Source organism: Streptomyces sp. NPDC088910, assembly GCF_044749865.1.
In the GTDB taxonomy this organism is placed as follows: Bacteria; Actinomycetota; Actinomycetes; order Streptomycetales; family Streptomycetaceae; genus Actinacidiphila.
On sequence record NZ_JBIVIV010000011.1, the window covers coordinates 1 to 225,874 of the forward strand.

Sequence of the window (225,874 nt, forward strand, 5' to 3'; positions counted from 1 at the left end):
CCGGTCCGGCAACAACGGCTCGATTCGCGCCCACTGCGCGTCGCTTAACGGCACACCCGGACCAACGATCAGATGATCCGAACGAAACGGCCTAGTCGGCGGCCCGCGCGTGACGCGTGCGGGTGAGGGACTTCCGACGGTCGGGGGCCTCCACGGGGATCGCCCCGGCGGGGGCCCTCAGGGCGTAACGGGGGCGTCGGACGCGTCGCACCGGGAGGGCGCGGAAGACGGAGAGGACGCGGCAGAAGGAGGGGGCGGGGAAGCCGTTTCGGGAGGCGTGTCCCCCAGCAGATAGCGGGCTCCGGGGCCCGCCGCCCCCGCCGCGTCGTCGACGTTGTAGAGACCGCAGCGCGTCAGGGAGAGGCAGCCGCACCCGACGCAGCTGGTCAGCTTGGCCTTGAGGCGTCGCAGCTCGGCGATCTGGTCGTCGATGCGCTGCTCCCAGGACCGGGCCACGCCGTTCCATTCGGCGGTGGTGGGGACGTGGTCGACGGGGAGCCGGGCGAGGGACGCGCCGACCTCGTCGAGCGAGAGCCCGATGCGCTGGGCGGCGCGGATGAAGGCGAGCCGGCGCAGCGTGGAGCGGCGGTAGCGGCGCTGACCACCCGAGGTGCGTTCGGAGTGGATCAGCCCGAGGTCCTCGTAATAGCGCAGCGCTGAGGCGGCGATGCCGCTGCGGGCCGAAAGCTCGCCGATGGGCAGCAGGTCACGGGTGGAGAGGGTCACATCGGCCCAGCATACGCTTGACTTCAAGTCGGCTTGAAGTTGCAAGGTCGTCCCATGACGATGACGCACCGCACCGGGCCGTCCGGCCACTCAGAAGAGCCCGAGCGCTACGGGTACGACGACCTGCGCCACCTGATGTCGCGGATGACCGGCGACGAGAAGCACGACACCGCCGCCACGTCCACCCTCGACGTCCTGTGGGTGCTGTACGACCGGGTACTGCGGGTCGGGCCCGAGAGCGCCGACGCCCCGGACCGGGACCGCTTCCTGCTGTCGAAGGGCCACGGCCCGATGGCGTACTACGCCGTTCTCGCCGCCAAGGGCTTCATCCCGTACGAGTGGCTGGCCGGTTTCGGAACGTACGACTCCCCGCTCGGCCACCACCCGGACCGCACGCTCGTACCGGGCGTCGAGATCGGTTCCGGGTCGCTCGGGCACGGGCTCGGTCTGGGGGTGGGCAGCGCGCTGGGGCTGCGGGCCCAGGGGCTGGACGAACCGGCGGTATGGGTGCTCGTGGGCGACGCCGAGATGGACGAGGGCAGCAATCACGAGGCCGTGCAGTACGCGGGGGCGGTCGGCCTCGACCGGCTCCATGTCGTCGCGGTCGACAACGCCTCGGCCACGTACGGCTGGCCCGGCGGGCTGGCCTCGCGGTTCGCCGCCGAGGGCTGGTCCGCGGTGACCGTGGACGGCCGGGACCACGCCGCGCTGTACGAGGCGTTCACCGCGCCGCATCCGGGACGGCCGCACGCCGTGGTCGCCCGCGTCGAGCCGAAGTGACCGCCGGGTCCACGGGTGACGGCAAGCGACGTCACCCGAACGTCGACACCCGAGCGACAGCGGCCGAGACCGCGACCGACGCCGAGGCGGAGGCCGCCACTGCGACCGCGACCGCGGCTGAGGCTGAGGGCAGGCGAAGAAACGACATGACTGGGGATTCCATGGACACCATGCGGGAGCGGTTCGCCGCCGTCACCACCGAACTGCTCGACTCCGATCCGCGGCTGGCCGTCGTCCTCGCCGTGATCTCTTCAGACCGCTTCAGTGACGCCGCCCGCGCCCACCCCGACCGGGTGATCGACGTCGGGATCAGGGAGCAGTTGCTGGTCGGCGCGACGGGCGGACTGGCGCTCGCCGGGCTGCGGCCGATCGCGCACACCTTCGCGAGCTTCCTGACCGAGCGGGCCTTCGAGCAGGTCAAGCTCGACATCGGGCACCAGGGCGTGGGCGCGGTCCTGGTCAGCGCGGGGGCCTCGTACGACGTCGCCGCGGGCGGGCGTACGCATCAGGCGCCGGGCGACGTCGCGCTGCTCGACACGCTCGACGGCTGGACCGTCCATGTGCCGGGGCACCCCGACGAGGCCGACGCGCTGCTGCGGCACGCGGCGGCGGACGGCGACAGCCGCGTCTACGTACGGCTCAGCGATCACTCGAACGTGGCGCCGCGACCCGTCTCGCCCGGCCGCTTCCAGGTGCTGCGCGAAGGGCGCGCCGGGGTCGTCCTGGCCGTCGGGCCCATGCTGGACGCCGTCCTCGACGCGACGGCAGGGCGCGATGTGACGGTGCTGTACGCCTCGACGGTACGGCCGTTCGACGCGGCGACCGTACGGGAGGCGACCGCTCGGACCGATGCGGCCGACCTCGTCGTCGTGGAGCCCTACCTCACCGGTACGTCCTCGGCGCACGCCGCCGAGGCGCTGGCCGACGTCCCGCACCGCGTGCTCGCGCTCGGCACCCGCCGCGCCGAACTGCGTCACTACGGCACCTGGCAGGAGCATGTCGCCGGGCATGGCCTGGACGCGCGGTCGCTACGGGCCCGGATCGACGCGTTCCTGCGGGTCTGACCCGCGAGGGGACGTGGCGGAGGGCGGCACCGCCCGCCCGCGGACCGAGGCCGGAACCATACGACCGGGGCGCGGGCGGCAAGGCCGGGGACGCGGTCCGAATGCATGGAACTGAGGGCCGTTGACCCCGGCCGCGGTCGGAAAGTTCGGGGCCCCGTACCGCCCCGGCCGCGGTCGGGAAAGCCTCGGTGCCCGTACGCGCCCGGCCTCGGTCCCGGACCAGGTTCCGACTCCGGCTCCGGCTCCCGACTCCCGACTCCCGACTCCCGACCTAGAGTCGACTCGGCGAGAGCCCCTCAGGCCCCGTGCCCGCCGTCCGGCGCCGGTACGGCCCCCTGCCGCGGTACGCCCGCCGGGTGCGTCGGCTGCGCGGCGGCGGGCCCGCCCTCGAAAGCGCCAGCACTCGCCGGAGCAGCCGGACCGCCGGGAGCCCCGACAGCGCCCGGACCACCAGGCGCGCCCGGCCCCGGCGCGGGCGGCACCGCCCCCTTGCCGCTCCCCCCGGCGGCACCCCCGCCGGAGGCGCCCGGCTTCGGCGGCGCCGCAGAAGACCGCCCCACCTGCCGCCGCGCGTCCTCCGCGCTGTTCTGCGCGCCGAGCGAGCCGAAGTAGAAGCCGGAGACGGTGGCGAGGACGGTCATCAGCGAGGTGACGATGGTCTTGCGGAGGTCGCCGGAGTCGGCGCCCGAGGACAGCATCGCGACGGCCAGCGCGAAGGCGACGAGCGCGAGGATGAGGACGGCGATAACGCTGCGGGTCAGACCGCGGACGCCGCGCGGCTCGCGGAGGTCGCGCAGCAGGTCGCGTACCTCGTGGTCGCGGGCCGCGTCCTCGAGCAGCCGGTCGGTGATCTGCTGGCGCCAGGCCGTGGCCCGCCGCACATCCATGATCAGCGGTATCACCGCGACCGCTGCGACGGCCACGACCACCACCGAGATGAGGACGAGCGCGGAGCCGCCGTTGAGCCCGCTGATCGGCTCGGCCGCCGCGGCCGGCCCCCGGCCGGTCCCGGCATTCGCCGCCGCGACCTGAACGGTCGTGAAGTCCGTCATGGTGAAGCGCCCCCCTCGTCCGCACCACGGGTCCGCCCCCCGCGCCCCGGGCGGGCATGCTCCCAGCGCCGCCGTACGCCGGTCAAATCGGCAGGTACCGCCAACTCCCTTACGGCGGAAGGCAGTACGTCACCGCCGCGCCCGGCGCGGAGCCGACCCGCTCCCCCGGACAGGCCCTAGCCACGCGGGCCCTCATCTCAGGAGAATCATCCGTGACCGACCAGGCCACCGGCATGTCCCAACGCCGTTGGGGGCCGCGGAGCCTGGCGGCCGTACAGCCCGATACCGCCCCATACCCGTACAGCCGCATGCGATACAGCGGGCACACCACCAGCATCCTCATGAGGAGCAGCACGATGCGCGACGCGTCACAGTCCGGGGTAGTTCCGTACTACGAGGATGTGTCGCCCGGCACCGGCGCGCTCGCGCCGCGCGCGTGGTGGGCGGTGTCGGACGCGCGGCGGGTGAATCTCGGCGGCGCCTGGCGCTTCCGGCTGTCGGCGACGGCGGACGCGGAGGACGACTCCTTCGCCCAGCCGGGGTTCGACGCGACGCGCTGGGGCGCGGTGACGGTGCCGTCGCACTGGCCGCTCCAGGGGCACACCCATGAGCACGAGTACGGGCGGCCCGCGTACACCGACGTCCGTTTCCCGTTCCCGGTCGACCCGCCGCACGTGCCGACGGAGAATCCGACCGGTGACCATCTGCGCGCCTTCGACCTGCCGGACGACTGGCCGGGCGGCGCGGCGGTGGTGCGTTTCGACGGTGTCGACTCGTGCGCGCGGGTGTGGCTGAACGGGCAGGAGCTGGGGACCTTCAAGGGCAGCAGGCTGCCGGTGGAGTTCGAGGTCGGCGAACTGCTGCGCCCGCGCGGCAATGTGCTGGCGGTCCGGGTCCACCAGTGGTCGTCCGGAAGCTACTTGGAGGACCAGGACCAGTGGTGGCTGCCCGGCATCTTCCGCGATGTGACGCTGATCGAGCGGCCCGAGGGCGCGGTGACCGACTTCTTCGTGCACTGCGGCTACGACCACGCGAGCGGCACGGGCACGCTGCGGGTGGACTGCGAGCCGGGCGGGACGGTGACCGTACCGGAGTTGGGGCTCGACCTGGCGACCGGTGAGGAGGTGACGGTGCCGGTGGAGCCGTGGTCGGCGGAGGTACCGCGGCTGTACGACGCGGAGTTGGCGACCGAGGGCGAGCGGATACCGCTGCGGATCGGCTTCAGGACCGTCGCGGTGGAGGGCGGTGTGCTGAAGGTCAACGGCCGCCGGATTCTGCTGCGCGGGGTGAACCGGCACGAGTTCGACCCCGACCACGGCCGGGTGGTGGACGGCGAGACGATGCGCCGCGACCTGCTGCTGATGAAGCGTCACAACATCAACGCGGTCCGCACCAGCCACTATCCGCCGCATCCGGCCTTCCTCGATCTGTGCGACGAGCTGGGCATGTGGGTGATGGACGAGTGCGATCTGGAGACGCACGGTTTCGAGGTGGTCGGCTGGCGCGGCAACCCGGTCGCCGACGAGCGGTGGACGCCCGCGCTGCTGGACCGGGCCGCGCGGATGGTGGAGCGGGACAAGAACCATCCGTCGGTGGTGATGTGGTCGCTGGGCAACGAGTGCGGCACGGGCGCCGGGCTCTCCGCGATGGCGGACTGGATCAGGCGCCGTGACCCGGCCCGGCCGGTCCACTACGAGGGCGACCTCACCTGCGCCGACACCGACGTCTACTCCCGGATGTACGCCAACCACGCCGAGACCGAGCTGATCGGCCGCCGCGAGGAACCGCCGCTGGCGGACGCGGAGTTGGACAAGCACCGGCGCGAACTGCCTCTCATCCTCTGCGAGTACGCGCACGCGATGGGCAACGGGCCCGGCGGGCTCAGTGAGTACCAGCGGCTGTTCGAGGCGTACGAGCGCTGCCAGGGCGGTTTCGTCTGGGAGTGGATCGACCACGGGCTGCGGCAGCGCACCGCGGACGGGACGTCGTACTTCGCCTACGGGGGCGACTTCGGCGAGGAGGTGCACGACGGGAATTTCGTCTGCGACGGGCTGGTCTTCCCCGACCGCACGCCGTCACCGGGGCTGACCGAGTACAAGAAGGTCGTCGAGCCGGTGAGGATCGAGGGCGACGCGGAGCGCGGCACGGTCACGGTGACCAATCTGCACGACTTCACCGACCTGTCGTATCTGGCGTTCCGCTGGTCGTACGAGGTGGCGGGCGCGCGGAGCGACGCGGGCCGGTTCGAGGTGCCGTCGCTCGGCCCCGGGCAGAGCGCGGTGCTCGAATTGCCGCGGGCGGCGTGGACGGTGGGCCGCGGCGAGGGGTGGTGGACGGTGCGGGCGGTGCTCGCCGAGGACACCGCGTGGGCGCCGTCGGGTCACGAGGTGGCGTGGACGCAGTTCGCGGCCCCCGCGCCGGCGGACGCGGCCACCGCGCGCGTCGGCGATCCGCACTCCCCGCGGCTCGCCGAGGGCGGTCTGATCGTGCTGGGCCCCGGCGTCTTCGACGCGGCGGACGGCACGCTGCGCTATCTGGAGGGCGCGGCGGTCACCGGACCCGTGCTGGACGTGTGGCGTGCCCCGACCGACAACGACCGCGGCGCGGACTGGAATCCCGAGGGGCAACTGGACCGGCTGTGGCGGGAGTTGGGTCTCGACCGGATGCGGCACCGGATCGTCTCCGTGGCCGTCGGCGGTGACGCGCTCACCGTCACCACCCGGGTCGCCCCGGCCTCCTCCGACCTGGCGCTGCGTACCGTCTACACCTGGACGGCCACCGGGGACCGGCTGCGCCTGGGCGTCGAGGTCACGCCCGAGGGCGACTGGACGCTGCCGCTCCCCCGGCTCGGGGTACGGCTCGGCCTGTGCCAGACCCTGGACCGCGTCGAGTGGTACGGCGGCGGGCCCGGCGAGGCGTACCCCGACACGCGCGCCGCGTCCCGGATCGGCCGGTACACCGGCACCGTGGACGGGCTCCAGACGCCGTACGTACGCCCCCAGGAGAACGGCGCACGCGCGGACGTGCGGTGGGCGCGGCTGCGCCGCGCGGACGGCACCGGGCTGCACGTGGAGGGCGAGCCGCCGTTCTGGTTCACCGCCCGTCCGTGGAGCACCGGGGAACTCGACCGGGCCACGCACACCCACGAGTTGACGCGTTCCGAGGTGCTGTGGGTGCACCTCGACCACGCGCTGCACGGCATGGGCAGCGCGGCCTGCGGCCCCGACGTACTCCCCCGGCACCAACTGCGCGCGGCGCCCGCCGCCTTCGCGTTCACCTTCATGAGCCTGCCCGCCGCCGCTGACCCCGAGGAGCCCGCGGACCTCCCGCTTCTGGAGACCGAGTGACCACCGCGATACGCCCGTTCAGGCCGGAGGACCTGCCCGCGCTGTACGACATCTGCCTGCGCACGGCTGACGCGGGCGGGGACGCGAGCGCGCGGTATCCGGAGCGGGACCACGAGTTGCTGGGGGCGATCTTCGCGGCGCCGTACGCCGTGCTGGAGCCGGAGGCGGCCTTCGTGCTGGACGACGGGCACGGCCGGGCGGTCGGTTACGTGCTGGGCACCGGTGACACGGCGGCCTTCGTCGAGCGCTTCCGCGACGAGTGGCTGCCGACGGTCGCGGACCGCTTCCCCGAGCCGGCCGGGGAGCCGGGGACGCCGAGCGAGGCGCTGGCCGTGCTGCTGCACCACCCGGAACGGATGGCGCAGCAGCCGGAGTTGGCCGCGTATCCGGCGCATCTGCACATCGATGTGCTGCCGGACTTCCAACGCGGCGGCCACGGGCGGGCGTTGATGGAGGCGTTCCTCGGCGCCCTGGCCGCCAGGGGCGTACCGGCGGTGCATCTGGGGATGCTCACCGCCAACGCTCCCGCGCGGGCCTTCTACGACCGGCTCGGCTTCCACGAGATCGCGGTGCCGGACGCCGGGGAGCTGACCTACTTGGGCCGCGCCACCTCGTAGTCGCCGCTGTCCGTACGACCGGCGTCCTCGGAATCGGAGCCAGAGCCGGGCCCGGCCTCGGAGCCGGAAGCGGACTCGGACCCGGACTCGGCCGCCGCGTCCCCGTCCACGCTTCCGGCGGCCTCGGGAGCCTCGGCGGTCTCCGACCCGTCCGGTGCGTTGATCCGCTCGGTCCCCTCCGCGTGCTCCGGCCGCGCGGGCCAGCCGCCCGCGGGCGGCATGGCGACGGCCCGCCACCACCAGTCCTCGGGCTGTTCGTCGGCGGGCTCGAAGGGCGCGCCGGGCCGCGGGGTGGCGATCTTCGCCCCGGTCTCGCGCGCGGCGGCGACGCTGCCCTCGGCGGGCACCGCCCACGAGTGCATGGCCAGGTTGAAGGTGGCCCAGTGGATCGGCAGCATCGTGCCCGCGGGCGTGCCGCCCGACAGGTCGCTGTGCGCCAGCAGCCCCTCGGCCGGGGTCATGTGGATGTCGGGCCAGTACTCGCTGTAGGCGCCGATCTGGATCATCGTGGCGTCGAACGGGCCGTGCTGCGCGCCGATGTCCGCGAAGCCGGGGAAGTAGCCGGTGTCGCCGCTGTGGTAGATGCGGTGGGTGCCGTCGGTGACGGCCCAGGACGCCCACAGGGTCTGCTGGCGACCGCGCAGGCCGCGTCCGCAGAAGTGCCGGGCCGGGGTGGCGGTCAGGGTGAGCCCCGCGATCTCCGTGGACTCGTTCCAGTCCAGCTCGCGCAGCCGCTCGGGCGGTACGCCCCAGTGCTCCAGGTGCGCGCCGACGCCCAGCGGCACCGCGAAGACGGCGTCGCTGCGGACCAGCGCGACGATGGAGGGCATGTCCAGGTGGTCGTAGTGGTCGTGCGAGATGACGACCGCGTCCAGGCCGGTCAGCGACTCCAGCGGGACCGGCGCGGGGTGCACGCGCTTGGGGCCCGCGAAGGCGAAGGGCGAACAGCGCTCGCCCCACACCGGGTCGAACAGCACGCGCCTGCCGCCGATCTCGGCGAGCACCGTGGAGTGGCCCATCCAGGTCAGCCGCAGCCCGGAGGCGGGCGGGCGCGCGATGTCGGCGAGCGTGGTGGGGTGCAGGGGCACCGGCCCCGCGGGCTTGCGCGGCTGCCTGGCCTCCTTGCGGAAACTGGCCGGAAGCGCCTTGAACATACTGCCGCTGGGGACGCTGCGGGCGCCGACGGGGTTGACGAAGGCGCCGTCCGCGTAATTCGGTGAGGAAAGGATGCGTTCCAGCCGGGCGCCCGTGGGGTCCGCGCCGAACGACGGGGGGCGCATCTTCACGAGGCGGGACGGCTGTCGGCCGGCGCCGGTCACGGGTCCTCCAGAGCAGATGACGACGAGCGGCGGGGTCCCGCCACCACCCATTATGCGGCGGTCCGCCGCGCCCGCCGGGGCGCCGAGGCCCCGGGCCGGGCCGCCTTCACCGGTTCTCCCCCGTCCCCGGTGTCACATCTGCCGTCATATCCGCTTACGGTGGCCCGGCCGCCGCGACGGCCGTTTCGCGTCACTCCCCCGGTTCGCCGCTCCCGCCGTCGGCCAAGGCCCCGCCGCCCGACACGCCCCCGCCGCCGGCCAGCGCCCCGCCGCCCGACACGTCCCCGTCCCGATCCCCGTCACCGAAGGCCAGCGACACGTGGTCGCGGACCGGCCGGAACCCCAGATGCCGGTACAGCGCGTTGCTGACCGGATTGGCGAGGTCGGCGAAGAGCACGACATCGCGGGCGCCCGCGTCGAGCGCGGCGCGCGAGACGGCCGCGGTGGCGCCGCCCGCGTACCCGTGGCCCCGGTGCGCGGGCGGGGTGTAGACGGCGACCACCCGGACGGTGCCCGACGGGTCCGCCGCGTCGGCGGCCCTCCCGGCCATCGCGACGGGCTCGCCGTCCCGCTCCCACAAGGTGCGTCCGCCGAGCGCGATGGCGTCGTCCATGGCCCGCTCGTCGTCCACGGGCGGCTCGCCGATGTCGACGGTGAAGGCGCGGTGCCAGCGCAGCAGCAGCTCGCGGTCGGCGGGGCCCGCGACCCTGGCGCGGCCGGGCGGCGCGGGGCTGCGCGGGGTGAGGTCCCCGAGCCGGTAGAGCCGCGTGGCGCGCTCGACCGTGACCTCGGCGCCGGTCCTCGCGGCCCAGGCCGCGCCGAACGCCTCGGCGCTCTCGCGCTCGCCGCGCACCCCGCCAGGGGCCTCGCCGGGCCAGACCTCGGCCAGCTCACCGGCCGCGGACGGCGGGCCGCCGGTCAGCAGCGGCGGCTGCGGCGGCGTACGGAGGAAGGCCGCGGCGACCGCGGCGCCGGGTTCGGGGCGCCACCAGCCGAACAGCGGCGGCTGCCCGCCGTACGCGTCGAGCCCGCGGCGGCGCAGCGCGGCGGTGACGGTGACCGGCACCGAATTCTCCACCGGGCGCTCCCGCAGGAACGGTCCCGCCTCGGTCTCGAACGCGGTCAGGTCCGCGGTGATCGTCCAGCTCATCGGCCCATGGTGGCCCCGCGCCCGGGCCGCGCGCACGCCGTTTTCCGGCGTCGGCCGCGCGGGGCGCTCACGGCGTCAGCAGCCCCCGGCGCTCCAGCAGCGGCTCGGTGCGCGGCGGCCGGCCGCGGAAGGCGGCGAAGGCCGCCATCGGGTCGACGCTGCCGCCCCTGGAGAGCAGCGCGCGGCGGAAGGTGTCGCCGTTGGCGCGGCGCAGGCCGCCGTTGTCCTCGAACCAGGTGACGGTGTCGGCGTCCAGGACCTCGCTCCAGATGTAGGAGTAGTAGCCCGCGCTGTACTGGCTGGCGAAGATGTGCTGGAAGTACGTCGTCCGGTAGCGCGGCGGGATCGCGGGGTGGGCCAGTCCCGCCTTCTTGAGCGCCGCCGCCTCGAACGCCAGCGCGTCGCCGGGGTCGGTGCCCGCGGGCAGGGTGTGCCAGGCCCAGTCGAGCAGGGCGGCGGCGAGGTATTCGACGGTGGTGAAGCCCTGTCCGAACCGGGCGGCGTCCCGCATGCGTTGGACGACATTGGCGGGCATCGGCTCGCCCGTCTCGTGGTGGACGGCGTAGCGCTCCAGGACCGAGGGCCACAGCGACCACATCTCGTTGACCTGGGAGGGGTATTCGACGAAGTCGCTCGGCACGCTGGTGCCGGAGAAGTACGGGTAGCGGACGGCGGAGAACAGACCGTGCAGCGCGTGCCCGAACTCGTGGAAGAGCGTGTCGACCTGACTGAACGTCAGCAGCGCGGGCTCGCCCGCCGCGGGCTTGGCGATGTTGTGGTTGTTGACCACCACCGGTCGCTTGCCCAGCAGTTCCGACTGGCTGACCAGGGAATTCATCCAGGCCCCGCCGCGCTTGGACGCGCGGGCGAAGAAGTCGCCGAGGAAGAGGCCGAGGGGGCTGCCGTCGGCGTCGAAGACCTCGAAGACCCGGACGTCGGGGTGGTAGCCGACCAGGTCGGGGCGTTCGGTGACGGTGATGCCGTAGACCTCGTGGGCGGCGTGGAAGACCCCGTCGTGCAGCACCTTGTCGAGCGCGAAGTACGGGCGCAGCGCGGCCTCGTCGATGTCGTGGCGCTCCTTGCGGACCTTCTCCGCGTAGTACGACCAGTCCCACGCCTCGACGGGTCCGCCCGCCAGTTCCGCGAGGGCGTCCGCCTCGCGCTCGGCGTTGGCCAGAGCGGGCGGCACCAGGCGGTCGAGCAGGTCGGTGACGGCCTGCGGGGTGCCCGCGGTGCGGTCGGCGACGACGTACGCGGCGTGGCTGGGGTAACCGAGCAGCGCGGCGCGTTCGGCCCGCAGGGTGGCGATGGTGACGGCGAGCGGGCCGTTGGTGTCCTGGGCGCGGTTCAGGGACGCGGTGAGCAGGCGGCGGCGCACGTCGCGGTCGTCCAGCGAGCCGAGTTCGAGCTGGTTCGAGAAGTTGCGCAGGCTCAGTACGTAGGAGCCGTCGTGGCCGAGCGCGGTGCCGTTCTCGGCCGCGGCGGCGATCGCGCCCGCGGACAGGCCGGAGAGCTGGGCGGGGTCGTCGAGGACGAGGGCGGCGGCCTTGCTGGCGGCGACGATGTTCTGGCCGAAGGCGGTGGAGGCGGCGGCGATCTCGGCGTTCAGCTCGCGCAGCCGTCGCTGGCCGTCCGCGTCCAGCTCCGCGCCGGAGCGCTGGAAGGCGGTGCGGTAGCGCTCCAGCAGGCGCAGCGACTCGGCGTCGAGGCCGAGGGAGTCGCGGGTGTCGTACAGCGACGTGATCCGGGCGTAGAGGCCGGGGTTGAGGCGGACGGCGTCGGTGTGCGCGGCGAGCAGCGGGCTGATCCGTGACTCGGTCTCCTGCACGGCGGGGGTGATGTGCGCGGACGCCTGGTTGAAGAAGGCGGCGCTCACCCGGGCGAGCAGCGCGCCCGAACGCTCCAGCGCGACGAGGGTGTTCTCGAAGGTCGCGGGCTCCGGGTCGGCCGCGATGGCCTCGACCTCCGCGAGGTGCTCCGCCAGGCCCTGCTCGAAGGCGGGCAGGTAGTGCTCGTCCCTGATGTCGGCGAACGGCGGCAGCTCGTACGGCAGCGGACTCGGGCTGAGGAACGGATTCGTCGTCACCCCGTCGACCCTACGCGGCGCCCTGCCCGCCGTCAGGCCGTGACGAGCGCTCGCGCGGATCGTGAAAAGCGCCCGCACAGGTCACTGACCTGTGCGGGCGCCGATGTGATGCCGGTACGGCGGTGGGACGGTGATGTGCTGCCGGTACGACGGTGGGACTGCGGTGCCGTGCGGCTACGGTCCCGGTGTCAGCCGCCACTCTTGCGACGGAATTCCCGCTGTCCTCCGGCCTTGCCGTGCGCGCCATGGATCTTGGACTGGTTGTTGCCGCCCGAGGCGGATCCCTTGCGCGCGCTCTGCTTGCGCTCCAGTGCCTCGCGGAACTTCCGCTTCACCTCGTCCTCGTCCGGCGCCTGCGCCTCGGCGTCCGAATCGGTCTCCGGTTCCGCCGCGGCGTCCTGCGGTGCTGCTTCAGCGGCCACGGTGGCCTCCTGCTCTTGGTCGGTCATGCCACCAGAGTCGCATGCCGGACGGCGTCGGCCCACCCGATATCGCCGGGGCACACGGCGCGTGTACGGTTCCGTTCACCACTTCCGGGGAGGATCAGACTGATGACCTGGCTGTTGTACGGCGCCACCGGCTACACCGGCCGCTTGATCGCCCGCCGCGCCGCAGCACTGGGACAGCGCCCTGTGCTGGCCGGTCGCAACGCCGCGAAACTGGTGCCGCTGGCTGCCGAACTGGGCCTGGAACACCGGGTGTTCGGTCTCGGTGACCCTGCCGCGATACGCCATGGACTGGACGGCGTGGAGACGGTGGCGCACTGCGCGGGCCCGTTCGCGCGCACCGCGCTGCCGATGGCGACGGCCTGTCTCGACTCCGGTACCCACTATGTGGACATCACCGGTGAGATCGATGTCTTCGAGTCGCTGCACGCGCTCGACGCGCGCGCGGAGAAGGCCGGGATCACCCTGCTGCCCGGCGCGGGCTTCGACGTGGTGCCGACCGACTGCGTCGCCGCGCTGCTCGCCGCCCGGCTGCCGGACGCGACCCAGCTCGACCTCGCCTTCCTGATCGGCGGCGGGGCGAGTCCCGGTACCGCGCGGACCGCGCTCGAAGGCATGGGCGTGGGCGGCAGGATCCGTACCGGCGGCGAGATCCGTACGGTGCCGGTCGGCTCCCGACAGGTGCAGGCCGCCTTCCCTTCCGGCACCCGCAAGGTCGTGTCGATCCCGTGGGGCGATGTCAGCACCGCCTACTACTCGACGGGCATTCCCGACGTGACCACGTACACCTATGTGCCCGTGCCGACGCCCGCGCTCGCCGCGAGCAGGCTGCTGCGGGTCGGGCCGCTGCGCGGAGCGCTGGCGGGTGTGGTCGGCAAGCTGGTGCGCGGTCCCGGCGAGCGCGCCCTGAGCGGGAGCCGCAGCGAGGTGTGGGGCCGTGCCCGCGACGCGGCGGGCAACACGGTGACCGCGACCCTCACCGGCCCCGGCCCGTACGGCATGACGGCCGATTCCGTGCTGCGGATCATCGGGCGGCTGCCGGGGCTGCCGACCGGCTTCCAGACGCCGTCGCTGGCGCTGGGCGCGGACTACGCGGGCACGCTGGACGGGGTGACGGTCACGGTGGAGGCGCTGGGCTGAGCGCGCCGCCGGGCGCGGTGTCCTCACACGGCGCGGTGTCCTGACGCGGCGGGCGGTCCCACCCCGCAGGGGCCGCTCAGCCGCGGTTGCCGACCAGGAACAGCAGCCAGATGAAGAAGGCCAGCGCGTGGGCGACCACGACGTAGACCAGGACGCGCAGGACGACGCCGCGTTCCTTGCGTTTCTCGCTGCCGTTGGTGGTGCCGACCACGAGCGAGCGGGGCGGGGGCACCTGCTCGGGGGTCGGGGCGGGTGCCGGGTTCTGGCCGCTCATCGCCGGGCTCCTCTGGTCTCGTCGCCCCGGGCGCGTGCGCGGGGCTGATCCGTACGGTCCTGGTGGGTGCCGCGCGTGGGGTCGGCGCGGCCGGTACCGGTGCGCGGGGCGTCGGCGGGCGCGGGGCCCGCGGCGGCGTCCTGCGGGCTGACGCACAGGGCGGAGGTCTCGCTCTGCATGAGGGTGTGGACGAACAGCAGGTCCACTCCCCCGGCGTCCGCCGCCTCCAGCCGGTGCGGCACCAGCGAGTCGAAGTGCGCGGAGTCCCCCGCACCCAGGGTGTGGCCGCGGTCGCCGAGGCTGAGCAGCAGCCTGCCCCCGGTCACGTACAGCCACTCCTCGCCGGGGTGGACGCGGACGAGCGCGCGCTGGGCGCCCGAGGGTATGTGCACGCGCAGCGCCTGCATCGCGCGGCCGGTGCCGCCCGCCCGCCAGTACGTCCAGCCGCCCGCGGGCACGGCCGTCATACGGTCGCCGCGTACGATGGGATCCGGCTCGGCCTCCGTCTCGCCCAGCAGGTCGGAGACGGTGGTGCCGTAGAGCCGGGCCAGGCCGAGCAGGACCGGCAGCGAGGGCTGGCGCAGGCCGGACTCCAGCCGGGACAGATGGGCCGCGGACAGCTCAAGCCGTCGGGCGGCGGTCTCCAGGGTGAGGCCGCTGGCGCGTCGCCGGTCCCGCAGGCGGGGCGCGAGGACGAGATGGTCCGTGGACAGCGCACCCGGGGGTGGCGCACTGTCCACGGAGTCGAGGATGTCCGTGCCGTGGGTGGCGTCCATGCCTTCCATGGAACAGCACGGCTTGCCTCTCAGGCAAACGAGTTACCTCAGAGGCAAAAACCCGCGGTGATCAGCGCTTGCGGCCGATGCCCCCGTAGACCCCGATCTTGCGCAGCTCGGCGGGCTTGAGCTCCGGGCCCTCCGGGTGCCAGAGCGGGACCTGGACCAGACCGGGCTCGATCAGGTCGTACCCGTCGAAGAAGGCGAGCACGTCGGCGTGGCTGCGGGCGGTCAGCGAGGCGGTGGCCTTCTTGTAGACCTCCATCACCTCGGGCGCCACGTCGGTGTGGAAGTCCGCGGTGGCGTGCGAGAGCACCAGGTAGCTGCCGGCCGGCAGCGCCTCGCGCAGCGTGCCGAGCATGCCCGCCGGGTCCTCGGCGTCGGTGACGAAGTGCAGCACCGACACCAGCAGCAGCGCGACCGGCTCGTCGAAGTCGATCAGCTCGCTGATGGTGGGGTGCTCCAGGATCGTGCGCGGATCGCGCATGTCCCCGAGGAAGAAGCCGGTGTTGCCGGTGCCGATCAGCCGCGCCCCGGCGTGGGTGGCCACGATCGGGTCGTTGTCGATGTAGGCGATCCGGACGTCGGGCGAGACCGAGTGCGCGACCTCGTGGGTGTTCGGCGAGGTGGGTATGCCGGTGCCGATGTCGATGATCTGCCGGATTCCGCCCTCCACCAGGTGGCGGACGGCTCTGCTCAGGAACGCGCGGTTGGCGCGGGCGCCCAGGACCACGTCCGGGGCGACGTCGAGGACACGCTGAGCGGCTTCCCGGTCCACCTCGTAGTTGTCCCAACCACCGAGGAAGTAGTCGTACATACGGGCCGGATGCGGTTTGCTGGTGTCTATCTCGTCGACGGGGAATCCCTGGTCGGTCACGCCGTCCTCCGCTTCCTTCGCTTCTGCTGTGCCGCTGTGCTCTGTGCGTCATACGTGGTGCGTCCCGCGTCGGACGCGGCGCTTCGCGCGTCGGTGACACGCGGTCCTTCGTGCGTGGTGCTCATCCGAGGAGGAAATCCGCTTCGCCGGCCTTGGCGCCCTGGATGAAGGTGGTGATCTCGTGATTGGTGTAGATCAGCGCCGGACCGTCGGGGTCGGTCGACTGGCGCAGCGCCACCCGTCCGTCGTTCAGGCGTTTCGCTTCCACGCAGGAGCCGCCGTTGCCGCCGCTCCAGGGTTTGCGCCACCCGTCGGGACCGAGTTCGGTGGCGGGCATCCCGTTGTAGATGCCGTCGTGATGTCTGCCGTGGGCGGCGTCGTGCACGGTGTCGTAGATGTCGCCGTACCCGTACACGCCGTCGTTGCTGACGCGATCCATGGTTCAGATCTCCTTGCGCATGCCATCGAGGATGGCCTTGGTGCTCTGTGCCGGCGCGGCCTGCGCGCACATCCGGTCGAGTGCCTCCAGGAAGGTGGACACGTCGTCCCGCTCGTCGAAGTAGACGCCGCCCACCAGGCTCTCCGCGTAGGCGATGTCCGGGATCTCCTGGAGCTGGAACCGGAAGATGTGGAAGGGCCCGTACATGGCGGGGTGCGGGCCGGAGGCGAACGGGATGACCTGGAGGCGCACGTTCGGCAGCTCGGTCGCCTCGGCGAGGGCGTCGATCTGCTCGCGCATCACCCGCCGGCCGCCGATGGGGCGGCGCAGCACGGTCTCGTCCATGACGACCCACAGCAGCGGAGCCTCGTGCTTGCGCACCAGCGTCTGGCGCTCGACGCGCAGTTCGACCAGGCGGTCTATCTCCTCGGCCGCCGCGTGCGGCATCCCCGCGCGCAGTACGGCGCGCGCGTACGCGGGGGTCTGGAGCAGGCCGGGCACGTAGTGCGGCTCGTAGGCGCGGATGACGGTGGCCTCGCCCTCCAGGCTGACGAAGGCGCTGAACCAGTCCGGCAGGACGTCGCGGAAGCTGTGCCACCAGCCGGGCCGGTTGGCCTCGCGGGCCAGGGCCAGGAAGCCGCCGATCTCCTCGGGAGTGGTGATTCCATAGGTGATCAGGAGTTTTTCGACATAGGGGATCTTCAGCCCGACTTCGGCCTTTTCCATCCGCCGGATCGTGGCGTGGGTGACATCGAGGGCCTGCCCGGCCTGTTCGAAGCTGAGCCCGGCCCGCTCGCGGAGGTCCTGGAGTCGCTTGCCGAGCACCATGCGCAGGACGGTCGGAGCGCCGCCCGGCCGCGGGTCCATCACGTGGCTCAACCCCCAACTCCCTTGACTGATAAGCAGTGTGGCATGTCGTCAGCGTCAGCGACAGCGTGTTCTGTTGAATTTGCAAATTACAGAACGGACCTTGCCATGTGTCCGGCACGAGCCCCATAGTTACGGAGTGGTTCCTTCACCCAACGCTCTCCGACGCGAGCGCCATGACACCGGTGGCGGCTGTGGCCGCCACGACGTCTTTCGGCTGCCCGCGCAGAGCGCTTCGGTGGCCGACGCCCGGGGCCGGATACGCGACCGGCTGAGCGAGTGGAATGTGTGCCCCGAACTGGTGGACGACGCGAGCCTGGTGGTGACCGAACTGTTCACCAACGCGGTGCGGCACACCGACAGCGAGAAGATCACCTGCGTCGTGCACCAGCGCGGCGCGGTGATACGGCTGGAAGTGACCGACCAGGGCCGGGGCTCCAGCAGGCCCGAACCGTGCGACGCGGGCGCGGACGAGGAGGGCGGTCGCGGACTGCTCCTGGTGAGCGTGCTGGCGACGGCCTGGGGATCGGAACCCGCGGAAGACGGGACAGGGCGCGTGGTGTGGGCCGAACTGGCCGTACACCCCGCGCCCTCGTGTTAGCTACAGCGGCAGCAGATCGGGCCGCTTCGGCTCGACGTCGTCGCCGGAGGACTCCCCGCGCAGCCGCCGTCCGATCCACGGCACCAGATACTCCCTGGCCCACTGGATGTTGTCCTTGCGCACCGCGGAGGCCGGCCGCTGGGACAGCGGCGGCCACGCCTGGTCGGGGTCGGCGGGCACGTCGAGGCCGAGCACCTGCGCGGCGCGCAGCGCGACCCTGGTGTGCCCCTCGGGCGACAGGTGGAGCCGGTCGTCGCTCCAGGCCCTGCGGTCCTGCACCGAACGCAGCGACCACAGGTCGAGCACCGGACAGTCGTAGCGGTCGGCGATGGACCTGACATGCGCGGTGTACGTGGCGATCTTGCCGCGCAGGTGCCGCAGCACGGGTACGTCGCGGGTGTCGAAGCCCGTACAGACCAGCACCGTGCCGACGGCGCCGCTGAGATCGGCGACGGCGGCCTCGAAGCGCTCGGCGATGGCGTCGGGGTCACCGCCGGGGCGCAGGATGTCGTTGCCCCCGGCGCAGAAGGTCACCAGGTCGGGAGCGAGTTCCTTGGCGCGCGGCACCTGCTCGGCCACGATCTGGTCGAGCAGCCGGCCGCGGACCGCGAGATTGGCGTAGCGGAAGGTGTGTTCCTCGCGCCGGTCGGCGAGGAGTACGGCCAGGCGGTCCGCCCAGCCCACGTACATACCGTCAGGACCGGGGTCGCCGACGCCTTCGGTGAAGCTGTCCCCCACCGCGGTGTACGACCCGATCGCACCGTTGTCGTCTGTTTGCGAATCGTCAGCCACGTCGGACCATCTTTCTCCTCCGGGTGTGACTTACGCGACCGTAAGGAGGGGTTGACGCGACGTGATTCATCCCACCAGGTCAAAGCCGCCAGGAAGGAATAGGCCGCCGGGTGACGGCGCACCGGACACATACCGTTCGGTACGTGGTGTTCCGCGCTGCCGTATCGTCGGCAGTGCCCCAGGTCGCGACGTATGAGAGGTAGGAGGATCACCGGTGACGCAGGAATTGCCGCGGACCGACCCGACCGGATCCGAGCCGATAGCCGAGGCGCTGTCAGAGCCCGAACTGACCGGTGTGCGGAATTTCCGGGACGTCGGGGGTCTGCCCACGACGGACGGGCGCCGGGTACGGCCGGGCGTGCTGTTCCGCAGCGGTCACCTCGCGCACGCCGACGCCGACGCCACCGCGTTCCTCACCGGGCTCGGCCTGCACACGATCTTCGACTTCCGCAACCGGGACGACATCCGCGTCGAGGGCCCGGACGTCGATCTGCCGGGCACCGTCAATGTGAACCTCCCGCTCAGCGACCCGGCGAACAACAACAACGCCGGTTTCTGGCACACCGTCCGCAACGGCGACCTGGCCGCGCTGGAGGAGGTGCTGGGCGAGGGGCGCGCCGCGGAGCGGATGGCGCAGTCCTACCGCACGTTGATCCGCGAGCGCACCGCGGAGCACGCCCGGATGCTCGAACTGCTCACCGAGCCCGCCGACCCGGCCGTCCCCGCGCTGCTGCACTGCGCCGCGGGCAAGGACCGCGCGGGTACGTCGATCGCGATCATCCTGCTGGCGCTGGGCGTCGAGCGCGCCGCCATCGAGGCGGACTACCTGGAGAGCAACGCGCCGCACCGCCGCTACCGGGTGCGCCGCGGCGACGGCAGCACCGGCTCCGAGATCGACCCGGCGGTGATGGCGCTGCTCGACCCGCTCTTCGAGGCGCGGGCGGAGTACCTGCGGGCCGCCTTCCAGACCATCGACGAGGAGTGGGGCTCGGTCGACCGCTATCTGGAGGAGGGCCTGGGCCTGACGAAGGAGCGGCGCGAGCGGCTGCGGGACGTGCTGCTGACGGACTGAGAGACCCCCGGGGGCCCGTACGCGCGGCGTACGGGCCCCCGTCCGTGTCCCGGCGGTGCGCCTCAGCGGTTGGCGACCGCCTGCTTGACCAGCGTGCGGCCGAAGTCCCACATCAGGCCGCCCCCGCCGTGCGCGTCGTCCATGACGGCGGTGAAGGCCGTCACGAAGCGGTCGACGTCCGCCTCGTTCACGACCAGCGGCGGGATCAGCTTGATGACCTCGACGTGGTCGCCGGAGACCTGGGTGAGGATGTGGTGCCGCTGGAGCAGCGGCACCACGACCATCTGCGCGAAGAGCCCCTTGCGGGCGGCCTGGAGCATCGTCCAACGGCTGCGCAGGCCGAGCGACTTGGGGCGGCCGAATTCGATGCCGACCATCAGGCCGCGACCGCGGACGTCCTTCAGGAACTCGTACTGGTCGGTGAGCGCGGCCAGCCGGGTGCGCAGCAGGTCGCCCATCAGCCGGGAGTTCTCGACCAGCCGCTCGTCCTCCACCACCGACAGCGTGGCCAGTCCCGCCGCCATCGCCTGGGCGTTGGACCCGAAGCTGGCGGAGTGCACCAGGACCCGGTCCATGGAGGAGTAGACCTTCTTGAAGATCCAGTCCTTGCCGAGCGTGGCGCCGACCGGCACGTATCCGCCGGAGAGCGTCTTGGCGACGGTCAGCAGGTCGGGCTCGACGCCCTCTTCCTGCTGGTAGGCGTAGAAGGTGCCGGTGCGGCCGATGCCGGTCTGCACCTCGTCGCAGATGAGCAGCGCCTTGTGCTTGTGCAGCAGCTCCTGGGCGGCGCGCAGGTATCCGGGCGGCGGGATGTAGACGCCGTGGCCCTGGATCGGCTCGATGATCATCGCGGCCACGTCGCCGCGCTTCAACTCCCGCGCGAGCGCTTCGAGATCGCCCACCTCGATCGGGGTGTCGGGCAGCAGCGGTGCGAAGCCGTCCTGGAATCCGGCCTCGCCGTTGACGGACAGCGACCCGGTGGTCAGCCCGTGGAAGGAGTGCTTGCAGTACAGGACGCGCGTCTTGCCGGTGGCGTACCGGGCGAATTTCAGCGCGGTCTCGACGGCCTCGGTGCCGCTGTTGCCGAAGAACACCCGGTCCAGGTGCGGCGAGTGGGCGAGCAGCTTCTCGGCGAGCAGGCCGGGCAGCGGCTGGCAGTCGAAGCGGGTCAGGTCGGCGAGCCCCGCGTCGAGCACGTCGTGCAGCGCCTTGCGGACCACCGGGTGGTGGCGTCCGACGCCCATCACGCCGAATCCGGCGAGCATGTCCAGGTAGTCGTTGCCGTCGGCGTCCCAGAAGTGCGCGCCCTCGGCCCGCTCGTAGACCTTGTCGAAGCCGATGGTGTGCAGCATCCGCGGAAGCTGGTGGTTCAGGTGCTTGGCGTGCAGGTCGTAGCGCTCGCCGCCGCGCTCGGCGAGCAGCGTCGCCAGGTCGAACCCCTTGGCCGGGCCGGGCACTTCGCCGCCGCCGGCCTGCGGGGCGGGCCCTTCGCCCACGCTGCTCTCAGACGATGTCATCGCTCACCTGCTCCTTGCGTACGTGAATGGGTACGGCCTCCCGCGCGGTGTCGTCCGCGGCCCCGGCCGGTTCCCCGACCGTCACCGTACGCGCGCCGCCGTTCCGGGTGCCGGTACGGGTGTCGATACGGGTCAGGGCCGCGCCGATCCGGCCCGCGATCTCGGCGGGGGTCAGTCCGATGTCGGCCAGCACCTCGGCGCGCTTGGCGTGCGCGAGGAACTGCTGCGGGATGCCGAAGTCGCGCAGCGGCACGTCCACGCCCGCGTCGCGCAGCGCCTGCGCGACGGTCGAACCGACTCCGCCCGCGCGGCCGTTGTCCTCCACGACGGCCACCATGCGGTGGCGCGCGGCCAGTTCGGGCAGCGCCGGGTCGACCGGCTTGACCCAGCGCGGGTCGACGACGGTGACGCCGATACCGCGGCCGGCCAGCAGTTCCGCGACCGACAGGCAGGTGGCGCCGAGCGCGCCGACCGAGACCAGCAGCACATCGGATGTCTCGCCCTCGGACGGCCGGTGCAGCACGTCCATGCCGCCGACCCGGTCGACGGCGGGCAGCGGCTCGCCGACGGTCTCCTTCGGGAAGCGGATCACGGTGGGCGCGTCGTCCACGTCGAGGGCTTCGCGCAGTTGGGCCCGCAGTTGGTCGGCGTCGCGCGGCGCGGCGATCCGCAGCCCCGGCACGACCTGGAGGATCGACATGTCCCACATGCCGTTGTGCGAGGCGCCGTCGACCCCGGTCACCCCGGCCCGGTCCAGGACGAAGGTGACTCCGCACTTGTGCAGGGCCACGTCCATCAGGACCTGGTCGAAGGCGCGGTTGAGGAAGGTCGCGTAGACCGCGACCACCGGGTGCAGTCCGCCGGTGGCCAGGCCCGCGGCCGAGGTCGCGGCGTGCTGTTCGGCGATGCCGACGTCGTAGACCCGGTGCGGGTACGCCTTCGCGAAGGCTTCGAGTCCGACCGGTTGCAGCATGGCCGCGGTGATCGCCACGACGTCGGGCCGCTCGGCGCCGACCCGGACCATCTCCTTGCCGAAGACGGAGGTCCACGACGGGCCGCCGACCGGGGCGAGCGGGCGGCCGGTGAGCGGGTTGATCGCGCCGACGGTGTGGAAGCGGTCCGCCTCGTCCTGCTCGGCGGCCGGGTAGCCGCGGCCCTTCTCGGTGAGGCAGTGCACCAGCACCGGGCCGCTGAACCGCTTGGCGCGGCGCAGCGCGGTCTCGACGGCGGCGATGTCGTGGCCGTCGATCGGGCCGACGTACTTCAGGCCCAGGTCCTCGAACATGCCCTGCGGGGCGAAGGAGTCCTTGAAGCCCTTCTTCGCGCCGTGCAGCGACTCGTAGAGCGGCTGCCCGATGACCGGGGTCTGCTGGAGGACGCTCTTGCCCCAGGACAGGAAGCGTTCGTAGCCGTCGGTGGTGCGCAGCGTGGTGAGGTGGTTGGCCAGACCGCCGATGGTCGGGGCGTACGACCGCTCGTTGTCGTTGACGACGATGATCAGCGGGCGGTCCCGGCCCGCGGCGATGTTGTTCAGCGCCTCCCAGGCCATGCCGCCGGTGAGCGCGCCGTCGCCGATGACGGCGACCACATGGTCGTCGCCGCCCTTGACCTGGTTGGCCTTGGCGAGGCCGTCGGCCCAGCCGAGGACGGTGGAGGCGTGGCTGTTCTCGATCACGTCGTGCTCGGACTCGGCGCGGCAGGGGTAGCCGGACAGGCCGCCCTTGCTGCGCAGTTTGGAGAAGTCCTGGCGGCCGGTGAGCAGTTTGTGGACGTAGGACTGGTGGCCGGTGTCCCACAGGATCCGGTCGGCGGGCGAGTCGAAGACGCGGTGGAGCGCGATCGTCAGCTCCACCACCCCCAGATTCGGTCCCAGGTGGCCGCCGGTCCTGGCCACGGCCTGGACCAGGAACTGCCGGATGTCGGCGGCCAGTTCGTCGAGCCGGCCTTCGGGCAGTGCCTTCAGGTCGCGCGGGCTTCGGATGTTCTCCAGCATCGACATAAGTGGACCTCGTTCCCCCTGCCGGGATTGCTATGTTCAGCCGACCGTTCCCGCGACGGCTTGGCCGCCGACGGTCACGGAGGGTTCACCCGACGTGGTGCCGTCGGCCTCCATCTGCTCGGCGAGTTTCATCGCCTCTTCGATCAGCGTCTCGACGATCTTCGACTCCGGCACGGTCTTGATGACCTCACCCTTGACGAAGATCTGACCCTTCCCGTTGCCCGACGCGACACCGAGGTCAGCCTCACGGGCCTCACCCGGACCGTTGACGACACAGCCCATCACCGCGACCCGCAGCGGGACCTCCATACCGTCAAGACCCGCCGACACCTGATCCGCGAGCTTGTACACATCCACCTGCGCACGCCCGCACGACGGACACGACACGATCTCCAGCCGCCGCTGCCGCAGATTCAACGACTCCAGAATCTGGATACCGACCTTGACCTCCTCCGCCGGAGGAGCCGACAACGACACCCGGATCGTGTCCCCGATACCCTCCGACAGCAGCGCACCGAACGCCACAGCGGACTTGATCGTCCCCTGGAACGCCGGACCCGCCTCCGTCACACCCAGATGCAGCGGATAGTCCGACTGCGCGGCCAGCAGCCGGTAGGCGTTGACCATCACGACCGGGTCGTTGTGCTTCACCGAGATCTTGATGTCCCGGAAACCGTGCTCCTCGAACAGCGACGCCTCCCACAGCGCGGACTCCACCAGCGCCTCAGGCGTCGCCTTCCCGTACTTCTTCAGCAGCCGCGCGTCCAGCGACCCCGCGTTCACACCGATCCGGATCGGCGTCCCCGCGTCCGAAGCCGCCCGCGCGATCTCCTTGACCTTGTCGTCGAACTGCTTGATGTTCCCCGGATTCACCCGAACCGCCGCACACCCGGCATCGATCGCCGCGAACACGTACTTCGGCTGAAAATGAATGTCCGCGATCACCGGAATCTGCGACTTCTTCGCGATCGTCGCCAACGCGTCGGCGTCATCCTGCGTCGGACACGCCACCCGCACGATCTGACAGCCCGAAGCCGTCAGCTCCGCGATCTGCTGAAGAGTGGCACCGATGTCAGAGGTACGGGTCGTCGTCATCGACTGGACGGAAACAGGCGCGTCCCCGCCCACCGGGACCGACCCGACCTGGATACGACGCGAAACACGACGCGTCGCCAGAGGCCGGGCCGGCAGGGAGGGCAGGCCGAGCGCGACCGGCTCGACTGCTGTCATCGTCAGGTCACTTCGCCCTGTTGGAGGCGACCGTCTCACGGGCGGCGCGGATGGACTCCTTCAGGGAGCCCATGGTGGCCATGACGGCCGTGGGCTCGTAACCGCAGTGCGCCATGCAGTTGTCGCACCGGTCGTCCTTGCCCCGGCCGTACTTGTCCCAGTCCGTCTCGTCCAGGAGCTTCTGGTACGTGGCCACGTACCCGTCGGCCATCAGGTAGCAGGGGCGCTGCCAGCCGAAGAGCGAGTAGTTGGGGATCGCCCACGCGGTGCAGGGGAAGTCCGCCTTGCCCTCCAGGAAGTCCAGGAAGAGCGGGCTGTGGTTGAGCCGCCACTTGCGCCGGTTGCCGTCGTCGAACGCCTTCTTGAACAGCTCACGGGTCTGCGTCACGCCCAGGAAGTGGTCCTGGTCGGGCGCCTTCTCGTAGGCGTACGCGGGAGACAGCATCATCTCCTCGACCTTCAGATCGTCATTGAGGTAGTTCATCACCTCGATGATCGTCTGCGGCGTGTCGGTGTTGAAGAAAGTCGAGTTCGTGGTGACCCGGAAACCGCGGCGCTGGGCTTCCTTGATCGCGGCCACGGCCTCGTCGAAGGTGCCTTCCTTGGCCACGGACTCGTCGTGCCGCTCGCGCATACCGTCAATGTGAACGGTAAAGGCAAAGTAAGGAGAAGGTGTGAACTTCTCGATTTTCTTGCGCAGCAGAAGGGCATTGGTGCAGAGGAAGACGTACTTCTTCTTCGCTACGAGTTGCCGGACGATCTCGTCGATCTGGGGGTGCATCAGCGGCTCACCACCCGCGATGGACACCATCGGCGCGCCCGACTCCAGCACCGCGCCGACGGCCTGGGCCACCGGCATGCGCTGCTTCAGCACGTTGGCGGGGTGCTGGATCTTGCCGCAGCCCTCACATTTGAGGTTGCAGGCGAAGAGCGGTTCGAGCTCGACGATGAGCGGGAACTTTTCGCGGCGCCTGACCATTTTCTGTTCGAAGAGGTACGACGCGACACGGATGGTCTGACGGAGCGGCATAGCCATCTAGCTCACCTCCAGGGGAGCACGGTAGTGCGGTGCCAATCAAGAAAGGCAGGAACAAGATCTCTGAGCACCCGGAATGCGATGATCCCGGTGCGAAGCGTTCCGACACGTACGAGTTCGAACTCGGGCGTGTCGACGACGACTCGGGCCGCCGCGATGTGGCGCGCGCCTTCGGCGAGCGCGGCGCGTCGCATCGCGGCCGATTCCATGTCCACGGCGATGGCACCGGTCGCCGCCAGTGCGGTGCGCTCGGCGCCCCGCACGACATGGTCGGATTCTGCGAGGGGGCCGGTGTGCACGGTGTGACCGGCCGCCTTGAGCGCGGCGGCGAGCGCCTCGCTCTCGTGGCCGTCCTCGGCGACCACGACGTCACCGGGGCGCATGCCGGGCGCGAGCCCGGCACAGAAGCCCGTGGTGAGGACGGCCGAGCCGCGCAGCTCCGGTTGGTGCAGGGCCTCACGGACCACCCGGTCGGCGGCCGTGGGTCCCATGCCGGTCCTGAGCACGGTGACCCTTTCGGCGGCGTTCCGGGCCGCTCCCCTGCGCAGCGCGACCTTCTCGATGCGCAGGGCGCACACCACCAGCAGCGGCGGTCCTGTATGGCCCACGAACTAGGCCCCCTTTCCAGCGGCGGTTCCGGCGGTGACGGCCGGGGCACCCGCGGTACCGAACGGCTCGTCGCGTACGTATCGCCCGAGGGCGGTCAGCGGGAAGACCATGCGGTAGAGGTGGTAGTTGATCGAGAAGTCGCGGGGGAAGCCCGTACCGGTGAAGTACGGCTCGTCCCACGACCCGTCGGGGAGCTGAGTGTCGGTCAGCCAGCGCACCCCGCGCGCGACCGCGTCACCGTCCCGTTCGCCCGCCGCCAGCAGCGCCATCAGGGCCCACGCGGTCTGCGAGGCGGTGGAGGCACCGCGGCCCACCCATTCCCGGTCGGAGTAGGAGCGCAGGTCCTCGCCCCAGCCACCGTCGTTGTTCTGCACCGATTCCAGCCAGCTCACCGCCTTGCGGATCGCCGGGTGGCTCGACGGCAGACCGGCCGAGGCCAGCGCGGGGACGGCGGACCCCGTGCCGTAGATGTAATTGACCCCCCAACGGCCGAACCAGGCGCCGTTGTCCTCCTGTTCCGCCAGCAGCCACTCGATGCCGCGGCGGGCGTGCTCGTCGTGCTCGAGACCGAGCGCGGCGAGCATCTCCACCACGTGCGCCGTGACGTCGGCCGACGGCGGGTCGATGACCTCGCCGAAGTCGCAGAAGGGCAGCCGGTTCGGGAACCTGCTGGTGTTGTCGGCGTCGAAGGCGCCCCACGCGCCGTTCCGCGACTGCATCCCGACGTTCCAGCGCACGGCCTTCTCCACCGCGGAGTCGACGCGCGCCCGGTCCGGGTGGTCGATCCTGCGCAGGGCGAGGACGACCTCGGCGGTGTCGTCGATGTCGGGGTAGATGTCGTTGTGGAATTCGAACGCCCAGCCGCCCGGGGCGAGCTGGGGCCGCTGCACGGACCAGTCACCCGGCCGGGTGATCTGCTCGCCGAGCATCCATTCGGCCGACTTGACCAGCGCCGGGTCGTCCGCGGGGACGCCCGCGTCGGCGAGCGCGATGGCGGCGAGGCAGGTGTCCCAGACCGGGGACTGGCACGCCTCGATCATCCGGACGCCCTCTTCCGGCCATACGGCGAAACGATCCAGCGAGTCGAGACCGGCCTTGACCACCGGGTGGTCGAGCTCGTAGCCCAGCAGGTGCAGGGCGATCACGGAGTAGACGGCGGGTGGCTGGATTCCTCCCCAGCAGCCGTCGGCCTCCTGACGCTCGATGATCCAGCGGGCACAGGCGTGCATGGCGCTGCGCCGCACCATGCGCGGGCTGAAGCGGCGGTAGACGTGCAGCACCTGGTCGAGCCGCTCGAAGACGCCGTCCCAGGTCCTGATGGAGGCTCTGCGCCGCTTGGGGTTGGGCTGTTTGGGGTTGATGTGCAGCTCGTCGATGCCGAACGGCGCCGGGCGGACCGGGCGGTGGGCTCCGACGACGGTGAGCGGCACGATGGTCTGCCGCGCCCAGCAGCCGAACGAGTAGATGTTCAGCGGCATCCACTTGGGCAGGTAGATGATCTCGGGCGGCAGTTCCGGGAGGTCGTCCCAGCTCCACCAGCCGAACAGGGCCAGCCAGATGCGGGTGAAGACCCGGCTGGCCGCCACTCCCCCTTCGCCGCGCGACCACTTGGCGGCGAGTGCCATGTGCGCCTCGTCCGGGGAGTCCCCGGCGAGTCGCAGCGCGACATACGCCTCGATGGTGGCCGACACGTCGCCCGGCCCGCCGTGAAAGGTGGGCCAGGCGCCGTCCTCACGCTGCTGCGAGCGGATCCACCGGGCGGAGGCCGCGGTGGTCTGCTCGTCCTGGATACCCAGGAACTGTCGGAGCAACAGATCCTCGGCGTCCATCGTCACGTTCGTTTCGAGGTCGCCCTTCCACCATCCGTCGGGGTGCTGCCGTGCCAGAAGGTGGTCTGCGGCGCGCTGCACGGCACGCTGCGCCGCCGCCTCGGTGCCGTCGGCTGGAACAGGGTCCGGCTCCGAGGTGCTGCTGGCCGAAGGTGTCCGGTGGGTTGGCGTCCCTGGACTGCCATCGGTCGTCGCTGTCATGGCTTCCCCTTTGCAGTTGAGACTATCTGCGGTGTTGGGGCGGCCGTCGGCCGTCACATAAGAGGGACCGGCGACGTTAGCGCTCCACGTTTCGTTCTGTCGTTCTCTTTATTTCTCGCGGACCACCACAAAATCCGCGAGACCAACGAGCTTACGTTGAATTTGTTCCGGCATGTCCATTTTGTCCAGCGCGGCGATGGCGGTCGCGTACTGCCTCCTGGCCTCCTGGGAGGTCCACTCACGTCCACCGGCCTCTTCGATCAACGCCGCGCGCATAGCGAACTCTTCCTCGCTGAAGGCACCGGTTTCAGGATTCTTCGCGTCCGCCGCGAGCAGTTCACCCAGGCGCTCCGACGCGGACCCTCCCGCGGCGAGCGCGGCGACCACGGGAAGCGACTTCTTGCGCTGCCGCAGGTCGCTCCAGGTCTGCTTGCCGGTGGCCGCGGGGTCGCCCCAGATGCCCAGCAGGTCGTCCACCGCCTGGAAGGCGAGCCCCAGGTGGTAGCCGTACTCCTCCAGCGCGTCGGCGTCGGACTCCGAGGCCCCGCCGAGCACCGCGCCGATGGAGGACGCGCAGGCCAGCAGCGCGCCGGTCTTGTTGCCCTCCATCTCCAGGCACTCCTGGACGGTGACCCGCTCGCGGTGCTCGAAGGAGATGTCCTGCGCCTGACCGTCGATCAGTTTGCGGGTGGCGGTGGTCAGCCGGCGGGTGGCCCGGCCGGCGTCGACCGTGCCCTGTTCCAGCAGCAGCTCGTTGGCGAGCGCGAAGAGCGCGTCGCCGACCAGGATCGCCTGGGCGGGACCGTGCACCTTCCACACCGTGTCGCGGTGCCGCCGCTGCTCGTCGCCGTCCATCAGGTCGTCGTGCAGCAGCGAGAAGTTGTGCACCAGCTCCACGGCGACGGCGCCGGGTACGCCCGTCTCGGCCGAGGCGCCCGCGGCCTCCGCGGACAGCAGGGCCAGCGCCGGGCGTACGGCCTTGCCGCCGTCGCCGTCCGCGGGGCGGCCCGCCTCGTCGATCCAGCCGAAGTGGTAGGCGGCGACGGTGTCCATCGGGGGTGCGAGGCGGGCCACGGCCGCGCGCAGTACGGGTGTGGTCAGGATGCGGCCGTTTTCCAGCAGTTCGATGACGCCGGTGGCGGTCACGTTCTCTCCTCTGGTTGCACCAATAGCACTCATGCCGCCTCCAGGACGCCGTTGTCGAATGGCATCCCGAGCGCGGACAACGCTTCTCGGGAGGCGTGCAGGCCGCTGCGCACCGCGCTCTCCATGGTCGCGGGCCAGCCGGTGGCGGTCCACGACCCGGCCAGGTAGAGGCCGGGGGCGCGGGTCACCGGACCGGGCCGCAAGCTCCCGACACCCGGAGTGGGCGCGAAGGTCGCGGTGCGTTCCCGGGTGACGAAGAAGTCGCGGACGCCCGCGCCGCGGGCCGCGGGCAGCAGCCGTTCCAGCTCGGGCAGGTAGCGGGCGCGCAACTCGGCCACGGGGAGGTCGATCTCGTCCTCCACCGCCGACTGGGACACGGCCACGTACTGACCGCCGCCGGTGAGCCCGGAACTGACGGTGCGGTCGAAGACCCACTGGACGGGGCTGCCGAGTGCCGCGAAGAACGGCTGTCGGAGCACCTGTCTGTTGTAGATCACATGCATATTGAGGATCGGAGCGGTACCGATGCGCAAGAGCTTTTCCGGATCTTCGAGCGATCCGGCGGGCAGCAGGCCGTGCGCCTCGCGCTGCGGGACCGCCAACACCACGATGTCCGCGTCGAGTTGCTCGCCGCGTCCCGGTCCGGTCTCGATCGAGACGTGCCAGCCGCCGTCCGCCGCCTCTTTGATGCCGGTGGTACGGGAGCGCAGCATGGTGCGTACGCCCGCGGTGTCCAGCGCGGCGCGGGCCCGGCCGTCGTGCAGGTCGCCCAGCGGCGCCGAGGCCCAGCCGATGTCGGCGGCCCCCGGATCGGAGAGCAGTCCGGTCTTGAAGACCTTCGCGGCCAGGCCCAACGAGGCGTCGGCCGACCGCGCGTTGAGCGTGGCCACACCGACCAGGTCCCACAGCGCCTCGATGGTGCGCGCCGACTGCCCGCGCGCACTGAGCCAGCTCGCGAAGTCCGTACGGTCCAGGGCCGGGTCGTCCAGGTCGAGGCGGCCCAGCGCGAGCGCGGCGCGGCCCACCGAGGCCCGCTCACGCGGACTCAGATGCGGGTAGCGGAGCAGGCTCGCGGCCAGGTGCAGGGGCACCGGCAGCGCGGTCCTGGACAGCCGCCCCAGCCGGAGCGTGTCGGCCTCCAACACCGGTACGTCCAGCCGGTCCTGAAGGGTCACCAGGTCGCGGGCCGCGATCCGGTCGATGAACCACTGGTAGGCGTCGCAGCAGCGCAGAAAGACGTGCTGGCCGTTGTCGACGGTCAACTCGCCGCGCTTGAAGGAGAAGGCGAGGCCGCCGAGCCGGGGTCTGGCCTCGGCGAGGGTGACGCGCACCCCGGCGTCGGCCAGCGCGAGCGCGGCCGTCGTACCGGCGAGTCCGCCGCCGACCACGACGGCGGTGCGCATGCCGCCGCCGTCGGTGGTGATCCGCTCATGCGCGGTCATGCGTCCTCCCCCCTTCGGCCCCGCCGTGTCCAGCACGGCGAACCGTTGCTGGCAGTGACGCCGTACGTGTCCCGGTGGTTGCCTCGTCGTGCGCGTACCGTGCCCCGTGCCGTGCGCGCGGACCCGCGCCGTCGCGGGACGGTCTCACGCGTCACCTCGTGGGGAGCGGGCGGTACGGCGGGCGTCGAGCCCCGCGAGGCCGCGGACGGCGACGTACGCCTTCTGCCGTCCGGGCAGTGACACCCGGCCGCGCAGGACGGCCTCGGGGTCGGCGGCGATCCGGTCGAGCAGCCTGCGGTAGATCCCGGCCATGGCCGAGACGCAGGCGCCGCTGCGCCGGTCGAGCATCGGGAGCAGCCGGTATCCGGTGGCGAACAGGGCGCGGGCGCGCCGTACTTCGAATTCCACCAGACCGGGGAAGTCGGAGCCGGGCGGCGCGGTATCGCTGTGGAAACCGGCCGCGCAGCCGAACTTGGCGAGATCCTCGGCGGGCAGGTACGTCCGTCCGTTCGCGGCGTCCTCGCGGACGTCCCGGAGGATGTTGGTGAGTTGTAGGGCGAGGCCGAGCGTGTCGGCATATTCTGCGGCACGCGCATGATCGTGCCCATTCGCGGTGCCGAACACGCCAAGCGAGAGCCGTCCGATCGCGCCGGCCACGCAACGGCAGTACACGGCGAGGTCGTCCCAGGTCTCGTACGTCTCGCCGCGGACGTCCATCAGGACGCCGTCGATGAGTTCGTCGAGCCCTTCGAGCGGCAGCGGGAAGCGGCGCGCGGAGTCGGCGAGCGCGACCGCGACCGGGTCGGTGTCGTCCTCCGCGACCTCTCCCGCGCGGACGCGGGTGAGCAGCGCGCGGGTGCCGTCGAGCCGCTCGGCCTTCTCCGGCGGCGGCAGTTCACCGTCGCCGATGTCGTCGACCCGGCGGGAGAACGCGTACAGCGCGGACATCGCCTGCCGTTTGGGGGCGGGCAGCAGGCGGATGCCGTACGCGAAGTTGCGGGCCTCGTGGCCGGTCACAGCCTCGCAGTAGCGGTAGGCCGCGAGCACGGGACCGGACGTGTGGGCGGAACCGTTCACGGTCCGGCTCACCCCTCTCTTCGCAATGTCGACCCCACCTCGCGCAGCAGGCTGGGCTTGGTGGCTTTCGGCGATACCGCCAGTACGTCGTACCCCGCCGCTTCGACCGCCTTCAGCGCGGCACGGCCGCCGCCGACGAATCCGGCGAGCAGCAGCCTGAGCCTGCCACGGACGCTGCCCACCAGGGGGGTACCTTCATCCAACAAGTATCCGGCGCGTTCCGCCTCGTGCGCGACCAGGGCGCGCACCTGTGCGCCGGCCGTCGCGGCGGCGAGATCGGCCTCCTCGACCGAGAAACGCTTCATGTCCTCGGCGGGCAGATAGATCCGGTCGCGGCCGAGGTCCTCGGCCACGTCCTGGAGATGCTCCACGATCTGGAGCGCGGTGCAGACCGCGTCCGAGCGCCGGACGCGCTCGGGCGTCGAGGTGCCGGTGATGGACAGCACCAGCCGGCCGACCGGATTGGCGGACAATTCGCAGTACGCCAGCAGGTCGTCGTAGGTCGCGTACCGCCGCACCTGCTGGTCCTGCCGGTTGGCGGCGATCAGACCGAGGAAGGGCTCGGGGCTGAGGTCGTGGCGGCGGACGGTGGGCTGGAGCGCGAGCAGCAGCGGGTGCCGGGGAGTGCCGTCGAACACGCGGTTGAGGTCGGCCTCGAAGGCGTCCAGCATCGCGAGCCGGTCGTCGGCGGAGTCGGCGGACAGTCCGAGTCGCAGCGCGTCCTCCCGGCCGCCCCCCGCCAGGTCGCCGTCGCCGATGTCGTCCACCAGCCGGGCGAATCCGTACACCGCCATCAGGTCCCGGCGCCAGGCACGCGGCAGGAACACCGGTGCCACGGGGAAGTTCTCGCGCGCGGCCTTGTCCAGGACGGCCCGGGACTCGGCGTCCCCGGTCACCATGCTCTTCCCGGCACACAGGCGGCGAGCGTGCCCCGGAGCAGGATGGTCCCGATCATCATGGCCGCCACACCCCCCGTTCTACACCGCCCAGCAGATACTTCCCATTTCGGACACGCCGCACCGGGTGTCGCACCCGGGTGTCGGTCAGCGGTTTCGATCATCTCCAGGCTCCCAGCACCGGTACAGCTTACGACCGGTGATGCTGCGGCGTACGCCGGGGGCGTGACACGTGGTGGGATTGACATACAAGGTCCCCGCCGGATCGTCCGACGGGGACCTCGTACGCCTGCGAGCAGGCAGGGAACGCTACTTGCCGGTGTGCTCCTCGTACGCCTTGAGCACGTCGTCGGTCAGACCGTCCATCAACAGCTCGCCCTTCTCCAGCCACACCACGCGGTCGCACGTGTCGCGGATGGAGTTGTTGTTGTGGCTGACGAGGAAGACCGTGCCCGCTTCCTTGCGCAGTTCCCTGATCCGGGCCTCTGACCGGCGCTGGAACGCGCGGTCGCCGGTGGCCAGCGCCTCGTCGATCATCAGCACGTCGTGGTTCTTGGCCGCCGCGATCGAGAACCGCAGGCGCGCCGCCATGCCGGAGGAGTACGTCCGCATCGGCAGTGAGATGAAGTCGCCCTTCTCGTTGATGCCCGAGAAGTCGACGATCCCCTGGTAGCGGCGGCGTACCTCGTCCTGCGTCATGCCCATGGCCAGACCGCCCAGGATGACGTTGCGCTCACCCGTGAGGTCGTTCATCAGCGCCGCGTTGACGCCCAGCAGCGACGGCTGGCCGTCGGTGTAGATCTTCCCGCGCTCCGGCGGCAGCAGACCCGCGATGGCGCGCAGGATCGTCGACTTGCCGGAGCCGTTGGAACCGATGATGCCGATCGCCTCACCGCGGTACGAGGTGAAGCTGACGCCCTTGACCGCGTGCACCCGGCGGACGTTCGGCGAGCCCTTGCGGGAGATCAGCCGGCCCAGGGCGGCGGTCGCGCTGCCCTTGCCGGTGCCCGCGCCGTGCACCGTGTAGACGATGTGCACGTCGTCCACTATCACGGTGGGAACGCGGCTGTCGGAGGGCTGCTGTGCCCTCTCGACGCTCTGCTGCTCAGCCACGGCCATATTGCTCCTCCGCCTTCCAGAAGTAGACGTAGCCGCCGACGCCCACCAGCACGGCCCAGCCGACCGCGGACGCCCACACGTGCGGCGGCAACTGGGAGGAGGTCACGCTGTCGATGAGCGCGAAGCGCATCAGATCGATGTAGACCGCGGCCGGGTTGATGTCGAGCAGGATGCGTACGAAGTGCGGCGCGTCGCTGGTCAGCTTCTCGATGCTGTACATGACGCCGGACATGTACATCCAGGTGCGCAGGATGAACGGCATGAGCTGCGCCAGGTCCGTCATCTTGCTGCCGAGCCGCGCCACGATCAGCGCCAGGCCGGTGTTGAAGACCCACTGCGTGATCAGCGCGGGGAACATCAGCAGCCAGGAGGCGTTCGGCACCTCACCGGTCATCAGCACGATCGCCAGCAGGACGAACATCGACATGATGAGCTGCTGGAGCTGCATCAGCGTGAAGGCGATCGGCATCGAGGCGCGCGGGAAGTGCAGCGCCCTGATCAGACCGAGGTTGCCGGACACCGCGCGCACGCCGCTGAGTACCGAGGACTGCGTGAAGGTGAAGATGAAGATGCCGGTGACCAGGAAGGCGATGAAGTTGTCGATGCCTTTGCTGGTGCCGATCAGCAGACCGAAGATCAGGTAGTACACCGCCGCGTTGAGCAGGGGCGTCATCACCTGCCAGAGCTGGCCGAGGCGGGCCTGGGTGTACTGCGCCTGGGTGCGCGCCTTGGCGAACTCGTTGATGAAATGTCGACGGCCCCAGAGCTGCCGCGTGTACTCCACCAGGCCAGGCCGGGCGCCACTGACGGACAAGCCGTACTTGGCCGCTACCTGGGCGGGGCTGAGGCCGTCATCGGCCGTGGGTGCCGGGGGGACACCGACGGCGACCGCACCATTGTGCGTTGTCTCGCTCACAGTTGACACTTTCGTCCTCAAGGTGCGCGCCGGGGCAGGGGAATCCCGGGCTGCGCCTGATGCTCTCAGGTCCGAGCTTGTCAGATGATCGGGGGTCGGCCTAGCCGGGTCAACCTCCAGACGGTCCGCCAGCGCATCGGCCGCCGTTGACCGCAGGGGGTTGTCCATCCCTCACGGAATCCGCCGAGCCACGCTCGCAGCGCCGGCCCGGACGGCCGGCGCACCAGCGTCAGCGCGAACCAGACGCCGAGGTACGCCGGGACCAGCGGCCAGGGCAGATTGCGCCGGGCCAGCCACACTCGGTTACGGGCCACCAACCGGTGGTACACCGCGTGCCGGGCGGGTGAGGTCGCCGGATGGAACAGCACCATGTCATGCCGATAGTCGATCAGCCAACCCGCGTCAAGAGCGCGCCAGGCCAGATCTGTCTCCTCGTGCGCGTAGAAGAATTCGGCGGGCAGCGGACCGACCTGCTGGATGACGCGGCTGCGCACGGCGCACGCGCCGCCCAGGAAGGTGGTGACCCGCGAGTCCCGCATCGGGTCGGCGGCGCGCAGCCGGGGGACGTGCCTGCGCTGCGTCTGCCCGGTCTCGGGGTCGGCGATCCGGAAGCTGATGATGCCCAGCTCGGGGTCGGCCTCGAAGGCCCGCCTGACCAGCTCCGCGGTGTCGTCGCCCGGCAGCAACCCGTCGTCGTCCAGGAAGAGGACGACGTCCACTTCCTCGGCGCCGGGGCCGAACATCTCGATGCCGACGTTGCGCCCGCCGGGGATGCCCAGGTTCTCGGGCAGCTCCGCGGTGCGCACCTCGGCGGGCAGCGGCGGCAGCGGTGACCCGTTGCCGACCACGGCGACCGTCACCGGCGGGCCCTGCTGCTTGGCGACCGAGTCCAGCAGGTCGTTCAGCTCCGCGGGGCGGTTGCCCATGGTGATGATGACCGCGCCGACGCGCAGCGGCGTCCCCTGCGTGCTCACTTCAGCCTGCTGGAGGCGAGGACGGAGACCAGGTGCAGCAGGGTCTGGAGCAGCGCGATGCCCGCCAGCACGGCGACGCCGAGCCGGGTGAAGAACAGGTCGCCGCGCGCCTGGTCCACGATCGCGAGCAGCAGGATGAGCAGGGACGCCTCGACGCCCAGCACGAGGCGGTGCCACTTCAGCGCGGCGGCGGCCTTGCGGGCCAGCGCCACTCCGGAGGAGCGCGGCTCGGACGCCGCCTCCTTGACCGGCGGGAGCCCGCCCTGGTGCCGGGCGACCCCGACGAGGTCGGTCTCGGCCTTGATCAGCACCGCGCCGAGCGCGGCGAGGGTGCCGAGGAACGCCCACAGCCAGTCGATCCGGCCGCTGCCCCACAGGTCGGCGGCGCGCAGTCCGAAGCCGACCAGGACGGCGGCGTCGCACAGGTAGGCGCCGACGCGGTCGAGGTAGACGCCGGACAGCGAGAACTGCTGCTTCCAGCGGGCGATCTCCCCGTCCACGCAGTCCAGCAGCAGGTAGAGCTGCACCATCAGCACGCCGAGGACGGCGCCCGCGATCCCGGGCACCAGCAGCGCCGGGGCGGCGAGGACGCCGAAGACGGTCATGAGGTACGTCAACTGGTTGGGCGTGACGCGGGTGGGCGCGAGGTGCCGGTCTATGCGCAGCGACAGCTCACGCATGTAGAGCCGGCCGGCCCAGTGTTCGCCGCTGCGGCGGTCCTTGACCCCCGGGGGGTGAACGACCGGGCGCAGTTCAGCTACTGATGGCTTTGACATAGTCGGCGTATGCGTCCCTGATCTCGGTGGCGGAGAGGTCCAGGTGTTCCAGGATCGTGAAGCGGCCGGGGCGGGTCTGCGGCGCGTAGCGCACCGCTTCGACGAACTCCGGTTCCGTGAAGCCGATCTCCTCGGGGAGAACGGGCAGTCCGTGGCGGCGCAGGGTCTCGGCGATGAGGCCCGACTCCTCGCGCGCGCCGCGCAGATGCATCGCGAAGGCGGCGCCGATGCCGACCTGCTCGCCGTGGGCGGCGGCCCGCTGCGGGTGGAGCAGGTCGAAGGCGTGGCTGATCTCGTGGCACGCACCGGACGACGGGCGGGTGTCACCGCTGATCGACATGGCGATGCCGGTCAGCACCAGGCCCTCGGAGAGCGTGACCAGGAAGTCGTCGTCGCCGATGCCGCCGGGGTGCCGCAGCACGGACTCGCCGGCGCTCCTGGCCATCGCCGCGGCCAGGCCGTCGATCGGCTCGCTGTTCTCGCGGTGGGACAGCTCCCAGTCCGCGAGCGCGGAGAGGTTGGAGATCGCGTCGCCGATGCCGGCCCTGACGTAGCGGGCGGGTGCCTCGCGGATCACGTCGAGGTCGATGACCAGCGCGATCGGCGTCGGGACACCGTAGGAGCCGCGCCCGTTGTCGTTGTCCAGGGTGGCGACCGGTGAGCACAGGCCGTCGTGCGAGAGGTTGGTGGCGACCGCGACCATGGGAAGGCCCACCCGCGCGGCGGCGTATTTGGTGACGTCGATGATCTTGCCGCCGCCGAGGCCGATGACCGCGTCGTAGCGCTTGCCGCGCATGGAGTCGGCGAGCTTCACGGCCGCGTCGATGGTGCCGCCGTGCACCGGGTACCAGTCCGCGCCGGGCAGCTCGGGGGCCAGCCGGTCGCGCAGCTTGAGCCCGGAGCCCTCGCTGACGGCGAAGGCGAGCTTGCCGGAGGTGGAGATCCGCTGATCGGCCAGGAGTACGGCCAGGTCGGCGATCGCGCCGCCCCTGATGTCGACGACGACCGGGGAGGGGATCAGCCTGGTCAGTACTGGCACGCAATCACCCGCCCCTTGGCGAGGTCGTCGTTGTTGTCGATCTCGACCCAGGCGACGTCACCGATCGGGGCGACGTCGATGGTGAAGCCGCGGTTGACCAGCTCCTGGTAGCCGTCCTCGTAGTACAGGTCGGGGTCGCGCTCGAAGGTGGTCTTCAGCGCGTCGGCCAGCTCGGCCGCCGCCTCGCCCTCGATGAGGGTGACGCCGATGTACTCACCGGTGGCCTCGGCCGGGTCCATCAGCTTGGTGATCCGCCGCACTCCCCTGCCGGGCTCGGCGACGACCTTCATCTCCTCGTCGGCGAGGTGCTTGACGGTGTCCAGGGCCAGCACGATCCGCTTGCCGCCGCCGCGCGCGGCCAGCAGGGTCTTCTCCACCGACACCGGGTGCACGGTGTCGCCGTTGGCCAGAATCACCCCGTGCCTGAGGACGTCGCGCGCGCACCACAGGGAGTACGCGTTGTTCCACTCCTCGGCCTTGTCGTTGTCGATCAGGGTGAGGGTGAGGCCGTACTTCTCCTCCAGCGCCGTTTTGCGCGCGTAGACCGCTTCCTTGCGGTAGCCGACGACGACGGCGACCTCGGTCAGGCCGATCTCCGCGAAGTTGGACAGGGTGAGGTCCAGGACGGTCAGGCTGTCCGCAGCCCCTTCGGGACCGACGACCGGCACCAGTGCCTTGGGCAGGGTGTCGGTGTGGGGGCGCAGGCGTCTTCCGGCGCCGGCCGCCAGCACGAGGCCGATCATGCGGGTTCTCCTGTTTCGTCGTGTACAGCGGGAGCCCCTGCGGACACCCAGAAGCGGACGCTCTCGGTGAGGACCAGCAGCGCGAGCGCCGCGGCGAGCACCGTCAGCGCGACCGTGAAGCCTGTGTGGTGTGCGACGGCGGCCAGGAGGGCGACCACCAGGGTGCGGCCCTCGTGTCCGCCGGCCGCCCGTACCAGGGCCCGCGGCGGCGCCCCGGTGCCGCCGCGGATGCGGTACACCGTGTCGTAGTGATGGTAGGCGACCGCGGCCACCAGACCGAAAGCGGCGGGCAACGCCCCGTTTACCCCGGAGACGGCCGCGAGGGCCAGCACCGTGCCGTACTCACCGGCCCTGAAGATCGGCGGGACCAGCCAGTCCAGGGCCCCCTTGAGCGGCCGGGAGACGGCGAAGGACGAGGTCAGGACGTAGACCACGGCCACCAGCGGCGGCCACCAGCTGCCCCGGGAGGAGAGCGCGGCGGTGGCGGTGACCGCGGCGGCGCCGAGCAGGGCGACCGCGGGCGCCGCGAAGGACGGCATACGACCGGCGAGCGGGCGCAGGATCCGGGCCCCGGCCTCGGCGAGCGGCCCGCTGTCGGCGAGGTCGGCGAGCGCCCGGGCGGCCCGGTCGGTGCGCTGGGCCTTGCGGGTGAGTGAGCGCAGGACGCGGCCCGCGGTGGTGTAGCAGGCGGCGAGGCCGCAGCCGACCAGCAGGACGACGAAGGTGACGCGCGGGGTGGTGACCGCGGTGAGCACGGCTATCAGCGCCCAGCGCTCGCCGATCGGCAGCACGATCATCCGCCGTACCCACACCGTCCAGCCGACGCTGTCGAGCCTGCCGGACAGCGCGGCGGTGGGGCTGGTGTTGGCGGTGGCGTCGTGGTTGGCCTCGTTGAAGGCGAAGTCGACGACATGGCGGCAGGTCTGGAGGACCATCGCGCCGAGCGCGAGCGCCCATACGTCGTGGCCGCCGCGGGCGGCGCCGAGCGCGAGGCCCGCGTAGTAGGCGTACTCCTTGGCCCGGTCGAAGGTGGCGTCGAGCCAGGCGCCGAGCGTGGAGTACTGGAGGGAGTAGCGGGCGAGCTGGCCGTCGGTGCAGTCCAGGACGAACGAGGCGAGCAGCAGGACGCCCGCCGCGACGTATCCGGTCCGGGTGCCGGTGGCCGCGCAGCCCGCGGCGATCAGCGCGACCAGCAGCGACGCGGTGGTGACCTGGTTCGGGGTGAGGCCGCGGCGGGCGCACCAGCGGGCCAGGTAGCGCGAGTACGGGCTGATGCAGTGGGTGGTGAAGAAGCCATCGCGGGACTTCACCGCGCTGCGCAGCCGTACCGCCTCCTCGTCCACGGCGGCGACGGCCTCGGCCGCCGCGGCGCGCTCGGCGGCGTCGGCGGGGACGGCCGCGACGAGGACGCCCAGCTCGGGGCGGTGCGGGGCGGCGCCCTGCGCGTCGAGGGCGGCGGCCAGCGCGTCGGGGACGACGGCGGCCAAGGTGGCCGCGCGGGCGGCGGGGGCGGTGTCGCCGTCGGCGGCGGACAGCAGGGTGCCGCCGGGGGCCGATACCGACGAGGCCGGTACGGAGGGAGCGGTCTGCGACGGGACGGTGGCGCCGCCCTGCGCGGTCAGCCCGGTGACGGCGGCGGTGAGCGCCTGGCGGCCTGCGGCCTTCGCGGACACGGCGCCAGGAATCGCGGCGGTGTCGAAGCGCGGGTCGGTCAGGGCCAGGCGCAGCGCGTGCCGGTGGCCGACGAAGCGGCGGTCGACGACGGCGACCCGGTCGGCGGCGGGCACCTGGGCGAGCCGCGCGGCGACGGCGACGGGCGTGTCCGCCTCGACCACCTGGAATCCCAGCGCCCGCAGGTCGTCCGCGAGCGGCGACGCTGATCCCGCGGCGGGCGGGCCGGTGAGAATGGCGGTCGACAGAGGAACTCACTCCCTGGATGCGTGCGAAGGGCTTGCCTGTAAGGGCCGCGGTCGGCGAGTCCGGGCCAGGCACGACGGCAGAGGCTATCGGATCCACGTCCGCCACCGTTCACCGCCCGTTCGCCTGAACTTGGCGTGCCCGGCGTGATCATCATCGTTGATCACGGGCGCCCGGACAAACGACGGATGCGCTCACCCGTACGAGTGAGGTGGGCGGTGTTCCCCGCACCCCTTCTGCGCGCCTCATCACCGCAGGTCACCGCACATGACAACGGTCTCCAGTACCGGCTTGCCCACGGTGGGTAACCGGTGTTGACTGACCGCCGCACACCGGATGGCACGGCGGTCCGACGAGAGGGGGACGCGGCCATGGGGTCAGGCCACGCGCACGGCCACGGCGAAGGTCGCACGCGCAGCGGCGGCCAGGAGCGCGGCGGCGAGCGGAAGGACGGAGACGATCGGAAGGACGGCGACGGCGGCCGGAAGAAGGGCCACGGTCACGACCACAGCCACGGTCTGCGGCCGGGCGCCGACGGCACGGCCGGTTCCGCGTACCGCGGCCGGCTGCGGATCGCGCTCGGCATCACGCTCTTCGTGCTCGCGGTCGAGGTGGTCGGCAGCGCGGTCACCGACTCCCTCGCGCTGCTCGCCGACGCCGGTCACATGGCGACCGACGCGGCCGGTATCGCGATGGCGCTGCTCGCCATCCACATCGCCAACCGCCCCGCCAGCGAGCGCCGCACCTTCGGCTTCGCGCGCGCCGAGATCCTGGCGGCGGTCCTCAACGCGGTGCTGCTCTTCGGCGTCGGCGCGTTCATCTTCTACGAGGGCGTACGGCGGCTGATCAGCCCGCAGCACATCGACGCCGGCGGCACCGTCGTCTTCGGCGCGATCGGTCTGGTCGCGAACTCCGTATCACTCGTTGTGCTGATGCGCGGGCAGCGCGAGAGCCTCAATGTGCGGGGCGCTTTCCTCGAGGTGATGGCGGACGCGCTCGGGTCGCTCGCGGTGATCGTGGCGGCCGTGGTGTTCATGACCACCGGCTGGCGGCAGGCCGACCCGGTGGCGTCACTGCTGATCGGTCTGATGATCGTGCCGCGCACCTGGAAGCTGCTGCGCGAGGCCGTCGACGTCCTGCTGGAGGCCGCGCCCAAGGGCGTTGACATGGGCGATGTCCGCAGCCACATCGAGGGGCTGCCCGGCGTGGAGGGCCTGCACGATCTGCATGTGTGGACGATCACCTCGGGGATGCCGGTGCTGTCGGCGCACGTGGTGGTCAGCCAGGAGGTCCTGGAGGCGGTCGGCTACGAGAAGATGCTGCACGACCTTCAGGGCTGCCTCGGCACGCATTTCGATGTGGAGCACTGCACCTTCCAGTTGGAGCCGGTCGGGCACGCGGAGCACGAGGCGCGGCTCTGCCACTGAGCGGCACGCGAAGTGAGGCAGACTGAGGGCCTGTCGTCGAAAGCGAAGGATGGACATGCCCACCAGTCCTGCCACCGGCCGACCCGGCTCCCCCACCGCCGTACCGTCGCCCAATGGTGTTGCCGCGCAGACCCTGGCAGATGCCGAGCAGACCCCGGCGGGTCAAGCCGTGGCGGAACCGATCCTGCTCGAACTCGTCGACGAGGACGGCCGAACCATCGGCACCGCGGAGAAGCTGTCCGCGCACCAGGCGCCCGGACGCCTGCACCGCGCCTTCTCGGTGTTCCTCTTCGACGGCGAGGGCCGGCTGCTGTTGCAGCGCCGCGCGCTGGGCAAGTACCACTCCCCCGGTGTCTGGTCCAACACCTGTTGCGGGCACCCGTACCCCGGTGAGCAGCCGTTCGTGGCCGCGGCCCGGCGCACCGCCGAGGAATTGGGCGCGGCGCCGGTGCTGATGCGCGAGGCGGGCACGGTCCGCTACAACCACCCGGACCCGGCCTCCGGTCTGGTGGAGCAGGAGTACAACCACCTGTTCGTCGGGCTGATCGGCGACGCGCTGCGGCCGGACCCCGAGGAGATCGACGACACGGCGTTCGTGGGCCCGCAGGAGCTGGCGCGGCTGCGCGCGGACGGACCCTTCTCGGCGTGGTTCCAGACGGTGCTCGACGCGGCGCTGCCGACCGTGCGCGAGGTCACCGGCGGTACGGCGGGCTGGTAGCCCCCGTCCGGCGGGGCCCCGTCCGGCACCGGGCAGGACGGGCAGGGCAGCACGGGACGGGCACGCTGGTCAGGACGGGCAGGCAGGACGGGCAGGCAGGTCAGCGCAGGACGGGCCGGGGGGTTTCAGAGGGCGGTGGTCCGCAGCGGGAGCGCCGCCCAGATCACCTTGCCGCCGGTCTCGGTCTGCGCGATGTCGCACTGGCCGCCCGCCTCCGCGGTGATCGTCTTCACCAGCAGCAGCCCGCGCCCGCCGGTCTGCCCGTGGTCGGCCTCCAGCGCCCTGGGGCGGTACGGGTGGTTGTCCTCGACGGCGATCCTGATCCAGTCGGCGCCGACCGCGACCTCGACGGTGATCTCGGGCGACAGCACGGCCGCGTGCTTCACCGCGTTGGTGACCAGCTCCGAGACGATGACCAGCAGTCCGTACAGCAGGTCCTCGTCGATCGGCACCCCCTGGTCGGCGACGAGGGCGCGCACCCCGCGCCGCACCTGGGGCACGGACGAGTCGAGAGCCGGGGCGGTGAACCGCCACACCCCCTCGTACGGTCTCGGAGCCGGAGCCTGATCGGGCGGGACGCTCCCGCGCACCTCCATGACCGCACCCACCGTCGCTTTCGCGTGACGTGTCCCCGCGGCCCCTGCCGACAACCCCGGCAGCTTCCGCCTCACAGGTCGAGTGTCCGTAACGGCGGGAGCCGAACAGGCAGGAAACCGTAAGTCCGCACCTTTCTGTAATTTTTGACCGGAAACGATCGCCGACTTCGTTTTTTCGATCGATTCGCGGCAGTCTTCGGACGCTTCCCGAACTCTTCGACCGAGATCATCTGCACGTGCACCGGCGTACCGGTGCGTCCTGGCACGGCGTACCGGTGCCTCCCGGCGCGGGCGCCGTGCGCCCCCGGCCGGCCGCGCGCCGGTCGATAGGATCTGTCGGCACCGGCCAGCGCATGTCGCCCCCGTGAAGGAGCACGCATGTCCACCTCCGGCCCTGGGCTGCTCGTCAGCGCCGCGGACGGCACCGCGACCGTGACGATCAGCAATCCGGCCCGGCGCAACGCGATGACGACGGCCATGTGGCAGTCGCTGCCGGGACTCCTCCACGACCTCGCGGTCGATCCCGCCGTCCGCGTGCTGGTCCTCACCGGCGCGGGCGACACCTTCTGCGCGGGCGCCGACATCACCGACCTCGCCGACCCCGTCTCGTCGAGCGGCGCGCAGTCCGCCGCCATGGCCGCGGAGGAGGCGCTGGCCGCCTTCCCCAAGCCGACGATCGCGGCCGTACGCGGCTACTGCGTGGGCGGCGGCTGCCAGCTCGCCGTCGCCTGCGACCTGCGCTTCGCCGCGCGGGGCGCCCGCTTCGGGATCACGCCCGCGCGCCTGGGCATCGTCTACGGCGCCGCCTCCACCCGGCGCCTGGTGCGGCTCGCGGGGCCCGGTACCGCCAAACACCTGCTGTTCTCGGCCGAGTTGATCGACGACGAGCGGGCGCTGCGCACCGGCCTGGTGGACGAGGTGCTGCCGGAGGACGAGCTGGACAAGCGGGTCACGGACTTCGCCGGGGTGCTGCGGTCGCGCTCGCAGCTCACGCAGGCCGCCGCGAAGGAGTTCACCGCGACGGCGGACGCGTCGGACGACGCGGCCCGCGCCGCCCACTGGGCCCGGCAGGCCGCCCTCAGCGGCGACACCGCCGAGGGCGTCGCCGCCTTCCTCGAACGCCGCGAGCCGCGCTTCACCTGGACCCCGGCAGCGGACTGAAGCAATTGCGCGGCCGACCGAGCGGAGGAACGAAGTCGATGGCACGGCTCACGACGGCCGAGGTCCGCCGCTGGCGCGCCCGCTCCCAGGGCCTGACCGAGGACGGAAGCGACGCCGCGGGCGGCAGCGCGGGCGAAAGCGATGGCAGCGGCAGCGGCAGCGGCAGCGGCAGCGGCAGCGGCAGCGGCAGCGGCAGCGGCAGCGGCAGCGATCGTACGGTGGCGGACGCCGTCCGGCTCTCGGCCGGTCTCCAGGCGCAGGACGCGAAGGCGTGCCGGCTCCAGGTCAGGGCGCGGACCGGCGGCACCCACGGCGCGCCGACCGCGGCCGACGTGGACAGGGCGTGCGGCGCGGACCGCCGCGCCGTCGTCCGCACCTGGCTGATGCGCGGCACCCTGCACGCGGTGGCGGCCGAGGACGTCCGCTGGCTGACCGCGCTGCTCGGCCCGCGCGCGGCCGACGCGTACCGCGGGCGCCGCGCCCGGCTGGGCCTCGACGAGGAGCTGTGCGAGCGGGCGCTGCCCGCCCTGGAGCGGGTGCTGGCCGACCGGCCGCCCGTACCGCGCGCCGAACTGGTCGATTTGCTCGCGGCGGAGGGGGTGGCCGTGGACCCGGGCGGCCAGGCCCCGGCGCACCTCGTACTCTTCGCGGCGGCCAGGGGCGTGCTGTGCCGCGGCCCCGAGGCGGCGGGCGACGTGTCCACCTATGTCCTGCGTGAGCGGTGGCTGAAAGACGTCCCCGACGACGGCCCGACCGGCGACGACGCGCTGGCCGAACTGGCCGTCCGGCACGCCACCGCCTACGGCCCCGCGTCGGTCGCCGACTTCGCGCGCTGGTCCGGGCTGCCCCTGGGCCAGGCCAGGCGCGGCCACCGGGCGGCGACGGACCGGCTCGCGCAGGTCGCGGGCCCGGACGGCGAGCCGTTGTGGGCCGCGGCCGGCACGGCGCCGCCTCCGGCGCGGCCCGCGGACCGGCCGCAGGTACGGCTGACCGGCCACTTCGACCCGTATCTGCTCGGCTACCAGGACCGCGACGCCCTGCTCGACCCGGCCTTCGCGACCCGTATCGCCACGGGCGGCGGCATGCTCATGCCCTGCGTGCTGCGCGACGGCGCGGTGGTCGCCACCTGGCGCCACACCTGGCAGGGCCGCCGTCTCACGCTCCGCGTCGAGCCGCTGACCGGCCCCCTCCCCGCCCCGGTCGCCGCCGGCATCACGGCCGAGGTCGCCGACATCGGCCGCTTCCTGGGCACGGAGGCCGCGTGGGAGTGGGCGCGGGGGCTGTAGGCGTCCCCATGACCGGCCCGGCTGAACGCCCAGCGCATACGAGTCGCACCGGCACGCGGTCCGCGCCGGAGTGGGCGCAGGGGTCGCGGGCGTCCCCTCACGGCCCGGCTGAAGGCTTCAGCGCATGCGGGTCGCGCCCACCGCCACGCGGTCGGCGGCGCCCGGCGGCATGGCCGGGTGGCGGCCGAGGAGGATCACGCCGATGGTGATGGCGGCGAGACCGGCGGCCTCCCAGGCGAGGGCGCCGGGGGTGACGCGCAGGCGGTCGCCGAGGAAACCTATGCCGCAGGCGATTCCGGCCAGCGGCTGGGCGGCGGTCAGCGCGGGCAGCGACATCCGCAGCGAGGCGGTCTCGAAGGCGCTCTGGACGAGCAGCATGCCGGTGAGGCCGATGACGGCGATGGCGTACGGCTGCCAGTGCACGGCGAGGGCGGCCACACCCTCGTCACCGGCCAGTTGGCTACAGATCCGGGTGAGGGCGTCCTGGAGTCCGTAGAGCAGGCCCGCGGCCAGCGCGAGGAGCGTGGCCTCGGAGGACGGCGGCAGCCGCTTGGCCGCGCCGGTGAGCAGCAGCGCGAGCCCGGCGACGATGCCGAAGACCAGCCAGTGCCGCAGCGCCCCCGCCTCGGCCGCGCTGCCCTCCGGCTGGCCCGCGACGATGAAGGCGGTCACGCCGAGGGCGAGCAGGACGACGCCGCCCCAGCCGCTGAGGCCGAGGGACTGGCGTGGGGTGAGCCAGCGGGCGAGCGCCATGGCGAAGAGCAGATTGGTGGCGGTGAGCGGTTCGACCAGGGAGACCTCGCCGTAGACGAGGGCGACGGCTCCGAGCACCTGGCCGCAGACCATGAGGCCGACACCGAGCAGCCAGTCCGGCATCCGCACCAGGTGCAGCAGCAGCCGGAAGGACAGGAAGTCCGCGAGCGAGGCACGCGCGGCCGCACGCTGCTGCAACACGAAACCGAGGCCGAGGCAGCACGCGGCACTGACTCCCAGCAGGAACACGGCCACGCGGTCACTGTATAGGCACTGACCGCGCGATCGAGGGGTTCCGTGGGCTTCGCCACAGGTCCGCGTCGCCTTCGGGACAGCGACGCGGACAGCTCACCGACAGCTCACCGACAGCGGTCCCACGGGAGCCGGCCGGCCCGGCGGACAGCCGAGCGCCGCCCGGCCGACAGCCGGGCGACAGGGCGCCCCGCAGCCGCCGTACGGGTCACGGCCGCGCGTTCGGAACCGTTTCCGCGCTCTCCCACACGGTGAGGAACGCCAGCCGCAGGCACGCGGCGAGCGCCGGGTGCTCGATGTAGAGCGCGGTCGTCGCGCCGGTCCCGGCCACCGGGTCCGGCATGTCGCAGAGCACCAGCGACGCGTCGGCGACCACCAGCTTCAGCGGCAGCGCGGAGGTGAAACGGTGCTCCTCGCCCGCCGCGCCGAAGCGCCGTACGTTCTCCAGCACCTCCGTGTCGTCGAGCGAGTCGTGGGTGTAGATCGCCCGCACCGAGCCGCCCGAGCGGCGCAGCCGACGTACCACCTTGATGCCGGGGGTGTTCGCAGCCGGGGCGACGAAGGGCGGTTTGCAGAAGCTCAGCAGTTCGGTCTTGGCCTGGCCCTGGATGTCGGTGAACGCCTCGGCTATCGACTTGGGGTCGCGCAGGATCTCGACATAGTCGATCGGCACGGTCTGCGTGCGGCCGTCGGCCCAGACCGGGACGAGGGCGGCGGTCAGCGCGGAGGAGACGCGGTCGAGGCGTTCGAGGGTCTCGCGCTGAAGGGCCATGAGGCGGGCGACGGCCAGTTCCGGCGCGACGGCCGAGAAGGTGGCGACCCGGCCGGGGTGCGCGGTCGCCAGCCGCCGCCGTACCAGCGTGTCGAGCACGTCGTACACCCGCTGCCGGGGTACGTCCGCCGCCCGCGCGACCTCCGCCGCCGTGTACGACTCGCGTCGCACGAGGGCGAGATAGACCCGCGCCTCGTACCGCGCGAGACCCAGCGCGACAAGGTCGTTGACCGGTTCTTCCTCCGTCTCCATGGCGCCACAAGGTATACGGCGGAGATCGACTTGCGGAAGCGAGCCGGGGTCGGATCCAGGCCGATCCGAGGGCAACTCTTTGCCATAGGCCGGTAGTTACTTGGGCCCTCGGTCACTACGTTCAGCATCGGTCACCACTCACGGTGGTGGCAGTCGGCAGTAGATGACATCCGGATCACCAGTGAACGTGCGCCACACGAAGTCCCAGGCGTCGCCGTCGCATGATCGGTTGTCATGACCTTGACATGAAGGTCAGCGGCGGACGCCCTCGGGAGCCGATCCCCCCATGGAGGGCAGTTCATTGAAGTCGTCACACCCCGGCCGGGCCAGACGGGCCGTCCGCCGCACGGCGGTCGCCGTACTGTCGGCGGCGGCTCTCGTCACCGGCGGTCTGCTGGCCACCGCGGCGCCGTCCGTCGCCAGCACCCCGGCGTCGGGCGCGGCAGCCACCTCCGCGTCGTCGAGCACGGCCGCGTCGTCGCACACCTCCGCGTCGTCGAGCACGTCCGCGAGCACGTCGTCCGGCGCGTCCGCGTCCGCGTCGTCGGCCGCTCCCACCCAGCGCCTGTGCGCCGTCCCCGCCAAGAAGGGCCAGATGGCCTGCATGGCGCTGACCCGTACCGACGTCGTCCACCACCTCGGCATCACCCCGAACGCCACCCCCTCCGGCTACGGCCCCACCGACCTCCAGAGCGCGTACGCGCTGCCGTCGTCCGCGGGCGCCGGAGCCACCGTCGCGATCGTGGACGCGCAGGACGACCCCAACGCCGCGGCCGACCTGAGCACGTACCGCGCGCAGTACGGGCTGCCGGCCTGCACCACGGCCAACGGCTGCTTCAAGAAGATCAACCAGAACGGCTCGACCACGTCGCTGCCGAGCGCCGACTCCGGCTGGGCCGGTGAGATCTCACTCGACCTGGACATGGTCAGCGCGGTCTGCCCCCAGTGCCACATCCTGCTGGTCGAGGCCACCTCGGCGAGCATGGACGACCTGGGCACCGCGGTGAACCAGGCGGTCACGCAGGGCGCGAAGTACGTCTCCAACAGCTACGGCGGCAGCGAGGACTCCTCCGACACCACCGCCGACTCGCAGTACTTCAACCACCCGGGCGTCGCCATCACCGTCAGCTCAGGCGACGAGGGCTACGGCGCGGAGTACCCGGCCGCGTCCAAGTACGTCACCGCCGTCGGCGGCACCGCGCTCAGCCGCGCCAGCGGCACCACCCGCGGCTGGACCGAGTCCGTCTGGAACACCTCGAGCACCGAGGGCACCGGCTCCGGCTGCTCGGCCTACGACGCCAAGCCCACCTGGCAGACCGACACCGGCTGCGCCAAGCGCACCATCGCCGACGTCTCCGCCGTCGCCGACCCGGCCACCGGCCTGGCCGTCTACGACAGCTACCAGGCATCCGGCTGGCAGGTCTACGGCGGCACCAGCGCCTCGTCGCCGATCATCGCCTCCGTCTACGCCCTGGCCGGCACCCCCGCGGCCGGGACCACCCCCGCCTCCTACCCGTACTCCCACACCGGCTCGCTGAACGACGTCACCAGCGGCTCCAACGGCTCGTGCGGCGGCTCCTACCTGTGCACCGCGAAGGCCGGATACGACGGGCCGACCGGGCTGGGCACGCCGAACGGCACGGCCGCCTTCACCAACGGCGGTTCGACCGGCGGCAACACGGTGACGGTCACCAACCCGGGCGCCAAGTCCACCGCGGTCAACACCGCGGCCTCGCTCCAGATCAGCGCCAGCGACTCGGCCTCGGGCCAGACCCTCACCTACAGCGCCTCCGGCCTGCCGACCGGTCTGTCGATCAACTCCTCCACCGGTCTGATCAGCGGCACCCCGACGGCGGCGGGCACGTACAACGTCACCGTCACCGCCACGGACACCACCAGCGCCTCCGGCAGCGCGTCCTTCACCTGGACGGTCACCGGGTCGGGCGGCGGCGGCTGCACCACCGCGCAGCTCCTGACCAACCCCGGCTTCGAGAGCGGCAACACCGGCTGGACGACGTCCTCCGGCGTCATCGACAACAGCACCGGCGCCCCCGCCCACAGCGGCTCGTACAAGGCGTGGCTGAACGGCTACGGGACCACCCACACCGACACGCTCTCCCAGTCGGTCACGATCCCCGCCTCCTGCACCAGCGCCACCTTCACCTTCTACCTCTACGTCAGCAGCCAGGAGACCAGCACCACCACGGCGTACGACAAGCTCACCGTCGCCGCGGGCAGCACCACGCTGGCCTCGTACTCCAACCTCAACAAGGGCACCGGCTACGTGCAGCGGTCGGTCAACCTGTCGTCCTACGCGGGACAGACGGTCACTCTGAAGTTCACCGGCACCGAGGACTCCAGCCTCGCGACGTCGTTCCTGATCGACGACGCGGCGGTCAACGTCGGCTAGCCCGTCGTCCGCCGGGGTCCTCCGGATCGGCGACACCCGGCGACGGGAGGGCTTCCCGCCCCGGCCCCACAGGGGCGGGAAGCCCTCCTCGCCGCATCGGTGAAGGCGGCACCGCGTTCGCCGTCGCCACGGACACGCTCTAGAGGTCGATGACGACCTTGCCCCGCACGTGCCTGCCGGCCTGGAGTTCGGCAGCGCGGCGGATCCGCTCGACCGGGAAGGTCTCCGCGATCGGCACCCGGAGCCGGCCCGCGGCGACCAGGCGGGCGATCTCGTCCAGAGCGCCGGGAGCCGCGTTCGCGCCGTTGGCCGCGGGCACCCCGTCGACCTGCGCGGCGATGGCGCAGACGCGACCGTCCGGGACGCCGAGTTCCCTGGCGGCGTGCACGGTCTCCACACCGTGCAGGTCGACGGCGGCCGTGACGCCGCCAGGAGCGAGCGATCGGACCCGGTCGGCCAGGCCGTCGCCGTAGACGACCGGCTCCGCCCCGAGCTCGCGCAGATAGTCGGCCGACGCCGCCGATCCCGTCCCGATCACGCGCGCTCCCGCGATCCGGGCCAGTTGGACGGCGAAGACCCCGACCCCGCCCGCCGCGCCGCCGATCAGCACGGTGTCGCCCGGGCCCGGATCGATGACGGCGAGGGCGGCGGATGCCGTACGGCCGGCGATCGTGAGGGTGGCGGCGGTACGGTCGTCGACGCCGTCGGGCGTGTGATGAGCCTCGTTCGCCGCCGTCCCCCCGGCCGGGTCGATCACCACGAAGTCGGCGACCGCGCGGGACAGGGCGCCCCCGAACACCCGGTCGCCGGGGGCGAACCCGCTCACCTCGGCACCGACCTGGTCGACCACTCCCGCGTAGTCGGTGCCGAACCCGGCCGGCAGGCTCAGGCCGAACCGGGCGGCGGTGTCCGCGTCGGCGGTCATGATCCAGTCCATCGGATTCAGACCGGCCGCGGTGACCCGTACGCGGATCTGTCCCGGCCCGGCTTGCGGGGCGGGAACCTCGCGGACCTCCAGGGCCTCGGGGCCGCCGAACGACTCGAGCCGGACCGCCCTGCTCCCGTCCGCGGGAGGCTGATCGCTCTGTGCCTTCATGTGCGCCTGTCTCCTTGGGACCGAGGGAACACACCGAAACGGACTATGCTCCGTTTACATGAATGACCGTAACATAAACGGAGCGCGATCCGTTTTGGCGGACGCGGAGCCCCGCGCGCCACGGGCGGACGCGGCCCGCAACCGCGACCAGTTGCTCGCGGTGGCGACCCGCGTGTTCATGTCGGCCGACGCCGAGTCGTCGATGCGGGCGATCGCCCGCGAGGCCGGGGTCGGGATCGCCACGCTCTACCGGCACTTCCCGACCCGCGAGTCGCTGGTCGACGCGGTCTACCAGGATCAGGTCGTACGACTGACGACCGGTGCCCGCGAGCTGCTCGGTCAGCTGCCCCCGGCCGCGGCGATGCGGCGCTGGACGGACCTGTTCGGCGACTGGATCGCGACCAAGAACGGCATGCTCGACACGCTCCTCGCGATGATCGAGTCGGGCGAGATCACCCATGCGCGGACCCGGACCGAGCTGCTGACGGCCATCACGACGATGCTCGACGCGGGTAGTGCGGCGGGCGACCTCCGCTCCGACGTCACCGCCGAGGACATCGCCGCCGCCCTCATCGGCATCTTCACCGTGGCCCCCCGGCCCGGGCGCGAGGCCAAGGCCGGCCGCCTGCTGGACCTGCTGATGGACGGCCTGTCGCCCGCCGCCCGGCCGAGCCGCGCCGAAGACTGAGTCGGCGTCAGCCGTGTCGGCGTGCCGCGCCGAAGGCTGACCGGGTCAACCTCGCCGGTCTGCCGCGCCGAAGGGATCGCGGGACCCGGGCCGGCCCCCACTGCCGACCCGGGGTCCCGCGATGGTGCCGATCACCGTACGTCGACGGTGATCTTCCACCCCGCGATGGCATGGCAGGACATGACACCGGGGGTGGCGCCGGGGCAGGCGCGCCGGAACCCGCTCAGTTCGGCGGTGCCCACCCGCGCGCCTCGGTAGACGCCGGGAGAGATCTCGGAGAGGGCGGCGCCCCGCTCGCCGGGCGGCCGGTCGCCGGGGGCGGTGGCGACCCGCAGGGTGCTGCCGACACTCAGGCAGACCTCGCGGCCTTCGGCCCCGCCGCCGGGCGTGACCGTGACGTCACCGCAGACCGGCCGGGTGCTGCTGTCGCTCGGATCGGGCGACCCGACACGTACGCCGCTCGCGCTTCCGCAACCGGCCACCAGCAGTACGGCGGCGGCAGCGGCGAATGTCCGAGCGCGCATCGTGTCCTCCTCCGGCGGCCGGTTCGGGGTCCGGTCATGGATGGGACGCAGCCGGACGCCACCGGGTTCCCTCCCGCCCGGAGGGTCCGGGGCCCCGTCGGGAACGCGGCGCGGGCCGCCTCGGGAAATCGGGGCCCAGGCGCGCTCGAAGGTTCGCTCAGCGCTCGGTGATGCGGCCGTCGGCGACCTCGACGCGGCGGGTCGTGTGCACGGCGTCCAGCATCCGCCGGTCGTGGGTGACCAGCAGCAGCGTGCCCTCGTACGCGGCCAGCGCCGCTTCGAGCTGTTCGATCGCGGGCAGGTCGAGATGGTTGGTCGGCTCGTCGAGGACCAGGAGATTGACGCCGCGGGCCTGGAGCAGCGCCAGCGCGGCGCGGGTGCGCTCGCCGGGCGAGAGGGTCGCGGCGGGGCGCAGCACATGGGCGGCCTTGAGGCCGAATTTGGCGAGAAGCGTACGGATCTCGGCCGGATCCATGTCGGGCGCCGGGGCGCGGAAGGCGTCGAGGAGCGGTTCCTGCCCGCGGAAGAGGCCGCGGGCCTGGTCGACCTCGCCGACCAGGACGCCGGGGCCGAGCGCGCTGTGGCCCTCGTCCAGCGGGAGGCGGCCGAGCAGCGCGGCGAGCAGGGTGGACTTGCCCGAGCCGTTGGCGCCGGTGATGGCCACCCGGTCGGCCCAGTCGATCTGGAGGTCGACCGGCCCGAAGGCGAAGTCGCCGCGGCGCACGCGGGCGCCGCGCAGGGTGGCCACCACGGCGCCCGAGCGGGGCGCGGCGGCGATCTCCATCCGCAGTTCCCACTCCTTGCGCGGCTCCTCGACCACGTCCAGGCGCTCGATCATCCGGTCGGTCTGCCGGGCCTTGGCGGCCTGCTTCTCGCTGCCCTCGGCGCGCGCCTTGCGGGCGATCTTGTCGTGGTCGGGCGCCTTGCGCATGGCGTTCCTGACGCCCTTGTCCATCCAGCCGCGCTGCATGCGCGCCCGCGCTTCGAGTCCGGCCTTGGTGTCGGCGTACTCGTCGTACTCCTCGCGGGCGTGCCGCCGGGCCGTCTCGCGTTCCTCCAGATAGGCGGTGTAGCCGCCGCCGAAGGTGCTGACCTGCTGCTGGGCGAGGTCCAGCTCCACCACGCGGGTGACGGTGCGGGTGAGGAATTCGCGGTCGTGGCTGACCAGGACCGTACCGGCGCGCAGGCCGCCGACGAATTTCTCCAGCCGTTCCAGGCCGTCGAGGTCGAGGTCGTTGGTGGGCTCGTCCAGCAGGAAGACGTCGTAGCGGCTGAGCAGCAGCGAGGCGAGTCCCGCGCGGGCGGCCTGGCCGCCGGAGAGCGAGAACATCGGCTGGTCCAGGTCGACGCCGAGGCCGAGCGAGGCGGCGGCCTCCTCGGCGCGTTCGTCCAGGTCGGCGCCGCCGAGGGCCAGCCAGCGGTCGAGTCCAGTCGCGTACGCGTCGTCGGCGCCCGGAGCCTCGTCCACCAGCGCCTGGGTGGCGGCGTCCAGGGCCGCCTGGGCGGCGGTGACCCCGGTGCGGCGGCTCAGGAACTCCCGCACGCTCTCCCCGCCCGGCAGCCGCTCGGGCTCCTGCGGCAGATGCCCGACGGTGGCGGTGGCCGGGCTGAGCCGCAGCGTCCCGTCCTCGGGCGTGTCGAGCCCGGCGAGCAGCCGCAGCAGCGTGGACTTGCCCGCGCCGTTGGCGCCGACCAGACCGATGACGTCGCCGGGGGCGACGACCAGGTCCAGGCCGGAGAACAGGACACGGTCGCCGTGTCCGGCGGCGAGATTCTTGGCGACGAGAGTGGCACTCATAAGAGAGCGGAGTTTATCGGGTGCGACGGGAGGCGGGCGAAGGGCTTTCACGGCGGGCGGCGGAGGCTTGCCCTCCGGTCGGCGGAGGGCTTGCCTCCGGTCGGGCCAAGGGCTGTCGCCGGGTCTCGCCGTGCCGACGGGTCCGGCTCGACGCGAGGTGGGTGGCCGGTGCAGCCATATTGGCTGGTTGCCTTCTTACGCCGCCTTAACCTACGGTTGCGTAACTTACGTAGGCGTAGGTGCGAATCTCCGCTGCACCCGCAGGCCGTGCGTATGTGCCCGTGGATCCGTCCGCGGCGCCGTACGACCGACTGATCGCATGTCGCGTACGTACGTCCGTACGATCCGTACAGCCCGTGCGGGTCCCGTACACCCCCGTCCCATGTCCGTCCCCTCTCCCGTCCCCAGGAGCCCCCGTGACCTTGACCTCGCCCGACCGTGCCCAACCCGACGTCTGGAGCGACGCGACGCTGCTCTACGCGCTGGAGGAGGTCGTCGAGCGGGAGCTCAACCGGCACCTCGGCGTGGCCAAGGAGTGGATGCCGCACGAGTACGTGCCGTGGAGCGACGGCCGCAATTTCGACGGAATAATGGGGGGCGAAGCCTGGGCCCCCGAGCAGTCCAAGGTCACGGACGTCGGCCGGATCTCCCTCGTGGTCAATCTGCTCACCGAGGACAATCTGCCCAGCTACCACCACGAGATCGCGACACTCTTCGGCCGTGACGGCGCCTGGGGCACCTGGGTGCACCGCTGGACCGCCGAGGAGGGCCGGCACGCGATCGTCATGCGCGACTACCTGCTGACCAGCCGCGCCGTCGACCCGGTCGAGCTGGAACGGTTCCGCATGCAGCACATGTCGGAGGGCTTCGAGCACGACCACCGGCACAGCATGGTCCACTCCGTGGCGTACGTCGCCTTCCAGGAGCTGGCCACCCGCGTCTCGCACCGCAACACCGGACACCAGTCGGGTGACCCCGTGTGCGACCGGATGCTCGCCAGGATCGCCACCGACGAGAACCTGCACATGGTCTTCTACCGGAATCTCCTGGCCGCCGCCCTCGAGCTCGCCCCCGACCTCGCCATGCGGGCCATCCGTGACGTCGTCGTCGAATTCCGCATGCCGGGACACGGCATGCCCGGCTTCGAGCGGGCCGCCGCCCGCATGGCCATCGGCGGCATCTACAACCTCCGCATCCACCACGACGACGTCCTCCAGCCCGTCCTGCGCCACCTCAAGGTCCTCGAGATCTCCGGTCTCGGCCCCGAGGGCCTTCAGGCCCAGCAGGAGCTCGGCCTCTTCATGGGCGGCCTCAACGAGCAGGCCACCCGCTTCGACGAGCGCCGCGAAGCCCTTCTCGCCCGCCGCGCCGCCCGCGCCTAATCCCCTTCGGGCCGCGCCCCTAAGACGTCCACCTCCCGAAGGTGGGCGCTCTGGGGGCGCGGCCCCGCGCGATTGTCTTACCGAGGTCGGTACGCCCGATCTTTTAGGGGGCGCGGGGAACTGCGCGCTCAGCCACGACGGTGGCGCGGCCTGAAAACCGCCCCCAGCGGGGCAGTTGCTATCAGTATTCGGGCCGCAGGCCCGGTGGGGGCCGGTCGCGCTGTTCCTCGCACCCCTGATGGGACCCGGCTCCCGAGCCGTGCGGGCCCTGGACGGCACGCCCGGTCTTTTCAGGGGCGCGGGGAACGGCGCGACCAGCCAGGGACGACGTGCACGTCACCACCGCCCCCAGCGGGGCACCGGCTGTCGCAGGGACACCGACCCGGTGGAGGTGGGAAACAATCATGCACGCATGCTTGATTGTTGCGGGCCCCGCCTGCCACCCTCGTGGCCATGGCCGATCCGCAGTCCGTCCGTACCGTCCTGGCCGATCTGAGAGCGGAGAGCGACGCGCTCGACGACGTGGTGGCCGGGCTGGAGCCCGAGCAGTGGGCGAGGCCGACACCGGCCGAAGGCTGGACCGTTGCGCACCAGATCGCGCATCTGGCCTGGACGGACGCCCAGGCGCTGCTGGCGGTCAAGGACGCGGAGGCGTTCGCCCGCGAGGTCGGCGACGCGGCGGCGCGGCTGGACGCGTACGTGGAGGACGGCGCCCGGGAGGGCGCGATCCTGCCGCCGCCGGAGCTGCTGGAGAGGTGGCGGTCGGGCAGAGCCCGGCTCTGGGCGACCCTGACCGGCGAACCGCCGGGCAGCCGCTTCCCCTGGTACGGGCCGCCGATGAGCACGGCGTCGATGGCGACGGGCCGCCTGATGGAGACATGGGCCCACGGCGAGGACATCGCCGACGCGCTCGGCGTCGAGCGCTCACCGACCCACCGCCTGTGGCACGTCGCCCGAATCGCCTTCAGGGCACGGGACTTCGCCTTCGCGGTGCACGGCCGCACCCCGCCCGGCACGGAATTCCGCCTCGAACTGACGGCGCCCGACGGCGCCTTGTGGACCTTCGGCCCGGACGAGGCCGAGCAGCGCGTGACCGGCCCCGCACTGGACTTCTGCCTGCTGGCGGTGCGTCGCAGGCACCGCGACGACGTGGCGGTACGGGCCCAAGGCCCGGACGCGGACGCGTGGTTGTCGATCGTGCAGGCATTCGCGGGCCCGCCGGGCAAGGGACGGCCGCCGCGCGGCGGCGCGGAGGGGAGCACGTCATGACGCAGGTCGACATACGCGGAGCGGACTTCGCCGAGCGGCGGGCCGCGATGCTGGAACGGCTGGCCGAGGTCGAGGCGGGGCACGCCGCCGCGCTGGCCGGTGGCGGCGAGAAGTACCAGGAGCGGCACCGGAATCGCGGCAAGCTGCTGGCACGGGAGCGGATCGAGCTGCTGCTCGACCCGGACACACCGTTCCTCGAACTGTCCCCGCTGGCCGGCTGGGGCAGCGACTTCGCGGTGGGCGCCTCCCTCGTGACCGGCATCGGCGTGGTCGAGGGCGTGGAGTGCCTGATCACGGCCAACGACCCGACGGTGCGCGGCGGCGCCAGCAACCCGTGGACGCTGAAGAAGGCGCTGCGGGCGAACGAGATCGCCTTCGCCAACCGCCTGCCGGTGATCAGCCTGGTGGAGTCGGGCGGCGCGGACCTGCCCAGCCAGAAGGAGATCTTCATCCCCGGCGGCGCCCTCTTCCGCGACCTGACGCGGCTGTCGGCGGCCGGAATCCCCACGGTGGCCGTGGTGTTCGGCAATTCGACGGCGGGCGGCGCGTACATCCCGGGCATGTCCGACCACGTCATCATGGTCAAGGAGCGGTCCAAGGTCTTCCTCGGCGGGCCGCCCCTGGTGAAGATGGCGACCGGCGAGGAGAGCGACGACGAATCGCTCGGCGGCGCCGACATGCACGCCCGGCGCTCCGGCCTGGCCGACTACTTCGCACTGGACGAGCTGGACGCGCTGCGTACCGCCCGGCGCGTCGTCGCCCGCCTCAACTGGCGTAAATCCGGGCCCGATCCGCGTCCTGACCCGCTGCCCCCCGCGTACGACGAGGAGGAGCTGCTGGGCATCGTGCCCGGCGATCTGCGCACCCCCTTCGACCCCCGCGAGGTCATCGCGCGGATCACGGACGCCTCGGCCTTCGACGAGTTCAAGCCGCTCTACGGGCCGAGCCTGGCCACCGGCTGGGCGGAGGTGCACGGCTATCCGGTCGGAATCCTCGCCAACGCGCAGGGCGTGCTGTTCAGCGAGGAGTCGCAGAAGGCGGCGCAGTTCATCCAACTCGCCAACCAGCGCGACATTCCGCTGCTCTTCCTGCACAACACCACCGGCTACATGGTGGGCCGCGAGTACGAGCAGGGCGGCATCATCAAGCACGGCGCGATGATGATCAACGCGGTCGCCAACTCGCGCGTCCCGCACATCTCGGTTCTGATCGGGGCGAGTTACGGCGCCGGGCACTACGGCATGTGCGGCCGGGCCTTCGATCCGCGGTTCCTCTTCGCGTGGCCGAGCGCCAAGTCCGCGGTGATGGGTCCCGCGCAGCTCGCCGGGGTGCTGTCCATCGTGGCCCGGCAGTCGGCGGCGGCGAAGGGCCGTCCCTACGACGAGGAGGGCGACGCCGCGCTGCGGGCGATGGTGGAGCAGCAGATCGAGGCCGAGTCGCTGCCGATGTTCCTGTCGGGACGGCTCTACGACGACGGCGTGATCGACCCGCGCGACACCCGTACGGTGCTCGGCCTGTGCCTTTCCGCCGTCCATGGCGCGCCGATCGAGGGCGCCAGGGGCGGCTTCGGCGTCTTCCGGATGTGAGGGGTCCCTTTCCGATGACCGATTCGAGCAGCGCTTCGCCGAGCGGGGACTTCACCGCTGACGGGCAGTCACCTCCAATGCGCCACAAGGACATCGGCTCCGTGCTGGTGGCCAACCGGGGCGAGATCGCGCGCCGTGTCTTCCGGACCTGCCGCACGCTCGGCATCGCCACGGTGGCGGTGTACGCGGACGCCGACGCGGACGCGGCACACGTCGCGGAGGCCGACGCGGCGGTACGGCTGCCGGGAAACGCGCCCGCCGACACGTATCTGCGGGCCGATCTGCTGGTCGCGGCAGCGCTCGCGGCGGGCGCGGACGCCGTGCATCCGGGCTATGGATTCCTGTCGGAGAACGCGGAGTTCGCGCGGGCGGTGGAGGCGGCGGGGCTGGTGTGGATCGGTCCGCCGCCGGACGCGGTCGAGGCGATGGGGTCCAAGACGCGGGCCAAGGAGTTGATGGCCGCGGCGGGCGTACCGCTGTTCTCCGCGCTCGATCCCGCGCAGGTCACGGCCGCGGACCTGCCGCTGCTGGTGAAGGCGTCCGCGGGCGGCGGCGGTCGCGGCATGCGGGTCGTACGCGAACTGGACGCGCTGAAGAGCGAGTTGGCCGCCGCGAAGTCGGAGGCCGCAGCCGCCTTCGGTGACGGCGAGGTGTTCGTCGAGCCGTACGCGGAGGGGGCCAGGCACGTCGAGGTGCAGGTGCTGGCCGACGCGCACGGCACGGTGTGGGTGCTGGGCGAGCGCGACTGTTCGCTCCAGCGGCGGCACCAGAAGGTGATCGAGGAGACCCCGGCCCCGGGTCTGGGCGACGAGGTGCGCCGCACGCTGCACGAGTCCGCCGCCCGCGCGGCGCGCTCGATCGGCTACACGGGCGCGGGCACCGTGGAGTTCCTGGTCGCGCGGGACGGGCGTCCGTACTTCCTGGAGATGAACACCCGTCTCCAGGTGGAGCATCCGGTCACCGAGTGCGTCACCGGGCTCGACCTCGTCGCGCTCCAGATCCGTGTCGCCGAGGGGGCCGCGCTGCCGCCCTCGCCCCCGCGGCCGCACGGCCACGCGGTGGAGGCCAGGCTCTACGCGGAGGACCCGGCCCGCGGCTGGCAGCCGCAGCCGGGCGCGCTGCATCTGTTCGAACTGCCGGGCGTGGACGCCGAATTCGCCGTGACGCCGGGGCTCGACGCGGGGTTGCGGCTGGACGCGGGGGTGAGCGGCGGCGAGACGATCGGCGTCCACTACGACCCGATGCTCGCCAAGGTGATCGCCTGGGCGCCGACCCGCGCCGAGGCCGTACGCCGTCTCGCGTACGCGCTGGAGCGGGCCCGGCTGCACGGCCCCGTCACCAACCGCGACCTGCTCGTACGGGTGCTGCGGCACCCGGACTTCGCCGCCGCGCGGCTGGACACCGGCTTCCTGGAGCGCCGCCTGGACGCGCTCATCGGGGCGTCGGGGGCGACCACGGACGCGCCGGGGCCGGCCGACGGGGACGGCGGCCCCGTGCGGTTCGCGGCGCTGGCCGCCGCGCTCGCCGACGCGGCCGGGCGTACGTCGGCGCGCGGGCCGGTGCCGGTCCGGCTCGGCGGGTGGCGGAACGTTCCGTCGCAGCCGCAGGTGAAACGCTTCCGCAGCGAGCCGGACGGCCGGGAGTACGAGGTCGGTTACCGGCTCGGCCGCGCCGGTCTGGAGGCGACCGGCGCCGACGGTATCCGGCTGGTGTCGGCGTCGGCCCGGCGTGTCGTCCTCGACATCGACGGTGTGCGGCGGGTGTTCGACGTCGCCGCCTACGCCGAACGGGTGTTCGTCGATTCCCCGTTCGTGTCATGCGCTCTGACCGCTCTGCCCCGCTTCACCGCCCCGGAGGATCTGACGCCGCGGGGTTCGCTGCTTGCGCCGATGCCCGGCACGGTCATCCGGATAGGTGAATTCTCACCGGGCGACCGGGTCGAAAAAGGCCGCCCGCTGCTCTGGCTCGAAGCGATGAAGATGGAACACGTGATCGCCGCTCCCGCCACCGGGACACTCACGGAGCTCACCGCCGAGGTCGGCCGACAGGTCGACGTCGGCGCCGTACTCGCCGTCGTCAAGGAGGAAACCACGCCATGAGCACCGTTCAGGGAACCTTCGACAGCGCCTTGCTGGAAAGCGACGAGCGGCGCGCCCTGCGCAAGGCCGTCGGGGACCTCGCCCGCCGCTACGGTCGTGAATATTTCTCGGCCACCGTACGTGCGGGCAAGCACACCGACGAGTTGTGGCAGGAGGCGGGCGGCCTCGGATACCTCGGGGTCAACCTGCCTGAGGAGTACGGCGGCGGGGGCGGCGGTCTGGCGGAACTGTCCATCGTGCTGGAGGAGTTGGGGGCGGCTGGCTGCCCGCTGCTGCTGCTCGTCGTCTCCCCCGCGATCTGCGGCACGGTCATCGCCCGCTTCGGCACCGACGAGCAGAAGCGGCGCTGGCTGCCCGGGATCGCCGACGGCTCGCTGCGGATGGCCTTCGGCATCACCGAACCGGACGCCGGGTCCAACTCGCACCGCATCACCACCACCGCGCGGCGCGACCCCGACACCGGCGGGTGGCGGCTGACCGGCCGCAAGGTCTTCATATCCGGTGTCGACATCGCCGACGCCACACTGATCGTCGGCCGCACCGAGGACGCCCGCACCGGCAAGCTCAAGCCCTGCCTGTTCATCGTGGACCGGGAGACACCGGGCTTCGAATTCCGGCAGATCGAGATGGAGTTGGCCGCACCCGAGAAGCAGTTCCAGCTCTTCCTCGACGATGTCGCGCTACCTGCGGAAGCGCTCGTCGGCGACGAGGACGCCGGCCTGCTCCAGCTCTTCGCGGGGCTCAACCCGGAGCGGATCATGACCGCCGCCTTCTCCATCGGGATGGGCCGCTACGCCCTGGACAAGGCGGTCGAGTACGCCAAGTCCCGGCAGGTGTGGCAGGCTCCCATCGGCTCCCACCAGGCGATAGCGCACCCGCTCGCCCAGGCCCACATCGAGCTGGAACTGGCCCGGTTGATGATGCAGAAGGCCGCCTACCTCTACGACGCGGGCGACGACATGGGCGCGGGCGAGGCCGCGAACATGGCGAAGTACGCGGCGGCCGAAGCCGGCGCCAAGGCCGTCGACCAGGCCGTGCACACCCTCGGCGGCAACGGCCTCACCGCCGAGTACGGTCTCGCCTCGCTGCTGACCGCGTCCCGTGTCGGCCGGATAGCCCCGGTCAGCCGGGAGATGATCCTCAACTTCGTCTCGCACCACACACTGGGACTGCCGAAGTCCTACTGACGACACACCGCCGAGGAGGCGCCCGTGACCACCGCACCACTTCGCACCCGCGCCGCAGCGCCCTTCCGCGCGGTCGCGCGGACCACGGAGGGCGCCGCCACCAGCACCGAACGGCCGGACCCGTCATGGACCTGGTGACCGACCGCTCCCCCAAACAGGACCGCAGCCGCGCCACCCGTCGGCGGATACTGGAGGCCGCCGTCTCGTGCCTCGCCGAGCACGGCTGGTCGGGCAGCACCGTCGCCGTGGTGTGCGCCCGCGCCGGTGTCTCCAGAGGGGCGGCCCAGCACCACTTCCGCACCCGCGAGGAGCTGTTCACCGCGGCCATCGCGCACATGGCCGAGGAGTGGGTCGCCGCCGTCAGAGAGCGCGCCCTGGCCCTCCCCCGCGCGGGCCACGACCGCACCTACGCCGTCGTCGACATGCTGGTCGCGGTCCACACCGGCCCGCTGTTCCGGGCCGCTCTCCACCTGTGGGTGGCCGCCTCCGACGAGGAACAGCTCCGCCCCCGCGTCGCCGCGCTGGAGTCCCGGATCGGCCGCGAGGCCCACCGCCTGGCGGTCGAATTCCTCGGCGCCGACGAATCCCTGCCCGGCGTCAGGGAGACCGTCCAGGCCACCCTCGACATGGCCCGCGGCCTCGGCCTCGCCAACCTCCTCAGCGACGACTCCGCCCGCCGCGCGGGAATCGTCCGCCAGTGGTCCCGCGTCCTCGACACGGTCCTGCGCGAACAGCCCTAGCGGCGGCCGGAGTCGGCGCCCGGCCTGCGGGTGAGGGCGGGATCAGTGCAGGGAGGCGTCGGCGGGTCCGGAGGAGAGGCGGGTGAAGTGGACGCGCAGGCCGGGGCGTTGGGGCGCGCAGCAGAACAGACCCGCGCGGGCGTCGGCGGCGGGGTCGAGCCAGGCCAGGCGGATGGTGCGCCAGGGGTCGTCGGCGCGGCGGGCGCGGACGGTCACGGCGTCGCCCGAGCGGCTGACCCGGACGGTCACCTCCTGGCCCGCCCAGTCCGGGACCGGGGCGAGGGACCAGTCGGAGGTGCCGTGGGTGACGACGGCGCCGACCTGGGGCGAACCGTCGGAGATCTCGACGCCCGCCTTGATCCAGGACTCGGCGTCGACGCGCACCAGGACACCGGCCTGGTCGTACAGCTCGGTGAAGTCGGCGACGAAGGTGACCTCGATGGCGGTGCCGGACGGGAAGGGGGTGAGCAGCGCGTGGCCGTCGTCGCGGACGAAGCCGTAGCTGGTGGTGCGCCAGAAGTCGCTGCCCTCGTTGGCGGTGACGTGCAGACCGGTGCTGTCGGCGACGGCCTCGGCGGGCGGGTTGAGCCAGGTCGCGTCGGACCAGGGGATGTCATGGTCGATCGGAGAGGTCACGGAAGTACCGCCATTCGTTGCCACAGGGTCGATAGCCGAGCCACCGGTTGACGGCCAGCATCGCGGCGTTGCCGTCGTCGTTGCTGGTGAACGCCTCGGTGTAGCCCGCGGCGCGGGCTCGGTGCAGGGAGTGGGCCTTGGCGGCCTTGGCCAGTCCGCGGCCCCGGAAGGCCCGGCGGGTGCCGGTGCCCCCCGACCAGTAGCGGTCGTGGCCGTCGGTCTGGACGTTGACGACCGCGGCGACCACACCGTCCACGACGGCGACCGTCGTCAGGTCGTGGTCGTAGTCGGACCGGTCCCAGGAGGTGGCGCGCCAGTCCGCGTAGCCGGGGACGCCGGTGGCGACATCGCCCGGCTCGTCCTCGATGGTCTCGGCGTCGGCCTCGTACACCGGGCGCGGGTCGGCGGCGTAGTCCGACGCGGGGCGCAGCAGCACGCCGGGCGGCAGCGGGGGCACGCCGGGCAGCGGGGCGCCGGGGGTGAGGTCGAGGCGGAGGAAGCTCGCGGACCGGCCGCGCCGGTAGCCGTGCCGGGCGGCGAAGGCGTGCGCCGAGGGCTCGTCGATCGCCCACGCGTAGACGGTGCTCGCCCCGAGGCCGGCGACATGGGACTCGGCGGCGGCCAGCAGAGCGCCGCCGATGCCCCGGCCGCGCTCCCCCGCGCGCACGTTCAGATTGACGAAGGCCATTCCGGGGGTGTCGTTGTCCGCGAAGAGCCCGGCTCTCGCACTGCCGACGATCCGGCCGTCGCCGGTCTCCGCGACGAGCATCAGGAAACGTGTTTTCTCGGGTGCGTCGGTGACCTGCGCGTGCACGGTCCGCGCGGTCGTCACCATGTACGGGACGGTCTCGCGGCCCACGGCGGCGACGGCTTCGGCGTCCGCCGGGCCGTACTGTCTGATGATCACCTTCACGGTCCCGCACCCTACGCGGCGCCGCCGCGTACCGCCCCCGAATTTCCGGCTCACCTGGGCAGAGGCTCCCGCCGGGCCCGTCCGAGGTGGATGCTGGAGGTGAGGGAGATGGCACGGATGCGCAGAAGCGGATACGAACCCGTCCAGGCGCGCAGCCCGCTGCGGCTGCGGCTGGGGCTCGCGCTGTGCGGTGTGGTCTGGGGTACCGCGGCGGCCGTGGGCTTCGCGCTCGCCGGTCTGCCGGTCTGGGCCGCGGTACTGGCCGCCGTCGCGCTGCTGGCCGCGATCGACGCCGTCCTGGTCGTCCGCCGCATGCGGCAGGGCTCGCGCTACCAGCCGAGCCGCACGACCCCGCCGTACCGCCCGGCGGCGCCGCACGCGGGAAAGCACTGAGGACCGGTCCGGCGACCGCGGGCGCGGGCACGCGCCCGGGACAAGCGAAAGGGCCCGGCACCTGAGTGCCGGACCCTTCCTCTTCAGTAGCGGGGACAGGATTTGAACCTGCGACCTCTGGGTTATGAGCCCAGCGAGCTACCGAGCTGCTCCACCCCGCGTCGATGAACACCACCCTACGGGGTGCCGGCGCTCACACCAAATCGATGCGATGGCCGCCGCGCGCACAGGGCGCCGGGAGGTTTGGCGGGGGCGCCGCCGCGCCAGGTAGGGATCATGAGCACATCTGGATCAGGACCGAACACGGCAGCGAACGCAATCCCGGCCGTCACCCTCTCCGACGAGGTGCGGGACGCCGTCGCGAGCGGCGCGCCCGTGGTGGCGCTGGAGTCGACGATCATCGCGCACGGCCTGCCACGGCCGCGCAATTTGGGGGTGGCACGCGAGCTGGAGGAGATCGTCCGGGAGCAGGGCGCGGTGCCCGCGACCGTGGCGGTACTCGACGGGGTGCCGCGGGTGGGGCTCACCAAGGAGCAGGTGGAGCGGGTCGCCGAGGACGCGTCGCTGCGCAAGCTGGGGTTCCGGGACCTGGCGCCCGCGCTGGCGGCGGGTGCGAGCGGGGCGACGACCGTGTCGGGGACGGCGTTCCTGGCCGCGCGGGCCGGAATCCGGGTGTTCGGTACGGGCGGCCTCGGCGGGGTGCACCGCGACTGGGTGACCGTGCAGGACGAGTCGGCCGACCTGGGGCTGCTGGCCAGGACGCGGATCACGGTGGTGTGCGCGGGCGTGAAGTCGATCCTGGACGTGCCCGCGACGCTCCAGCGGCTGGAGACCCTGGGCATCGGCGTGCTCGGCTTCGGCACCGACCGCTTCCCCGGTTTCTACCTCAGCGACTCCGGTGAGCCCGTGGACTGGACGGTCGAGTCCGCGCGGCAGGTCGCGGACGTGATGGCCGCGCAGGACGCGCTGGGCGGGCACGACTCGGCGCTGATCGTCGCCAATCCGGTGCCGCGGGAGCTTCAGCTCGACCCGGAGCTGCACGACCGGGTGCTGGCGGACGCGCTCGCCGCCGCCGAGGCCGGGGGTGTCACAGGACAGGCGATCACGCCGTTCCTGCTGGGCTACCTCACCGAGCACACCGGCGGCGCGTCCCTGGAGTCCAACCTCGCGGCCGTACGCGGCAATGTCCGGCTCGCGGCCGGGATCGCGGTGCGCTGGTCGCAGCGCGCATGACCGGCGACAGCGCCGGACCGGGCGACGGGACGGGACCGGCGGACGACATGAGACGGTCGGACGGCACGGGACGGTCAGATGGCGCGAGGCCGTCCGACAGCGCCGGACCCGCCGCTGTGGAGCCGGTGCCTTCCGGACTCCTCGTCGTCGGCGATGTCGTCACCGACGTGGTGGCGCGGCACGCGCGGCCCCTCGCCGCCGACACCGACACCGCCGCCCGGATCGCGGTGCGGCCGGGCGGCGCGGGGGCCAACGTGGCCTGCTGGGCGGCCGGTCGGGGCGCGCGAGTGCGGCTGCTGGCCCGCGCGGGCGCCGACTCCGCCGACTGGCACCGCGCCGCGCTGGAGGCCGCGGGCGTGGAGCCGGTGCTGCGGGTCGACGACGAGGCGCCGACGGCCGTGGTGATCGCCCTGGTCGACGCGGCGGCCGAACGGACCCTGGTCACCGACAGCGGCGCCGCCTTCCGGCTCGGCCCCGCCGACTGGGACGAGGCGCTGCTGGACGGCATGGGGCACGTCCACCTCTCCGGCTATCTCTACTTCTCCGAGTGGGGACGCGAGTTGGCGGCCGTGGTCACCGAGGCGGCGCGCGCCCGGTCGCTGCCGGTGAGCGTCGATCCGGCCTCCGCCGGTTTCCTGCGCGAGGCGGGCGTGGCCCGTTTCCTGGCCGACGTGGCAGGTACGGATCTGCTGCTGCCCAACGACGCGGAGGCGGCGCTGCTGTCCGGTGTGCCCGAACCGGCCCGCGCGGCGGCCGAGTTGAGCGCGGCGCGCGGCGGCGGCACGGTCGTGGTCACCCTCGGCGCGGGCGGCGCGCTGGCCGCCGTGAACGGCGAGGTGACGGTACGGGTGCCCTGCGTCCCGGCCGTCGCGGTGGACACCACGGGCGCCGGAGACGCCTTCACCGGCGGCCTGTTGGCCGCCCGTCTCGCGGGCGCGGACCTCGCCGCGTCGCTCGCGGCGGGCTGCCGCACCGGAGCGGAGGCGGTGACCGTGGTCGGCGGGCGGCCGGAGACGTAATGGGGGGGCCGTCGGAACGCGCCCCCGCCGTAACGTCGCGGACCGCCCGACCGGCGCCGTCAGATGGCGTCCCACGGCGCGGACTCGTACAACTCCCCCACCCGCGCCAGGAGTTCGGACCGCGTGGGCAGCGGGACGCCGTCGATCTCCGAAATGACCGCTGTGCCGCGCGAGTTGGCCAGGAAGGCGCCGTCGTACGACCCCACGTCGGTGAGCCGCAGCGGGCGGCGGTCCTGCGGGACACCGGCCCGTACGAGTTCACGCTCCAGGACCTGGAGGGTGATGCCGCGCAGATGCGGGGCGGCGTCCGGCCAGACGACGGTGTCGCCGTCGATGAAGCCGACGTTGGTGATGGCGCCCTCGGCGATCTCGCCGCCGGGACCGGCCAACAGCGCCTCGTCGTACCCCCCTGCGGCCACCTGGCGGCCGAAGTACGCCTGCCCGAAGCCGCCGACGTGCTTGAGGTGGGCGGCCGGGCGCTGGTAGGGCACCGACTTGAGGCGCTTGAGGCCGGGTTCGACACCGGCGGGCGGGCGGACGGCGACCATGACGGCGACCGGCTCGTCGGCGCCCTCCACCGGCTGGAAGACGTTGACCCGCACGGAGGCGTCCGCGCGCCCCGACCCGGCCAGCGCGTGCCGCACGTGCGCCCGAACGCGCTCGCCGTCCAGGCCCGCGCCGAACAGCTCCCGCGTGGCGGCGTCGAGGCGTTCGACGTGGAACGCCAGGCCGCGCACCTTTCCGCCGCGTACCTGCATCGCCGTGAAGTGGCCGTAGCCGCCGAGCGCGGGCGCGATGGCCTCCACCGTCGCGGCCCGGCCGTCGATCTCGATGAACGGTGATTGCGTCATGACCTCACCCTAGGCACGCCCGCCCTTCCGGCACACAGGCCCGTCAGCCAGCCAGCGCGGCAGTCAGGTCCAGCTCGACCAACTGCGCGGTGAAGCCGAGCTGTGCCACCCCGAGCAGGGTGCTCGCGGTGTCGAAGGCGCCGCCCAGCGGCGAGGCGTTCAGCGCGTCCCACACCGTGGACAGCGTCTTGCGGTCGTCGCTCACCACGTAGATGACCGAGCGCACGACGTCGCCCGGCCCGGCGCCGACGGCTTCGAGCGCCGTCAGGGCGTTGGCGGCCACCTGGCGGGCCTGGGCGGCGTAGTCGCCGCGGCCGACGATCCGGCCCTCGGCGTCGAGCGGGCACTGACCGGCGAGGTAGGCGGTCCGCCCGGCCTCGACGACGGTGATGTGGTGGTAGCCGGGGGTCTGGTGGAGGGCGGGAGGATTGACGCGGGTGATGTGGGCGCTCATGGGTGGTGAGTCTGCCGGGGCGCGGGGGCCTGGGCCCACTCATTTTCGGCTCCCGGACCGCGCGGGCGGCTCGGGCGGTCCGGGAGTCCGGGCAGTCCGGCCACCGGAGATTTGGCCGGGGGCCGTCGCGGTGTCGGTGGGGGGTGGAATCATGTGCCGCAGCGGACGGGCCCGGCATCCGTGGTGACACGCGCATCGGCCGCGTCGGGACCGGCATCGGAATCGGAATCGGCGGGAGACGGGGAGCCATGGACGCGGACGGGGGTGTCGGACAGGAAGAGGCGGGTGCGCGGCAGGCGCCGGTCGGCAAGCAGGCGCGGAAGGTGTCCGGCCAGGCCGCGAAGCTCGTCGCCTCGGCTCGTACGGTCACCGCGGACCACACACGGGTGCGCGCGGACGTGCGGGCCGCGCTGGTCCCGCTGCGGGAGGCACGGGTCCGCCGCGAGCTGGACGGCATCCCGGTCGCCCGGCTCAAGGACGTCACCGAGGGCAGGCTGCGCCTCGGCGCCATGGAACAGGCCGGGTACGACACGGTCGGCAAGGTCTACGGCGCCCGGTCGTACGAGCTGCGGCAGGTCCCCGGCGTGGGCGCGCAGAGCGCGGACCAGGCCATAGCGGCGGCGCGCCAGATCGCGTCGGCGGCCGAGGAGCACGTGGCCGTCCGTATCGATCCGGCCGACCGGGACGACCCGGACACCACCGCCCTGGTGATGGCGCTCAACCGGCTGGTCAACGCGGGTCCCGAGATTCCGCGGGCCGTGGAGACCGCCGCGCGCGTGGACGCCGAGCTGACACCGCTGCTGGCCGCCGCCCGCCCGGCGGGCGCCCGGCTGCGGATGCTGCTGGCGGGCAGGCTCGGGCGGCTGCGCGCGCAGGACGCCGTGCGGCGGATCGAGGAGCTGCTGGCGGAGCACACCGCCGACGGCACCGGGCTGCTGCTGACCCAGGCGAGCACCGACCTGCTGCGCCCGGCGGCGCCCGCCGCCGAGGCGTGGCTGGACTTCGAGGTCAGGCCGTCGGAGTACACCGTCCTGCTCGCGGAGATCGCCGAACTCGCCCCGGACATCGACGCGGCGGAAGGCTTCCTGCCGTCGTCGGTCTCCGAGCGGGTGCGCGGACAGCGTCTTGACGACACGCACCGCCGGGTGTCGCTGCGCGGCTACCAGGCGTTCGGCGCGCGCTTCGCGCTGGCCCAGCGGCGGGTGATCATCGGCGACGAGATGGGCCTGGGCAAGACCATCCAGGCCATCGCGGCCCTGGCCCACCTGCGGGCGGAGGGCCGTACGCACTTCCTCGTCGTCTGCCCGGCGAGCGTGCTGGTCAACTGGTCGCGGGAGATCGAGTCGCGCAGCGCCCTGGACGCGTACCGGCTGCACGGCCCGTACCGGAAAGCGGCGTTGGCGGACTGGGTGCGGGACGGCGGCGTGGCCGTCACCACGTACGACGCGCTGAGTTCGCTGGACGTGCCCGAGGGGGTGCCGCTGGGGATGCTCGTCGTGGACGAGGCGCACTACGTGAAGAACCCGGACACGCGCAGGTCGCGGACCGTCGCGCTGTGGACGGCCAGGACCGACCGCGTGCTGTTCCTGACCGGCACCCCGATGGAGAACCGCGTCGAGGAATTCCGCAGTCTGGTGCACCACCTCCAGCCCGATCTGCTCCCCCACATCCGGCACAGCGACGCGGTCGCGGGCTCGCAGGCGTTCCGCAGGGCCGTCGCCCCGGCCTATCTGCGCCGCAATCAGCAGGACGTGCTCACCGAACTGCCGGAGCTGGCGCAGTCCGACGAGTGGGAGGAGTTCAGCCGTACGGATCTGGCCGCCTACCGGACGGCGGTCGCGGAGGGGAACTTCATGGCGATGCGGCGCGCCGCCTACGCGGCGCCCCATCGTTCGGCGAAGCTCCAGCGGCTGCGCGAACTGGTGAAGGAGGCCGAGGAGAACGAGCTGAAGGTCGTCGTCTTCTCCTTCTTCCGCGACGTGCTGACCACCGTGCACGACGCGCTCGGCCCGGCCGCCTTCGGCCCGCTGACCGGCGCGGTCGCCGCCACCGAGCGCCAGGAGATGGTCGACGCCTTCGCGGCGGTGCCCGGCCACGCGGTGCTGCTCAGCCAGATCCAGGCGGGCGGCACCGGGCTGAACATGCAGGCCGCCTCGGTGGTGATCCTCTGCGAGCCGCAGGTCAAGCCGACCCTGGAGGCCCAGGCCATCGGGCGCGCCCACCGCATGGGCCAGATCCGCCACGTGCGCGTGCACCGGCTGCTGATCGCCGACAGCGTCGACCAGCGCATGCTCGACATCCTCGGCACCAAGCAGGTGCTCTTCGACGCCTACGCGCGCCGCAGCGACCTCGCGGAGTCGACTCCCGACGCGGTCGACATCTCGGAGCAGTCGCTCGCGCGGCGGATCGTGGAGGAGGAGCAGATGAGGCTGTCCCTCACCAAGTGACGGGGGCGCGCGGCGCGGTGCCGTAGAGGGCGCCCGAGGAAGCCGGGGGCCGAGGGGGGCGAGCGTCGCCGGGAGGCCGAGCCCGCCGGGGGCCGGGAGGCGCGGGGGGCCGGGAGGCGCGGGGGCTGGGGGGCCGGGCCGTAAATCGCGTTCGTCGTGCCGGACCTCTGCGGTACCGTGATCAGGTCCTGTTGTCTCCGATAGAGGTGGACGTTGCGCATCTGAGGTCCGCGATCATCGCGCGGTACGGCCTTCGCTTCGCCGTATACGCGTCACGTGGCAGTCGGCGTTCCCGCCGCGCCGTGACGTCCGCGCAGATGCGACCTCGGTGCCCTGGGCCGTCCGTCACCTCACGGAGGCCCGCACCCTCCCGCTGTCCGGCCAGGTCGCCGCGTGGTGCTCGCATACGAAGCCCCCCATCCACAGCGCTTTCGACTGCGAGACCCACCATGGCCCATCCCACCGCCACCCCGCCCGGCGCGTCCCTGACCTGCTCGGGGCTGTCCTTCCAGTGGCCGGACGGCACGCCCGTGTTCGACGGCCTGTCCCTGACCATCGGCCGCGGCCGGACCGGGCTCGTCGGCGCCAACGGCACCGGCAAGTCCACGCTGCTGCGGCTGCTCTCCGGCGAACTGCGGCCCGCGCGGGGCTCGGTGAGCGTCGGCGGCACCCTCGCCTGCCTGCCGCAGAACATCACACTCGACACCGGCCGCCGCGTCGACCAGGCGCTCGGCATCGCCGAGCGGCGGGCCGCCCTGCGCGCCATCGAGGCCGGTGACGTGGACGAGGCGCACTTCGAGACGGTCGGCGACGACTGGGATGTCGAGGAGCGGGCGCTGGCGACGCTCGGCACGCTCGGTCTCGGCGGCATCGGCCTCGACCGGGCCGTCGGCGAGATGTCAGGCGGCGAGACCGTACTGCTGCGGCTGGCCGCGCTCCTGCTGGAGCGCCCCGATGTGCTGCTGCTCGACGAACCCACCAACAATCTGGACCTGGTGGCCAGGCGGCGGCTCTACGAGGCCGTCGACTCCTGGCGCTCCGGCGTGCTGGTCGTGGTCAGCCACGACCGTGAACTGCTGGAGCGCGTGGACCGGATCGCCGAACTGCGGACGGGTTCCGTGAACTGGTACGGCGGCGGCTGGTCGGCGTACCAGGAGGCGCTGGCCGCGCAACAGGAGGCGGCCGGACGGACGTTGCGGGCCGCGGAGGCCGATGTGCGGCGGCAGAAGCGGGAGTTGGAGGAGGCGCAGATCAAGGTGGCCAGGCGCCAGAAGCAGGACAAGAAGCTGGACGCGCAGCGGCGGGCGCCGCGGATCGTCGCGGGCGAGAAGAAGCGGTCGGCGCAGGAGTCGGCGGGCAGGCTCCGCGGCGTGCACGAGGACCGGCTCGACGAGGCGCGCGAGCGGCGCGAGGAGGCAGCGGACGCGGTCCGTGACGACGCCGAGATCCGGGTCGACCTCCCCCACACCGCCGTGCCCGCCGGCCGTACGGTCCTGAGCCTGCGCGCACTGCGCCCCCGGTACGGCCGGCTGCTCGACGGCACCTTCGAGCTACGCGGCCCCGAGCGCGTCGCGCTGGTCGGACGCAACGGGACGGGGAAGACCACGCTGCTGCGCACCCTCGCCGGTGAGCTGGCGCCGCTGTCCGGCGAGGCGGTCGGTCACGTACCGCTGCGGTTCCTGCCGCAGCGACTCGACGTGCTGGACGAGGAGTTGAGCGTCGCGGCGAATGTGGCCCGGCGGGCGCCCGGCGTCACCGACAACCACATCCGTTCCCAGCTCGCGCGGTTCCTCTTCAAGGGCGCGCGGGCCGAGCAGCGCGCGGGCACCCTCTCCGGCGGCGAACGCTTCCGCGCCGCGCTCGCCGCGACGATGCTCGCCGCTCCCGCGCCCCAACTCCTCATGCTGGACGAGCCCACCAACAACCTCGACCTGGCCAGCCTGCGTCAACTCACCGGCGCCCTGGACTCCTTCGAGGGCGCCCTGCTCGTCGCCAGCCACGATCTGCCGTTCCTGGAGTCGATCGGCGTGACGCGCTGGCTCCTCGTCACGGACGAGCTCCAGGAGACCACCGCGGAGGAGGTCCGGGGACTGCTCGGAGCGGCCGAGGCGTAGGGACGGGCATCAACCGGGACGAGACCCGCAAACCCCGAGCCCGGAAACCCTGAGGCTGCCGAGGTCGCTGACAGCCTTGACGTACCTCGGACCGGGAAGCCGACCGGGTCGCCGCCCGCTCAGGGCTGGATGTTCTCCAGGTCCTCCAGGAGACCGGGGTGCTTCGGCTCCCAGCCGAGCACCTTGCGGGTGTGGGCGCTGGACGAGGGCTGGTCGGCCGCGAAGATCGGGCCGAGAGTGCCGTACGTCTGGGCGGGCACGGACTCGACCGGCAGGTTCAGCCGGCGGCCGATGACCGCGGCGATGTCCCGGACCTGGTCGCCCTCGTCGGCCACGGCGTGCCAGGCGGTCCCGGCCTCCGCGCCTTCCAGCGCGAGCCGGAAGAGCACCGCCGCGTCGAGCGCGTGCACGGCGGGCCAGCGCTGGGTGCCGTCGCCCGGGTAGCCGGAGACGCCGCTCTGGCGCGCGATGTGGGTCAGCAGACCGGCGAAGCCGCCCGTGCCCTCGTTGTGGACCGTACGCGGCAGGCGCACGGCCGAGCTCCTGACCCCGCGCGAGGCCAGGTCCAGGACCGCCGTGACCGCCCGACCGCGACCGCCGACGGGTCCCTCGGTCGGCACCGGGTCGCTCTCGACGGAGGCGCGGCCCGGCACGTAGGGCGTGCCGGAGGCGGTGACGAAGGGGCGGTCGCTGCCGACCAGCGCCTCGCCGAGGGCCGCGAGGGCGGCGGTCTCCTCGGCGACCGCGTTCGCGACCGCTTCGGCGCTGCTGAAGTCGTTGGCGAACGCCAGGTGGACCACCCCGTCGGCGCGCCCGGCGCCGGTGCGCAGGGCGTCCAGGTCGGCGAGGTCTCCCCTGATCGCCTCGGCCCCGGCCGCCTCCGCGGCTCGCGCGGACGCGTCGGAACGGGTGAGCGCGAGGACGGTGTGGCCGTTGCCGAGCAGTTCGGCGACGACGGCGGAGCCGATCAGACCGGTGCCGCCGGTGACGAAGACGCGCATGGAAACACTCCCACAAGTGACGGGACTCTTGTCCCATCACCGTAACAGACTGATGGGACAAGAGTCCCGTCAGATAGGATGACCTCATGAGCCGGTGGGAACCAGGGGCGCGCGAACGCCTCGTCGTGGCCGCCGTCGACCTGTTCACCGAGCAGGGGTACGACGCCACGACCGTCACGCAGATCGCCGAGCGTGCCGGGGTCACCAAGAGCACCTTCTTCCGGCACTTCCCCGACAAGCGCGAGCTGCTGGTCGCGGGGCAGGAGACGCTGAGCCGGCTGCTGGCCGAGGGAATCGCCGAGGCGCCCGCGGACGCCAGCCCGCTGGAGGCGGTCGCCGCCGGTCTCGCGCGCGCCTCGACCGCGATGGGCCCCATGAACCGCGACTTCGCCCCCCGCCTCAAGGCGGCCGTCGCCGCCAGCGCCGAGCTCCAGGAACGGGACGCGCTCAAGAGCGTCAGCCTCGCCAACGCGATGACCAGCGCTCTGGCGGCGCGCGGGATTCCCGGTCCGACCGCCGCTCTCGCGGGCGAACTCGGCCTCCTCGCCTTCAAGCGGGGTTACGCGGTCTGGTCCGAGGGCGACCGCGACGCCGGGGACGACCTGGGCGGGCATCTCGTCACGGCCCTCGATGAGCTGCGCGCGGCGAGCGCGTCGCTGGGCTGAACCGGAGACAGCATGCGGTCACTTGCCCGCGCCGACCGCGTTCATGTGGATCTGAGTGGTCTGGAGGTTCTCGTCGGGGTTGTCGAGCGGGATGTTGATGGTCGCGCCGACGCTCGTGGAGTGGGTCTCGTTGGGCGGCGTGACGGTCATCGTGGTGAAGGTGTAGCCGCTGCCGCCGCTGTTGTTGAACGGGTAGTACAGGACGGCTTCGGTGCGCTCGCCGGGAGCCAGCGTGACGGTGGGCACCTCGCTGCCGGGGCGGCGGGCGACGTTCACGGTGTCCGTGCCGCTCTTCAGGTCGATGCCCGCGAAGCCGTGCATCGTGCAGGAGCCGGAGCCGGTGTTCTTGAAGTGGATCAGCTCCATGCCCTCGCCCGAGATGCCGTGCTCGGCCGAGATGGCCAGGTTCGAGGTCTTGCACATGGCGCCGGCCGCCGACCCGCCGTTCGAGGAGCCGCCGTTCGACGAGCCGGAGCCTCCGGTCGTACCGCCGGAACCGCCGCTGGAGCCGCTGTCGGAACCGCTGCTGGAGCCGTCACCGGAACCACCGGAGGAGCTGTCCTGGCCGGGCGCGGCACTGGGCGACGACGTGGCGCCGGGGGCACTGGGCGACGCCGTCGTACCGGAGGCGCTGGAGTCGTCGGGGCCACAGGCCGTGAGCGACATTCCGGCGGCCACGACGACGAGGGCGAGAACCGAGAGCCTCTTGCTGCTGCGCATTGCTACTCCGTATGTCGGGTGCCGGCCCGCCCGTCGCGGACCTTCTGCGCTGATGGAGGCACCCGGCAGGGGCGGCGGTTGCGCGGGGAATCCCACCGGGACGCCCCCGTGACACGCGAGAAGCATGATCAAGACAGACGGAATGCGGTCGTCGCATCCGTCACACGAATCCCCGGCGGCCCGGTGGGCACGTCGCCGCACCGGGCCGGTGGTCACTCGTCGTAGGTGATGTTCCCGTGCTCGTCCATCGTGGGGTGGATCTTCGACGGGCCGTACGGGTCGACGTCGGAGGGGCGGGGCGGCTCGGGGCCGTCGGCGCCGACCCGGATCAGCCGCGCGACGCGGGCCACGGAGAACTGCCGGCCGCCGACCTCGAGTTCGTTCGCCCGGCCGGCGGCGCGGAACTCCTCGGCGGCGCGGGCGTAGTCGGCTTCCTCGTCCGCGTCCAGCTCGTACATCCGGGGCCACATGGTGGTCAGCGCGTCGGCCAGGGCCCGGCGGGCGGCGTGCGGGGTGGCCAGGATGTTGATGGCCGGCTCCCAGCCGACGTCCGTCCGCTCGACCACCCGGAACGCCGCCGGGAGCAGGACGACTCCCGGATGCGTCCGCAGCGCGGACCGCGAGTCGGCCCGTACGTCGGCGGGGTAGCGGAGGCTGCGGTAGTGCAGGTCGCGCAGCGCGAGGCGTTCGGCGCTCGCCATCACCCCGGTCGCGGCGGCGTGGTCGATGACGACGTCGCCGTCCAGCTCGGGGTCCGCGGCGCGGTCGTCCCAGTCCAGGACCGCGGGATCGGGGTCGGTGGGGCGCGGCGGCTCGACCTTGCCGTCGTGGGTGTAGAAGAACTCGTCGCCGCGGACGACCCGGTAGCGGGTCCCGGCCACGGTCAGCTCGTCGAGGGGTTCCGACTCCAGACGGTCGACCGCCGACAGCAGCTCCCGGCGCAGCGCCGGGTCGTCGGTGTCCTCCTTGGCCCGGAACCAGAGGCGGGAGTTGAGGGCGTCGCGCGACGCCTGGGGGAAGCCGTCCGTCATGGGGGTCAGCAACCGCCATCCGACGTCGCCCGGTGCGCACGCCGCCAGGGCGAAGAGCGGGCCGCGGACGATGTAGTGCCCGTACCGCTGCGCGGCGTCTCTGCGGTCTGCCTCGGCGGCCAATTCGACGGGGTGGCCGCCTAGTTGGACGTTCATGATCAGGTTCTCTGACGCTGTGGGTTCGTCCCCGCTCATGGAGCCATTGTCCCCACACCCGAGCGGCGGCTGTCAGCGAATTGCCTGATACCGCACACCACACGTACGCGACATCGTTGTCAGCAGGGGGCTGAAAAAGGCCGCCCGAAGGCGGCCTTGTCAGGAAAACCATGGGTGTCCGAGGGGGGACTTGAACCCCCACGCCCGATAAAGGGCACTAGCACCTCAAGCTAGCGCGTCTGCCATTCCGCCACCCGGACGGGGTGTGGCACCGCGACCCGCGGGGCCGTGGTGACGGGGTCAACGATACCAAGGATTCGGAGTGCTTCTCACCTGGGATTGCGGCGGGCGGTCCGGCCGGGTGCGGGGCCCGGACGGACGCTGCGGAGCAGGTGGGGGCGGGTAGGGGCGGGTGGGGGCTCAGGTGGCGATGCCGATGGCCTGCTTGACGGTGGCGGGGTCGGAGAGGGCGTGGAGCATGAAGTGGGCGACGTCGGCACGGGAGGCGAGGGCGCCGCCCCGGAGGTTCTGGTCGACGGCGGTGCGGTAGGTGGTGGAGAGCGGCTTGTCGGTGAGGCGGGGCGGACGGACGGAGGTCCAGTCGAGGCCGCTGTCGCGGAGGATGTCCTCCATGAGGGCGAGGTCGGCGAAGTGCTTGCCCAGGAAGAGCTTGCCCATGGGGGCGCCGACATAGCGCATGAGGGGGCCCTCGCCCGGGTCGTGCTTGGGCGGGTTCGGACGGCCGGGCGACGGGGTGGTGGAGACCGGCGCGGCGCTGACGACGACGATCCGGCGGGCGCCGGTGGCCTGCATGGCCTCGACGATGGCGCGGGTGCCGACCGAGGTGATGCCGGTCTGGGCCCGTGAGCTGGGACCGAACGCGGACAGGACGCCGTCGGCGCCCTCGACCGCGCCGCGCAGCGCGTCGGCGTCGGGGTGGGTGAGGTCGGCGGTGACGGAGTGGACGTCCCGGGTGAGTCGCGCCGGATTGCGGACGACGGCCGTCACGTCGTGTCCCGCGTCGACCGCCTGATCGACCAGGAGCCGGCCGATCCCCCCGGTCGCCGCGAAGATCGTGAGCTTCATGTGGTGGCTCCCTGTGTGTGCGTGTGCTGTGCCAGGTTCAACGCGGCGCCCCACCACCGGGTTTCGGGGTGCGGGCGCCGGGCACTTGACGCACGGTCAGGAGCGGCCGTTCAGGGGGCCGGTCAGGAACCGTTGTTCGGGGCCTGCTTCGGACGGGCGGCGATGGCACGGTGGTGCCGTACGACCTCGTCGATGATGAAGTTGAGGAACTTCTCGGCGAAGGCAGGATCGAGCTTGGCGTCCTCCGCGAGGCGCCGCAGCCGGGCGATCTGGTCGGCCTCGCGGGCCGGGTCGGCGGCCGGGAGGTGGTGGGCGGCCTTCAGCTCACCGACCTGCTGGGTGCACTTGAAGCGCTCGGCGAGCAGGTGCACCAGCGCCGCGTCCAGGTTGTCGATGCTGCCGCGCAGGGCGCGGAGTCTTTCCAACGCCTCCTCGTCGCTCACCAGTGAGTGCTCGGCGGTCGGCTGGTCGCTCATCTCGGTCTGCCATCCTGGTCGGTCCGTGGTGCACGGCGGCGAGTTCCCGATCACCCTACCTATGTCACTCTTGAGGCATGGGACGGGTCACCGAGCGGCGCCGCGTACTGCGGATCAGGGACGGCGTGGCGGGGCACCGCGCGGACACGCTGGTGGCCGAGGAGCCGCTGGAGATCCGGCTGAACGGCAAGCCGCTCGCCATCACGATGCGCACACCCGGCGACGACTTCGCGCTGGCCACCGGCTTCCTGGTCAGCGAGGGCGTGCTCGCCGCGGCCGACGATGTCAGGTCGGTGGTGTACTGCGCGGGCGCCACCGCGGACGGCGTGAACACGTACAACGTCGTGGACGTCCAGCTCGCGCCCGGTGTCCCGCTTCCGGACATCTCGCTGGAGCGGAACGTTTATACGACGTCGTCCTGCGGGCTGTGCGGCAAGGCCAGCCTGGACGCGGTGCGTACGGCGACGCGGCTGCCGATCACCGATCCGGACTCCCCCAGGCTCACCCCGGCGCTGCTGTCCTCGCTGCCCGACCGGCTGCGCGCCGCGCAGGCCGTCTTCGACCGCACCGGCGGGCTGCACGCCGCCGCCCTCTTCGACGAGCACGGCGAGCTGCTGGACGCGCGGGAGGACGTGGGGCGGCACAATGCGGTGGACAAGCTGGTCGGCCGGGCGCTGCGCGAGGGCCGGCTGCCGCTGGCGGGACACATCCTCATGGTCTCGGGCCGCGCCTCGTTCGAACTGGCGCAGAAGGCCGTGATGGCGGGCATCCCCGTACTGGCCGCCGTCTCCGCCCCCTCCTCGCTCGCCGTCGATCTGGCCGCGGAGTCCGGTCTCACCCTCGTCGGCTTCCTGCGCGGCAACTCCATGAACGTGTACGCGGGCGAGTCCCGTATCGCGCTCGCGGCGGAGCACACCGGGTGACCGGGTAATCGGGTCACCGGGTCACCGGGTCACCGGGTCACCGGGTCACCGGGTGATCCGCTGAACAGGGCCGTCAGCGGCCGACGTCCCCGTCGTACCGCTCGCGGATGATGTCGGCATGGCCCGCGTGCCGCGCCGTCTCCTCGATCATGTGGACCAGCACCCAGCGCAGGGACGGCGGCGGGGTCTCGCGCAGGGAGCGGGCGCCGGGGCGTTCGAGGTCGGCGCAGGCGGCGACGGTCTCGTTGCTGCGCAGGGCGGCGGCGCGGTAGGCGGCGATCAGTTCGGCGCCGCTCTCGTCGTCGGACGGCGGGATCTCGTCGTCCCGCAGGGGGAGGTCGGCGCCCTCGTAGGCCCAGACGAACCAGTTGAACTCGACGGCCGTGAGGTGCTTGACCAGGCCGAGGAGGCTGGTGCCCGAGGTGACGCCCGGCGCCTTCGCGACCTCGTCCGGCACGCCTTCCGCCTTGGCGACGACGGCCTCCCGCAGATAGTCGAGGAAGCCCAGCAGCGTCGTCGGCTCATCCGCGTTCAGCCCCGGCGGGCGCAGGTCGCCGCGGAGCGGCGGCGGGTCCGGCTGGTCGCGTGGCGTCGTCGTCCTGGTCATCGCGCCACGCTACCTCCGGGTCGGGCTGGCGTGCCCAGCGTTTCGCGATCACCGCGCAGACCATGAGCTGCATCTGGTGGAAGAGCATCAGCGGCAGTACGGCGAGCCCGGCGCCGGACCCGAACAGCACGGTGGCCATGGGCAGTCCGGACGCCAGGCTCTTCTTGGACCCGGCGAAGACGATGGTGATCCGGTCGGCCCGGCCGAAGCCGAGGCGGCGCGCGCCGAAGGAGGTGAGGCCGAGCATCAGGGCGAGCAGCACCGCCTCCAGGACGAGCAGTTCCGCCAGCCGCGGCACCGGGACCTTGTGCCAGATGCCCTCGGCCATGCCCGCGCTGAAGGCGGTGTAGACGACCAGCAGGATCGACCCGCGGTCGACGTAGCCGAGCACCTTGCGGTGCCGGGTGAGGAACCCGTTGATCCAGCGGCGCAGCACCTGCCCGGCGACGAAGGGCGCGAGCAGCTGGAGGGAGATGTCGAGCAGCGCGTGCGCGTCGACGCCGGAGTCGCCGCCGATGAGGGCCGCGGCCAGCAGCGGGGTGAGGACGATCCCGGCGAGGCTGGAGAAGGACCCGGCGCAGATGGCGGCGGCGACGTTGCCGCGGGCGATCGAGGTGAACGCGATCGAGGACTGGATGGTGGACGGCAGCAGGCACAGGAAGAGGAAGCCGGGGTAGAGCTGCGGCGCCAGGACGTACGGGACCAGGCCGCGGGCGGCCAGGCCCAGCAGCGGGAAGGCGACGAAGGTGGCGGCGAGCACGGTGAGGTGCAGCCGCCAGTGGCGCAGCCCGGTCAGCGCCTCGCCGGTGGACAGCCGGGCGCCGTAGAGGAAGAAGAGCAGCGCGACCGCGCCGTTGCTGGCGTGGCTCGCGGTGTGCGCGGCGGTCCCGGTCGCGGGCAGCAGAGCGGCGAAGGCGACGGTGGCGAGCAGGGCCGCGATGTACGGGTCGACGGGCAGCCGCCTGAGCAGCCCCGACCGCTTCGGGGCCCGCGGCGCGGAGTCCGTCGCGGCGGCCTGCGGCGCGGAGTCCGTCGCGGCGGCCTGCGGCGCGGTGTCTGGCGGGTCCTGCGGCGCGGTATCTGATGGCACCGCTCCAGCATCGTCGGGGCGTCGGCGATCGGGAAGCCCGGTTGCCGTACTCACTGTCATCACGGAACGCGATAGCCGGACTAGACTGGCGGGCATGTTCGATCCCGTGCAGCTGCGGACCTTCCTCGCCGTGGCGCAGACGCTGAGCTTCACGCAGGCCGCGCAGCGGCTGGGGCTGCGGCAGTCCACGGTGAGCCAGCATGTGCGGCGCCTGGAGGAGGCGGCGGGCTGCCGGCTCTTCGCCCGCGACACCCACGGCGTGGAGCTGACCGAGGACGGCGAGGCCATGCTCGGCTTCGCCCGGACGATCCTGGAGGCGAACGAGCGCGCGGCCGGTTTCTTCACCGGCACCCGGCTGCGCGGACGGCTGCGCTTCGGCGTCTCGGAGGACTTCGTGCTGACCCGGCTGCCGGAGATCCTGGAGGGCTTCAGGCGCGAGCACCCCGAGGTCGACCTGGAGCTGACCGTCGAACTGTCCGGCACCCTCCACCAGTGGCTCGACGCGGGACGGCTCGACCTGTGCCTGGCCAAGCGGCAGGGGCCGAACGGCCCCGGACGGCTCGTGTGGCGCGACAAGCTGGTGTGGATCGGCGGCGAGCGGCTGCGCCTGGACCCGGACCGTCCGGTGCCGCTGATCGCCTTCCCCCCGCCCGGCATCACCCGCGCCCGCGCGCTGGAGGTACTGGAGCGCGACGGGCGGGCCTGGCGGGTGGCGTGCACCAGCGCCTCGCTCAGCGGTCTGGTCGCGGCGGCCCGCGCGGGCCTCGGCGTGATGGCGCACGCGCAGGGCCTGGTGCCCGCCGGGCTGGTACGGCTGCCCGCCCGGTCCGGACTGCCGGAACTGGGCGCGGTGGACTTCGTCCTGCTGCACGGGCGGCGGCAGGCCCGCGCCCAGGACGCGGCCGACGCGCTGGCCGCGGCGATCCTCGCGGGCGGCGACCGGCTGCACAAGCCGCTGTCCTGACCAGGCGCGGGGCGGATGACGCGGGGCCGAACGACGCGGAGCCGCGGGCGGGGCCGGGCGCGGGGCGCACGTGGCCCCTGGGACAGTGGAGCGCCAGTGACCGGTCGGCGCAGATTTGGTGGAGATAAAAGTACGGCGGCGGAAGCATCGGAAACGGCCGCGTGGGCACGACTCCCTTGTGAGACGCGGTCATACGCCCGCCACCAGCACAGATGTCCGATAACACGGGTCTGCCACGGCCCTCCCGCCCGTGCGGCGGATCGGATAGCTTACGGGCCCCGCACTGTGCGGTATGAGGAGAGCACCCGTTGCGCGAGTTCACCGTCCCCCCCATGGCCACGACGCCACAGGCCGGAGGTTTGGCGGATGCCGTGTTCGGCAACGCACGGCAGGCCCCCGACAAGGTGGTGTTCGGCCGCGCGGACGAGGACGGCGTCTGGCAGGACGTGACGACGAGCGAATTCCGCGACCAGGTGCTCGCGGTGGCCAAGGGGCTGCTGGCCGAGGGCGTACGGTTCGGCGACCGGGTCGCGATCATGTCCCGTACCCGGTACGAGTGGACGCTGTTCGACTTCGCGCTGTGGGCGATCGGCGCCCAGTCCGTACCGGTCTATCCGACCTCCTCCTCCGAGCAGGTGCGGTGGATGCTGCACGACTCGGGCGCGGTGGCGGCGGTCGTGGAGCACGAGGACCACGCCATGACGATCGGCGCGGCCGTGGACGAACTGCCCGCGCTGACCCGGCTGTGGCAGCTCGACTCCGACTGCGTGACCGAACTGTCGGAGGCCGGGCGGCAGATCGGCGACGACGTCGTGGAGCGGCACCGCCTCGCCGTCACACCCGACGCCGTCGCCACCGTCATCTACACCTCGGGCACCACCGGGCGGCCCAAGGGCTGTGTCCTCACGCACGCCAACTTCATGGCGGAGACCGAGAACGTGGTGGCCCGCTGGGAGCCGGTCTTCCGGAGCAAGCCGGGCGAGGAGCCGTCCACACTGCTCTTCCTGCCGCTGGCGCACGTCTTCGGCCGCATGGTGGAGGTCGCCGCGGTACGGCACCGGATCCGCCTCGGCCACCAGCCGAGCATGACGGCCGCCGAACTCATCCCGAGCCTCGCCGCCTTCCGGCCGACGTTCGTCCTGGCCGTGCCGTACGTCTTCGAGAAGGTCTACCAGGGCGCGCGCCGCAAGGCGGAGGCGGGCGGCAGGCTCGGGCCGTTCGAGAAGGCGGTCGATGTCGCGGTGCGGTACGCGGAGGCGGTGGAGGCGCGGGCCTTCGGCACCGGGCCAGGTCCGAGTACGGGTCTGCGGATGCAGCACCAGCTCTACGAGAAGCTGGTCTACAGCAAGGTCCGCGACGCGCTCGGCGGCCGGGTGCGGCACGGTATCTCGGGCGGCTCGGCGATGGACCGGCGGCTCGGCCTGTTCTTCTCCGGCGCGGGCGTCACGATCTACGAGGGCTACGGCCTGACCGAGACGACGGCCGCCGCGACCGCGAACCCGCCGGAGCAGACGCGTTTCGGCACCGTCGGCCAGCCGGTGCCCGGCACCACCGTGGCCATCGCCGACGACGGCGAGATCTGGCTGAGCGGCGGCCAGGTCTTCCACGGCTACCTCAACAACGCCAAGGCCACCGAGGAAGTGCTGCGGGACGGCTGGCTCGCCACCGGGGACCTGGGCGCGCTCGACGAGGACGGTTATCTGACGATCACCGGCCGCAAGAAGGAGATCCTGGTGACCAGCGGCGGCAAGAGCGTGTCGCCGGTCGCGCTGGAGGAGCGGGTGCGGGCGCACCCGCTGGTCGCGCAGTGCGTGGCCGTGGGCAACAACCGGCCCTTCGTCGCCGCGCTGATCACCTACGACCGGGAGGCCGTCGAGCACTGGCTGCGGATGCGCGGCAAGCCGAATCTGCCCGCCACCGAGCTGGTGCACGACCCGGACCTGGAGGCGGAGATCCGGCGGGCCGTGGTCGCCGCGAACACCCTTGTCTCGCAGTCCGAGTCGATCCGCACCTTCCGCATCCTGGCGGCGCCGTTCTCGGAGGAGCGCGGCACCTTGACGCCGTCGCTGAAGCTGAAGCGGCGGGCGATAGAGAACGCGTACGCGCGGGAGATCGAGGCGCTCTACCGGGGCTGAGGCGGGAGCCCGGCCCGCCGGGCCTGCGTCAGGGAGCCCACGTCAGGGGCTGGCCCTACGCCAGGGGCTGCCGGTCGCCGGATGCGGCCGGTCCCCCGGATGCGGCCGGTCCCCCGGATGCGGCCGGTCCGCCTGGTGCGGCCGGTACCGCCGCGCCTGACAGGCCGCCGTCCGCCTCGTTGAGCTGCCGGATGCGCGCGCTCAGGTCCGTACGCCAGTCGACGGTCTCGGACTCGACGTGGCCGCGCACCGTCGTGACGAGCCGGGCGATGAGGGCCAACTGGCGCTCGACCTCGGCCGGTTCGAGCGGTCCCGAGGTACGGGCGGCGGCTCCTCCCGGCCCGGCCCGCAGCACGTCGGCGGCCCATTCGAGGCGTACGGCGTTCAGCTCGCCGCGCAGCGCGTGGGCGACGGTGATGTCCCGCATCCAGCCCGCGGACAGCCCGAAGAAGTGGTCGAATCCCTTGCAGCCCGCGGCGAGGGCGAGCAGGACGTATCCCCAGCCCTGCCCGGAGCCGCCGCTCGCCGCGGTGGCCAGCGGCACGGCCGTACCGGCCACCGCCAGGGCGATGGCCAGCGCCTGGAGCGTGCGGGAGGCGGTGCGCTTGCGCCGCTTGTCGCGCTGGTACCAGTCGATGGCGTCCTGCGCCTCCTGCTCGGCCCAGGCGCGCAGCCGCGCCAGCGCCTCGCGCTGCCCGTCCGGTCCTTCGACCGCGATGTCGGGGAAGGGCCTGCCGCCCAGATCGCGGGCCTGCCCTTGCCGCCGCCCGGTCCCGGGCGCGCCCGTCGGCGTACCGCCGCCGTCCAGCTCAGTCATCCGGCGAGGCTATCGGCTGCCGCGCCGCCGTCACGTCCGGTCGCGGTAACGCGCCGTTTCTCAGGGCGAGTTCACCGCCGAGCCGTGGGATTCCGCACCCACAAGCCCCGCAGGGCCCCCACCGAGCCCGAGGGGCGCCGTGTGACGCGTATACGGAAACGTGCGGCGCGCTGACGGGACGTGGGGCCGAAGGGCGTGCGCGAGCCATCGCGGTGTCCGGTTCCCGCCGCGCCCGTCCGCGCCGTGCGGGGGACGGGCGGTCGGCGGCACCTGCGGTGCGCTGGAGCGCGCCGCGCTCGGGCCGGTCGGGCCCGGCCGCGCGGAACCGGTGAATCCGGACAACGGCACCCGCCTCGGGCCGGATCCGGACCCTTCGGCCAGACGTAACACTGGCCTCACCACGTAACCGGCGCGCAAGGTCCCGGGTGAACCCCTGTTCACCTGGGGCCTCTAGCATTTCGCACATGCTGGACTACGACGTGGAGGCGGCGCGTTACGACGCCACGCGCGGCGGTGTGCCGCGGGCCCGGTCAGCGGCCCGCGCGATCCTCGCCCTGGTGCCCGAACGCGCGGGCACACTGCTGGACATCGGCTGCGGTACGGGGCTGGTCACCGGGCTGCTCGACCGGCCGGGACTGCGGGTGTTCGGCGTCGACTCCTCCGAGGGCATGGCCCAGGTGGCCGCCGAGCGCCTCGGTGCCTCGGTGGTGCTGGGCAACTGCCATCGGCTGCCCTTCGCCGACGCGTCCTTGGACGCGGTGAGCGCGGTGTGGCTGCTGCACCTGCTGCCGGACGCGCCCGCGGTGGTCGCCGAGTGCGCCCGCGTACTGCGGCCCGGCGGGGTGTTCGTGACGACGGTCGACAAGGACTCGGGCCACGACATGAACAGCGACGTGGACGAACTGCTGGCGCCGTACCGGGTGCGGAAGGCGTACGACGCGGCCCCGCGGATTCTGGCCGTCGCCTCGGAGCACGGGCTGCGCAGGGCGGGCGAGGCGCGCTTCACCGGCCACGGGCAGGGCCGCTCCCCCGAGCGGACCGCCGGGGATCTGGAGCGCGGCTACTACGCGTCGGCGCTGGCGCTGGACGACGAGCAGGCCGGCGCGCTGGTGCGGCGGCTGGCGCTGCTTCCCGGCCAGCAGGTGCCGCGCCCCGACCCGGTGTACCGGCTGCTGGCGCTGCGCAAGGAGAGCTGAGGGGCGACGCCGGACCGGCCGGGGAGGGCCGGCCGGCGCCGGGCGGCCGTGCCGGTCACTCCTTGGCGAGGTCGGCCAGGCTCGCGAGGGTCCACGCCTCCGCCGCCTCGTGCGTGACGCCGAGGCCGGCGAGCGCTCTGGCGGCGGGTTCCTGGTCGTCGCTGAGGACGCCGAGCAGGATGTGTTCGGTGCCGATGTAGTTGTGGCCGAGCCGCAGGGCCTCGCGCAGCGCCAGGTGGAGGGTCTTCTTAGCGGCGGGGCTGACCGGGAGGTTGCCCTTGAGGGGCTCTTCCTCGGTGCCGGGGGTGGAAACGGCGGCGCGGACGGCTTCCGCGCTGACGCCGAGGGCGCCGAAGCACAGGGCGGCGAGGCCGTGGGGCTCGTCCAGCAGGCCGAGGACCAGGTGCTCGGGTGCCACGGCGCTGTGCCTGGCGCCGCGGGCCTCCTCCTGTCCGGCGGCGACGGTCTTGCGGGCGCGCGCGGTGAAGCGGTTGAAGCCCGCCTCCACGCTCAGATACTCCAGGTCCTCGGGAACCTTGGGCACGAACCGCTTCTGCGCGGCCTGCTTGCTCACCCCCATGTGCTGGCCGATGTCGGTCCAGGAGGCGCCCGCCCTGCGGGCCTGGTCCACGAAGTGGCCGATGAGGTGGTCGGCGATTTCGCCGACGTGGGTGGCGACGACCACCGCGTGCTGGAGGTCTTCGAGCGGTTCGCTGCCGGGGTGCTGTTCCTTGACGTAGTCGATGAGGTCGTCGAGTCGTACCGGGTGTTGGGTCATGCGTCAACGTTAGGTTGACGATTCCTCGGTCGTCAACCTTCAGTTGACGATTAGCTCTTTCTTGACCGATCGTTCTCAATGACCCTAGGGTCATCGGCATGGCGAGGAGCAAGGAATTCGACCCGGACACGGCGCTCCAGGCGGCACTTGAGCTGTTCTGGCGGCGCGGTTACGAGGCCACGTCGATGGCCGACCTCGTCGAGGCGCTGGGCATCGCGCGGGCGAGCGTCTACGCCACCTTCGGCAGCAAGCACGAGCTGTATCTGCTGGCGCTGCGCCGCTACGGCGAGCTGTGCGACCCGCGGCTGCTGGAGGAGTTGTCACAGCCGGGGCCCGCGCTGCCGGGGGTACGGGCGGTGGTGACCCGCTTCGCCGAGGAGTCCGCGCGCGACGAACTGCGGCGCGGCTGCTTCATGACCAACACCGCGGTGGAACTGGCCCCGCACGACCGGGCCGCGGCCCGCCGGGTGGAGGCGAGCTGGGACCTGCTGGAGGCCGGGCTGACCTCGGCGCTGCTGCGGGCCCGCGCCCAGGGCGAGCTGCCCGCCGGGCGGGACCCGCGGGCGCTGGCCCGCATGCTCCTGGTGCTGCTCCAGGGGATCCGCGTGGTCGGCAAGGCCGGCGGCGACCCGGAACGCCCGCGCGACGCCGCGGCGCAGGCGCTGGCCCTGCTCGACTGACCGGACGGGTCGGAGCCCCCTTTTGGCGACCGATCGTTCTCATTCCCGTAGGCACCCAAGGCATCTGGAGAGCCGTCATGTCCGACACCTTCACCGGCAGGGCCGTCCTCGTCACCGGCGGCGGCAGCGGTATCGGGCGGGCCGTCGCGCTCGCGTTCGCCCGTGCGGGCGCCCGCGTCGCCGTCGCCGGGCGGAGTGAGCGGACCCTCGAGGAGACGGTCGCCCTCATCGCGGCCGAGGGTGTCGGCGAGGCCGCCGCCGTACCCGCCGACATCACCGTCGCGCCGGACGTCGAGCGCTTGGTCGACGCCGTGACGGCCCGCTTCGGCGGTCTCGACGTGGCCGTGAACAACGTCGGCGTCATCACCCCTCCCGCCCCGGTCGCCGACATATCCGAGGCCGACTGGCGGCACAGCCTCGACACCAACCTGACCGGGCTGTGGCTCTCCATGAAGTACGAGATCGGCTACATGCGGGCGCACGGCGGCGGCGCCGTCGTCAACGTCGCCTCCAACATCGGCGCCCATCGCCGCGTTCCCGGCCTCGGCGCGTACACCGCGGCCAAGGCCGCCGTCAGCGCCCTCACCCGCGCCGCCGCCCTCGACCACATCGGTGACGGCGTCCGGATCAACGCCGTCAGCCCCGGCGCCGTCGACACCCCCATGTCCTCACGCCCCGGCGAGACCCCCGCCGCCAAGGCCGCCCGCCTGCGCGCCCAGATCCCCCTCGGCCGCGCGTCCAGCGTCGCGGAGATCGCCGCCGCCGTCCTCCACCTCGCCTCCCCCGCGGCCACCTCCACCGTGGGCACCGACCTGGTCATCGACGGCGGCGCCACGGCCTGACCGGCGGCGGCGTCAGGTCGGTTCACGCCGTCGTCGCGCGGGTCGGTTCCTCACGAACCGGTTCCTGGTGGATGGGTTCCTGGTGGATGGGCTCCTGGTGGATGGGTTCCTCGCGGGATCGCTCCTCGCCGGGCCGCTTCTCCTGAGGTGAGGCGGGGCGCGGCGGAGTGAGCCATGTGCGCAGCAGGGAGTGCAGGGCCTCGGCTCCGACGAGGGGGGCGGGCGGCACGGGGAGTTCGACGGGGGTCAGGAGGAAGGGGTGGCTCTGCGGGCCGCCCAGGCCCCCGTGCGAACCGGCCTGTTCCTCGAAGGCGTGCACGGCTCCGGAGCGCGGATCGCAGGCGGAGTTGACCATGAGGTCGGCGATGTGGGGGAAGCCGTCCGCCCGCAGCACGGCGTCCGCGGCGCCCTCGCCGAAGGGCGCGAGCGGGTCGTCGCCCTTGATCCGCCCGGTGGCCAGCTCGCGCTGCGAGCCGTCGGGGCCCAGCACGAGCGGACCGCGCTCGGCGCTGTGCACGAGCACGAAGCCGATACCGGGGTGCCCGGTGAGCGCGTCGAGGAGCGCGGGCGAGCGGCGGTCGATCTCCTCCAGCGTGGCCCGCCCCTCGATCTCGGGGAAGGCGACGAGCCCGAGGTTGCCCGAGGCCAGCACGACCGGCTGCGACGCGGGCCCCGCGCACTCGGCCTCCTCCTGCGCCCGCCGCTCCTGCTCGGGGCGGCGCAGCGCGGTGCGGGCCGCCGCCCGTGCCTCGGCGCCGCGCGCCGCCCGCCGCCTGGCCTGCCGTTCGGTCCCGGCCAGCCCGCAACCGGCCCGCACCAGTGCGCGGAAGGTCACCCCGTACGCGCTCTCGAAGGTCTCGCCCTCGCTCTGCCCGTGGTCGGACAGCAGGACGATGCGGTACGGCCGGGGCGCGTACCGCGAGGCGTCGGCGATCAGCGCCACCGAGCGGTCGAGCCGGCCCAGCACCTTGCGCGCGTCCTTGCTGCGCGGGCCCGAGTGGTGGGCGACCTCGTCGTACGCCACGAGGTCCGCGTAGACGGCGGTCCTTCCGGCCAGCATGTCGCCGATGACGGCGGCCACGGCCACGTCCCGTTCCACGACGGTGGCGAAGGCGCGCAGCAGCGGGTAGAGGCCGCCGCGCTTGATCCGGGGCCGGTCCCTGCGCAGCCGCGACGCCGTCGACTCCCCGATCTCGCGGCACACCTCGGCGCTGAACGACCAGGCGGTGCGCACCGCGTTCGCCGGGTCGGAGAAGTAGGCGAAGTAGCCGGATCTGGAGCGGCTGAACTTGTCGCGGCGGGCCGCCACCGACATCACCAGCGCGGACTGTTCCGCGCCGCCGGTGAACAGATTGCCGCGGCTGGCGCCGTCCTCGGCGAGCAGTCCGCGAAAGCCGGTACGGGCCACCGCGCGGCGCTCCAGTTCCGCGGCGCTGGAGGGCCGGTTGCAGACCATCAGCTGGCCGGTCTCCTTCTCGAACCAGCGGAAGGCGGGCACGTCGTGGTTCGTGCCGTGCAGGATGGCGAGCTGGCTCGCGCCGGTCTGGCTGCTCCAGTCGGTGCGCCACGGGGTGAGCCGGTGGGTGGTGCCGAGCCAGCCGGCCAGGGTCGGCATCGCGGGCGGCGCGGAGGTGAGGGCGTCGCGCAGCACGTCGTGGCCGACGCCGTCGAGTTGCAGGAAGACCGTGCCGGGCGTGGTCGGCAGCGGCGGGTCGCTCGCACGGGTTCTGCGGCCCGCGAGCCGGGCGAGCCTGCGGCCGTACGCGGCGTCGTCCCGTACCGCGAGGGCGGTGCTGGTGGCGGAGGACGTCGCGGACATCACGGCGGCGATCACCACGGCGGTGGCCGGGGCGACCTGGCCGCGGCCGTCGGGGGTGAAGCGCAGGGCGACGAGCAGCAGCGAGCCGTTGAGGAAGAAGACCAGGGCGCCGAGCACGAGGGCGGGCACCAGCAGCAGGGCGCGGACCAGCAGCGGCCACACGAGAGCGCTCAGTACGCCGAAGGCGCCCGCGCCGATCGCCGAGGTCACCGCGATCTGGGTGGGGCTGTCGCCGTTGGGAGCCTCGAGGCGGAAGTCGGGGAGCACCCAGGCGAGTACGGCCAGGGTCGCGCTGGAGACCATCCACACAGCGAGCACCCGGCCGACGGCCCTCACCACGCTCCGGCCGACGGCCCGTTCCCGTCTCTTCGCAGGCTGCGGCACACCTCCACAGTGCCATACCGCCCGCCGCGTCCCGGCGCCCCGTCGGGCCGCGCGCCGGGCCCGGCCCTCGGCAGGGCATACGCTCGGGCCTGCGAGGGTGTGCGCGGGCACGGTACGAGTCCCCTGACCGGGGAGGTGCGACGCGTGTGTGCGATACGGGCGCCCTGGACGGATGCCGGGAAAGGACGGGCGCGGTGGCGGTGGAGATCACGTGGTGGGGTCATGCCACGGTGACCGTGCGGGACTCCGGGGTACGGGTGCTCACCGACCCGCTGTTCACCCGGCGGCTCGCCCATCTGCGCAGGCGGCGCGGCGCCGTACCGCCCGCGTCGGCGGGCGCGGCCGACGCCGTACTCATCTCTCATCTGCACGCCGACCACCTGCACCTGGACTCGGTGCGGCGGCTGGCGGCGGGCACCACCGTGGTCCTGCCGCGCGGCGCGGTCGCCGCGGTGCCGGGGCTGCGGCGGCTGCGTGACCGGCTGCGGCTGGTGGAGGTCGGCGCGGGCGACTCGCTCCTGGTACGCGGCGCGGACGGCGGGGAGCTGACGGTCAGGGCGGTGCCCGCCGCGCACGACGGACGGCGGCTGCCGTACGGGCCTGAGCGCTCCCCCGCGCTCGGCTATGTGATGGAGGGGGCCGCGCGCACGTACTTCGCCGGGGACACCGGGCTGTTCGACGGGCTGGCCGACGCGGTCGGCCCCTGCGACGTGGCGCTGCTGCCGGTCGGCGGCTGGGGCCCCTTCCTCGGGCACGGGCATCTGGACGCGGCGCGGGCCGCGCGGGTGCTGGCCGATCTGGCGCCGCGAGCCGCGGTGCCGGTGCACTACGGCACATTCTGGCCGATCGGCATGGACGCGGTACGGCCGCACGAATTCCACACGCCCGGCGAGGAGTTCGTGCGGATCGCCGCCCGGCTGGCCCCGCGGGTGTCGGTGCACCGGCTCGACCACGGGCAGTCGGTGCTGGTCGAGGACGCCGGGCGGGAGAGCCGCGGGTGATCGGTTTCCTGGCGTCGGCCGCCGCCAATTCCCCCGCGTCCGAGACCACGCAGCAGGCCATAGGTTATCCGTCGCTGTTTTTGCTGGTGTCGCTCGGCTCGCTGGTGCCGGTGGTGCCGACCGGCGCGGTGGTCTCCAGCGCGGCCGTCGTCGCCTTCCACCAGTCGCAACCCCCGCTCGCGCTGCTCGGGGTGTTCCTCGTGTCGTCCTTCGCCGCCTTCCTCGGCGACGTGGCGCTGTACTGGCTCGGCCTGCGCGGGGTGCGGTCCCGCAACGGCTCGCGCTGGCTGCACCGGCTCCAGGACCGGGTGGACAACACGACGCTGGAGAAGGCGCAGAACCGGCTGGACGCGCACGGCGCGGCCGTCCTGGTGCTGTCCCGGCTGATCCCGGCGGGCCGTATCCCGGTGATGGTGGCGTGCCTGCTGGGCGAGATGTCGCTGCGGCGGTTCGTCCGCGGCGACATCCCGGCCTGTCTGGTGTGGGCGGCGGCGTATCAACTGGTCGGCATCCTGGGCGGGTCGCTGTTCCCCGAGCCGTGGCAGGGGGTGGCGCTCGCGGTGGGGCTGACGTTCGCCTTCGCGGCGGGGCCCATGGTCGTGCGGCGGCTGCGCCGCAAGTAGGCCGCGCGCCGCAAGCGGGGGCGGCCCGTCCCGCGATCAGGCCGCCGGGCTTGCCCTCACGGCGTGCCGGACAGCACCCGTGAGCCGCCGATCGGCAGGTCCCACAGGTCGTCGCGGGGGCGGCCGGTCGCGGCCCACGCGGCGTGCAGGCGGGTGAGCGGTTCCAGCGGCGGCTCGGCGGAGAGCAGGAACGTCGCCCAGTGCATGGGCGCCATCGCGGTCGCGCCCACGTCGAGGCAGGCGCGTACGGCCTCTTCCGGGTCGGTGTGCACGGTGCTGAGCATCCAGCGCGGCGAGTAGGCGCCGATCGGCAGCAGCGCGAGGTCGATACCGGGGTGGGCGCGGCCGATCTCGCGGAACCAGTGGCCGTAGCCGGTGTCCCCGGCGAAGTAGACGCGCCGCCCCGAGCCGTCGGTCAGCACCCAGCCGCCCCACAGCGAGCGGCAGGTGTCGGTGAGCGTGCGCTTGCTCCAGTGGTGCGCGGGGACGAAGTCGAAGCGGACACCGCCTAGTTCCGCCGCCTCCCACCAGTCGAGTTCGGTGACCCGCGTGAAGCCTCGGCGGCGGCACCAGGCGGCCAGGCCCGCGGGCACGAACAGCGCGGTGTCGCGCGGCAGCCGCTTCAGCGTCGGCGCGTCGAGGTGGTCGTAGTGGTTGTGGCTGATGACGACGGCGTCCACGGGGGGCAGCGTCTCCCAGGGCACGCCCACCGGGGTGACCCTGGCCGGGGTGCCGGGGATCCGGCGGGACCACACGGGGTCGGTGAGCACGGTCAGCCCGCCGATGCCGATCACCCAGCTCGCGTGTCCCACCCAGGTGAGGCTGACCGTGCCCGCCGTCGTCGCGGGCAGCGGTCCCTGCTCGACCGGCAGCGACGGCACCTGCGCGAGCGCGGCGGCCGGCGGGCGCATGCTGCGTTCCCGTACCGAGCGCAGGACGTCGCGCAGCCCCGGCAGCGGGTCCGTCAGCCGGTCGGCGAACGACGTGGGCCAGGTCCTCAACTCGCCCAGCGGACGCGGACCGGCGAGGGTGTTCTCGCTCTCGGCGAGGGTGCGCTCGCTCTGATCGGTCATCGGGACTCCCATCCGTCACGGTCTCGGCGCCGTCGGCGACACTCGCCGGGCAACAGCGGGCCGGGGCGGCGGCCCCGGCGGTTCGAGCCGGGGCGGCGGCCCCGGCGGTTCCGGCCGGGCCGGGAAGCCCGACGGGACCGGCAGGACCCGTGGCCGCGGCACAGGGTGTGGGGAGGGTGGGCGAGACGCGTGTGGCCCGCCCGGCCGTCCCGAACACCGCTCGCACCCACCGGATCCCCGATCATCGTTCATCGACCTACCCAAAAAATAGGTCAGGTCCCACGCCCCCGCGATCCGGTGTCCGCCGATTCGCCGATGTCGGCGGATTCACCGATGCCCGCGGATTCACCGACCGCCCCGCCCGCGGGGCCCGACCCGCCCTCCGAGTACCCGGTGGCGTGGCCGCTGACGGCGACGGCCAACGCGGCCAGCGCGGCGACGACATGCGGGACGGCGAGCGGGTCGGGCGCGGCCAGCGCGACACGGCGCTCGTCCTCGGTGGCGCCGTGCAGGTGACCCGTGCTGATCCGCACGCGCGGCTCGTCCGGGTCGTCGCCGAAGCGGTGGCCGCCGAGTACGGGGTAGCCGAGGGCCGCGGTCAGCCGCTCCTCCAGCGCGGCGGCGTCCAGGCCGGGCGCGGGCAGCGTCGGATAGAGCTGGAAACCGGCGCGCGGCGGACGGCAGGTCGCCCCCGCGCCGGTGATCGCGCGGAAGGCGGCAGCGGCGGTACGCGCGTGCAGCCGGTTGGCCGCGGCGGTGCGGTCGGTGACCTCCGCGGGCTCGGTGAGGACGTATCCGGTGGCGGCGGCGACCGGCGCGGGCAGCACGGCGCGCAGCGCGGCGAGTACGTCGAGGGCCCGCTCCCGCCAGGCCGCGCCGTGGGCGGTGGCGGGGAAGCGGGCGAGCGCGGCGGGCACCGCGGCCGGGACCAGCGTGGCGCCCAGGTCGGCCAGGACGACGGTGTGGTCGGGCAGCATCTCGGCCGGGCTGAGCAGCACCGTGTCGCGGTGGTGGAGCGTGTCGGAGTACGTCTCGTCGGAGACGATCAGCAGCCCCGCCTCCGCAGCGGCCTCGCACGTCTCGTGCAGCAGCTCGGGCGCGGTGACGGTGCCGGTCGGGTCGTCGGCGGCGGACAGCACCAGCAGCCGCGGGTCGGCGCCCGCGGCGCGCGCCCGCCGTACGGTCTCCAGCAGCGCGAAGGGGTCGGGCACGCCGCCCTCGGGCGGGGTGGGCGCGGTGTGCACCCGGCGGCCGAGCAGCCGGGCCACCGGGGCCTGCCACGCGGGGGCGGGGCGGGCCAGTACCGGGTCGCCGTCGACGGCGGCGAGCAGCGCGAACAGCAGCGGCTCCGCGCCGGGCGCGGCGAGCACGTGGCCCGCGCGGCAGGGCAGGCCGCGCCGGGCCCAGTAGCCGCAGGCGGCGTCGAGCAGCCGCGGGCCGCCGCCCGGGACCTCGGCGCCGGGCCGGGCGTCGGCGGTCCGTTCCCGCCAGTACGCGGGCAGCGGCAGTCCCGAGTCGGGTCGCAGGTCGTACCGCGGGCCGAGCCGCATCCGGTTACCTCCGCTGCGTAGGTGGGCACCCCTGGGGCCCACTTTCTCCCGCGGCGGCGCGGTCCGCATCCGACGGAACGGCGCGGTCCGCATCCGACGGAACGGCCGGTGGAGCGGCCGACGGCCGAGCGCGCGGGTGAGGAGGCGGCGGCGCGCCCCGCGTTCAGCGCAGCAGCAGTGCGGGCAGGTCGCGCATGTCGTCGAAGACCGTCGTGCCGGGGCCTTCGAGCCAGCCCGCGGGGGTGAGTCCGCCGCAGTAGCCGTACGCGCGCATGCCCGCCGCGCGGGCCGCGGCCACCCCGTACCGGCTGTCCTCGACGACCACGCAGCGCGCGGGCTCGACGCCGAGGCTGCGGGCCGCGTGCAGGAAGAGGTCGGGGGCGGGCTTGCCGTGCTCGACCTCGCTCGCGCTGAAGATCCGGCCCTCGAAACGCTCGTAGAGCCCGGTGAGGCCAAGCGTGTGGCGCAGCCCCTCGTGGCTGGTGCTCGACGCGACACAGCTCGGCAGGGTGAGCGCGTCCAGGGCCTGCGTGATGCCGTCGACCTCGGTCAGGTCGGCGTCGAACGCCTCCTGGTAGAGGTGCCGGTAGGGGGCGTCCCAGTCCTCGGGCAGGGAGCGGCCCAGGTGTTTCTCGATCGCGGTGGTCATGTCGCGGTAGGAGCGGCCCACGAACCGTTCCACGATCTCGGCCTCGCTCAGCGGCCAGCCGACCGCGGCGAGCACGAACGCGTCCACCTTCACCGCGATCTTCTCGCTGTCGACCAGCACACCGTCGCAGTCGAAGATCACGAGTTCCGGCTCTGGCCAAGGGGTGTGCGGGTGAGCTTCGTTCACCCGGTGAGACTACAGCGGCGGCGCCGGTGGACGGCGGACACGGGGGCGGCGGTGTGGGTGCGCTACCGGTGGGTCCGCGGGCGGGTACGCGGGTGCGGTACCGGCGGATAAGCGGTCGCGTACGCGAGTGCGGTACCGACGGATACGCGGTCGGGTACGCGAGTGCGTTACCGGCGGATACGCGGTCGGCCGTCCGTGACGGAACGGCAACGGCCTTGATCAGGCGGTGTGCCGCGGCCGGGCGTGGGTAACCGGCCCGCATGACGTATCCCTGGAAGAACTGGGACAAGGCGCTGTTCGCCGAGGTGGCGGAGCGCCACTGGCCGGGCGCGGAGCCGGTGCTGCCCCGGCTGAGCAGTGCCGCGAACCACGGCCGGCTGTGGTTCGCCGTCGCCGCGGGCGTCGCGGCCACCGGCGGCAGGACCGGACGCCGGGCGGCGGCGCGCGGACTGGGCTCGCTGGCGCTGGCGTCGCTGACGGTCAACACCGCGGGCAAGGGCGCGGTACGGCGGTCGCGGCCGATACTCGACACCGTCCCGGTCATACGGCGGCTGCACCGCCAGCCGATCACCTCGTCGTTCCCCTCGGGTCACGCGGCCTCGGCCGCCGCCTTCGCCGCGGGCATGGCGATCGAGTCGCCGCGCTGGGGCCTGGTGATCGCGCCGCTCGCCGCGAGCGTGGCCTTCTCACGGATCTACACCGGAGTGCACTATCCGAGTGACGTGGTGGCGGGCGCGGCCCTGGGCCTTGGCGCCGCCGCCGTCGTACGCGCCCTGGTGCCGCCCGCTCCGGGAAAGCCGGAGCCGGGCGCCGACGCGCAGGTGCCGTCGCTGCCCGAGGGCCGCGGGCTGCACGTGGTGGTGAACTCCGCGTCGGGGCCGCCGCCGCTGCTGTCGGCGCCCGTCGACCGGATCGCCGCCGCGCTGCCCGAGGCGTCGGTCGGCGAGTGCACCGAGGACGACGACCTGCTGGAGATGCTGGAGAAGGCGGCGCGCACGGCCGTGGAGCAGGGCGGCGCGCTCGGGGTGTGCGGCGGTGACGGCACGGTGTGCCTGGCCACGGCCGTCGCCCTGCGCCACCGGCTGCCGCTGGCGGTCTTCCCCGGCGGCACCCGTAACCACTTCGCGCTCGACCTCGGCCTGGAGACCGTCGAGGACACCGCGAAGGCGGTCGCGGCGGGCCGGGCGGCCAATGTGGACGTGGCCCGGCACACCAGCCTGGACTCGCCGTACAGCGAGTCGGCGCCCTTCCTCAACACCTTCAGCATCGGGTCGTACCCGGAGCTGGTACGGGTACGGGAGCGCTGGTCGCGGCGGGTGGGGAGCTGGCCCGCCAGTGTGCTGGCCGCCGTGCACGTCCTGCGGACCTGCGAGCCGGTGGACATCGAGGTGAACGGACGGCCGCGCTCGGTGTGGCTGATCTTCGCGGGGAACTGCCGCTACTCCAGTGTCGGGCTCGCCCCGGTGCGCCGCCGCGACCTCAACGACGGCGTCCTGGACGTGCGCATCGTGGACGGCGGGCCCTTCGCCCGTACCCGGCTGCTGGGCGCGGCCCTCACCGGGGTGCTGACCCGGTCGCCGGTGTACACGTCGGCGACCGTACGGCGGCTGCGGCTGCGGCTGCCCGGCGAGGGCGTCCACCTCGCCTACGACGGTGAGGTGGCACCCGCGCCCGGTGAGCTGCTGCTCGACAAGGTGCCCGGCGGGCTGGTGGTGTACCGGGGCTGACCGGGGGCGCAGGGCGTGCCGGGGCCTGCTCGGAGCCGCCTCAGGCGGCTCGGGCGGGGTTGACGACGTGGGCGGCGGTCAGTTCTGGCCGCCGACCAGCCCGGCCAGGGCGCGGACGCCTTCGCCCGAGATGCTCAGCGAGTCGGGGCTGCCGGTGTCGATGGACAGGATCAGTTCGTCGGAGGGCCAGGCGCCGCTGAGCACGGCGAGCTGGACCAGCCGGTAGCGGCTGGTCGTCGGCAGCGCTTCGGCCATCCGGGTCTCGGAGGTGAAAACGGGCACGAGCTGGCGGCCGTCCTCCTGTTCGTACACCGGGAGCTGGATCTGCCGGGGAGGCTCGCCGCCGTTGGGGTCCTCGTCCACGCCCGGCACCGGCAGCAGGACTTCGCTGACCGCGAGCGTGCTGAGGGCGACGACGTTCTCGCTGCCGTGGGCGATCTCGCGCAGCGCGCGCTGCGCCGGGGGCAGGCCGCTGTCCGGGTCGAGGCCGTCGGGGGTGATGTCGGTCATCGCTTCTGGTTCCTCTCGCCGCTTCTGGCGTCAACGGTGCTCGGATCCCCCGCACGTACCCGGCTGAGCCGAGAGCATGCGGTCCACGAGGTGAAATCGCGTTGCCAGGACCCGCTGGCCGCTGGTTACGGTGCGTCCATGGTTGCCAGAACCCCCGCTCACACGGTGCTCGAAGGCCGTTTCGTCCGCCTCGAACCGCTCGCTCCCGGCCATGTGCCCGATCTGTTCGCCGCGGGCGGCGGTGACGAGGAGGTGTGGCGCTGGCTGCCGGTGGAGCCGCCGCGCACCGAGGACGAGCTGCGCGATCTCGCGGTACGGGTCGCCGCCGACGCGGAGGCCGCGGGCGGTCTCGCCTTCGCCGTCGTGGAGCGGGCGGGCGGCCGGGCCGTCGGCTGGACGACGTACCACGACGTGAGCGCCAGGGACGAGCGGCTGGAGATCGGCTGGACCTGGTACGGCCGCGCCCATTGGCGGACCCCGGTCAACACCGAGGCCAAGCTGCTGCTGATGGGCCATGCCTTCGAGGAGCTGGGCATGGGGCGGATCTGCTGGAAGACGGATCATCTCAACATCAGGTCGCAGCGGGCCATCGCGCGGCTCGGCGCGGTCCGCGAGGGGGTCTGGCGCCGCCACCGGCTGCGCTCGGACGGTGTGACGTGGCGCGACAGCGTCTTCTTCTCGATGCTGGCCGAGGAGTGGCCGGAGGCGAAGCGGCGGTTGCGGGCGCGGCTGGAGGGCGGCGCGGAGGCGGGGGCCGGACGGGTCGGGGCGGGCTGACGGTCCGGGGTGGGCCGACCGTGGGCCGACGCTGTTCGGGGAAAGGCGTCGGCCCACGGTCGGCGGCTGGCGGTCACGCGGTCGGCGGTCACGCGGGGGCCGGTCTCGCGGGGGCCGGTCTCACTCGTACTCCGTGCCGCCTTTGCGGGTCAGGTAGGCGTCGCTGACGACCTTGGCGATGGCCCGGCCGCCGAGCACGTCGCTGTAGCGGTCGTCGGCCGTGCGCACCACGACGCCCTCGCGCAGGTGCAGGCCGCGGCCGGAGACCGTCTCCGTGCCCTGGGCCAGCGCCAGCACCGCCTCCTGGTCGAAGGGGCCCTCGAACAGCTTGGGCACCAGCGGCACTTCGCCCGCCAGCAGCGCGAAGGCGTCCAGCCAGCGCACCCGCCCGCCGATGTCCGCGCACACGTCGAACGCCGCGTAACCGGGCGCGCCCTGCGCGCGGGCGTCGGCGCCGTAGCCGAGATCCTGCACACCGCTGCCGTACACTTCGCCGTAGACGCCGATCCGGTCGGCGCCCAGCCGCTCGGCGAGCCGGGCCGCGACGGCGGGCAGGCCGTGGCCGAGGACGGCGCGCCAGTAGAGATTGCGGTCGGTCTCGGTGAGGGCGAGGCGCTGTCCGCCGAGGCCCTTGGACGTGACGTGCACGGCGCTGCTGTCCGCGTAGTAGGTGAGGCAGCAGGCCGTGCCGTGCAGCTTCTCGGTGACGGTGACCGGGTCGCCCGGCGCGAAGATGTCCGGATAGCGCTTGAGGTTCTCGATGTCGATCCAGGGCAGCAGGTCGGGCGCCGACTCCACGTCGCCGCTCATCGACACCGGCACCGGAGGCACCCATTTGACGATGCCGAGCCGTTCGGCGAAGTCCGCTCCCCCGGCGGCGGCCCGCTCCAGATCCGTACCGTCGAGCGCGGCCGGGCGGCAGACGATGCCCTGCGACAGCTCGCCGCGCAGCCGGACCGCCCTGACGCGGTTCGCGGCGCTTCCGGCCAGCCTGCCGGTCAGGCCCAGCTCCGTGATCAACGGCGCGGGCAGCACGGCCTGTTCAGGGATGTAGACGGCGAAGTCGCCGCTGCGGTAGGCGCCTTTGGCGACCACGGCGCGGTAGAGGCCGACCTGCGCCAGTTCGAGCGCGTCGGCGTTGGGGTGGTCGAGGATGGTGAGCCGCTCCGCGGTCACGCGCAATGTGGACATGACGGTCCCCCCGTATGTGGTGGTCGGATGGTGGTGGTCGGGTCTTCTCCCCGACGATCACTGTGGCGGGGGGCGCGAACGCCCGGCCACCGGTTTTCGGCGCGGTGCGGCGGGGGGACCGGGGCGGGCGTGTGCGAGTCTCTCGGTGTGCGATACATCATCATCGGAGCGGGAGCGGTCGGCGGCACGATCGGCGGGCGGCTGTTCGACGGCGGTCACGAGGTCGTCCTGGTGGCGCGCGGCGGCCATCTCGACGCGCTGCGCGAGCGGGGCCTGCGGCTCGAACTGCCGGACCGCACGCTGACGTTGCCCGTGCCCGTCGCGGACGGCCCGGAGGCGCTGCGGGCGCGGCCCGACGACGTGCTGGTGCTGGGCGTCAAGACGCAGGACACGGCGTCGGTGCTGACGCGGTGGGACGGGTACGGGGTCGGGTCGGACGGTGCCGGTCCCGCCGTGGTGTGCGCGCAGAACGGGGTCGAGAACGAGCGGCTGGCGCTGCGCCGCTTCCCGAACGTGCACGGGATGTGCGTCTGGCTGCCGGCCTCCCACCTGGAGCCGGGTGTCGTGCAGGCGCCGGGTGCGCCGCTGTCCGGGATTCTGACCTTGGGCCGCTATCCGTCGGGCGCGGACGACACCACGCGGCGGATCGCCGCCGACCTTGAGGGCTCGGGCTTCGCGGCGCCGGTCTCGCAGGACGTGATGGCGTGGAAGTACGGCAAATTGCTGTCGAATCTGGGCAACTCCCTGGAGGCGGTGTCCGGTCCGATCGGTGAGGGGCCGCTGTTCGAGGTGTATCAGCGGGCCCGCGCGGAAGGAGTCGCGGTGCTGGACGCGGCCGGTGTCGCGCACGTCAGCCAGGAGGAGCAGGCCCGCGTGCGCGGCGACCGGGTGGAGCTGCTGCCCGTCAACGGCGGTGAGCGCGGCGGCGGTTCGTCCTGGCAGAGCCTCACCCGGGGCACCGGCTCCATCGAGGCCGACTACCTCAACGGCGAGATCGTGCTGCTGGGCCGCCGCTTCGGCGTGCCGACGCCCGTCAACGAGGCGCTGCGCCGTACCGCCAACTCCTTTGCCCGCGACGGCCGCCGCCCCGGTGACCTGACGGCGGACGAGACGGCGGCGCTGGTCGCCGCGAGCCGGGCGTAGGCGGCACGGCGGCCAACGGACGTCGGCCGCAGTCGCTGTGCGGCCGGGACCGCCCGCTCCCTACGGCACCGTCTCCGGCCGCATCCGGAAGTCGTACGCGGCGGGCAGCGGGTGTTCCGCCCGCGCGCGGGTCCTGATGTCGTCGGTGACGGGGCCGTCGCCCGCGACAAGGCGCTCGGCTATGGCGTACCAGGTGTCGGTCAGCGCCTCGGCGCCCTCGTACAGGTCCTCCACGACGAAGCCCTCGTCGAACAGCGCGCGGGCCTCGGCGACTTGGCCGCGGGCGAGCGCGGTCTGCGCGCGCAGCAGCCGTAGCCGCCCGCAGTCCGGGCCGTGCCGGTCGCCCTCCGGAGCCTGGTCCGGATCGGCGAGGACGCGTTCGGCGTCGGCGGCGCGGCCCGCGGCGAGCAGGACGGGCACGGCCTCGACGATCAGGGCGCGCCGGACGTCCGGGCGGTCCGGGAGCGCGGTGAACGTCTCGCGCAGGCTGTCGTACGCGGCCAGGTAGCGGTCGGCGGCGCGGTCGGTCTGGCCCGCGTCGGCCTCGGCGACGGCCAGGGCGCGCAGGCCCCACGGCGAGGGGTGGGCGGCGACCGACCGTTCCCAACTGCGCACGGCCTGCGCGCGGTCGCCCGCGGCCCACTGGGCGATGCCGAGGTAGTAGTCGCGGAACCACTCGTTGCCGGGATAGGTGTCGGCGGACTCCAGCAGTTCGCGCCACTCCGGGGAGACAAGCGCGGGTCCCGGCGGCGCGTCGGCGGCGGGTCTCGGGAAGATCCCGGCGAGCAGCAGTTCCAGCCAGGGCTTCTGCGGGTCGCCGAGCGTGGTGGCGGGGAACGGGGTGCCGGGCAGGTGGAAGTGGCCGCGCTCGCTTTCGAGGGCGCCCCAGCCGGAGCCGGTGGCGAGCAGGTCCTTGGGGTCGGTGTCGGCGTGCGCCAGCCACGCGGTGTAGGCGGCGTCGACGGTGGCGCGCGGGAGTGCGGCCTCGAGTCGTCCCCCGGCCTCGGCGCGCGCGGCGGACCAGTCGTCGCCGTGCACGAGCGCGGGGTCGGCGGCGAGCGGTCCGTACGCCTCCAGCCAGGAGAATTCCGAATCCGCGGCCATGGGGATGTGTTCGAGCTGTGTCCTGGCGAGACCTGCCTGGATCTCCAGGTAGCCGCCGGTGCCGGGCTCGGTCAGCCACTCCTGCCAGCGCCGCCCGCCGCGGCCGTGGCCCCACAGGAAGAGCTTGCGTCCGCGCAGCAGGTCGGTGGAGGTCTGGACGAGGCCGTGTCCTTCGCCGTCGAGCGCGGTGATCCAGCGGCGGTCGGTGTCGGCCACGTCGAAGAAGTAGTCGGCGGCGTGCTCGGAGCGGGTGGTGTAGGTGATGTCGGTGGCGCCGTCGGGCGCGGGCACCGGCACATGGCTGAGGGTGCGGCTGTAGCCGAAGTGCCAGGCGGCGTCGGCGGGGGCGAGCACCCGGGTGCGGTCGGTCTCGGGAACGGCGATGTTGGACCACCAGTAGGCGGGCACGGTGCGCTCGTGCGGATTGCGGACCCGGATGCCGATGTAGAGGAAGTCGGAGTCGGCGGGCAGCCACATGTCGATCTGGAAGGGCAGGTCGCGCAGCCGCTCCCACTCCCACAGGCGCAGCATCTCGCCGCCGTCCGGGGCGGGGACGCGGGCGGCGTGCAGCGGGGCGCAGGTGTGGGCGGCGTGGCCGGTGGCGCCGAGATTCCACTCCACGCCGCCGGAGAACCAGGCACCGGCCAGCGCGAACGCGGCGGGCTGGAACACCGGGTTGCGGTAGAGCAGTTCACGTCCGGTCGCCTTGTGGACCAGCGAGTACAGCCTGCCGCCGAGGCCGGGCAGCACGGTGGCGCGGATGCGGTCGTTCTCGATGACGAGTGCGTCGAGGGCGGCCGGGGCGCGGTCCCGGCCGTAGCCGTCGAGGACGCGGACCGGCAGCACCGAGCGCAGCGGCGCGTAGCCGAGCTGCCTGGCCATGTCGGCGGGCAGTCCCTCGCGGTCCTTGAGGTCCAGCCGGTGCAGCTCGTCGAGCGGGCGCAATGCGGGCAGCGGGTTCTCCGGGCCGAGGGCCGCGGCCGGAATGCTCACAGCGGTACGCCGCACGGTCGTAGGCAAGGCCACCTCTTCTGGCACACGTGGCCGCCTTCGGTCGCGGCGGCCGTCTGATGACCATGGAACAGGTTTCCCGTCGCGGTGAACAGAGCCCGCCGTGGTCAGGGTTGGGCAAAACCTGTGGAATCGGTCAGAAATCCGGCCATAAATTCGGCCGCGGGACCGGCCGGGCGCGGCCTTCTCGATCTTCCGCGCACCGCACCGGACAGGGAGCCCGCGGGCTGTCCCGGCCGCCGGACCGGGGGCATTGTCGGTGGTCGCTGCTACAACGGTGGCCATGACGACTTCGCGCTCCTCGCAGACGCCGGCCTCGCCCGAACTCCGGTTCACCGACTGGCTCGAACTCATCGAGGAGCGGTCCACGGTCCTGCGCGAGGCCGCGCGGGCCGCACCCGTCGAGGCCCGGATTCCGGGCTGCCCCGACTGGACCGTCCGGGATCTGCTGACGCATGTCGGCCAGGTGCAGCGCTTCTGGGCGGCGACGGTCGCCGCGGGCCCCGCCGTCCGGCCGCCGTCGGACGGGGTGCTCGGCGACCGCATGCCGGGTGACGACCTGCCGTCCTGGTCGGCGGCCTCGACGGTGCTGCTGCTCGACGCCCTGCGTGCGGCCGGTCCCGACACCGGCTGTTGGACCTGGTGGGCGGAGTCGGGCAACGCGGCGACCTCGGGCTCCGTCGCCCGCCACCAGGTCCAGGAGGCGGCCGTCCACGCCCGCGACGCTCAGGAGGCCGCGGGGGTCACCGAACCGCTGCCGCCCGCCCTCGCCGCCGACGCCCTGGATGAATTCCTGCACGTCGGCTTCGGCTCGATGGACGGCTGGCCGCACGCACCGGCCCGTGTCGCGCTGGTCGCCGACGAGGGCCCGGCCTGGACCCTGATCCTCGACACCACCGGTGCCTCGGCGGTCCGCGGCGGCCCCGGCGACGGCCCGGAGCCCGGTGCCACCCTCTCCGGCCCCGCCAGCGATCTGCTGCTGGCGCTGTACCGCAGGGCCCCCTGGGACGGGACCGACGCGCTGCGGCTGACCGGAGACCCCGCGCTGGTACGGCAGTTGGTGGTCTGGCCGCCGCTCGGCTGACCACGTACCGTCCTGCGTGAGGGAGTGATGCGCATGTCTGGTCGCGGGATACGAGCGTCCGGTGTGGCGTTAGGGGTGATCGCCCTGCTGTCCGCCTGCTCCTCGGGCGGTTCCACGCACCGCCCCGTCGTCACCGACTCCGCCCGCGTCACCATCGAGGCACCGCCCCCGGTCGGCAGCATCGAGCACCCCCGCCCGGTGGCGTGCGTCGAAGCCATGCGCTCGCCCGGCGGCTCCGCCACCGAGGTGACCACGGGCAACAGCCCCGCGAAATCCACTGGTTCGACCACCATCGCACCCACCACCCCTTCCTCTACTTCCTCTTCTTCCGATGCTTCCGCTTCGTCTTCCGCCGCACCGGCCACCGCGAAGAACGATGTGACGGTGGGTCCCCTCACCTGGACCGGTCTGCGCGCCCTGGCCGACGGCGACCAGACCGGCCACGGCTACCACAACTCCGACGGCTGGCATTACAAGGTCGCCGCCTCCATACGGACTGGGTCGACGGTCACCTTGACCATCGGCGCCGAGCAGCGGGCCAAGGCCGGACTGGAGTACGGCCGTGCCTTCGGGTCCACCCCGGCGCCCGCGATCACCTTCGACGCCTGCCCAGCCCAGCCCGTCGTCTTCATCGGCGGCTTCTTCGTCGCCGGTGACGGCCACGCCTGCGTCCCGGTGGACGTCCAGGTCGGCCAGGGCGCGCCGCGACGCGTGGTGATCTCCTTCTTCAACGGACAGTGCCCCGCTGCGTAGGCTGGGATCATGACCGAGCCGACGCCCGATCCCGCCGCCGAGAGCGAGCCCGCTCACGACCCCGAGCTGCTTCAGCTCGCCGCCCAGGTCTTCGACCTCGCCCGGCAGGGCGACACCGACAAACTGGCCGCCTACATCGACGCGGGAGTCCCCGCGAATCTCACCAACGACCGCGGTGACACCCTGCTGATGCTCGCCGCCTACCACGGTCACGGGCAGACCGTGCGGGCGCTGCTGGCCCGCGGCGCGGAGCCGGACCGTGCCAACGACCGGGGCCAGACCCCGTTGGCCGGCGCCGTCTTCAAGGGCGAGCAGGACGTCATCACCGCCCTGGTCGACGGCGGCGCCGACCCGGCCGCGGGCGTGCCGTCCGCGGTCGACACGGCCCGGATGTTCGGCAAGGACGAGTTGCTGAAGCTCTTCGGCGCCCAGTGACCCCCTCGACGCTCGTCCCCTCCTGCGTGGCCTCGGCCCTCGGCGGTGCGGCACCCACCTGGTCCTACACCGAACTCACCCACAATCAGGACAACCAGGCCACCGACGGCATCTGGCGGGTGACCGGCCCCGACGGCAGCGCGGTCCTCAAGGTGTGCGTCCCCAAGGGCTCGGGCAGTTGGCAGACCAGCCCCGAGCCGCGGCACTGGAACCACTGGCGCCGCGAGCCGCTCGCCTACCGCGACGGCCTGACCGCGACCGTCTTCGCCGACGCCGGGATCGACGGCCCCCGCCTGCTCGCCGCGGACGAGCGGGCGGACGGCTCCTTCGCCCTGTGGCTGGAGGACGTCACCGGGGTGCCCGGCTCCCGGTGGCCGGTGGAGCGCCTGGCCGCCTTCGCCCATGGTCTCGGCTTCGCACAGGCCCGCTGGACCGGGCGGCTCCCTGCGGAGCCCTGGCTCTCCCGGGGCTGGCTCCGCCAGTACGTGGAGAGCAAGTCCCTGCCCGCTGAACTCCCCTGGGACCTGCCCGACGCCGCCGCCGTCTGGCCCGCCGCCCTGCGCACCGGCCTGCGCCGTATGTGGGAGCAGCGCGACACCCTGCTCGCCGCCGCCGAGTCCGGCCCCCGCACCCTGTGCCACCTCGATGTCTGGCCGCTGAACCTGATCGCCCAGGACGACTCCCCCGCGCACTCCCCCGGCGCCCCGGCCGCCCGATCGGCCGGCGGCCGTACCGTCCTGCTCGACTGGGCCTTCGTCGGGGAAGGCGCCGTGGGCGAGGACATCGCCAACCTCATCCCGGACTGCGTCGCCGACGGCCTGATACCAGGGGAGTTGCTGCCGGAGATCTCCGCCGCCGTCATCGAGGGCTATCTGGCCGGTGCCCGCGATGCCGGGGCCGCCCTGGGCGAGGACGAGCTGCGCCGCTCGGTGGCCGCCGCGGGCGCCGCCAAATACTGCTGGCTCGCCCCTTTGATGCTCACCCGCCTCGCCGTCGGTGGCCGGGTCGGCTCCGCCGCCTACGACGTGGACCACGACCCCCTGGCCGTACTCCGCCGCAGGACCGGCCTCTTCGAGCACCTGGTCTCCTGGTCGGAACAGATCCTCAGCCCCGCCCGCTGAGGAACCTCCCGCAGAAGACCCTGACGAACGGGACCCCCTCCCCCACGGGGGCCTGCCCGATGTCGGCCTCGCGCTAGCTGATGGCTTCCGTCCGCTCGGCCAGGCTGGTCGCGCCGCGCTCGGTCAGCGAGCCGTGCAGCCGCAGCCGGGATATGCCGCCGTCGGGGAAGATCTCGATCCGGACGTGGGTGGCCGGTATCGGGTTGACCAGGAAGCGGTGCACGCTGTCCGGCTGGAGCTTGACCCGCGGCAGCAGCGGGATCCACTCGCCGTCCTCCCCGTCGCGGACCGACAGCGTCGCCCAGCCCGCCGCGTTGCCCTTGAGATAGGCCGTGTCGATCTCGATGGCGCGGATCACGCCCTGGTCCACGAGCCGGTACTGGATCCAGTCGTTCCCGGTGTCACGGCGGCGGCGGGTCTCCCAGCCGTCGTCCATCTTCCGGGAGCGGCCGGGCAGGATGGTGTGCTCGGGCGGGGAGTAGAAGCGGTCGGAGGCGTCCTCCACTGTGCCGCCGTTCTCCAGCGCCACCAGGTCGAAGGTGCCCAGCTCGGCCAGCCACCCCGGGTCGGGCGCCACCTCGCCGTAGACCCGCAGCCGGGCGATCCCCCCGTCGGGGTGCTGCCGCAGGCGCAGGTGGGTGAAGCGCCGCTCCACATGCACCGCGAACGCGTTCTCCGCGTGCCCGCCGACCGCCGTGCGCGGGACCAGCTCGGTCCACTCCACCGCCGGGTCGAGCAGATCCTCGGGCGCCGCCGACATCGAGTGCGCGGTGGCCTCCACCGACACCGCCTGCGGGTAATTGCCCCGGAAGTGCGCGGTGTCGATCACCAGGCCGCGGATCACGCCCGGCGCCCCCAGCCGTATCAGCGCCCAGTCGTGGTCGGCCGGATCGGGGTGCGGGACCTGCGCGGACGCCCCCCGCCTGCGCCGCGTCTCCCAGCCGTCCATGATCTTGCCCTTGTGCCCGAAGCGCTCGGGGTCGAAGACCGCGGGCCCGGCCACCAGCAGATTCTCCCGCTCGGCGAAGAACTCGTCATTGGCGGCGACCACCCCCGCGCCCAGCCTGCGGTCGGCCAGGTCCGCGAGTCCCGCGAAGGGAAGCTCCACGCGGCGGTAGTCCGCGAACGGGTTGCCGCCGCCGTAAGGAAGCGCGTCACCCGTGAAGGAGGTCAGGTCCGTAAAAGTGCCGGCCCCCGGCCCGGCCGCCGCGCCTGCCGCCGTTCCCCCAGCCGCTCCCCCAGCCGATGCCGTCCCCGGCGCCGATCCCGCTGCCGTCGTCTCATGCGTCTCTGTCGTCGTCATGCCTCTACTCTCGGCCGACCCGACCCTTCACGTCCATCGAAACTTACTGAAGCCATTGTTCAGTCCAACTGCATGGTTGGGTCCAGCTCCGCGGCCCGCCGCAACGCCCCCAGCGTCCGCCGCAGCAGCGGGGCGTCCTGCGAGCCGCCGCGCACCGCGCCCACGATCCGGCGCCGCGGCCGGTCCACGTCCAGCGGCCGTACCGCCAAGTCCTGGGTCAGGGCGCCGGACGCGGACATCCGCGGCACCAGCGCGATCCCCATTCCGGCCGCGACCAGGGCGAAGATCGCGGGCCAGTCGGCGGCGGCGTGCGCCTGCTCCGGCACGAATCCGGCCTCGGCGCAGGCCGCCAGGGTGATCTCGCGCCACGGTCCGCGACTGCCGAAGATCCACGGGTCCTCTGCGAGCTGGGCCAGTCGCAGCCCCGGCGCGGCGGCCAGCGGATGCGTCGCGGGCAGCGCGATGTCCAGCGGGTCGGTGAGCAGCGGGGCGATCACGAAGCGCGTGTCGCGGGCCGTCGGCGCGTCCACGGCCAGCGACAGCGCGAGATCCACGTCTCCGGCGGCCAGCTCCTCGTACACCTCGGCGGCCTCCGCCTCGCGCACCGACAAGGTGATGCCGGGCGCGTCGCGGCGCAGCAGCCGAGCGGCGGGCACCACCAGGCGCGTGATGGACGTGGCGATGGCGCCGACCTTCACGACGCCGACCTCGCCCTGTGCGTACCCGTCGAGTTCGGCGCCCGCGCGTTCGAGCTGCGCGAAGACGACCTCGGCGTGTCTGAGCAGGACGTGCGCGGCGCCGGTCAGCCGTACGCCGCGACCGCGCGCCTCCAACACCGGCGTGCCGATCTGCTTGGAGAGCGCGGCCAGTTGCTGTGAGACGGCCGACGGGGTCATCCGCAGCGCGCCCGCGGCGGCCGTGACCGTACCGGTGTCGCGCAGCGCGCGGAGGATTTGCAGCTTGCGGAGATCCCAGTCCTTCATGCAGTCAGCCTAAACAATTCCGGCCCGATACCCCGGCTCAAACCGAACGGTGCATGGGACGCAGGATTCGTACGAGGCGCCCGTACGCCCCCCGAAGGCCCCCTTGAGTCCGCCGGACGGATCAGGACGCCGCGCTCCCCTCCGCCACCACACCCTCGCGGTGCTGCTGCGGGCTGATGCCGCGGACGCGCTTGAAGGCGGCGCTGAGCGCGAAGGGGCTGCCGTATCCCACCTTGCGGGCCACGGCGCCAATGGTGGCGTCCGGCTCGCGCAGCAGGTCGGCGGCGAGGGAGAGCCGCCAGTTGGTCAGGTACGACATGGGCGGTTCGCCGACGAGATCGGTGAACCGGCGGCCGAGGGCGGCGCGGGAGACGCCGGTCCTGGCGGCCAGCGCCGCGACCGTCCACGGGTGCGCGGGGTCGTCGTGCAGCAGGCGCAGCGCGGGGCCGACGACCGGGTCGCTCTGGGCGACGTACCAGGCGGGCGCGCCGGCCTCCGGGCGGGAGAACCAGGCGCGCAGCACCGCGATCAGCAGCAGGTCGAGGAGCCGGTCGAGGACGACCTCCTGCCCCGGCTCGTCCCTGACGATCTCCTCGCAGAGCAGTGCGGGCAGCGGGCTGGCCCAGGCGTCGCCCGGCATGACCAGGACGTGCGGCAGGGCGGAGAGCAGCCGCTGGCTGATCTCGCCGCGCATCTGATACGTCCCGGTGATCATCACCACGGAGTCCTCGGCGGTCCCGGCACCCCTCTGACCTGCGCCGACGGCTCCCGACACGGACCGCACCGGTCCCGGCGCCCCGACCCTACCCACCGCCTCGGGCGGCACATCACCCCACGTCCGGACCCCCAGGTCCATCTCGTCGCACAGCTCGACGCCCTGCGGGGTCGCGGAGACCTGTCCGGGATGGATGACGATCTGCGGCTCGGTGGCCGGCGCGTCCGCGACCGTGTACGGCTCCGGGCCGCGGATCACCGCGATGTCACCGGGGCACAGCCGTACGGGGTCGCTCTTGTCCGGCACCACCCAGCCGTCGCCGCGCACCATCAGGGCCAGCGTCAGCGGCGCCCGGTCCTCGATCCGCAGCGACCAGGGCGGGGTGAGGATCGACCGCAGCAGGAAGGCGCCTCGGGCCCGCGGCCCGTCCAGCAGATTCGCCAGTGCGTCCATGCGCCCAGCCTAGGACTGGACGCCCACGCATGGGGGTGAGCTTTTCGACGATGGTCCCGCCGCCCTCGCCGCCGTTTCACTGAGGCCATGACACCGAACGCGCATACCGCGCCCCGCGACCGGACACCTCAGCGGGCACCTCGACAGCCACCTCAGCAGCCACCTCAACAGGCTCCGCACCAGCAGCATTACGCGGCGTGGCCGTACGGTACGCCGCCGCCTCAGCCGATGTCCGGCGGCGGCGCGGCGGACCCGGAGCGGCAGCCGCGCCGGGAGCGGCCGCTCCCGCAGGACCGCTCCGGTCGGGACCGCTCCGGTCGGGACCGCCAACCCGCCTACCAGCGGCCCGAGTCGGGCCGGAATCCGACCGCTCGTCCCCGAGGACCCAGAGGAGTTGCCATGTCCGGCGACATCCGCAGTCTCGTGCTGCTCGCCGCCACGCTCGCCACCGGCCTGATGGCGGGCCTGTACTTCGCCTTCTCCGTCGCCGTCATGCCGGGCCTCGCCGCCTCCGACGACCGGACGTTCGTGGAGGCCATGCAACGCGTCAACGTGGCCATACTCAACGGCTGGTTCAGCCTCGCCTTCGGCGGCGCCCTGGTCCTGGGCGGGATCGCGGCGGCGCTGCACTGGCGCGGCGACGGACGGCCCGCGCTGCCGTGGATCATCGCCGGGGTGGCCCTCTACGCCGCCTCGCTCGTCGTCACCATGGGCTTCAACGTCCCGCTCAACGACAAGCTCGCCGCCGCGGGCGACCCGTCGAAGATCCGCGATCTCGCCGCCGTCCGGGAGCAGTTCGAGTCCGCCTGGCTGCGCTGGAACGTCGCCCGCGTCCTGACCACGACGGCCGCGCTCGGCTGCCTCGCCTGGGCCCTGCGGCTGGGCCGGGGATGACCCCCGCCGGGCCGACGGGCGAACGGCACGCGGCTTCGCGGCCGTTACGACCTAAGGCGTGTCCGGCGGATCATGGGCGGTCCAGGCGGCGTGTGGTGTTCCCCGGACTCCGTCCGGGGCCCCTGAGCGCAAGGCGCCGGGGTGGCCTCAAAGCGGAGCTATTCGGGTATTCCGGCGACGCGGGCGGGCGTGCGTGCCAGGCGCCGCCAGCCAGAGGCGACTTCACGGACACGCCCTGGGCGGTCACCGCGGCCGCGATCCGCCGCGCCACCTCGTCGGGGGCGATGTCCGCCGTCTCGACGATCTCGCCTTCCTCGCGCAGCCAGGGGAGGGCGTCGGCGTACGGGGCGACATGGTCGTGCCGCCAGCGTCGGATGCCGGTGCCCTCGGGGTGTCGATCCGCGCGGCGCGCGTCAACGGGTCGGCGTGCAGCACGAAGTGCCGCAGTGGAATGCCGGACTTCGCGAACCCGTCCCGCAGTTCGGTCCAGTACGCCCGCACCAGCACCGACTGCGGTACGACCAGCGTCCCGCCGACGTAGCCGAGGATCTGCGCGGCCGTCTCGACCACGAGGGCGCGCCACGGCGGATGGTCCTGGAAGTCGGCGACGGGGACCGAGTCGAGGACGGGGCGCAGCATGGAGCCGACCGTCTCGGAGTCGAAGATCCGCGCGTCAGGGAGGAGTTCGGTGAGCAGCCGGGACGTCGTGGTCTTGCCGACGCCGAAGGTGCCGTTGAGCCAGACGATCATGCCCGCGAGCACAACGGGCACGTGGGCGGCCGCCCGAGGACCCCGACAGGACTACGGCGCCGGCGCGTACGGCCGACAGCGGGCGTACGGCATCAGGTGAACGATCCGTGGCGGCCCTCGCCGGAGGCGAAACGGGAGGCGCCCGCCGCCGCCTCGGTCAGGGAGATCCGGCCGTGGGCCAACTCCACGGCCAGGGCGGCCCCTTCGGGCAGACCTTCCTGCTCCAGCAGGGAGAGCCGGTCCTCGCGCAGGCAGGTCTGAGGGAAGGCGGCGATCTCGGCCGCGAGTCGCTCGGCGGCGGCGCGGGCGGTGCCGGGCGGGACGACGCGGTCGACGAGGCCGATGGCGAGGGCTTCCGCCGCGTCGACCGGACGGCCGGTGAGGACGAGGTCCATCGCCCGGCCCGCGCCGATCAGCCGGGGCAGCCGTACGGTGCCGCCGTCGATCAGCGGCACGCCCCAGCGGCGGCAGAAGACGCCGAACACGGCGTCCTCCTCGGCGACGCGGAGGTCGCACCAGAGCGCGAGTTCGAGGCCGCCCGCGACGGCGTGCCCGGAGACGGCGGCGATCACCGGTTTCCCGAGCCGCATACGGGTCGGCCCCATCGGGCCGTCGCCGTCGTCGACGACCGCGTTGCCGCGTACGGTGCCGATCGCCTTGAGGTCCGCGCCCGCGCAGAAGGTGCCGCCCTCGCCCCAGAGGACGGCGACGGCCGCCTCCTCGTCCGCGTCGAAGGCGCGGAAGGCGTCCGCGAGCGCGGCGGCCGTGGGCCCGTCCACCGCGTTGCGCGCCTCCGGCCTGGACAGCACCACGGTGGTGACGGCGCCTTCGCGCTCGCTGCGTACGGACATCTCTCGCGCCTTCCGGTCGGCCGTCTGCGTGTCTACATGGTTACGTGGTTACGTGGTTACGTGTCGCGGGCATCGCACATGGACCGTGTACCCGCAGCGTTAACACGCGGGCACCCGCCTGAGCAAGACACCCCCTGGGGGTATATCGTCAACCGGGTGACAGCGGACGGCGACGGTACGGCACACGCGCACCGGCCGCGTACGCCCCGGCTGTTGGCGGTGTGCGCGGTCCTGCTCGGGCTGTTCTTCATGCACGGCGCACCGGCTTCCGCGAGCGAGGGCTGCCACGGCGTGCCCATGGCCATGAACATGGGCACGGACATGGGTATCGCGCGGATGTCCACTACCGCGCCCGTCGCCGCCACCACCCACTCGACTCCGCACGTACGGCCGCAGGCCCCCGCCCCCCACGTCGCCAAGACCGGCTCCGGCGGTACGTGTTGGGCCACGCCCGTACGCGCGCGGGCACCGCTCACCGGCTGGGCGCAGGTCGCCTCCGCCGTACCGCCGTTGCTGGGGGCGGGGTTGGCCGCCTCCGGCACCGCGCCGTCTCGGGACCGGCGGCGCGCTCCGCCGCCGGGCGGGCGGGCGATATTGCTGCGGGTGTGCGTCGCGCGGACGTGAAGAGGCCCGCCGCGCCGGGGAGTTCCCGGTGCGGTGTCGCGCCCTCACATCCGTCCGCATCGCATCCATATGCGCGCCGTTTTCCGCGCGCTCACCCGAAAGAGCATCATGCGAACACTCCGGCCCGCTCTCCTCGCGGCCAGCGCCGCGACCTGCGCTCTGCTGCTCGGCCTGACCGCCTGCGGCGGCGGCTCATCCACGACCGCCGGCCAGGCGCACGGCCACGCCCCGGCGTCGTCACCCGAGTCGCGCACGTCGCCCACCGCGTCCATGCCCTCGAAACCCTCCATGCCGTCCACGCCCTCCACGAACGGCATGGACGGCATGGACGGCATGGACGGCATGGACGCCCCAGCCTCCGCCAACGGCCTGTCCGCCGACCGCGACGGCTACCGCCTCGTCTCCCCCGACGCGCGGCTGCCTTCCGGCGCGCCCGCCACGTACCGCTTCTCCGTCACCGCGCCCGACGGCGGGCCGTTGACCGCCTTCGCGCTGGACCAGACGCAGCGGATGCACTTCTACGCGGTCCGGTCCGATCTCACCGGCTTCCAGCACGTGCATCCGGGGATGGCGAAGGACGGCACCTGGACGGCGCGGCTGGCGGCGCTCGCACCCGGCGCGTGGCGGTTCTTCGCGTCCTTCACGCCGGACGCGGGCCCCGGCAAGGGGACGGACGTCGTCCTGAGCCGTACGGTCACGGTCCCCGGCGCCGCCTCGTCGCCCGTGCCGCTGCCCGCGCCCAAGACCAGCGCCACGGTGGACGGTTACACGGTGACGGTGAAGGGCGACGTCATGGCGGGCATGGCGGGCATGGCGCATCCGCTGGCCGTGACCGTGACCAGGAACGGCCGCCCGGTGACCGATCTCCAGCCGTACCTGGGGACGTACGCGCACCTGACGGCGTTCCACGCCGGCGATCTGGCGTTCGCGCACCTGCATCCGACGACGGCCGTGAACGGCGATCACGGCGGCCCCGAACTGGCCTTCCACGCCGAGCTTCCCACGGCGGGCGACTGGCGGCTGTTCCTCCAGTTCCGCACGCAAGGCACCCTGCACACGGCCGCGTTGACGCTCCGCGCGGGCTGACGCACCGCCACCACGGGCGCCGCCCACGGAGTTGACTCAGGGCGGCGTCAGTGGTGTTCCTGGACGAGCACCGCGAGGGTGTCCGGCTCCAACGCGCGGAAGATGTGCGGCTCGTCGCCCGGATAGGCGATGTAGTCGCCGGGGTGGAGTTCGACGGGATCGTCCGTGAGGCCGACCAGCGCGCGGCCGGTACTGAGCACCACGTGCTCGATCATGCCGGGCGCGTGCGGGTCGGACTCGCGGGCGGTGCCGGGCTGTACGGACACCAGGTAGATGTCGCGGCGCGCGTGCGGCGGGCAGGAGGCGAGGAGCGTGGCCACGTAATCCGCGCGCTCGGCGGCGAAGGCGACGCCCTCGCCCGCGCGGACGACGCGGACACGGGGGCGGGGCGGGTCGACGAGCTGGGCGAAGGCCACGTTCAGGGTGACGCTCAGCGCCCACAGGGTCTCGACGCTGGGGTTGCCGGTGCCCGATTCGAGCTGGGAGAGCGTGGATTTCGCGATGCCCGCGCGGCGGGCGACCTCGGCGAGGGACAGGCCCGCGCGGCGGCGCTCGCGCAGGAGGGATTCCGCGATGGCCGCCAGCGGTGCCCGCCCGCTCTGCCGCTCCCGTCCGCTCTCGTCCGCGCCGCGTCCCGGCTCCCCCGACTCTCCTGACGCGTGCGCCCCCTTGTCCGCCGCCATCGCCGCACCCTTCGTTCGCCAAACTAGTCCACTCGTTCGCCTTGACGAACGATCCTCGCTCCGTTCATTATAGACGGCGATGCGTTCGATATGGCGAACTCCGGAGAAGGACCTGGTGCGGGACATCGCCCTGGTCTGCGTCGCCGATGCCGTCGTCGGGGTGTCGTTCGGCGCCATCGCCGTGGGGCTCGGCCTGCCGGTGTGGCTGCCGATGCTGCTGTCGGTGGTGGTCTTCGCGGGCGCGTCGCAGTTCATGTTCATCGGCATCGTCGCGGCGGGCGGCAATCCGGTGGCGGCGGTCGTCGCGGGCCTGCTCGTGAACGCGCGGCACGTACCGTTCGGCTTCGCGGTCGGCGACGTCTTCGGCGCCGGGCCGCTCCGCCGCATCGCGGGCAGCCATCTGATGGCGGACGAGACCGTGGCCTTCACCCTCGCCCAGCGCGAACCCGAACGGCGGCGGGCGGCGTACTGGGCGTGCGGCATCGGCCTGTTCGTCTGCTGGAACGCCGGTGTCGCCCTGGGCGCTCTGGGCGGCGGCGCGGTCGGCGACACCGACGCCTTCGGGCTGGACGCGGCCTTCCCCGCCGTACTGCTGGCCCTGGTACTGCCGTCCCTCGGTGACTCCGCGACGCGCAGGGCAGCGCTGGCCGGAGTGGTGCTCGCGCTCGTCGCGACGCCGTATCTGCCCGCCGGACTGCCGGTGTTGCTCGCCTTGGCCGGGGTCGGAGCGGCGCGGGCGGGCGGTCGTCGCGAGGAGCCGGACCCCGCCGTGCGGACCGGAGCGGGACGATGAGTACGGGGACGAGCCTGCTGCTCGCCACCGTCGCCCTGGGCGCGGGCACCTTCGCCTTCCGTTTCGCCGGGCCCGTGCTGCGCGCCCGCGTCACTCTCTCGCCGCGCCTGGAACGGCTGATGGCGCTCTGCGTCGTCGTGCTGCTCGCCGCCCTGGTCGCCACCTCCACCCTCACCGAGGGCCACGGCTTCGCCGGAGCCACCCGCCCGGCCGGGGTCGCCGTCGGCGGTCTGTGCGCGTGGCGCCGGGCACCCTTCCTCGTGGTGGTGCTCGCCGCCGCGGCCACCACGGCGGCGCTGCGGCTGCTGGGCGCGAGCTGAAAGCGGTACGGACGTGACGCGGGCCCCACAACCCACCGAAGCGCCCCTGACGTGGCGTCAATTCCGTTGAAGATCGGCTCGATTCGTAGCTGACAGCCGGATTCCAGATCGTGTTACGTGACATGTCTCCGTCGATTCACGCTCGGCAGTCACCGTCCGGACGGAGAGACACCCCCCACTGGAGGACACGTGACCGGTCCGCTGTCCCGACGAGTTTCCCTACGACTGCGCACGGCGCTGCTCGGCGTGCTCACCACATGCCTGGCGTTCACCGTCGCCGGAGCCGGAGGCGGCGCATCCGCGTCCGCCGCTGACACCGGCTCCCTGCCGTTCTCGGGCGCCACGACGTCCGGCCTGCACAACACCTACGACCCCGCCGCCTTCCCGTACCTCGCCCAGGCGTTGGACACGGGCACGTCGCTGATCGAGCTGGACGTGTGGGACGACTTCTTCACCCAGGAGTGGAAGGTCAGCCACTCCAGCCTGACCAGCAACGGCAACAACTGCGTGGACGCGTCCTCGCCGTCGCAGCTCTACACGGGCGGCGCGAACAAGGACCTGGAGAGCTGCCTGGACGACGTACGCGTCTGGCTCGGCGCGCACCCCGGCCACGCGCCGCTGATGATCAAGCTGGAGATGAAGGCGGGCTTCCAGGCCAACCTCGGCATGAGCCCTGCCAAGTTGGACCAGTCGATCAGCGCGCACCTCGGCAGCCTGGTGTTCAAGCCGTCCGACCTGCTGGCCAAGCCCGGCGGCGGCAGCTACGGCACGCTCGACGAGGCCGCCCAGGCGGGCAACTGGCCGACGCGGCAGCAACTCGCGGGCAAGGTGATCCTGGAGATCATCCCCGGCACCGTCGAGGAGAACAACCCGACCGACACGCTGTGGACGGACGTCGAGTACGCGAGCTACCTCAAGGGGCACGTCTCGACCGCCCAGGTCTTCCCGACCGTGCACAACGTGCAGTCGGGCGACCCGCGTTCGCGCTACTCCGACGCCTCGCTGCGCCCGTGGTTCGTGATCTTCGACGGTGACGCCTCGGCGTTCCTCAACGTCGACACGAATTGGTACGACGCGCGTCATTACCTGCTCGTGATGACCGACTCGCAGAATGTCGCGCCCGCCCTGGACGACGCGAATCCGTCCCCGGCCGACGCTCAGGCGCGGATCGCCCAACTCGCCGCGGCGCACGCGACGATCGCCTCGAACGACTGGAAGGGGCTTCCCCAGATCCAGTCGCTCGTCCTGCCGCGCGGCAACGGCTGACGGTCCTGGTTCCAGGGCCGGCCGCGGCCTCGGCCGCGCAGCACGGCACCCCACGGCGACCGCCGGCCGTGGGGTGCCGTTCCTTCTCCGCCTACCCTTCCCGTTCCGCTCAGACGGGGACGGCGCCGTCGAACGCGGGCGGCCGGTAGGTGTCGAGGCGGCCGGCCTTCGGCCCGGCCGCCTCCTCCCGGTGCAGGCCGCGGACCGCGGGCAGCGCCGCCGCCAGCGTCCGCGTCGACGCCTCCGTCCACGGGCCGCCCGGCACCAGCACCACGTGCCCGATGCCCAGACCGGCGAAGTGGCGGCAGTGCGCGACGAGTTCGTCCGCCGACTCCTGCGGCCGCAGCCTGACGCTGACGGATGTGTCGATGTCGCCGAGCGGGCGGCCGATCTTGCGGCAGTGCACGGCGAGGATGTCGAGCTTGCGGCGGATGGTGGCGCCGCCGTTGGGCACGTCGAGCAGATTGCAGGCGTCGGCGTACCGCGCGACCAGCGGCAGCATCCGGGCCTCGCCGTTTCCGCCGATCAGCACCGGCGGGTGCGGGCCGCTGAGCGGCAGCGGACTGGGGTACGGCCTGGCCAGGTCGCAGTGCGCGCCGCGGAAGGGGCTGTCGTCGCCCGACCACATCCGGTGCGCGAGCCGCAGCACGTCCTCCATCCGCTCGAAGCGTTCGGGGGCGCCGGGCGCGGGCGGGCCCAGCGCGGCGGCCTGGTGGTCGGCGTATCCGGCGCCGATGCCGAGCCAGGCCCGGCCGCCGGACAGGACGTCGAGCGTCGTGACCGCCGTGATCAGCGGGCCGGCCGCGCCGTTGCCGACCGGGCTCGCCATGGCGCCGAGCCGCACCCGTTCACTGCGCGACGCGAGGAGTCCCAGCGTCGCGTACGCCTCCAGGACCGCCTCGTCCGGTGAGCGCGTCGGGTCGGTCCGCGTCAGGTCGGTCCGCGTCGGGTCCGTCCGCGTCAGATGGTCCGTGACCCACACCGTGTCGAGCCCGATCTCGTCGGCGGTGGCGACGACCCGCTCCAACTGCCGTTCGGAGCCCCGCGGTCCCTCGGGCCAGGCGTCGTGGGCGACACTGATACTGATCCGCATCGTCTACGCCTCCGGTCCCGGACGGTCGCCGGTCGGACTGAGGTGGAGTGCGGCCAACCGCCATACGCCGTCGGTCTCGACGATCGTCTGCGTCACCCGGAAGTACCCGTCCGCGTCCCGCCCGTCGAAGATGCTCTGCTGGCCCTGCACCCCGGTGGCGACGGCCGCCCGCCCGTACTGACGGATCGTCACCTCGGCCCAGGTGAAGGCGTCGTGGACGAGCGCGCCGGAGGCGTAGCGGTCGAGCCACTGCTTCTTGTCGAGGACGAAGCCGCGCGGTCCCACCGCGCTGAAGTCGTCGGTCAGCAGCGCGTCCAGCGCGGTCACGTCACCGCGCCGTTCCGCCTCGGTCCATCGGCGCGCGAAGTCCGTCAGCTCCTGCTCGTCTTCCATGGCCGTGCCTCCTCGCGAGCGGGTGCGAAAGCCCCGGCGGAGGCCGGACTCCCGGCCACCCGTGTGCCGGTCCGGGGTGCCTCACCAGACTCCCGCGTACGCCGCCGCGCCGCATCGCCCGGCGGTATGCCTCTGCCGTACTCCCCCGGTCAACCCGCCCCGCCCCCACCCGTACTCCCCGGGGAGTAACGCCCCGCCCCCGCCCTCCCCTCACCCCCTTCGCCGGGCGTCCCCGCCCCGCAATTCGCTGGCCACCCCCACCGCCGCGACGGCACTGTGTCCCCATGCGAGAACCCGCCCGGCGCGTCCGCGCCCTCCACACCCCCACCACGATCACCGTCTACCAGGCCTACGCCCCCGCGATCGGCCTCCCCGCCGCCCGCGACGGCCGCTTCCCCGCCGCCTGGAGCCGGGACCGCATGACGTGGATCAAGCCGTCGTTCCTGTGGATGATGTACCGCTGCGGTTGGGGCGCCAAGGCGGGGCAGGAGACGGTGCTCGCGGTGGAGATCACCCGTGACGGATTCGAGTGGGCGCTTCGGCACGCGTGTCTGTCCCACTACTCCCCCGACGTGCACGCCGACCGGGACGCGTGGCGTCGGCAGCTCAAGGGCGCTCCCGCGCGGGTGCAGTGGGACCCCGAACGGGACGTGCGGCTTCGGCCGTTGCCGTACCGGTCGCTGCAACTCGGGCTGTCGGGCGAGGCGGTGCGGGAGTACGCGGACACGTGGATCGTGGGGATCAGGGATGTGACGCCGCTGGCGCGGGAGGTGCACCGCTTGGTCGGGGCCGGGGACGTCGAGGGGGCGGAGCGGCTGGTGCCGGAGGAGCGGGCGTATGACGTCGTGGGCGGGCTGCCGGAGCGGGTGGGCGGGAGTTCGGGTGTCTGACCCGTGGGCGGCGGTGGGCGGGGGCCCGGGGCGAGGGTGTCGCCCTGTGGGTCTTCTCGGTCGTGTTCGGGCGGGTCACCGTCGGCATGGTGGCGCAATTCGCGGTGCGCTGGCGGGCGTGCGGATGCGCGGCCTCGGCGATCCGTCAGCGGTCGCGGAGACCGGGAGAGGACTACGCCGACAGCGAGGCGTGGTCGCCCATCACGATCACCGGGTGGTCGGCCGGGGCGAGCGTGTGCAGGAGGTCGACCATGTGCGCGGCGGAGACGCTGACGCAGCCGTGCGTCGGGCCGCCGTGGTCGACGTGGACCCAGATGCCGCCGCCGCGGTTGGCACCGAGCGGCTGGGTGCCGTCGAGCGGGGACGTACCGGGCACGCGGTTGTAGTCGATGGCGATGACGTAGTCGAAGGCGGCGTCCAGCGGCTCGCCGTCGAAGCCGACGCCGCCCGCGCGGAAGGCGGACGAGTGGTGGTAGGGCAGCTTGGCGCCCGGATCGGCGTCGAAGCCGCCCGCGTCGCTGAGGGTGAACACGCCGATGGGGCTGTGCAGATCGCCCGAGTGGTGCTTGTCGGTCCAGCCGCGCAGGGCGTTGTGCGCGGGCCAGGCCGCGCCCGCGCTCCAGTGGCCGTCGGCGGTACGGGACCACAGGGTGACGGTGGAGTCTGCGGAGTTCTTGGCCTTGCCCGAGGCCACCAGCACCTGCCGGGTGGCGGCGGGGATCGCGGAGCGGGTCTTGGGGCCGAGGCCCGGGATCACGGTGGGCGCCTCGTCCTTGACGCTCAGGGTGCCGGGGCCCGCGGCCTTGGCGGACGCGCCGGGCACCGCGGCCTGACCGTGCCCGGAGCCGCCGTTCCTGCCGCTGTCCGCGGCGGCGGAACCCGCGCCGTGCCGGTCCATCACCACATATCCGGCGCCGACGACCGCCAGCACGACGAACGCGGCGGCGCCGATCCCGGCCCTCCGTCGCAGCACATGTTTCCGACGCCGGTGGCGGTTTCGGCCACGGCCTTCTGTGGAGCGGCTCTCAGCGAAGGAGCCCGCGGGAGCGGAAGTCATCCCGGCGATCCTCGCAAACTCAGACCCATATGCACCACCCAGGGTGACCTCTCGCCCGATTTGCCCCGCATATCCCCCACCGTCCGCACCCGCCGCGCACACCGTACGCCCTGACCGGGCGTCAGCGAAGGATCAGCGGACGGCGCGGTGGATCGCGACCAGCAGCCGCCACACGTGAGCGGCGAAGGCGTCCGGCGAAAGGTCCAGACGGCCGTGCAGCCAGTCGGCGAGCAGGCCGGTGAACACGGCCGCGGTGGCGGAGGCGGCGAGCGCGGGCGACGGGGCGCCCGCGCGGGTGCGGTCGGCGAACGAACGAGCGCGGAGTTCGTCGTGGAGGAGCGCGCCGAGCGGGCCGCCGCCGCCTTCCGCGATCAGACCGCGGTAGAGGTCGGCCCGCCCGGCCACGACGGCGAGGAATTCGGCCAGCGGCGCGGGCGGCGCGTCAGGTCCCGGCGGCGCGGTCCAGGCGTGCAGCGCGTCGACCGCTTCCCGTACGACGTCGGCGCAGGCGTCGACCGCGAGCGCCTGGAGACCGTCGTAGTGCAGATACAGGGTCGCCCGGCCGACCCCCGCGCGGCGCGCCACCGCCGACAGGCTGACCTGGTCCAGCGGGCGCTGCGCGCACTCGTCGAGCAGCGCGGCCCGCAGCCGGGCGCGGGTCCTGAGCGTACGGGGATCGGACGTCGCGCGCCCCCCGCTCACCTCACCCGTAGCGATCACACCCCTCATCCAGCCACAAGCACCGCCGCCAGCGCCACGACCGCGGGCGCGAACTGCACAAAGAGAATCTTGCGGGACGCGGTCGCCGCGCCGTACGCACCCGCCAGGATCACACAGCACAGGAAGAACACCCGGGCCTGGAAGCCCACCGGGTCGGAGGCGATCAGGCCCCAGACGAGTCCGGCGGCCAGGAAGCCGTTGTAGAGGCCCTGGTTGGCGGCGAGCGGCGCGGTGATCCTGGCGCCCTCGTCGTCGAGCCCGTGCAGCGCCCGGCCGCGCGGACCGCGCCACAGGAACATCTCCAGCACGAGCGCGTACACATGGAAGGCGGCGACCGCGCCGACCAGGATTCCCGCGACGACCTTCACGACCGTGCACCACGCCTTCCGTTGACCGGACTTCCCGCTCTCCGACTTCCTAGACAACTGTACAGGAAGTCGGAAACCCCTCTCCCTGCCGGGAAGCCCGCCGGGCAGTCGCGTCTGCGCCAGGAAGTCCCTCCAGGCCGGGGGAAGTCGCCTCTGCGCCGGGCAGTCGCCGTTTTACGCGGTCGGCCGCACGCGGCTCACACGTCCCGCACCAGCGCCTGCGCCAGCTCGCGCGGTCGGCTCAGCGCGAGCAGATGCCCGCCGGGCAGTTCCTCGACGTCCACGCCGATCCGCTCCTTGCCCAGCCGCCGCTGGAATTCCAGCGGGAAGAAGCGGTCCTGCGCGCCCTGGAGGAAGCGGGTCGGCACATCGGGCCACGCCGTCAGCGGCCACGGCTGCGTGAAGACCCGTTCCGGCGCGCCGCCCGACGGGGCGGAGTTCATGGCCTCCTCGGTGATCTCCCGCGGCACGTCGTGGAAGAAGTCGACGCGCATGTCGAACGCGGTGTCGCGTCCCTCCTCCCGCGCGTACGCCTCGCGGGCGGCCTGCTGGCCGGTGTGGTCCCACCACTCCCCCGCCGTCTCGCCGGGCAGCGGCACCATCGCGTTGAGGAGTACGAGCCGGTCGGCGCGCAGCCGCTCGCAGGCCAGCGGCGCGGAGAATCCGGCGAGCGACAGCGCCACGAGGACCAGCGGCCGGGCCAGCCGGTCGACGTCGCCGCACGCCGCCACGATCGCGTCCGCGTAGGCGTCGAGGTCGGCGGCGCTGTCCTCGGGCAGGTCGAGCGTCACCGCCTCGTGCCCGCGGGCGCGCAGTTCCGGTACGAGCCGGTGCCAGCCCCAGGCGCGGCCGTCCGCGCCGGGGACGAGTACGAAAGTCGCCATCGTTCACGCCTGCTTTCGTCGGGGCGCGCCCGGGACACGGGCCCGCTGCTCCCCATAGGACCGCGGGCGCGGCCGAAACTCATCGCGGATCGGCGGCGGCCGTCCCCGGTCGGCCGGGCCGACGACGGCGGTTTCCGCGCCGCCCGCGTCGTCGTCCCGGCGCCGGTCACGGCCGCCGCCCTTCCCGCCCCCGACTCCGCCCTGACATACGGCGTCGGTACGTCCTCCCCGACAGGCCGGTCGGGCCCTTCGGGTGCCTCACGGGCTCACCGGCTCAGCGGCTCACCGCATCAGCGCATCACCGCCTCAGCGGCTCACCGGCTCAGCGGCTCAGCCCGAAAGTGATCCGGTACCCGGCCTCGCCCCGGCTGGTGAAGGTGCTGGTCGCGTCGTCGTCCACGTACGAGTACGCGAACGGCTCGGCCTTCTTGAACACATCCGCGTACCTCACCGGCCACTGGTCGGGCAGGCACATCGAGCGCGGCGCCCACGTGCCGCGGCAGCAGTACTGGTCGGTGTCGAAGACCCCGCAGGGCGACTCGCAACCGACCACCCGGCCACCGGACGTCACCTGGAGGGCGGCCGGACAGTCCACGGCGTGGGTGCAGCCCGCGGCCGAGCAGCCGTTCGCCGAGATCGGGTCCTTCGTCGTACCGCCGACGAGGTTGATGTACATCGGGAGGTTGGAGCCGTCGACGAGGCTGACGTCGTAGAAGTCCATCCCGTCCCACGAGTTGAGGTTGAACTCCGCCAGCGTCGCCGGGATCACCCCGTAACCGGGGCACTGGAAGCGGCCGTCGCAGTCGCCGGTCTCGCAGTGGCCGCGGCCCGAGGCGTCGAACGAGCAGCCGGTACGGCCCCAGAAGCGGCCGTTCCAGTGGTCGGGCACGCGGACGCCGAGGGTCTGCCCAGGGCGCAGGACCCAGCCGGTGGTGGTGAGCGCGGGCCGGGCGGTCTGCTCGCCCGAGGCGAGCCAGATCGTCTGGTCCACGTCGTTGACGAAGGTGAACACCCGGGTGCCGGAACGCGGTGGGAGCTTCGTACCGGCGGGCGACGCGGCGGTGCGCGACGCGGTCGGCCGCGGGGGCTGCCGGGAAGCGGTCGGCTTCGGCTTCTTGGCGGCGGTCGTCGCGGAGGCGGTGACGGTCGGTGTCACGGACGGCGCGGCCGTGGTCGTGACCTGCCCCGCCGATACGGGCGCGGCGCCCGCCGTGGCCGAGGTGTCGGCCGAACCGCCGCCAGGCCGTTGGCCGGAGACCACCCAGACCGCCACGCACAGGGCCGCGACGGCCAGCGCCACCGCCGCCGACACGGCACCGCGCCGTGATCGTCCGCCGTGCCGAGCTCTGCGTCCCATCGCTTCCTCCGCGCCGTGGCCGCCGTGGCCGCCGTCAATACCGTTGATGCCTGTGGCCAGCGCATCCCGTACGTCCCGCACATGCCGACTCACCGGCGATCAGGAGACGGCCGGTGAGCGGCGGGGATAACGGATTTCCGGTACGGCGAAGGCCCGACTCCGGCCGCGGGAGGGGGCGTTACGCGTAGACCCCGGCGAGCCAGCGCGTCCAGTCCGCGCCGATCCGCTCGGCGTCGGCGCCCGGCGCGAAGTCGTGCACGCTCACGCCGACCGTCGCGCCGAAGTGGTTGCGGCCGAAGAAGCGGTACATCGCCTGGTCGGTGCGGAGCCCGATGAAGTACGGGTTGCGGAAGTCGAGCACGGCCTCCACCCGTCCAGCGCCCGGCAGTTCGACCTGTACGGTCGCGCCCTCGGCCGCGTCGTCCGCCAGCCCGAGCGCGCGGGCCGCCGTCTCGAAGGCGTCGGGCGCGCCGGACGCCTTCGGGCCTTCCGCGCCGCCGAAAACGGCGATGCGGCCGGTGAAGTACCGCAGGTACTCCCGCAGGGTGTGCATGTAGAAGTCGGTGTGCTTGTTCGCGCCGTCGTACTGGTTGTCCCAGTCCTCGACGAGGATGCCGCTGTGCACGTACCGCACCCATGAACCGCCGCCCTCGCGGGGCTCGATGAGGTGGTCGACCTGGTTGAAGGTCTGCACCGAGATGCCCTCGGCGTCCTCGGTGCGCCCGGTCAGCCGGTGCGGCGGGTCCCACGCGACCACGGTCCCGCCGAACGGCGCCGCGCCGCCCTCCTTGGGCTCGTACTCCATGGGCCACAACCAGCCCCCGGTACCGGTGGTGATGGCGTCCCAGACCTGCGACGGGCTGGCGTCGACCTCGAATTCACGGACGATCTCGAAGTGCTTGGACATGGTTGTTCAGAGCTCCTTGCTCCAGGGGATACGCGGATGGGGGCCGTGCGGGTGCGGGAGGGCGGACCGGCCCTACGCCTTCCGCGGCGCGTAGACGACGTGGTGGACGCCGGACGCGAACATCTCGGAGGAAACGACGGTGAACGGGGTCTGCGGCAGACCGTCCTGGAACAGCCGCTTGCCGCGGCCGACCACGATCGGGTGCACCAGCAGGTCGAACTCGTCCACCAGGCCCTGCCCGAGCAGCAACTGCACGAGCGTCGCGCTGCCCATCACGGTGATGTTCGCGCCGTCCCGCTGCTTCAGCTCGCGGACGGCGGCGGCCGGATCTCCGCTGAGGACGGTGGAGTTGTTCCATTCGGCCTTCTCCAGCGTGCTGGAGACGACGAATTTGGCGATGCCGTTCATGTGGTCGCCGCCGGGCTGGCCGGCCATCGCGGGCCACGCGGCGGCGAAGCCGTCGTAGGTGGTGCGGCCGAGCAACAGGGCGTCGGACGCGTCCATTTGGGCGGACACGGCACCGGCCATGTCATCGTCGAAGTACGGCCCGTGCCACTCGTGGGGCGCCTCCATGACTCCGTCGGCGGACAGGAACTCACTGACGACAAGCTTCCTCATGACGCTTCCTCAGGGGGTGTGGTGGGCCGGCCGACGGCCGGTTCGACAGCGGAGGCATCGGCGCCACCGCTCGTGACGGCGGGGGCGTCGGGGGTCTTCACCGTGGGGTGCAGGGCGACGACGATCCGGTGCGGACGCCCGCCCTCGGCCTCCTCGTCGTGGTACTTGGCGACCAGCGCGGCGATGCCGCGGGTCAGTTCGTCCACGAACGCGGCGCGGTCCGCCGCCGAGCCGAAGCGGACCTCGCCGTCGAGCGCGAAGGTCGCGATCCGCTGCCGCGCCCGGTCCGCGCCCGTGATCAGCGTGCCGACGTCCCGCACCAGCCGGGCGGCGACAGCCAGCAGCCAGCGCGCCGAGAGCTGGTCGCGGAAGCGGGCCGGATCGGGCTGCACGGCGGCCAGCGCCATCGGCGAGATCACGTACGAGGCCGCGGTCGCCCGCATCAGCCGCTCGGTGACATTGCCCTTCTTGCGCTCGCCCGACAGCTCGACCAGGCCGTGCTTCTCCAACGCCTTGAGGTGGTAGTTCACCTTCTGCCGCGGCAGCCCCACCCTCGCCGCGAGCATCGTCGCCGATGCCGGGCCCGCCGCCAGCTCGGCCAGCAGCCGGGACCGTATCGGGTCCAGCGACGTCGCCGCCGCTTCGGGGTTCTCGATCACGCTCACGTCCAACATGGCTTCAGCGTCTCACCGAAAACTTTTTTTGTCCAGACGCATTCTCTTGTCGGTGGGCGAGCGGCCTTCGGCGCGGGTAGCGGTCAGGCTGAGGTAGGCACTGGCCGGTCCCATGGGGGCAGGGCACTGCCCGGTCCCATGGGAGGCGCCGGACGGTCCCACCAGCGGCTCCGGCGCGCGGTGAAGGTCCGCGCGGTGCCGGTCCGCGCGGGATCAGTGCCGGGTGGGGGTCAGTGGCGGGTGGGGTCAGTGGCGCGCGGGATCAGTGGCGGGTGGGGGCGGCGTCCCGGAGTGCTTCGGCGACGACGGCTTCGAGGCGGGTGTGGTGGGCGCCGCGCCAGTAGACGCGGCCGCAGGAGGCGCACGCGGCGAAGACGTCGTAGGAGCGTTCGGTGCCGCCCTCCAGGCGGTCGCGGACGGACTCCTTGTCGGCGGGGGTCAGCAGGCCGTTGCAGGCGACGCAGCGGGTCCAGGGCGCGAGGTCGGGCGCGAACCGCTGGAGGATGTCGCGCAGTTGGTCGGCCGGGCGGTCGCTGTAGACGTACGCGCCCGCCCACAGTTCGCGGCGGCGCAGCAAGCCCCGGTCGCGCGTGAGCATGACCCTGCGGTCGCTCGCCGAGAGCGCGGCGAGCGCCGGGTCGCCGATGTCCTCGTTCTCGTACGCCGCGTCGACCCCGAGCAGCCGCAACCGCCGCGCCAGCGTGCCGAGATGGACATCGAGCAGAAAGCGCAGCGGCGCGCCCGGCACCTCCTGCGGCCGTACGACCGCGTGGACCCGTACCGCCTCGCCCGGCGCCGGGACGTGCGCGTTCGGGACCGCGCGGCCGTCGACGGACAGCCCGCCGACCTCGGTGAGCGGCACGCCCAGCGACTCCACGACGTGCCCGAGCGACGACGTGCCGTCGGTGACCACGGCGCCGGGTTCCTCGCGGCGCCGGTCGGCGGCCACGAAGAGGTGCAGCTCAGCCGGGATACTGACGGTGATGTGCGGTCCGTTCACGGACTCAGCATGCCATCGCCCGCCGGGCCCGGCCACGGAGTTCCGCGCCGCTCGTCAGTGCCTTGGAGACGGTGGAGCCGGGGGTGTGACGCGCGCGCCGCGCCGCCGTGGCCTAGATGTCGTAGGTCACCGTCACCGGGGCGTGGTCGCTCCAGCGCTGGTCGTAGCTCGCGGCGCGCTCGACGACGGCGGTGGTGGCCGCGGCGGCGAGGGCTTCGGTGGCGACCTGGAGGTCGATGCGCCAGCCGGTGTTGTTGTCGAACGCCTGGCCGCGCATGGACCACCAGGAGTAGGGGCCCTCGACGTCGGGGTGGAGGCGGCGGACGACGTCGGTCCAGCCCGCGGGGCCGAAGAGTTCGGTGAGCCAGGCGCGTTCCTCGGGGAGGAAGCCGGCGGATTTGCGGTTGCCGCGCCAGTTCTTCAGATCCGCTTCCTGGTGCGCGATGTTCCAGTCGCCGCAGACCAGGGCATGGGTGCCGGTTTCGGCGGCGTGGTCGCGGAGCGCGCCGAGGTGGACGGCGAAGTCCTTCATGAAGCGCTCCTTCTCCGCCTGGCGCTCGGTGCCGACCTCGCCGGAGGGGAGGTAGAGGCTGCCGACGGTCAGACCGGGTCCGGTGCCGGGCAGGTCGACCTCCAGGTAGCGCCCGGCGGCGGCGAATTCGGTGGCGCCGAAGCCGACGCGGACGGCGCTGGGCTCCTCGCGGGTGTACAGCGAGACACCGGCCCGGCCCTTGGCGGAGGAGGGCGCGTGGAAGGCGTGCCAGCCCGCCGGGTCGCGCAGCTCGACGGTGAGCTGGTCGGGCTCCGCGCGGACCTCCTGGAGGCAGACCACGTCGGCTTCGGTCTCCTCCAGCCAAGTCAGGAAGCCTTTCTTGGCGGCGGCGCGGAGTCCGTTGACGTTCACGGTGGTGACGGTGGTCGACATGCGCTGGACGATACCGGGGCCGGTCGGCTGGACCGCTTCGGTATCCCCCGTCCGCACGTGCGTACGACCGCGCACGTACGATATCGGGCGTGGAGATCAGAACGACGCGTTACGACCACCCCGACGCGGTGAAGCTCAGCGACCTGGTGCAGCAGGAGTACGTGGAGCGGTACGGCGACGGGGACTCGACCTTCATGGACGCGGCCCATTTCGACCCGCCGCGCGGGCTGTACCTGCTGGCCTACGACGAGGACGGGCACGCCGTGGCCAGTGGCGGCTGGCGCGCCCAGGACGACTCGCCCGACGGGCACGCGGACGGCGACGCGGAGATCAAGCGGATGTTCGTGGTGGCGCGGGCGCGCGGGCGCGGTCTCGCCCGCGCGATCCTGGCCGAGCTGGAGCGGACGGCCGCGGCGGCGGGCAGGACCCGGATGGTGCTGGAGACCGGTCAGCGGCAGCCGGAGGCCATCGCGCTGTACCGCTCGTGCGGCTACCTGCCGGTGCCGAAATTCGGCTACTACCGGCACGACGAGCTGAGCGTGTGCCTCGGCAAGCCGCTGGTCGCGCCGCCGGGCCCGTAAGCCGCCGGTCCAAGCCGCTGATCCAAACCGCCGGTCCAAGCCGCCGGTCCAAACCGCCGGTCCAAACCGCTGATCGCACCGCCCCCGCGCGTACCCCACGGATCGCGGCGCCCCGCACGAGGTCCCGGCGTCAGCGCCCGCCCCTGTTGCGGCCGCCGCGCCGCAGGTACATCCCGGCCAGCGCGCCGACGATGAAGCAGCCGAGCAGCGCCATCCACAGCGGCATCGTGACCTCGGGGATCAGCAGCCGGATCTTGACGTCGCGGGTGTTCTCGAAGATGAAGATCAGGGCGAGGACCGCGAGCACGGCCACGGTCACCCGGCCCGGGGTCACCAGCGAACCGAACCTGCTGTCGCTCGGCGGCTTCTCGGTGCTCACCACGCTCACCTGCTCCCGGTTCGGCGCTGTCCCCTTGCGTTCATGATCGGTGCGGGGGCGCCGGGGCGGGCTGCGGACTACTCCGAACGGGTGAGCGCGTCCGCTGCGCGCGCCTGTGCGCTCACCTGCGTGCTCGCGTACGGGCTCCCGTGTGTACTCGCCTGGGCGCTCGCCGCCAGCAGGCGCAGCGCCGCCTCGTCCGGGGTGCCGGGCGCCGCGCTGAACAGCAGCAGCCGGTGGCCCGAGCCGTCGCCGGTCCGCAGCATCTCGAAGGCGAGGTCGAAGCGGCCCACCACGGGGTGGTGGAAGGTCTTGGTGCCGGTGGTGCAGTTGCTGACCGGGTGGCGGGTCCACAGGGCGGCGAATTCCGGACTCTTCATGGACAGCTCGCCGACGAGTTCGGCGAATCCGCGGTCGTCGGCCGCCTCGCCCGCCGCCAGCCGCAGGGAGGCGACGGCGCGCCGGGCCTCCTCGTCCCAGTGCGGGTGCAGTTCCCTGGTGTGCGGGTCGAGGAAGAGCATCCGCTGGGCGTTGGGGCGGTCGGCCGGGCGGTCGGGCGCGTCGGGGTCGAGGTGGCCCGCGGTGAGGGCGTGGCCGAGCGCGTTCCAGGCCAGGACGTCGTAGCGGCGGCCCATCACGACGGCGGGCACCGCGTCCATGGCGGCGATGAGCTGCCGCGTGGCGGGCCGTACGGTCTCGGCCCGCTGCGGGGCGCGGCGTCCCGCGCGGCCGGGGCGCGCGAGGTGGCGCAGGTGGGCGCGCTCGTCGTCGGTGAGCCGCAGCGCGGTGGCGAGCGCGTCGAGCACGGCCTGCGAGGCGTTGGCGCTCTGGCCCTGTTCGAGCCGTGTGTAGTACGCGACGCTGACGCCCGCGAGCTGGGCCAGTTCCTCGCGACGCAGGCCCGGTACGCGGCGCCGGGCACCGTACGGGACGACGCCGACGTCCTCGGGGCGCAGCCGCGCCCGCCGGGTGCGGAGGAATTCGCCCAGTGCGGAGGGGGTGCGCGCGGTGCCGTCCATGCGTCCAGTCTGCCCCGGCGCCCGGCGCGGAGCCTGACCCTGCCGGTGGTAGGCACCGCCGACGTACGTACGGCCCGCGTAGGCACCGCCCGCGTACGAAGAACGGGGGTCTGGGTACGGGCCGCGCCGCCGACGAGCCTTCCGTGGTGACCGCACCACCGCTATGGAGGGCCGCAGGATGACGCCACCGACACCGACACCAGCACCCACACCCACGCCGACATCCACACCCGCACCCACACCGGCATCCGCACCCGCACCCGCACCGACGACGGGTGCGGGCCGCGCGGCCGGGACGGGGAGAGCGCGGACGGACGGGGCCGGGGCACCGGACACCGCCCCGAGGTCCGGCCCGCCGCCGATGAGCGCGCGGCAGCGCTGGACGCTGATGCTGCTGCTGGGCTCGCAGTTCATGATCGCGGTGGACTTCTCGATCCTGAACGTGGCGCTGCCGGTGGTCGGCCGCGGTCTCGGCTTCTCGCTGGCGAATCTCCAGTGGATCGCGACGGCGTTCGCGCTGGCCGCCGCCGGATTCACGCTGCTGTTCGGCCGGGTCGCGGACCTGTTCGGGCGGCGCCGGGTGTTCCTGGCCGGGATGGCGGTGCTCGGGGTGTCGTCGCTGGCGGGCGGGCTGGCGACGGGTCCGGCGATGCTGCTGGCGGCGCGGGTCGCCCAGGGTCTCGCGACGGCGGCCGTGACCCCGGCCGGGATGGCGCTGCTGACCACGTCGTTCCCGCAGGGGCCGCTGCGGGACCGGGCGCTCGGTCTGAACGGGGCGCTGATGTCGGCCGGTTTCACGGCGGGCGCGGTGCTCGGCGGGGTGCTGACCGACCTGCTGAGCTGGCGCTGGGCGTTCTTCGTCAATGTGCCGGTGGCCGCCGTGGTGCTGCTCGCCGCGCCCGCGCTGATCGCCGAGAGCCGCCCCGCCGCGCGGCCCCGGCTCGACGTGCCCGGCGCGGTGACCGTCACCGGCGGGCTGCTCGCCGTCGTCTACGGCTTCACGTCGACGGGCGAGCGCGGCTGGCTCTCCCCGGTGACGCTGACCGCCCTGCCGGTGGGCGCGGCGCTGCTGGCCGCCTTCGTCGCTGTGGAGCGGCGGGCCCCGGCGCCGCTGGTGCCGGTACGGTTCCTGCGCCGCCGGTCGGTGATGTGGGGGAACGCGGCCGGGCTGATCGCCTTCGTGACGGAGACGTCGCTGGTCTTCCTGATGACGCTCTACCTCCAGAAGGTGCTGGGGTTCTCGGCGCTCGCGACCGGTCTCGCCTTCGGTGTGCTGGGGGCGGGCACCGTCGTGGGCGGGGTGCTGGGGGCGCGGGTGATCGGCCGGATCGGCACGCGGGCGACGCTGATCGTCGGCGGCGGGGTCCAGGCGGTCGCCACCGCGTCGCTGGTGCCGCTCGGGGAGGGCCGCGGATGGCTGGGGCTCCTGCTGGCGGCGACCTTCGTCGGCGGTGTCGGCAACATGCTGGCGATCGTCGGCTTCATGGTCACCGCGACGTCCGGGCTGCCGGACGAGGAGCAGGGTCTGGCCACCGGCCTCGCCACGATGACGCAGCAGATCGGCATCACGCTGGGCATCCCGGTGATGAGCGCGGTCGTCACCGCCCGCGCGGGCGCGGCCTCGTCGGCGGCGCCGCACGTACTCCTCGGCGGCATCTCGCTCGCCGTACTGGTCAACGCGGCCCTGGTGGCGGCGGGGGCGGTGGCCTCCGCGCTGTTCCTGCGGTCGCCGAAGGGGCGTGAACCCGTCCGCGCGCGGGGGTGACGGGAGGGCGGGGCGCGGGGGCGCGCGGGGACAGGGACGGGGCACGGGGGCACGGGCAGGGACGGGTGGCGGGGCACGGGGGCGGCGACGGGTGACCAGGGTCGGCCGCGCGCCCGTGCCCCGTACGTCCGTCATGGACTCGCCCGCCGCGCCCCCTGCTGGCAGCATCGGACGCATGGACCACAGGCACCGCTCGGACCGCAGGGACGTCCTCACCGACCTCAGGGAACCGCCGGTGCTCGGGGCGGGCGACTACACGTTGCGCCCGTGGTCGATGGCCGACCTGCACGCGGTGCGCGAGGCGTCGACGGACCCGCTGATTCCGCTGATCACGACCGTGCCGCCGGTCTACAGCGACGCCGAGGGGATCGCCTTCGTCGAGCGGCAGTGGGGACGGCCGGCGGCGGGCCGCTACCCGATGGTGATCGCGCGGGCGTCCGACGGGTGCGCGGTCGGCAACGTGGGGCTCGACATCATCAGCGCGGACCGCGCCACGGTCGGCTACTGGGTGCTCGCCTCGGCGCGCCGCGCGGGCGCCGCAGGTTCGGCGCTGAAGGCGATCACCGAGTGGGGCCTGCACGAACTGGGCATCGCCCGGCTCGACTTGTACGCCGAGCCGTGGAACACCGGTTCGCTGCGCACCGCGGAGAGCGCCGGTTACCAGCGCGAGGGGCTGCTGCGCGACTGGGCGCGCGTCGGCGGGGAGTTGAAGGACGTGGTCATGTACGCAGCTCTTCGTACACCGCGATGACGCTGCGCGCCTGCTGCTCGACCTGGTCGGCGATCGGCACCCAGCGCGGACGGTAGGCGCTCTCGTACGCCGCGCACCACTCGTCCACCAGGCGCGTGACGCGGGGGACGTCGGCGACGCGGCGGAGCATCGCGGCGGCGCGCAGCGGGACGCGCTGCGCGTAGACCTCGATGCTGGTGACGCGCGCGGTGGTCATCGGCGGCAGCGGGAGCGCGCCGGGCGGCCGTACGGCGGGGTCCCAGTCGGCGGACAGCCGGGGGCCGATGCCGACGAGTTCCTTGACGGTGCGCAGCATCGGGGAGTCCGCGCCGACCAGGCGCGGGTCGAGGTTGTCCAGGACCCGGGCGACGCGGGGCAGGTCGCGGCGGAGTGCCGCGCCCGCGACGCGCAGCGCGTGGTCGGGCGCGGGGTGCGGGGAGATGTCGGCGGTGCGGTCGCAGGCCCACATGGGCACTTCGACGACGGCGGTGACACCGTCGTAGCGGCGGGCGTGCGCCCAGGTGGAGTTGGCGCCGTCGCCGACGGTCGCGGGGTCGCCGTCCGGCGGCATCACGTAGACGCCGGGTCCGGGGCTCGGCCACTGGAAGGCGTCGGAGGACCCGCTCTCCAGCGGGATGTCCAGCTCGGCGGCCGACTTGCCGATCCGCGCGGGCACGCCGGGGATGTCGCTGGTGAGCTGCACGAAGCTGCCGCCCACGTCGATGCCGTGCAGCGAGCACTGCAACACCGGGCGCAGCGCGTCCAGTACGCCGAGCAGCGCGCGGGTCTCGGGGAGCGACGCGTCGGGGGCTCCCGGCGGCGGCAGCCATTCGGGCTGTTCCGCCGCGCACGGCCGGAAGAAGTGCTCGTAGTGGCCGCGCAGGGTGTAAGGCCCGCACAGCCAGGGCTCGTTGAGCACCGCGCCGTCCGGGTCGATGCAGAGCAGGAAGTGCCAGGCGGTGCCGTCGCCGTGGCCGCCCTCGCGCTCGGCGGCGAGCTGGTACGCGAGCCGGAGCACCGTGGCACCGCCGACCGCCGCCTCGTTGGCGTGCGGTCCCGCCACCACGAGCGCGTTCCGCTCGCTCCCGCCCTCCGCCTGATCCACCGTCAGCATGAGCAGGGGCCGCCCGGCCCGCGACCGGCCGACAGCCCGCAGTCGGCACAGTCTCGGATATCGCAACGTCAACAGCCGTGCGCCCTGGATGACTTCGGCCGTCGTCGGATAGTGCTCTCTCGCCACCGCATTCCCCCAGAAGCCGAAGCGCGTACTGGCTGCGACTGCGTGACGACGTCGGGTACAGCCCCCACATGACCCCGTCCACCACGGCCGTCGGGCGGCTTCGGTGACGGCGGCACAGAGCGTGCGCGTATCGCGGGTGCCGAAGGGGCCACTGCTGAACGGCCGGGCAAGCACTAAGTACGACACGGCGGCGGCAGGGTGTCAACGGTGCTACCGCAGGTGTTCCGGCGCACAACGGCGCCCGCGACGACGATCAATGCGGCGGCTCCGTACGCGGTTGCCTGGAGCACGTTTCCATGGGCACCGGCGCCCATCGCGTTCCCGGTGTAGAGGGCGAGTCCGGCCAGCGGTACGGCCAGCCACTCCCAGCGGCCGTCGAGCGCGACGAGGGCGACGACCGACAGCGCGTACCAGTAGTAGGAGGGTGAGGTCAGCAGCAGCGCGGTGCCGGTCACGAGCAGGGCCCCGCTCCACGGCCGGTTCCGGTCCCCACGCCGCAGTACGTACACCACCACCGCGAGGACGGCCGCGATCGCGGCCGGGCCCGCCGCGCCGTCCGGAAGCACCAGTCGCAGCAGGGCGAAGCGCCGTACGCTGCCCGGCTCGTATCCCTCCTCCTGGAGGTACCCGGGCAGGTAGCCGAGCACCCCGCCGCCGGACGCGACGACGTACGGCAGGTAGGCCAGAACGATTACGGCGACGGCGGGGAGCAGGACGCGGAGCGCCTCGCGCGGGGTGCGGCGGGCGAGCGCGCCGGGCACGGCGAGGGCGGGCAGCAGCTTCACCGCGACGGCGGCGCCCAGCAGCGCGCCGCGGCGCACGGGCCGCGCGGTCGCACCGAGCGCGAGGACGGTCAGGAGCACGCCGAGGGTGTCGATGTGCGCGTCGTTGACGGCCGCCACGGGCACGATCGGGCACCACGCCCACAGGGCGGCGCGGCGGGGGTCGGCGCCGCGCCGCCGCAGCGCCAGGAGCAGCGCGCCCGTGGTCGCCGCGGCCAGCAGCGCGCCGCCGGCCTGCATCGGCTTGTACCGGGTGCCCGGCGGCGACAGCGCGTGCACGGCGAGGAACCAGCCCTCGGCGACGGGCGGGTAAATGGTGTGCACGGAGGGCCGGTTGATCCGCGTGCAGTCACCGGCGGTGGTAGGGATCTGCGTCCAGTCCGCGCAGTGGCCGTCCGCCTGGCGGGGGAAGAGCCATGGCTCCCGCAGCCGTTCGAGCTCCGGCGCGTTCGGCGGGTACGCGTACGGCGAGACACCCGACGCCTGCACCGCGCCGTCCCACGCGTAGCGGTACATGTCGTTGCTGGTGCGGGGGGCCGTGGCCAGGCCGGTCAGGGCGAGAGCGACGCCTCCGGCGGCGACGAGGACGGTCGCGGCGCGGCGCGGCACCTTGCGGAGCGCGAGGAGGGCCGCCGCGAACAGGGCCCACGCGGCGGCGTACCAGTACGGCAGGCGGTCCGGACGGCCTTCGGTGCCGCCGACGGCGAGGGTCGCCGCGACGACGGCGACGAGGGCGGTGAGGAGCAGGGCGACGAGAGCGGTCGCCGGTCGGCCGCGGCGCGGGGGCGCGGTGTCGGCGCCGCTTGGGCGGGTGGTGCCGGGGGTGGTGCCGGCGGCGGCCCTGCGGGGGGCGGCGAGGAGCGAGGTACGGATTCCCACAGGTCACACGCTCGCATCCGGTCGTGGCGAGCGGGAGCCGAACCGCTGCGACGTACGCGTTCCGTAAGGAGTCGCGCGCTCCTGCGGGGGCCTCGGCGGGGGTGAGATGGCCTCATGACCGATACACCTCCTCCGCCTCCCGCACGGCCCGCCCCGCGGGCCCCGACGCCCCACGCTCGGCCCGCGGCGGTGCTGTTTCCGGCGTGGGCGCGGGTGGGGCCGCTTCGGGAGGGCGCGTTCAGGGGGCGGCTGCACGACGCGCGGACGGCGGTGTCGCTGGGGCGGGTGCTGGGGGCGGCGCTGGTCGTGTGCTTCGTGACCGGGCTGGTCAGCCACTACTTGCAGCAGCCGCCGAGCTGGGCGGTGAACCACCTTCCCAGCCGCCCGAGTTGGGGCTACCGGCTGACCCAGGGCACGCATGTGGCGACCGGCATCGCCGCGATCCCGCTGGTGCTGGCGAAGCTGTGGACGGTCTATCCGCGGCTGTTCGCCTGGCCGCCGCTGCGATCCGTACTGCACGGGCTCGAGCGGCTGTCGATCCTGGTCCTGGTCGCGGCGACGCTGCTGCAACTGGTCACCGGCCTGCTCAACACCGTGCAGTGGTACCCCTGGCCGTGGAATTTCCGTCCGGCCCACTGGGCGCTGGCGTGGGTCGTGGTGGGCGCGCTGGCGCTGCACATCGCGGTGAAGGCGCCGGAGATCGCGGCGCACTGGTGGCGCCGCTCACCGGGCACGCTGCGGCTGCCCGCCGCCGACGGCCGGGACCGGCGGGCCTTCCTGGCCACGGTGGGCGCGGCGGTCGGCGCCGTGACGGTGACGACCGTCGGGCAGAGCCTCACCCCGCTCAAGGACCTCGACCTGCTGGCCCCGCGCCACCCCGACCACGGCCCGCAGCACCTGCCGGTGAACCGTACGGCCGCCGCCGCGGGCATCACGGCGGCGCGCCTGGCCGACTGGCGTCTGACCGTACGCGGCCCGCGCCCGTACGAACTGACGCTGCCTCAACTCCGCGCGCTGCCACAGCGTTCCGTGGTGCTGCCGATCGCCTGCGTCGAGGGCTGGAGCAAGAACGCGCACTGGTCGGGCATCCGGATCCGCGACCTCCTCGACCGCGCGGGCGCCCCGCACCACGCGCGGGTCCGCGTCGTCTCGCTCCAACAGCACGGCGCCTACGCCGTGATGGAGATGGGCGACCTCTACGCCCGCGACCCGCTGACCCTGTTGGCGCTGTCCCTGAACGGCGACGTCCTCTCCCCCGACCACGGCTTCCCCGCCCGGATCATCGCCCCCAACCGGCCGGGCGTCCTCCAGACCAAATGGGTCACCCGTCTCGAGGTGCTGACATGAGACGCCCCACCGCCGTACGCCCGGCGACCCTCCTGCGGTACGGCGTCGGCGCCGTCGGCCTCGCCGGTATGGCCTTCGGCGCGAAACTGCTCCTGACGGACCCTCATATCTCGGACTGGCCCGCGGTGGTGGAGTGGCTCGTGGGCGCCGTCGTGCTCCACGACGGTGTCCTGGTCCCCGCCGTCCTCGCTCTCGGCGCCCTGGCCGCGACCCGCCCCGGCCTCCGTCCGCGGTGGCCCTTCGTCGTCGCGGGCAGCCTCGTCCTGATCGCCCTGCCCGTGCTCCTGCGCCCGCGCCCGACGGCCAACCCGTCCGTCCTCCCCCTGGACTATCCGCGCGGCCTCGCGATCGCGGTGGGTACGGTCCTGGCCCTCGCCCTTTGCTGGGCGGTCGGCCGCCGGGGGTGGGCGCGGCGGCGCGAACTGGGGCGGAGGGTACGCGGTGCGGGTCCACGGCTGAGAGCGGCCGGGAGGGCGGGGGTGGCCGCGGTGGGACGCACGGCGCGCGGGCTCCGCTGACCTCGTGTTCCGGCCCCGGGACCGCGCCTTCGAGCGGCCCGGCGCCGGGGAGTCCAGGATGGGGGCATGACGGTATTCCCCGATGTCCCCGGCGTCTGGCACGGACGGTCCGGCTTCCGGCTCATGCCCACCGACCCCTTCCACGAGGCCCCGGCCGGCGCCCGGGTCGTCCTCGGCGCCGCCGGTCACCTGGCCTGCGTCACCTACACCTGGCAGCACCCGGACGACGGACCGCAGGACGGCATGCTCACCGTCGGCGCGACCGACGAGAACACCCGGCTCACCGCGCTGTGGGCGGACTCCTGGCATCAGCAGCCCGCCCCGCTGCTGATGCACGGCACGCCCGGACCGCACGGCATCGACGTCGAGGGCGAGTACGCCGAGGGGTGGATCTGGCGCATCGCGGTCGACGCGGGTGAGCCCGGCACGCTGCGGATCCGTATGGACAACGACATCCCGTCCGGCCGCTACCGGGTCATGGAGGCCACGCTGACGCCGAGTTGACGTACCGGGCTCCGTGCCGGGACGCCGCTGCGCGAGCCGTCACGCGCCTACCGCACGCTGACCAGAGCGGCGAAGCGGCGGCCCGACGTCGACCACTCCTCCGCCACCGACCAGCCGGTGGCGCGCGCGGCGGCGCGCAGCGCGAGGGGGCCGAGGCGGGCCCACGGGAAGTCGCGGCCCTGCCGTCCGTGGGCGTCCTCGACCCGTACGGTCACCCGCTCGTCCACCTCGTGCGGCGCGGCCTCGGCGAGCAACCGGCCGCCGGGGGCGAGGAGTTCGCGGACGCGCGCGAGGAGGGTGTGCGGGTCGCCGCCGATGCCGATGTTGCCGTCGGCGAGCAGCGCGGTGCCCCAACGGCCCTCCGCGGGAAGGCGGTCGAAGACCGAGCGGCATAGGACCGCGCCGCCCGCGCCCTTGGTGCGGGCCACGGCGGCGGGGCTCACGTCGAGCCCGAGGACCGGCACCCCGTACCCGGCGACGGCGGCCACCAGCCGCCCGGGACCGCAGCCGATGTCCAGCACCGGTCCACGGCAACGGCGCAGCATCGTACGGTCGGCGGCGTCCGGCGGTGCGCACCAGCGCTCGACCTCGAGCGGCAGCAGCCAGCCGTCCTCCCGCCGCAGGAACAGCGGCCCGCGCCCGCTGACCAGGGCGCGCGCGTACGGATCGCCGCCCCAGGTGGTCGCGGTGGCAGACCGCGCGACGGGTACGGAGGTGGTCACCGGGCGGCACCGGCGGCGGCGGGCGCGGTGGCGGTGGCTGTGGCGGGACGGCTCATGGGGGCGAGGCGGCGCCAGGCCGCGGCGAAGTGCGTGGCCGGTGCCAGGGCGGCGACGTCGGCGGCGTCGGACGGGGTGTCGACGTCCCGCAGCAGGGGGAGGTCGTGGACGCGGAGTCCGGCGGAGGTGAGGCGGGCACGCTGGACGGCGCCCGTGTGCGGCGTGGACATGGGGACGCCGAGGAGGAGGTCGGGGCGGGCGGGTTCGGCGAGGCCGAGCGCCCAGAAGCCGCCGTCGGCGGCGGGTCCGAAGACGGCGTCGCGGGTGTCCCAGGCGTCCGGCCGCAGCGCGGACTCCAGCAGGGCGGCGGTGAGTTGGGGGGTGTCCATGCCGACCATCAGCGCGGGTCCCTTGCACAGGGCGAAGGCCCCGGCCAGTCGTTCGTCCAGGCCGCCGCCGGTCTGCGGTGCGACCTCGTAGCCGTCCGGCAGCCACGGTCCCGGAGCGCCGTCCAGGACCAACACCCGTCGGCTCACGTGGAGTTCGAGGCCCGCGGCCAGCGTGTCCCGAAGCGCCGCCTCGGCCAGGACGGCGGCCTCGGCGGCCGTGCAGTACGGCGTCAGACGGGTCTTGACGCGCCCGGCCACCGGCGACTTGGCGATCACCAGCAGCGTCGTCGCGGCCTTCATCGGGCACCCGCCGTAACCGTCGAGTCGGTGCCCGCGGTGGCGTGACCGGCCGACTCGCTGCCGGCCGTCGCGTTCCCGGCCTGCTCGGTAGCGGCTCTCCCGTCACCGGCCATCTCGCCACCGGCCGCTCCAAGGTCACCGGCTCTTTCGTTCAGCACCGCCGTCATGTCGCGGACCGCGTGCCAGGTGCCGCGCCAGGTGCCGGTGACCTTGGAGCGGCCGGTGCGCGGCGCGTACGGGACGGGGGTCTCGCGGATCCGCCAGTCCGCGTCGGCGGCGCGGACCACCATCTGGAGCGGGTAGCCGGAGCGGCGGTCGGTGAGGGCGAGCGCGAGCAGGTCCTCGCGGCGGGCGGCCCGCATCGGGCCGAGGTCGTGCAGGCGCAGACCGGTGCGGCGGCGCAGCAGCCGGGCGAGCTGGAGGTTGGCCAGCCGGGCGTGCGGCGGCCAGGCGCGGAAGGTGGTGGGGCGGCGGCGGCCGAGCACCAGGTCGGCGGCGCCGTCCAGCACCGGCCCCGCAACGGTCGGCAGCAGCGCCGGGTCGAGGGAGCCGTCGCAGTCGCAGAAGCAGACGACGTCGGCGGTCGCGGCGAGCAGTCCGGCGTGGCAGGCGGCGCCGAAGCCGCGTACAGGCGCGTGCACGACGTACGCGCCGTGTTCCGCGGCGATCCGGGCGGAGCCGTCCGTGGAGCCGTTGTCCACGACGATCGCGCGCCAGCCGGGCGGAACGCGGTCCAGCACCCAGGGCAGGGCGGCGGCCTCGTCGAGGCACGGCAGGACGACGTCCGCGACGGCGGGGGGACGGGGGCCGGGGCGGGAGCCGGCACGGACATCGAGGCGGGCGTCCGGGCGGAGGTCGGCCGGGACGGCGGACCGGACGTCACCGGGGACGCCGGGGACGCCGGCCACGGTGGGCGATGGCTTGGTCACACGGATCACCCTACGGAGACGCAAGGGACATAACGGACCCACGATCCTTACGAAACACGGACGGCACCGCTCCCCGGCCTCCGGCCCGGCGTCACTGTCCGTGGCGGGTGTCAGACTCGACAGCATGACCAGCCCCACCGTGCCCGCCGCCCCGGCCCCGCGCCGCCGGGTCCTCGTCGTGGACGACGACCCGACTGTCGCCGAGGTCGTCGCGGGCTACCTCGACCGGGCGGGCTTCGCCGTCGAGCGCGTCGCCGACGGCCCCTCCGCCGTCGCCCGCGCCGCCGCCCTCCGGCCCGATCTGGTCGTCCTCGACCTCATGCTGCCCGGCATGGACGGCCTCGAGGTCTGCCGCCGTATCCGCGAGAACGGACCCGTGCCGGTCGTCATGCTCACCGCCCGTGGCGACGAGGACGACCGCATCCTCGGGCTCGAAGTCGGCGCGGACGACTACGTGACCAAGCCGTTCAGCCCTCGCGAGCTGGTGCTCCGCGTCGAGTCCGTCCTGCGCCGCGCGGGCAGCCCGCCCGACCCCGCCTCCGCCCCCGGCGCGTGGCTGCGCTCCGGCTCCCTCGCCCTCGACCCGGCCGCCCGCCGCGCCACCCGCCACGGCGCCGAACTCCCCCTCACCATCCGCGAATTCGACCTCCTCGCCTTCTTCCTCCACCACCCGGGCCGCGTCCTCGGCCGCGAGGAACTCATGCGCCGCGTCTGGGGCTGGGAATTCGGCGACCTCTCCACCGTGACCGTCCACGTCCGCCGCCTCCGCGAGAAGATCGAGGCCGACCCCGCCCGGCCCCGCCTGATCACCACCGTCTGGGGCGTCGGCTACCGCTTCGACCCGTCCGACGACCCGGCGGACGACCCCGCGGACGACCCGGTGGGCGACCGGGACATGGGCGCGGCCCCGGCATCGGGCGGGGGACACGATGCGTGACGTGGTGCTCATCGCCGCCTACGCGGCGGCCGGGGCGGGGGCGGCCGGGGTGCTCGGAGCGGTCGCGCTGCGGCTGCTGCGGCACCGGTCGGTGGCGTTGTCGCTCGCCGTGGTCGCCGTCGTGACGGTGGCGGCGATGCTCGCGGGGACGCTGTCGGTGGCGTGGGCGATGTTCCTGTCGCAGCACGACCTGGGTGTGGTCACGACGGTGTGCGGGATGGCGGCCGTGGTGTCGCTGGGCGTCACGCTGCTGCTGGGGCGGCGGGTTGTGGCGGGCAGCCGCGCGCTGGCCGCCGCCACGCGGGCGTTCGGCGACGGCGACGCCTTTGCCGCTCCCGCGCACGCGCCCACGGCCGAACTCGCCGAACTCGGCCGCGAGTTGGCCGTCACCAGCGCCAAGCTGGCCGACTCGCGCCAGCGCGAGCGCGCCCTTGAGGCGTCGCGCCGCGAGCTGGTCGCGTGGATCTCGCACGACCTGCGGACGCCGCTCGCCGGGCTGCGGGCGATGACCGAGGCGCTGGAGGACGGCATAGCGGAGGACCCGGCCCGCTACCACAAGCAGATACGGGCCGAGGTCGACCGGCTCAGCGGCATGGTCGGCGACCTCTTCGAACTCTCCCGCATCCAGGCGGGCGTTCTCGCCCTCTCCCCCACCCGCATGTCGATGTACGACCTCGTCGGCGACGCCATAGCGGGCGCCAATCCGCTGGCGCGCGAGCACGGTGTACGGCTGGTCGGCGACGGGGTCGAGCCGGTGCCGGTGGAGGTCGACGGCCGTGAGATGACGCGGGTCCTGGCCAATCTTCTGGCCAACGCCATCCACCGCACCCCCGCGGACGGCACCGTCGCCGTTTCCGCTCGGCGCGACGCCGCTTCCGGCTCCGTCGTGCTCTCCGTCACCGACGGCTGCGGCGGCATCCCCGCCGACGACCTTCCCCGCGTCTTCGACACCGGGTGGCGCGGGACCGGGGCGCGGACGCCTCCGGCGGGGGCGGGGCTCGGGCTCGCCATCGTCCGTGGCATCGTCGAGGCCCACCATGGGCGTGCCGCCGTGCACAACGTCCCAGGCGGCTGCCGCTTCGACGTCGTCCTCCCCGCCGCCCCCCTCTAACGGGCGGCACCCCGTGCCTTCAGGGGCAGGGGGCAAGTCGGTCGCTCCCCGGACCGCCGGCCGGTGGGGGTTTGCTCGCGCAGTTCCCGCGCGCTCGGTGGCGCAGCCGCCTGCGGGATGGGGGGCCTGGCCGACTAGGCCGACGGGCGTTGGGGGGCGTGGGCGAAATCGGTGACGCCCTGGGTGAAGGGGACGCGGGGGGACCAGGCGAGTTCGTGGTGGGCGCGGGCCGCGGAGGCCGTGACGTGGCGGACGTCGCCGAGCCGGTACGCCCCGGTGACGCGGGGCGCGGGCCCCCCGGTGACGGCGGACAGGACGGTGGCCATCTCGCCGACGGTCCTCGGCGTGCCGGTGGCGATGTTGTAGGGGCGCAGGCCGCCGGGCGGCCGGTCGCCGAGCCGGGTGAGGGCGGCGACATTGGCGGCGGCCACATCGGCGACGTGGATGAAGTCCCGGCGCTGGCGGCCGTCTTCGAAGACGGCGGGGGCCTCGCCGCGGGCGAGGGCGGAGCGGAAGAGGGCGGCGACACCGGCGTAGGGGGTGTCACGGGGCATGCCGGGCCCGTAGACGTTGTGGTAGCGCAGGGAGACGGCCCGGCCGTCGGCGGCGCGGGCCCAGGCGGCGGCGAGGTGTTCCTGGGCGAGCTTGGTGGCGGCGTAGACGTTGCGGGGGTCGGCGGGCGCGTCCTCGTCGACGAGGCCGGGCGCGAGCGGTTCGCCGCAGCGGGGGCACGGCGGTTCGAAGCGGCCCGCGTCGAGGTCGGCGACCTGTCGCGGCCCCGGCCGTACGACGCCGTGCCGCGCGCACTCGTAACGTCCTTCGCCGTAGACGACCATCGACCCGGCGAGGACGAGCGACCGTACGCCCGCGTCGGCCATGGCGGCGAGCAGCACCGCGGTGCCGAGGTCGTTGCAGCTCACGTAGTCGGGGGCGTCGGCGAAGTCCTTGCCGAGGCCGACCATGGCGGCCTGGTGGCAGACCGCGTCGGCACCGCGCAGGGCCTCCTCGACGGCGGCCCGGTCGCGGACGTCGCCGTGCCGCCATTCGACGCCGTCTGGCACGGGCGGCGGTGGGGCCCGGTGGGCGGCGGGCAGCAGCGCGTCGAGGACCCGTACCCGGTGTCCGGCGGTGCGCAGCGCGGTGACGATGTGCGAGCCGATGAAGCCCGCGCCTCCCGTGACAAGTACCAGCATGGGCCCGACCGTACGGTCCCGGCCGGGCCCATGGACCGGGCCCGGCCGGGGCGTCAGCGCTCCGTAAGAACTCCCCGCGCCGCCTCACACCAGCGCGGGCACCTCGTACGTGAGCGTCGCCGCGTCCGCGTCCAGCACCGCGGGCACCCCGAGCGGCACGGTCAGCGTGGACTCGCAGTGGCCGAAGCCGAATTCCTCGACGATCGGTACGCCGAGGCCGCCGAGGAGGTCGGTCATCAGGGACCGGACGGCGGGGTACGGGCCGCAGTCCTGCCAGGAGCCGAGGACGATTCCGGCGACGCCGTCGAGCCAGCCGGAGCGCAGGAGTTGGGTGAGGATGCGGTCGAGTCGGTACGGCTCCTCGCCGATGTCCTCCAGGACGAGGATGCCGCCCGCGGCGGACGGGCGGGAGTACGGGGTGCCGAGGTCGGAGGCGAGCAGGCTGACGCAGCCGCCGAGGGTGACCCCGGCCGCGCGGCCCGGTACGAGGGTGCGGGCGGTCGGGGAGGTGGGCGTCAGGGTCTCGTCGGGCGTGAAGAGGGTGCGCCGCAGGTGGTCCTGGGTGGGGCCGTCCTTGAGGAAGGTCTCGGTCGCCGCCATCGGGCCGTGCAGCGTGGCCAGGCCGAGCCGGGTCGCGAACGCCTCGTGGAGCGCGGTGATGTCGCTGTAGCCGATGAACGCCTTGGGCGTGGCCGCGCCCATGGCGTCCCAGTCGAGCAGGTCGACCATGCGCTGCGCGCCGTAGCCGCCGCGGGCGCACAGCACGGCCGCCAACGACGGGTCGCACCACGCCTGTTGGAGGTCGTCGGCGCGGGCCCGGTCGGTGCCCGCGAGGTAGCCGGAGGGGTGGTCGTCCAGGACGTGCGGTGCCACGACGGGGTCGAGGTCCCAGCTCCGCAGGATGTCGAGGCCCGCGTCGAGGCGTTCGCGCGGTACGGGGCCGCTGGGCGCCACGACGCCGATCCGGTCACCGGGCGCCAGCCGCCGGGGGCGGATCAGCGCGGGCACCGGCCCGCCGACCGGGCCGGCCGCCTGCCGCGGTCCGCCCCCGGAGCCCCGTCCGGCAGAGGCGTCGGCGGAGGAGGCGGCAGCGGCAGCCGTAGAACTCTCCGTCATGTGTGCAGCTCCAGCGGCGCGACGCCCTCCGGCGTGAAGCCGAAGACCTGCCCGTAGAGGGCGAGTTCGGCCTCCAGGCAGGTGACCATGGTGTCCAGGCGGCGGAAGCCGTGGCTCTCGCCCTCGAAGGTCAGATACGCGTGCGGGATGCCGCGTCCGGCGACGGCCTCCAGGAACCGCTCGCACTGCACGGGCGGGCAGATCACGTCGTCCAGGCCCTGGAGCAGCAGGAACGGCACGTCTATCCGGTCGCCGTGGTGGACTGGTGAGCGGTCGCGGTAGCGCTCGGGCACCTCGTCGAGCGGCCCGATCAGCGACTCCAGGTACTCCGACTCGAAGTCGTGCGTCTCCCCGCCCTCCCGCGACCAGCCGCGCAGGTCGAGGATCGGGTAGATGACGGTGCCGCAGGCGTAGGTGTCGGTGGTGGTCAGGGCCGCGGCGCTGGTCCAGCCGCCGGCGCTGCCGCCGCGGATGGCCAGCCGCGCGGGGTCGGCGACGCCTTCGGCGACCAGCCCCTCGGCGACGGCGGCGCAGTCCTCGACGTCCACCACGCCCCACTGTTCGCGCAGCCGGTTGCGGTAGGCGCGGCCGTAACCGGTGGAGCCGCCGTAGTTGACCTCGGCGACGCCGATGCCGCGGGAGGTGAAGTAGGCGATCTCCAGGTCGAGGACCATCGCGGCGCGGCTGGTGGGTCCGCCGTGCACCCAGATGACGTAGGGCGCGGGTCCCTCGGCGGTGACCAGCGGATTGCGCGGCGGGTAGACCTGCGCGTGCACCTCGCGCCCGCCGGGGCCGGTGAAGGTCCTGGCCAGGGCGTCGGGCACGTAGGCGGGGTCGACCGTGTCGTGGTGCGCGCTGCCGATGACGCGGGTGCGGCCGGTCTTGACGTCCAGCTCGACCAGTTCGTACGAGGTGCGGGCGCTGCCCGCGACGCCGATGACGCGGCTGCCGGACGCGGCGAGGGTCGCATTCCACTCGGTCCAGTGCCCGGGGGCGTCGGTGACCTCGCCGGTGGCGGGGTCGAGCAGGCCGAGCCGCAGGGCGCCGACGCCGTGCAGGACGGCGATCAGGCCGTCGTCGAGCGGGGCGAACCAGTGGTGGCCGAGTTTCCACAGCGCGTTGCCGAATTCCTCCTGGCGTGCGCAGAGGTTGACGGCTTCGCCGGTGGCCGGGTCGACGCGGTGCAGATTCCACCAGCCGGTGCGGTCGGTGGCGGCGAGCAGGGTGCCGTCGGCCGCCCAGTCGACCTGGGTGACCGATTCCTCGGGGCCGCCGATCAGGGTGCGGGCGGCGGTGAAGGTGCCGTCGGCGGTGACGTCGGCGATCCGCAGTTCGGTGCCGTCCCAGGGCATCAGCGGGTGGTCCCAGGCGGTCCAGGCGGCCCGCGTGCCGTCGGGCGACAGGCGGGGTCCCGTGACGAACCGGTGGGTGGCGGGGGCGAGTTCGCGTACGGCCGCGCGGTCGTCGGCGGCGGAGCCGTCGAGCGGTACGGCGGCGGGCACGCGGCGTACGTCGGTGGGCTTGTCGCCGGTGAACTCCTCCAGGACTCCCCAGACCTCACCGCGCTCGCGGTGCAGTGTCAGGTCGGCCCAGCGCAGTCCGCCGCCGACGGCGCCGACCGGGGTCAGCGGGCGCGGCGGGGTCTGCGGCTCGTCGGGGCGGAAGGCGTAGAGCCGCTGGTCGGCGAAGTTGGCGAAGACCACCAGCGGGGCGCCGTCCACGACGGCGCCCGCCCAGGGGGTGCCGCCGTATTCGATGACGCGGCTGCGGACGTTCCACGGCGCGGGCAGCGGGCATTCCTCGGTGCCGTCGGGCCTGCGGCGGATCAGCGCGCGGCGGCCCCCTTCGGCGGGGCGGGGCGCGGTCCACCAGACGTCGTCGCCGACGATGCCGACGAATTCGGGGCTGCCGTCGTGTGCGGCGGCCGTGGTGGCGTCGACGGGTGAGGGCCAGGCGCCGTGCGGGGTGGTGCTCCCGGTGGTCGTGGTCACGCTCCGGCCTCCGTTCCCGTGGCGCGCAGGAAGCGGTCGAGGACGTGGACGCCGAAGTGCAGCGCGTCGACGGGCACCCGCTCGTCCACGCCGTGGAAGAGCGCCTGGTAGTCGAAGCCTGGGGGCAGCCGCAGCGGTGAGAAGCCGTAGCCGGTGATGCCGAGCCGGGAGAACTGCTTGGCGTCGGTGCCGCCGGACATGCAGTAGGGCACGACGTGCGCCTGCGGGTCGAAGTGTTCCAGCGACTCGCGCATCGCGGCGTAGGTCGGGGAGTCGACTGGGGCCTGGAGCGGGATCTCGCGGTGGTGGAACTCCCAGTCGACGTCGGGTCCTGTGAGCCGGTCCATGGTGGCGGCGAACTCGTCCTCGGCGCCGGGCAGCATGCGTCCGTCGACGTAGGCGGTGGCGGAGCCGGGGATCACGTTGACCTTGTAACCGGCTTGCAGCATCGTCGGGTTGGCGCTGTTGCGGACGGTGGGCCTGACCAGGTCGGCCGCCGCGCCGAGCCGTTCGAGGAGGGTGTCGACGTCGTCCAGGGCGGCCTGGTCGGCGGGGACGCCGTAGAGCGCGGCCAGTTCGGTGAGCGCGGCGGTGACGGTGGCGGTGAGGCGGACTGGCCAGTCGTACTCGCCGATCCGGGCGATGGCGGCGGCCAGTCGGCTGACCGCGTTGTCCCGGTTGACCTTGGAGCCGTGGCCCGCCTTGCCGTGTGCGGTGAGCTTGAGCCAGGCGGTGCCGCGCTCGCCCGCGGCGACGGGATAGATCCGCAGGTCGTCGTTGGCGTGGAAGGTGAAGGCGCCGGATTCGCTGATGCCTTCGGTGCAGCCCTCGAAGAAGTCGGCGTGCTTCTCGGTGAGGAAGCCGGAGCCGTAGGAGGCGCTGTCCTCCTCGTCGGCGGTGAAGGCGAGCACGATGTCGCGGGTGGGGCGGTGTCCGGTACGGGCCCAGGCGCGGACGGTGGCGAGCACCATCGCGTCCATGTTCTTCATGTCGATGGCGCCGCGGCCCCAGACGACGCCGTCCCTGATCTCGCCGGAGAAGGGGTGCACGGTCCAGTCGGCGGCCTCGGCGGGCACGACGTCCAGGTGGCCGTGGACGAGCAGCGCGTCGGCGGCCGGGTCGCTGCCCGCGATCCGGGCGAGCACGTTGGCGCGGCCGGGCCCGGATTCCACGATCTGCGCTTCGATCCCGGCGTCGGAGAGCTGCTGGGCGACGTATTCGGCGGCGGGCCGTTCGTTGCCGTCGCCGCCGCCGCGGTTGGTGGTGTCGATCCTGATGAGGTCGGACGTGAAGGTCACGACCTCGTCGAGTGCCCGCGCGTCCACGGCGTCGTGCCGGACGTCTCGCTCGGCGGTCCGCTCAGCCATACTGCTCCTCCACCGCTTGCGACACGAGTGTGGTGACCGCCTTGAAGGCCCTGATGCCCTCGTACATCGTGGGCAGCGTGTAGGCGACACGCCGCTCCCCCGTCCGCTCCACGCCGGGCACCACGGTGGCGGCCCCGGCCAGGTGGACGGCGTCGAATTCCAGCTCGACGGTGAAGGGCCCGGCCTGCGCGGGCTCGTGGCGCACGGCCAGCGCCGCGGCGTCCTTGGCGGCGGCCCTGATGTCGGCGGCGGTGCGCGCGGGCGGGCGGCAGACGGCCGCGTAACGCGACACGTAGTCCTTCACCGCGACGGTACGGGCCTGCGGCGCGTACCCCTCGGCGTCGATCCCGGTCCTGTCGTCGCCGGTCACCAGCACCACGGGGACGCCGTACTCGGCGACGACCAGCGCGTTGAGCCTGCCCTCGCTGGCAGCGACGCCGTTGACCCACACGCCGGTGATGGAGTTGGCGAGGTAGGTGTGGGCGAGGACGCCCTCGGTCCCGGCGCCGGTGTGGTAGCCGACGAAGGCGATGCCGTCCACGTCTCCGTGCTGGACGCCCTCGACCATGGACAGGTCCTTGTGGCGGCCGGTGAGCATCTGGGCGCGCTCGTCCAGCTTCTCCAGCAGGAGATTGCGCATGGTCCAGTGCGCCTCGTTGACCAGCACCTCGTCCGCGCCGCCGTCGTAGAAGCCCGCGACGGCGGCGTTGACGTCGGAGGTGAACATATGGCGGCAGCGCTGCCACTGCTCGCTGCCGGGCAGCACGTCGGCGGGCCAGGTGACACCCGTCGCGCCTTCCATGTCCGCCGAGATCAGGATCTTCATGTTGCGTCACGTTACGCGGCGGCCGGAGGGCGCACCAGGGCCGGGCCCGGCCTGTGGATAACTTCAGTGGTCCAGACCAGTGAAGCGGGTGGGGGAATCAGCCGGTACGGCCCGCCACCAGCCATTTCGACGGTATCTCTATGCGTGTCCCGTCCACCCTGAACTCCGTTGTCACCAGGGGCTGTTCACCGTCGGCCAGCACTTCGAGCCCGGCGGCCCGGAAGAATCCGGGCAGCGCCGCGTCCGACACCTCGCCGGGCGCGATGCCGTGCGCGAAGATCGCCCCGAGCTTCTGCGGCGGCCCGGAGGGCCCCTGCGCGAGCCCCATCAGCACCGGCTTGGCCGCCTCCGCCAGCTCCAGCGCGAAGGCCCGGCCGCGGTGCCCGGTGAGCACCGCTATGCCGTCCGCCAGCCGCCCGCGGTCCTCCGGCTCGCACTGGTGCAGCACCCCGCGCATGTAGACGTTGGCGTCGCCGATCTCCTCGTGCAGCCGCTCCACCGCGTCGGTGTCCACCGCGTCCAGCCGCTGGTACTCCGCCACCCCGTGCGGATCGTCGCGCCTGGCCCGGTCGATCGCCTCCCGCGAGAGGTCCACGCCGACCACCCGGTCGTACCGCTCGGCCAGGAAGCGGGTCTGCGTCCCGTTCCCGCAGCCGAGGTCCACCACCGGAAGGCCGGGGTCGAAGTACGCCCGGAAGTGCGGGTAGTGCTGTTCCGCCGCGAGCTCGGGGTCGCAGTCCCAGAAGACTCCGCCGGGCTCGTGGGGCGCGTCCTGCCAGAAACTCTCCCACGCCTGCTCATACCCGCTGGACACGTTCACGCGTACTCACCACTCCCCAGGACCGCGATCGTAGAAAAGGCACAGGCACGGCCGCCGACCGTGCCCGCATCAGGAGCTACCGGACCGTCACTTCGGAGTCAACGGCCCGGGCGGAATCGACGGCGCCGACGTCATCGACGCCACGGACGGAACCGACGCCTCGGACGGAATCGACGGCAGCGGCGTATTGAACGCCTCGGACGGAACCGACCGCGCCGGCGGGATCAGCGGCTCCGGCCCGGCAGCGGCTGCTCGAACCAGACGGACTTGCCCTGCGCGAAGCGGCTGGTCCCCCACTCGCGGGCGAGCCTGCTGACGATCCGCATGCCGCGCCCGCCCTCGTCGTCGGGCCCGGCGCTCAGCAGGACGGGGACGGCGTGGTCGTCGTCGGTCACCTCGCACAGCAGCGCGCCCGCGCGGACGAGCCGCAGCCCGATCCGCCGGGTGTGCGCGTGCCGCACCGCGTTGGTGACCACCTCGCCGACCAGCAGCTCCGCCGTCTCCGACATCTCCGCCAGGTCCCAGCCGAGCAGCGTCTCGCGGACCAGACCGCGGGCCCGCGCCACCTCGCGCGGCTCCGGCTCCAGCTCCCAGGTCCTCACGTCGTGCCGCGGGATGCCGTTGAGCCGGGCCATCAGCAGCGCCACGTCGTCCTTGCGACCGCCGCGCGGGTTGAGCGCGCGGATGATCGTGTCGCAGGCGTCGTCCATCGACGCGGCCGGGTGCGCGGCGCTCTCGCACAGCGCGGCCAGACCGGTGCCGATGTCCTGGCCGCGCACCTCCACCAGGCCGTCGGTGCACAGGATGAGCCGGTCGCCGGGCGCGACCGGCACCCGTACCGTCTCGAACGGCACCCCGCCGACGCCCAGCGGCGCGCCCGTGGGCACGTCGAGCAGCTCGCTGCGGCCGTCGACGGCGCGGACCAGCACCGGCGGGATGTGTCCCGCGTTGGCGATCAGCAGATCGGACTCGACCGGGTCGTAGACCGCGTAGAGGCAGGTCGCCAGATACTGCTCGCCGAGCCGCTGCGCCAGGTCGTCCAGATTGCGCAGCAGTTGGGCCGGTGGCATGTCGAGCCCGGCCATGGTCTGCACGGCGGTACGGAACTGGCCCATCATCGCGGCCGAGTTCAGCCCGTGGCCCATCACGTCGCCGACCACCAGCGCCAGCCGCGAGCCGGGCAGCTTGATGCTGTCGAACCAGTCGCCGCCGACCCGGCCCAGCCGCTCGCCCGGCAGGTAGCGGGTCGCCACGTCACACCCCGGCATCCGCGGCGCGATGTGCGGCAGCATGCTGTCCTGGAGGGTGTCGGCGACATTCTCCTGATACGTGTACATGCGCGCGTTGTCGAGGACGAGCCCGGCGCGGGCGGCCAGTTCCGCGCCCGTCACGCGGTCCATGTCGTTGAACACCGCCCGCTCGCGGTGGCGCAGCAGGATCATGAAGCCCAGCACCACATCGCGCGCCTTCAGCGGGACGACGAGCATCGAGCGGTTGTTGATCAGCGGGCTGATGTCGCGCTTGGGGAACTGCGCGGCGATCGCGTTGCCCATCGGCTCGCTGATCCGCGGCACGAGCACCGGGTCGCCGGTGGTCATGCACTGGAAGAACGGCGTCTGCGCGGGGAAGGGCATGGACTCGCCGACCGGCACCACGTCGTCCCAGCGGCCCGGTTCGTCGGTGTGCTCGACCGCCACGCGGTACCACATGGTGGTGACATCGGGCGGCCCGTCGGGGAAGCCCTCACCCGCCAGCACCTGCTCGCGCAGATATGTGCCCGCAACATCAGTGAAGCGCGGCACGACGGCCGCGCTGACTTCCTGAATGGTCCTGGCCAGATCCAGCGAGGTGCCGATCCGGCCGCTCACCTCGTTGAGGAATTCGAGGTGTTCGCGGACCGCCGCGTATTCGAGGTCGGGCGCCAACTCCTCGGCCGGGACGGCCCGCGGGTCGGCCGCCGCGGCGGCCTCGGCGGCGCGCCGTCTGGCCTGCCGCTCGGCCCGGCGCGGCACGCCCCAGTCCGGGGTGACCGGCACCCGGTCGTGCTGGCTTATCTCCAGCACCGGATAGCCCAGTTCCAGCACCTGCGCCACGATCCGCCCGCTCTCCAGCGGATTCATGCTCGGCAGGATCTCGGGCAGTTGCCTGGCGAGCTGGTCGGAACCGGGGAATTCGGTGTGCAGCGCGAAGCCGGGCGCTATCCGCTCCGAGTAGTCCGCCGCCCCCGACCTGTCGGTCGCCGCCGCGTCGGGGTCGGTCATCGCGGAGGGCGTCCCGGCGGCGGCGGAGGAACCGGCCGCGGAAGAGGCGTCGGTGGCCAGCACGAGCAGCCGCTCGGGGCCCGGACCGACCAGCGGGTAGGCCCACCACAGCACGTCCAGGGGGACGCGCCCGTCGCCGTCGGCGTCCGTGCGCCGCACGCAGTCGTACAACCGGGCGCGGCCCGCCGTCGGGTAGGAGCTGGCACCGGCCAGCGAGGACTCCAGGTCGGGCCCGGTGACGTCGTACGGGTACGCGGTGCCCGCCGTGCCGCCGCCCGGGGCGGCGTCCGGGGGCACGTCGAGTGCGCCGCCCACCGGTAAGAGGTCGAGCGCGTTCCGCCCGACGGCCTCTTCCCGTGTCCAGCCGAACAGCCGGCGCGCACCCGTACTCCAGTGCGACACCAGCCCGGCGGCGTCCACGACGATCACCGCGAGCGGGATACGTCCGGACGGCTCCGGCGGTTGACGGCGGTCCATGGTTCGTCGGGCTCCTTCCCTCGGCCCCGCGGTCCGGGGCCGGAGTGCGGTGGGAACCGCCCCGGCACAAGATCTACGATGCCGTTAACCACGGTACGACCGGTCCGGGTGCCAGGGGAGGGAAAGTACGAATCCGGGCGCACGCCCGCGCGCGAGCAACCAAACTGCCCGTGCTAGCGTCCAAACCCTCTGTTCGAACTCTCTCACGTCGGTGGAGTTCGACCCCCTCGCCGGAAGGGATGCCGGCCGGGGCGCACCGCATCCGCGACTGGAAGAGGCCACGTGACCACCTGGCAGCCTGCGCGCTGGACCGCCATGAGGGGACCGGGGGCCCTTTTCCGGCGGGTCGACCTGCGCAATCCTGTCGTGGCCGCCACGGTGCTCGCCGCGGTCCTGCATGTGATCTGGGCCTATTTCCTGGCCAAGGACTCCGGCGACATGGCCGCGCAGTACGCCTGGACGGACTTCATAAGGGCCCACCCCTCCGCCTCGTACAACCTGTCCTGGTACGGCGGCATGCACCCCGCGTCGTACAGCATTCTGTCGCCGTACATCATGGCCGGGCTCGGGGTGCGGACCACCGCCGTGATCGCGGGCACCTTGTCCACGACGGCGGCGACGCTACTGCTGATCCGGGCCCGGATCAAGCGCCCGATGCTGCCCGCGCTGTGGACGGCGTTCGCTCTTTGGGGTGACGTGCTCTCCGGGCGGGTCACCTTCGCGCTGGGCGTCCTCTTCGGTCTGATCGCCACGCTGCTGCTGTTCCCCACCGACCCGCCGGTAGGCGCGCGCCGCACCCCGCGGGTGCTGACCGCCACGCTGATGGGCGCGCTGGCCACCATGTGCAGCCCGGTCGCGGGGCTCTTCATCCTGGTGGTCGCGGCGGCGCTGTTCCTCACCGGGCGCCGCAAGGACGCGTATGTGATGGCGGTCTGCCCGCCCCTGGTGGTCGGCGCGACCTCGCTGCTCTTCCCCTTCTACGGGGTGCAGCCCTTCAAGTGGTTCTTCGCCATCATCCCCTTCGCCACGGCCGTGGCGATCGCCCTGGTGGTGCCGCGCGAATGGCGCGTCGTACGCGTCGGCAGCTGGATCTACGCGGCCGGTGTCGCGCTGACGTACGTCATCCCGTCGCCGATCGGCAGCAACGTGGAGCGGCTGGCCCTGCTGTTCGGCGGCACCGTGCTGCTGATCGTGGCCATGGCGTGGACCAGGGGCGGCCGGATGGCGCTGATGCTCTACCTGGCCTTCCTGGGCGTCGCGGGCTGGCAGATCTCCAAGCCCGTGGTGGACCTGGTGAACACCTCGGCGCCCTCGTCCACGGTCGAGCACGCGGCGCCGCTGATCGCGCAGCTCACCAAGGTGCGCGCGGACAAGGGCCGGGTCGAGGTCGTACCGCTGCGCTCGCACTGGGAGGCGTCGGGCCTGGCCCCGCACGTCAACCTGGCGCGCGGCTGGAACCGGCAGGCGGACGTCGAGCGCAATCCGCTCTTCTACGACGGCACGCTGACCGCGGAGACCTACCGGCAGTGGCTCCAGCGCTGGAGCGTCGGGTACGTGGTGCTGCCGTCGGACACCCCGGACGGCGCGGCGGTGGCCGAGGCGAAGATCGTGGCGGCGGGCCAGAGCTGGCTGACGCCGGTCTGGCACGACGACTACTGGAAGCTCTACAGGGTCGCGAACGCCGATCCGCTGGCCGATCCGCCCGCGATCGTGGACGAGGCGAGTCCGGCCGAGCTGACCGTGACGATGCCGACCAGCGGCTCGGTGATCCTGCGCATCCCGTGGTCGCCGGTGCTGGGCATCGAGGGCGCCAACGACAACAAGCACGGCTGTCTCATCCAGGACGGCGACTGGACGCGGCTGTACGCGCCCTCGCCCGGCACGTACCGGATCGGCGGCACGTACGCGCTGATCCGCGGCACGCAGTGCAACAAGAACGACGTGGACGGCAGCGGCAGGCCGGACGGCGCGGCACCGGCCGGGCGCTGACCGGCCGGCTGTCCGACCTGCACGGCCTGTTGTCCCACCTGCACGGCCCGCTGTCCGACCGGCCGACCGGCGCCCGAGGGCCGCGGTGACCGGGAACGGCAACGGGCAGTGACCCTCACTCTTGTGGAGTAAGGGTCACTGCCCGTTCCGTACGGCGGTGGATACGCCCGCGCGTCCACGGCGGGTACGGCGGCGGCACGGTCCTCGTCGGCGTGACCGACGTATCCGGCGTGACCGACGTATCCGCCGGACAGGCCCTAGTCGGCGTGTCCGAGCTGGAGGTCCCGCTCGGTCCTGCCGCCGCCCGCGACCTGGAGGACGGTGGCGACCGGCGGGTAACCGGCGGCGATCACCGTGTACTCACCGGCGGCGAGGTCCACGAACCGGAAGTGCCCGTCGGGGCCGGTGGTGACCGAGTCCACGACATTGCCCGCCGCGTCCAGCAGCGTGACCCGCGCGTCCTCGACCAGCCGCCCGCCGGGGGCGCGTACGGTCCCGCGCAGCACCGCGCCGCCCGCCAGCTCCACGTCCTGCCGGGTCTCCCGCGACGCTTGCACCGACACCGGCAGCGCGGCGGGCCTGAAGGCGGGCGCGCTGGCCGCCAGCGTGTACTCGCCCGCCACCAACTCGCTCAGGACGTAGGCGCCTTCGCGTCCGCTGCGGGAGGTCGCCACGACGTCGCCGCGGATGTCGGTCAGGGTCACGATGGCGTCCCTGACCGGGGTGCCGTCCGCGGTGCGCACGGCGCCCGCCAGACGTCCGGCGCCGCCGAGCACCACGTCGAGTTCGACCGGGCGGTCGGCGACGGTGATGCTGACGGCCTGCGGCTGGTGGCCGCCCGCGGCGGCGATCAGCACATAGCTGCCGCTGCCCGGGGTGCTCAGCGCGTACCGGCCGTCCTCGGTGGTCGCGCCGCGGCCGATCTGCCGTCCCGTGACGTCGATCAGGGTGAGCGCGGCGCGGCCGACGGAACTGCCGTCGGAGTGCTGGACGGTGCCGCACACGGGCACACCGCCCGCGTAGCTCTTGCGGGCGCCCGGCACGGCCGAGTCGGTCACGGTGAAGCCGGGCGCGCCGTCGGCGCCGGTGAGGGTGTCGGTGGCGGTGTCGCCGTCGTACGTGGTCGTCGGGGAAGCGGGGCCGTGCTGGGTCACCAGGGGTTTCTCCTTGAGGAGGAAGGCGAAGAGGAAGCCGAGCGCGAGCACCGGCACCAGGTAGAGGAAGATCCGCGGCATGGCCTCGGCGTACGCGTTGACGTACCCGTCGCGCACAGCCGCGGGGAGTGTGCGGACCAGTTGGGGGGTGACCGACTGGGCGTCGGGCAGGTGGGCGCCCTTGGGGAGTTCGACCGCGAGGCGCTTGGCGAGGCGGTCGGCGAAGAGCGTGCCGAAGACGGCCGCGCCGACCGAACCGCCGATCTGCCGGAAGTAGTTGTTGGCGCTGGTGGCCGCGCCGATGTCGGTCGGGCGCACCGAATTCTGCACGGCGAGCACCAGCACGGGCAGCATCAGGCCGATGCCGAGGCCGAGTACGGCCATGTAGACGCTGTACTCGGCCTGCGGGGTGTCGGCGTCCATCAGCGACAGCAGATACATGCCGGCCGTCGACAGGGCGCCGCCGATGATCGGGAAGATCTTGTAGCGCCCTGTCCTGCTGATCAACTGCCCGCCGACGATGGAGGCGAGGACGACGCCCATCATCATCGGCAGCATGAGGAGCCCCGATCCGGTGGCGCTCGCGCCGTCGACCATCTGGAGGAAGGTCGGCAGATAGCTGGCCGCGCCGAACAGGGCGACGCCGACGATCCCGCCGATCAGGGCGGTGGTGTTGAAGACCCCGTCGCGGAACAGCCGCAAGGGGATGACCGGTTCCGCGGCGAACCGCTCGACGAGCACGAAGAGCAGCGCGCTGACCACGGCGCCCGCGCCGAGGCCGAGGATCTCCCGGGACTGCCAGCCGTACTTGGAGCCGCCCCAGGTGGTGACGAGCACCAGGCAGGTGGAGCCGACGGCCAGCAGCAGGGCGCCGAGCACGTCGAGGCGGGGCCGGACGGCGGGCTTGGGGAGTTTCAGCACGAGGCTGATCACGACGAGGGTGACCAGGCCGAAGGGCACGTTGATGGAGAAGCACCAGCGCCAGGAGGCGTGGTCGGTGAAGAAGCCGCCGAGCAGCGGTCCCGCGACCGACGCGAGGCCGAAGGCGGCGCCGATCAGGCCCATGTAGCGCCCGCGTTCCCGCGGGGGCACGATGTCGGCCATGATCGCCTGCACGCCGATCATCAGTCCGCCGCCGCCGATGCCCTGGATGGCGCGGAAGGCGATGAGTTCGTCCATGGTGCGCGACCACGCGGCCAGCGCGGAGCCGATGACGAAGGTCATGATCGCGAACTGGAAGACGATCTTGCGGCCGAAGAGGTCGCCGAGCTTGCCGTAGATCGGCAGTCCGATGGTGGACGCCAGCAGATAGGCGGTGACGACCCAGGACATCTTGTCGAGGCCGTGCAGCTCGCCGACGATCTTCGGCAGGGCGGTGGCCACGATCATCTGGTCGAGCGCGGCCAGCAGCAGCGCCAGCATCAGGCCGACGAAGACCAGCCGGACCCGGCGCGGTGTGAGGTCGACCGCGGCGCCGTTGCCGCCGGGCGGTCCCGAGGCGCCGCCCGCCTCCTCGGCCGCGCCCCCGGTCCCCTCCCCCGGCCGTTCGTCGTCCACGGCCGCCGGACGCTCGATCAGCGTGCTGCCACCCACTGCCACTCCCCTCGTCGCGCCTGCCTGGCCACCGTTTCCCGCATTAAGCGACAACGACGAGCAAGCGCGACGATTCTCAGGAAGTACGCGAAACCACCCGTATCAGTGAACGATCACGAAACCAGCGGCACCGTAAGGGACTTCACTCCCCCGCGGTGCACTCCCCTCACTTCACTCCACTCGGCCCCACTCCACTCGGCCCCACTCCACTCGGCCCCATCCCGCTCGACCCCACTCCGCTCGGCCCCATCCCGCTCGGCGCCTCACTTCTTCTCGACGTCGGCGGCCAGCGAGGCGAGCAGCGCGTCGTAGATACGGCCGAGGCCCTTGGGCGCGAAGGTGCGCTCGAAGAAGCCGCCGACGCCGCTCGCGCCCTGCCAGGTGGTGACGACGACGACCTTGCTGCGGCCCTCGCCCGACGGGGTGACCGTCCAGGTGTTCACGAGCGTCGAATTGCGGTCGGTCTCGACCAGCGTGTCCGCGGCGGGCGCGGAGACGTCGAAGAGGCAGTCGCGGATCCGCTTGCTGGTGGCCTGGAGCTTCCAGTGGACGACGGTGCCCGCGCCGTGGCCGCCCTCCCGGACCTCGTACTCGCTGAACTGCTCAGGGAGCACCCGGCCGCGGGTGCCCGCGTAGTCGGCGACGGCGGCGTACACCCGCTCCGGCTCCGCGTCGACGATCCGCTCCGTGGTGGCCTCGACCAGCGCCATGACTTCTCCTCAGGTCCGTGCCAGGTCGCGCGCCTTCCCGGCGCGCCGCACAAGCCAACCACACGCGCTTATCGAATCTGTGTTCTATTGTGGAGGGACGGGCGACCGGAGACGGCCGGCCGGAGACAACCGGAGGAGGGCGCGATGCGCTGGGACCATCTGAGCGGTGACGACGCGGCGGCCGGTGGCGCGCCCGCGCTGTTCGGCGCCGACGCGGTCACCCGGACCTTCGACACGCCGGGCTTCCGCGGCATCACCTTCCACGAGATACGGGCGAAGTCGATCATCAACCGGGTGCCGGGGGCGTCCCGCATGCCCTTCGAGTGGACGGTCAACCCGTACCGCGGGTGCAGCCACGCCTGCGTGTACTGCTTCGCGCGCAAGACGCACAGCTATCTCGATCTCGACACCGGGATCGACTTCGACTCGCAGATCGTGGTGAAGACCAACGCGCCGGAGCTGCTGCGCCGGGAGCTGGCGTCGGCGCGCTGGCAGGGCCAGCACATCGCGATGGGCACGAACGTGGACTGCTACCAGCGCGCGGAGGGCCGGTATCAGTTGATGCCCGGCATCATCGCCGCGCTGCGCGACCGCGCCAACCCCTTCTCGATCCTCACCAAGGGCTCGCTGATCCTCCGCGACCTGGAACTGCTGCGGCAGGCCGCCGGCGTCACCGATGTGTCCATCGCGCTGTCGGTCGGCTTCACCGACGGCGAGCTGTGGCGCAGCGTGGAACCGGGTACGCCTTCCCCCGAGACCCGGCTGGCGGTCTGCCGCACCCTGCGGGCGAACGGGCTGCCGCCCACCGTGCTGATGGCGCCCGTCCTGCCCTTTCTCAGCGACTCCCCCGAGCAGTTGCGGGCCACCGTCCGCGCCATCGCCTCGGCGGGCGCCGCCTCGATCACGCCCCTGGTGCTCCATCTGCGGCCGGGCGCCCGCGAGTGGTACATGGCGTGGCTCGGCCGGCACCACCCGCATCTCGTACGGCGCTACGAGACGATGTACGCGGGCGGCGCGTACGCCCCGACGTGGTACCAGCGCCGGGTCACCCGCCAAGTCCACGAATTCGCCACGGAGTTCGGCTGCGGGCCCGCGCATCGCGAGGGCACGCGGCGCTTCCGGAAGCCGGGCGAGCCGGAGGCGGGTGTGTCCGGCGACCAGGTGCCGGCGGCACGGCCCGCCGCGGAGAACACCCAGCTCACGCTGCTATGACCTCGCGCGGTTCCGGACAGGCGTCAGGCCCTAGGCGTCGGCCAGCGCCGCGCGGGCGGCCGGGGCCAGTGGCGGGTGGGCGGTCGCGGCGCGCAGCGCGTGCCGGGCGGCGGGGGGCGCCTGCCGCGGGCACAGTGCGCCCAGGCCCTCCACGCAGGCCAGCGCGATGCGTTCGTGGGGCGCGGGGGTCGGCCGGGCGAGCAGCCGCTCCAGGGTGGTGGTGAGGGCCGGTACGGCCTCGGGCGCCCGCATCCGGACCAGGAGGCGGATGGCGGGCAGCGCGTACGCGACCCGCAGTTCGTTGGTGGCCAGCGCGGCGGCGGCCCGCCCGGTCCGCGGGTCCGCCAGCCGCGCCAGCGCCTCGGCGGCGCGGCTCGCCCGCGACTCGTCCCGGTAGTTCAGCAACAACGCCAGCGTCTCGAAAGCCCGCCGGTCTCCCGCCTCCGCCAACTCCACGGCGGCCGCCTCCCTCACCTCCAACGGTTCACCCACAGCGGTGAGCTTGCGAGCGAGGCGTTCACGGGTCTCGACGTCCATCTCCCCACTGTAGGAGCCGAGTTGCCCGTTACCGCCCCGGCGGGGCAGATCGGTTGTCGCCGGACCACCGGCCGGTGGGGGCGGGCCGCGCAGTTCCCCGCGCCCCTGACGGGGCACACCCACTGCGTTCGGACGGCGAGCCGATCTTTTCAGGGGCGCGAGGCTGTGTCTGATCTGCGGCTGCCCCGCCCCGGCGGGGCGGATCGGTCGTTCCCGGACCACCGGCCGGTGGGGGTGGGCCGCTCAGATGGGGGCGGCGCAGATCACATGGGCACAGGACTGGCGGGGAAGTTACTCGCCGGTTACGCTCGGGGGACGTGCACGGTGGTCGGTGACGCAGCCGCCGTGGACGGGAACACTCGTCGGTTCGGCATCATCGCGGCGCGGCCCCGGGACAGGGCTCGCCTATCTCTTCGCGCGGGCACGCACCCCTGCACTTCCGGCCCGCGACTCCACCTCACTCCTTCAGCCGTGTGCGCGCGTGGCGCGCTCCGGTCTCCCCAGCGTCTGGAGTCACGCGATGGACCGTCCGTCCACACCCTCATCGTCAGCGACCGCATCCTCACCCCCCGCCGCGAGCGCGGCGCCCCTGGCGACCGTCGCCGTCGTGGGCCTGGGCACCATGGGCACCGGCATCGCCGAGGTCATGGCCCGCGCCGGTCACGAGGTGATCGGCATCGACATCGACCAGAGCGCGGCGCGCCGCGCGGTCACGGCGCTGGAGCGTTCCACGGCGCGCGCCGTGGAGCGCGGCCGGAGCACCGAGGCGGAGCGCGGCGACGCGCTGGCCCGCTTCCGTACGTTCCCCGATCTGCGGGCCGCCGCCGAGGCGGATCTGGTGATCGAGGTGGTCGACGAGCGCTACGACATCAAGCGCGAGGTCTTCACCGAGCTTGACCGGCTGGCCAAGCCGGACGCGATCCTGGCGACCGGCACGAACGCCCTGTCGGTGACCCGGCTGGCGGCCGAGACCTCCCGCCCCGACCGGGTGCTGGGGCTGCACTTCTTCGCGCCCGCGCCCGCGATGAAGCTGGTCGAGGTCGTGTCGACGGTCCTGACGTCGCCGGAGACCACGGCGGCCGTCACCGCCCTCGTGCTGAGCCTCGGCAAGGAGCCGGTGCCGGTCGGCGACCGGCCGGGCTTCATCGCCGACGGCCTGCTGTTCGGCTATCTCAACCAGGCGGCGGCGATGTACGAGGCGCGGTACGCCACCCGCGAGGACATCGACGCGGCCATGCGGCTGGGCTGCGGGCTGCCGATGGGCCCGCTGGCGCTGCTCGACCTGATCGGCGTCGACACCGCCACGACCGTCCTCGAGGCGATGTACGAGGCGTCCCACGACCGGCTGCACGCCCCCGCGCCGGTGCTCAAGCAGCTCACGGCGGCCGGGCTGCGGGGCCGTAAGTCGGGCCGGGGTTTCTACAGCTACCAGGCGCCGGGCAGCGCGGTCGTGGTGCCGGACGCGGAGACTCCGGGCGCCGGGGACACCCGGCCGGCCGGGCGGCCGGTGCGCGCGGTGGGCGTCGCGGGTTCCGGCACGATGGCGACCGGTATCGCCGAGGTCTTCGCGAAGGCGGGCTTCGACGTCGTGGTGGCCGCCCGTACCCAGGAGAAGGCGGAATCGGCGGTGGCGCGGCTGGCGAAGTCGCTGGACCGCTCGGTCACCAAGGGCCGGCTGACCCAGGAGCAGCGGGACGCGGCGGTGGCGCGGGTGTCGCCGTCCGGTTCGTACGACTCCTTCGCCGACGCCGACCTGGTGGTGGAGGCGGTGGCGGAGGATCTGGCGGTCAAGCAGCAGCTCTTCCAGACGCTCGACAAGGTCTGCAAGCCGGGCGCGGTGCTGGCCACCACCACCTCGTCGCTGCCGGTGGTGGCGGTCGCGCGGGCCACCGGACGCCCGCAGGACGTCGTCGGAATGCACTTCTTCAACCCGGCGCCCGCGATGAAGCTGGTCGAGGTCGTGCACACGGTGCTGACCGCGGACGACGTGCGGGCGACGGTGCACCAGGTGTGCGGCGCGGTCCGCAAGCACGCGGTGGACTGCGGCGACCGGGCCGGTTTCATCGTGAACGCGCTGCTGTTCCCGTACCTCAACAACGCGGTGAAGATGGTCCAGGACCACTACGCGAGCGTGGACGACATCGATGCGGCGATGAAGCTCGGCGGCGGCTATCCGATGGGCCCGTTCGAGCTGCTCGACGTGGTGGGCCTGGACGTGTCGCTGGCGATCGAGCAGGTGCTGCACGAGGAGTTCCGCGATCCGGGCCTGGCGCCCGCGCCGCTGCTGGAACACCTGGTGTCCGCGGGCTGCCTGGGCCGTAAGACCGGCCGCGGCTTCCGCGAGTATGCCCGGCGCTGAGGCGCGCCCCGGCAGCGGAACAGGGCACGGCACCGAGCGCCGCGCCGACACCGGCGGCGCGCCGTCCGGCGGGCGTGAGCGCAGGTCGGACCGCGGTCGTCCGGCGGACTGGGGACGTTTCCCCCCGGCCGCCGGACGGGGGGCCGCGCCGTGTTACGTTCCCCACATGTCCCAGCCCGCGAAGTCCGACCCACCTGAGACCGCGAACGGCCGTCGCGCCGCGGCCCAGCGCCACCGGGTGCGCCAGGACCTCGCGTCGGCGGCCATGCACCTGTTCGCCGAGCGGGGTTACGAGGCCACGACGGTCGACGACATCGCGGCGACGGCCGGGGTGGCGCGCCGTACGTTCTTCCGGCACTTCCGCTCCAAGGAAGAGGCGATCTTCCCGGACCACGACGACACGCTGGTACGGGTGCAGGCGGTGCTGGACTCCGCGGAGCCGTACGAGCACCCGTTGGACACGGTGTGCCGGGGCATCACCGAGGTGCTGCGGATGTACGCGTACATGCCGGAGGTGTCGGTCGAGCGGTACCGGCTGACCCGCGAGGTGCCGACGCTGCGGGAGCGCGAGATCGCGTCGGTGGCCCGGTACGAGCGGCTGTTCACCCGCTATCTGCTGGGCCACTTCGACGAGGGCGCGCACCGGGACGGCGACGACGACCCGCTGCTGGCCGAGGTGGCCGCCTCCGCGGTGGTCGCGGCGCACAATCACGTCCTGCGGCGCTGGCTGCGCAACGACGGCAAGGGCGATGTGGAGGCGCAGCTCAACCACGCCTTCGATGTCATCAAGGCCACCTTCGGCAGCGGCATCGGCGCGGGCCGGATACCGTCGCGGGTCGCGGTGGAGCCTGCGGCGACCGTGTCGCGGCAGGGTGAGGTGGTGGTCGCGGTCGCCCGCACCGACGCCTCCCCGGCCGAGATCCTGCGGACGATAGAGCAGGCCCTGCGCCGCGCCTGAGCGCCCCGGGTGCCGTCGGCGCCCGCCCGGCGCCCGAGCGCCCGCCCCACCGCACCCGCAACCACGGCAGCGGCCGACCGGAACCCCGGTCGGCCGCTGCCGCTCGTTTGTGGCGTCCCGGTGACACGTGAGACAAATTTTTGGCACGCAGTGTCTTTACGACTGGCACTGCGTGCCATACCGTGACGGTAGTCCGGGCGGCCGGCGTACGGATATCCCGCGTACGCCGACTGTCCCCAAGGCCCGGACCCGCCTGCGTCACAGGTATCCCCGCGCCACCGCGCACATGGTCAGTTCCACCGCCGTACCCGCCGGACCGACGACGGCACCCCCAGCCATCCGCCCCTGCGTTCCCCCAGCGCCAACGCAGCAGCAGCACGCTTCGCCGGAGGTCAGACACCATGAAGGAAATCCTGGACGCGATCCTCGCGCCTGACAGTTCGGCCGCCGACTTCGCGGCCCTCCCGCTGCCGGAGTCCTACCGCGCCGTCACCGTCCGCAAGGACGAGGCCGAGATGTTCGCCGGACTCACCACCCGCGAGAAGGACCCCCGCACCTCGCTCCACCTCGACCAGGTCCCGCTGCCCGAACTCGGGCCCGGCGAGGCCCTGGTGGCGGTGATGGCCAGCTCGGTCAACTACAACTCGGTCTGGACCTCGATCTTCGAGCCGGTCTCGACCTTCTCCTTCCTCGAGCGCTACGGCAGGATGTCGCCGCTCGCCAAGCGGCACGACCTGCCGTACCACGTCATCGGCTCCGACCTGGCGGGCGTCGTGCTGCGCACCGGCGCCGGGGTCAACGCCTGGAAGCCCGGCGACCGGGTCGTCGCGCACTGCCTGAGCGTGGAGCTGGAGTCCGCCGACGGGCACAACGACACGATGCTCGACCCCGAGCAGCGGATCTGGGGCTTCGAGACCAACTTCGGCGGCCTCGCCGAGATCGCGCTGGTCAAGTCCAACCAGCTCATGCCCAAGCCGGAGCACCTCACGTGGGAGGAGGCCGCGGCGCCCGGACTGGTCAACTCCACGGCCTACCGCCAGCTCGTCTCGCGCAACGGCGCGGGCATGAAGCAGGGCGACAACGTGCTGATCTGGGGCGCGAGCGGCGGACTCGGCTCGTACGCCACGCAGTTCGCGCTGGCGGGCGGCGCCACCCCGATCTGTGTCGTCTCCAGCCCGCAGAAGGCTGACATCTGCCGGGCGATGGGCGCGGAGGCGATCATCGACCGCAGCGCCGAGGGCTACCGGTTCTGGAAGGACGAGCACCACCAGGACCCGCGCGAGTGGAAGCGGTTCGGCGCCCGGATCCGCGAACTGACCGGCGGCGAGGACGTCGACATCGTCTTCGAGCACCCCGGCCGCGAGACCTTCGGCGCCTCGGTCTACGTCACCCGCAAGGGCGGCACGATCGTCACCTGCGCGTCCACCAGCGGCTACACCCACGAGTACGACAACCGCTACCTGTGGATGAGCCTGAAGCGGATCGTCGGCTCGCACTTCGCCAACTACCGCGAGGCGTGGGAGGCCAACCGGCTGATCGCCAAGGGGAAGATCCACCCGACGCTGTCGCGGACGTACACGCTGGCCGAGACCGGGCAGGCGGCGTACGACGTGCACCGCAATCTCCACCAGGGCAAGGTCGGCGTCCTCGCGCTGGCCCCCGAGGAGGGCATGGGCGTCACCGACCCGGAGCTGCGCGCGAAGCACCTGCCCTCGATCAACCTGTTCCGCGACGCGACGTCCGGTGTCCCCGACTCCCCTGCCGGGGAAGCCCGATGACAGGGCGTCAGAAGGACCGGCCCTGGCTGATGCGGACCTACGCGGGGCACTCGACCGCGGAGGCGTCCAACGAGCTGTACCGGCGCAATCTGGAGAAGGGCCAGACGGGCCTGTCCGTCGCCTTCGACCTGCCGACCCAGACCGGCTACGACGCGGACCACGTGCTGGCCCGCGGCGAGGTCGGCCGGGTCGGCGTGCCGATCGCCCATCTCGGCGACATGCGGCGGCTGTTCCAGGACATCCCGCTGGAGCGGATGAACACCTCGATGACCATCAACGCCACCGCCATGTGGCTGCTGGCGCTCTACCAGGTGGTCGCCGAGGAGCAAGGACTCGGCGAGGAGGGCCTCACCGCGCTCCAGGGCACGACGCAGAACGACATCGTCAAGGAGTACCTGTCACGGGGGACGCATGTCTTCCCGCCGGTCCCGTCGCTGCGGCTGACCACCGACATGATCACGTACACGGTCAACCACCTCCCCAAGTGGAACCCGATCAACATCTGCAGCTACCACCTCCAGGAGGCCGGGGCCACGCCGGTCCAGGAGATCGCCTACGCGATGTCCACGGCGATCGCCGTCCTGGACGCGGTCTTCGCCTCGGGGCAGGTCCCGGAGGAGCGCAGGGGCGATGTCGTCGCGCGGATCTCCTTCTTCGTGAACGCGGGCGTGCGCTTCGTCGAGGAGATGTGCAAGATGCGCGCCTTCGGCCGGATCTGGGACACCGTCACCCGCGAGCGGTACGGCATCGAGAACGCCAAGCAGCGCCGCTTCCGCTACGGCGTGCAGGTCAACTCGCTCGGCCTGACCGAGGCGCAGCCGGAGAACAACGTCCAGCGGATTGTGCTGGAGATGCTGGCTGTCACGCTGTCCAAGGACGCCCGCGCCCGCGCGGTGCAACTCCCGGCGTGGAACGAGGCGTTGGGGCTGCCCCGGCCCTGGGACCAGCAGTGGAGCCTGCGCATCCAGCAGGTGCTGGCGCACGAGAGCGACCTGCTGGAGTACGAGGACATCTTCGACGGCAGCCATGTGATCGAGGCGAAGGTCGAGGAGCTGGTGGCGCTCGCCACCGCCGAGATCGAGCACATCCAGGAGCTGGGCGGCGCCATGGCGGCGGTCGAATCGGGCTATCTGAAGTCGGAGTTGGTGTCCTCGCACGCCGAGCGCCGGGCCCGGATCGAGTCCGGCGAGGAGAAGATCGTCGGCGTCAACGTCTACGAGTCCACCGAGACCAGTCCGCTGACCGCCGACCTCGGCACGGCCATCATGACCGTCGACCCGGCCAACGAGGCGCGGGTGGTGGCCGCGCTGCACGACTGGCGGGTGGCGCGTGACGAGGCGCGCGCGCAGGAGGCGCTGACCGCGCTGCGCTCGGCCGCGGCGGGCACCGACAATCTGATGCCCGCGACGCTGGACTGCGCGCGGGCGGGGGTGACGACCGGCGAGTGGTCGTGGGCGCTGCGCGATGTGTTCGGTGAGTTCCGGGCGCCGACCGGGGTCAGCGGCGCGCCGGTCGCGGTGGCCGCCGAGGAGGGCAGTCCGATGGCCGAGGTACGGCGCAAAGTCGCCGAGACGGCCAAGGAGTTGGGCGGCGGACGGCTGCGGCTGCTGGTCGGCAAGCCGGGTCTCGACGGGCACTCCAACGGCGCCGAGCAGATCGCCGTACGCGCCCGCGACGCCGGTTTCGAGGTGGTCTACCAGGGGATCAGGCTGACACCCGAGCAGATCGTGTCGGCGGCGGTGGCCGAGGACGTGCACTGCGTGGGTCTGTCGATCCTGTCCGGTTCGCACGCCGCTCTGGTGCCGGACGTGCTGGAGCGGCTGCGCGGGGCCGGGGTGGACGACATCCCGGTGGTCGTCGGCGGGATCATCCCCTCGGCGGACGCCAAGGCGCTGATCGAGGCCGGAGTGGCGGCCGTCTTCACCCCGAAGGACTTCGGAATCACCGGGATCATCGGCCGGATCGTGGACGAGATCCGGCTCGCGAACAAGCTGGAAAAGCTGGAGGTATGACGTGCAGTTCGGCCGCACTTACGAGGAGTTCGAGGTCGGTGCGATCTACAAGCACTGGCCGGGAAAGACCGTCACCGAGTACGACGACCACCTCTTCTGCCTCCTCACGATGAATCACCATCCGCTGCACATGGACGCCAACTACGCGGAGAAGACAACCGACTTCGGCCGCAATGTCGTCGTCGGCAACTACATCTACTCGCTCCTGCTCGGGATGTCGGTGCCCGATGTCTCGGGCAAGGCCATCGCCAATCTGGAGATCGAGTCGCTGAAGCACGTGGCGCCGACCTTCCACGGCGACACGGTCTACGGCGAGACGACGGTGCTCGACAAGCGCCCGTCGAAGTCGAAGAACGACCGCGGCATCGTCGAGGTGGAGACCCGGGGATACAAGCAGGACGGCACCCTGGTCTGCGTCTTCCGCCGCAAGGTGCTGGTGCCGACCGCCACGTACATCAAGGAGCGCGGCGGGGAACAGCCCGGCCGTCCCGAGCTGGGAGAGAGCTGAGTCATGAGCCGCCTCGCGCAGACCGACGGGCTGACCGACGTCCAGAAGGAGATCCTCTCCACCGTCCGCTCCTTCGTGGACAAGGAGATCCTGCCGGTCGCCACGGAGTTGGAGCACCGCGACGAATATCCGACGGACATCGTCGAAGGGCTCAAGGAACTGGGCATCTTCGGCCTGATGATTCCCGAGGAGTACGGCGGCCTCGGCGAGTCGCTGCTGACGTACGCGCTGACGGTCGAGGAGATCGCGCGCGGCTGGATGAGCGTGTCCGGCATCATCAACACCCATTTCATCGTCGCCTACATGATCAAGCAGCACGGCACACAGGAGCAGAAGGACCATTTCCTGCCGCGTATGGCGGCGGGCGACGTGCGCGGCGCGTTCTCGATGTCGGAGCCGGAACTGGGCTCCGACGTGTCGGCGATTCGCACCAAGGGCGTACGCGACGGGGACGCGTACGTCGTCAACGGCCAGAAGATGTGGCTGACCAACGGCGGTTCTTCCCATCTGGTCGCGGTGCTGTGCAGGACCGACGAGGGGCAGGCGGAGGACGCGCCGCCGCACAAGTCGATGACGACCTTCCTGATCGAGAAGGAGCCCGGCTTCGGCGCCAACGCCTCGGTCCCCGGCCTCACAGTGCCAGGAAAGATCGACAAGATGGGCTACAAGGGCGTCGACACCACGGAACTGATCCTCCAGGACGTGAGGGTTCCGGCCGACCGGGTGCTCGGCGGACAGAGCGGCCGGGGTTTTTACCAGATGATGGACGGCGTCGAGGTCGGCCGGGTCAATGTGGCCGCGCGCGGCTGCGGTGTGGCACAGCGGGCGTTCGAACTGGGCATCGCCTACGCACAGCAACGGCACACGTTCGGCAAACCCATCGCACAGCACCAGGCGATCCAGTTCAAGCTCGCCGAGATGGCCACCAAGGTGGAGGCCGCGCACCGGATGATGGTCAACGCCGCACGTAAGAAGGATTCGGGCGAGCGCAACGACCTGGAGGCCGGGATGGCGAAGTACCTGGCCGCGGAGTTCTGCAAGGAAGTGGTGGAGGACGCGTTCCGCATCCACGGCGGCTACGGCTTCTCCAAGGAGTACGAGATCGAGCGGCTGTACCGGGAGGCGCCGATGCTGCTGATCGGCGAGGGGACCGCCGAGATCCAGAAAATGATCATCGGGCGGCGGCTGCTGGAGGAGTATCGTCTCCAGGGATAACCGAAGGAAGAATGTCCGTATTTATTGACATTTACCCGAGGGGAAGGTCACACTGCGTGAGCCGTCGCGGCACGGGAACCAGCCATCGACTCGCCCTTGAGCTTGCCGAGTTGCCCGTGTCAACCGATACCATCGGGTTAAAGCCGCCGTCCCCAGAAGTAATTCGCGGCACCCTCCGCTACGAAGGTCTTCCATGCCCCACAGCCATTCCTCTGCACCACGCGACGGCCTTGTCGGCGTACGACTCGCGCGCGGAGCGTCGCCGTGGCTCCTCCCGACCGTCGCCACCGCGGCGGTAAGCCTTGTCCGCGCGCGCCGCTCAGGCCGCTGGGCGACGGTGGCCGTCCCCGCCACCGCGCTCGCCGCGGGCATGCTGTGGTTCTTCCGCGACCCCGAGCGCGAGATCGCCGAGGGCCGTGTGATCTGTCCCGCGGACGGTGTGGTGCAGAGCATCATGCCGTGGAAGGACGGGCGTACCCGCGTCGCGATCTTCATGAGCCCGCTGAACGTCCACGTGAACCGCGCGCCCCTCGCGGGCACGGTCACCTCCGTCGAGCACATCCCCGGCGGATACGTACCGGCGTTCAACAAGGAGAGCGAGAACAACGAGCGGGTGGTCTGGCACTTCGACACCGAGATCGGCGATGTCGAGATGGTGCAGATCGCCGGCGCGGTGGCGCGCAGGATCGTTCCGTACGTGCCGCGCGGCTGCAAGGTGGAACAGGGCGAGCGGATCGGCCTGATCCGGTTCGGCTCGCGGGTCGACGTGTACCTGCCGGAGGGCATCGAGCCCGACGTCGAGGTCGGGCAGACCACCACGGCTGGGGTGACTCGCCTTGACCGTGGTTGAACCCGACACGCAGGCAAACGCCCACACTCACACTCCGGTGCAGGCGCAGTCGCACTGGGTCACCGAGCTGGAGGACGAGGTAGCCGACCTTCCGCTGTCCACCCGGCTGTCCATCGCCGACGCGCTCACTCTCGGTAACGCGATCTGTGGCTTCATGGCCGTGTACTTCACGACCACCGGAGTCCTGGTCCCGCACCTGATGGGCACCACCGTCGGCGGCATGTCCAAGCACAGCGCCGCCACCGCGGTGACGCTCATGCTGCTCGCGTCCGTCTTCGACCTCTTCGACGGGCTGGTCGCGCGCAAGCTGCGCAGCTCCGCGATGGGCGCCGAGCTGGACAATCTGTCCGACCTGATCAGCTTCGGCCTCGCGCCCGCCTACTTCGTCGTCGTCTGGGGTCTGGTCGCCGACGACGCCCACGGCAAGGTGTCGGCCGCCGCCGCGGTGATGGTCGTCCTGGCCGTGGTGCTGCGGCTCGCCCGCTTCTCCTGCACCACGATCAGGGACGGTGTCTTCCAGGGCATGCCCAGCCCCTTCGGGGCGATGACGGTCGTCTCCGTCGTCCTGCTGGAGCTGCCCTTCATCCCCACCGTCGTCGCCATCGTCGGCGTCGCCTGGCTCATGGTGAGCCGCGTGGAGTACCCCAAGCCGCGCGGACGCCTCGCCGTCATCACCCTCGGCTGGATCCTCATCAGCATGGGCTGCCTGACCGCCTGGACCCTCGACGTCCCCGGCGGCCACCTGCTCCTCCAGACGGGCGCCGCCCTCCAGTGCGTGGCCGCGGCGGTCATCCCCTGCTTCGCGACCACGCGCCGCGTCAACACGATGCGGGCCAATCGCCGTGAGGCCAGGGCGGACGCTCTGCGCTGACATGTCCTCCGGGGTCAGCCCCCGGTGCGCCGCTACGGCCCGCGGCCCCTCCGCTCTCGGCGGAGGGGCCGCAGTCGTTTCCGTGCGCCTGCGCCTGGCGCTGGGGGCTGGGGCTGGCGCTGGCGCTGGGGCTGGCGCTGGGGCTGGGGCTGGGGCTGGGGCTGGCTAGGTCAGGAAGTCGCGGGCCAGCTCGGCGGAGAGCTGTTCCAGGAGCGGGCCGGCGTTGGGGATGGAGACGGCCGGGTCCGGTTCCAGGGACGAGAGCGGGTAGGCGCGGCGGATCCCGGCGGAGCCGAGGGCGCTGGGGCTGAGCGCGAGACGGCCGCAGACGGCGACGACGTCGATGTCACGGGCGCGGGCGGCCTGGGCGACGCCGACCGGCGCCTTGCCGTGCAGGGTCTGCTCGTCGAGGGAGCCCTCGCCGGTGATGACGAGGTCGACGCCGTCGAGGGCGGCCGCGAAGCCGAGGACGTCGAGCATGACGTCGATACCGGCCCGGAAGGTGGCGCCGAGGCCGACGAGGGCCCCGTAGCCGATGCCGCCCGCGGCGCCCGCACCGGGGGCGTCGGCCGCCGCGGCGGCGGTCGGACCCTCGGCGAGGGCGAGGACGTCGACGTAGTGCCCGAGAGCGGCGTCGAGCGTGGCGACGTCGGCCTCGGAGGCGCCCTTCTGCGGCCCGTAGACGGCGGCGGCGCCCTTGGGCCCGAGCAGCGGGTTGTCGACGTCGCTGGCGAGGACGATCTCGGTGTCGACCAGCCGCGGGTCGAGCCCGGACAGGTCGGCGGTGGCGAGCGCGGCCAGCGGGCCGCCGCCGGGCGCGACGGGCGCGCCGTCGCGGTCCAGCAGCCGGGCGCCGAGCGCGCTGAGCATGCCCGCGCCGCCGTCGTTGGTGGCGCTGCCGCCGACGCCGAGCACGATGGTGCGGGCGCCCGCGTCGAGCGCGGCCCTCAGCAGCTCGCCGGTCCCGTACGTGGTCGCCGTGAGCGGCGCGAAGACGCCGGACGGCAGGTGCTGGAGGCCGGACGCCTCGGCCATCTCGACCACGGCGGTACGGTCACGCAGCGCGTACGAGGCGTCGACCGGCTCGCCCAGCGGTCCGGTGACGCGTACCGTGCGCCGTTCGAAACCGCCGGTGACGGCGGCCTCGACGGTGCCGTCACCGCCGTCGGCGACCGGTACGGAGGTGACGGTCACACCGGGCGCGCCCTTGCGCAGCCCCGCCTCGACATGCGCGGCCACCTGCACCGCGGTCAGCGAGCCCTTGAACTTGTCCGCGGCGATCAGCACACGTCCCGTGGATCTTGTTGCAGCGTCGGACACTGTCGTACTCCCCATCCGAAAACGGAACATCGCGCCGGTGGGACCCTATCCCGGCCGGGCCCGCCTGCCCATGGGCACCGCGCTGTGTCACCGCGCGATCACCGGATCGCGAGTCCGCCGCGCGGCCCGTGGCCGTAGGTTTGGCGGCATGACGACGACCGACTTCGCCACGTACATCGCAGGGCTGCCGAAGATCATTTCGGGAGCGAACACCCTCTTCAGGTCCGCCGACGGCCGGATCCTCATCGTCGAGCCGAACTACCGCGACGACGGGACCTGGACGCTGCCGGGCGGCACCATCGAGTCCGATCTGAACGAGACGCCGCGGCAGGCGGCCCGCCGGGAGAGCGCGGAGGAGATCGGTCTGGACATCGGGCCGGGCCCGCTGCTCGCCGTCGACTGGGTGACGGGGCCCGGCAGGCCGCCGCTGGCCAGCTACCTCTACGACGGCGGCGTGCTGGACGAGACGCGGCTGGCGGCGGTACGGCTCCAGGAGGAGGAACTGGACTCCTGGAAGCTGGTCCCGGCCGACGAGATCGACTCCTACTTCTCGCCGGGCGCCGCCCGCCGTGTCCACGCGGCCCTGGCCGCGCTCGCCGCGGGCGCCGGTCCTGTGGAGCTGGAGAACGGCCGCCGCGCGGGCGTCAACTGACGTCACGTCAACCGGCTGGGCAGCGGGGCCTGTCGGGGAGGTGTCCGAGGTCGGGGGCCGGGGCGGCGAGGCGAGTTCGCCTGCGGCGCATGTGCCGTCGAACCGTCCGGCTCGTGCCGCCGCGCGGTATATCCGTCGCCGGGTCCGCGACCCCGGATCTAGGATTTTGCCTCATGATCGAATCCACCCAGCCAGCCGGGTCGGTCCCGCCGTCTGCCGCCGTGCTCGCGGCCTTCGGCGCGCCGGGGCGGCCGGTGCCGCTGCCGGGCGGGCAGGGGCAGACCTGGCGGGACGGCGAGGTGGTGCTCAAGCCGACCGGGCTCGCGGCCGAGACCGCGTGGCGGGCCGAGGTGCTGACCGCGCTGCCCGCGTCCCCGCACTTCCGGGTCGCGCGGCCGGTCCGGGCGGCGAACGGCGGCTGGACGGCCGAGGGTTGGGAGGCGTGGCAGTACGTGGCCGGCCGGTCCGAACCGGGGCGGCCCGCCGATGTGCTGCGGACGGCCGCCGCCTTCCACGCCGCGCTCGCGGACGTACCGCGCCCCGGCTTCCTCGACACGCGCGAGGGCCCGTGGTCGTACGCGGCCCGGGTCGCCTGGGAGGAGTCGCCGCTGGACGACGGGGGCGGCGGTGACGCCGAGGTGGCCGCGCTCATCGCCCAACTGGCCGCAGAACGCCGCCCGTTCGAGCCGTCCGGCGCACCGGCGCCGCAGGTCGTGCACGGCGACCTGCTGGGCAATGTGCTCTTCGCGGACGGCCTGCCGCCCGCGGTCATCGACTGGCCGCCGTACTGGTACCCCGTCGACTGGGCGGCGGCCGTCGTGGTGGTCGACGCGCTGCTCTGGTACGGGGCGGGGCCCGCGGTCCTCGCGCTCGGCCCCGCCGGGGACGGCTGTGTCCCCGACCCCGACGCGTGGGCCCAACTCCTCGTCCGCGCCCTGCTGTTCCGGCTGGTCACCGGCGCCGTGCTCGGCCCGGACGCGCAGCCGCGACCGTACGAGCGGGCGGCGGTCGCGGCCGTACGGGCGTATGTGGCCGCGGGCGGTCAGGGCTTGGGGATGTCGAAGAAGTAGGTCAGGCCGCCGGCCAGCCGGATGTCCCCCTGCACCTTCAGCTTCCGGGTGAAGAACAGCGCCGGGCCCGAGGCGTTGCCCGAGACCAGCTTGAGGAATTCCGGTGCGGCCATCGTGAGGGTGAGCTGCGGCGTACGTCCGGTGTCCTCGGCCGTGACCGCGCAGGCGCCGTTCGCTATGTGCGTCTCGTAGACGTCCGGTGCCTCGTCCCCCGCCGTGATCCGCCAGCGGATCAGGGCGTCGCGGCGACCCGCCGACTCCGGCTTGAAGAGGGTGCCCATCCGGTGGAAGACCTCGTCCAGGACCCGTCGGCGCTGCGCTCCGTTCATGAACTCCGCGATCCGGCGGGCCGGAAGATCCCGTACGATCCGCGCGAATTCCTTCGGCTCGACCGTGCCGAAGTCGAGGAGTTCGAGGTCGATGTCGTCGAGCGCCGCCATGTCGGGCCTTCCTGACTCCAGAGTAAGTTTACTGGTGAGTAAGGATAGGTACGGCGCGGCACCGTGGCAAGGCGTCGCCTCGGGCACCGCGCGGGCAGCGGAAATAGGCGCGCGGGGCCGCCCCGCCCTCCCGTACCGTCACGGCATGCATGCTGATCAGCCGCCGTTGCCCGAAGTCCTCGCCGCCGCGCCGGACGTTCCCGTGGTCGCCATGGCCCAAGCCCTTCGGGAAGTGCCCGGGGTGGTCGGGGTGCTGCTCGGGGGCAGCCGTGCGCGCGGGACGCACCGCGCGGACTCGGACTGGGACCTCGGCGTGTACTACCGGGGCGAGCCGGATGTGGCCGCGTTGGCCGCGCTCGCGCGGGAGTTCACCGGGGAACCGGTGGAGGTGGCCGCGCCGGGCGGGTGGGGGCCGTGGGTCAACGCCGGGGCGTGGCTGCGCGTGGACGGGGTCGCCGTCGACTGGATCCTGCGGGACGTCGACCGCGTCCGGCGGGTGTGGCAGGACTGCCGCGAGGGCCGCTACGAGGTCGGTATCCAGCCGGGGCACCCGCTCGGTTTCTGGTCGCCCTGCTATCCGGGCGAGGTCGCCCTCGGGCACGTACTCGCCGACACCGACGGGGAGTTGGCGGCGCTCCGGGCCGAGACGCGGGTGTATCCCGAGGCGTTGCGTCGGGCGCTGGTCGAGGCCGCGTGGGAGGCGGAGTTCACGGTGGCCGCTGCCGCGAAGTCGGCCGTCAAGGGGGATCACGTGCACGTGTCCCTCTGCCTGTCGCGGGCCTTCGGTGTCCTCGCGCAGGCGTTGCACGCCTGGAACCGGGTGTGGTGCCTGAACGAGAAGGGGGCCCTCCCCGCGGCCGCGGTGCTTTCCGGGGCTCCCGCGGGGTTCGCCGACGAGGTCGGCGTTCTTCTCGGTCGCAGTGGGCTCTCGGCCGAGGAGCTTTCCGCCACCGTGGCCTCGGCGGCCCGCCTGGTCCGCGAGGCCCGCCGCGGCCTCCCCCTCCCCTGACCCGGACTGCGCGCCGAGCCGGCGCAGGGCCTGTTCTTAGGGGCGCGGGGAACTGCGCGGCCAGCCACCAACCGTGGCGAGCTGTAAATACCGGCCCCAGCGGGGCAGTTGCTGTGTGTTTTCGGGCTGAAAGCCCGGCGGTGGCTGGGCGCGCAGTTCCCCGCGCCCCTCAAAAGATCGGGGTGCCGCCCACAGCAGAGAAACCGCCCCGGCGCCGCGCCCCTCAAAAGATCGGGGTGCCGCCCACAGCAGAGAAACCGCCCCGGCGCCGCGCCCAAAAAAAGATCGGGGTGCCGCCCTCGGGATAGGCGCCGCGCGGCGGGGTTAGCGGCGGGCGGCGCGGCGGAGGTGGTGGAGGACGGCGCGGGCGGCGTGGTGGCCGGGCATGCCGTGGACGCCGGGGCCGGGCGGGGTGGCGGAGGAGCAGAGGAAGAGGTTGGGGCGGATGGTGGTGTAGGGATTGGCGGCGAGGCGGGGCCGGATGACGGACTGGAGTCCGGAGTAGGCGCCGCAGGCGATGTCACCGCCGACATAGTTGGCGTTGCGGGCGGCGAGACCGGCGGGCCCGGTGACGGCGCGGGCGAGGACGAGGTCACGGAAGCCCGGCGCGAAGCGCTCGATCTGGCGCTCGACGGCATCGGTGGCGTCCCCGTGCCAGTTGTGGGGGACGTGCCCGTAGGCCCAGAAGACGTGCTTGCCCTCGGGGGCGCGGGAGGGGTCGATCACGGACGGCTGGGCGGTGATGAGGAAGGGCGTCTGCGGCGGGCGGCCGGTCACCGCCCGGTTGAGGGCGTCGCCGATCTCGGTGTAGCTGGGCCCGATGTGCACGGTGCCCGCGCGCCGCGCGTCGGGGGACGTCCACGGCACCGGCCCGTCCAGCGCGTAGTCGATCTTGAAGACGGAGGCGCCGTAGCGGTAGCCGCGGTACGCGTCGCCGAGTCCGGCGATCCGGGCGAGCGCGGTCGGCGAGGTGTCGAAGACATATGCGCGGGCGGGCGGCAGCTCGTCGAGCTTGCGGACGGTGACGCCGGTGCGGATGACGCCGCCCAGTTCGGTGAGGTGCCCGGCCAGCGCGTCGGAGATGGCCTGGGAGCCGCCGCGGGCGACCGGCCAGCCGTTCTCGTGCGCGGCGAGCGCGAACATCATCGCCATCGCCCCGGTGAACGGCTGCGTGAGCCGGGTGATCGCGTGCCCGGCGAGCCCGGCGATCAGCGCCCGCGCCTTGGGGTCGCGGAAGCGCTGGGCGAGGACGGCGGCGGGCGGCGTGCCGGTCAGGCCGAACCGGAGGAAGCGGTACGGGTCACGCGGTATCCCGGCCCACTGCGGCCGGAAGAAGTCCGCGGCGAGGGTGTCCCAGTGACCGGTGTACGGCGCGAGCAGCCGCCGGTAGGTGCCCGCGTCGCGCGCGCCGAGCGAGGCCGCGGTCTCGCCGACCGTGCGGGCGAGAACGGCGGCGGTGCCGTCGGGGAACGGGTGCGCCATCGGGACTTCCGGCTGGAGCCACTCCAGGCCGTGCTCGGCGAGCGGCAGCGCGCCGAAGGCGGGCGAGCCGATGCCGAAGGGGTGCACGGCGGAGCAGGGGTCGTGCCGGAAGCCCGGCAGCGTCAGCTCCTCGGTGCGGGCGCCGCCGCCCACAGTGTCGGCGGCCTCGTAGATCTGCACGGAGAGCCCGGCGCGGGCCAACTCCACCGCCGCCGTCAGCCCGTTGGGACCCGCGCCGACGACGACGGCGTCGGCCACGACCGCGCGGCTCACCTTCCGGCCGCCATCAGCTCGGTGACCTGCCGTGCGGTGGCCTCGTCGCGGGCGAGGGTGAAGGGCAGTTCGTTGCCGCCGGGGATCGAGAAGGGCGCGCCGGACGCCGTACGGCTGACGCCGCCCGCCTCGGTGGCGAGCAGCAGTCCCGCCGCGTGGTCCCAGGGCGCTTCCCAGAAGAAGGCGACAGCGTCGATCGCGCCGCGGGCCACGTCCAGGTAGGCCAGGCCCGCGCAGGTGCAGGGGGTGCAGACCGCGCCCGAGGCGTCCAGCCGGGTCAGGGCGTCGCGTTCGTAGCCGGTGCGGTAGACCGGGTTGGAGGTGGACAGCCGCAGCGGCTCGCCCGCCTCGGGGGTGCGGGTGTGCAGCCGCTCGCCGTCCAGATGCGCGCCCCGGCCGCGCCGCGCGGTGGCGAACAGGCCGCGCTGCGGGGCGTACGTCCAGGAGGCGAGCGGTACGCCGTCGCGCACGAGGGCGACCAGGGTGGCGAAGCCGTCCTCGCCGCGGACGAAGGCGGAGGTGCCGTCGACCGGGTCGACCACCCACACCGGGTCGTCGCCGCCCAGCCGTTCCAGTACGCCGCTGTCGGCGCTCACCGCCTCCTCGCCGACCACGACGGAGCCGGGCAGCAGCGCGGTCAGCTCTTCGGTGAGCCGTTCCTCGGCGCGCCGGTCGGCGGTGGTGACCAGGTCGTACGGGCCGCTCTTGCGCGAGATGTCGTCGTCGCCGAGCCGCCGCCAGCGCGGCACCACCTCGGCGGCGACCACCGCTCTGATCACGTCTTCGACGGCGGCGAGCAGTGCGTCGTCCACGCCGTCGCCGACGCCGTCCGCGCCCGCCGCGTCACCCGATACCGCACCGACCTCATTGCCCATGCCGCCATCCAATCAGACCCGGGCGCCGCGCGGTTCCCGCCCTGTGGACAACGGCCGTCCCACGGGTGCGGGCAGCCGCGGCGCTGCCGCCGCGGGCCCGCTCCCCCAGGTCAGCCGCGCGCCGGGACCCGGCCGCGCGATTCAGCCCAGCACCGGGATGATGTGTTCGCCGTACGCGTCGATCGTCGCCTCCTTCGCGTCGTGCATGTCGTAGACCGCGAACTGGTCGACGCCCAGGTCCCGCAGGGCCCGCAGCTTGTCCAGGTGCCGGTCGACCGGGCCGATCAGGCAGAAGCGGTCCACGATCTCGTCGGGCACGAAGGCGGTGTCGGGGTTGCCCGAGCGGCCGTGGTGCGCGTAGTCGTAGCCGTGCCGCTGGGCGATGTACTCGGTCAGTTCCTCCGGCACCAGGTCGGAGTGTTCGCCGTAACGGCTGACGAGGTCGGCGACGTGGTTGCCGACCATGCCGCCGAACCAGCGGCACTGTTCGCGGGCGTGCGCGAGGGCTTCGGGCGAGTCGTCGGCCGTGACGTAGGCGGGCGCGGCGACGCAGACGGTGACCGAGGCCGGGTCGCGGCCCGCCTTCTCGGCCGCGTCCCGTACCGCCTTCACCATCCACTCGGTGAGGTAGACGTCGGCGAGTTGCAGGATGAAGCCGTCGGCCTTCTCGCCGGTCAGCGCCAGCGCCTTCGGGCCGTACGCAGCCATCCAGACCGGCAGTTCGCCGTTCTCGACCCACGGCAGCCGCAGCGGGGTGCCGTCGACCACGGCCTCGCGGCCCTCGGCGAGGTCGCGGATGACGGTCATCGCCTCGCCGACCCGCGCGAGGGTGTTGGGCTTGCGCCCGGCGACCCGCATCGCCGAGTCGCCGCGGCCGATGCCGCAGACCGTGCGGTTGCCGTACATCGAGTTGAGGGTGGCGAAGGTGGAGGCGGTCACCTCCCAGGTGCGGGTGCCGGGGTTGGTGACCATCGTGCCGACCTTGAGCCGGTCGGTGTGGTCGAGGATGCGGCTGTGGATGACGAACGGCTCCTGCCACAGCACGGCGGAGTCGAAGGTCCAGCCGTACGTGAAGCCGTTGCGCTCGGCGCGGCGCATCAGGCCGACGACGTTCGAGGCGGGTGGATCGGTCTGCAGCACGAGGCCGAAGTCCATGGCGCCGCTCCTTCTGTGAGGCTGAGGGCTAGATCAGGTACTGACAGATGCCGCGCGGCGTGTACTGGCCGTGACCGGCCCGGCCCACGTACGACCGGTCCTCGATCACGGGCACCCCGCGGGACAGCACGGTCTCGACCCGGCCGGTCGTCCGCTTGCCCTCGTAGGCGGAGTAGTCGACGTTCATGTGGTGGGTCTCGGCGGACATGACCTGCTCGGCGTGCGGGTCGTAGATCACCACGTCGGCGTCGGCGCCCGGCGCGATGGTGCCCTTGCGCGGGTAGAGGCCGAACATCCGGGCCGGGGTGGCGCAGGCGATCTCGATCCAGCGGCGGCGGCTGATGTGCCCGTCCACGACGCCCTGGTGGAGGAGGTCCATGCGGTTCTCCACGCCGGGCATGCCGTTGGGGATCTTGGAGAAGTCGCCGACGCCCATGTCCTTCTGCCCGGTGAAGCAGAACGGGCAGTGGTCGGTGGAGACCACCTGGAGGTCGTTGGTGCGCAGGCCCTGCCAGAGCGCGGCCTGGTGCTCGCGGGGGCGCAGCGGCGTACTGCACACGTACTTGGCGCCCTCGAAGCCGGGTTCGGCGAGGTTGTCGGTGGACAGGAACAGGTACTGCGGACAGGTCTCGCCGAAGACGTTGAGGCCCAGGTCGCGGGCGGCGGTGAGTTCGGCGACGGCCTGCTGCGCGGAGACGTGCACGATGTAGAGCGGGGCGCCGGCGACGCGGGCGAGCTGGATGGCGCGGTGGGTGGCCTCGGCCTCCAGCAGGGCGTGCCTGACCTCGCCGTGGTAGCGCGGGTCGGTCTTCCCCGCTTCGAGGGCCTGCTGGACGAGGACGTCGATCGCGATGCCGTTCTCGGCGTGCATCATCGTCAGGCCGCCGTTGCCCGCGGCGCGCTGCATGGCGCGCAGGATCTGCCCGTCGTCGCTGTAGAAGACGCCGGGGTAGGCCATGAACATCTTGAAGCTGGTCACGCCCTCCTCGACCAGGATGTCCATCTCCTTGAGCGAGTGCTCGTTCACGTCGGAGACGATCATGTGGAAGGCGTAGTCGATCGCGCACTGCGCGTCGGCCTTGGCGTGCCAGGCGTCGAGCCCGGAGCGGAGCGACGCGCCGACGCCCTGGATGGCGAAGTCGACGATGGTGGTGGTGCCGCCCCAGGCTGCGGCGCGGGTGCCGGTCTCGAAGGTGTCGGAGGCGGTGGTGCCGCCGAACGGCATCTCCATGTGGGTGTGCCCGTCGACGCCGCCGGGGATGACGTATTTCCCGGTGGCGTCGATGACGGTGTCGGCGGTCCAGCCCGCCGCGGTGTCGCTGTCGTGGGCGGCGAGGGCGGCGATCCTGCCGCCCTCGATCAGGACGTCGGCGTGCATCTCGTCGGCGGCGGTGATGACGAGGCCGCCGCGGATCACGGTACGGGTCGCGGTCACTGCGCGGTCCCTCCTTCGGATTCGCCCGGTGCCTGGTCCGCGAGTTCGCTCTGGGCCTGTTTCAGGGCCGCCTCCAGCAGGTCGGCGCCTTCCTCGGCCTCGGCGACGGTGAGCGAGAGCGGCGGGGCGATCCGCAGGACGTTCCCCGCGAGGCCGCCCTTGCCGATCAGCAGGCCGTGCGCGCGGGCCGCTTCGAGTACGGCGGAGGCCGCCGCGGGGGACGGGGTGTCGGTGCCCGGCTCGACCAGTTCGACGCCGAGCATCAGGCCGCGTCCGCGCACCTCGCGGACGATGCCCAGGCCGGCGGAGACGGCGGTGAGGCGGGCCTTGAGCAGGCCGCCGACCCGGCGGGCGTTGCCCTGGAGGTCGTGGTCGAGGAGGTAGGTGAGATTCGCCAGCGCTCCCGCGGTGGTGATCGGGCTGCCGCCGAAGGTGGAGATGGAGTTGGCGTTCAGGCAGTTCATCACGTCGGCGCGGGCCACCACGCCGCCCATGGACATGCCGTTGCCGATGCCCTTGGCGAAGGTGAGGATGTCGGGCGCGCCGGAGCCGCTGTGCGCCTGCCAGCCCCAGAAGTTGTCGCCGGTACGGCCCCAGCCGGTCTGCACCTCGTCGGTGATCCACAGGATGCCGTGCCGGTCCAGGACCCGCTTGAAGGCGGCGAGCAGCCCGTCGGGGCCCGAGGTGAAGCCGCCGACGCCCTGGACGGGTTCGGCGATGAGCGCGGCGACCGTGCCGTTGGCCTGGCCGAGGATGTCCTCCAGGTCCGCGACGCACGCGGCGGTGAACTCGGCGTCCGTCAGATGCGCGTACGGTCCGCGGCTGCGCACCCCGCCGTGCACGTACAGCGTCTGGAGCGGGGACAGGCTGGTCGGCGACCAGGCGCTGTTGCCGGTGATGCCGATCGAGGTGAAGGAGCGGCCGTGGTAGCTGTTGCGCAGCGCCAGCACCTGGTTGGAGCGGCGGTAGGCGGTGGCCAGCAGCAGGGCCGTGTCGTTGGCCTCGGTGCCCGAGGTGGTGAAGAAGACCCGAGCGTCGGGGATGCCGGACAGCCGGGCGATCCGCTCGGCCAGCTCCACGGCCTGGCGACTGAGGTAGAGCGTCGAGGAGTGCAGGATCTTCCCGGCCTGCTCGGCGACGGCGGCGGTGACCTCGGGCAGCGCGTGCGCGGTCATCGTGGTGAGGATGCCGCCGAAGAAGTCCAGGTAGCGGTTGCCCTCGGCGTCCCAGACGTGGCGGCCCTCGCCGTGCGTCAGCTCGATCGGCCGGGCGTAGTACGTGGCCAGCCAGTCGGGCAGGACGGCGCGGTGGCGGGCGTGCAGCGCGGCGTGCGCGCTCTCGGTCGCGGTGGCCATCGCTCAGCCCTCCGTCAGGTCGCCGTAGGCGTCGGGCCTGCGGTCGCGGTAGAAGGCCCAGGTCTGCCGGACCTCGTCGATCAGGTCCAGGTCCAGGTCGCGGACCAGCAGTTCCTCCTTGGTGTCGGAGGCGGTGCCCTCCACGAACTGGCCGCGCGGGTCGACGAAGTAGCTGGTGCCGTAGAAGTCGTTGTCGCCGTACTCCTCGCGGCCGACCCGGTTGATCGCGGCGATGAAGTACTCGTTGGCGACGGCCGCCGCGGGCTGCTCCAGCTTCCACAGGTACGCCGACAGGCCGCGGCTGGTGGCCGACGGGTTGTAGACGATCTGGGCGCCCGCGAGGCCCAGGGCGCGCCAGCCCTCGGGGAAGTGGCGGTCGTAGCAGATGTAGACGCCGATCCGGCCGACGGCGGTCTCGAAGACCGGCCAGCCGAGGTTGCCCGGCTTGAAGTAGTACTTCTCCCAGAAGCCGTTGACCTGCGGGATGTGGTGCTTGCGGTACTTGCCGAGGACGGTGCCGTCCGCGTCGATCACGGCCGCGGTGTTGTAGTAGACGCCGGGCTGCTCGATCTCGAAGACCGGCACGACGATGACCATGCCGGTCTCGCGGGCCAGCGGCCGCATCCGCTGGACGGTCGGCCCGTCGGGGACGGGCTCCGCCCACCGGTAGTGCTCGGCCTCCTGGACCTGGCAGAAGTAGGGGGCGTTGAACACCTCCTGGAAGCCGATCACCTTCGCGCCCTGCGCGGCGGCGGCCCGGGCGTGTTCCTCGTGCTTCGCGATCATCGATTCCGTATCGCCGGTCCAGGTGGCCTGGACGAGCGCGGCACGCACGACATTGCTCATGAGCAGCTCCTCAGACGTGGCAGCTTCACGCCGGTAGTCCCGTTCTACGCCCGTAGATCCCAGCCGTGGGGAAGAACGTAGAAGCGCCCTACCCACTGTGGCAAGACCGCTACCGTTACCGGGCGAAGACGATCACGTTTCCCCCTCGGGGAACCCGTTCGGCGGCGCGCGCCCGCGTCAGCCGCCCGGCAGGCCCGCCCGGCGCAGGGCGGCCACGATGTCGCGGCGGCGGGACTTGGAGACGGCTTCCGCGGCGTCCAGGACGGGAACGGCCAGGCCGGGGCGGGCTCTGACCACGGCGGCGGCGTCCTCGGGCGGACGCGCCCGGGCGAGCGTCCGCAGGAGTTCGCCCGCCTCCTCGTGGCGCCCCGCGTCGGCCAGGTCGCCCGCGATCGTGGCCAGGTCGGCGGGCGGGCGCGACGCGGCCTGGTGCAGGAGCGTGCGGCAGTCGCCGGTACGGCCCGCGGCGGCCAGTTCAGAGGCGGCGGCGGCCAGCGGGGCGCCGGGCAGGGCGGCGACCTCCCAGAGCAGGGTGGCCACATCGGCGGCCAGTTCGGTGCGCTCCAACTCCCTGAGCAGGTAGGGCAGTCGGGGCGCCGGGCCTTCCGCCGCCTCGCAGATGACGACGTAGGCGGCGCCACTCTGGCCGGTACGGCGCAGCTCGCCGAGGCGCGCGGCCTCCTGCCGCGCCTCGGCCAGCCAGCGCGGGTCGAGGGTGGGCCGCGCCTGGCGCGGTTCCGCGCTCTCCGGAGCGCCGGCGAAGCGCGCGCCGCGCGGGGTGGCGCGTACGGGTCCCTGGGCAGTCGCCTGCGGGGCCGGGGCGGCGGGGGCGCCCGCGAAACGCGCGCCGCGCGGCACCGACCGCTCCAGGGGCGTTTCCTCGGCGGCCGCCGCCTCCTCGAAGGCCCCGGCGAAGCGTGCGCCGCGCGGGCGGGAGGCGCCCTTGGTGCGCGCGCCGGCCGCCTTGGCGGGCCGCGGTCGCGCGGCTTCCTCGGGGCGGGGGTCGCGGGCCCAGGAGGCGGTACGGGCGGCGGGCGCGGCGGGGTCGCGCTCAGGGGGCGAGGAGGGTTGGGCGGCGGGCGAAGAGAGCTGGGCGGCGGGGTCGCGCTCGGCGGGCGGGGAGGGCTGGGCGGCGGGATGGCGCTCGGGCGTCTGGCGGAACCAGTCGGCGGCCGGGGGCGCGGCGAAGGCGGCCAGCCGGGCGCGGAGTTCGTCGCAGCGGGCGGAGGCCCGCTCACGGTCGTCGCGGGCCCAGGCGAGGATGTTGGCGAGCCGGGCGGTGGCGGCTCCCGCCGGGTCGGCGGGGGCCTGGTCGAGGGCGCGGGCCGCCTCGCGCTCGCGCAGCAGCGCCATGTCACGGGCCCGCGAGGTCATTTCGAGCCGGAGGCGGAGCGCGCTCTCCGCGCCGGGCGCGGCGTCCCACTCCGCGACGGCGGCGCGGTGCAGGACCCGGGCACGGGACACCTCCGCCTCGTCGAGCGGCGCCCGGACGGCGGCGGCCAGATCGTGCAGGACGGCCCCGACGACGTCCCAGGGCGGTATGTCCGCGCCGCCCTCGTAGGCGTGCGCGGCCTCCGGCTCACGCCCCGCGAACACCCCGTACCAGCCGGGACGGTCCCCGAGCGCCGCCACCATCGACCGGAAGTAGAACGTGAACTCCGTTGCCGCACCGGCCAGTTCCGTTGTCATCACACCCTCGCATCCGCCGCCCCCGCTCCCCGCGCCCGGTGGGCATTCGACACCCACGGTGTTACGGCGCTGCTACGGGGAGTTTTCAACGGCGGACGATTTCGACAGTCAAACTTGCAAGTTTTCCTGTCGAGGTCGTACGGTGCAACCATGCCCACTCAGGACCAGGCGCGGGTCGCCGACGAGCTGACCACGGTGATCGCGCAGCTCCAGCGCCGGTTGCGCACCGCGTCGGCCTCGGCGCAGGGCGCGCTCACGCCCTCGCAGGTCTCGGTGCTGGGGCGGATCGGCAGCGAGGGTCCGGCGACCACCGCCGCCCTGGCCCGCGCCGAGATCGTCCGGCCGCAGTCCATGCGGATGACGCTCGCGGCCCTGGAGGAACGCGGCCTCGTCGCCCGCTCGCCGCACCCCACCGACGGCCGTCAGGTCGTCTTCTCCCTCACCGAGGCAGGGGTCCGGCTGCGCGGCACCGGCCGCCGGGCCCGGCGCGGCTGGCTCGCCGAGGCGATCGCCACCGAGCTGTCCGCCGAGGACCAGCGGCGGCTGACCGAGGCGCTCGGCATCCTCCAGCGCCTGGTCAAGGCGTGACCGCACAGCCACGACCCCGCGACCCGAACAGCACGGCAACACCGTTCACCGCACAGGGAGTTACCCGCATGACCGCCACGACGATCGACCCCCGCACCGCCCTTGTCGTCATCGACCTCCAGCGCGGCATCGTCGCGCTGCCCACCGCGCACCCGGCCCGCGAGATCGTCGCGCGCGCCGCGAAGCTGGCCGCCGCCTTCCGCGAGCGCGGGCTGCCGGTCGTGCTGGTGAACGTGGCCGGGGGCCCGCCAGGACGCAACGAGGGCCCGGCCATGAGCGGTTCGCTGCCCGCCGACTGGACGGAGCTGGTGGACGAACTGGATGTCCAGGACGGCGACATCAGGATCACCAAGCTCCAGTGGGGCGCCTTCCACGGGACCGCGCTCGACCTGGAGCTGCGCCGCCGCGGGGTCACGCAGATCGTGCTGGCCGGCATATCGACCAGCATCGGCGTCGAGTCCACCGCCCGCGCGGCCCACGAACACGGCTACCACGTGACGGTCGCCGCCGACGCGGTGACCGACACCGACGCCGAGTCGCACGCGCACGCGTTCGCCAAGATCTTCCCGCGGCTGGCCGAGACGGCGGGCACGGACGAGATCATCGCCCTGCTGCCCGCCGCCCCGGCCGCCTGAGCGGAGTACCCGCGTCGAGGCAGGTCAGCGCGTGGGAACCACCACCAGCGCCGAGCCGCCGCCGCGCCGTACCGGCTCCGCCGCGGCCAACCACCGGCCGTCGGAGAGCCGTTGCACACCGGTGGCGGCGCCAATCTCCGGATTCTGCGTGAAGTGCTGCCCGAGGGCTTCGAGTTGGGCCTTGAGCGGGCTGTTCCACAGGGCCGGTTCGAGTTCGGTCGCCGCCGCGTTGCGCTGGCTGGCGCGCGGCGCGGCGATGGCGTCCACCAACGGCAGGCCCCGGTCGACGTGTTCGGTGAGCACCTGGAGCACGGTGGTGATGATGGTCGCGCCGCCGGGCGAGCCGACCGCGAAGTCCACCCGGCCGTTCTTCAGCACGATCGTCGGCGAGATCGACGAGCGGGGCCGCTTGCCGGGCCCCGGCAGGTTCGGGTCGTGCACGGCCGGGCTGGCGGGCACGAAGGAGAAGTCCGTCAGCTCGTTGTTGAGCAGGAAGCCGCGGCCGGGGACCGTGATCGCGCTGCCGCCGGTCTGCTCGATGGTGAGGGTGTACGCGACGACGTTGCCCCACTTGTCGGCCACCGTCAGGTGCGTGGTGTTCTCGCCCTCGTAGGTGGTCGGCGCGGCCTTGCCGGTGGCGGCGCACGGGGTGGGGTGCGCCGGGTCGCCGGGCGGGAGCGGGCTGGTGAGCGCCGCGTCGTCCTTGATCAGGCAGGCCCGCGAGGCGGCGAAGCCCTTGGAGAGCAGCCCCGCGGTCGGCACCTGCTCGAACGCCGGGTCGCCGACCCAGCGGCCCCGGTCGGCGAAGGCGATCCGGCTGGCCTCGATGTAGTGGTGCAGATACTGCGCCTGGTCGGCGTGCGCCAGGTCGGTGTGCTCCAGGATGTTCAGCGCCTCGGCCACCGTGGTCCCGCCGGACGACGAGGGCGCGGGCCCGTACACGTCGAGGCCGCGGTAGGTCGTGTGCGTCGGCGCCTGGGTCTTGGCGTGGTAGGCGGCCAGATCCGCGGCGGTCAGGTCACCGGTGCGCACCACGCGGGTGGACGCCGGGTCGACCGGGGGTTTGCGTACGGTCCTGACGATGTCCGCGCCGATGTCGCCGCGGTAGATCGCGTTGATCCCCTTGCGGCCCAACTCCTTGTACGTGGTCGCCAGTTGGGGGTTGCGCAGGGTGGAGCCGACCGCCGGGGGCTGTCCGCCGGGCAGGAAGAGCGCGGCGGTGGCGGGGAAGTCCTTGAAGCGGTCCTGGTTCGCCGCGGTCTGGGAGTTGAAGGTCGCGTCCACGGTGAAGCCGTCGCGGGCGATCCGCTCCGCGGGCTTGAGGACGTCGCCGAGCGAGCGGCTGCCCCAGGAGTCCAGGGCGGTCTGCCAGGTGGCAGCGGTGCCGGGCACGCCGACACTGCGCCCGCTGGTGACCGCGTCGGCGAAGGCGAGCGGCTGGCCGTTCTCGACGAAGAGCTGGTCGGTGGCGCTGCGCGGGGCGGTCTCGCGGCCGTCGATGGTGGAGACCTTGTGCTGCCGCGCGTCGTAGTAGACGAAGTAGCCGCCTCCGCCGATGCCCGAGGAGTACGGCTCGGTCACGCCGAGGGCGGCGGCGGTGGCGACGGCCGCGTCCACGGCGTTGCCGCCGCGCCGCAGCACCTCGATGCCGGCGGCCGACGCGTCGGCGTCCACGCTGGCGACCGCTCCCCCGTAGCCGACGGCCAGCGGGGTCTTGGCCGTGGAGCCGGGCGGATGCGCGGGGCCGCCGTGCCGGGCGGGCACCGCGGCGGTGACCGCCGCCACCGCCGCGGTGACGGCGAGCGCGGCGACCGCGCGGACGGCGGTCCTGCGGACGCGGGACCCGCGGACGGCCGTACGGGACGCGCCCGGACCGCCCCCCGGACCGCCGCCCAGACCGCCGCCCGGACCGCCGTCCGGTCCGCTGTCAGAACGCGTGCCCGCGGCCCTGCCCCGGGCGCCGCCGGGGCTGCCGCCCGGGCCGCTACGGAGACCGGTGTCGCCACCACTGCTGTCACTTGTGCGTCGCATTGCGGAGTCCTCCACTCAACGGGCGTCCCGGAAGCGTAACTTCACCTCTCCTGTCCCGTCAGGACCGCGTATCCCCGCGGTGGGTCGAACACCGCTACGATGCCGCGCCATGAGCGACGACCTCCGCAATCTCGTCCTGGGCCTGGTGGCCCTCGCCATCGGCGCCGCCCTGGGCTGGTTCGCGCGCACCTACTTGCTCAGCCGCAGGCTCCAGCGCAAGCAGCGCTTCTTCGGCCTGCCGAAGGACTCCGAGTGCCTGCTGGTGGTGCCGCGCGACCCCGGCTCGCGGGGCTGGAGCCTGGCCAGGCACGACGCCTTCGCGCTGCTGGAGCTGGCCGCGGTGATCAAGGAGTGTGGGGCGCACGCCGAGGTGCTGGCGCACGACACGGCCTGGCAGGGCTTCGGCGCGCGCACCGAATTCTGCATAGGCGGCCCGGCCGCCAACCTCCGGCTGGCCGCGCATCTGCGCTCGATGCTGCCGGGCGTCGAGATCGACACCGACCCGGCGCCGGGGCCCGAGCAGGGCGCGATCAGCGTCGGCGGCGAGACGTACCTGATGGAGAAGGGCGCCGTCGAGTACGTGCTGCTGGCCCGGCTGGCCGCCGCCCGCGACTCGGGCAACGACCGCCCGGTCTTCCTCTCCTCCGGCCAGCGCGGCATCGCCAACCAGGCCGCCGTCCGCTATCTGGCCAGGCACCAGGTGCGGCTGGCCCGCAAGCACGGCGCCGACGCGACCTTCTGCCTGCTGCTGAAGGTGGTCAATTCGCAGGCGTACGGCTCCGACGTGGTGGAGCTGGTCGCGGACGTCACGAAGGCCGCGACGACGGCGCCGAAGGCGCCCAAGGGCGGCAAGGTCATCCCGCCAGACCGATCACCAGCCACATGAGGGACGCTCCGCCGACCGTGCACAGCAGCGTCGAGGTCGACGGGTGCGGGCTGTGCGCCTCGGGGAGGATGTCCGAGGTCGCCAGGTAGAGCAGGAAACCGGCGAAGAAGCCGAGGTAGAGGCCGAGGACACCGGCCGGGATGGTGAAGGCGAGGGTGACCGCGGCGCCCGCCACCGGCGCCAGCGCGTCGGCGCCGAGCAGCAGCCGCGCCCTGCTGTGGTCGTTGCCGTACATCCGGGTGATCGTGTACGTGTTGAAGCCGTCCGCGAAGTCGTGCGAGACGACCGCGATGGCCACCACGATGCCGACGGTGCTGCCCGCCTGGAAGGCCGCGCCGATCGCGAAGCCGTCCATGACGCTGTGCCCGACGAGCGCGGCGCCCGCGGTGAGGCCGATGCCCTTGACCGGGGCGTGGGCGTGCCCGTGGCCGTGCGCGTGCGGCGCGTACTCGCCCTCGTGCGCCCGGTGGATCGCCACCGAGCGCTCGACGATGTGCAGGGCCAGGAAGCCGGCGACGAACATCAGCAGCGCGGCGGGGACGCCGAAGACGTCCCGCGGCTGCATGTCCAGCGCCTCGGGCAGCAGGTCGAAGCCGACGACGCCCAGCATCAGACCGGCCGCGAGGCCGAGGACGAGGTGCCTGCGGTCGCCGATGCGCTGGGCGACGAACCCGCCCACCAAGGTCATCGCGAACGCGCACGCGGCTATCAGGACCGGCATGAGGTCATGATCCATGACGCCCGGCGCGCCCGCGACTCAGGGGTACCCCTGAGCCTTACCGACCGTGACCGGCGCGGTGTCCCGTCCCGACCGTCCTCAGCACCGCCTGGGCCATCGACTGCTCGCCCTTGGCGTTCGGGTGCGCGGGCGCGGCGGGTGACGCCGGGGCCAGCGGCTCGATCCAGCGGTCGGCGGGCGCCTTGCACATGTCGTGCCCGACGGTCGGCTTGTACGTGTCGACGTAGCGCGCCCCGCCGAGCAGCGCCTCGACCCGCAGCATCGCGTTGAGCTTCTTCTCCACGTCCCTCAGATACGGGAAGTCCCCGGCCGCGAAGGGCACGGACGGGAAGCAGCCCACGCCGTCGTCGGGCAGCAGGTCGGGGTAGCCGACCAGGACGACCTCCGCGTGCGGCGCCCTGCTGTGGACCGCGCGCAGCACCTGGGCGATCTTGGGGGCCGTCTTGAGGATGGTCACGGTGAGCTGGTCGACGCCCGTGGCCCGGTAGTGGTCCTTGCACGGGCTGCCCGTGACGTCGGTGACGCTCAGCCCCGCGCAGGTGGCGATGATCGGGCCGAAGCCGACGTCGTTGCCGCCGATCTGCACGGTGACCAGCGTCGTGTCCCGGTGGACGGCGTCGAGCTGCGGGCCGTTGGTGCCCTGCGGCTTCCACATCTCGGCGGTGGTGGCGCCGCCGCAACTCACGTCGGTGAACGACGCGAAGGCGTTCGCGTCGTTCACCAGCGACGGGTAATTGCGGTCGGAGCGCGCGCAGTTGGCGTCGACCTGGGTGGGGATGGCCGGGCCTGAGGTGTACGAGTCCCCGAGCGCGACATAGTGGACGGCCGGTGCCGGGTGCCCGTGCCAGGGCGGGCGGCCTCCTGAGTGGGCCGCCGCGGGCGAGACGGTGGCGGCGGTGAGCGCGAGCGCCCCGCCGAAGGCCGCGGCCACGGTGACGGCGGTGCGCCTGCCGGACGTCCTGCCCCGTACGCTCCCGGTTTCGGTGTCCTTGTCGCCCGCGGTGCCGTTTCCGTTGCCCAGACCTGCGGCCATCGAGCCCTCCCCTGGTGTCGTCATTGACGATGCTCAGGCTCGGGTGTGCTCGCATCGCTGTCAATGGCCCGTCGCTCCCGCGTCGTTCGGGCTTCACGTTCCGTTCCGGCGTCGGTGATGTCGAGGAACACCCGGTCGGCGGTGGGCCACTTGGCGTGGATGTCGCGCCGGATGCGCAGGCTGACCTCCTCGACCCGCTCGCTGTCCAGGCCGCCCACCAGGTCGATCCTGGCGGCCACCAGCGTGGAGTCCAGGCCGAGCCGCATGGTGAGCAGTTCCTCGACGGTGTCGATCTCCCCCTGCCCCAGGAGCAGTTCGCGGATGCCGTCGCGCAGTTCGGCGTCGACCGAGACGCCGATGAGCTGGTGGTGGGCGGTGCGGCCGAGGGTGAACGCGACGACCATCAGCAGGGCGCCGATCGCCATCGAGGCGATGGCCTCGCCCAGCGCGTTGCCGGTCGTCATGTGGATGACCATGCCGGCGGCGGCGAACAGCACACCGATCACGGCGGTGCCGTCCTCGGCGAGGACCGTCCGCAGCGCCGGGTCGTCGGCGCCCTCGTCGGACCGGCGCGCCTGGACCACCGCCTTGAGCAGCGAAGCGCCCTCGGCGAGGAGCGCGATCAGCAGGACGGCCAGACCCGCCACGTATCCGCTGCGGGACTCGTCCTCCGTGCCGCCGAGCGCGTGAATGCCCTGGTAGAAGGAGAAGCAGCCGCCGAGCACGAAGATGCCGACGGCGGCGAGCAGCGACCAGAAGTAGCGCTCCTTGCCGTAGCCGAAGGGGTGGTCGCTGTCGGGCGCGCGGCGGCTGCGGCGCAGCGACAGCAGCAGGAACACCTCGTTGAGGCTGTCCGCCACCGAGTGCGCGGCCTCCGAGAGCAGCGCGGGCGATCCGGAGAAGAGGCCCGCGGCGGTCTTCGCGGCGGCGATCACCAGGTTGGCGCCGAGCGCGACGAGCACCGCTCCCTTGGTGCCCTCGTCGCGCTCGCCGCCGGTGGCGTCCGCGCCGGGCTTCGGCGGTCCGGACGCCGCACGGCCGGTGTCCGTGTCACCGGCGTCCGTACCGCTCGCCTCCGTGCCGCCTGCCGCCGTGTCGCCGGTCTCCGTGCCGCCGGTCTCCGTACCGCTCGCCGCCGTGTCGCCGGTTTCCGTCTCGCCCGTTCCGGTGTGCCCGGAGGGTTCCGGGTCGTCGCCGGTCAGGTCCTGGTCGGTGCTGGTCAGGGTGTGCTCTCCACTCATTCGTGTGTGTGCCCGATCAGCGTCCGGGCCGCGGCGGCGATGGCGTCGGCGTCGATGCCCGCCGCGTGGAGCTGTTCCTCGGGGGTGGCGGAGCCGGGCATGGTGTGGACGGCCAGGCGGGTGAGCAGCGGCATCGGGTGACCGTTGCCGAAGGACTCCAGGACCGCGTCGGCCAGGCCGCCCTCGGGGTGGTGGTCCTCGACGGTGACGAAGCGGCCGGTGGCCCGCGCGGCGGCGCGCAGCGCCTGGGTGTCGACGGGCTTGACCGAGTAGAGGTCGAGCACACGGGCGCGGATGCCGTCGGCGACGAGCCGGTCGGCGGCGGCCAGCGCCTGGTGCAGGGTGACGCCCGCGCCGATGAGGGTGACCTGGTCCTCGGGGTGCTCGCGCAGCACCCTGCTGCCGCCGATCGGGAAGTCCTCCTCGGGCCCGTAGATCACCGGGGTGGCCCCGCGGGTGGCGCGCAGATAGCCGACGCCGGTGCGGTCGGCCAGCGCGGCGACGAGCTTGGCCGTCTGATTGGCGTCGCACGGATACAGCACGGTGCTGCCGTGCACCGCGCGCATCATCGCCAGGTCCTCCAGCGCCATCTGCGACGGGCCGTCCTCGCCGATCGCGACGCCCGCGTGCGTGCCGACGACGTTGAGGTCGGAGCGGCTGACCGCGGCCATCCGCAGGAAGTCGTGCGCGCGGGTCAGGAACGCGGCGAAGGTGGCCGCGTACGGTGTCCAGCCGCGTACGCCGAAGCCGACCGCGGCGCCGATGAGCTGCTGCTCGGCGATGTAGCACTCCACGTACCGCTCGGGGTGCTCCTTGGAGAACAGCTCGGCCTTGGTGGAGTCGCCGACCTCGCCGTCCAGGACCACGACGTCCTCGCGCCGGGTGCCGAGCGCGGCCAGCGCCTCGCCGAAGGCGGTACGGGTGGCCACGTCCTCGCCGATCCGGTACTCCGGCAGCGCCGCGGACGGGTTCCCGCCGCGCTCGCGCCGCTCGGCGTCCGGCGGACGGCGTACGTGGACCCGCAGGTCGCGTACACCGCCGAGCTCGCGGATCGCGGCCTCGGCGTCCGGCAGCGGCTTGCCGTGCATGCCCTCGCGGTCCTCGACGGCCGCGACGCCGCGGCCCTTGCGGGTCCTGGCGATGATCGCGGTGGGCGCGCCGCGGTTGGTGCGCGCGGTGGTCATCGCCTCGTCCACCGCGGCGATGTCGTGGCCGTCGATCTCGACGGTGTTCCAGCCGAAGGCGCGGATACGGCGGGTGTAGGCGCCCAGGTCCCAGCCGTGCCGGGTGGGGCCGCGCTGGCCGAGCCGGTTGACGTCGAGAATCGCGGTGAGATTGTCGAGCCCTTCCATGCCGGCGTGCTCGAACGCCTCCCACACCGAGCCCTCGGCCAGCTCGCTGTCCCCGCACAGCACCCAGGTGCGGTACGGCAGGTGCTCCAGGCGCTTGGCGGACATCGCGACGCCGACGCCGATCGGCAGCCCCTGGCCGAGCGATCCGGTGGCGACGTCGACCCAGGGCAGCCGGGGCGTGGGGTGGCCCTCCATGCGGCTGCCGAGCTTCCTGAAGGTCAGCAGTTCCTCGTCGGTGATCGCGCCCGCGGCCTTGTAGGCGGCGTAGAGCAGCGGTGAGGCGTGGCCCTTGGACAGGATCAGGTGGTCGTTGCCGGGGTGGTCGGGGCGGTCGAAGTCGTAGCGCAGATGGCGGGCGAAGAGGACGGCGGCCAGATCGGCCGCGGACATCGACGACGTGGGGTGGCCGGACCCGGCGGCGTCGGCGGCGCGTACCGCGTCCACCCGCAACTGCTGGGCGAGTTCGGTGAGCTCGGCCGTGTCGACCGGTTCGGTGTCGTGCGTGGTGACGTCGTTCATGGCGGCGTCTCTCCCTTCGTGGCGTGGTGGCCGCCTCGTGCCGCCACCCGCTCCCGTGCGTGCCGCTCTTCCTGCTTTCCCCCGCGTTCGGCCGCTGTCCCCCCGCGGTGCGGCTGCCCGGCCCGGGGCCGGACAAACGGGGCGGCGGCGCGGTCTGTCGCGCCCCTGGTGTCGCACCTTCCCCATCAATCGTTACCCGTGCGTAACATGCACGCGAGTTACCTTCGGTAAGCCCGCGTGGTTACTCTCCAGTCACTTCGCATCCGGCGTGTCAGGAGCAGTCCATGAGAGCAACCACAGCGGGTGTCGTCGGCGCGGCGCTGCTCGCCTCCACGGCCCTCGGCCTCGCCCCCGCCGCGACCGCGGCCCCCGCCCCCGCCCCCGTGCCGAAGGTGTCCGCCGCCGCGGCCCCGGCCGCCGCGTCGGCCCTGCGCTTCGTCGACATCCCCGGCTCCGGCGGCATCACCCTCAAGGCGAACGTCTACACCCCCGGCGGCTACGACGGCTCGCAGCGCTACCCCGTCGTCGTCCTGCCCAGCAGTTGGGCGATCAACGACCTGGAGTACCTCGCCCAGGAGAAACTGCTCGCCGACTCCGGCTATGTCGTGGTCAGTTACACCAGCCGCGGCTTCTGGCTCTCCGGCGGCGAGATCGAGACCGCGGGCCCGCCGGACGTCGCCGACGTCTCGAAGGTCATCGACTGGACCCTCGCCAACACCCCGGCGGACCCGGCGCGGATCGGCATGGCCGGTGTCTCGTACGGCGCCGGGATCGGGCTGCTGGGGGCGGCGCACGACCCGCGGATCAAGGCGGTGGCCGCGCTCAGCGGCTGGGCCGACCTCGTCGAGTCGATCTACCAGGGCCGCACCCCGCACCTCCAGGCGGCGGCCCTGCTCGGCGGCTCCGCGTATCTGACCGGCCGCCCCAGCGCCGAACTCCAGTCGATCCTCGCCAATTTCCTCAGCGCGAATCTGGCGTCGGAGGACACCATGATCGCCTGGGCGAAGCTCCGCTCCCCGCTGACCTACGTGGACCGGCTCAACGCCAACCACACCGCCGTCATGCTCGCCAACGCCTGGGGCGACAGCCTCTTCCCGCCCAACCAGTACGCGGACTTCTACGAGAGGCTGACCGGCCCCAAGCGGCTGGAGTTCCGGCCCGGCGACCACGCCACGGCGGAGGCGACCGGACTGCTCGGGCTGCCCAACGACACCTGGACCGACGCCCGCGCCTGGCTCGACCACTATCTGAAGGGCACCGACAACGGGATCGACCGCCAGCCGCCGGTCCAGCTCACCTCCCGCTCCACCGGGGCCTACGAGGGGTACGCCGACTGGTCCTCGGTGCCGTCGCGGACCGAGAAGCTGGCGCTGGGCGCCAAGGGCGCGCGCACCGGGGCGCTCGGCGGCGACGCGGGCACCGGCTGGCACACCACGATCGGCACCGGCGTGGACTCCGGCGCAGACGGCGGCGTCATCTTCCTGTCCAGCCTGCTCGACCAGTTCGCCAAGGCCCCGCCCACCGCGTCGATCCCGCTGCTGCCGCGCGCCTTCGCCGGGGTGTGGCAGTCGCAGCCGTACGCCACCGCCCAGCACGTGCGCGGCACGAGCGTGCTGCACACCACGCTCACCCCGTCCGCGGCCAACGGCACGGTGATCGCGTACCTCTACGACGTGGACGCGCTCGGCACCGGCAAGCTCGTCGCGCACGCGCCGTACACCTGGATCGGGAAGACGCCGGGGAAGGCGTTCGGCACCGACATCGCGCTCCAGGCGACGGCGTACGACGTACCGGCCGGGCACCGGCTCGCGCTGGTCGTCGACACCGTCGACCCGCTCTACATCGGGGAGAATCCGGCGTTCGCGACGGTGGGCTTCTCCTCCCCGGCCGGCGACCCCTCGACGCTGTCGGTCCCGTTCGACGACAGGTGAACCGCTGAGCGGGACGTCGGGCTCAGATCTCCGGCGGTGTGGCGACCGTGACCGGCACGTCCTTGACCTTGGGGCTGTGCCGTTCACGGCGCGCCAGCCAGTTGGCGAACCACGACAGCAGCATGCACATGCCGATGTAGATCGGCGCGATCACCATCACGACCGGGATGAAGGGCAGGTCGTAGTCGAGGTTGGTGGCGATCAGCTTGCCCGCGTACAGGAACTCCTCGTAGGTGATGAGGTAGCCGAGCGAGGTGTCCTTGAGGGCCACCACGAGCTGGCTGACGATCGCGGGCAGCATCGCGCGGGCCGCCTGCGGCACCAGCACCTGCGCCATCACCTGCGTCTTGCGCATCCCGAGCGCGAAGGCGGCCTCGCCCTGGCCGCGCGGCACGGAGTTGACACCGGCCCTGAACACCTCGGCGAGCACCGAGCCGTTGTACAGCGTCAGGCCGATGACCAGGGCCGTCATCGGCTCCAGCTTGAGGGCGATGAAGATGAAGAAGATCATCACCAGCAGCGGCATCGCGCGGAAGAACTCCACCACCAGCGTGCTGAACCAGCGCACCGGCCGGTGGTCCGAGAGCCGTCCGGCGGCGAAGACCGCGCCGAAGACCAGCGAGAGGACCGCCGCCCAGGCGAACGCCTTCAGCGTGTTGGCCAGGCCCTTGAGCAACAGCCGCTGGATGCCCGCGTAGGCGAAGGGCCGCCACTTCACGGCGGAGAACTGCCCGGTGTCCACCAGCTTGTAGACGACGAAGCCGACCAGCGCCGCGAGCACCGCCGTGGTGAGCCACGCGTACAGCCGGTGCCTGGCCAGCGCCTTGGGCCCCGGAATGTCGTACAGCGCGCTGCTTCCGCTCATCGCGCGACCCCCAGCTTCCGCTCCAGCACGGTGAAGACCGCGCTGATGGTCAACGTGACGATCAGATAGCCGACGGCGATCCAGACGAAGGTCCACACGATGCTGTAGCCCAGTTCGTTGAGCGGCTTGTACGTGCCGAGCAGTTCGGTGACCGAGAAGGACCCGGCGATGGCGGAGTTCTTGGCCAGAGCGATCAGCGTGGAGCCGATCGGCGAGATCACCGCGCGGGCGGCCTGCGGCAGCACCACCAGGCTCAGCGTCTGCGTGAAGGTCATGCCCAGGCTGCGGGCCGCCTCGCCCTGGCCGAGCGGCACGGTGTTGATCCCGGCCCTGACCGCCTCGCAGATGAACGCCGAGGTGTACGCGCCCAGCGCCAGGATCGCGAACACCCGGAAGGGCAGCACCAGTCCGAAGCGCGGCAGGCCGAGCAGCACCGCGAAGAACAGCAGCGTCAGCGGGGTGTTGCGCAGCACCGTCACCCAGGCGGTGCCGAACGCCCGGAGCGCTTTGACGGGCGACACCCGGAATCCGGCGACGATCACCCCGACGACGAGCGAGAGCGCCCCGGCCAGCAGGGTGAGCTGGACGGTGCCCCACAGGCCCTTGCCGAAGAGCGAGTAGTTATCGGTCAGGACGTTCACGCGGTGTGTCTCCCCCTCAGTACCGGTCGACCGGCGGCGGTACGGGCGCCGGGACCCCGGACAGACCCAGCGTCGCCGCGTACGCCTTCTTCCAGTCGCCGTCGCGCTCGTGCGCCACGATCGCGTCGTCCAGCGCGCCCCGCAGCGCCGTGTCGCCCTTGGCCAGTCCGATGCCGTACGGCTCCTTCGAGAACGGCTTGCCGACCAGCTTCATCTCGTTCGGCGCCTTGGCCGCGTAGCCCAGCAGGATCGAGTCGTCGGTGGTGACCGCGTCGACCTGGTAGGTCAGCAGATTGTCCACGCACACCGAGTACGTGTCGTACGTGACCGGCGTGGCGTCGGGGTAGTCGCGCTCGATCCGCTGGATCGGGGTGGAACCGGCCGCCGAGCAGACCTTCTTGCCCTTCAGGTCCTGCGGCCCGTTGATGTCCTTCTCGTCCTTGCGCACCAGCAGGCCCTGCCCGGCCATGTAGTACGGGCCCGCGAAGCCGACCTGCTTCTTGCGCAGCGCGTTGATGGTGTACGTGCCCACGTAGTAGTCGATCTGGCCGTTGCTCAGGGCGGTCTCCCGGTTGGCGGAGGCGATCGGCTTGTACTGCACGCGGTCGGCCGCGAAACCGAGCGAGGCGGCCATCATCTTGGCGATCTCGATGTCGAAACCGGAGTACGTGCCGGTGGCCGGGTCGCGCTCGCCGAGATACGGCTGGTCGTCCTTGACGCCGACCACGAGCCTGCCGCGCCGGTGGGCGGCCGACCAGGTGGCGGAGGCGGGCAGCGAGAAGGCGCGGTTGACCCGGTAGGCGGGCAGGGCGTCGGCGCGGGGGCCCTTGGCGGGCGGGCTGCCCTGCTTGCCGCAGCCGGTCACAGCGGTCAGCGCGGCCAGCCCGGTCACCGCGGCCAGCGCCGCGAGACGGGCCACGGCCGCCGGGCGCGCCGGGCGGGCGGGCCGGTGAGTGCGTCGCATGGCGGTCCAGGTGCTGATCAGTGGTGCAGGATCTTGGAGAGGAAGTCCTTGGCGCGCTCGCTGCGCGGCGCGGTGAAGAACTCCTCCGGCACCCGGTCCTCGACGATCCGGCCGTCCGCCATGAAGACCACCCGGTGCGCGGCGGACCGGGCGAAGCCCATCTCGTGGGTGACCACGACCATGGTCATGCCCTCCTCGGCGAGCTGCCGCATCACTTCCAGCACCTCGTTGATCATCTCGGGGTCGAGGGCCGAGGTGGGCTCGTCGAAGAGCATCGCCTTGGGGTTCATGGCCAGTGCGCGGGCGATGGCCACCCGCTGCTGCTGGCCGCCGGACATCTGCGCGGGGAACTTGTCCTCGTGCCCCACCAGGCCCACCCGGTCCAGCAGTTCGCGGGCCTGCCGCTCCGACTCGGCCTTGCCCCGGCCGCGCACCTTGACCGGCGCGAGCATCACGTTCTGCAGGACGGTCTTGTGCGCGAAGAGGTTGAAGGACTGGAAGACCATGCCGACATCGGCGCGGAGCCGGGCCAGCTCGCGGCCCTCGGCGGGCAGCGGCACGCCGTCGATGGTGATCGTGCCCGACTCCACGGGTTCGAGGCGGTTGATGGCCCGGCACAGCGTGGACTTCCCGGAACCCGAGGGACCGATGATCACGACGACCTCGCCGCGGCCGATGGTCAGATCGATGTCCTTGAGCACGTGCAGCGGGCCGAAGTGCTTGTTGACTCCGCGCAGGACGATCAGGGGTTCCCGGGTCATCCGCGCGCTCAGCCCAGCACGCGATGGACGAGGGTGTCGCGTTCGGTCTGCGGGATCGCGGTCCAGCGCATGCCGCGCAGCGCGCCCTCCAGCGCGAGCAGCGTGTGCGTGCAGGCGTCTTCCGGCAGTTCGGGCCGGATCTTCTCGAAGGCGCGGCCGGAGCCCAGCCGTCGCAGTTCGCCCGCGTCGTCGACGCCCGCGCGGCGCAGGCGGTCGGCCAGGACCGACCCGATGTTCGGGAGCTGCTGAAGGGAGTCCACGTCGTGCCTCCGGTACCGAGCTGGTGGGGACTGGTGCGAAAAGGGGGACCTTCGGCGCCATCATGCACGTCCTCTAGTGCCCTGCGCGGCCATCGCGTGGTGACACGCCCTGGACCGCACCCCACTGTGTGGTGATGACCACTGGATCGGGTGACAGCCGCACCGCCGTACGGGCTCAGTCTTCCGACGACTCCGCGAGCACCTGGGACAGTTCGGGGCTGCCGCTCTCGGCCCAGGCGTGGCCGATCGCCACGGTGTCGATCTCGCGGCCGGACGCGAGCCGCACCACGGGCTGGCCGTTGGGCAGGATCTCCCACGCCGCGTCGGGGACCGTGAGCACCATGACGGTGCCGAGGTAGAGACCCGCGTCGTTGCCGAGGTCCGACAGCACCTCTTCGTCGTCCCGCCAGCTCGGCGCCAACTGGTCGAGGGCGGCGAGCGATTCGGGGGTGTCGTCCAGGTCCACCCCGTCGTCGGCGGCGCGGGCGCGCAGCAGTTCGCACTCGCCGAGCAGTTCCGCGACGCCGGTCGCGTCGGGGGCGCCGTCGGTGTACACGGCGAAACCGCGGGCGACGCCGTGTCTTCTGCGCCACTTGCCGATCAGGGGGATGTCCATGCGGTCAGCGTCGCACCTGCCGTGCCGCCGCGACCACAGGCGCGCGTGCCGGGACCGGCCGCCGGAGCGCCCCCGCGCGCCGCGGCGGCCCCCGGTCAGACCTCCAGGTCCACCACGACCGGCGCGTGGTCGGAGGCGCCCTTGCCCTTGCGCTCCTCGCGGTCAACGTACGCGTCGCCGACGGCCTTGGCGAACGGCTCGTTCCCGTACACCAGGTCGATCCGCATGCCGCGGTTCTTGGGGAAGGCGAGCTGCCGGTAGTCCCAGTACGTGTACGGGCGGTCGTACTTCAGCGGGCGCGGCATCACATCGGTGAGGCCGGTCTCGCGCAGGGCGGCCAGCGCGGCGCGCTCGGGGGCGGTGACATGCGTCTGGCCCTCGAAGACCGACAGGTCCCACACGTCCTCGTCCACCGGCGCGACATTGAAGTCGCCGAGCACCGCGAAGGGCCGCGGACCGGCCGCGTCCTGCGCGACGGCGGCGCGCAGCGCCTCGAACCACTGGAGCTTGTACGCGTAGTGCGGGTGGTCGACCTCACGGCCGTTGGGCACGTAGACCGACCAGAGACGGACCGCGCCGCAGGTCGCGGAGACCGAACGCGGCTCGTGCACGCCCTCCCAGTCGGGTCCGCCGGGCAGGCCCTCGACCACGTCCTCCAGGCCCACGCGGGAGACCAGCGCCACCCCGTTCCACCTGCCGGTGGCGTGCACCGCCGACTCGTACCCCAGCTCGCGCAGCTCGTCGCGCGGGAACTGCTCGGCGGTGCACTTGGTCTCCTGGAGGCACAGGACGTCGGTGCCGCTGCTCTCCAGCCAGGCGAGCAGCCGCGGAAGGCGGGCGGTGATCGAGTTGATGTTCCAGGTCGCGATGCGCATGCTCCCCAACCTAACCGGTGGGTCCGACAGTGACCCGGTGGCGGCGCTGCTACGCCTGCGTGCTGTCGCCGGGCGCCAGCCGTACGTGGTCGGCGCCGCCGAGGCCGCCGATCTGCGTGTCGTAGATCGGCCGGGCCAGGTCGGTCAGCAGCGCGTCGTGCACGTCGATGGCGCGGCGCGGCTTGACCTCGCGGACGTAGTCGATGACCTCGGAGATCTTGCTCCAGGGGGCCTGCACGGGCAGCAGCAGGGTGTCCACGGCGGCGCCCGGCAGGGTCAGCGCGTCACCGGGGTGGAAGAGCGAACCGTCGATCAGGTAGCCGACGTTGGTGATCCGCGGGATGTCCGGGTGGATCACGGCGTGCAGCTCGCCGTGCACCTGGACGTCGAAGCCCGCGGCGGTGAAGGTGTCGCCGTCGCCGACGGTGTGCACGCGGCCGGGGAAGGCCGCGGAGACCTCGTCGGCCACCGCGCGCAGGGTCCACAGCTCCGCGCCCGGATTGGCTTCGAGCCCGGCGCGCAGCCGGTCGGCGTTGAAGTGGTCCAGGTGCTCGTGCGTGACCAGGATGACGTCGGCGCCGACCGCCGCGTCCTCCTCGCTGAAGGTGCCCGGATCGATGACGAGCGTGCGCCCGTCCTTCTCCAGCCGGATGCAGGCGTGGCGCTTCTTCGTGAGCTTCACAGGGTCCGTCCTCGGCAGCGCGTTCTGGGCTTCTCTGGTACTCGGGTGCTGGGGTGCTGGGGTGCTGGGGTGCTGGGGTTCTCGGATGCTGGGCGTTTCGGATGCTGGGTCTTCGTGCTGGGCGTTTTCCGGTACGCCTCCATCTTGCTACGGGTGCGCCCCGGTCTCCTGCCGGATCACCGTACGCGCGGTGTCCACCGCGGCCCTGGCGGCGGGCAGGCCGCAGTAGAGCGCGGTGTGCAGCAGGACCTCCTCGATCTCCGCCGGGGTCAGGCCGTTGCGCAGCGCCGCCCTGGTGTGGTCGGCCAGCTCCTCCAGCCTGCCGGTGGCGGTCAGCGCGGTCAGCGTCACGCAGCTCCTGGTGCGCCGGTCGAGGCCGGGCCGCGACCAGACCTCGCCCCAGGCGTAGCGGGTCAGGAAGCTGTCGAAGTCGGCGCCGAAGCCCTCGGCGCGGGCCAGCGCCTGGTCGACCTCCGCGTCACCGATCACCTCGCGCCGTATCCGCAGCCCTTCCTCGTACGTGTCGGGCGCCACCGCGGCGGGCGGCGCGGCGACGGCCTGCGGCGGTACGACGGGGGCCGGGGGTACGGCGACGGAGCCGGTCGACACGGACACCGGCTCGGTCCACACGCTGCCGAAGTGCGTCGCCAGCAGGTCGCCGACGGCCACGGGCTCCTCGACGGGCGCCAGGTGGCCGGTGGCCGGGACGACCGCGAGCCGGGCGTCCGGTATTCCGGCGACCAGCAGCCGGGCGTCGGCGGGCGGGGTCTCGGTGTCGTCGGCGCCCGCCACCACCAGCGTCGGCACCTTGATGCTGCCGAGCGCGTCCCGGATGTCGAAGGCGGCCAGCGCCTCGCACCCGGCGATGTAGCAGTCCGCGTCGGTGGTCCTGACCATCTGCACGGCCCAGTCGGTGATCGCGGGCTGGGTGGCGAGGAAGGGGCCGGTGAACCAGCGCTCGGGGCTGGCCAGCGCCGTGCGGTCCAGGCCGTTGGCGCGGACCACGACGCCGCGCTGCCGCCACACGTCGGCGGTGGCGTACCGCGCGGCGGCCGAGACCAGGGCGAGGGCGGCGACCCGGTCGGGGCGCAGCAGCGCGAGCCGGGCGCCGATGGCGGCGCCGAGCGAGCAGCCCGCGTAGCCGAAGGTGTCGACGCCCTCGTCGTCCAGGACGGCGAGCAGCCGGGCGGCCAGGTCGTCGACCGAGGCCGCGGGGTGCGCGGGCGCGCCGCCGTGGCCCGGCAGCTCGTAGCGCAGCACCCGCCACTGCTCGGTGAGCGCCGGGAGCTGCCGGTCCCACATGTGCCAGGTGGCGCCGAGGGCCGGGCCCAGGATCAGGACGGGGGCGTCGGCCGGGCCGTCGAAGCGGTGCTGAAGGGGGGGCCGCGGGTCCAGATCGCCGTCGGTCGAGTCGCTCATCGCCTCACGCTACCGAGTGGAGTGTGTGCTTCCGAAATCCGAGTGGCCCGCTTCCGCGGGCCCGCGAGGACTGTCATGGGCCATCGTTGTCATCGCCCCTGACATCGGCGCCCCGCCGCCGTCATCCCTTGAAGCCGTGCCGGAAGTTGACGGTGGAGACCGCGTACACCGTGGGGACGTCCGGGTCGGTGAGGTCCACCACGATGTTGCGGTCCGGTTTGTCGCCGGCCTGGTGCATGCTGATGCCCACATACGTGCGGCCGGTGAGGAAGTCCCAGCCCGCCGTCCTGGCCTGCGCGGCGGTGATCGCGTCCTTGCCCCCGCGCAGCACGTTCCGGGCGCTGCCGACCTGCGCGAGGAAGGTGTCCAGGCCGCCGGAGGTGGTGGTGAACTGGACGTACAGCGCGCTGGTGTCCCAGGAGTTGGTCTCCAGGTAGCCGGGGCCCGTGGTGCCGTCGGGGAAGGGCAGTTGGTATATCTGCCGCTGGAGGATGGTCGGAACGGCCAGCTCCAGATGGCTGAGGGCCGCCTCCTTCTGCTTGGTGACCCCGCTGTCCCGGCTCTGCTCGGCGGAGATCAGCACGTACCCGATCGGTACGAGGACGAGCAGCGGGACGACGGTCCAGCGGACCCAGCGCGGCGGGTTCCGCGGCGGCGGTGCGAGCCGCGCCCGGCCCGCGTCGCCGTCCGCGGGCGGTCCCCCGTTGGGCTCGGGGCCCGGCTCCAGGGTGTCCTGGTCGAAGGGTGTGGTGGTCACGACTGGGCTCCCTGCCGTCCGTAGACCCGGCCGTAGCGTTCGTACCGCTCGACGCGGCGGCGGGTGGCGCGGCGGAAGCGGCGGGCGACCAGCCGGGCCAGGTCGGCGGCGCCGACCATACCGGCCTCGGGGCCCAGCTCGGCCTTGGCGATCCGCGCCTCCGGCCGGTAGCCGCGGCCGGTGAGATTGCGCCGGAAGGCGTCCCTGGCCGGGTTGATCAGCAGGTCGTCGGCGGCGCTGACGCCGCCGCCGATGACGAAGCAGGACGGGTCGAGGGCGGCGGCGAGGTTGGCGATGCCGATGCCCAGCCACTGGCCGATGTCCTGGAACAGCTCGACGCACATCGCGTCGCCCTCGCGGGCCAGCTCGGTGATCAGCGGTCCGGTGATCTCGCTGATGCTGCCGCCGACCCGGTCGATGATCCCGTAGGCGACCGGGGAATCCGCGGCGGCCATCTCGCGGGCCTCCCTGACCAGCGCGTTCCCCGAGCTGTACTGCTCCCAGCAGCCGCGGTTGCCGCAGGCGCAGCGGTGACCGCCCTGCACCACCTGCATGTGGCCGAACTCGCCCGCGACGCCGTAGCGGCCCCTCTTGACCTGGCCGTCCTCCAGGATCGCGCCGCCGATGCCGGTGCCGAGGGTGATCATCACCAGGTCGGCCTCGCCGCGCCCGGCGCCGAAGCGCCACTCGGCCCAGGCCGCGGTGTTCGCGTCGTTGTCGACCATGACGGGGACCAGCAGGCGCTCGGCGAGCCGGTCGCGCAGCGGCTCGTCGCGCCAGGACAGGTGCGGGGCGAAGAGCACCCGCGAGCGGTCGGCGTCGACCCAGCCCGCCGCCCCGATGCCGACCGCGTGCACGTCGTGCCGCTCCGACAGGTCCAGGACCAGCTCGACGATGGTGTCCTCGACGACCTTGGGGCTCTTGGACTTGTCGGGCGTCTCGGTGCGGATCTTCTCCAGGATCACCCCGTCCGCGTCGACCACCCCGGCCATCACCTTGGTGCCGCCGATGTCGATACCGACGGTGGGGACGCGGGGCGCGGTCAGATGCGAGCGCCTCTCGCGGCGGCCGACGGTCTGGAGCACCGTCGCCCTGGCGGCGCCGCCGCGGTACACACGTTCACGATTGGCACTCAAGCGGAGGTCTCCGGGTCGGTCGCCGGTGGTGTGGTGGTCGTCCGGCGCATCAGTTCGTGGGTCAGCTCGTCCAGCTCGCTGCCCCCGGCCATCTCTCGGGTCAGCTCGTCCAGCGTAATGTCCTTCTTCAGGTGGCTGCCCGACATCGCGCCTCGCTTGAGCAGAATGAACCGGTCACCGACCAGATACGCGTGGTGCGGATTGTGCGTGATGAGTACCACACCGAGCCCCGCGTCGCGCGCGGCGGCCACGTATTTCAGCACCACACCCGACTGCTTGACGCCGAGGGCGGCCGTCGGCTCGTCCAGGACCAGCACCTTCGCGCCGAAGTGCACGGCGCGGGCGATGGCCACGCACTGGCGCTCGCCGCCGGACAGGGTGCCGATCGGCTGGTCGACGTCGCGCAGGTCGATGCCCATCCGCAGCAGCGCCTGGTGGGTGGTGGCGCGCATGGCGGCCACGTCGAGCCTGCGCAGCGGGCCGCGGCCGAGGGTGGGCTCGGAGCCGAGGAAGAAATTCCGCCAGACCGGCATCAGGGGGACCACCGCCAGGTCCTGGTAGACGGTGGCGATGCCGCGGTCGAGCGCCTCGCGCGGCGAGCTGTGCCGTACGTCCTCGCCCTCGATGGCGTAGCGGCCCGTGTCGTGCTGGTGCAGCCCGGCGATGATCTTGATGAGGGTGGACTTGCCCGCGCCGTTGTCGCCGAGGACGCAGGTGATCTCGCCCGCGCGCACTTCGAGGGAGACGTCCCGCAGCGCGCGGACGTTCCCGTACGACTTGGAGACGTCGGTCAGCTCGACCAGCGGGGCGCCGGCGGGCGCGGGGACCTTGTCGAGGACGGGTTCTGCGCTCATGCCGCGGCCTCCGCCCGCTTGCGGACCCAGGCGTTCAGCAGCGTCGCGAGCAGCAGCATCGCGCCGAGGAAGAACTTGAACCAGTCCGGATTCCACTGGGCGTACACGATGCCCTTGTTGGTCATGCCGAAGATGAACGCGCCGACCGCCGAGCCGATGGCGCTGCCGTATCCGCCGGTCATCAGGCAGCCGCCGATGACGGCCGCGATGATGTACAGGAATTCGTTGCCGACGCCCTCGCCCGACTGCACCACGTCGAACGAGAACAGCAGGTGCTGTCCCGAGATCCAGGCGCAGAAGGCGACCGCCATGTACAGGCCGATCTTGGTACGGGCGACGGGGACGCCGACCGCGCGGGCCGCGTCAGCGTTGCCGCCCGCGGCGAAGATCCAGTTCCCCGCGCGGGTGCGCAGCAGCACCCAGGTGGCCACGGCGACCAGGCCGAGCCACCACAAGATGGTGACCTGGAGGTCGACGGAGCCGATCGTCCAGTGCGAGGCGAACAGGTCGCGGGCGGTCGGGAAGCCCTCCATGTCGGCGATCGTCTTGGTGGAGACGGTGCCGCTGATGAGCTTGGTGAAGCCCAGATTGAGGCCGGTGAGCATCAGGAAGGTGCCCAGCGTGATGATGAAGCTGGGCAGTTTGGTGCGCACGAGCAGGATGCCGTTGAAGAAGCCGATGGCGAGGGTGACCAGCAGCGACACCCCGACGCCGACCCAGACGTTCGCGGTCATCTGGTAGCTGAACATCGAGGAGACCAGCGCGGAGCTGGTCACCAGGACACCGGCCGACAGGTCGAACTCGCCGCCGATCATCAGCAGCGCCACGGGGACGGCCATGATGCCGATCGTGGAGGACGCGTACAGCACCGTGCCGAGGCTGGACGGCCGCAGGAAGGCGTCGGCCACGACGGAGAAGAAGACGAAGACGGCGACCGCGCCGACGACGGAGCCCAGCTCGGGCCTGGCCAGCAGGGCGCGCACGACGGATCTCGGCGCCAGCCGCTCGTCGTCCACCGGGCTCACCAGCAGGTCGGGGGCGCCGCCGTCCGGGGTGCGCGTGCTCTGCCCGCTCAACGGGTGCCCCGCTTGGTGTACGACAGCAGGGCTTCCGCGTCGTCCTTGGTGACGATCTGCGGCCCGGTCAGGACGGGCTGGCCGCCGCCGAGGGTGTCGCCGTTGTAGCGGTACAGCCACAGCAGGTCGATCGCCTCGTAGCCCTGGAGGTACGGCTGCTGGTCGACCGCGAAGCCGATGGTGCCCGCCTTGAGGGAGGCGGCGACCTGCGCGTTCAGGTCGAAGGTGTCGACCTCGGCGGAGGAGCCCGCCTGGTCCTTGGCCTTGACCGCGGTGGCCGCGAAGGGCGCGCCGAGGGTGACGACGGAGTCGATGCTCTTGTCGGCCTGGAGCTTGGCCTGGACGGCGGACTGCACGTCGGGCATGTTCGTGCCGTCGACGTAGAGGTTGTCCATCGTCCCGGAGAAGGTGGCCTTGGCGCCCGCGCAGCGCTGCTCGTGGCCGACGTTGCCCTGCTCGTGGAGCACGCACAGGGCGTGCTTCCTGCCGCGCTTGTTCAGCTCGTCGCCGACCGCGCGGCCCGCGATGGTCTCGTCCTGGCCGATGTGGCCGAGCGTGCCGAATTCCTTGGACTCCTGCGAGCCGGAGTTGATCGTGATGACCGGGATACCGGCCTTCTCCGCCTTGAGCACGACGGCCTTCATCGCGTCGGGCTTGGCGAGCGTGACGATCAGCCCGTCCACGTGCTGGTCGATGGCGGCCTGGACGAGCTGCGACTGCTCGTTGGCCTGGTCGCTGTTGGAGTAGAGGAACTTGATGTTGTCCTTGTCGGCGGCCTGCTTGGCGCCGCTCTGGACGATGTCCCAGAAGGTGTCGCCCGCGCCGGAGTGGGTGACCATCGCGAAGGTCCAGTGCGGGGTGTTGACGGCGGAGCCGTTGGCCGCGGCCTGCTTGGCCCGGTCCTCCGCGCGCTTGCCGCCGGTGCTGCTGCACCCGGCCAGGCAGACCGCGCCGAGCACCGCCGCCGTCAGCGCGCCCACCACCCGTGTTCCCGCCCTTGCCATCGCCACGAGGCCCTGCCTTTCCCTGCGGTTCCTGTTACTGCCGGGATGAGAGTGTTGCGAGCGACCATCCCGGCGGCCCAAGTATCCGTCAAGGGGTACGGCGCGATGCCCGGCGGGCCGGTGCGGCGGGTTGGCGGGGGTGCGGTAGAGGGTGCCTTCCCGGAGTCGGCGAGGGGGTCCGTACGCGGTCGGCGGGCGTCTTCGCACCGGTCCTGCCTCAGGCTCTGACCAGCAGCCGGAACTCGAAGGTGTAGCGCGAGGCCCGGTACAGATGGGAGCCGAACTCGATCGCGCGGCCCCGGTCGTCGTACGTGGTGCGCTGCATCGTCAGCAGCGCCGCGCCCGGCGGCTCGGCCAGCAGCCGGCTCTCCTCGGCCGTGGCCGCGCGGGCCCCCACGGTCTGCTCCGCGCTGTGCAGGGTGATGCCGTGGTGCCGCATCAGCGCGTACAGACCGTTGGTCTCCAGCTCGCCGGTGGCCGGTTCCAGCAGGTCGCAGGGGAGGTAGTTGCACAGGTACGCCATCGGCTCGCCGTGGGTGAGGCGCAGCCGGTGCACGACGGCGACCTGGCAGGACTCCGGCAGGCCCAGGGCGGCGGCGACCGCGGCGGGCGCGGGCCCGCGGGCGTTCGCGAGCACCCGGGTGCTCGGGTGCCGGCCCGCGGCGAGCAGGTCGTCGTACAGGCTGCTCAGTTCCAGCGGGCGGGCGACATGGCTGTGCACCACCTGGGTGCCGACGCCCCGGCGGCGCACCAACAGGCCCTTGTCGACCAGCGACTGGATGGCCTGCCGGACGGTCGGCCGGGACAGGCCGAGCCGCGCGGCCAGCTCTATCTCGTTGCCGAGCAGGCTGCCGGGGGCGAGCGCGCCCTCTTCTATGGCGGCTTCGAGCTGCCGGGCGAGCTGGAAGTACAGCGGTACGGGGCTGGCGCGGTCGACGGCCAGCCGCAGATCGCGGTGGACGGGCCGGGCCTGCGGGCGCCCACGGCCGGGCGACACGGCTTCGCGGCCTGGTTCGTGCGGGGGTGCGTGCGTGGGCTCCTGCTTGGGCACGGAGGGAGCGTATCGGCCACCCATGATCACCGGAAGTCCTTATGTCCGGACAAAGCGTTGACAGGGGGCGGGCGGCGCGGGAGGTTGGGACAGCGCGCACGTCTCCCGCGGTGAAGGGGCAAGTAGCAGCTATGCGGATCGGTCTCATCGGCGCCGGGCGGATCGGCTCCTTCCACGCCGCCACGCTGGCCGCCCACGAGGACGTCGACGAGGTGACGGTCGCCGACACCGAGGCGGTACGCGCCCGGCAGGTCGCCGCGTCGGTCGGCGGGCGCGCGGCCCTTTCGGTGGACGCGCTCTTCGACAGCGCGCCGGACGCCGTCGTCATCGCCTCCGCCACCGCGTCGCACGCCGCGCTGATCACCCGCGCCGCCCGCGCCGGTGTCCCCGCCTTCTGCGAGAAGCCGGTGGCGCTCGACCTCGCCGGTACGGTGGCGGCGCTCGACGCCGTCGAGGCCGCGGGCGCCGTGCTCCAGATCGGCTTCCAGCGGCGCTTCGACGCCGGGTACCGCGCGGCGCGCGAGGCCGTACGGGCGGGCAGGGTGGGCCGGTTGCACACCGTGCGCACCGTCACCTCGGACCCGGCGCCGCCGCCGGCCGCGTACGTCCCGCTCTCCGGCGGCCTCTACCGCGACTGCCTCATCCACGACTTCGACGTGCTGCGCTGGGTCACCGGCCGGGAGATCACCGAGGTGTACGCGGCGGGCGCCAACGGCGGCGACGACTTCTTCCGCGCGGCGGGCGACGCCGACACCGCGGCGGCGCTGCTCACCCTGGAGGGCGGTGTCCTCGCGACGGCGACGGCGACCCGCTACCACGGCGCGGGGTACGACGTCCGGATGGAACTGGCCGGGACCGACGACCAGATCGCGGTGGGCGTCGGCCCGCGGACGCCCTTGCGCTCGATGGAGCCGGTCGCGGTCGCGGCGCTGCCCACGGCGCCCTGGCCCGGCTTCCTCGACCGTTTTGCCGCCGCCTACCGGGCCGAACTGGCCGCCTTCCTGCGCGTCGTACGCGGCCTGGAGCCGAATCCCTGCGAGGGTCGGGAGGCGTTGCGCGCGCTGCTCGTCGCCGAGGCGTGCGAGGTCTCGCGCCGCGAGAGACGTCCGGTGACGGTCGCCGACGTGGGCATGCGCGTACGTGAGGGCGACGTGAGCGGAGTGGTGGCATGAGCCTCGCAGGACGGCGGCGCCCGCGGGGCGGGTCCACGGGACACCGGAGGTGGTGACGGCATGAAGCGGGAGCGGATCGCGGGGGCGCCGATTTCCTGGGGTGTGTGCGAAGTGCCCGGCTGGGGGCACCAGTTGACGCCCGAACGGGTGCTGGCGGAGATGACGGAGCTGGGCATCACCGCCAGTGAGTTCGGGCCCGACGGCTTTCTGCCGGGGCCGCTGCTGGCCGCCCACGGCGTCACCGCGGTCGGCGGCTTCGTGCCCGCCGTGCTGCACGATCCCGGCCACGATCCGCTACCGGACATCCGGGCCGACCTCGACCGCTTCACCGCCGCGGGCGCCCGCACGCTCGTCCTGGCCGCGGCCACCGGGCTCGACGGCTACGACGAACGTCCCGCCGTGTCGGCCGACGGCTGGCGCACCCTGCTGGACCGGCTCGACGCCGTCACCGACCTCGCCGCCTCGCTCGGCGTCACCGCCGCCCTCCACCCCCATGTCGGCACCGTCGTCGAAGGGCCCGCCGAGGTCGACCGCGTCCTCGACGGCAGCCGGATCGGGCTCTGCCTCGACACCGGGCACCTCCTCATCGGCGGCACCGACCCGGTGGCCCTGGCGCGCCGGGCCGCCTCCCGCGTCACGCACGTCCACCTCAAGGACGTCGACCCCGCCGCCGCCGACGCCGTCCGGGACGGCCGCACCACCTACACCTCCGCCGTCCAGCAGGGCCTCTACCGCCCCCTCGGCGAGGGCGGCCTCGACCTCAGCGCCCTCATCACCCACCTCGAATCCGCCGGCTACCCCGGCTGGTACGTCATGGAGCAGGACACCGTCCTGACCGCCCCCCCACCCCCCGGCCAAGGCCCCCTCCCCGCCATCCGCGCCTCCCTCCACTGGCTCACCCACCAATGACACCCCCCACCGACAAGAGGCACATCTCCCCGCTCACTGAGGGCGGGGCGTATGACGTGGTGACGTTGGGGCGGGTGGGGGTGGACCTTTATCCCGAGCAGAGCGGGGTGGGGCTCGCGGAGGTGCGGACGTTCGCGAAGTCGCTCGGCGGGACGGCCGGAAACGTGGCGGTGGCAGCGGCCCGCCTCGGGCTGCGAACGGCCGTGCTGACGGGCGTGGGTGACGACCCGTTCGGCACGTACGTCCGCACGGCGCTCAAAGGCTTCGGCGTGGACGACAAGCTGGTCACGACCGTGCCCGGGGTGCAAACCCCCGTCGTGTTCTGCGAGTTGTTCCCGCCCGACGACTTCCCGATCTACTTCTACCGGCGCCCGGTCGCGCCCGACCAGTGCCTCGAACCGGACACGCTGGACCGCGCGGCGGTCAGGACGGCGCGGGCCCTGTGGATCACCGGCTCGGCCCTGGCGGTGGAACCGACGCGCTCGACCGTCTTCGCGGCGCTGGACGCCCGCGAGGGCGGCGAGGTGTGGTTCGACCTGGACTGGCGCCCCGGCTTCTGGGAGGACCCGGCGCAGGCCCCCGCGCTGTACGCCCGCGCGCTGGCCTACGCGACGGTGGCCGTCGGCAATCTGGACGAGACGGAGATCGCGGTCGGCAGCCGCGACCCGGAGACGGCGGCCGGGCTGCTGCTGCGGCGAGGCGTGCGGACGGCGGTCGTCAAGCAGGGCCCGGCCGGAGTGCTGGGCAGAACCGCCCGCGAGCAGCACTCGGTGCCGCCGGTCCCGGTGAAGGCCGTCAACGGCCTCGGGGCCGGTGACGCCTTCGGCGGAGCCCTGTGCGCGGGCCTGCTGTCCGGGGAACCGCTGCCCGATGTGCTCCGGGCGGCCAACGCGGCCGGCGCCCTGGTCGCCTCCCGCCTGGCGTGCGCCGACGCGATGCCGACCCGCCGGGAGATCGACGAGCTGCTGCGCGAGCCCGCGCCACCCGCCGTGCTCGCGCCACCCACCGCGCCCGGCACGCCCGCCGCGCCCGCCGCGCCCGCCGAAGGAGTTGAGCCCCAGTGACCCATCTGGCCGCGGGCACCGCGGAAAAGGACGGCTTCGACCTGTGGGTGGATCCGGCCGTCGCGGGCTGGTCGTACTCGTCCCTGCGGACCCTGACCCTGGCGCCGGGCGCCCTGCGCCGCTTCGCGGCCGGGGACAGCGAGTGGATCGTGCTGCCGCTGGCGGGCGGCTGCGCGGTGACGGTGACGCAGGCCGACGGCACCGAGGCCGCCTTCGAACTACGCGGCCGGGTCAGCGTGTTCAGCGGCGTCAGCGACTTCGCGTATGTGCCGCGCGACGCGGAGGTCACCGTCGTCAGCCCCGGCGGCAGCCGCCTGGCGCTGGCGGGGGCGCGCTGCGAGCGGCGGCTGCCCGCGCGGTACGGCCCGGCCTCCGCGGTGCCGGTGGAGCTGCGCGGGGCGGGCGGCGCGAGCCGCCAGGTCAACAACTTCGCGGCGGCGGGCGTCTTCGCCTGCGACCGGCTGATCGCGGTGGAGGTGCTGACACCGGGCGGCAACTGGTCGTCGTTCCCGCCGCACAAGCACGACGAGGCGGGCCCGCACGAGTCGGTCCTCGAAGAGATCTACTACTACGAGTTCGGCGGCGGCCCGGCCGCGCTGGGCTACCAGCGCGTCTACCCCTCCCCCGCAGGTGCCACCGACGTCCTCGCCGAAGTCCGCACCGGCGACGCGGTGTTGATCCCCGACGGCTGGCACGGCCCGAGCATGGCGGTCCCCGGCTACGACATGTACTACCTGAACGTGATGGCGGGCCCGGGCGCCGAACGGGCCTGGCTGATCAGCGACGACCCGGCACACGCGTGGGTCCGCGCGTCATGGGCGGACCAACTCCCCGACCCCCGGCTGCCGTTGTACGAGGCGCCGGTCACGAAGCAGGAGGGCGGCACCGTATGAGCGTCAGACTCACCGTCGCACAGGCCCTCGTCCGGTTCCTGTCCGTCCAGTTCACCGAGCGGGACGGCGTGCGCCACCGGTCGGTGGCCGGGATGTGGGGCATCTTCGGGCACGGCAATGTCGCGGGCGTCGGCCAGGCGCTGCTGGCGGCCGGGCCCGAGGCGATGCCGTACCACCAGGGGCGCAACGAGCAGGCGATGGTGCACGCGGCCGTCGGCTACGCCCGGACCCGGCACGGGCTCTCGGCGATGGCGTGCACGACGTCGATCGGTCCCGGCGCGACCAATCTCGTCACGGGCGCGGCGCTCGCGACGATCAACCGGGTGCCGGTGCTGCTGCTCCCCGGTGACGTCTTCGCGACCCGCCCCGCCGACCCGGTGCTCCAGCAGCTCGAAGTGCCCTGGGCGTACGACATCACCGTCAATGACGCGCTGCGGCCGGTGTCGCGCTGGTTCGACCGGATCTGGCGGCCCGAGATGCTGCCCGCCTCGCTGCTCCAGGCGATGCGGGTGCTGACCGACCCCGTCGACACGGGCGCGGTGACGCTGGCGCTGCCGCAGGACGTGCAGGCGGAGGCGTACGACTGGCCGGACGAGCTGTTCCGCGAGCGGGTCTGGCAGGTGCGGCGGCCCGCGCCGGACGCGGACGCGGTGGCCGAGGCCGCCGCCCTGCTGCGCGGCGCGCGTCGGCCGCTGATCGTCGCGGGCGGCGGGGTGCGGATCTCCGAAGCGGCGTCCGCGCTGGCCGAGTTGGCGGCGGCGACCGGCATTCCGGTGGCCGAGACGCAAGGAGGCAAGGGCGCGCTGCGGTGGGACCATCCGCAGGCGCTCGGCGGCATCGGGCACACCGGTACGGCGCCCGCCGACGCGGCGGCGCGGGAGGCCGACGTGGTGCTCGGCGTCGGCACCCGGTGGACGGACTTCACCACGGCGTCCGGTGCGCTCTTCGCGCCCGACGCGCGCTTCATCAGTCTCAACATCGCCTCTTTCGACGGCCACAAGATGGCCGGACTGGCGCTCGTCGGCGACGCTCGGGCCGGAATCGCCGCCCTGGCCGCCGAGTTGACGGGCCATCAGGCACCGGGGCGGACCCCCGACGCGCGCCGGGCGCTGGCCGACTGGCGCGCCCGTACGGACGCTGCCTTCGGTGACGGCGGCGGCGAGGGACCGCCGTCGCAGAGCGAGGTCGTCGGGGCGCTGGACGCGGTGCTGCACGACCGGGACGTGGTGGTCAACGCGGCCGGTTCCCTCCCGGGTGACCTGCACAAACTGTGGCGGGCGCGGGACGTGGGGCAGTATCACGTCGAGTACGGCTTCTCCTGCATGGGGTACGAGATCCCGGCCGCCATCGGCGTGAAGCTGGCGGCGCCCGACCGCGAGGTGTTCGCGCTCGTGGGCGACGGCACGTACTTGATGCTGCCGACGGAGGTCGTGACCGCCGTCCAGGAGGGCGTCCCGATCAATGTGGTGATCGTCCAGAACCACGGATACGCCTCCATCGGGGGCCTGTCCGAGCAGGTCGGCGCCGAACGCTTCGGCACCGCCTACCGGTTCCGCGCCCCTGACGGGTCCTTCGCGGGCGAGCCGCTGCCGGTGGACCTCGCGGCCAACGCCGCCAGCCTCGGCCTCGAGGTCTTCACCGCCCGTACGGCCAAGGAGTTGCGCGCCGCGCTGGCCGCCGCCCGCGAGTCGCCCCGGGCGACGGCCGTGTACGTCGAGACCGACCCCGCGCGGCCCGGACCCGGCGCCGAGGCGTGGTGGGACGTCCCGGTCGCCGAGGTGTCGGACCGCCCGGCCACGCGGGCCGCCCGCGAGGCGTACGACCGGGCGTGCCCGGCGCCCGGGACCCGGCCCCGTCTTTAGGGCATGTCCGCGGGGCCTTGGGCCGGGCCGCCGCATGCGGCGGGCGGGATCGGCACGCCCTTGCGGGCGAGCAGCGACTTGAGGGACTGGATGATCGGGAAGACCTCGTTGTTGAGGTCGGCGCCCTGGCTCTCGTAGGCGCGCTGTTCCGCCTCGACGATGACGCGGTCCTGGCCGAAGATGCCCTCGGTGAAGAGCGTGATGACCGGCCACAGCAGGTGGATCACGCCGGGGACCGGGGGCTTTTGGATCATGATGAGGCCGTAGGTGTGATTGTGGTGCTGGGCCTGGTCGGTGGGCATGTAGGCGTTCCACAGGTCGAGGGCCGGGGGCTCCTCGCGCTTGCCGTCGGTCCAGTACCGCAGCGTCTGGTACGGGTAGCCGGTGCGGATCGTCATCAGGTCCGCGTACTTGTCGTCGTTGCCGCTGCCGATGATCAGGCGCTCGCCGAGGGACTGCTTGCCCTCGGTGCGCGAGAAGGAGTAGTCGGCCTCCAGCCAGTCCTCGCCCTCGCGGACGTCCAGCAGCTTGGCCCGGATCCGGCCCATCAGACTGCGGTGCAGGAATTGGTGGTTCATGTCCATCAGGTTCTCGTGCATGAACGAGTAGTGGCAGGCGATGTCCCGGTCGAGCACGCGCGTCTTGTACCGGCGGTCGGCGTACGAGGGTAGTTCCGGCATCGGCGTGACCTCGGCCAGTTCCTGATCGCCGGGGAAGACGAAGACGAATCCGTACGCCTCGCGGCACGCGTAACTGCGCACGCCGTTGGGCAGTTTCCGCTTCCGGTCCAGATAGGGGATGTTCACGCACGCGCCCGTGCGGTCGTACGTCCAGCAGTGGTAGCCGCAGAGCAGCCGCTCGTCCTTCACCACGCCCATGCTCAGCGGGACCTGGCGGTGGGCGCAGCGGTCCTCCAGGGCGTACGGCGCGCCCTTCTCCGGCCGGACCAGGACGATCTCCGTCCCGGCGTACTTCACGGCCAGCGTCTTGCCGCTCTTGAGGTCGCGGGACCGGGCGAGCGGATACCAGAAGTCCGGGTCGAGTCCGGTCGTGCGGGTGGTGGGGACGTCCTCCTCCGGTGCCACGTCGCGGTATTTGCGCAATGGGGGCTTCGTCTGCGGGAGCGTCATACCAGAAATACGAACGTACCGGTCAGTACGTTCGCGTGGCGGCCTCACCAAATCGTCATGACTTGGTCAAGTCCGCGTCCACGCGTAGATTTCCGGTGCCGATGTCGTGATCATCTCCGGGACCGGCGGCGGAATTCCGCCGGGCCCGGCACGGGGACCGGCGGCGGGGAACATCACTGGGGGCAGATGTGGACTGGGGAACGCTCGTCGCGACGCTCAGCGGCGGTGGCATCGCCATTTCCGGCACCGTGCTCGCCGACCATTTGCGCCGCCGCCACGAGGACGGCCGGGGCACCGACGCGCGGCGCCGGGCGGTCTACATCGACTTCATCAGCGCCACCGGGGTCTGCCACGCGGGCCTGCGCCGGATCGCCCAGAATCCGGGCGCGGAGCCGGACGTGGACGCCGCGTCGCGCGCCGCGCTCGACGACGCCGGGATCTACGAGGCGCGCGAGCGGCTCTTCATCGACGCCTCCACCGCCGTCGCGGGCGCGGGCCAGGCGATGTTCGAGCACCTGCGCGCCGTTCAGCGGGCGGTCGCGGCGGGGGCCGCTTCGACGTCCGTCGCCTTCCACGACGTCTATCACCCCTATCTCGGCGCGGTGTGGACCTACCGGGTGGCCGTGCGCAGGGAGTTGGAAGGTCTTTCCCTTTCACCGGAGGCTTTCGGCTGGTCCGAGTGGGACGGCAAGGACCGGTGCCCGATCTGCCGGGCCGCGCTCGGCGCGAGCTGATGACCGCGCTCGGCGCGAGCTGATTCCGGAATGGGCACACGGCGCGGCCCGCGTACACCCGACATGCCGTAAAGGCATTATCCGGACAGAAATTGGCGTTCTTTCGCCCGCGCGGCAACCTGTGCGCGCTCGCGTCCCTGTTCGCAGGTAGACCCAACCGCACCTGGACGCGAGGAATTCGATGACGCATACCCAAGGCAGCCGACGTCTCAGGCGCTCGGCTCTCGTGGCCGCGGCGGCTTTCGCCGTGGTCGCGGGCGGCGTCGGCGCCGCACCCGGCGCCGGAGCGGCGACGCCCGTGACCCCCAAGCTGAAGCTGGTGGCCGCCTCCACCTCGGTCACCGCTGACCGCTACGACGGCGACACCGGCGTCTACCTGGACCTCGGCGCGTACCTCACCGCCGACAAGGCGCCGTTCGAACTCCGCGTGACCCGTAAGTCGTACAAGGACCCGGTGGTCGTCGCGCAGGTGACGCGCAGCGGCTCGAAGACGGTCACGAAGAAGCTGCCCGCAGGGCTGGTCAAGGACTTCGCCGGGCTGCCGGGCTTCCTCCAGGTGACCATCACCGACAGCAAGGGCGTGAAGGTCGCGAGCACCAGCGACACCTTCTGCCCGAACTCCGCGTCGGGCCGCATCCGTCCGGACGCCCCGGCCACCTCGCCGTACCCGGACGGCTGCTCCGACAACCCGTTCACGCTCGGCTCGGTGTGGGGCGTCCAGAAGGGCTGGGCCGCGGCGGCCTCGCAGGGCATCGGCCCGGACGGCGGGGTCGACCTGAAGGCCGGCACGTACACCGCGAAGATCTCCGTGGCGAAGAAGTACCGGGACGTGTTCGGGATTCCGAACGACCAGCCGACGGTGAAGGTGACCGTGCGGACCGTGCAGGACGGGTCGGGCGCGGCGCGGTCGCGGATGTCGGCCGCGCTGCCGGGCGGACAGCCGCGCGCGGGCTCCGTGCCGGGCACGCTCAGGGCCGCCGCGCACCGGCCGGCGGGCGCCGCGGGCGTGCCGTCCAACGTGCCGAAGCCGGACCTGCGGGCGCTGCCCGCGTACGGCATCGCGATCACCGACGGCAGCGACGGCGGTGAGGGCGACGCCCCGGCCACCGGCACCGACTACCTGGCCTTCAGCGCCACCGTGTGGGACGCGGGCCCGGCGCCGCTGGTCGTGGACGGCTTCCGCACTCCCGGCAAGGAGAAGATGGACGCCTACCAGTACTTCTACGACGCCAAGGGCAAGCAGGTCGGCTACACGCCCACCGGCACCATGGAGTGGGACCCGCGCGTCGGCCACCAGCACTGGCATTTCTCGGACTTCGCCAGCTACCGGCTGCTGAGCTCCGACAAGAAGCTGATCGTCCGCAGCGGCAAGGAAGCCTTCTGCCTGGCCAACACCGACGCCATCGACTACACGGTGAAGAACGCCAACTGGCACCCGAACAACACCGATCTGGCGACCGCCTGCGGTGAGCACAGCGCGCTGTCGGTGCGCGAGGTGCTGGACGTCGGCAACGGCGACACGTACTCGCAGTACCGCCCGGGCCAGTCCTTCGACATCAGCAAGCTGGTGAACGGCACGTACTACATCCAGGTGATCGCCAACCCCGACCACCGGCTCAAGGAGAGCAGTTACGGCAACAACGTGGCGCTGCGCAAGGTGATCCTGGGCGGCACGCCGGGGCACCGCACGGTCAAGGTGCCCGCGTACGAGCTGGTCAACGCGCCCTGATTTAGCGCGCGTTGACCGTCCGGGGTCCGGCCGCCTCCCCTCCTCGCGGCCGGGCCCCCTCTTTCGCGTCCTTCGCGTCCTTCGCGCTCTTCGCGCGCGGGCCGCGGGCTAGGGTGACATCATGGTCGAGATTCCCGAGGACTTCGCGCGCGGCACGGTGGCGCGGGAGGCGGACCGGGGCCGCGAGTGGATCGCCGGGCTGCCGACGCTCGTCGACGAACTGCTCCAGCGCTGGGACTGCGTACCGGAGGCGGCCGTCGTCCACGGGCAGGTCGGCGTGGTGCTGCCCGTACGCGACGGCGAGGGCCGGTCCGCCGTCCTCAAGGTCTCCTTCCCCCACCCCGGGAACGTCCACGAGCCGGACGCCTTCGCCGTGTGGCGCGGGCGCGGCGCCGTCCGGCTGTACGCGCGCGACGACGCGCGGTTCGCGATGCTGCTGGAGCGGGCCGAGCCGCGCTCGCTCGCCGAAGTCCCCGACGTGGACGAGGCGGTGGCCCTCGCGGGCGCCCTGGCGCGGCGGCTGGCCGTGCCCGCGCCCGCCGAACTGCCCAGGCTGCGCGACCAGGCGGAGCCCTGGGCGACCGAACTGCGCGCGGACCTCGCCGAGTTGGCGCAGCCGCTGCCCGCCCGTACCGTCGACGCCGCGCTCGCCACCCTCGCGGAGCTGGGCCCCGACCAGCCGGACACCCTCGTCCACGGCGACCTGCACTTCACCAATGTGCTGGCCTCCGCACGCGAGCCGTGGCTGGCCATCGACCCCAAGGGGTACGTCGGCGACCCGGCGTACGACACGGCCACGCTGCTGCGCGACCGCTACGAGGACCTGCTGGCCGCGCCCGACCTCAAGGCGGCCCTGCTGCGCCGCGTCGCGGTCTTCGCCGACGCGGCCGGGATCGACCGCGAACGGGCCCGCCGCTGGGCGCAGTACCGCGCGGTGACGGCCGCCGTGTGGGGGCGGCGGCATGGTGATCCGGACTGGGTGGTGCGGGCCACGGATGTCCTGGCGGACCTGCTCGTCTGAGGGCCGGGATCACCGATGCCGGGGCGCGCGGACGTATAAAGGAGCGCATGGACTCCTCGCAGGCCGACGCCTACCTCCAGCGCATCGGGGCCGAACGGCCCGCCGTCCCCGACGCGGCGGGGCTGCGCGAACTGCACCTGCGGCACCAGCTCGCCGTCCCCTTCGAGAACCTGTCGATCCACCTCGGCCAGGACATCGTGCTCACCGAGCCCGCGCTCTTCGAGAAGGTCGTCACGGACCGACGGGGCGGATTCTGCTACGAGTTGAACGGCGCCTTCGGCGCGCTGCTGCGCTCGCTCGGCTACGGGGTGGAGCTGCTGGCCGCGCGGGTGTACGGGAAGGACGGCCGCGTCGGGCCGCCGTACGACCATCTCGCGCTGCGGGTACGGACGGCGGACGGCGAGACGTGGCTGGCCGATGTCGGCTTCGGCCGCCACAGTCACTTTCCGCTGCGCTACGCCGAGCGGGGTGAACAGGTCGATCCGGGAGGGGTGTTCCGGATCGCGGACGCCGATGCCGACGCTGACGCCGACGCCGACGCCCACTCGGACGCGGGGGATCTTGTCGTCGTGCGCGACGGTGAGCCGCAGTATCTGCTGGAGCGGCGGCCCCGGCTGCTGGCGGACTTCGAGGCCACCTGCTGGTGGCAGCGCACCTCGCCCGTCTCGCACTTCCGCACGTCCCTCATCTGCTCCCGCCTCACCCCCGAGGGGCGCGCGACGCTCAGCGGGCGCACCCTCGTCCTCACCGCCTCCGGCACGCGCGAGGAGCGCGAACTCCCCGACGCCGAGGCCGTGCTCGCCGCCTACCGCACCCACTTCTCACTCGACCTCCCCCGCGAGCCCGCCGTCACCCCACCCACACCGCCCGCAGCGTGACCTGCTCCGGGGCGCGCCGGCTGTGCGGGCGCAGCGTCGCGTACCCCCCGGTGCAGTCCGCCCCCGTATAGACCCGCACCGTCTCCCCCGTCTCGTTCCACGGCGCGTACGCCGCCCCGTACGCCCTCGGCCCGATCACCTCCGGCAGCACGAGGCACTGCCCGCTCGGCGGGTCGGTCAGCACACTGGTCAGCGGCCCCTGCCGCGTCATGAACGTGTACGAGAATCTGCCGGTCGCGGCTGCGGCGCTTCCGTCCGGCAGACACGTCGCTGCCGCGAGCAGGCCCGTCGTCACGGCGACGGCGGCGGTACGCGTGCGCATGCGGCCCCTCCCAAGGTCGGCTTCTCCGCCCCCGAAGCTACGGCTGGCGCCGTCCTCTCCCCGCAAAACCGTTCCCCCCGGCGAGCCGCCGCCATCTGGGACACAGGAAGGTGCGTTCCCCGCGCCCCTGAAAAGATCAGCTCACCGCCCACGGCAACGAACCCGCCAGCGCCCCGCGCCGAAGGATGGGTGCGGGGCGGAACGGGGGGCAGGCTTACCGCAGGTCTCATGCTCCTCTCATGTCACGTTGCGGTGACAGCTGCCCCCACCCCCGGCGAAAGGCGAGGCGGCTGCCGGTACCGTGCTGATCGCGTGCACCGCCCCACCGGCGCACGGTCCGTTCGCGCCCGCGCGCTTCGGTGCGCCCGCGCAGCAGCCCGCAGCCTCAGGAAGGACGGCGATACGCCGTGTACCGCTGGGAAACCACGCGAGCCGCACTGGCGCAGCGGGTGTTCGCCACGATCCGTAGCGAGAGTTACGACCAGGCGGCGGCGACGGCGGACACGCTGCTGTCCGCGGGGCTGACGACGCTGGAGATCTCGCTGACGACGCCCTTCGCGCTGGAGGCGGTGACGACGCTGGTGCGCGAGGTCGGGGACGACGCGGTGATCGGCGCGGGGACCGTACTGGACGCGGTGTCGGCGCGGATGGCGATCGACGCGGGCGCACGGTTCCTGCTGTCGCCGAGCCTGGACGAGGACGTGCTGAAGACCGGCCACCGGTACGGCGTACCGGTGTTCCCCGGGGTCGCCACGCCCGGCGAGGTGGTGCGGGCGATGGAGCTGGGCGCGGACGCGCTGACGCTCTATCCGGCCACCTCGTTCACCCCCGCGTGGGTCACCGACGTGCTGGCGATCATGCCGCAGGCGGCCCTGCTGCCCTGCGGCGGCATCACCGTGGCCGACGCGCCCTCGTGGGTGGCGTCGGGCGCCGTCGCGGTCGGCATGGGCTCGGCGCTGACGTCGGGCGACCGCGAGACCGTGACGAAACGGCTGACCGAGCTCCTGGAACGGCTGGCGGACACCGTCTGAACGCCGTGTCCCCTGGTTAGGCTGGTCCGTGGGGGACGCGGACCCGAGGGGGAGCTGTGAGCACACCGGAGACGGTGGATCTGCATGTCTACGCCCGCGCGTACGGCGAGGACTTCACCGCCGACCCGTACCCCGTCTACGCGCGGCTGCGCGAGCGCGGCCCCGTCCACCACGTCCGGACGGCGGACACCGGCGCGATGTGGCTGGTCGTGGGGCACGACGAGGCGCGCGCCGCGCTCGCCGACAGCCGGCTGAGCAAGAACTGGCAGTCGCTGCTGCCCGACGGCGACGTCTCGGGCGGCTTCGCCAGCCACATGCTGGACGCCGACCCGCCCCGGCACACCCGGCTGCGCAAGCTGGTGTCACGGGAGTTCACCCCGCGCCGCGTCGAGGCGCTGCGCCCGCGCGTCCAGGCGATCACCGACGACCTCGTCGAGGCGATGCTGCCCGGCGGGAGCGCCGACCTCGTCGACGCCCTCGCCTTCCCGCTGCCGATGACCGTCATCTGTGAACTGCTCGGCGTGCCCGACCTGGACCGCGAGGCGTTCCGCGGCTGGTCCAACGAGATCGTCGGCCCCACCGGCCCCGAGGCCGAGGCCGACGCGGTCCAGGCCATGTCGGAGTACCTGGTCGAGCTGATCGAGGACAAGCGGTGCGCCGCGCCGCGCGACGACCTGCTGAGCGCGCTGATCCGTACGCGGTACGAGGACGGCGACCGGCTCTCGTCCGACGAACTGGTGGGCATGGCCTTCCTGCTGCTGGTCGCCGGGCACGAGACGACCGTCAACCTCATCGCCAACGGCGTCCTCGCCCTGCTCCGGCACCCCGACCAGCTCGCCGCCCTGCGCGCCGACCCCGGACTGCTCGACGGCGCCGTCGAGGAGATGCTGCGCTACGACGGTCCGGTGGAGACCACGACATGGCGGTTCGCCCGCGAGACCCTGGAGATCGGCGGCGTACGCGTGCCCTCGGGCGACTCCGTCCTGATCGCCCTCGCGTCCGCCGACCGCGACCCCGGCCGCTATCCGGCGCCCGACACGTTCGACATCCGCCGCTCCCCGCAGGGGCACCTCGCCTTCGGCCACGGCATCCACTACTGCCTCGGCGCGCCGCTGGCCCGGCTCGAAGGCCGGATCGCCGTCAGGACCCTGCTGGACCGCTGCCCCGGCCTGGCGCTCGCCGCCGACCCGGGCGCCCTGACCTGGCGCCCCGGCCTCCTCATCCGCGGTGTGCACCGCCTCCCGGTGACCTTCTGACCGCTCTCCCCGGCCAGGGCCCGTGCGGGGGCAGGCTCTAGAATCACGGCGGCGGCCGAGCCGTACGCGCGCGCCCCTTACCTGCCAGGAGGCACCCCGTGTCAGTCGTCGCCGTCCCCGGTTCCAAGTCGGTGACCGCCCGGGCGCTCTTTCTCGCCGCCGCCGCCGAGGGCACCACTGTGCTGCGCCGGCCGCTGCTGTCGGACGACACCGACGGGTTCGCGGAGGGCCTGACCCGGCTCGGGTACCGCGTCGAGCGCGATCCGCAGGCGTGGCGGATCACCGGCCGCCCGTCGGGGCCCGCCGTGCCGGAGGCCGACGTGTACTGCCGTGACGCCGCCACCGCCGCCCGCTTCCTGCCCGCGCTGGCCGCCGCGGGCCACGGCACGTACCGCTTCGACGCGTCCGCGCAGATGCGCCGCCGCCCGGTCGCGCCGCTCACGACGGCGCTGCGCTCGCTGGGCGTGGACCTGACGCACGAGGAGGCCGAGGGGCATCTGCCGCTGACGGTGGTCGCGGACGGTCTCAAGGGCGGGGCGATCGACCTGGACGCGGGGCTGTCGTCGCAGTTCCTGACGGCGCTGCTGCTCGCGGGGCCGCTGATGGCCGAGGGGCTGCGGATCCACGTCACGGACCTGGTCTCCGCGCCCTATGTGGAGATCACGCTGGCGATGATGCGGCGCTTCGGCGTCGAGGTGGCGCGCGAGGGCGCGACCTTCGTGGTGCCGCCGGGCGGCTACCGCGCCGTCGACTACCCGATCGAGCCCGACGCCTCCACGGCCAGCTACTTCTTCGCCGCCGCCGCGCTGTCCGGCCGCACCGCGACCGTGCCGGGGCTCGGCGCGGACGCCCTCCAGGGCGACCTGCGCTTCGTGGACGTCCTGCGGCGGATGGGCGCCGACGTCGAGATCGGCCCGGACGCCACCACCGTCACCGGCACGGGCCGCCTGAGCGGTCTCACCGTCAACATGCGGGACATCTCGGACACGATGCCGACGCTCGCGGCCATCGCGCCCTTCGCCGACGGGCCGGTCCGTATCGAGGACGTGTACAACACCCGCGTCAAGGAGTGCGACCGGCTGGAGGCGTGCGCGGAGAATCTGCGGCGCCAGGGCATCACGGTCACCACGGGACGCGACTGGATCGAGATCGCGCCGGGGACCCCCGCGCCGGTCGAGATCGCCTGCCACGGGGACCACCGCATCGCGATGAGCTTCGCGGTCGCCGGGCTGCGCACGCCGGGCACCACCTTCGACGAGCCGGGCTGCGTGAAGAAGACCTTCCCCGACTTCCACTCCTTCTTCGCCTCGGTGCGCGCCGACTGGGGCGTGTGACCGACACTCCGTGCCGGGCCCCGCCCCGGCCGGAACGGCGGCGGCCGGGGTCAGCCCGCGTGCGTGGAGAACAGACCTCCGGTGGGCCCCTGCTTGTCGCCGCCCTGGGACTTCTTGAGGGCGTTGGCGAGTCCTTCGATCGTCATGGACTGGAGGATGACCCGGCCGTTGCCTTCGAGGGTGGCCAGGGACAGGCCCTCACCGCCGAAGACGGCGTTCATGACGCCCTGGCGGTTGAGGCCGCCGATGCGCTGGACGCCGTACTGGATGCCCTCCTCGAAGGCGACGATGCAGCCGGTGTCGACCTCGATCCGGCCGCCGAACTCGGCGGGGTTGAGGTCGATGAAGTTGCCCGCGCCCGCGATGATCACGGTGCCGGTGCCGGTGAACTTCTCCAGGACGAAGCCCTCGCCGCCGCTCATGCCCTGGCGTCCGCCCGCGAAGGCGATGCCGAACTGGACGGTGGACTCGGCGGCGACGAAGGCGTCCTTCTCGGCGAACCAGGCGCGTGAGCCGGTCAGTTCGAGGGCGCGCATCTCGCCGGGGAGCACACCGGCGAAGCCGACGGTGCCCTCGCCGCCCGAGGCGGTGAAGCACTGGAAGGCCAGCGACTCCCCGGCCAGGGCGCGCTGGCCGACCTGCATGGCGGTGCCCATGGCCTGCCGGAGCATGCCGCCCACACCGGAGCCGCCGGAGCCGGACCCGGAACCTGAACCCGCGCCTGAACCGCCCGAGCCGGGGCCGCCCAGCCGCGTCTCCATCGAGACGTTGGCCGTCTTGAACAGGAACTTCCCCGCCTCGCAGTACGCCGTCTGGCCCGGGCTGAGGGTGCAGACGGCCATCTGCATGGCGTTGCCGACGATCTGCTGCTGGAGGGTCACAGCGGTACTCCTAGGACGACGGGCCAAGGTGCGGCGGGCGGGTGGCCGCCGGCCCGAGCGTAGCCCCGGCGCGGCACACCACCAGCCTCACCGTCAACGTATCGCCCGCGCGATCCGGTTCCGCGCCGGACCCGGACCGCCGTGTGCCGGGCCGCCGCCGTCGGGCCCTGCGGGCTGCGCGGGCAGCCGTACGGTCCGCTCGCCGCCCGCGTCGAGGAAACGGGCCAGCGGCAGTGTCGCGGCGCCCACGGTGACCGCGTCGGCGCCGAGCCTGCCCAGTTCGATGGAGGTCTGCGCGCAGGGGTGGTGCAGGGAGTACGCGGCGGCGACCTCGCGGACGGTGGGCAGCAGCCGGGGGCCGAGCAGCAGTCCCGCCCAGCCGCCGATGACGATGCGCTGCGGGTTGAAGAGGTTGATCAGGTCGGCGATCCCGGCGCCGAGGTATTCGGCGGCCTCGGCGAGCAGTCCCCCGGCCTCGGGGTCGTGGTCGGCGGCGGCGATGAGCGCGGCCAGGCCGGTCTCCTCGCTGACCCCCGTGGGCGCCGACGGCCAGCGGCCGAGCAGTGCCTCGGCGCCGACGTACGCCTCCAGGCAGCCGCGTGAGCCGCAGCGGCAGGTGCGCCCGCCGACCCGCAGCGTGGTGTGGCCCCACTCCCCCGCGCTGCTGCTCGCGCCGCGGTACGGGGTGCCGTCGGCGACCACGGCCGCGCCGACGCCGGAGCCGATGAGGGCGATGACGACGTTGCCGGAGCCGCGTCCGCCGCCGAACCACATCTCGGCCTGGCCGAGGGTCTTGGCACCGTTGTCGATGTAGAGCGGAAGGGCGGTCCCGGCGCGCAGCAGGCGGCCGAAGGGGACGGCTTCCCAGCCGATGGTCTGGCCGTGCACGACGACGCCGTCGCCCTCGCCGGGCGCGTTGTCGCCCTGCTCGACGATGCCGGGGACGCCGATGCCGACGCCGAGCACCTCGCTGTCGTCGATCCCGGCCTCGCGGACCACGGACTCGATGCCTTCGAGCGCGAGCCGTACGACGTGGTCGACGTCGTGACCGCTGTCGGACAACGGCAGGTCGGCCGCGGCCCGTTCGGTCAGCGCGAGGTCGAACAGCTCGACCCTGACGCGGGTCTCGCCGACGTCCACGCCGACCACGTATCCGTATCCGGCGGAGACCTGGAGCAGGATGCGCGGCCGGCCGCCGTCGGACTCGACGGCACCCGCCTCCTCGACCATGCCGTCGGCGATCAGCTCGCCGACGACGTTGCTGATCGACCCGGCGCTGAGGCCGGTGTCCCGGCCCAACTCCTGGCGGCTGAGGGGTCCCTCGAAATACAAATGACGCAGAAGCGATGCACGGTTGCCCCGCCGCAGGTCACGCACTGTTCGCTTGCCGCGTTCAGCCACTTTGTCGCCCTCCCGTCTCGTCCGGCGTGAATCTATCGCTGCACAGGGTCTTGACGCCACCTTTTCTCACAAGTTAAATCACGGCCTGAATTAAGGCACAGGCGCTGTTCACTTCCTGAAGCGAACCCACCTCTGAGAGGGACCCGTTATGCGCACCTCCAGCACCTCCAGCAGACTCCTCGCGGCCACTGCCCTCGTGGCCGCGCTCGGTCTCACCGTCTCCGCCTGTGGCGGCTCGGACGACAGCGGCAGCGGCGGCGGCGGCAAGAGCACCAGTGGCGGCGGCGGCAAGACGCTGACGTACTGGGCCAGCAACCAGGGCACCAGCCTGGACAACGACAAGCAGGTGCTCACCCCCGAACTCGCCAAGTTCACCCAGCAGACCGGCATCAAGGTCAAGCTGGAGGTCATCCCGTGGTCCGACCTGCTCAACCGGATCCTCGCGGCGGCCACTTCCGGCCAGGGTCCCGACGTGCTGAACATCGGCAACACCTGGTCCGCCTCCCTCCAGGCCACCGGCGCCCTGCTGCCCTTCGACGACGCGACCTTCGCGAAGATCGGCGGCAAGGACAAGTTCGCGCCCGCGTCGATCGCCGCCGCCGGCGCGGCCGGCAAGGACCCGGCCGCGGTGCCGCTGTACTCGATGGCGTACGGCCTGTACTACAACAAGAAGATGTTCGCCGACGCCGGCATAGCCAACCCGCCCAAGACCTGGGACGAGCTGGTCGCCGACGGCAAGAAGCTCACCAAGGACGGCCACTACGGCCTCGCGGTCGAGGGCGGCAACGGTTCCGAGAACATCCACCACGCCTTCGTGCTGGCCAAGCAGCGGGGCTCCGACTGGTTCGACGCGTCCGGCAAGGCGACCTTCGACACCCCGAACAACGTCGCCGCGGTGAAGCAGTACGTCGACTTCATCGCCAAGGACAAGATCGCCGCGAAGGGCAACGCGGAGTACGCGCAGAACCAGACCATCACCGACTTCGCCACCGGCAAGGCCGCGATGATGATGTGGCAGTCCGCCGCCACCTCGATCAAGTCGCACGGCATGAACCCCGACCAGTACGGCGTGGTTCCCGTCCCGACCCTCCAGGCGGGCGCGACCGGCGACGCCGGTGTGACCTCGATGGTCGCCGGTATCAACATGGCGGTCTTCAAGAACTCCAAGAACATCGACGGCGCCCTGAAGTTCGTCAACTTCATGACCAGCGACGCCGAGCAGAAGACCCTCAACTCGACGTACGGTTCGCTGCCGCCGGTCAAGGCCGCGCAGAGCGACCCCGCCTTCCAGACCCCGGACCTGAAGACCCTCGCGAGCGTGCTGGGCAGCTCCGCCGCCCCGCTGCCGCAGGTCGCCAACGAGGCCCAGTTCGAGACCCTGGTCGGTACCGCGGTCAAGGACCTGTTCGCGGACGCCGCGGCCGGCAAGGACGTCTCGACCGACTCCGTCAAGGCCGCGCTGACCAAGGCGCAGCAGCAGATGCCCGCTTCCTAAGGATCGGCTCCATGACTGCCACTGCCCCTCCTCGGAGCGCTCCCGAGGCCGGCCCCTCCGACGGCAAGCCCGTCGGAAGGGGCCGGCTCCGGCCGCGTATTCCCGCTCGGCTGCGCCGCGTCGGCGTGCCGTACCTCATGCTCTTCCCCGCACTGATCCTGGAACTGCTGATCCACCTGGTGCCGATGGTCGTCGGCATCGTGATCAGCTTCAAAGGGCTCACGCAGTTCTTCATCCGCGACTGGGGCAGCGCGCCCTGGACCGGTCTCGACAACTACCGCGTGGCGGTCAAGTTCGACCAGCCCGTCGGCGAGGCGCTGCTGCACTCGTTCTGGGTGACCGTCATGTTCACCGTCCTGTCGGTCGGCCTGTCCTGGCTGATCGGCACCGCGGCGGCGATCCTCATGCAGGACGCCTTCCGCGGCCGGGCGATCATGCGCGCGATCTTCCTGGTGCC

At 72.8% G+C, this 225,874-nt stretch carries 208 protein-coding genes, 2 tRNA genes and 3 pseudogenes (1 of these 213 cut by a window edge); 87 read left to right on the top strand and 126 right to left on the bottom strand.

The genetic code is table 11. The features are described 5' to 3' along the window. Positions 1-177: 177 nt before the first annotated feature. Positions 178-726 carry a redox-sensitive transcriptional activator SoxR gene (gene soxR / locus ACIP4Z_RS24040; protein WP_401311312.1) on the bottom strand — a complete coding sequence of 183 codons (549 nt, stop codon included), beginning with the start codon at positions 724-726 and terminating at the stop codon, positions 178-180. A gap of 60 nt (positions 727-786) precedes the next feature. Between soxR and ACIP4Z_RS24045 the strand changes: the two genes are divergently transcribed. Beyond that, the gene (locus ACIP4Z_RS24045) at positions 787-1,506 is read left to right on the top strand and encodes a transketolase (RefSeq protein ID WP_401311774.1); all 720 of its coding nucleotides are present in this window, start codon (positions 787-789) and stop codon (positions 1,504-1,506) included. Positions 1,507-1,667: 161 nt separating this feature from the next. Continuing rightward, positions 1,668-2,570, top strand: coding sequence for a transketolase C-terminal domain-containing protein (locus tag ACIP4Z_RS24050; protein WP_355342876.1), 903 nt, complete (start codon positions 1,668-1,670; stop codon positions 2,568-2,570). 296 nt (positions 2,571-2,866) lie between these two features. On the opposite strand, the gene ACIP4Z_RS24055 is transcribed toward ACIP4Z_RS24050, so the two are convergent. After that, complete coding sequence (locus tag ACIP4Z_RS24055; RefSeq protein ID WP_401311315.1) at positions 2,867-3,622, bottom strand: hypothetical protein; 756 nt, start codon at positions 3,620-3,622, stop codon at positions 2,867-2,869. A gap of 356 nt (positions 3,623-3,978) precedes the next feature. Here ACIP4Z_RS24055 and ACIP4Z_RS24060 point away from each other — a divergent pair, with 356 nt between their 5' ends. Then, on the top strand, positions 3,979-6,969 hold the full coding sequence (locus tag ACIP4Z_RS24060; RefSeq protein WP_401311318.1) for a glycoside hydrolase family 2 TIM barrel-domain containing protein: 2,991 nt from the start codon (positions 3,979-3,981) through the stop codon (positions 6,967-6,969). Then, positions 6,966-7,586, top strand: coding sequence for a GNAT family N-acetyltransferase (locus ACIP4Z_RS24065; protein WP_401311321.1), 621 nt, complete (start codon positions 6,966-6,968; stop codon positions 7,584-7,586). Before ACIP4Z_RS24060 ends, ACIP4Z_RS24065 begins: the two co-directional genes overlap by 4 nt. On the opposite strand, the gene ACIP4Z_RS24070 is transcribed toward ACIP4Z_RS24065, so the two are convergent. The 4 genes from ACIP4Z_RS24070 to ACIP4Z_RS24085 all read right to left on the bottom strand — a co-directional run bounded on the left by ACIP4Z_RS24070 (position 7,562) and on the right by ACIP4Z_RS24085 (position 12,590). Further along, positions 7,562-8,905, bottom strand: coding sequence for an MBL fold metallo-hydrolase (locus ACIP4Z_RS24070; protein ID WP_401311323.1), 1,344 nt, complete (start codon positions 8,903-8,905; stop codon positions 7,562-7,564). The genes ACIP4Z_RS24065 and ACIP4Z_RS24070 overlap by 25 nt on opposite strands. 190 nt (positions 8,906-9,095) lie before the next feature. Continuing rightward, complete coding sequence (locus tag ACIP4Z_RS24075; protein ID WP_401311326.1) at positions 9,096-10,055, bottom strand: GNAT family N-acetyltransferase; 960 nt, start codon at positions 10,053-10,055, stop codon at positions 9,096-9,098. A 67-nt stretch (positions 10,056-10,122) separates the two neighbouring features. Further along, entirely contained in the window at positions 10,123-12,141 is a 2,019-nt protein-coding gene (locus ACIP4Z_RS24080) for a M3 family metallopeptidase (RefSeq protein WP_401311329.1), read from the bottom strand. Positions 12,142-12,329: 188 nt separating this feature from the next. Beyond that, the gene (locus tag ACIP4Z_RS24085) at positions 12,330-12,590 is read right to left on the bottom strand and encodes a DUF5302 domain-containing protein (RefSeq protein ID WP_355342836.1); all 261 of its coding nucleotides are present in this window, start codon (positions 12,588-12,590) and stop codon (positions 12,330-12,332) included. Between the two features lie 102 nt (positions 12,591-12,692). Here ACIP4Z_RS24085 and ACIP4Z_RS24090 point away from each other — a divergent pair, with 102 nt between their 5' ends. Continuing rightward, positions 12,693-13,727 carry a trans-acting enoyl reductase family protein gene (locus ACIP4Z_RS24090; protein ID WP_188279675.1) on the top strand — a complete coding sequence of 345 codons (1,035 nt, stop codon included), beginning with the start codon at positions 12,693-12,695 and terminating at the stop codon, positions 13,725-13,727. A 76-nt stretch (positions 13,728-13,803) separates the two neighbouring features. Here ACIP4Z_RS24090 and ACIP4Z_RS24095 read toward each other — a convergent pair whose 3' ends face one another. The 5 genes from ACIP4Z_RS24095 to ACIP4Z_RS24115 form a co-directional block, all read right to left on the bottom strand. Continuing rightward, on the bottom strand, positions 13,804-14,001 hold the full coding sequence (locus ACIP4Z_RS24095) for a DUF6126 family protein (protein WP_355342840.1): 198 nt from the start codon (positions 13,999-14,001) through the stop codon (positions 13,804-13,806). After that, positions 13,998-14,786, bottom strand: a complete 789-nt coding sequence (locus tag ACIP4Z_RS24100; RefSeq protein WP_401311334.1) for a helix-turn-helix domain-containing protein — start codon at positions 14,784-14,786, stop codon at positions 13,998-14,000. Before ACIP4Z_RS24100 ends, ACIP4Z_RS24095 begins: the two co-directional genes overlap by 4 nt. A 61-nt stretch (positions 14,787-14,847) precedes the next feature. After that, the gene (locus ACIP4Z_RS24105; RefSeq protein WP_391163745.1) at positions 14,848-15,654 is read right to left on the bottom strand and encodes an SAM-dependent methyltransferase; all 807 of its coding nucleotides are present in this window, start codon (positions 15,652-15,654) and stop codon (positions 14,848-14,850) included. 121 nt (positions 15,655-15,775) lie between these two features. Continuing rightward, positions 15,776-15,991, bottom strand: a complete 216-nt coding sequence (locus tag ACIP4Z_RS24110) for a DUF397 domain-containing protein (protein ID WP_355342882.1) — start codon at positions 15,989-15,991, stop codon at positions 15,776-15,778. A gap of 105 nt (positions 15,992-16,096) precedes the next feature. After that, the gene (locus ACIP4Z_RS24115; protein WP_355342885.1) at positions 16,097-16,921 is read right to left on the bottom strand and encodes a helix-turn-helix transcriptional regulator; all 825 of its coding nucleotides are present in this window, start codon (positions 16,919-16,921) and stop codon (positions 16,097-16,099) included. A gap of 178 nt (positions 16,922-17,099) precedes the next feature. Here ACIP4Z_RS24115 and ACIP4Z_RS24120 point away from each other — a divergent pair, with 178 nt between their 5' ends. Then, complete coding sequence (locus ACIP4Z_RS24120; RefSeq protein ID WP_355342846.1) at positions 17,100-17,561, top strand: ATP-binding protein; 462 nt, start codon at positions 17,100-17,102, stop codon at positions 17,559-17,561. On the opposite strand, the gene ACIP4Z_RS24125 is transcribed toward ACIP4Z_RS24120, so the two are convergent. Continuing rightward, positions 17,562-18,353 (bottom strand): SGNH/GDSL hydrolase family protein, encoded by a 792-nt coding sequence (locus tag ACIP4Z_RS24125; protein WP_355342849.1) that lies wholly within the window; start codon positions 18,351-18,353, stop codon positions 17,562-17,564. It lies immediately after the preceding gene. A 214-nt stretch (positions 18,354-18,567) separates the two neighbouring features. Between ACIP4Z_RS24125 and ACIP4Z_RS24130 the strand changes: the two genes are divergently transcribed. Beyond that, positions 18,568-19,425, top strand: coding sequence for a tyrosine-protein phosphatase (locus ACIP4Z_RS24130; protein WP_401311339.1), 858 nt, complete (start codon positions 18,568-18,570; stop codon positions 19,423-19,425). A 62-nt stretch (positions 19,426-19,487) separates the two neighbouring features. Here ACIP4Z_RS24130 and ACIP4Z_RS24135 read toward each other — a convergent pair whose 3' ends face one another. The 17 genes from ACIP4Z_RS24135 to ACIP4Z_RS24215 all read right to left on the bottom strand — a co-directional run bounded on the left by ACIP4Z_RS24135 (position 19,488) and on the right by ACIP4Z_RS24215 (position 39,893). Further along, positions 19,488-20,942 carry an aspartate aminotransferase family protein gene (locus ACIP4Z_RS24135; RefSeq protein WP_355342852.1) on the bottom strand — a complete coding sequence of 485 codons (1,455 nt, stop codon included), beginning with the start codon at positions 20,940-20,942 and terminating at the stop codon, positions 19,488-19,490. Beyond that, entirely contained in the window at positions 20,929-22,941 is a 2,013-nt protein-coding gene (gene dxs / locus ACIP4Z_RS24140) for a 1-deoxy-D-xylulose-5-phosphate synthase (protein WP_401311342.1), read from the bottom strand. The genes ACIP4Z_RS24135 and dxs overlap by 14 nt, the downstream gene beginning before the upstream one ends. 36 nt (positions 22,942-22,977) lie before the next feature. Next, complete coding sequence (ispG, locus tag ACIP4Z_RS24145; protein ID WP_401311344.1) at positions 22,978-24,171, bottom strand: flavodoxin-dependent (E)-4-hydroxy-3-methylbut-2-enyl-diphosphate synthase; 1,194 nt, start codon at positions 24,169-24,171, stop codon at positions 22,978-22,980. A 7-nt stretch (positions 24,172-24,178) separates the two neighbouring features. Then, positions 24,179-25,207, bottom strand: coding sequence for an adenosyl-hopene transferase HpnH (hpnH, locus tag ACIP4Z_RS24150; protein ID WP_355339472.1), 1,029 nt, complete (start codon positions 25,205-25,207; stop codon positions 24,179-24,181). Between the two features lie 5 nt (positions 25,208-25,212). Next, a complete protein-coding gene (locus ACIP4Z_RS24155; protein ID WP_355339469.1) occupies positions 25,213-25,815 on the bottom strand; it encodes a 1-hydroxy-2-methyl-2-butenyl 4-diphosphate reductase in 603 nt (200 codons plus the stop codon). A 3-nt stretch (positions 25,816-25,818) separates the two neighbouring features. Further along, positions 25,819-27,846 (bottom strand): squalene--hopene cyclase, encoded by a 2,028-nt coding sequence (gene shc, locus ACIP4Z_RS24160; protein WP_391051416.1) that lies wholly within the window; start codon positions 27,844-27,846, stop codon positions 25,819-25,821. Between the two features lie 108 nt (positions 27,847-27,954). Further along, positions 27,955-29,025 (bottom strand): polyprenyl synthetase family protein, encoded by a 1,071-nt coding sequence (locus ACIP4Z_RS24165; protein WP_188282688.1) that lies wholly within the window; start codon positions 29,023-29,025, stop codon positions 27,955-27,957. Continuing rightward, a complete protein-coding gene (hpnE, locus tag ACIP4Z_RS24170; protein WP_391051414.1) occupies positions 29,022-30,434 on the bottom strand; it encodes a hydroxysqualene dehydroxylase HpnE in 1,413 nt (470 codons plus the stop codon). Before hpnE ends, ACIP4Z_RS24165 begins: the two co-directional genes overlap by 4 nt. A gap of 144 nt (positions 30,435-30,578) precedes the next feature. Beyond that, a complete protein-coding gene (gene hpnD / locus ACIP4Z_RS24175; protein WP_401311350.1) occupies positions 30,579-31,523 on the bottom strand; it encodes a presqualene diphosphate synthase HpnD in 945 nt (314 codons plus the stop codon). Then, entirely contained in the window at positions 31,520-32,410 is an 891-nt protein-coding gene (hpnC, locus tag ACIP4Z_RS24180; RefSeq protein ID WP_391119327.1) for a squalene synthase HpnC, read from the bottom strand. Before hpnC ends, hpnD begins: the two co-directional genes overlap by 4 nt. Positions 32,411-32,716: 306 nt before the next feature. After that, positions 32,717-33,526, bottom strand: a complete 810-nt coding sequence (locus ACIP4Z_RS24185; RefSeq protein ID WP_355339454.1) for an ABC transporter ATP-binding protein — start codon at positions 33,524-33,526, stop codon at positions 32,717-32,719. Next, a complete protein-coding gene (locus ACIP4Z_RS24190; protein ID WP_355339451.1) occupies positions 33,513-34,442 on the bottom strand; it encodes an ABC transporter permease in 930 nt (309 codons plus the stop codon). Before ACIP4Z_RS24190 ends, ACIP4Z_RS24185 begins: the two co-directional genes overlap by 14 nt. An 80-nt stretch (positions 34,443-34,522) precedes the next feature. Then, positions 34,523-35,368 carry a glycosyltransferase gene (locus ACIP4Z_RS24195; RefSeq protein ID WP_355339541.1) on the bottom strand — a complete coding sequence of 282 codons (846 nt, stop codon included), beginning with the start codon at positions 35,366-35,368 and terminating at the stop codon, positions 34,523-34,525. A gap of 44 nt (positions 35,369-35,412) precedes the next feature. Next, entirely contained in the window at positions 35,413-36,192 is a 780-nt protein-coding gene (locus tag ACIP4Z_RS24200; protein ID WP_188282694.1) for a CDP-alcohol phosphatidyltransferase family protein, read from the bottom strand. Next, positions 36,170-37,231 carry an iron-containing alcohol dehydrogenase family protein gene (locus tag ACIP4Z_RS24205; protein ID WP_355339448.1) on the bottom strand — a complete coding sequence of 354 codons (1,062 nt, stop codon included), beginning with the start codon at positions 37,229-37,231 and terminating at the stop codon, positions 36,170-36,172. Before ACIP4Z_RS24205 ends, ACIP4Z_RS24200 begins: the two co-directional genes overlap by 23 nt. Next, positions 37,219-37,974 (bottom strand): phosphocholine cytidylyltransferase family protein, encoded by a 756-nt coding sequence (locus ACIP4Z_RS24210; protein WP_355339445.1) that lies wholly within the window; start codon positions 37,972-37,974, stop codon positions 37,219-37,221. Before ACIP4Z_RS24210 ends, ACIP4Z_RS24205 begins: the two co-directional genes overlap by 13 nt. After that, entirely contained in the window at positions 37,971-39,893 is a 1,923-nt protein-coding gene (locus ACIP4Z_RS24215; protein WP_401311779.1) for a DUF5941 domain-containing protein, read from the bottom strand. The genes ACIP4Z_RS24210 and ACIP4Z_RS24215 overlap by 4 nt, the downstream gene beginning before the upstream one ends. A gap of 369 nt (positions 39,894-40,262) precedes the next feature. On the opposite strand from ACIP4Z_RS24215, the gene ACIP4Z_RS24220 reads away from it, so the two are divergent. Next, entirely contained in the window at positions 40,263-41,318 is a 1,056-nt protein-coding gene (locus tag ACIP4Z_RS24220; RefSeq protein WP_401311357.1) for a cation diffusion facilitator family transporter, read from the top strand. A gap of 55 nt (positions 41,319-41,373) precedes the next feature. After that, a complete protein-coding gene (idi, locus tag ACIP4Z_RS24225; protein WP_355339441.1) occupies positions 41,374-42,036 on the top strand; it encodes an isopentenyl-diphosphate Delta-isomerase in 663 nt (220 codons plus the stop codon). Between the two features lie 125 nt (positions 42,037-42,161). Here the strand turns inward: idi and ACIP4Z_RS24230 are convergent, their stop codons facing one another. After that, complete coding sequence (locus ACIP4Z_RS24230; RefSeq protein WP_355339439.1) at positions 42,162-42,632, bottom strand: ATP-binding protein; 471 nt, start codon at positions 42,630-42,632, stop codon at positions 42,162-42,164. Between the two features lie 378 nt (positions 42,633-43,010). Between ACIP4Z_RS24230 and ACIP4Z_RS24235 the strand changes: the two genes are divergently transcribed. Continuing rightward, positions 43,011-43,793, top strand: coding sequence for an enoyl-CoA hydratase/isomerase family protein (locus ACIP4Z_RS24235; RefSeq protein WP_401311361.1), 783 nt, complete (start codon positions 43,011-43,013; stop codon positions 43,791-43,793). Between the two features lie 38 nt (positions 43,794-43,831). After that, positions 43,832-45,079: a winged helix DNA-binding domain-containing protein gene (locus ACIP4Z_RS24240; protein WP_401311364.1), complete on the top strand. Its 1,248-nt coding sequence runs from the start codon at positions 43,832-43,834 to the stop codon at positions 45,077-45,079. Between the two features lie 117 nt (positions 45,080-45,196). Here the strand turns inward: ACIP4Z_RS24240 and ACIP4Z_RS24245 are convergent, their stop codons facing one another. The 3 genes from ACIP4Z_RS24245 to ACIP4Z_RS24255 all read right to left on the bottom strand — a co-directional run bounded on the left by ACIP4Z_RS24245 (position 45,197) and on the right by ACIP4Z_RS24255 (position 47,714). Beyond that, complete coding sequence (locus ACIP4Z_RS24245; protein WP_355339433.1) at positions 45,197-46,087, bottom strand: DMT family transporter; 891 nt, start codon at positions 46,085-46,087, stop codon at positions 45,197-45,199. Positions 46,088-46,292: 205 nt separating this feature from the next. Beyond that, positions 46,293-47,108 carry a helix-turn-helix domain-containing protein gene (locus tag ACIP4Z_RS24250; protein WP_355339430.1) on the bottom strand — a complete coding sequence of 272 codons (816 nt, stop codon included), beginning with the start codon at positions 47,106-47,108 and terminating at the stop codon, positions 46,293-46,295. Positions 47,109-47,360: 252 nt separating this feature from the next. Continuing rightward, positions 47,361-47,714 (bottom strand): hypothetical protein, encoded by a 354-nt coding sequence (locus ACIP4Z_RS24255; protein WP_355339428.1) that lies wholly within the window; start codon positions 47,712-47,714, stop codon positions 47,361-47,363. On the opposite strand from ACIP4Z_RS24255, the gene ACIP4Z_RS24260 reads away from it, so the two are divergent. Next, positions 47,704-49,518: a putative Ig domain-containing protein gene (locus ACIP4Z_RS24260; protein ID WP_401311368.1), complete on the top strand. Its 1,815-nt coding sequence runs from the start codon at positions 47,704-47,706 to the stop codon at positions 49,516-49,518. The genes ACIP4Z_RS24255 and ACIP4Z_RS24260 overlap by 11 nt on opposite strands. A 139-nt stretch (positions 49,519-49,657) precedes the next feature. On the opposite strand, the gene ACIP4Z_RS24265 is transcribed toward ACIP4Z_RS24260, so the two are convergent. Further along, positions 49,658-50,614 (bottom strand): NADP-dependent oxidoreductase, encoded by a 957-nt coding sequence (locus ACIP4Z_RS24265; protein WP_401311371.1) that lies wholly within the window; start codon positions 50,612-50,614, stop codon positions 49,658-49,660. Positions 50,615-50,672: 58 nt separating this feature from the next. Here ACIP4Z_RS24265 and ACIP4Z_RS24270 point away from each other — a divergent pair, with 58 nt between their 5' ends. Beyond that, positions 50,673-51,302, top strand: coding sequence for a TetR family transcriptional regulator (locus ACIP4Z_RS24270; protein WP_391051394.1), 630 nt, complete (start codon positions 50,673-50,675; stop codon positions 51,300-51,302). 131 nt (positions 51,303-51,433) lie between these two features. Here ACIP4Z_RS24270 and ACIP4Z_RS24275 read toward each other — a convergent pair whose 3' ends face one another. Then, complete coding sequence (locus ACIP4Z_RS24275; protein WP_391051392.1) at positions 51,434-51,826, bottom strand: hypothetical protein; 393 nt, start codon at positions 51,824-51,826, stop codon at positions 51,434-51,436. Positions 51,827-51,983: 157 nt separating this feature from the next. Next, a complete protein-coding gene (locus ACIP4Z_RS24280; RefSeq protein WP_391119355.1) occupies positions 51,984-53,624 on the bottom strand; it encodes an ATP-binding cassette domain-containing protein in 1,641 nt (546 codons plus the stop codon). 416 nt (positions 53,625-54,040) lie between these two features. On the opposite strand from ACIP4Z_RS24280, the gene ACIP4Z_RS24285 reads away from it, so the two are divergent. The 6 genes from ACIP4Z_RS24285 (at position 54,041) to ACIP4Z_RS24310 (ending at position 61,887) form a co-directional block, all read left to right on the top strand. Next, positions 54,041-55,006 carry an acyl-ACP desaturase gene (locus tag ACIP4Z_RS24285; RefSeq protein ID WP_355339410.1) on the top strand — a complete coding sequence of 322 codons (966 nt, stop codon included), beginning with the start codon at positions 54,041-54,043 and terminating at the stop codon, positions 55,004-55,006. Between the two features lie 453 nt (positions 55,007-55,459). Then, positions 55,460-56,275 carry a TIGR03084 family metal-binding protein gene (locus ACIP4Z_RS24290; RefSeq protein ID WP_401311375.1) on the top strand — a complete coding sequence of 272 codons (816 nt, stop codon included), beginning with the start codon at positions 55,460-55,462 and terminating at the stop codon, positions 56,273-56,275. Continuing rightward, complete coding sequence (locus ACIP4Z_RS24295; protein WP_401311378.1) at positions 56,272-57,861, top strand: acyl-CoA carboxylase subunit beta; 1,590 nt, start codon at positions 56,272-56,274, stop codon at positions 57,859-57,861. The genes ACIP4Z_RS24290 and ACIP4Z_RS24295 overlap by 4 nt, the downstream gene beginning before the upstream one ends. Positions 57,862-57,938: 77 nt before the next feature. Next, on the top strand, positions 57,939-59,960 hold the full coding sequence (locus ACIP4Z_RS24300; RefSeq protein ID WP_401311381.1) for a biotin carboxylase N-terminal domain-containing protein: 2,022 nt from the start codon (positions 57,939-57,941) through the stop codon (positions 59,958-59,960). After that, on the top strand, positions 59,957-61,147 hold the full coding sequence (locus tag ACIP4Z_RS24305; protein ID WP_355339398.1) for an acyl-CoA dehydrogenase family protein: 1,191 nt from the start codon (positions 59,957-59,959) through the stop codon (positions 61,145-61,147). The genes ACIP4Z_RS24300 and ACIP4Z_RS24305 overlap by 4 nt, the downstream gene beginning before the upstream one ends. 125 nt (positions 61,148-61,272) lie before the next feature. Further along, on the top strand, positions 61,273-61,887 hold the full coding sequence (locus tag ACIP4Z_RS24310; protein ID WP_401311384.1) for a TetR/AcrR family transcriptional regulator: 615 nt from the start codon (positions 61,273-61,275) through the stop codon (positions 61,885-61,887). 42 nt (positions 61,888-61,929) lie between these two features. Here ACIP4Z_RS24310 and ACIP4Z_RS24315 read toward each other — a convergent pair whose 3' ends face one another. Continuing rightward, complete coding sequence (locus ACIP4Z_RS24315) at positions 61,930-62,523, bottom strand: DUF1349 domain-containing protein (RefSeq protein ID WP_391051378.1); 594 nt, start codon at positions 62,521-62,523, stop codon at positions 61,930-61,932. Further along, entirely contained in the window at positions 62,501-63,436 is a 936-nt protein-coding gene (locus tag ACIP4Z_RS24320; RefSeq protein WP_401311387.1) for a GNAT family N-acetyltransferase, read from the bottom strand. Before ACIP4Z_RS24320 ends, ACIP4Z_RS24315 begins: the two co-directional genes overlap by 23 nt. A 117-nt stretch (positions 63,437-63,553) precedes the next feature. Here ACIP4Z_RS24320 and ACIP4Z_RS24325 point away from each other — a divergent pair, with 117 nt between their 5' ends. Next, positions 63,554-63,829, top strand: coding sequence for a DUF6343 family protein (locus tag ACIP4Z_RS24325; protein ID WP_355339386.1), 276 nt, complete (start codon positions 63,554-63,556; stop codon positions 63,827-63,829). A gap of 87 nt (positions 63,830-63,916) precedes the next feature. Here ACIP4Z_RS24325 and ACIP4Z_RS24330 read toward each other — a convergent pair. Next, positions 63,917-63,990: transfer RNA gene (locus tag ACIP4Z_RS24330), tRNA-Met, on the bottom strand. Positions 63,991-64,105: 115 nt separating this feature from the next. Here ACIP4Z_RS24330 and ACIP4Z_RS24335 point away from each other — a divergent pair. Both ACIP4Z_RS24335 and ACIP4Z_RS24340 read left to right on the top strand, forming a co-directional pair. After that, positions 64,106-65,062: a pseudouridine-5'-phosphate glycosidase gene (locus ACIP4Z_RS24335; RefSeq protein ID WP_391051373.1), complete on the top strand. Its 957-nt coding sequence runs from the start codon at positions 64,106-64,108 to the stop codon at positions 65,060-65,062. 125 nt (positions 65,063-65,187) lie between these two features. Beyond that, positions 65,188-66,081 carry a carbohydrate kinase family protein gene (locus tag ACIP4Z_RS24340; protein ID WP_401311391.1) on the top strand — a complete coding sequence of 298 codons (894 nt, stop codon included), beginning with the start codon at positions 65,188-65,190 and terminating at the stop codon, positions 66,079-66,081. 59 nt (positions 66,082-66,140) lie between these two features. Here the strand turns inward: ACIP4Z_RS24340 and ACIP4Z_RS24345 are convergent, their stop codons facing one another. Next, complete coding sequence (locus tag ACIP4Z_RS24345) at positions 66,141-66,932, bottom strand: aminotransferase class IV (protein WP_401311394.1); 792 nt, start codon at positions 66,930-66,932, stop codon at positions 66,141-66,143. Between the two features lie 43 nt (positions 66,933-66,975). Next, positions 66,976-67,386, bottom strand: a complete 411-nt coding sequence (locus ACIP4Z_RS24350) for a RidA family protein (protein ID WP_401311397.1) — start codon at positions 67,384-67,386, stop codon at positions 66,976-66,978. Positions 67,387-67,634: 248 nt separating this feature from the next. On the opposite strand from ACIP4Z_RS24350, the gene ACIP4Z_RS24355 reads away from it, so the two are divergent. The 3 genes and pseudogenes from ACIP4Z_RS24355 to ACIP4Z_RS24365 all read left to right on the top strand — a co-directional run. Further along, positions 67,635-69,833, top strand: a complete 2,199-nt coding sequence (locus ACIP4Z_RS24355; protein ID WP_401311400.1) for a DEAD/DEAH box helicase — start codon at positions 67,635-67,637, stop codon at positions 69,831-69,833. Between the two features lie 449 nt (positions 69,834-70,282). Beyond that, positions 70,283-70,900 (top strand): annotated as a pseudogene (locus ACIP4Z_RS24360) (ATP-binding cassette domain-containing protein); the annotation flags it as partial. A gap of 405 nt (positions 70,901-71,305) precedes the next feature. Next, a pseudogene (locus tag ACIP4Z_RS24365) lies at positions 71,306-71,765 on the top strand (ATP-binding cassette domain-containing protein); the annotation flags it as partial. A 301-nt stretch (positions 71,766-72,066) separates the two neighbouring features. Here ACIP4Z_RS24365 and ACIP4Z_RS24370 read toward each other — a convergent pair. After that, the gene (locus ACIP4Z_RS24370; protein WP_401311403.1) at positions 72,067-72,948 is read right to left on the bottom strand and encodes an SDR family oxidoreductase; all 882 of its coding nucleotides are present in this window, start codon (positions 72,946-72,948) and stop codon (positions 72,067-72,069) included. An 86-nt stretch (positions 72,949-73,034) separates the two neighbouring features. Here ACIP4Z_RS24370 and ACIP4Z_RS24375 point away from each other — a divergent pair, with 86 nt between their 5' ends. Continuing rightward, complete coding sequence (locus ACIP4Z_RS24375; protein WP_391163728.1) at positions 73,035-73,613, top strand: TetR family transcriptional regulator; 579 nt, start codon at positions 73,035-73,037, stop codon at positions 73,611-73,613. 18 nt (positions 73,614-73,631) lie between these two features. Here ACIP4Z_RS24375 and ACIP4Z_RS24380 read toward each other — a convergent pair whose 3' ends face one another. From ACIP4Z_RS24380 to ACIP4Z_RS24400, 5 genes are all read right to left on the bottom strand, one after another. After that, positions 73,632-74,333: a DUF4232 domain-containing protein gene (locus ACIP4Z_RS24380; RefSeq protein ID WP_401311406.1), complete on the bottom strand. Its 702-nt coding sequence runs from the start codon at positions 74,331-74,333 to the stop codon at positions 73,632-73,634. Between the two features lie 212 nt (positions 74,334-74,545). After that, complete coding sequence (locus ACIP4Z_RS24385; protein ID WP_355339361.1) at positions 74,546-75,559, bottom strand: DUF5954 family protein; 1,014 nt, start codon at positions 75,557-75,559, stop codon at positions 74,546-74,548. A 136-nt stretch (positions 75,560-75,695) separates the two neighbouring features. Continuing rightward, positions 75,696-75,780 (bottom strand) — tRNA-Leu (locus ACIP4Z_RS24390). A 160-nt stretch (positions 75,781-75,940) separates the two neighbouring features. Then, a complete protein-coding gene (locus tag ACIP4Z_RS24395) occupies positions 75,941-76,606 on the bottom strand; it encodes an NAD(P)H-binding protein (protein ID WP_355339358.1) in 666 nt (221 codons plus the stop codon). Positions 76,607-76,728: 122 nt separating this feature from the next. Then, a complete protein-coding gene (locus tag ACIP4Z_RS24400; protein ID WP_391119403.1) occupies positions 76,729-77,082 on the bottom strand; it encodes a chorismate mutase in 354 nt (117 codons plus the stop codon). Positions 77,083-77,159: 77 nt separating this feature from the next. Between ACIP4Z_RS24400 and fdhD the strand changes: the two genes are divergently transcribed. After that, a complete protein-coding gene (gene fdhD / locus ACIP4Z_RS24405; RefSeq protein ID WP_355339355.1) occupies positions 77,160-78,005 on the top strand; it encodes a formate dehydrogenase accessory sulfurtransferase FdhD in 846 nt (281 codons plus the stop codon). A 73-nt stretch (positions 78,006-78,078) separates the two neighbouring features. On the opposite strand, the gene ACIP4Z_RS24410 is transcribed toward fdhD, so the two are convergent. Next, positions 78,079-78,612 (bottom strand): DinB family protein, encoded by a 534-nt coding sequence (locus ACIP4Z_RS24410; protein WP_401311411.1) that lies wholly within the window; start codon positions 78,610-78,612, stop codon positions 78,079-78,081. Then, entirely contained in the window at positions 78,527-79,582 is a 1,056-nt protein-coding gene (locus tag ACIP4Z_RS24415; RefSeq protein WP_401311782.1) for a bile acid:sodium symporter family protein, read from the bottom strand. Before ACIP4Z_RS24415 ends, ACIP4Z_RS24410 begins: the two co-directional genes overlap by 86 nt. A 214-nt stretch (positions 79,583-79,796) precedes the next feature. Between ACIP4Z_RS24415 and ACIP4Z_RS24420 the strand changes: the two genes are divergently transcribed. Beyond that, entirely contained in the window at positions 79,797-80,666 is an 870-nt protein-coding gene (locus ACIP4Z_RS24420) for a LysR substrate-binding domain-containing protein (RefSeq protein WP_391163724.1), read from the top strand. 308 nt (positions 80,667-80,974) lie between these two features. After that, on the top strand, positions 80,975-82,801 hold the full coding sequence (locus ACIP4Z_RS24425) for an AMP-dependent synthetase/ligase (protein WP_401311415.1): 1,827 nt from the start codon (positions 80,975-80,977) through the stop codon (positions 82,799-82,801). A gap of 55 nt (positions 82,802-82,856) precedes the next feature. Here ACIP4Z_RS24425 and ACIP4Z_RS24430 read toward each other — a convergent pair whose 3' ends face one another. Beyond that, positions 82,857-83,618, bottom strand: a complete 762-nt coding sequence (locus tag ACIP4Z_RS24430; RefSeq protein WP_401311418.1) for an SLATT domain-containing protein — start codon at positions 83,616-83,618, stop codon at positions 82,857-82,859. 464 nt (positions 83,619-84,082) lie between these two features. Between ACIP4Z_RS24430 and ACIP4Z_RS24435 the strand changes: the two genes are divergently transcribed. Beyond that, entirely contained in the window at positions 84,083-84,814 is a 732-nt protein-coding gene (locus ACIP4Z_RS24435) for a methyltransferase domain-containing protein (RefSeq protein ID WP_391163720.1), read from the top strand. Between the two features lie 55 nt (positions 84,815-84,869). On the opposite strand, the gene ACIP4Z_RS24440 is transcribed toward ACIP4Z_RS24435, so the two are convergent. Beyond that, positions 84,870-85,592, bottom strand: a complete 723-nt coding sequence (locus ACIP4Z_RS24440; RefSeq protein ID WP_401311422.1) for a Clp protease N-terminal domain-containing protein — start codon at positions 85,590-85,592, stop codon at positions 84,870-84,872. 98 nt (positions 85,593-85,690) lie between these two features. Here ACIP4Z_RS24440 and ACIP4Z_RS24445 point away from each other — a divergent pair, with 98 nt between their 5' ends. Together ACIP4Z_RS24445 and ACIP4Z_RS24450 are read left to right on the top strand one after the other, a co-directional pair. Next, on the top strand, positions 85,691-86,272 hold the full coding sequence (locus ACIP4Z_RS24445) for a TetR family transcriptional regulator (RefSeq protein WP_391163718.1): 582 nt from the start codon (positions 85,691-85,693) through the stop codon (positions 86,270-86,272). 77 nt (positions 86,273-86,349) lie between these two features. Then, positions 86,350-87,114 carry an SDR family oxidoreductase gene (locus tag ACIP4Z_RS24450; RefSeq protein WP_355339331.1) on the top strand — a complete coding sequence of 255 codons (765 nt, stop codon included), beginning with the start codon at positions 86,350-86,352 and terminating at the stop codon, positions 87,112-87,114. 22 nt (positions 87,115-87,136) lie between these two features. Here the strand turns inward: ACIP4Z_RS24450 and ACIP4Z_RS24455 are convergent, their stop codons facing one another. Beyond that, positions 87,137-89,236: an alkaline phosphatase family protein gene (locus ACIP4Z_RS24455; RefSeq protein WP_401311426.1), complete on the bottom strand. Its 2,100-nt coding sequence runs from the start codon at positions 89,234-89,236 to the stop codon at positions 87,137-87,139. Positions 89,237-89,511: 275 nt separating this feature from the next. Between ACIP4Z_RS24455 and ACIP4Z_RS24460 the strand changes: the two genes are divergently transcribed. Both ACIP4Z_RS24460 and ACIP4Z_RS24465 read left to right on the top strand, forming a co-directional pair. After that, positions 89,512-90,318 (top strand): MBL fold metallo-hydrolase, encoded by an 807-nt coding sequence (locus tag ACIP4Z_RS24460; RefSeq protein WP_401311428.1) that lies wholly within the window; start codon positions 89,512-89,514, stop codon positions 90,316-90,318. Then, complete coding sequence (locus tag ACIP4Z_RS24465; protein WP_391163714.1) at positions 90,315-90,941, top strand: VTT domain-containing protein; 627 nt, start codon at positions 90,315-90,317, stop codon at positions 90,939-90,941. The genes ACIP4Z_RS24460 and ACIP4Z_RS24465 overlap by 4 nt, the downstream gene beginning before the upstream one ends. A 56-nt stretch (positions 90,942-90,997) precedes the next feature. On the opposite strand, the gene ACIP4Z_RS24470 is transcribed toward ACIP4Z_RS24465, so the two are convergent. From ACIP4Z_RS24470 to ACIP4Z_RS24480, 3 genes are all read right to left on the bottom strand, one after another. Beyond that, positions 90,998-92,014, bottom strand: coding sequence for an MBL fold metallo-hydrolase (locus tag ACIP4Z_RS24470; protein WP_401311431.1), 1,017 nt, complete (start codon positions 92,012-92,014; stop codon positions 90,998-91,000). A gap of 272 nt (positions 92,015-92,286) precedes the next feature. Next, the gene (locus tag ACIP4Z_RS24475; protein WP_401311434.1) at positions 92,287-93,564 is read right to left on the bottom strand and encodes an aminotransferase class I/II-fold pyridoxal phosphate-dependent enzyme; all 1,278 of its coding nucleotides are present in this window, start codon (positions 93,562-93,564) and stop codon (positions 92,287-92,289) included. Between the two features lie 163 nt (positions 93,565-93,727). Continuing rightward, complete coding sequence (locus tag ACIP4Z_RS24480) at positions 93,728-94,354, bottom strand: HAD-IA family hydrolase (RefSeq protein WP_391051485.1); 627 nt, start codon at positions 94,352-94,354, stop codon at positions 93,728-93,730. Between the two features lie 305 nt (positions 94,355-94,659). On the opposite strand from ACIP4Z_RS24480, the gene ACIP4Z_RS24485 reads away from it, so the two are divergent. Then, positions 94,660-96,126 carry a phosphatase PAP2 family protein gene (locus ACIP4Z_RS24485; RefSeq protein ID WP_355339316.1) on the top strand — a complete coding sequence of 489 codons (1,467 nt, stop codon included), beginning with the start codon at positions 94,660-94,662 and terminating at the stop codon, positions 96,124-96,126. A 78-nt stretch (positions 96,127-96,204) separates the two neighbouring features. On the opposite strand, the gene ACIP4Z_RS24490 is transcribed toward ACIP4Z_RS24485, so the two are convergent. Continuing rightward, complete coding sequence (locus ACIP4Z_RS24490; protein ID WP_355339313.1) at positions 96,205-96,636, bottom strand: SseB family protein; 432 nt, start codon at positions 96,634-96,636, stop codon at positions 96,205-96,207. A 138-nt stretch (positions 96,637-96,774) separates the two neighbouring features. Here ACIP4Z_RS24490 and ACIP4Z_RS24495 point away from each other — a divergent pair, with 138 nt between their 5' ends. Continuing rightward, the gene (locus tag ACIP4Z_RS24495) at positions 96,775-97,413 is read left to right on the top strand and encodes a GNAT family N-acetyltransferase (protein WP_391051339.1); all 639 of its coding nucleotides are present in this window, start codon (positions 96,775-96,777) and stop codon (positions 97,411-97,413) included. Positions 97,414-97,533: 120 nt separating this feature from the next. Here ACIP4Z_RS24495 and ACIP4Z_RS24500 read toward each other — a convergent pair whose 3' ends face one another. Beyond that, positions 97,534-98,604, bottom strand: a complete 1,071-nt coding sequence (locus ACIP4Z_RS24500) for an RNA ligase (ATP) (RefSeq protein ID WP_401311439.1) — start codon at positions 98,602-98,604, stop codon at positions 97,534-97,536. Between the two features lie 147 nt (positions 98,605-98,751). Between ACIP4Z_RS24500 and ACIP4Z_RS24505 the strand changes: the two genes are divergently transcribed. Next, positions 98,752-99,747 (top strand): ketopantoate reductase family protein, encoded by a 996-nt coding sequence (locus ACIP4Z_RS24505; RefSeq protein WP_401311442.1) that lies wholly within the window; start codon positions 98,752-98,754, stop codon positions 99,745-99,747. A 60-nt stretch (positions 99,748-99,807) separates the two neighbouring features. On the opposite strand, the gene ACIP4Z_RS24510 is transcribed toward ACIP4Z_RS24505, so the two are convergent. Then, complete coding sequence (locus ACIP4Z_RS24510) at positions 99,808-101,859, bottom strand: DUF5107 domain-containing protein (RefSeq protein ID WP_401311445.1); 2,052 nt, start codon at positions 101,857-101,859, stop codon at positions 99,808-99,810. Positions 101,860-102,145: 286 nt separating this feature from the next. Between ACIP4Z_RS24510 and ACIP4Z_RS24515 the strand changes: the two genes are divergently transcribed. From ACIP4Z_RS24515 to ACIP4Z_RS24530, 4 genes are read left to right on the top strand one after another with little or no spacing between them, the layout of a single operon-like run. Continuing rightward, the gene (locus ACIP4Z_RS24515) at positions 102,146-102,946 is read left to right on the top strand and encodes a maleylpyruvate isomerase family mycothiol-dependent enzyme (RefSeq protein ID WP_401311448.1); all 801 of its coding nucleotides are present in this window, start codon (positions 102,146-102,148) and stop codon (positions 102,944-102,946) included. Positions 102,947-102,979: 33 nt separating this feature from the next. Then, the gene (locus ACIP4Z_RS24520; RefSeq protein ID WP_401311450.1) at positions 102,980-103,699 is read left to right on the top strand and encodes a hypothetical protein; all 720 of its coding nucleotides are present in this window, start codon (positions 102,980-102,982) and stop codon (positions 103,697-103,699) included. A gap of 9 nt (positions 103,700-103,708) precedes the next feature. After that, on the top strand, positions 103,709-104,134 hold the full coding sequence (locus tag ACIP4Z_RS24525) for an ankyrin repeat domain-containing protein (RefSeq protein WP_355339292.1): 426 nt from the start codon (positions 103,709-103,711) through the stop codon (positions 104,132-104,134). Positions 104,135-104,160: 26 nt separating this feature from the next. Further along, on the top strand, positions 104,161-105,255 hold the full coding sequence (locus ACIP4Z_RS24530) for an aminoglycoside phosphotransferase (protein WP_401311453.1): 1,095 nt from the start codon (positions 104,161-104,163) through the stop codon (positions 105,253-105,255). Between the two features lie 73 nt (positions 105,256-105,328). Here ACIP4Z_RS24530 and alc read toward each other — a convergent pair whose 3' ends face one another. The 3 genes from alc to ACIP4Z_RS24545 form a co-directional block, all read right to left on the bottom strand. Then, positions 105,329-106,429, bottom strand: a complete 1,101-nt coding sequence (alc, locus tag ACIP4Z_RS24535) for an allantoicase (RefSeq protein WP_401311785.1) — start codon at positions 106,427-106,429, stop codon at positions 105,329-105,331. A gap of 188 nt (positions 106,430-106,617) precedes the next feature. After that, positions 106,618-107,541, bottom strand: coding sequence for a LysR substrate-binding domain-containing protein (locus ACIP4Z_RS24540; protein WP_355339283.1), 924 nt, complete (start codon positions 107,539-107,541; stop codon positions 106,618-106,620). A 121-nt stretch (positions 107,542-107,662) separates the two neighbouring features. Next, a complete protein-coding gene (locus ACIP4Z_RS24545; RefSeq protein ID WP_401311456.1) occupies positions 107,663-108,709 on the bottom strand; it encodes an AraC family transcriptional regulator in 1,047 nt (348 codons plus the stop codon). Between the two features lie 399 nt (positions 108,710-109,108). Here ACIP4Z_RS24545 and ACIP4Z_RS24550 point away from each other — a divergent pair, with 399 nt between their 5' ends. Then, positions 109,109-109,603, top strand: coding sequence for an anthrone oxygenase family protein (locus ACIP4Z_RS24550; protein ID WP_391163703.1), 495 nt, complete (start codon positions 109,109-109,111; stop codon positions 109,601-109,603). Positions 109,604-109,853: 250 nt separating this feature from the next. Here the strand turns inward: ACIP4Z_RS24550 and ACIP4Z_RS24555 are convergent. Next, positions 109,854-110,353, bottom strand: a pseudogene (locus ACIP4Z_RS24555) (ATP-binding protein); the annotation flags it as partial. Between the two features lie 92 nt (positions 110,354-110,445). Further along, on the bottom strand, positions 110,446-111,204 hold the full coding sequence (locus tag ACIP4Z_RS24560) for a crotonase/enoyl-CoA hydratase family protein (RefSeq protein ID WP_401311459.1): 759 nt from the start codon (positions 111,202-111,204) through the stop codon (positions 110,446-110,448). Between the two features lie 156 nt (positions 111,205-111,360). Here ACIP4Z_RS24560 and ACIP4Z_RS24565 point away from each other — a divergent pair, with 156 nt between their 5' ends. Together ACIP4Z_RS24565 and ACIP4Z_RS24570 are read left to right on the top strand one after the other, a co-directional pair. Next, on the top strand, positions 111,361-111,828 hold the full coding sequence (locus ACIP4Z_RS24565; protein ID WP_401311462.1) for a hypothetical protein: 468 nt from the start codon (positions 111,361-111,363) through the stop codon (positions 111,826-111,828). A gap of 108 nt (positions 111,829-111,936) precedes the next feature. Then, a complete protein-coding gene (locus tag ACIP4Z_RS24570; protein ID WP_401311465.1) occupies positions 111,937-112,914 on the top strand; it encodes a hypothetical protein in 978 nt (325 codons plus the stop codon). 47 nt (positions 112,915-112,961) lie between these two features. On the opposite strand, the gene ACIP4Z_RS24575 is transcribed toward ACIP4Z_RS24570, so the two are convergent. After that, complete coding sequence (locus ACIP4Z_RS24575) at positions 112,962-113,597, bottom strand: helix-turn-helix domain-containing protein (RefSeq protein ID WP_401311468.1); 636 nt, start codon at positions 113,595-113,597, stop codon at positions 112,962-112,964. Between the two features lie 79 nt (positions 113,598-113,676). On the opposite strand from ACIP4Z_RS24575, the gene ACIP4Z_RS24580 reads away from it, so the two are divergent. From ACIP4Z_RS24580 to ACIP4Z_RS24590, 3 genes are all read left to right on the top strand, one after another. Next, complete coding sequence (locus ACIP4Z_RS24580; protein ID WP_401311471.1) at positions 113,677-114,390, top strand: AzlC family ABC transporter permease; 714 nt, start codon at positions 113,677-113,679, stop codon at positions 114,388-114,390. Beyond that, positions 114,387-114,710 carry an AzlD domain-containing protein gene (locus tag ACIP4Z_RS24585; protein WP_401311474.1) on the top strand — a complete coding sequence of 108 codons (324 nt, stop codon included), beginning with the start codon at positions 114,387-114,389 and terminating at the stop codon, positions 114,708-114,710. Before ACIP4Z_RS24580 ends, ACIP4Z_RS24585 begins: the two co-directional genes overlap by 4 nt. Positions 114,711-114,899: 189 nt before the next feature. Next, on the top strand, positions 114,900-115,976 hold the full coding sequence (locus ACIP4Z_RS24590; RefSeq protein WP_355339256.1) for a phosphatidylinositol-specific phospholipase C domain-containing protein: 1,077 nt from the start codon (positions 114,900-114,902) through the stop codon (positions 115,974-115,976). A gap of 109 nt (positions 115,977-116,085) precedes the next feature. On the opposite strand, the gene ACIP4Z_RS24595 is transcribed toward ACIP4Z_RS24590, so the two are convergent. Both ACIP4Z_RS24595 and ACIP4Z_RS24600 read right to left on the bottom strand, forming a co-directional pair. Then, positions 116,086-117,069, bottom strand: a complete 984-nt coding sequence (locus tag ACIP4Z_RS24595; RefSeq protein WP_401311477.1) for an LLM class flavin-dependent oxidoreductase — start codon at positions 117,067-117,069, stop codon at positions 116,086-116,088. A 3-nt stretch (positions 117,070-117,072) separates the two neighbouring features. Next, positions 117,073-117,462: a nuclear transport factor 2 family protein gene (locus tag ACIP4Z_RS24600; protein WP_355339250.1), complete on the bottom strand. Its 390-nt coding sequence runs from the start codon at positions 117,460-117,462 to the stop codon at positions 117,073-117,075. Positions 117,463-117,746: 284 nt separating this feature from the next. Between ACIP4Z_RS24600 and ACIP4Z_RS24605 the strand changes: the two genes are divergently transcribed. After that, positions 117,747-118,352, top strand: coding sequence for a DUF4291 domain-containing protein (locus ACIP4Z_RS24605; RefSeq protein WP_401311480.1), 606 nt, complete (start codon positions 117,747-117,749; stop codon positions 118,350-118,352). A gap of 172 nt (positions 118,353-118,524) precedes the next feature. Here the strand turns inward: ACIP4Z_RS24605 and ACIP4Z_RS24610 are convergent, their stop codons facing one another. The 10 genes from ACIP4Z_RS24610 to ACIP4Z_RS24655 all read right to left on the bottom strand — a co-directional run bounded on the left by ACIP4Z_RS24610 (position 118,525) and on the right by ACIP4Z_RS24655 (position 126,862). After that, complete coding sequence (locus ACIP4Z_RS24610; RefSeq protein ID WP_401311483.1) at positions 118,525-119,325, bottom strand: L,D-transpeptidase family protein; 801 nt, start codon at positions 119,323-119,325, stop codon at positions 118,525-118,527. Positions 119,326-119,541: 216 nt separating this feature from the next. Then, the gene (locus tag ACIP4Z_RS24615) at positions 119,542-120,129 is read right to left on the bottom strand and encodes a TetR/AcrR family transcriptional regulator (protein ID WP_401311486.1); all 588 of its coding nucleotides are present in this window, start codon (positions 120,127-120,129) and stop codon (positions 119,542-119,544) included. A gap of 5 nt (positions 120,130-120,134) precedes the next feature. Continuing rightward, a complete protein-coding gene (locus ACIP4Z_RS24620; RefSeq protein WP_355339239.1) occupies positions 120,135-120,497 on the bottom strand; it encodes a DUF1304 domain-containing protein in 363 nt (120 codons plus the stop codon). A 197-nt stretch (positions 120,498-120,694) separates the two neighbouring features. After that, positions 120,695-121,381 (bottom strand): alpha/beta fold hydrolase, encoded by a 687-nt coding sequence (locus ACIP4Z_RS24625; RefSeq protein WP_401311489.1) that lies wholly within the window; start codon positions 121,379-121,381, stop codon positions 120,695-120,697. A gap of 322 nt (positions 121,382-121,703) precedes the next feature. Next, on the bottom strand, positions 121,704-122,738 hold the full coding sequence (locus tag ACIP4Z_RS24630; RefSeq protein ID WP_401311492.1) for a thaumatin family protein: 1,035 nt from the start codon (positions 122,736-122,738) through the stop codon (positions 121,704-121,706). Between the two features lie 178 nt (positions 122,739-122,916). After that, complete coding sequence (locus tag ACIP4Z_RS24635; RefSeq protein ID WP_355339231.1) at positions 122,917-123,645, bottom strand: SRPBCC domain-containing protein; 729 nt, start codon at positions 123,643-123,645, stop codon at positions 122,917-122,919. 72 nt (positions 123,646-123,717) lie between these two features. Further along, positions 123,718-124,263 carry a dihydrofolate reductase family protein gene (locus tag ACIP4Z_RS24640; RefSeq protein ID WP_355339229.1) on the bottom strand — a complete coding sequence of 182 codons (546 nt, stop codon included), beginning with the start codon at positions 124,261-124,263 and terminating at the stop codon, positions 123,718-123,720. Next, complete coding sequence (locus ACIP4Z_RS24645; RefSeq protein ID WP_401311496.1) at positions 124,260-124,937, bottom strand: ArsR/SmtB family transcription factor; 678 nt, start codon at positions 124,935-124,937, stop codon at positions 124,260-124,262. Before ACIP4Z_RS24645 ends, ACIP4Z_RS24640 begins: the two co-directional genes overlap by 4 nt. A gap of 262 nt (positions 124,938-125,199) precedes the next feature. Further along, positions 125,200-125,937 carry a Mut7-C RNAse domain-containing protein gene (locus ACIP4Z_RS24650; protein WP_355339223.1) on the bottom strand — a complete coding sequence of 246 codons (738 nt, stop codon included), beginning with the start codon at positions 125,935-125,937 and terminating at the stop codon, positions 125,200-125,202. Between the two features lie 112 nt (positions 125,938-126,049). Further along, positions 126,050-126,862: an exodeoxyribonuclease III gene (locus ACIP4Z_RS24655; protein ID WP_391163676.1), complete on the bottom strand. Its 813-nt coding sequence runs from the start codon at positions 126,860-126,862 to the stop codon at positions 126,050-126,052. 89 nt (positions 126,863-126,951) lie between these two features. On the opposite strand from ACIP4Z_RS24655, the gene ACIP4Z_RS24660 reads away from it, so the two are divergent. After that, positions 126,952-127,443, top strand: a complete 492-nt coding sequence (locus ACIP4Z_RS24660) for a GNAT family N-acetyltransferase (RefSeq protein ID WP_391049577.1) — start codon at positions 126,952-126,954, stop codon at positions 127,441-127,443. 130 nt (positions 127,444-127,573) lie between these two features. On the opposite strand, the gene ACIP4Z_RS24665 is transcribed toward ACIP4Z_RS24660, so the two are convergent. Both ACIP4Z_RS24665 and ACIP4Z_RS24670 read right to left on the bottom strand, forming a co-directional pair. Next, a complete protein-coding gene (locus ACIP4Z_RS24665) occupies positions 127,574-127,831 on the bottom strand; it encodes a lipopolysaccharide assembly protein LapA domain-containing protein (protein WP_391049575.1) in 258 nt (85 codons plus the stop codon). A 68-nt stretch (positions 127,832-127,899) separates the two neighbouring features. Beyond that, the gene (locus ACIP4Z_RS24670) at positions 127,900-128,841 is read right to left on the bottom strand and encodes a helix-turn-helix transcriptional regulator (protein WP_401311501.1); all 942 of its coding nucleotides are present in this window, start codon (positions 128,839-128,841) and stop codon (positions 127,900-127,902) included. 361 nt (positions 128,842-129,202) lie between these two features. Between ACIP4Z_RS24670 and ACIP4Z_RS24675 the strand changes: the two genes are divergently transcribed. Both ACIP4Z_RS24675 and ACIP4Z_RS24680 read left to right on the top strand, forming a co-directional pair. After that, entirely contained in the window at positions 129,203-130,606 is a 1,404-nt protein-coding gene (locus ACIP4Z_RS24675) for an MFS transporter (protein WP_401311504.1), read from the top strand. A 175-nt stretch (positions 130,607-130,781) separates the two neighbouring features. Continuing rightward, entirely contained in the window at positions 130,782-131,357 is a 576-nt protein-coding gene (locus tag ACIP4Z_RS24680; RefSeq protein WP_401311507.1) for a GNAT family N-acetyltransferase, read from the top strand. Here the strand turns inward: ACIP4Z_RS24680 and ACIP4Z_RS24685 are convergent. Together ACIP4Z_RS24685 and ACIP4Z_RS24690 are read right to left on the bottom strand one after the other, a co-directional pair. Continuing rightward, entirely contained in the window at positions 131,326-132,576 is a 1,251-nt protein-coding gene (locus ACIP4Z_RS24685) for a M14 family zinc carboxypeptidase (RefSeq protein WP_355339205.1), read from the bottom strand. The genes ACIP4Z_RS24680 and ACIP4Z_RS24685 overlap by 32 nt on opposite strands. A 173-nt stretch (positions 132,577-132,749) precedes the next feature. Beyond that, on the bottom strand, positions 132,750-134,237 hold the full coding sequence (locus ACIP4Z_RS24690; RefSeq protein WP_401311510.1) for a glycosyltransferase 87 family protein: 1,488 nt from the start codon (positions 134,235-134,237) through the stop codon (positions 132,750-132,752). 189 nt (positions 134,238-134,426) lie between these two features. Here ACIP4Z_RS24690 and ACIP4Z_RS24695 point away from each other — a divergent pair, with 189 nt between their 5' ends. The 3 genes from ACIP4Z_RS24695 (at position 134,427) to ACIP4Z_RS24705 (ending at position 136,606) form a co-directional block, all read left to right on the top strand. After that, positions 134,427-135,584 (top strand): molybdopterin-dependent oxidoreductase, encoded by a 1,158-nt coding sequence (locus tag ACIP4Z_RS24695; protein WP_355339199.1) that lies wholly within the window; start codon positions 134,427-134,429, stop codon positions 135,582-135,584. Continuing rightward, positions 135,581-136,102: a hypothetical protein gene (locus tag ACIP4Z_RS24700; protein ID WP_401311513.1), complete on the top strand. Its 522-nt coding sequence runs from the start codon at positions 135,581-135,583 to the stop codon at positions 136,100-136,102. Before ACIP4Z_RS24695 ends, ACIP4Z_RS24700 begins: the two co-directional genes overlap by 4 nt. A gap of 66 nt (positions 136,103-136,168) precedes the next feature. Continuing rightward, entirely contained in the window at positions 136,169-136,606 is a 438-nt protein-coding gene (locus tag ACIP4Z_RS24705) for a hypothetical protein (protein ID WP_391163659.1), read from the top strand. Positions 136,607-136,653: 47 nt separating this feature from the next. Here the strand turns inward: ACIP4Z_RS24705 and ACIP4Z_RS24710 are convergent, their stop codons facing one another. The 3 genes from ACIP4Z_RS24710 to ACIP4Z_RS24720 are packed head-to-tail and all read right to left on the bottom strand — an operon-like array spanning position 136,654 to position 138,790. Further along, a complete protein-coding gene (locus tag ACIP4Z_RS24710; RefSeq protein ID WP_355339190.1) occupies positions 136,654-137,328 on the bottom strand; it encodes a class I SAM-dependent methyltransferase in 675 nt (224 codons plus the stop codon). Further along, a complete protein-coding gene (locus tag ACIP4Z_RS24715; protein WP_401311517.1) occupies positions 137,325-138,014 on the bottom strand; it encodes a DUF2064 domain-containing protein in 690 nt (229 codons plus the stop codon). Before ACIP4Z_RS24715 ends, ACIP4Z_RS24710 begins: the two co-directional genes overlap by 4 nt. Continuing rightward, positions 138,011-138,790: a glycosyltransferase family 2 protein gene (locus ACIP4Z_RS24720; RefSeq protein WP_401311788.1), complete on the bottom strand. Its 780-nt coding sequence runs from the start codon at positions 138,788-138,790 to the stop codon at positions 138,011-138,013. The genes ACIP4Z_RS24715 and ACIP4Z_RS24720 overlap by 4 nt, the downstream gene beginning before the upstream one ends. 277 nt (positions 138,791-139,067) lie before the next feature. On the opposite strand from ACIP4Z_RS24720, the gene ACIP4Z_RS24725 reads away from it, so the two are divergent. Further along, positions 139,068-139,880 (top strand): response regulator transcription factor, encoded by an 813-nt coding sequence (locus ACIP4Z_RS24725; protein WP_401311520.1) that lies wholly within the window; start codon positions 139,068-139,070, stop codon positions 139,878-139,880. Continuing rightward, the gene (locus ACIP4Z_RS24730; protein WP_355339181.1) at positions 139,873-140,991 is read left to right on the top strand and encodes a HAMP domain-containing sensor histidine kinase; all 1,119 of its coding nucleotides are present in this window, start codon (positions 139,873-139,875) and stop codon (positions 140,989-140,991) included. The genes ACIP4Z_RS24725 and ACIP4Z_RS24730 overlap by 8 nt, the downstream gene beginning before the upstream one ends. A 134-nt stretch (positions 140,992-141,125) precedes the next feature. Here the strand turns inward: ACIP4Z_RS24730 and ACIP4Z_RS24735 are convergent, their stop codons facing one another. From ACIP4Z_RS24735 to ACIP4Z_RS24765, 7 genes are all read right to left on the bottom strand, one after another. Next, entirely contained in the window at positions 141,126-142,184 is a 1,059-nt protein-coding gene (locus ACIP4Z_RS24735) for an NAD-dependent epimerase/dehydratase family protein (RefSeq protein WP_401311524.1), read from the bottom strand. Positions 142,185-142,268: 84 nt separating this feature from the next. After that, positions 142,269-143,192 carry an LD-carboxypeptidase gene (locus ACIP4Z_RS24740; RefSeq protein WP_355339518.1) on the bottom strand — a complete coding sequence of 308 codons (924 nt, stop codon included), beginning with the start codon at positions 143,190-143,192 and terminating at the stop codon, positions 142,269-142,271. Between the two features lie 104 nt (positions 143,193-143,296). After that, positions 143,297-145,291 (bottom strand): LpqB family beta-propeller domain-containing protein, encoded by a 1,995-nt coding sequence (locus ACIP4Z_RS24745; protein WP_401311527.1) that lies wholly within the window; start codon positions 145,289-145,291, stop codon positions 143,297-143,299. Next, on the bottom strand, positions 145,288-146,658 hold the full coding sequence (locus tag ACIP4Z_RS24750; RefSeq protein WP_401311530.1) for a M20/M25/M40 family metallo-hydrolase: 1,371 nt from the start codon (positions 146,656-146,658) through the stop codon (positions 145,288-145,290). The genes ACIP4Z_RS24745 and ACIP4Z_RS24750 overlap by 4 nt, the downstream gene beginning before the upstream one ends. Next, positions 146,651-147,484 carry a M55 family metallopeptidase gene (locus tag ACIP4Z_RS24755; RefSeq protein WP_188281247.1) on the bottom strand — a complete coding sequence of 278 codons (834 nt, stop codon included), beginning with the start codon at positions 147,482-147,484 and terminating at the stop codon, positions 146,651-146,653. Before ACIP4Z_RS24755 ends, ACIP4Z_RS24750 begins: the two co-directional genes overlap by 8 nt. A 97-nt stretch (positions 147,485-147,581) precedes the next feature. Then, a complete protein-coding gene (locus ACIP4Z_RS24760) occupies positions 147,582-148,304 on the bottom strand; it encodes a class I SAM-dependent methyltransferase (protein ID WP_355339168.1) in 723 nt (240 codons plus the stop codon). 224 nt (positions 148,305-148,528) lie between these two features. Then, entirely contained in the window at positions 148,529-151,042 is a 2,514-nt protein-coding gene (locus tag ACIP4Z_RS24765; protein WP_401311533.1) for a SpoIIE family protein phosphatase, read from the bottom strand. Between the two features lie 282 nt (positions 151,043-151,324). Between ACIP4Z_RS24765 and ACIP4Z_RS24770 the strand changes: the two genes are divergently transcribed. Then, a complete protein-coding gene (locus tag ACIP4Z_RS24770) occupies positions 151,325-153,031 on the top strand; it encodes an MFS transporter (RefSeq protein WP_355339162.1) in 1,707 nt (568 codons plus the stop codon). Between the two features lie 257 nt (positions 153,032-153,288). Here ACIP4Z_RS24770 and ACIP4Z_RS24775 read toward each other — a convergent pair whose 3' ends face one another. Then, positions 153,289-155,778: a DHA2 family efflux MFS transporter permease subunit gene (locus tag ACIP4Z_RS24775; RefSeq protein ID WP_391049549.1), complete on the bottom strand. Its 2,490-nt coding sequence runs from the start codon at positions 155,776-155,778 to the stop codon at positions 153,289-153,291. A 263-nt stretch (positions 155,779-156,041) separates the two neighbouring features. Next, positions 156,042-156,488, bottom strand: a complete 447-nt coding sequence (locus ACIP4Z_RS24780; RefSeq protein ID WP_355339159.1) for an SRPBCC family protein — start codon at positions 156,486-156,488, stop codon at positions 156,042-156,044. Positions 156,489-156,632: 144 nt separating this feature from the next. Here ACIP4Z_RS24780 and ACIP4Z_RS24785 point away from each other — a divergent pair, with 144 nt between their 5' ends. After that, positions 156,633-157,700 (top strand): Rv2578c family radical SAM protein, encoded by a 1,068-nt coding sequence (locus ACIP4Z_RS24785; RefSeq protein WP_401311538.1) that lies wholly within the window; start codon positions 156,633-156,635, stop codon positions 157,698-157,700. 30 nt (positions 157,701-157,730) lie between these two features. On the opposite strand, the gene ACIP4Z_RS24790 is transcribed toward ACIP4Z_RS24785, so the two are convergent. Then, positions 157,731-158,330, bottom strand: a complete 600-nt coding sequence (locus tag ACIP4Z_RS24790) for an adenylosuccinate lyase (RefSeq protein ID WP_401311791.1) — start codon at positions 158,328-158,330, stop codon at positions 157,731-157,733. A gap of 427 nt (positions 158,331-158,757) precedes the next feature. Between ACIP4Z_RS24790 and ACIP4Z_RS24795 the strand changes: the two genes are divergently transcribed. The 8 genes from ACIP4Z_RS24795 to pssA all read left to right on the top strand — a co-directional run bounded on the left by ACIP4Z_RS24795 (position 158,758) and on the right by pssA (position 168,788). After that, positions 158,758-160,596 (top strand): 3-hydroxyacyl-CoA dehydrogenase family protein, encoded by a 1,839-nt coding sequence (locus ACIP4Z_RS24795; RefSeq protein ID WP_401311541.1) that lies wholly within the window; start codon positions 158,758-158,760, stop codon positions 160,594-160,596. A 166-nt stretch (positions 160,597-160,762) separates the two neighbouring features. Further along, a complete protein-coding gene (locus ACIP4Z_RS24800; protein WP_355339147.1) occupies positions 160,763-161,554 on the top strand; it encodes a TetR family transcriptional regulator in 792 nt (263 codons plus the stop codon). A 401-nt stretch (positions 161,555-161,955) separates the two neighbouring features. Beyond that, on the top strand, positions 161,956-163,332 hold the full coding sequence (gene ccrA / locus ACIP4Z_RS24805) for a crotonyl-CoA carboxylase/reductase (protein WP_188281254.1): 1,377 nt from the start codon (positions 161,956-161,958) through the stop codon (positions 163,330-163,332). After that, positions 163,329-165,344, top strand: coding sequence for a protein meaA (locus tag ACIP4Z_RS24810; protein WP_355339141.1), 2,016 nt, complete (start codon positions 163,329-163,331; stop codon positions 165,342-165,344). The genes ccrA and ACIP4Z_RS24810 overlap by 4 nt, the downstream gene beginning before the upstream one ends. Before the next feature lies 1 nt (position 165,345). Next, on the top strand, positions 165,346-165,852 hold the full coding sequence (locus tag ACIP4Z_RS24815; RefSeq protein WP_355339138.1) for a MaoC family dehydratase: 507 nt from the start codon (positions 165,346-165,348) through the stop codon (positions 165,850-165,852). Positions 165,853-165,855: 3 nt separating this feature from the next. Beyond that, entirely contained in the window at positions 165,856-167,067 is a 1,212-nt protein-coding gene (locus ACIP4Z_RS24820) for an acyl-CoA dehydrogenase family protein (RefSeq protein WP_355339135.1), read from the top strand. A gap of 193 nt (positions 167,068-167,260) precedes the next feature. Continuing rightward, entirely contained in the window at positions 167,261-167,917 is a 657-nt protein-coding gene (locus ACIP4Z_RS24825; RefSeq protein WP_355339132.1) for a phosphatidylserine decarboxylase, read from the top strand. Positions 167,918-167,954: 37 nt separating this feature from the next. Next, entirely contained in the window at positions 167,955-168,788 is an 834-nt protein-coding gene (gene pssA / locus ACIP4Z_RS24830) for a CDP-diacylglycerol--serine O-phosphatidyltransferase (protein WP_355339129.1), read from the top strand. 165 nt (positions 168,789-168,953) lie between these two features. Here the strand turns inward: pssA and ACIP4Z_RS24835 are convergent, their stop codons facing one another. Further along, positions 168,954-170,108, bottom strand: a complete 1,155-nt coding sequence (locus ACIP4Z_RS24835) for a glycerate kinase (protein WP_401311548.1) — start codon at positions 170,106-170,108, stop codon at positions 168,954-168,956. A 148-nt stretch (positions 170,109-170,256) separates the two neighbouring features. Here ACIP4Z_RS24835 and ACIP4Z_RS24840 point away from each other — a divergent pair, with 148 nt between their 5' ends. Together ACIP4Z_RS24840 and ACIP4Z_RS24845 are read left to right on the top strand one after the other, a co-directional pair. Then, a complete protein-coding gene (locus ACIP4Z_RS24840; protein WP_401311551.1) occupies positions 170,257-170,760 on the top strand; it encodes an NUDIX domain-containing protein in 504 nt (167 codons plus the stop codon). Between the two features lie 173 nt (positions 170,761-170,933). Further along, on the top strand, positions 170,934-171,830 hold the full coding sequence (locus ACIP4Z_RS24845) for a TIGR02569 family protein (RefSeq protein ID WP_401311553.1): 897 nt from the start codon (positions 170,934-170,936) through the stop codon (positions 171,828-171,830). On the opposite strand, the gene ACIP4Z_RS24850 is transcribed toward ACIP4Z_RS24845, so the two are convergent. Next, entirely contained in the window at positions 171,803-172,270 is a 468-nt protein-coding gene (locus tag ACIP4Z_RS24850) for an SCP2 sterol-binding domain-containing protein (protein WP_355339117.1), read from the bottom strand. The two genes, ACIP4Z_RS24845 and ACIP4Z_RS24850, sit on opposite strands and share 28 nt — an antisense overlap. Positions 172,271-172,415: 145 nt before the next feature. On the opposite strand from ACIP4Z_RS24850, the gene ACIP4Z_RS24855 reads away from it, so the two are divergent. Continuing rightward, entirely contained in the window at positions 172,416-173,279 is an 864-nt protein-coding gene (locus ACIP4Z_RS24855) for a nucleotidyltransferase domain-containing protein (RefSeq protein ID WP_401311557.1), read from the top strand. A gap of 324 nt (positions 173,280-173,603) precedes the next feature. Here the strand turns inward: ACIP4Z_RS24855 and ACIP4Z_RS24860 are convergent, their stop codons facing one another. The 7 genes from ACIP4Z_RS24860 to ACIP4Z_RS24890 all read right to left on the bottom strand — a co-directional run bounded on the left by ACIP4Z_RS24860 (position 173,604) and on the right by ACIP4Z_RS24890 (position 182,389). Next, positions 173,604-175,019 carry an FAD-dependent oxidoreductase gene (locus ACIP4Z_RS24860; protein ID WP_391163766.1) on the bottom strand — a complete coding sequence of 472 codons (1,416 nt, stop codon included), beginning with the start codon at positions 175,017-175,019 and terminating at the stop codon, positions 173,604-173,606. Between the two features lie 11 nt (positions 175,020-175,030). After that, on the bottom strand, positions 175,031-175,909 hold the full coding sequence (locus tag ACIP4Z_RS24865; protein WP_355339114.1) for an inositol monophosphatase family protein: 879 nt from the start codon (positions 175,907-175,909) through the stop codon (positions 175,031-175,033). Between the two features lie 141 nt (positions 175,910-176,050). Continuing rightward, positions 176,051-177,064: a TIGR03842 family LLM class F420-dependent oxidoreductase gene (locus tag ACIP4Z_RS24870; protein ID WP_188281266.1), complete on the bottom strand. Its 1,014-nt coding sequence runs from the start codon at positions 177,062-177,064 to the stop codon at positions 176,051-176,053. A 28-nt stretch (positions 177,065-177,092) separates the two neighbouring features. Then, complete coding sequence (hydA, locus tag ACIP4Z_RS24875) at positions 177,093-178,499, bottom strand: dihydropyrimidinase (RefSeq protein WP_355339110.1); 1,407 nt, start codon at positions 178,497-178,499, stop codon at positions 177,093-177,095. Continuing rightward, complete coding sequence (locus tag ACIP4Z_RS24880) at positions 178,496-179,854, bottom strand: aspartate aminotransferase family protein (protein ID WP_355339107.1); 1,359 nt, start codon at positions 179,852-179,854, stop codon at positions 178,496-178,498. Before ACIP4Z_RS24880 ends, hydA begins: the two co-directional genes overlap by 4 nt. Positions 179,855-179,857: 3 nt before the next feature. After that, entirely contained in the window at positions 179,858-180,700 is an 843-nt protein-coding gene (locus ACIP4Z_RS24885) for a nitrilase-related carbon-nitrogen hydrolase (protein ID WP_401311562.1), read from the bottom strand. Positions 180,701-180,877: 177 nt separating this feature from the next. Next, positions 180,878-182,389 (bottom strand): hypothetical protein, encoded by a 1,512-nt coding sequence (locus tag ACIP4Z_RS24890; RefSeq protein WP_401311565.1) that lies wholly within the window; start codon positions 182,387-182,389, stop codon positions 180,878-180,880. A gap of 150 nt (positions 182,390-182,539) precedes the next feature. Between ACIP4Z_RS24890 and ACIP4Z_RS24895 the strand changes: the two genes are divergently transcribed. Together ACIP4Z_RS24895 and ACIP4Z_RS24900 are read left to right on the top strand one after the other, a co-directional pair. Continuing rightward, positions 182,540-182,977, top strand: a complete 438-nt coding sequence (locus ACIP4Z_RS24895) for a MarR family transcriptional regulator (protein ID WP_355339098.1) — start codon at positions 182,540-182,542, stop codon at positions 182,975-182,977. Positions 182,978-183,045: 68 nt separating this feature from the next. Then, positions 183,046-183,612, top strand: coding sequence for an isochorismatase family protein (locus ACIP4Z_RS24900; protein WP_401311568.1), 567 nt, complete (start codon positions 183,046-183,048; stop codon positions 183,610-183,612). Positions 183,613-183,636: 24 nt separating this feature from the next. On the opposite strand, the gene ggt is transcribed toward ACIP4Z_RS24900, so the two are convergent. Beyond that, the gene (gene ggt / locus ACIP4Z_RS24905) at positions 183,637-185,643 is read right to left on the bottom strand and encodes a gamma-glutamyltransferase (RefSeq protein ID WP_401311571.1); all 2,007 of its coding nucleotides are present in this window, start codon (positions 185,641-185,643) and stop codon (positions 183,637-183,639) included. A 109-nt stretch (positions 185,644-185,752) separates the two neighbouring features. On the opposite strand from ggt, the gene ACIP4Z_RS24910 reads away from it, so the two are divergent. Then, the gene (locus tag ACIP4Z_RS24910; protein WP_391049520.1) at positions 185,753-186,529 is read left to right on the top strand and encodes a hypothetical protein; all 777 of its coding nucleotides are present in this window, start codon (positions 185,753-185,755) and stop codon (positions 186,527-186,529) included. Here ACIP4Z_RS24910 and ACIP4Z_RS24915 read toward each other — a convergent pair. From ACIP4Z_RS24915 to ACIP4Z_RS24930, 4 genes are all read right to left on the bottom strand, one after another. Further along, positions 186,498-187,250, bottom strand: a complete 753-nt coding sequence (locus ACIP4Z_RS24915; protein ID WP_355339086.1) for a ZIP family metal transporter — start codon at positions 187,248-187,250, stop codon at positions 186,498-186,500. The genes ACIP4Z_RS24910 and ACIP4Z_RS24915 overlap by 32 nt on opposite strands. A gap of 55 nt (positions 187,251-187,305) precedes the next feature. Then, a complete protein-coding gene (locus ACIP4Z_RS24920) occupies positions 187,306-188,301 on the bottom strand; it encodes an SGNH/GDSL hydrolase family protein (RefSeq protein ID WP_401311576.1) in 996 nt (331 codons plus the stop codon). A gap of 20 nt (positions 188,302-188,321) precedes the next feature. Next, positions 188,322-189,263: a cation diffusion facilitator family transporter gene (locus tag ACIP4Z_RS24925; RefSeq protein WP_401311794.1), complete on the bottom strand. Its 942-nt coding sequence runs from the start codon at positions 189,261-189,263 to the stop codon at positions 188,322-188,324. Between the two features lie 275 nt (positions 189,264-189,538). Next, complete coding sequence (locus ACIP4Z_RS24930) at positions 189,539-191,413, bottom strand: transketolase (RefSeq protein WP_401311579.1); 1,875 nt, start codon at positions 191,411-191,413, stop codon at positions 189,539-189,541. A 284-nt stretch (positions 191,414-191,697) separates the two neighbouring features. On the opposite strand from ACIP4Z_RS24930, the gene ACIP4Z_RS24935 reads away from it, so the two are divergent. Further along, on the top strand, positions 191,698-193,344 hold the full coding sequence (locus tag ACIP4Z_RS24935) for a CocE/NonD family hydrolase (protein ID WP_355339074.1): 1,647 nt from the start codon (positions 191,698-191,700) through the stop codon (positions 193,342-193,344). A gap of 22 nt (positions 193,345-193,366) precedes the next feature. Here ACIP4Z_RS24935 and ACIP4Z_RS24940 read toward each other — a convergent pair whose 3' ends face one another. The 15 genes from ACIP4Z_RS24940 to ACIP4Z_RS25010 form a co-directional block, all read right to left on the bottom strand. Further along, a complete protein-coding gene (locus ACIP4Z_RS24940; RefSeq protein WP_401311582.1) occupies positions 193,367-194,209 on the bottom strand; it encodes an amino acid ABC transporter permease in 843 nt (280 codons plus the stop codon). Beyond that, entirely contained in the window at positions 194,206-194,850 is a 645-nt protein-coding gene (locus ACIP4Z_RS24945; protein ID WP_391049513.1) for an ABC transporter permease subunit, read from the bottom strand. Before ACIP4Z_RS24945 ends, ACIP4Z_RS24940 begins: the two co-directional genes overlap by 4 nt. A 16-nt stretch (positions 194,851-194,866) precedes the next feature. Then, complete coding sequence (locus tag ACIP4Z_RS24950) at positions 194,867-195,814, bottom strand: glutamate ABC transporter substrate-binding protein (RefSeq protein WP_401311586.1); 948 nt, start codon at positions 195,812-195,814, stop codon at positions 194,867-194,869. Between the two features lie 17 nt (positions 195,815-195,831). After that, complete coding sequence (locus tag ACIP4Z_RS24955) at positions 195,832-196,575, bottom strand: amino acid ABC transporter ATP-binding protein (protein WP_188285421.1); 744 nt, start codon at positions 196,573-196,575, stop codon at positions 195,832-195,834. A gap of 8 nt (positions 196,576-196,583) precedes the next feature. Then, on the bottom strand, positions 196,584-196,835 hold the full coding sequence (locus ACIP4Z_RS24960) for a TfoX/Sxy family DNA transformation protein (protein WP_188285422.1): 252 nt from the start codon (positions 196,833-196,835) through the stop codon (positions 196,584-196,586). Between the two features lie 175 nt (positions 196,836-197,010). After that, entirely contained in the window at positions 197,011-197,451 is a 441-nt protein-coding gene (locus ACIP4Z_RS24965) for a DUF6278 family protein (protein ID WP_355339062.1), read from the bottom strand. Between the two features lie 95 nt (positions 197,452-197,546). Next, on the bottom strand, positions 197,547-198,326 hold the full coding sequence (locus ACIP4Z_RS24970; RefSeq protein WP_355339059.1) for an exodeoxyribonuclease III: 780 nt from the start codon (positions 198,324-198,326) through the stop codon (positions 197,547-197,549). A 49-nt stretch (positions 198,327-198,375) separates the two neighbouring features. After that, entirely contained in the window at positions 198,376-199,008 is a 633-nt protein-coding gene (locus tag ACIP4Z_RS24975; protein ID WP_401311591.1) for an MBL fold metallo-hydrolase, read from the bottom strand. A 147-nt stretch (positions 199,009-199,155) separates the two neighbouring features. After that, positions 199,156-200,427 carry an alpha/beta fold hydrolase gene (locus ACIP4Z_RS24980; protein ID WP_401311594.1) on the bottom strand — a complete coding sequence of 424 codons (1,272 nt, stop codon included), beginning with the start codon at positions 200,425-200,427 and terminating at the stop codon, positions 199,156-199,158. A gap of 121 nt (positions 200,428-200,548) precedes the next feature. Beyond that, positions 200,549-201,184, bottom strand: coding sequence for a hypothetical protein (locus tag ACIP4Z_RS24985; RefSeq protein WP_401311597.1), 636 nt, complete (start codon positions 201,182-201,184; stop codon positions 200,549-200,551). Continuing rightward, a complete protein-coding gene (locus ACIP4Z_RS24990) occupies positions 201,181-202,320 on the bottom strand; it encodes an ROK family glucokinase (protein ID WP_355339048.1) in 1,140 nt (379 codons plus the stop codon). Before ACIP4Z_RS24990 ends, ACIP4Z_RS24985 begins: the two co-directional genes overlap by 4 nt. Further along, the gene (locus ACIP4Z_RS24995) at positions 202,317-203,174 is read right to left on the bottom strand and encodes an ATP-binding cassette domain-containing protein (protein WP_391163625.1); all 858 of its coding nucleotides are present in this window, start codon (positions 203,172-203,174) and stop codon (positions 202,317-202,319) included. Before ACIP4Z_RS24995 ends, ACIP4Z_RS24990 begins: the two co-directional genes overlap by 4 nt. Next, the gene (locus ACIP4Z_RS25000; RefSeq protein WP_401311797.1) at positions 203,171-204,205 is read right to left on the bottom strand and encodes an ABC transporter permease; all 1,035 of its coding nucleotides are present in this window, start codon (positions 204,203-204,205) and stop codon (positions 203,171-203,173) included. The genes ACIP4Z_RS24995 and ACIP4Z_RS25000 overlap by 4 nt, the downstream gene beginning before the upstream one ends. Positions 204,206-204,246: 41 nt before the next feature. After that, positions 204,247-205,254: a sugar ABC transporter substrate-binding protein gene (locus tag ACIP4Z_RS25005; protein ID WP_401311800.1), complete on the bottom strand. Its 1,008-nt coding sequence runs from the start codon at positions 205,252-205,254 to the stop codon at positions 204,247-204,249. Between the two features lie 217 nt (positions 205,255-205,471). Beyond that, positions 205,472-206,305 carry a GntR family transcriptional regulator gene (locus tag ACIP4Z_RS25010; RefSeq protein ID WP_401311601.1) on the bottom strand — a complete coding sequence of 278 codons (834 nt, stop codon included), beginning with the start codon at positions 206,303-206,305 and terminating at the stop codon, positions 205,472-205,474. A gap of 131 nt (positions 206,306-206,436) precedes the next feature. Here ACIP4Z_RS25010 and ACIP4Z_RS25015 point away from each other — a divergent pair, with 131 nt between their 5' ends. From ACIP4Z_RS25015 to iolD, 5 genes are read left to right on the top strand one after another with little or no spacing between them, the layout of a single operon-like run. Beyond that, a complete protein-coding gene (locus ACIP4Z_RS25015; protein WP_355339043.1) occupies positions 206,437-207,477 on the top strand; it encodes a Gfo/Idh/MocA family oxidoreductase in 1,041 nt (346 codons plus the stop codon). Positions 207,478-207,537: 60 nt separating this feature from the next. After that, positions 207,538-208,386, top strand: a complete 849-nt coding sequence (locus ACIP4Z_RS25020) for a TIM barrel protein (RefSeq protein WP_391049498.1) — start codon at positions 207,538-207,540, stop codon at positions 208,384-208,386. Further along, positions 208,383-209,450, top strand: a complete 1,068-nt coding sequence (iolC, locus tag ACIP4Z_RS25025) for a 5-dehydro-2-deoxygluconokinase (RefSeq protein ID WP_401311605.1) — start codon at positions 208,383-208,385, stop codon at positions 209,448-209,450. Before ACIP4Z_RS25020 ends, iolC begins: the two co-directional genes overlap by 4 nt. Further along, positions 209,447-210,343, top strand: coding sequence for a 5-deoxy-glucuronate isomerase (gene iolB, locus ACIP4Z_RS25030; protein ID WP_391049494.1), 897 nt, complete (start codon positions 209,447-209,449; stop codon positions 210,341-210,343). The genes iolC and iolB overlap by 4 nt, the downstream gene beginning before the upstream one ends. After that, positions 210,340-212,205 carry a 3D-(3,5/4)-trihydroxycyclohexane-1,2-dione acylhydrolase (decyclizing) gene (iolD, locus tag ACIP4Z_RS25035; protein WP_401311609.1) on the top strand — a complete coding sequence of 622 codons (1,866 nt, stop codon included), beginning with the start codon at positions 210,340-210,342 and terminating at the stop codon, positions 212,203-212,205. Before iolB ends, iolD begins: the two co-directional genes overlap by 4 nt. Here the strand turns inward: iolD and ACIP4Z_RS25040 are convergent. Further along, positions 212,202-213,335, bottom strand: coding sequence for a Rieske 2Fe-2S domain-containing protein (locus ACIP4Z_RS25040; RefSeq protein ID WP_401311612.1), 1,134 nt, complete (start codon positions 213,333-213,335; stop codon positions 212,202-212,204). The two genes, iolD and ACIP4Z_RS25040, sit on opposite strands and share 4 nt — an antisense overlap. A 188-nt stretch (positions 213,336-213,523) precedes the next feature. On the opposite strand from ACIP4Z_RS25040, the gene ACIP4Z_RS25045 reads away from it, so the two are divergent. The 4 genes from ACIP4Z_RS25045 to ACIP4Z_RS25060 all read left to right on the top strand — a co-directional run bounded on the left by ACIP4Z_RS25045 (position 213,524) and on the right by ACIP4Z_RS25060 (position 217,697). After that, complete coding sequence (locus tag ACIP4Z_RS25045) at positions 213,524-214,069, top strand: CchlQ (RefSeq protein WP_188285437.1); 546 nt, start codon at positions 213,524-213,526, stop codon at positions 214,067-214,069. A gap of 181 nt (positions 214,070-214,250) precedes the next feature. Beyond that, on the top strand, positions 214,251-215,798 hold the full coding sequence (locus tag ACIP4Z_RS25050) for a lysyl oxidase family protein (RefSeq protein ID WP_401311615.1): 1,548 nt from the start codon (positions 214,251-214,253) through the stop codon (positions 215,796-215,798). Between the two features lie 121 nt (positions 215,799-215,919). Beyond that, positions 215,920-216,819: an aminoglycoside phosphotransferase family protein gene (locus ACIP4Z_RS25055; RefSeq protein ID WP_401311618.1), complete on the top strand. Its 900-nt coding sequence runs from the start codon at positions 215,920-215,922 to the stop codon at positions 216,817-216,819. A 47-nt stretch (positions 216,820-216,866) separates the two neighbouring features. Next, the gene (locus ACIP4Z_RS25060; protein WP_401311621.1) at positions 216,867-217,697 is read left to right on the top strand and encodes an arylamine N-acetyltransferase; all 831 of its coding nucleotides are present in this window, start codon (positions 216,867-216,869) and stop codon (positions 217,695-217,697) included. On the opposite strand, the gene ACIP4Z_RS25065 is transcribed toward ACIP4Z_RS25060, so the two are convergent. Next, entirely contained in the window at positions 217,669-218,019 is a 351-nt protein-coding gene (locus ACIP4Z_RS25065) for a hypothetical protein (RefSeq protein ID WP_391163616.1), read from the bottom strand. The two genes, ACIP4Z_RS25060 and ACIP4Z_RS25065, sit on opposite strands and share 29 nt — an antisense overlap. Positions 218,020-218,426: 407 nt before the next feature. Here ACIP4Z_RS25065 and ACIP4Z_RS25070 point away from each other — a divergent pair, with 407 nt between their 5' ends. The 3 genes from ACIP4Z_RS25070 (at position 218,427) to aroA (ending at position 221,640) form a co-directional block, all read left to right on the top strand. Continuing rightward, positions 218,427-219,050, top strand: coding sequence for a bifunctional 4-hydroxy-2-oxoglutarate aldolase/2-dehydro-3-deoxy-phosphogluconate aldolase (locus tag ACIP4Z_RS25070; RefSeq protein WP_355339016.1), 624 nt, complete (start codon positions 218,427-218,429; stop codon positions 219,048-219,050). 56 nt (positions 219,051-219,106) lie between these two features. Next, the gene (locus tag ACIP4Z_RS25075) at positions 219,107-220,306 is read left to right on the top strand and encodes a cytochrome P450 (RefSeq protein ID WP_401311624.1); all 1,200 of its coding nucleotides are present in this window, start codon (positions 219,107-219,109) and stop codon (positions 220,304-220,306) included. 98 nt (positions 220,307-220,404) lie between these two features. Next, positions 220,405-221,640 (top strand): 3-phosphoshikimate 1-carboxyvinyltransferase, encoded by a 1,236-nt coding sequence (aroA, locus tag ACIP4Z_RS25080; RefSeq protein WP_401311627.1) that lies wholly within the window; start codon positions 220,405-220,407, stop codon positions 221,638-221,640. Between the two features lie 50 nt (positions 221,641-221,690). Here the strand turns inward: aroA and ACIP4Z_RS25085 are convergent, their stop codons facing one another. Continuing rightward, on the bottom strand, positions 221,691-222,521 hold the full coding sequence (locus ACIP4Z_RS25085) for an AIM24 family protein (RefSeq protein ID WP_401311630.1): 831 nt from the start codon (positions 222,519-222,521) through the stop codon (positions 221,691-221,693). A gap of 93 nt (positions 222,522-222,614) precedes the next feature. Further along, positions 222,615-223,922, bottom strand: coding sequence for an ROK family transcriptional regulator (locus tag ACIP4Z_RS25090; RefSeq protein WP_355339004.1), 1,308 nt, complete (start codon positions 223,920-223,922; stop codon positions 222,615-222,617). 148 nt (positions 223,923-224,070) lie between these two features. On the opposite strand from ACIP4Z_RS25090, the gene ACIP4Z_RS25095 reads away from it, so the two are divergent. Further along, complete coding sequence (locus tag ACIP4Z_RS25095; protein ID WP_401311634.1) at positions 224,071-225,417, top strand: ABC transporter substrate-binding protein; 1,347 nt, start codon at positions 224,071-224,073, stop codon at positions 225,415-225,417. Positions 225,418-225,428: 11 nt separating this feature from the next. Next, positions 225,429-225,874: the start of a sugar ABC transporter permease gene (locus tag ACIP4Z_RS25100; protein ID WP_355338998.1), read on the top strand. 553 nt of this gene lie beyond the right edge of the window; 446 of the gene's 999 nt are visible here — the first part of the coding sequence; the start codon lies at positions 225,429-225,431; its stop codon lies beyond the right edge, outside the window.

Coding starts and splice junctions, on each gene's coding strand:
- ACIP4Z_RS24045 (WP_401311774.1), top strand. CDS start 787: ATGACGCACCGCACCGGGCCGTCCGGCCACTCAGAAGAGCCCGAGCGC.
- ACIP4Z_RS24050 (WP_355342876.1), top strand. CDS start 1,668: ATGGACACCATGCGGGAGCGGTTCGCCGCCGTCACCACCGAACTGCTC.
- ACIP4Z_RS24055 (WP_401311315.1), bottom strand. CDS start 3,622: ATGACGGACTTCACGACCGTTCAGGTCGCGGCGGCGAATGCCGGGACC.
- ACIP4Z_RS24060 (WP_401311318.1), top strand. CDS start 3,979: ATGCGCGACGCGTCACAGTCCGGGGTAGTTCCGTACTACGAGGATGTG.
- ACIP4Z_RS24075 (WP_401311326.1), bottom strand. CDS start 10,055: ATGAGCTGGACGATCACCGCGGACCTGACCGCGTTCGAGACCGAGGCG.
- ACIP4Z_RS24085 (WP_355342836.1), bottom strand. CDS start 12,590: ATGACCGACCAAGAGCAGGAGGCCACCGTGGCCGCTGAAGCAGCACCG.
- ACIP4Z_RS24090 (WP_188279675.1), top strand. CDS start 12,693: ATGACCTGGCTGTTGTACGGCGCCACCGGCTACACCGGCCGCTTGATC.
- ACIP4Z_RS24095 (WP_355342840.1), bottom strand. CDS start 14,001: ATGAGCGGCCAGAACCCGGCACCCGCCCCGACCCCCGAGCAGGTGCCC.
- ACIP4Z_RS24100 (WP_401311334.1), bottom strand. CDS start 14,786: ATGGAAGGCATGGACGCCACCCACGGCACGGACATCCTCGACTCCGTG.
- ACIP4Z_RS24110 (WP_355342882.1), bottom strand. CDS start 15,991: ATGCCCGCCACCGAACTCGGTCCCGACGGGTGGCGCAAACCCTGGAGC.
- ACIP4Z_RS24115 (WP_355342885.1), bottom strand. CDS start 16,921: ATGGTGCTCGGCAAGCGACTCCAGGACCTCCGCGAGCGGGCCGGGCTC.
- ACIP4Z_RS24135 (WP_355342852.1), bottom strand. CDS start 20,942: ATGACATCGTCTGAGAGCAGCGTGGGCGAAGGGCCCGCCCCGCAGGCC.
- dxs (WP_401311342.1), bottom strand. CDS start 22,941: ATGTCGATGCTGGAGAACATCCGAAGCCCGCGCGACCTGAAGGCACTG.
- ispG (WP_401311344.1), bottom strand. CDS start 24,171: ATGACAGCAGTCGAGCCGGTCGCGCTCGGCCTGCCCTCCCTGCCGGCC.
- hpnH (WP_355339472.1), bottom strand. CDS start 25,207: ATGGCTATGCCGCTCCGTCAGACCATCCGTGTCGCGTCGTACCTCTTC.
- shc (WP_391051416.1), bottom strand. CDS start 27,846: ATGACAGCGACGACCGATGGCAGTCCAGGGACGCCAACCCACCGGACA.
- ACIP4Z_RS24165 (WP_188282688.1), bottom strand. CDS start 29,025: ATGAGTGCTATTGGTGCAACCAGAGGAGAGAACGTGACCGCCACCGGC.
- hpnE (WP_391051414.1), bottom strand. CDS start 30,434: ATGACCGCGCATGAGCGGATCACCACCGACGGCGGCGGCATGCGCACC.
- hpnC (WP_391119327.1), bottom strand. CDS start 32,410: ATGGTGACCGGGGACGCCGAGTCCCGGGCCGTCCTGGACAAGGCCGCG.
- ACIP4Z_RS24185 (WP_355339454.1), bottom strand. CDS start 33,526: ATGGCCGTGGCTGAGCAGCAGAGCGTCGAGAGGGCACAGCAGCCCTCC.
- ACIP4Z_RS24195 (WP_355339541.1), bottom strand. CDS start 35,368: ATGGGCAACCGCCCCGCGGAGCTGAACGACCTGCTGGACTCGGTCGCC.
- ACIP4Z_RS24200 (WP_188282694.1), bottom strand. CDS start 36,192: ATGTCAAAGCCATCAGTAGCTGAACTGCGCCCGGTCGTTCACCCCCCG.
- ACIP4Z_RS24210 (WP_355339445.1), bottom strand. CDS start 37,974: ATGATCGGCCTCGTGCTGGCGGCCGGCGCCGGAAGACGCCTGCGCCCC.
- ACIP4Z_RS24220 (WP_401311357.1), top strand. CDS start 40,263: ATGGGGTCAGGCCACGCGCACGGCCACGGCGAAGGTCGCACGCGCAGC.
- idi (WP_355339441.1), top strand. CDS start 41,374: ATGCCCACCAGTCCTGCCACCGGCCGACCCGGCTCCCCCACCGCCGTA.
- ACIP4Z_RS24230 (WP_355339439.1), bottom strand. CDS start 42,632: ATGGAGGTGCGCGGGAGCGTCCCGCCCGATCAGGCTCCGGCTCCGAGA.
- ACIP4Z_RS24235 (WP_401311361.1), top strand. CDS start 43,011: ATGTCCACCTCCGGCCCTGGGCTGCTCGTCAGCGCCGCGGACGGCACC.
- ACIP4Z_RS24240 (WP_401311364.1), top strand. CDS start 43,832: ATGGCACGGCTCACGACGGCCGAGGTCCGCCGCTGGCGCGCCCGCTCC.
- ACIP4Z_RS24250 (WP_355339430.1), bottom strand. CDS start 47,108: ATGGAGACGGAGGAAGAACCGGTCAACGACCTTGTCGCGCTGGGTCTC.
- ACIP4Z_RS24260 (WP_401311368.1), top strand. CDS start 47,704: ATGGCCTGCATGGCGCTGACCCGTACCGACGTCGTCCACCACCTCGGC.
- ACIP4Z_RS24255 (WP_355339428.1), bottom strand. CDS start 47,714: ATGCAGGCCATCTGGCCCTTCTTGGCGGGGACGGCGCACAGGCGCTGG.
- ACIP4Z_RS24265 (WP_401311371.1), bottom strand. CDS start 50,614: ATGAAGGCACAGAGCGATCAGCCTCCCGCGGACGGGAGCAGGGCGGTC.
- ACIP4Z_RS24270 (WP_391051394.1), top strand. CDS start 50,673: ATGAATGACCGTAACATAAACGGAGCGCGATCCGTTTTGGCGGACGCG.
- ACIP4Z_RS24275 (WP_391051392.1), bottom strand. CDS start 51,826: ATGCGCGCTCGGACATTCGCCGCTGCCGCCGCCGTACTGCTGGTGGCC.
- ACIP4Z_RS24280 (WP_391119355.1), bottom strand. CDS start 53,624: ATGAGTGCCACTCTCGTCGCCAAGAATCTCGCCGCCGGACACGGCGAC.
- ACIP4Z_RS24290 (WP_401311375.1), top strand. CDS start 55,460: ATGGCCGATCCGCAGTCCGTCCGTACCGTCCTGGCCGATCTGAGAGCG.
- ACIP4Z_RS24295 (WP_401311378.1), top strand. CDS start 56,272: ATGACGCAGGTCGACATACGCGGAGCGGACTTCGCCGAGCGGCGGGCC.
- ACIP4Z_RS24300 (WP_401311381.1), top strand. CDS start 57,939: ATGCGCCACAAGGACATCGGCTCCGTGCTGGTGGCCAACCGGGGCGAG.
- ACIP4Z_RS24305 (WP_355339398.1), top strand. CDS start 59,957: ATGAGCACCGTTCAGGGAACCTTCGACAGCGCCTTGCTGGAAAGCGAC.
- ACIP4Z_RS24310 (WP_401311384.1), top strand. CDS start 61,273: ATGGACCTGGTGACCGACCGCTCCCCCAAACAGGACCGCAGCCGCGCC.
- ACIP4Z_RS24325 (WP_355339386.1), top strand. CDS start 63,554: ATGCGCAGAAGCGGATACGAACCCGTCCAGGCGCGCAGCCCGCTGCGG.
- ACIP4Z_RS24335 (WP_391051373.1), top strand. CDS start 64,106: ATGAGCACATCTGGATCAGGACCGAACACGGCAGCGAACGCAATCCCG.
- ACIP4Z_RS24345 (WP_401311394.1), bottom strand. CDS start 66,932: ATGACGCAATCACCGTTCATCGAGATCGACGGCCGGGCCGCGACGGTG.
- ACIP4Z_RS24350 (WP_401311397.1), bottom strand. CDS start 67,386: ATGAGCGCCCACATCACCCGCGTCAATCCTCCCGCCCTCCACCAGACC.
- ACIP4Z_RS24355 (WP_401311400.1), top strand. CDS start 67,635: ATGGACGCGGACGGGGGTGTCGGACAGGAAGAGGCGGGTGCGCGGCAG.
- ACIP4Z_RS24370 (WP_401311403.1), bottom strand. CDS start 72,948: ATGCGCGTCTTCGTCACCGGCGGCACCGGTCTGATCGGCTCCGCCGTC.
- ACIP4Z_RS24375 (WP_391163728.1), top strand. CDS start 73,035: ATGAGCCGGTGGGAACCAGGGGCGCGCGAACGCCTCGTCGTGGCCGCC.
- ACIP4Z_RS24380 (WP_401311406.1), bottom strand. CDS start 74,333: ATGCGCAGCAGCAAGAGGCTCTCGGTTCTCGCCCTCGTCGTCGTGGCC.
- ACIP4Z_RS24385 (WP_355339361.1), bottom strand. CDS start 75,559: ATGAGCGGGGACGAACCCACAGCGTCAGAGAACCTGATCATGAACGTC.
- ACIP4Z_RS24395 (WP_355339358.1), bottom strand. CDS start 76,606: ATGAAGCTCACGATCTTCGCGGCGACCGGGGGGATCGGCCGGCTCCTG.
- ACIP4Z_RS24400 (WP_391119403.1), bottom strand. CDS start 77,082: ATGAGCGACCAGCCGACCGCCGAGCACTCACTGGTGAGCGACGAGGAG.
- fdhD (WP_355339355.1), top strand. CDS start 77,160: ATGGGACGGGTCACCGAGCGGCGCCGCGTACTGCGGATCAGGGACGGC.
- ACIP4Z_RS24410 (WP_401311411.1), bottom strand. CDS start 78,612: ATGACCAGGACGACGACGCCACGCGACCAGCCGGACCCGCCGCCGCTC.
- ACIP4Z_RS24420 (WP_391163724.1), top strand. CDS start 79,797: ATGTTCGATCCCGTGCAGCTGCGGACCTTCCTCGCCGTGGCGCAGACG.
- ACIP4Z_RS24430 (WP_401311418.1), bottom strand. CDS start 83,618: ATGACTGAGCTGGACGGCGGCGGTACGCCGACGGGCGCGCCCGGGACC.
- ACIP4Z_RS24435 (WP_391163720.1), top strand. CDS start 84,083: ATGCTGGACTACGACGTGGAGGCGGCGCGTTACGACGCCACGCGCGGC.
- ACIP4Z_RS24440 (WP_401311422.1), bottom strand. CDS start 85,592: ATGACCCAACACCCGGTACGACTCGACGACCTCATCGACTACGTCAAG.
- ACIP4Z_RS24445 (WP_391163718.1), top strand. CDS start 85,691: ATGGCGAGGAGCAAGGAATTCGACCCGGACACGGCGCTCCAGGCGGCA.
- ACIP4Z_RS24450 (WP_355339331.1), top strand. CDS start 86,350: ATGTCCGACACCTTCACCGGCAGGGCCGTCCTCGTCACCGGCGGCGGC.
- ACIP4Z_RS24455 (WP_401311426.1), bottom strand. CDS start 89,236: ATGGTCTCCAGCGCGACCCTGGCCGTACTCGCCTGGGTGCTCCCCGAC.
- ACIP4Z_RS24470 (WP_401311431.1), bottom strand. CDS start 92,014: ATGACCGATCAGAGCGAGCGCACCCTCGCCGAGAGCGAGAACACCCTC.
- ACIP4Z_RS24475 (WP_401311434.1), bottom strand. CDS start 93,564: ATGCGGCTCGGCCCGCGGTACGACCTGCGACCCGACTCGGGACTGCCG.
- ACIP4Z_RS24485 (WP_355339316.1), top strand. CDS start 94,660: ATGACGTATCCCTGGAAGAACTGGGACAAGGCGCTGTTCGCCGAGGTG.
- ACIP4Z_RS24490 (WP_355339313.1), bottom strand. CDS start 96,636: ATGACCGACATCACCCCCGACGGCCTCGACCCGGACAGCGGCCTGCCC.
- ACIP4Z_RS24495 (WP_391051339.1), top strand. CDS start 96,775: ATGGTTGCCAGAACCCCCGCTCACACGGTGCTCGAAGGCCGTTTCGTC.
- ACIP4Z_RS24500 (WP_401311439.1), bottom strand. CDS start 98,604: ATGTCCACATTGCGCGTGACCGCGGAGCGGCTCACCATCCTCGACCAC.
- ACIP4Z_RS24515 (WP_401311448.1), top strand. CDS start 102,146: ATGACGACTTCGCGCTCCTCGCAGACGCCGGCCTCGCCCGAACTCCGG.
- ACIP4Z_RS24520 (WP_401311450.1), top strand. CDS start 102,980: ATGTCTGGTCGCGGGATACGAGCGTCCGGTGTGGCGTTAGGGGTGATC.
- ACIP4Z_RS24525 (WP_355339292.1), top strand. CDS start 103,709: ATGACCGAGCCGACGCCCGATCCCGCCGCCGAGAGCGAGCCCGCTCAC.
- ACIP4Z_RS24540 (WP_355339283.1), bottom strand. CDS start 107,541: ATGAAGGACTGGGATCTCCGCAAGCTGCAAATCCTCCGCGCGCTGCGC.
- ACIP4Z_RS24545 (WP_401311456.1), bottom strand. CDS start 108,709: ATGGACGCACTGGCGAATCTGCTGGACGGGCCGCGGGCCCGAGGCGCC.
- ACIP4Z_RS24550 (WP_391163703.1), top strand. CDS start 109,109: ATGTCCGGCGACATCCGCAGTCTCGTGCTGCTCGCCGCCACGCTCGCC.
- ACIP4Z_RS24560 (WP_401311459.1), bottom strand. CDS start 111,204: ATGTCCGTACGCAGCGAGCGCGAAGGCGCCGTCACCACCGTGGTGCTG.
- ACIP4Z_RS24570 (WP_401311465.1), top strand. CDS start 111,937: ATGCGAACACTCCGGCCCGCTCTCCTCGCGGCCAGCGCCGCGACCTGC.
- ACIP4Z_RS24575 (WP_401311468.1), bottom strand. CDS start 113,597: ATGGCGGCGGACAAGGGGGCGCACGCGTCAGGAGAGTCGGGGGAGCCG.
- ACIP4Z_RS24580 (WP_401311471.1), top strand. CDS start 113,677: ATGCGTTCGATATGGCGAACTCCGGAGAAGGACCTGGTGCGGGACATC.
- ACIP4Z_RS24585 (WP_401311474.1), top strand. CDS start 114,387: ATGAGTACGGGGACGAGCCTGCTGCTCGCCACCGTCGCCCTGGGCGCG.
- ACIP4Z_RS24595 (WP_401311477.1), bottom strand. CDS start 117,069: ATGCGGATCAGTATCAGTGTCGCCCACGACGCCTGGCCCGAGGGACCG.
- ACIP4Z_RS24600 (WP_355339250.1), bottom strand. CDS start 117,462: ATGGAAGACGAGCAGGAGCTGACGGACTTCGCGCGCCGATGGACCGAG.
- ACIP4Z_RS24605 (WP_401311480.1), top strand. CDS start 117,747: ATGCGAGAACCCGCCCGGCGCGTCCGCGCCCTCCACACCCCCACCACG.
- ACIP4Z_RS24625 (WP_401311489.1), bottom strand. CDS start 121,381: ATGGCGACTTTCGTACTCGTCCCCGGCGCGGACGGCCGCGCCTGGGGC.
- ACIP4Z_RS24630 (WP_401311492.1), bottom strand. CDS start 122,738: ATGGGACGCAGAGCTCGGCACGGCGGACGATCACGGCGCGGTGCCGTG.
- ACIP4Z_RS24635 (WP_355339231.1), bottom strand. CDS start 123,645: ATGTCCAAGCACTTCGAGATCGTCCGTGAATTCGAGGTCGACGCCAGC.
- ACIP4Z_RS24640 (WP_355339229.1), bottom strand. CDS start 124,263: ATGAGGAAGCTTGTCGTCAGTGAGTTCCTGTCCGCCGACGGAGTCATG.
- ACIP4Z_RS24645 (WP_401311496.1), bottom strand. CDS start 124,937: ATGTTGGACGTGAGCGTGATCGAGAACCCCGAAGCGGCGGCGACGTCG.
- ACIP4Z_RS24655 (WP_391163676.1), bottom strand. CDS start 126,862: ATGTCGACCACCGTCACCACCGTGAACGTCAACGGACTCCGCGCCGCC.
- ACIP4Z_RS24670 (WP_401311501.1), bottom strand. CDS start 128,841: ATGGACGGCACCGCGCGCACCCCCTCCGCACTGGGCGAATTCCTCCGC.
- ACIP4Z_RS24675 (WP_401311504.1), top strand. CDS start 129,203: ATGAGCGCGCGGCAGCGCTGGACGCTGATGCTGCTGCTGGGCTCGCAG.
- ACIP4Z_RS24680 (WP_401311507.1), top strand. CDS start 130,782: ATGGACCACAGGCACCGCTCGGACCGCAGGGACGTCCTCACCGACCTC.
- ACIP4Z_RS24700 (WP_401311513.1), top strand. CDS start 135,581: ATGAGACGCCCCACCGCCGTACGCCCGGCGACCCTCCTGCGGTACGGC.
- ACIP4Z_RS24705 (WP_391163659.1), top strand. CDS start 136,169: ATGACGGTATTCCCCGATGTCCCCGGCGTCTGGCACGGACGGTCCGGC.
- ACIP4Z_RS24715 (WP_401311517.1), bottom strand. CDS start 138,014: ATGAAGGCCGCGACGACGCTGCTGGTGATCGCCAAGTCGCCGGTGGCC.
- ACIP4Z_RS24725 (WP_401311520.1), top strand. CDS start 139,068: ATGACCAGCCCCACCGTGCCCGCCGCCCCGGCCCCGCGCCGCCGGGTC.
- ACIP4Z_RS24730 (WP_355339181.1), top strand. CDS start 139,873: ATGCGTGACGTGGTGCTCATCGCCGCCTACGCGGCGGCCGGGGCGGGG.
- ACIP4Z_RS24735 (WP_401311524.1), bottom strand. CDS start 142,184: ATGCTGGTACTTGTCACGGGAGGCGCGGGCTTCATCGGCTCGCACATC.
- ACIP4Z_RS24750 (WP_401311530.1), bottom strand. CDS start 146,658: ATGGCTGAGCGGACCGCCGAGCGAGACGTCCGGCACGACGCCGTGGAC.
- ACIP4Z_RS24755 (WP_188281247.1), bottom strand. CDS start 147,484: ATGAAGATCCTGATCTCGGCGGACATGGAAGGCGCGACGGGTGTCACC.
- ACIP4Z_RS24765 (WP_401311533.1), bottom strand. CDS start 151,042: ATGGACCGCCGTCAACCGCCGGAGCCGTCCGGACGTATCCCGCTCGCG.
- ACIP4Z_RS24780 (WP_355339159.1), bottom strand. CDS start 156,488: ATGGCGCTGGTCGAGGCCACCACGGAGCGGATCGTCGACGCGGAGCCG.
- ACIP4Z_RS24785 (WP_401311538.1), top strand. CDS start 156,633: ATGCGCTGGGACCATCTGAGCGGTGACGACGCGGCGGCCGGTGGCGCG.
- ACIP4Z_RS24795 (WP_401311541.1), top strand. CDS start 158,758: ATGGACCGTCCGTCCACACCCTCATCGTCAGCGACCGCATCCTCACCC.
- ACIP4Z_RS24800 (WP_355339147.1), top strand. CDS start 160,763: ATGTCCCAGCCCGCGAAGTCCGACCCACCTGAGACCGCGAACGGCCGT.
- ccrA (WP_188281254.1), top strand. CDS start 161,956: ATGAAGGAAATCCTGGACGCGATCCTCGCGCCTGACAGTTCGGCCGCC.
- ACIP4Z_RS24810 (WP_355339141.1), top strand. CDS start 163,329: ATGACAGGGCGTCAGAAGGACCGGCCCTGGCTGATGCGGACCTACGCG.
- ACIP4Z_RS24820 (WP_355339135.1), top strand. CDS start 165,856: ATGAGCCGCCTCGCGCAGACCGACGGGCTGACCGACGTCCAGAAGGAG.
- ACIP4Z_RS24825 (WP_355339132.1), top strand. CDS start 167,261: ATGCCCCACAGCCATTCCTCTGCACCACGCGACGGCCTTGTCGGCGTA.
- ACIP4Z_RS24840 (WP_401311551.1), top strand. CDS start 170,257: ATGACGACGACCGACTTCGCCACGTACATCGCAGGGCTGCCGAAGATC.
- ACIP4Z_RS24845 (WP_401311553.1), top strand. CDS start 170,934: ATGATCGAATCCACCCAGCCAGCCGGGTCGGTCCCGCCGTCTGCCGCC.
- ACIP4Z_RS24850 (WP_355339117.1), bottom strand. CDS start 172,270: ATGGCGGCGCTCGACGACATCGACCTCGAACTCCTCGACTTCGGCACG.
- ACIP4Z_RS24855 (WP_401311557.1), top strand. CDS start 172,416: ATGCATGCTGATCAGCCGCCGTTGCCCGAAGTCCTCGCCGCCGCGCCG.
- ACIP4Z_RS24865 (WP_355339114.1), bottom strand. CDS start 175,909: ATGGGCAATGAGGTCGGTGCGGTATCGGGTGACGCGGCGGGCGCGGAC.
- ACIP4Z_RS24870 (WP_188281266.1), bottom strand. CDS start 177,064: ATGGACTTCGGCCTCGTGCTGCAGACCGATCCACCCGCCTCGAACGTC.
- ACIP4Z_RS24880 (WP_355339107.1), bottom strand. CDS start 179,854: ATGGCCACCGCGACCGAGAGCGCGCACGCCGCGCTGCACGCCCGCCAC.
- ACIP4Z_RS24885 (WP_401311562.1), bottom strand. CDS start 180,700: ATGAGCAATGTCGTGCGTGCCGCGCTCGTCCAGGCCACCTGGACCGGC.
- ACIP4Z_RS24890 (WP_401311565.1), bottom strand. CDS start 182,389: ATGACAACGGAACTGGCCGGTGCGGCAACGGAGTTCACGTTCTACTTC.
- ACIP4Z_RS24895 (WP_355339098.1), top strand. CDS start 182,540: ATGCCCACTCAGGACCAGGCGCGGGTCGCCGACGAGCTGACCACGGTG.
- ACIP4Z_RS24900 (WP_401311568.1), top strand. CDS start 183,046: ATGACCGCCACGACGATCGACCCCCGCACCGCCCTTGTCGTCATCGAC.
- ggt (WP_401311571.1), bottom strand. CDS start 185,643: ATGCGACGCACAAGTGACAGCAGTGGTGGCGACACCGGTCTCCGTAGC.
- ACIP4Z_RS24910 (WP_391049520.1), top strand. CDS start 185,753: ATGAGCGACGACCTCCGCAATCTCGTCCTGGGCCTGGTGGCCCTCGCC.
- ACIP4Z_RS24915 (WP_355339086.1), bottom strand. CDS start 187,250: ATGCCGGTCCTGATAGCCGCGTGCGCGTTCGCGATGACCTTGGTGGGC.
- ACIP4Z_RS24920 (WP_401311576.1), bottom strand. CDS start 188,301: ATGGCCGCAGGTCTGGGCAACGGAAACGGCACCGCGGGCGACAAGGAC.
- ACIP4Z_RS24930 (WP_401311579.1), bottom strand. CDS start 191,413: ATGAACGACGTCACCACGCACGACACCGAACCGGTCGACACGGCCGAG.
- ACIP4Z_RS24935 (WP_355339074.1), top strand. CDS start 191,698: ATGAGAGCAACCACAGCGGGTGTCGTCGGCGCGGCGCTGCTCGCCTCC.
- ACIP4Z_RS24940 (WP_401311582.1), bottom strand. CDS start 194,209: ATGAGCGGAAGCAGCGCGCTGTACGACATTCCGGGGCCCAAGGCGCTG.
- ACIP4Z_RS24950 (WP_401311586.1), bottom strand. CDS start 195,814: ATGCGACGCACTCACCGGCCCGCCCGCCCGGCGCGCCCGGCGGCCGTG.
- ACIP4Z_RS24955 (WP_188285421.1), bottom strand. CDS start 196,575: ATGACCCGGGAACCCCTGATCGTCCTGCGCGGAGTCAACAAGCACTTC.
- ACIP4Z_RS24965 (WP_355339062.1), bottom strand. CDS start 197,451: ATGGACATCCCCCTGATCGGCAAGTGGCGCAGAAGACACGGCGTCGCC.
- ACIP4Z_RS24970 (WP_355339059.1), bottom strand. CDS start 198,326: ATGCGCATCGCGACCTGGAACATCAACTCGATCACCGCCCGCCTTCCG.
- ACIP4Z_RS24980 (WP_401311594.1), bottom strand. CDS start 200,427: ATGAGCGACTCGACCGACGGCGATCTGGACCCGCGGCCCCCCCTTCAG.
- ACIP4Z_RS24995 (WP_391163625.1), bottom strand. CDS start 203,174: ATGAGCGCAGAACCCGTCCTCGACAAGGTCCCCGCGCCCGCCGGCGCC.
- ACIP4Z_RS25005 (WP_401311800.1), bottom strand. CDS start 205,254: ATGGCAAGGGCGGGAACACGGGTGGTGGGCGCGCTGACGGCGGCGGTG.
- ACIP4Z_RS25015 (WP_355339043.1), top strand. CDS start 206,437: ATGCGGATCGGTCTCATCGGCGCCGGGCGGATCGGCTCCTTCCACGCC.
- ACIP4Z_RS25020 (WP_391049498.1), top strand. CDS start 207,538: ATGAAGCGGGAGCGGATCGCGGGGGCGCCGATTTCCTGGGGTGTGTGC.
- iolC (WP_401311605.1), top strand. CDS start 208,383: ATGACACCCCCCACCGACAAGAGGCACATCTCCCCGCTCACTGAGGGC.
- iolD (WP_401311609.1), top strand. CDS start 210,340: ATGAGCGTCAGACTCACCGTCGCACAGGCCCTCGTCCGGTTCCTGTCC.
- ACIP4Z_RS25040 (WP_401311612.1), bottom strand. CDS start 213,335: ATGACGCTCCCGCAGACGAAGCCCCCATTGCGCAAATACCGCGACGTG.
- ACIP4Z_RS25050 (WP_401311615.1), top strand. CDS start 214,251: ATGACGCATACCCAAGGCAGCCGACGTCTCAGGCGCTCGGCTCTCGTG.
- ACIP4Z_RS25055 (WP_401311618.1), top strand. CDS start 215,920: ATGGTCGAGATTCCCGAGGACTTCGCGCGCGGCACGGTGGCGCGGGAG.
- ACIP4Z_RS25060 (WP_401311621.1), top strand. CDS start 216,867: ATGGACTCCTCGCAGGCCGACGCCTACCTCCAGCGCATCGGGGCCGAA.
- ACIP4Z_RS25065 (WP_391163616.1), bottom strand. CDS start 218,019: ATGCGCACGCGTACCGCCGCCGTCGCCGTGACGACGGGCCTGCTCGCG.
- ACIP4Z_RS25095 (WP_401311634.1), top strand. CDS start 224,071: ATGCGCACCTCCAGCACCTCCAGCAGACTCCTCGCGGCCACTGCCCTC.